Origin of the sequence: Myxococcus sp. AS-1-15 (assembly GCF_020037055.1) — a bacterium.
Lineage (GTDB): Bacteria > Myxococcota > Myxococcia > Myxococcales > Myxococcaceae > Myxococcus > Myxococcus fulvus.
Window position 1 is genome coordinate 1 of sequence record NZ_JAIQDF010000002.1, and the last position, 226,248, is coordinate 226,248.

Consider the following 226,248-nt stretch of genomic DNA (forward strand, 5'->3'; position numbering starts at 1 on the left):
CGCGTGGGAGAGTAGGTCGCTGCCGGATTCTTTTTGAGAAGCCCTCGTCGCCTCGTGCGACGGGGGCTTTTCTTTTTTCCTCACGGCCCTCGACGCGCTTTACCGCGTGGCGAGGAGCTCGGCGAGTCGATCGAAGTTCTGCTCATTGGCTTCCTCGACGAAGCCGCGGACCTTCTCGACCTCCTCCTTCGACTCGAAGCGCATTCGCCAGGTGAGGCGCGTCTTGAGTCCCTCGTCCGCGAAATCGAGGCGCATCTCGAAGTGATGTGACTCCTGGAGGTGTCGGAAGACGACCCGCTCCATGGGGACCACCTGCGTGAACTCCTTGTGCATGGTGTATCGGGCTCCATCCGGTCCCTGCATCACGAAGCGCCACTGACCTCCTGGGCGGAGCTCAAACACCTCGAAGGTGTTCGTCGAGCCCTTCGGTCCCCACCACCGCGACAGCTGCTCCGGGTCGCTGAATGCCTGGTACAGCCGGTCTCGGGAGGTGTCGAAGCGCCGAGAGGAGACGATGTCTCGGGACTCCTCGAGCACCCGCCCCAGCCTGTCGAAGTGTTCCGCCGTGCCTCCCTCACGTGAGCGCATCCCATCCTCACCGTCGAGGAAGGTGGCTTGCTCGGTGAACACCATCCTCGTCCCGCCTGTCTTCGTCGCGTGCAACTCCACCGTGGCCAGTGACACGGACAGGTGCTTGTCGCCCACGTGCATGTCGTAGACGTAGACCAGTCGCTCGTCGGGGATGATGGAGTGGTAGCGCGCGGTGAAGACACTCGTGTGGCGCCCCTCGAACTGTCCGTGGAGCAGCTCCGTTCCGCCCACGCGGAAGTCGAGCTCACGCTTCACGAGGCGCCACCGCTCAGGCGGACCGATGAACCACTGGGCCTTCATCTCCACGTCGGCCCAGGCCGCGAAGACCCGGGCAGGAGAGGCTTTGTACGTGCGCTCGATGCTGAATGTGCCGTGAACGGCGGGACGTGCCTTCATGAGCTGCCCTTCTTTCGGGGGGAAGGCGTGGGGGATTCGGGGCCATCCAGCAAATCGCCCAAGCGGTCGAAGCGGCGCTCCCACAGGCCGCGCCGCGCGGAAATCCAGTCCTCGGCCACGCGCAGCCCCTCTGGCTGGATGTGACAGGAGCGCACACGCCCGACCTTCTCCGTGCGCACCAGGCCGCTCTCCTCGAGCACCTGGAGGTGCTGAACGACCGCCGCGAGGGTGATGTCGAGCGGCTTCGCCAGGTCGCTGACCGACAACGAGCCCTGACTCAGGCGCTCGACAATGGCTCTCCGCGTGGAGTCACCCAGCGCCTGGAACACCCGGTCTACGGCGCCATGGTTTAGCATGGGCTTAAGTATGCGCTGTGCGCCCTGACTGTCAAGCTGCGGCTTAAGTGTTCGGTGCGGGCTTCAAGCTGCACGGCGACTGTGGAGTCATCGTGCAGGCTGCAATGCGCGCGGCGGCCAGCGCTGCCCAACCCCGCGATAGTCCTACGGATTCGTCAGAGGGTGGATGGTACGCGCGGTGCTCAGTGGATGGGCACCCATGTTGTCCATCGACTCCACTCAGCTGCTTCTCTCCCTGCTCCTCCGGCAGGCCGATGCGTCCCTGCCTGCTGCCGACACCACGGCCAACGACTCGGCGGCGACCCGCTTACTCTCCCGGGTCCAGCCCGAGGGCGGCGTCGATGTGTACTTCGCCCACAACTTCAACCGCCCCGCGAACAAGGCCAGCTTCCTCCCCGGCACCGGCACGTCCGCCAAGCGCGATGGCGAGGTGTCCATCAACCTGGCCTCGCTGGGGCTGAGCGCCGAGCCCGCTCCCGTGGGCTTCAAGGTGCTCCTGGGCTTTGGAACGGGGGCGGAGGTGGTGCACTCGGCGGAGCCCGAGGGTGTCGCCTCTGGACCTGCTGCGTGGCGCTACGTCCAACAGGCGTCCGTGTCCTTCGCCACGGGGCCGCTGACCCTGGAGGCGGGGCTGTATCCCAGCCACATCGGGCTCGAGTCGTTCCAATCCCAGCTCAACTGGACGTACACCCGCTCGTGGATGGGCGAGTACTCGCCCTATTACCAGACGGGCATCAAGGGGACCTGGGCCTTCGACCCGGCGTGGAGCGCGCAGCTTCAAGTCCTCAATGGCTGGCAGACCGTGGGTGACAACAACCGCGGGCTCGCCGTGGGCACTCAAGTGGCCTACGCGGGCGAGCGCCTCTCCGCGGCCCTCAACACCTTCATCGGCGAGGAGGGCGCCACGGGCGACGAGGGGCTGCGCCTCTTCGCGGACGCGGTGGCGACGTTTCGTGTCCTGCCCTCGCTGTGGCTCGCCGCGACCGCGGATGTGGGGACACAGCGTCTTCCCTCGGGAACTCGCGCGAACTGGTGCGCGGCGGGGCTCAATGCCCGGGTGCTGCTCGCGGAGCCCGTGGCGCTCGCCGCGCGTGTCGAGGCCTACCGGGATGCCGATGGCTTGATGACCGGCGTCGCGCAGACCTTGTCGAGCGGGACCGTCACGCTCGAGGTGAAGCCCGCGGAGCAGCTCACCCTCAAGCTGGAGGCACGGCATGACCGCTCGACGGAGGCGGTGTTCGCGGGCCGCGCCACGGCCGATGACGGCTCGCCCGTGCCGAAGGACACCGAGACGCTCGTCGTGCTCGGCGCCACCGCCTTCTTCTGATGTGCCCCCGGAGACCTTCCATGGATTTCGTCCTCGTCCTCGTCACCGTCGGATTCTTCACCCTCGCGCTTGGCTACACCCATGGCTGTGAACGGCTCTGAGCGCACCCTGCCCGCTTTCGTGCACCCCGCCGGATGCTCCCTCGCGCCGTGCACTTCGCTCATGCGCAGCTCCACTCCAAGCCTCACCCGGAGTCCCCACTCATGACCTTCGAATACGCCGCCGGCGCCGTGCTCGCCGTCCTGCTCACCGTCTACCTCGTCTATGCCCTGCTCCGTCCCGAGCGCTTCTGAGGGCCCTCTCCAATGACTCTCATCGGCTGGCTGCAAGTCCTGTTGTTCTTCGCCCTCCTGCTCGCGCTGACGAAGCCGCTGGGTGTCTATCTCTTCCGTGTCTTCGAGTCCGAGGCGCGGCCCCTTCCTCGCGTGCTCGGCCCCTTGGAGCGGGGGTTGTTGCGCCTGAGTGGCGCGAGCGAGCGGCGTGAGCAGACCTGGGTGGAGTACTGCGGGGCCCTGCTGGCCTTCAGCCTGGTGAGCCTGCTCATCCTCTACACCCTCCAGCGGGCGCAACACCTGCTGCCCTTCAATCCCCAGAAGCTCGGCGCCGTGGGGCCCGAGCTCGCCTTCAACACCGCCGCCAGCTTCGTCACCAATACCAACTGGCAGTCGTATGCCGGTGAGTCCACCCTGAGCTACCTCACGCAGATGGCGGGCCTGGCGTGGCAGAACTTCGTCTCCGCCGCCGCGGGGCTCGGAGTGGCGCTGGCGCTCGCTCGCGGCTTCACCCGACGACCGGGGCCCGAGGGCTCGAAGACGCTCGGCAACTTCTGGGTCGACCTGGTGCGCGGCACGCTCTACGTGCTGCTGCCTCTGTGCTTCGTCGTCGCCCTGTTCTTCGTCTCGCAGGGGATGCTGCAGAACCTCGCTCCCTATCACTCGCTGACGACGCTCGAGGGCGGGACGCAGACGCTCGCGATGGGACCGGTGGCCTCGCAGGAGGCCATCAAGATGCTCGGCACCAACGGCGGTGGCTTCTTCAACGCCAACAGCGCCCACCCGTTCGAGAACCCGACGCCGCTCACCAACCTGGTGCAGATGCTGCTTATCTTCGCCATCCCCTCGGCGCTCACCTACACCTACGGGAAGATGACCGGTGACACGAAGCAGGGCTGGGCCCTCTTCGCCGCCATGTCGTTCCTGTTCTTCGTGGGAGTGCTCGCCGCCTACTCCGCCGAGGTCCAGCCCAACGCCGCCGTGTCCGCCGCGCAGGTGGCCCACGTCGGCAACATGGAGGGCAAGGAGGCGCGCTTCGGCACCGCCGCGTCCACGCTCTTCGCCGTCGTCACCACCGATGCATCGTGCGGCGCCGTCAATGCCATGCATGACAGCTTCAATCCACTGGGCGGGCTCGTGCCGCTCGTCAACATGCAGCTGGGCGAGGTCATCTTCGGCGGCGTGGGCGCGGGCCTCTACGGCATCCTCATCATGGTCGTGCTCTCTGTCTTCATCGCCGGACTGATGGTGGGCCGCACCCCCGAGTACCTGGGCAAGAAAATCGAGGCCCGGGAGATGAAGCTCGCGATGCTCTACGTGCTCATCTTCCCGCTGTTCATCCTCGGGCTGTCCGCCGTCGCGGCCGTGCTCCCCCAGGGCGTGTCCTCGCTCAACAACGCGGGACCGCATGGCCTGTCTGAAATCCTCTACGCGTTCACCAGTGGCACGGCCAACAACGGCAGCGCGTTCGCGGGCCTCAACGCGAACACCCCGTTCTGGAACATCTCACTGGGGCTGGCCATGCTCGGCGGGCGCTTCCTGATGATTGTCCCCGCGCTCGCCATCGCCGGCTCCATGGTGGGCAAGAAGGTGGTGCCCGCGGGGCCCGGCACCTTCCCGACGAACGGCGTCCTCTTCACCGGCCTCCTGGTGAGCATCGTCGTCATCGTCGGCGCGCTCACCTTCTTCCCCGCCCTCTCCCTGGGCCCCATCGTCGAGCACTTCCTCGCCGGGGCCGGAAAGGTCTACTGAGCCATGAGCTCCTCGTCCTCGAAGCCCGCGTCACTCTTCGACGCGTCACTGCTCAAGCCCGCGCTGCTCGACAGCCTCAAGAAGCTCCACCCCCGGGATGTGGCTCGAAACCCCGTCATGTTCGTGGTGTGGGCCGGTAGCCTGCTCACCACCGTGCTGGTGGTGAAGGACCTCGTGTCGCCGCGCACCGACGGCGCGCCCCTCTGGTTCACCGTGTCCGTGGCCCTGTGGCTGTGGTTCACCGTCCTCTTCGCCAACTTCGCCGAAGCGGTCGCCGAGGGGCGCGGCAAGGCTCAGGCGGGGGCCCTGCGCAAGATGCGCAAGGACACCACCGCGCGCCGTCTTTCCGAGGGGCGCGAGGAGCGGGTGCCCGCGCCTGACTTGCGCAAGGGCGACCTGGTCGTCTGCGAGGCTGGAGACCTCATCCCGGGCGACGGCGAGGTGGTGGAGGGCATCGCCAGCGTGGATGAGTCCGCCATCACCGGCGAGTCCGCGCCCGTCATCCGTGAGTCCGGCGGTGACCGCTCCGCGGTGACCGGCGGCACCAAGGTGCTGTCGGACCGCATCGTCGTGCGCATCGCCGTCAACCCGGGCGAGTCCTTCCTCGACCGCATGATTGGTCTGGTGGAGGGCGCGGCCCGGCAGAAGACGCCCAATGAAGTCGCGCTGCACATCCTCCTCGTCGGGCTCACGGTGGTGTTCCTGCTGGCGTGCGTGTCGCTGGTGCCGCTCGCGCTCTACTCGGGTGTGCCGCTGTCGGGCACCGCCGTGGTGGCGCTCCTCGTGTGCCTCATCCCCACCACGATTGGCGGACTCCTGAGCGCCATCGGCATCGCCGGGATGGACCGGCTGTTGCGCAAGAACGTCCTCGCCATGAGCGGCCGAGCCGTCGAGGCGGCGGGTGATGTCGACACGCTGCTGCTCGACAAGACGGGCACGATTACACTCGGCAACCGCATGGCCACGGAGCTGCTGCCCATGCCCGGCGTGCGCCTGGAGGAGCTGGCCGAGGCCGCTCAGCTCGCGAGCCTGGCCGATGAGACCCCCGAGGGACGCTCCATCGTCACGCTGGTCAAGGACACCTACAAGCTGCGTCCTCGCGAGCTCCTGGCGCACCAGGCGACGTTCGTTCCCTTCACCGCGCAGACGCGGATGAGCGGGTGTGACCTGGTGGAGCCTCACGCGCGCAGCATCCGCAAGGGCGCGGTGGATGCCATCGTCAAGCATGTGCAGGGGCAGGGCGGCCCGGTGCCTTCGGAGCTGGCGCTGGCCGCGGGACGTATCGGAGACGCGGGCGGGACGCCGCTTGCTGTCGCGGAGGGCTCGCGACTGCTCGGCATCATCCACTTGAAGGACGTGGTGAAGGGCGGCATCCGCGAGCGCTTCGACCGCTTCCGCGCCATGGGCATCCGCACGGTGATGATCACGGGCGACAACCCTCGCACCGCCGCGGCGATTGCCCGTGAGGCCGGCGTGGATGACTTCCTCGCGGAGGCGACTCCCGAGGCCAAGCTCGCGCTCATCCGTACCGAGCAGGCCAAGGGCAAGCTGGTGGCGATGACGGGCGATGGCACCAACGACGCTCCCGCGCTCGCTCAGGCCGATGTCGGCGTGGCGATGAACACCGGCACCCAGGCGGCGAAGGAGGCGGGGAACATGGTCGACCTCGACTCCAATCCGACCAAGCTGCTGGAGGTCGTGGAGGTGGGCAAGCAGCTCCTGATGACTCGGGGCACGTTGACCACGTTCTCCATCGCCAATGACGTGGCGAAGTACTTCGCCATCCTGCCGGCGCTGTTCATGGGTGTGTTCCCCCAGATTGCTCCGCTCAACGTCATGGGGCTGACGTCGCCCTTCAGCGCCATCCTCGCCGCCGTCATCTTCAACGCGCTCATCATCATCGCGCTCATTCCCCTGGCGCTGCGCGGTGTGCGCTACCGGCCGCTCGGCGCGGCGGCGCTCCTGCGGCGCAGCCTGCTCATCTACGGGCTTGGCGGCGTCATCGTTCCCTTCGTCGGCATCAAGGCCCTCGACGTGCTGCTCACGGCCGTCGGTCTCGCTTGAGGACTGGTCATCATGGTCTCCACTCTCGTAACCGCGCTTCGTGTTGGTGTCGTCACCCTGGTGCTCACGGGCTTGCTGTATCCCCTTGCTGTCACCGGCGTGGCCTCGCTGCTCTTCCCCTCCGAGGCCCATGGCTCCCTCGTGAAGGACGAGCAGGGCCGTGTCGTGGGGAGCGCCCTCATCGGTCAGGGGTTCACTCGCGCGGACTACTTCCAGCCGCGCCCCTCGGCCGCCGGGAGTGGCTACGACGCGGCCGCGTCCTCGGGGAGCAACCTGGGGCCCACTTCGCAGAAGCTCCGCGACCGTGTCTTGGCCGAGGCCTCGCGGCTGCGTCGTGAGAATCCGGATGCGCAGGGCGCTGTTCCCGCGGAGTTGGTCACCACGTCCGCGTCCGGGCTGGACCCGCACCTGTCGCCGGAGGCGGTGCGGTGGCAGGTGCCTCGTGTCGCGAAGGCTCGCGGCGTGGCTCCGGAGCGCGTGCTGGCCGTGGTGGGCTCGCATGTGGAGGGGCGTACTTTCGGCGTGCTCGGCGAGCCTCGGGTGAATGTGCTGTTGCTGAACCTCGCGCTGGACCGACAGTTCGGTCGTCCGGCCGTCGAGCCCGGGGTCCCGATGGGTGGCGCGGTGGCTCCATCCGCCACGCCCACCCGGGGCTCGGGCAGCCCGTGAGGGCTGGGCTGTCGTCCGCAGCGTCGAGGACGGTCGACATCATGGCGCTGGAGCCGTCGACGGGAGTTGCTTCGTCGTCGAGAGTCGAGGACGTTCGCCGTCATGGCATTCGAAGGGCGTCGTGTCTCCTTGTCGAATCGAGGTCCTTCGACCTTCATCATGGGCCGGGTCGATGAGCGCTGAGCTGACTCGGCATGTGATTCGTTTGTCGCGCTCCGAGGTTCTCGGATGACCCCCCGTCGCTCGCGTGCGGAGGACTTCCTGGAGCTGGTCGAGCGCGGCCGGCGCGGTCGGCTCAAGCTCTACATCGGCTTCGCGGCCGGCGTCGGCAAGACGTACCGCATGCTCGAAGAGGCCCATGCGCTGAAGCGGCGCGGCGTGGACGTGGTGCTCGGCTTCGTGGAGACCCACGGACGCAAGGAGACCGAGGCCCTGGTCGCTGGACTCGAGGCCGTGCCTCGCAAGACGTACTCCTATCGCGACGTCCTCGTCGAGGAGATGGACCTGGAGGCGGTCCTCGCTCGCAAGCCCCAGGTCGCTGTCGTCGACGAGCTGGCTCACACCAACCTCCCCCTGTGCCGACATCGCAAACGCTACCAGGATGTCCAGGCGCTCCTCGACGCGGGCATCAACGTCATCGGCGCCTTCAACGTGCAACACCTCGAGAGCCTCAATGACCTGGTGGAACGCACCACCGGCGTCGTCGTCCGGGAGACGCTGCCCGACAGCTTCCTCAAGGGCGCTGACCAGGTCGTGAACCTGGACCTCGCCGTGGAAGACCTCCACGAACGACTCAAGGCCGGGAAGATCTACGCCGAGGACAAGGTGCCCCATGCCCTGGAGCGCTTCTTCACCGGCGAGAACCTGTCCACCCTTCGCGAGCTCGCCCTCCGCGAGGTCGCCGAGAGCCTGGACCGCGCCACCTCCGGACTGTCCTCCCGCTCCGGCGAAGACGAACCTCGCAAGGGCGCGTCCTGGGGCCGGGTGCTGGTCGCCATGTCCAGCCATCCTCCTCGCGCGGCCACCCTCCTGCGTCGGGGCTCGCGCATGGCCGGTCGGCTGAACACGGACTGGTTCGTCGTCTATGTCGAGACGCCTCGCGAGGCGCCCCACCTCATCGACGCCGAGGCGCAACGCCACCTGCTGGCCAACATCGAGAAGGCTCGCGAGCTGGGCGCCGAGGTGGTTCGTCTTCGCTCGAAGGACCCCGTCGAGGCCATCCTCGACTTCGCCCGCTCCCATGGCGTCGGCCACATCATGGTGGGCCGCTCGCACCAGCCCTGGTGGAAGCGCGCGCTGGGCCGCGCCGCGGATGTGCGGCTGCTCCGTGAAGGCGAGGGCTTCGACATCCATGTCGTCGCCTTCGAGCCCTCCTCCGAGGAGAAACGTCCATGACCCTGCGGATGCGATTGCTGCTGGCGCAGGCGCCCCTCGCGCTCGCGCTCGCGCTGGTGGGCCTGGTCGCCGTCATCACCCTGGCCCGCTTGGGGCGCTCCGGTCAGCGCATCCTCCAGGACAACTACCGCAGCGTCCTGGCCGCCCAGCGGATGACCGAGCAACTGGAGCGCATGGACAGCGCCGCCCTCTTCATCGTCGCCGGTGAACGCGAACGGGGGCAGTCCCAGCAGGCTTCGCAGCGTCAGGTCCTGGAGGCCGAGCTGCGGCTGCAGGAGGGCAACATCACCGAGCCCGGTGAAGCCGAGTCCACCCGCCGGCTGCGCGCGGGCTGGGAGCGCTATGTGGCCGCTTATGACGCGTTCCTCTCGCTGTCGTCTCCCGAGGAGCAGAAGGCGGCTTACTTCCGGAGCATCGAGCCCGCGTTCCGCGAGGTGAGGGACGCGGCCTCCTCCGTCCTGGCGCTCAATCAGGACGCGATGGTGCACAAGAGCGAGGCGCTGCGTCGACAGAGTGACCGCGTGAACACGCTGATGGTGCTCGCGGTGCTGGTCGCGTTCGCAGTCGGATTGTTCGCCTCCACGTCCCTCACACATCGCGCGCTGCGGCCCGTGTCCGTGCTGTCCCAGGCCGTGCAGCGGCTGGGGCGCGGGGATTACGCCGTGCGCGCCACGGTGGAGGGCTCGGATGAAATCGCGCGGCTGGGCGAGGACTTCAACTCCATGGCCGAGGCGCTCCAGCAGTACCGACAGAGCAGCCTGGGGGAGTTGCTCCAGGCCCAGGCCGCGTCCCAGGCCGCCATCGATAGCCTCCCCGACCCGGTGGTGGTGTTCGGCGCGGATGGCGGGCTGCTCAACGTCAACCGCTCGGCCGAGGACGTGCTCAAGCTGGGGCTCGAAGGCGGCGGGGATGTGCTCGGGCGCGTGGTGCCGGAGGCGCGCGACGTGCTGGAGCGCGTGCGGGGACACGTGCTCGGAGGCAAGGGCGCCTATCAGCCTCGGGGCTACGAAGAGGCGGTGCGTGTGCCGCTCACCGAGGGCGACCGGTGGCTCCTGCCTCGCGCCAGCCCCGTGTATGGCGAGACGGGCGAGGTGGTGGGCGCCACGGTGATTCTCCAGGACGTGACGCGGCTGCGACGGTTCGATGAGCTGAAGAACGACCTGGTGGCCACCGTGGCCCATGAGTTCCGCACGCCCCTCACATCCCTGCGCATGGCCGTGCACCTGGTGGCCGAGGGCATGGTGGGGCCCGTGACGGAGAAACAGGCGGACCTGCTCTTCGCGGCGCGCGAGGATTGTGAGCGGTTGCAGGGCATCGTCGATGACCTGCTCGATTTGTCTCGCATCCAGGCGGGACAGCTCCGGCTCGAAGTCCGCCGCGTGTCCGCCGAGGAGCTGGTGCAGGCGGCGCTCGACTCGCAGCGCTCGGCGGCGGAGGAGCGTGGGGTGCGGCTGTCCCGGCTCGTGGGGCTGGAGGTGGAGACCGTGGACGTGGACCCGGAGCGGATGGGGCTCGTGCTCGGCAACCTGGTGGGCAATGGCGTGAAGCACACTCCCGCGGGGGGCGAGGTGGAGGTGCGGGTGGCTCGCGATGGCGCGCGCGTCCGCTTCGAGGTGCGCGACACCGGGGAGGGCGTCGCCCTGGAGCAACAGGCGCGCATCTTCGAGAAGTTCTATCGCGCGCCAGGGGCTCCCGCGGGCGGCGCGGGGCTCGGGCTGTCCATCGTGAAGGAGATCGTCCAGGCCCATGGCGGAGAGGTTGGCGTCATCAGCGCGCCTGGGCGGGGAAGTACGTTCTGGTTCACCCTGCCGGGGCAGGCCTCGTGAGGTGACGCGCGGTCTTGCCAGGTCCAACTCCCGAGGCAGGAGGGAACGACACGGGTGTGCCTGGCCTGCCTCGAGAGCGGAGAGGGGGCCTCGACGGCCCCGTGGGGGAGTGCGCGTCCGCCGCTACACCGTGGCGCCGCCCCAGTCCTTCATCTCCTCGCGACGAATCCTCGAGGCCTCGCGGACCAGGTCCTTGCACGACATGCCGAGCTCCTTCTCGGTGACGTTCTTCGCCACCTGCGGAAGGATGTTCTTCTCCTCGTCCGCGACGTGCCGTTTGACGACCTTCTCCAGCGCGTCCACCTTCAGCTTCACCGCGTTCATGTCGTCGCGCATCCGCACGATGTCGCCCAGCAGTTGCGTCATCTCCTGGTGCTCCTCCTCCGCGTGCTGGATCTTCTCGTCGCCCACCACGCGCGTGGCCTTCGGATAGACCCAGCGCTCCTCGATGGTGCTGTGCAGCATCAGCGCCTCCGCGAGCTGGAGGCAGAGCTCCTTGCGGCTCGTGTCGTCCGAGGCGTTGCGGAACGCGAGGAACAGCGCGTCGACTTCGCGGTGCTGCTGAATCAACAGGTCGATGACGTCCACGGGTGCCGTCCTTTCAGTGGGGTCGCTCCTCAACGGTCCGCACCGCTCCGGACCCCGGCAATCACTCGCCACGCCGTGCACGCTCCCTCGTCCCAGCCTTCGCGCGGAGGAGGGCAGGGGAGCGCTCCACTCGGAGCAGAGGGCCTGGCGGCCGCACTCCGAGTCGGGGCCGGACTGGAAATCACGAGGGATGCCCGAATTCTTGAAAACTGACGAAACTTCCGCTGCCCACCCGGGAGAATGGGGAGCAGGACGCATTTCCCCCACCCCAACCCAGTGAACCCGGCAGGGTCCGCGCCGCTCCGTGAGGCGTGTGCGGACGCCGGACCCCAACCAGGACCCCCCCATGGGAATCGGCAGCATCATCGGTGGCGCGGCGGAGGCCGCCCGGCGAGCAGCGGAAGCGGCGAAGCGCGCGGCGGAGGCGGCGGCGAAGCGCGCGGCGGAGGCGGCGGCGAAGAAGGCCGCGGAGGCGGCGGCGAAGGCGAAGCAGGCGAAGGAGCAGATCGAATCGGTCGCCAAGAACCGCACGCAGGACGTCTTCGAGCGGGGCGAGGGGCTGGTCGAGGGCGCTCGCGACCTGAAGCAGCAGGTGCGCGAGACCACGGGCGATGTCTTCGAGGGCGTGAAGTCCACGGCGGGCAGCGCCCTGCGTGACACCGTGCAGAAGGCGGGCCCCGTGCTCGACACGGCGACGGACATCGCGGCGGGCGGGCTCGACAAGCTGGGGCAGGCCATCCAGGACGCGCCAGCGCCCAACCCGCTGCAGGGCATCACCCAGGACATCGCCGGTGGCGTCCTCCAGGGCGCTGCGGACGTGGTCCGGGACCCGGTGGAGACCGCGGGCGAAATCAAGCAGGCGCTCAGCCTCAACCACCAGGTCGACCAGCTCAAGCCGGGCGAGAGCGTCTCCGTGGGGCTCAACGGTGAGGCGGATGTCTCCGGTGTCGGCGTCACCGCCAAGGGCGACCTGGCCGTCAGCCGCAGCGCCGAGGAGGGCGGTGGCTACACCGTCTCCGTGAGCGGAGAGGTGGGCGCGGGCGTCATCGCGAAGCTGGGCGCGAAGGGCGCCGCGGACGCGAGCGCCAGTGCCTTCGCCACGGCCGGCGCCAAGGTGGAGTTCCAGTTCGACACCGCGGAGGAGGCCAAGCGCGCCACGAAGATCATCGCGGCCTCGGCCGCCACGGCGGGGGCCTCGGCGAGCAACCCGCTGCTCGGCCAGGGGGTGAACCAGGTGCTGGGAGATCCGCTGTCGGACCTCGCGGGCCTGGGCGACAAGGTGAGCGCGGTGGAGCTCCAGCTGGGCGCGGAGGCGAGCGTCTCGGGTGAGCTGGGCATGAAGGGCCTGCCGGAGGTGCTCAGCGCGGGCGCGAGCGCGGGCGTGAGCGCCAATCAGGGCACCACGGCGCGCATCGAGATGGAGAACGGCCAGCCGAAGTCGCTGAAGCTCACGCAGTCGCTGGAGATTTCGGGCAACGCGGGCGCGAGCGCGGGCCTGGGGATTCCGAGCCAGGGCGAGGGTGGCACCAGCGCGTCACTGCCGACGAATGCCTCCGCGGGAGTCCAGGGCTCGCTGAAGGTGGAGCTGGAGCAGAGCATCGACCTGCCCGAGAACTTCAACCCGGCCGACTTCCTCAAGGACCCGAAGGGCACCGCGCGCGAGGTGGGCCAGACGGCCCTCCAGACGCACGAGGCGAAGCTGACGCTCACCGACTCGCGCCAGGGTTCCGCGCAGGCGCTCGGTCTGGGCGGGAGCGCGGGTCGCGAGGTGAAGGCGGAGATCAGCGGCAACCTCCAGGACATCGCGCGCAGCGGTGCGTTCAGCAGCATCGCGAACGGCGACGTGGGCCAGGCGGTGACGCAGCTCCGCGACAAGGTCGACATCAAGGCCACCGTGCAGGACAAGACCACGGTGAACGGTGACATCGGCGTCGGCGTGCACGCGGGCGTGGGCGGTGGCGAGGTGGGGCTCACCACCGAGCGCACCCACGTGGGCGAGGAGCGCGAGCTCAACGCCGCGCAGCTCGCGGAGCTGTACCTCACGCAGCGCTGGTCCGCGGGCATCCCGGGCTGACGCGCAACGCCGGGCGCGAGGGGCGCGCGCGCCCGGTGTCCCGTCTCACGGAAGGCTGGAGGCGCACGGTCGCGCCCGGTGTGGCGTTGGCTCATGCTCGGCCTGGCGCCGGCTCGTGCTCGGGCGCCTCATATCGCCTCATATGACGGGGACTCGTGCCCCTGGTCACCGCCCCGTGCGAGACCTGTCCATCTTCCGCAAGACACGGGCTGCCCGTGGGCTCAGCTGTCTGCCTTGCCTCCGGATTCGTACTTCTTGCGCTTGCGCCACAGCGTGGACGCGTCGATGCCGAGCACCTTCGCGGCCTCGTCCAGCGTGGGCGCGGAGGCCATGACCCGCAGCGTGTGCTCGCGCTCCACCTCCTCCAGCGTGTGCGGCCCGCCCAACGCCACCACCGTGCCCGCCGCCGCGGCGATGCGGTCCGGGAACGCCTGCGGCTCCAGGACTCCCGCGGGCCACACGATGAGCGCCCGCTCGATGGCGTTTCTCAGCTCACGCACGTTGCCCGGCCATGGGTACGCGAGCAGCATCTGCTCCGTCGCGGGCGACAGCTCCGGCGTCACCGGCCGCTGTCCTGTCCTCGCGAAGAACGCCACGAAGCGCCTCGCCAACGCGAGCAGGTCCTCGGGCCGCTCACGCAGCGAGGGCAGCTTCACCTCGATGACGTTGAGCCGGTAGAACAGGTCCTCGCGGAACCGTCCCTCCGCCACGTCCTTCTCCAGGTCCCGGTTCGTCGCCGCCACCACCCGCACGTCCGCCTTGCGCGTGCGGCCTTCTCCCAGCCGCTCGAACTGCTTCTCCTGGAGGAAGCGCAAGAGCTGCGCCTGGAGCGACGGGCTCATCTCCGCGATTTCATCCAGGAACAGCGTGCCGCCCTCCGCCTGCTCCACGCGGCCGGGCTGGTCCTTCACCGCTCCCGTGAACGCGCCTCGCACGTGGCCGAACAGCTCGCTCGCCAGGAGCTGCTCCGACAACGTCGGACAGTTCACCGTGACGAAGGGCCTGCGCCTGCGCACGCTCATCGAGTGCAGGGCTCGCGCGAGCACGCCCTTGCCCGTGCCGCTCTCTCCTCGCAGCAGCACCGCCGCGTCGGAGGTCGCCGCTCGCGACACCAGCCCTATCGCCGCGTGCATCACGGGAGAGGAGGTGTCCAGCGTGGCCTCCGGCACCGCCTGCGCGAGCTGTCCCTCGAGGCTCTCCAGCTGCGAGGACAGCGCCCGGTGCTCCCGTGAGCGGTCCAGCACGTGTCTTATCTGCGCGGGCGTGAAGGGCTTGGGCAGATAGTCGCGCGCGCCCCGGCGCACCGCCTCCACCGCCGTGTCGAACGTCGCGTACGCGGTGATGAGCACCACGTCCAGGTTCGGTGACTCCGCGAGCAGGCGGGGCAGCAGGTCCAGGCCACTCGCGGTCCCCAGCTTCAGGTCGACGAACGCCAGGTCCGCGGGCCCCTGGGCGAGCGCCGCCAGCGCCGCCTCCGGCGTGGCCGCCTCTCGCACTTCGCAGCCGAAGCCCTCCAGGCAGACCCGCAGCGTGTGGCGGATGTTGCGCTCGTCATCCACCACCAACACCCGCATCGGCCGCTCGCCGGAAACCGGGGTCGGCTCCATCCGTGCATCCATGCGTTGATTCTAAGTGCATCGGCCGCGCCCGGCCGTGTCTCGTTGGGGCTCGTGAGTCGTGTCGGGGACTTCCGCGCACCGCACCGTGCGATGCGCAACCCCGGGGCCGCTCCCGTCGTGCAGGCTGCAACCCGGGCCGCCACTTCTTCACACCCGCGACAACGAATCCTGGCGCGTCCCCCCTCATTCCGGTGGAACATGGGGCCATGGGTCCGAACGGGAACGAGGGGGAAGCGGAGAACATCTTCACCCGGGACAGGGCGCCCACCCGCAGCCAGAAGCGCGTCCGCCAGACGGTGACGCTGGGCCTCGTCGTGCTGGTGCTCGCCGGGGTGTGGGCCTACCTCCAGGGCGGAGAGAATCGCGCGCTGAACGCCTTGTCCCCCGCGCAGCGCGAGGCGCTCTTCCAGGAGACCCGCGACGACATCCGCCTGCTGTGCATGGGCGACGCCGGGCCCAAGCTCCTCAAGCGCTGCCAGAAGCAGGCAGAGTTCCTCACGCGCTTCTCCGAGTGCGACGAGGCGTGCCGACAGGAGCTCGCGCCCCTGTTGCAGCAGGCCATGCGCTGACGTCGAGCGGGTGGGCCCTTGCGCGATGCATGGCTTCGCGCGCGCCTGCTTGCCGAATGCAAGGGTCCTGGACCTCGGTGATAGGAGCCCTGCTCGGAGGTGGCCTCGTGCCCTGGCGGCACGGGGTTTGCCCCTGGGGAGCCCATGCGTCCCGAGCTCCGTCTGGTCCCTGACTCCACTCCCCAGGCCCCCTCGGCGCCGCCCTCCCTGGCGAGCCCCTGGTGGAGGGACCTGCTCTGCATCCTCGCGCTGGGGGCCTCCCTGGCGCTCGTCGTGGGCTGGTTGGGCTCGGAGCGCCGCGCCGTGCTGTCCCTGGAGCCCGATGAGCGTGCCCTCGTGTTCCAGGAGTCGTGGGACGGCTTCCAGCAGCTGTGCTCGGCGCCTTCTCCGCCCGGCCTGATTCCTCGCTGCCGGGAGCAGGCCCGCTTCCTCCTGCTGTTCCCCGAGTGCCAGGGGACCTGTCAGGAGCAGGCCCGGCTGCACGGTCGGGCCCTTCGCTGACCGCGGTCCGCCAGCGCGGCTCGAACACGCTTCCAGTCCGCGACTCCGGAGCGCCGCGTCCGCGCTGCGGTGGCTCGACGCTCCGGTGAGCTCCTCCCACGGAATTCCGCCCTCGTGCCGGGGCTGGCATGCGTCCCCGACGTCGCGAGCGCCCTGGCGTGTCACGTCCCTCGTGGGCGCCGGGCGCGGTTTGCAGTCATCGCGGTCGGAGCGGAATGACACGGCGCTCGGAGGGAGACCTCGCGTGTCGCGAGGCTCGGTGGCCCTCGAGGTTGCGGTCTGCACGGTGGGGCCGAGCTCGCTCGGGGAAAAGTGGCCGGATTCCGGGCGTCTGGTGGTGGGGGTGGTCGGCACGGTGGATGCGATGGAGGTGCCTCGTGCCGGGCGATGTGCGGCCCGGTCCTTGGGAGGACTTCATGGTGCTGCGTCGATTCGTGAGGTCGATGGTTCGTCGGGAGGCTCGGCGTGAGCCTGGCCTGTTGCTCGGGGAGGCGCCGCTCAAGGCGGTGCGTCTGCTGGGCGCGGAGCGGCTGGCCGAGGCGCGTGGGCGTGCGGAGCATGCCTTGAAGGGGGCTCGGCGGTGCTCGTGCTGCCGAGGGTTGCTGGAGCATCTGCATGACCGGCTCGGCTCCACGTTGTTCCTGGATGATGACCCGGAGCAGCTCGCGCGGGCGTTCGACGCGGAGGAGCGCGATGGGTTCACGGCTCGCGTGCTGGCGGCGTGCATCGTCCTGTCGGGTCGCGAGCGGGTGGCGGCTCCGGCGCTCTGAGGTTCACGGTGGTGGGCCCGGGACTGCTCGGGCCGTGGGAGGTCGTCATGTTGAGGTGGACCGAGTTCCTGGAGGTCGAGGCCATCCGTCCGTCGCTGCGGGCGCGGGAGCGGGTGGGCGTGCTGCACGAGCTGGCGGGGATGATGGCGGATGAGGCGGGAGTGCCTGCTCGCGAGCTCGCCGTGCACCTGCTGGCGCGGGAGCAGCTCGGCTCGACGGCGATGGAGGGCGGCGTGGCGGTGCCGCACTGTCGACATGCTCGCGCCGGACGCATCGTGACGTGTCTGGGCATCCATCGGGGCGGGCTGGCCTTCGGTGAGCCCGAGGATGGACTGGTGCGCATCTACGTGGGCCTGGTGTCGCCGCCGGATACCGGGGGCCTGCACCTCAACGTGCTCTCCCGCATCGCCACGTTGCTGCATGACGCGCGTGTTCGTGACGCGCTGATGGCGGCGGCCTCTCCGGCGGCGGTTCGCGCGCTGCTGGTTCGCGCGGAGGAGGAGGTGCTCCCGCTTCGCGGTGAAGTGGCCGTGGCGCGCTGAGTCGTGCCCTCGGAGGCGAGGCTGTTGTTGCTCGCGTGGCAGCGCGTCTCGTGACTCGCGCTTGTTCGGGTGTCGCGAGTCCTGGTTTGGGCGCGCCCTGAGAACCTGAGAGGAGCGGGGTGGCTCGGACCTGGTCCGGAAAAACGCGAGAGAAGTGTGTAGTGGGCTCGAAGAATTCGCGGGGAGGGATGCGGATTCGCGAGCGCGGATGCATCTCTGCGCCGACTCGGGCGGTGGCGGCTTGCCCGAGGAGGTGCGGCATGTTGCGGTGGACGGATTTCCTGGAGGTCGACGCTGTCCGCCTGTCGTTGGAGGCGCGAGAGCGGGTGGGCGTGGTGCACGAGCTGGCGGGGCTGATGGCGGCCCGCGCCCGGGTGCCCGCGAAGGAGCTGGCGGAGCACCTGCTGGCGCGCGAGCGACTCGGCTCGACGGCGATGGCGGGGGGCGTGGCGGTGCCGCACTGCCGGCTGGTCGGTGTGCCGCGCATCGTCACGTGCGTGGGGATTCATCCGGAGGGCCTGGACTTCGGCGAGGCCAACGGCGGGCGCGTGCGCGTCTTCGTGGGGATGGTGTCTCCGCCGGACCCTGCGGGCCTGCACCTCAACGTGCTCGCGCGCATCGGCGCGCTCTTGCGCAACGCGAGGCTGCGTGAGGCGCTGCTCACCGCGCCGTCTCCGGCGGCCTTGCGCGCGCTGCTGGTCTGCGTGGAGGACGCGCACGTGAGCCAGCGCTCCGAGGCCGCCGTGGCGCGGTGGTGAGGCGCTCAGTCCTCGCGCGGACTTGTCGAGATAGCGAACAGATGGTGACGGGCCGGCCGATACGCCGGGCCTCCCGACGCGGCGCGTCCTGGTAGCGTCGCCAGCCGTGACGACGACCTCGACCACCTCGCCTCGCTGGCTGTTGTATGGCGCCTCCGGCTACACCGGCCGCCTCATCGCGGAGGAGGCCGTGCGCCGCGGCCACCGCCCCGTGCTGTCCGGCCGCTCCCGCGAGAAGCTCGCGCCCCTGGCGGAGCTGCTCGGCCTGGAGGTCCGCCCCGCGTCGCTCGACGACCCACGCCAGCTGGCCGCCGCCATGGACGGCCTGCCGCTCGTGCTCCACGCCGCCGGCCCCTTCGTCCACACCAGCGAGCCCATGCGCCTGGCGTGTCTCGCCGCCGGCGCCCACTACCTGGACATCACCGGCGAGATTCCCGTCTTCGAGGACTCCTTCCGCCACGACGCCGACGCCAAGGCCCGCGGCGTCTCGTTCATGTCCGGCGTCGGCTTCGACGTCGTCCCCACCGACTGTCTGGCCCGCTACGTCGGCGAGCAGGTCCCCGGCGCCACCGAGCTCGACATCGCCATCGCCGCCGTCTCCCAGGCCAGCGCCGGCACCACCAAGTCCGCCCTCATCCAAATCCCCGAGGGCGGCAAGGTCCGCCGCAACGGCCGGCTCGAGCCCTACCCCATGGGCCACGGCACCCGCCGCGTGCGCTTCAGCGACCGCGAGCGCTCCGTCATGCCCATCCCCTGGGGTGACCTCTCCACCGCGTTCCACACCACCGGCATCCCCAACATCACGACGTACATGGCCTTCCCCGCCAACAGCGCCCGCGTCCTGCGGTGGACCCACCCCATCCTCCGCCGCGCCCTGAAGCTCGCCCCCGTCCGCGATGGCCTGATGAAGCTCGTCGACGCCCGCGTGAAGGGCCCCGGGGCGGACCTGCGCACGTCCAGCCGCTCGTACGTCTGGGCCCAGGCCCGCGCCCCGGATGGCCGCTCCGCCCAGGCCTGGCTGGAGGTCGCCGAGGGCTACCTCTTCACCGCCCGTTCCTCCGTCCTCGCCGTGGAGGAGCTGCTCGCCCAGCCCACCCCCGGCGCCCTCACCCCCGCGGGTGCCTTCGGCGCCGACTTCGTCCTCCGCGTCGAGGGCTCCCGCCGCTTCGACGCCCTGTGATGATCCACCCAAGTCCCGGGTCCGTTTGACCCCAGACTGGTGGAAAACCGCGCGGGGCCGGTGTGTGTCAATGAGCGGGGGTCCCTTAGCAGCCGGGTCTCAGTTGGCTATCCTGCACTTCGGCGGATCACCGGTCCGTCCGAGCTTCAGGGAGTCCACGGGGCTCCTCGGAAGGATGGCGACATGGACGGGCGCTGCAGGCTCCTCGGGGAGTCGCGCTTCAACTGCCGGAACCTGGCCGGGGCGGACGGGGTGCGTGGAGACTCGGGTGGGACGGAGGCCGTTCGGTGCGCTTGAAGCTGAAGCAGAAGGTGATGCTGTCCCCGGTGGCCGCGGCGGTGCTCCTCGTGGTCCTCGTCGTGGTGGCGCTGGCGGGCGGTCCGACGTGGCTGGTGGTCGTGCTGGCGCTCCTGGCGATGGGGACGACGGCGGGGCTCGCGTGGTGGCTGCACCGTGACCTGGCCGAGCCGCTGACGCGATTGGCCGAGGTGGCGCGGCGCATCGCGCATGACGGTGATTTGTCGCAGCCGCTGGAGCTGGGGCGGCAGGACGAGGTGGGCGAGCTGAGCCGGAGCCTGCAGGTGATGGCGGACCGGCTGCGCGACGTGCCGGCGACGCTGAAGTCCGTGGTGGAGGAGCTGTCCTCGGCGGCCACGCGGCTGACGCAGGCGAGCCAGGACCAGGTGAACTTCCTGACGAACCAGTCGCGCAGCCTCACCGAGGCGAGCACCACCATCGCCGAAATCGCGCAGACCTCCAGCATGGCCGCGAGCCGCGCGGAGATGGTGCTCAAGGTGGCCGCGCAGGCGGACCAGTTCAGCTCCTCCGGGCAGCACTCCATCGAGCAGAGCGCGGAGGGCATGCAGCAGATTCGCGAGCGCGTGGGCGCGCTGGTGGGCAGCATCGCGCACCTGAGCGACCAGGCCGTGCACGCCGGCGAAATCATCAGCAGCGTGAAGGATTTGGCGGACCAGTCCAACGTGCTCGCGCTCAACGCCGCCATCGAGGCCGCGCGCGCGGGCGAGGAGGGCCGGGGCTTCGCGGTGGTGGCGCGGGAGATGCGCGCGCTCAGCGGGCAGTCGCTCCAGAGCACCCAGCGCATCGGGAAGATCCTGCTCGAGATCAACCAGGCCATCCGCCAGACGACCTCCATCGCGGAGGGCGACAGCGAGAAGATGGAGCAGAACATCGAGCAGGTGCTGGCCTCGGCGAACTCGCTGAAGGAGATCACCACCGTGGTGCAGGAGAGCAGTCAGGCCGCGCGCCAGATTGTCGCCTCCGTCACCCAGCAGAACGCGGGCATCGCGCAGATGACCGAGGTGATGACGCAGCTGTCCTCGATGATGGCGGACGTGGTGACCTCCACCATGACGGCCGAGGAGGCCGTGACCCAAATCAACGCCACCCTGGGACGGCTCGAGTCGCTGTCCACGTCGTTCCGCGCGTAGCGTGCGTCGCTCCGGGCGGCCCCCTCGACGAGAGCGAGGTGAGGGCCGCCCGTCGAAGCCGCGTCACTCGCCCTGCATGAGCCCGGTGATGCGCCCGTCCTCGTGGACGGTGATGCGGCGGGCGGCGGGCTCGCGAGGCAGGCCCGGCATGGTGAGGATGTCGCCGGTGAGCGCGACCATGAAGCCCGCGCCCGCGGACAGGCGCACCTCGCGCACGGTGAGCGTGAAGCCGCGCGGCCGGCCCTGCTTCGTCGCGTCGTCGGAGAGTGACAGGTGCGTCTTGGCCATGCACACCGGCAGCTCCGCGCCGCCCAGCTCGCGCACGGTCTCCAGGTCCTTGCGCGCGGAGGCGGTGAAGGCCACGTCGTCCGCGCCGTACACGGTGCGGGCAATCGCGCGGACCTTCTCCTCGGGGGACTGCTTCACGTCGTAGAGGAAGCGCGGGGTGGGCGGAGACGCGTCCGTGCCGTCGAGCATCGCGAGCACCCGGTCCGCCAGCTCCAGCGAGCCCTCGCCGCCGCGCGTGAAGCCGTCACACACCGCCATCTCCACGCCGCGCTCCCGGCCGAAGGCGCGCAGGCCATCGAGTTCCTCCTGTGTGTCCTGGGGGAAGCGGTTGACGCAGATGACCGCGGGCAGGCCGAAGGCGCGCACCGATTCGAGGTGCTTGTCCAGGTGGTCGAAGCCTCGCGCGAGCGCCGCGCCGTCCGGCTCCGCGACGCGGGCGAGCGGGGTTCCGCCGTGGTACTTGAGCGCGCGCAGCGTGGCGACGAGGACGACGCCGCGCGGCCACAGGCCCGTGCTCCGGCACTTGATGTCGAGGAACTTCTCGGCGCCCAGGTCGAAGCCGAAGCCCGCCTCCGTGACGACTTCGTCCGCGTACGCGAGGCCCATGCGCGTGCCCACCACGGAGCTGCACCCGTGGGCGATGTTGCCGAACGGGCCCGCGTGCACGAGCGCGGGGCCGCCCTCTCGCGTCTGGACGAGGTTGGGCATCAGCGCGTCCTTGAGCAGGGCGACCATGGCCGCCGCCGCGTCCACGTCCCTGGCGCGCACGGGCTTGCCGTCCGGTGCGTGGCCCACGACGACGCGGCCCAGGCGCTCCTCCAGGTCCTTGAGGTTCTCGGCCAGGGCGAGGATGGCCATGACCTCGCTGGCGGCGGTGATGTCGAACGCGCCCTCGCGCGGCACGCCGTGCGCCTTGCCGCCCAGGCCCACGATGACGTTGCGCAGGAAGCGGTCGTTCATGTCCAGCGCGCGCCGCCAGCGCACCCGCGTCGAGTCGATGGCCGCCGGCTGGCCGTAGTACACGGCGTTGTCCACCAGCGCGGCGAGCAGGTTGTTGGCGCTGGTGATGGCGTGCAAATCACCCGTGAAGTGCAGGTTGATGTCCGCCGCGGGCTCCAGGCTGGCCTGCCCGCCGCCGGTGCCTCCGCCCTTCACGCCGAAGACGGGACCGAGGGACGGCTCGCGCAGCGCGGCCACGGCGCGGCGTCCCCGGCGACGCAGGCCCATGGCCAGCGCCACGGACATGGTCGTCTTGCCCTCGCCCGGAGGCGTGGGGTTGATGGCGGAGACGAGCACGAGGCGGCCTTGTCTTCCGCCCTGCTTGCCGAGTGCACCGAGGGAAACCTTGGCGCGGTTCGTGCCCCACGGGTGCACGTCGTCGGGGGACAGGCCCAGTTCGGCGCCCACTTCTGCGATGGGTCTCAGCTTCATGCAGGGGACTCTCGACGCGCGCGGGGCACGGGTCAACCGATGTGGTGTGGGCCCGTCCGGGGCGGGACGGATGTGGGCGCGGGAGGCCGCGCGCGGTGGGGCGGATGGGATGGCGCGATGACGTGGCCGTGTGGGGGCGCGTTGGGATGCGCGCCGTGGCACTTGCTCGTGAGGCGCCTGGCGCTGGTGGGCGAGCACCGCGACGCCGGGGTGTCGGCGCGGGGGGGGGGCTGGGGGGTCAGAGCCCTCGCGCAGTGGTGCGCTGGCGGGCCGTGCGCAGGTGCTTTCGCACCATGAGGGTGGAGAGCCCCACGCCGGTCGCCAGGACGAGCCAGGGCCAGGCTCCCGCGCTGGCCAGTCGTTGTGTCAGGTCTCCGAGCACGGTGCGCGGGAGTTGGGCCAGGAGCAGGAACGTCGCGGTGGCGAGAACGAAGAGGGCGAAGCCTCGGCGCAGGACTCCAGGGGCCACGCGTCCGGCGAATCTTCCACCGAGCATGCTCCCCACGAGGGCGATGGCGAGGACCTCGCCCGTGAGGCGCCAGGGGAGCTCCGCATGGCCCAGATGGCCGATGAGACCCGCGGCGCACTGGAGCGCGATGACCACCAGCGAGGTGGCGGTGGCCATCGGCGTGGACAGGCCGACCAGCGTGAGCGCGGGGACGATGAGGAAGCCGCCTCCCGCGCCCACGAGCCCTGAAAGGATTCCCACGCCCACTCCCTGCGCCACCACTCGCATCACGGAGACGGATGCGCCGCTCGCGATGCTCGCGGGATGTGGCTTCTCGGTGCGCCCCACGGAGGCGGGGAACCCGTTCGCGATGCTCGCGGGACGTGGCTTCTCGGCGTGCTCCATGGACACGGAGGGAGCGCTCTCGATGCTCGCGGGACGGGGCTTCTTGGTGTGCCCCATGGAGACGGAGGATTCGCTCTCGACACTCGTGGGACGACGTTTCTCGGTGGGCTGCGCGTGCTGGTCGGCAGCGAACGAGGTGCTCGGCTCGACTCGTCCGGAGGTCGCTCGTGCTTCCGAGAGGTCGGCCGTGACGTGGCCGCTCGTCACCGGCGTAGGTGCATCCGAGCGCAGCAGCATGGCGACCGAGGCCGCGACCATCACCCCCGCGAAGCACAGCAGCAACATCGTGGGCGACAGGAGCGGGTTGAGCTTTCCTCCCAGGAACGCCCCCGCCATCCCTCCCGCTCCGAACAGGAGCGCCGTGCGCCACCGCACCCGGCCCGCTCGCGCATGCAGCAGCGCGCCGCTCGCGCTCGTGACGCCCACCACCACCAGGGACATGGCGATGGCCGTGCGCGGCTCCACTCCCAGCACGTACACCAGGAGCGGCACCGTGAGGATGGAGCCCCCGCCTCCCAGCAACCCCAGCAACACTCCCACGAGCAACGCGCCCGCCATCCCCACGGCCCACATCATGGACGACTGCCTCCTCCAGGCTTCGCGACCGCGAGCAGGTCCCGGACCTCTCGCAGCGTCTTCTCGAACGCCGCCGCGTCTCCTCGCTCCTTCGGCGGCTCTGCCTGGAGCGCATCCAGCACCGCACCCAGTTCCTCGCGAGAGGGCTCCGGTGGCAGCGACTCCACCGCGGGCACGCGCATCCCCGTGAGCCTCGCGCGCAGGGTGTCTCCCACCTGCCCGAGGTTCGGGAGCGGCTCCGTCGTCAGTCGCACCACCGGCAGCGCATGCGCGTTCCACGCGAGCATCCCGCCCGCCAGGTTCATCACCCGCGTGAAGCCCATCGCCACCAACTGCGTGGCCGCCTTCGCGGACCTCGCACCCGAGCGACAGATGAGCAGCACCTCCGTGTCCCTCGGCCACAACGTCGCCGCCTCGCGCAGGGTGGCGAGCGGCGCCGGATGCACGCCCTCGAGGTGACCCAGAATCCCATCCAGCTCGACGGGCTCGCGCACGTCCACCAGGTGCAGCCCCGGGGGCCGCCCGGTCGCGAGCTGCTGGACGTCCACGTCGCGATAGCCCTCCGGCCGGGGAGGGGCGTTGTCGTAGGGGTGACTCAAGCTGCGGCTCCTTCGATTCGAGCAAAAGGGTCCCCGCTCCGCGTCCCTCGGGGGAGGCGGCTGGGGCTCTGGAAGTGGTGAGGGGTCACCTCACGCGGACGGTGACTGGGACTCCGCCGGGGCGGTGAGGCCGCAGGCGCGATTGGCCGGCACGGCCACGTCCAGCTTGCGCGGCGGCGGAATCTGGCGCGACTTCATGAAGTGCACGAAGTCGTCCCGCGTCCTGCCCGCGAGGCGTGGGTTGTGTCGCTTCTCCTCGCCCACCGAGGACGACGTGAAGCCCGCGTAGTCATGGGCGGGGAACACCTCCGTCGCGTCCGGCAGGACGAACAGCTCGCGGGTGATGGAGTCGTAGAGCTGCCCCGGGTCTCCATTCTGGAAGTCCGTGCGGCCCGTGCCGCGCACCAGCAGCGCGTCCCCCGTGAACAGTCGGCCGTCGCACAGGAAGCTCAGGCTGTCGTCGGTGTGACCCGGCGTCTCCAGGACGCGCAGCTCCAGCTGGCCCACCCGCACCACGTCGCCATGCTGGAGCTGCCGGTCGACACAGGGCGCGCCCTTCGCCGAGGCCATCACCCGGGCGCCCAGGCGCTCGCGCAGCTGCCCGGCGCCGGTGACGTGGTCCGCGTGCACGTGCGTCTCCAACACCACCACCAGCTTCAACCCCAGCTCCTCCAGCAGCCGGGTGTCCCGCTCCACCTGCTCCAACACGGGGTCGATGAGCACCGCCTCCCGCGTCGCCGGGTCCGCCAACAGGTAGGTATAGGTCGAGGACTCCGAGTCGAAGAGCTGCCGGAAGAGCATGTCCACTTCCCTCCTGGGTTGGTCGCAGCGCACGTCCAGCGGTACTGCGAGCCCCATGCCAGCGATGCGGCTCCGAGTGACGGCCCGAGCTCGCCGGTCGTTGCACCCACTTCGAGGAAACAGGTGAAACACCTGGGTGAAACGGCCGCCCTGGATTCGAGGACGGTCGCTCGCTCAGCGCGCAGCTTCGCCCAAGGTCCGCAGGCGGCGCCAGAGTGTCACGCGACTGACGCCAAGCAGTCGCGCGGCCTCGGAGCGATTGCCGCCCGCCCGGGCGAGGGCCGCGCGCACCTGCTCCTCGTCGAGCGTGGCGCCGGTCGTCGCCACGGGGAGGCGGGTGAGCGCCTTCGCCTCGGAGAACTCGGGGGGCAGGTCCACCTCGCGCAGCACCGGGCCCTCGCCGATGACGTAGGCGTACTCCATGACGTTGCGCAGCTCGCGCACGTTGCCGGGCCACCCGTGGGACTCGAGCAGCTTGCGCGCACCAGGCGCGATTCGCTCCACACGCCGCGTCCCCCGCTGGTGCAGCTCGTCGAGGAAGCGCAGTGCGAGCGGAAGAATGTCGCCCCGACGTTCTCTCAAGTTGGGGAGGAAGATGGGGACGACGCGCAGGCGGTACATGAGGTCCGCGCGGAAGCGGCCGGCCTCGACCTCGCGACGCAGCGCGCGGTGGGTGGCGGCGATGATGCGCACGTCCACGGGGACGGGGGCGCGGCCACCCACGGGGATGACGGTGCGCGTCTCGAGGACTCGCAGCATCTTCGCCTGGAGGTCGAGGGGGAGCTCCGCGACTTCATCGAGGAAGAGCGAGCCGCCGTGCGCGAGCCGGAAGTGCCCCGGGCTGTCTCGCACCGCGCCGGTGAAGGCGCCGCGCACGTGGCCGAAGAGTTCGCTCTCCAGGAGGTTGGGGGGGAGGGCCGCGCAGTTGATGGCTCGGAAGGGGCCCTTGCCGCGAGGGGACAGTTCGTGCAGCGCGTGCGCGATGTGCTCCTTGCCCGTGCCGGACTCGCCTCGCACGAGCACGCTCGATTCGGTGCGCGCGACCTTCTCGACGATGCGGAAGACGCGGCGCAGCTCCGCGTCCTGGGTCCACAGGCCGTGGAACACCTCGGCGCCCTCCAGGGCGGGAGGGGAGGTGTCCTGGCGGACGGTGAGCGCCCAGCCGTCCTTGCCGAGCGCTGTCGCGCGGACCCGGATGGTGCCTCCGGCGCGGAGCTTCGTGGTCGTCTCGCGTCCCGTGGTGAGGAGTGCGTCCAGGCGCTCGGCGTCACCCTGGAGGGAGAGCAGCTCCGTGAGCGGTGTGCCCTCGCGCACGGGGGCGCCGAGCTGGGACTCCAGCGCGGAGGTGGCGCCCACGACGCGGCGCTCCGCGTCCACGAGGAGGACGGCGCCCGCGAGCGCGTCGAGCGCGGACAGGGCGAGCCGAGACGGACGCTGCGGAGGGCGGGATGTGGGCATGCTCCGGGCTGCATAGCGCGGAGCGGGTTCGCGGGCACGCCCGTGGTGTCTCACGCCCGCCCGCGCAGCATGCCCTTCCAGTAGAGCTGCGGCAGGCCGTACTTCTTCATCAGCCACATGTCCCGTCGCTCCTGCATCGTGTCGATGAGCGGGAAGCTGGGCGTGGGCTTGCCGTCGTAGTCGAACTCCGCGAGCAGCAGCTTCCCGTAGCCCGTGGTCAGCGGACACGAGGCATACCCATCGTACCGCGCGGTGGGCGCACGGCCCGCCATGACGTCGCGCAGGTTGCGCACGAGCACCGGCGCCTGCTTGCGGATGGCGGCCCCCGTGCGACTCGTGGGCAGGTCCGACGCATCCCCGAGCGCGAAGACGTTCGGGAACACCGGGTGCTGGAGCGTGTGCTTGTCCGCGCGCACCCAGCCACTGCACGCCCCCTCGCGCGAGGTGAGCGGACTGTTCCGGATGAAGTCCGGCGCGCTCTGCGGCGGCGTGACGTGGAGCAGGTCGTAGCCCAGCGTGACGCGTGTCTTCTGCCCGTCCCGCATCGTCTCGAACGTCGCCTCTCGCCGCGCTCCATCCACCGCGACCAGGTCATGTCCGAAGTGCGTCTGGATGCCGTAGCGCTTCACCACGTCCTCCAGCACCCGCGCGAAGGGCTGCACCCCGAAGATGGCCTTCGCCCCCGAGCCGAACACCACCCGCGAGCGCTCCAGGATGCCCGTGCGTCGGAAGTGGTCGGCGGCCAGGTACATGATCTTCTGCGGCGCCCCCGCGCACTTCACCGGCGTGGCCGGATGCGTGAAGAGCGCCGTGCCGCCCTTGAACGCCTGGAGCATCCGCCACGTCTTGGGCGCGAGCCTCACGTCGTAGTTGCTGCTGACGTGCTCGGTCTCCAGCGCGTCGCGCAGACCCCGCACCTTGTCCCAGTCCAGCTGGATGCCCGGCGCCACCACCAGGAAGTCGTAGCCCACGCGCAGGCCGCCGCGCGTACGCACCTCCTGCCGGACGGGGTCCACCTCCTCCGCGGCGTCCTTCAGCCACTTCACGCCCCGGGGGATGAGGTCGGCCTCGTCGCGCACGGTGTCCTCGACGCGCGCCTCGCCCGCGCCCACCAACGTCCAGAGCGGCTGGTAGTAGTGACGCTCGGAGGGCTCCAGGATGGCCACGCCCTTCTGCCCCAGCCTCGCGAGCCGCGCCGCCACGCAGATGCCCGCCGTGCCTCCGCCGATGATGAGCACCCGGTGACGCTCGCTCACGGGTGCCACGTAAGGCATGGGCGTCGTCGCCGGGTCGGTGCAGCCGCAGTCCTCGCTCGCGTCCATCGTGCTCGCTCCCTGCCTGAGTGAAGTCGGCAGGGGGCCTTAGCAGGGCGCATGCCACCATCGTCCCCGAGTGCGGCCCGTGTGTGCGCTGGCGCGCGGCGCTGTTTCACACTGTTTCAGGGTGTTTCATGCAACACGGCCCGGAGGAGCGAGCGCCCTGGAGAGGACGTCCGCTCGACCGGGCCGTGGGGCTCCCGTCGTTGCGTGCGCTCGGAGCGCTACTTCCCGAAGATGCCGCGCAGGCGCTTCTTGGCTTCCTCTTCCGCGCGCTTCTTCGCCTCGGCCTCCAGGCGCTTCTTCTCCTCCTCGGCCTTGGCCTCCATCTCCTTGCGCTTCGCCTCGGCGTCGGCGCGCAGCTTCTCCTCGCCGCCCTCGATGGCCTGCTGCACCTGCTTGCCGCGCTCACCGCCGATGAGGTTGCCCGCGAGCGAGGACGCCGCCAGCTTCGCCAACGTCGTCACCGCCGGCTTCACGTCCACGCCCGTCACCTCGGGCTTCCACGCCGGACCCGTCAACTTCAGGCCCACCGGGATGTCCGACGGCGGCGTCACCTTGCCCAAGGTCAGCGTCTTCACCGTCGACGGCGTCAGCGCCACCGCGCCCGTGAGGTCCAGCGTGCCGTCCAGCTTGATGCCACCGTCGAAGCTCATCGCCGCCTCCGGCCGCGTCCACGTGATGGGCTTGGACAGCTGCGCGACGCCGTTCTTGATCTGCACGCCGAAGGGCAGGTTCTCGCTGAGCGACGTCACCTCGTTGCTCTTGAGCGCCTTGGAGGCGAAGGGGAGCGCCTTGGCGAGCGGCTCGGAGACGGACGACACCAGGTCCTTGCCCAGGAGCGTGCCGCCCAGGATGTTGCCGCTGATGCCGCCCAGCAGCGTCTCCTTGAGCTTCTCCGGCGTGTAGCCGATGCCCTTCACGTCCACGTTCCCGTTGAACGTGCCCGTCATCACCTTGCGCGGCGTGGCCTGCGCGATGGCGTCCGCCACCTGCACACCCTCCACCTTCACCTTCGCCTCGAACGGGCGCTGCGGCGCCGCGGGGCCCAGGCGGATGCTCGTCCCGTCAGCGACCACCTTCCCGCCGAACACCCCCGAGGAGAACTTCTCCACGGTGATGAGGTCGTCCGTCATCTTCACCACGCCGGTGACGTTGGTGAGGTCCATCTGCGTGTAGCGCAGCGTGCCCACCGCGAAGCGGAGGTCGCCCCGGTAGCCGTTGAAGCGCGCGGGGTCCTCGGGAGGCAGCTCCGCGGACCCGGGCGCGGGCACCGTGCCGCCGTTGCGCGCCGCCAGCTCCTGCTCGTCGAACAGCAGCGCGTCCGCGTCCAGCTTGTTCGCCTTCACGTCCGCGGAGAACGTCGTCGTCTGCTTCTTGCCCGTGCCCGCCGTCGCGAACGACGCGCTGCCCGTCACCGTGTCCTGGAGGAGATTCGCCGTCATCTTCGGCACGTCCACCTTCATGCCCACGCCGCCCTTGCCGGGCGCGTACGTGCCCGCCGCGGCTAGCTCCATCCGCTGGCCCGGGGCCTTGTCCACCAGCAGGCCCGGGCGCAGGTCCACGCCGGACAGGTCCGCCTTCGCGTCGAACCTCAGCGCGCCGCCGCTCGCCGCCGCGCCCGTGAGGCTGGCGGTGAGCTTCATGGCGCCGCCCGCGTCCTTGGTGAGCTGCGCGGGCACCCGCAGGCGCACCGGCGTCAGGTCCACCGACACGTTGATGGCCTGCGCGGCCTGTGTCCCGCTGGCGCGCACGTCCAGTCCGATGGGACCGGCAATCATCCCCTGGAGCTGCTTCTTCAGCGGCGGGTAGTACTCGGCGAGCACGGCCGGGTCCAGGTTGCGCCCCACCAGCTCGAAGCCCTCCACCGACGGCGTGTCCGACAGCATGCCCTTCACGCGGCCCTTGCCGGTGATGTTCGCCGGGCCCAGGTCCAGCTTCAGCTTGTCGAGCGACAAGTCCCCCGTGGCCAGGTCTCCGGCGACGTCCGTGTCGAGCACCACGTCCAGCGCCTTGCCACCCTCGGCGCCCGCGAAGCGCAGGCCCAGCGCGGAGATGGCGCCGACCAGCCGCGTGGGGCCCTTGCCACCGGGCACCGCGCCGCCGAGCTCCGCCTTCCAGTCCGCGTCCAGCGTGCCCGCCTGCAGGCCCACATCGGGCGGCAGGAAGGGACCCAGCGGGGACAGGTCAATCTTCTCCGCCTTGAGCGTCACGCGCTCCGGCGTGGGAATCAGCGTGGGCGGCAGCGGGGCCGCGTGCAGCGAGAGCTTCAGGTTCTGCTTCTCCGCGAGCACCGCCGCGGCCAGGTCCACCACCAGCGGCTTGCCGGCGCGCAAATCCTTCACCTCGACGTCCAGGTCCTTCACCGCCAGCTCGCGCGCGCCCTGTCCCCCGGCGCGGTCGACGAAGCGGATGGTGCCGTCGGTGAGCGCCGCGCGCTCCACGTGCACGCCGGACAGGTCCGTGGGCTTCGACTCCTCCTCGGGCTTCTCCTCCTCGGGAGGGGACTGCTCCTCCAGGCGCTGGAGCAGGCGCTGCACGTTGGTGGTGCCGTCGGCCAGGCGCACCACGTTGACGGTGAGTCCGGACACCTCGGCGTTCTTTACCTGGATGTCCTTGCCGCTCGAGGAGAGCAGCGGGCCCACGGCCACGCTGACGTCCACCTTGGCGAGCGTCGCGAGCGGCAGGTCCTCGCCCTCCGCGGCGCCGATGGAGACGTCCTTCACCACCGCGCCCACGCTGGGGAAGAGCTGGGTGGAGATGTCGCCGATTTCAATCGGGCGGCCCAGCTTCTGCGAATACGTGGCGGCCTGCTCCCTGGCCGTCTTCAGCAGGATGGCGTCGAGCCGCCAGAGCACCACGAGCACGGCGACGACGAGGAGCGCGAAGACTCCCCCGAGCACGTACGGCCAGCGGCGCTTCTTCTTCACGACGTCGGACATCGCTTGGTTCCTCCTCAGGTGAGCGGCCCCGGGTCTCGGCCCGGCGCGGAGCCTGGGCTCACGTCGGGACGCTTAGCCCAGCCCGGGGCGTGCCGCACGCGTCTGGCGCGGCCACGTATCGGGGTGGCTCGGCGGGGGCCTCATCTCATCCCGGGACGGTGGAGGGGGCTGGAAATGCACGCCGCCAGGGCGCGGGGCCCGTCCGGTCGTCCCGGGGGCGAGAGCGTCGGCGCCAGCCGGCCCTCTGGCGCCTCCTTGCCACCCAACACGCTCCAGGTATCCACGGGCGCGCCGCGAGGGAAGGGGTGTGCTCCCGCTTTCGAGGTGGGCAGAGGTGTTACCGCGAGGCCGCCTCCCAGGTGGTGGGGCTCGTCGAGGCAGGCATGGGGCGCTCACGGGCGGTGCGGACGCTCGTCTCGCGGGCCGGGCCCGCGTTGTGCCCGCCTCCGTGGGGGCCCAGCTTCGACGAAGAGGGGCTGGGGTCGGGCAGGGGCGGGGCGCATGGCACGGAGGTGACGCACATGGCGGGCGCACAGGCGTTTGCGCGGGCGGAGGCACGGCCGGGGCAAGGGATGCGGGCCCGGCCGCGAGAGGCCTTGCCCCTGCGCGGACGGGTGCGTCACCAGTCCTGGATTCCGCCCGTCGTGGGAGCCGCTCTCGGCGCCTGTCTGGCCGTGCTCCTGGTGGAGCCCTCCCCGACCCTCCTGCCCCGCCTGCTGAGTGGCGCGGCCTGGCGGGCCACGGCCGCCGAGGCGCGCGGCATGCTCTCCGCGGTGCTGGGCATCGCGCTGACCTCGCTGAGCATCGTGCTGTCCTTGTCCATGCTCGTGGTGCAGAACGCCGCGGGGCAGTATTCGCCACGTCTATTGCGTCTGTATCTGCATGGCACTGGTATCCGCGTGGTCATCCCGGTGTTCGTGGCCACGAGCGTCTTCTGCCTCGTGGCGGCGCATGAGTTCGGGTTCGTCTCGGGGCTGGAGCGCATGCCGCGACCGGCGCTCGCCCTGGCCATGCTGCTGCTCATCGCCTGCGAGGGGGCGCTCGTCTTCCAGGTGCTCCAGACCTTCCAGCTCATGCGCGTGGAGAACCTGGTCCGGCGGGTGCGTCAGGAGACGCTGACGGTCGCGCGCGAGCTCGAGCGGTTCCGCGAGGGGGACCTGGAGGCGCCACCTCCCGCGCGTGTTCGCGCGGCGGTGGCGATGCCGCTGCGAAGCCCTGGTGACGGCTTCATCGCCGCCGTCGATGCGAAGGCCCTGCTGGAGGTGGCGACGACGAAGCGCTGGGTCATCCATCTGGAGCGCGCCATCGGCGAGCCGGTGATTCGGGGGGAGCAGGTCGGCCAGGTCGAGGTGGAGCCTGCCCGAGGGCCCCCCTCGCGGCGGGAGCTGGTGGAGGCGATGGGCCGCGCCATCCGCCTGGACCACTGGCGGGACGAGGACCGGGACATTGCCCTGGGCGTGCGGCAGCTGGTGGACGTGGCCCTCAAGGCCTTGTCCCCTGGCGTCAATGACCCGTACACCGCCGTCGAGGCGCTGGACCAGCTCACGTTCCTCCTGTGCGAGCTGAGCCCGATGCGCCTGGGGCCCCGGGTGCTGGCGGACGACGCCGGGACGCCGCGCGTGTTCCTGCACGGCCCCACGCTGCGGGACTACCTGGCGTCGGTCGCGGAGCCGCTCCTGCGTTATGGCGCCTCGGAGCCCACCGTGGCGCTGCGGCTCATGCGCCTGGCCGCGGCCGTGGGGCAGCGCGCGCGGGACGCGGAGGACCGGTCCGCGGCGCGTGAGCTGCTGCGCTCCATCCCGACCGTCGCGGAGCGGGCGGCGGGACAGGGCATCGGGGTGGGCCCGCTGCTTCAGCGTCACGCCGAGGCGCTGGAGCGGGCGCTCGACGGAGGGCCCATGCCACCGCTTCCGGCCATCGGTTTCTGAGCGGGCGCGCGAGGAGTCAGGGATGGCGGCCGAGTTCGGGAGTGGAGAGATTCTGGTCCGGCTGCTCGTGGCCGGGGGGGCCGGCATCGTCCTGGGGCTGCCGTACCGCAAGCGGCCGGGCGGGGTCCGGACGCACTACCTGGTGACGTTGGGCGCCGCCCTCTTCTGCACCTCCGGGGCGAACCTGATGGCGACCCCCGGGGAGGCGCTGCGCATCATCCAGGGCGTGGCCTCCGGCATCGGGTTCGTGGGCGCGGCGAGCGTGCTCAAGCGGGGGAGCGCCATCTTCGGCATCACGACGGCCGCCTCCATCTGGATTGCCGCGGCGGTGGGCTGTGAGGCCGCGTTGGGCAACCCGTTGCTCGCCGCTTGCGTGGCGCCCGGCATCTCCGTGACGAGCTGGCTGGTGGGGCTGCTGGAGATTCGCGTCTTCCACCGCCGCAGAATCATGCGCGAGCTGCGTGGGGAGCAGAAGGAGGACCCGCCGCGCTGAGCCGCCGTCACTTCGGAGGGCCGTGGGACGTGTCGAGCCGCGCGAGGGTGCGACGCAGCTGCTCCAGCCGTCGGCGCTCCGCCTCATCCTCCGAGGAGTCGTGTGCCTCATCGACGAGCTCGCCCAGGCGGTGGAGCCCATCCCGGATGAGGGCCCACTCCTCCTCCGAGTGGTGGGCCCTGCGGGTGAGGTACTCGATGACGCCGTTGAGCGTCTGCGGCTGGAGGTCCCCGTCGCCCAGGCGGTCCGTCACCCCGGTCCTGTCCAGCAGGGCCTGGGTGGGCGCGAGCACGCGGGACAACATCAGCGTGATGTCGCGCTGGTCGAGCGACTCCTTCAGCTCACCGAGCATGTCCGCGCCGGGCACGTCCAGGTCCGCCGTCACCTCCAGGTCCAGCAGCACCGTGTGCACGGGCGCGCTCGACTGGTCCACGTGCGCGATGACGGCGTCGCGCAGCGCGGTGGCGTTGGCGAAGAAGATGCCCTCGTTCGGCCGGAGTATCAGCAGGCCCGGGACGCGCAAGGGCGCCGGGCGGCGGTGGATGTCGGCGAAGTCCAGGGTGCCCGGGACGCGGCCCAGCTCGCTCAGCCGGGGCTGGCTCGCCCGCCACACGAGGAAGGCCGCCGAGAGCCCCACCGACACCATCAACCCGGGGAGCACGTCGAGCACGAGGACGCTCAGCAGCGCGCCCATGGCCAGCAGGAAGTCGGTGCGGCGCAGCGCGAAGAGGCGGCGCAGCTGCTTCACGTCCATCATCCCCGCGGTGGCCAGGACCACGATGGCGGCCAGGGTGGCCTCCGGCAGCGTGCGGAACAGGGGCGTGAAGAAGAGCGCCACCAGCGCGAGCAGGGCCGCGGCGAGCAGGCTGGGCATCTGCGTGCGCGCGCCGGCCGCGTCGTTGGCCGCGGACTTCGAGAGGCTGCAGCCCACCGAGAGCCCGCGGAAGAGCCCGGCGCCCAGGTTGGCCGCGCCCAGGCCGATGAGCTCCTGGTTCGCGTCCACCTCGTAGCGGTGCTTCGACGCGAGCACGCGCGCGGGGCCGATGGCCTCCGCGAAGGTGACCAGCGCGATGCCGCACGCGCCCGGCAGCAGGCCCAGCAGGTCCTTCAAGCCGACGTCGGGAATCGCGGGACCGGAGAGGCCCGAGGGGATGTCGCCCACCACCTTCACGCCGTGGCTTTGGAGTCCCAGCAGGCCGATGCACGCGGTGCCCAGCACGAGCACCACGAGGGACGCGGGCAGCTTCGGCACCCAGCGGCCCAGCACGAGCAACAGCCCCAGGCTCACCGCGCCGACGACGAGCGTGAGCGGGTGTGTCTGCGGCAGGTGGGTGACGAGGTCCCAGAGCCGCTCGAAGAAGTTGCCGCTCCCGGCCTGGATGCCGAGCAGCTTGGGCACCTGCTTGATGGCGATGACGAGCGCGAGCCCGAAGACGAAGCCCGTGAGGAGTGAGTCGGAGAAGAACTGGGCGATGCGGCCCAGCTTGAGCACGCCGGCCAGGATGGAGATGACCCCGGCGAGCATCGCGAGCGCGGCCGTCAGCGCGATGAAGCGCGGGGTGCCGCTCTCGGCGAGGCTCGCCACCGTGGACGCGGAGAGCACGGCCACCGTGGCGGAGATGGCGACGACGAGCTGGCGCGACGTGCCCAGCAGGGCGTAGAGCACCAGCGCCACCGGGCCGGCGTAGAAGGCGGCTTGCGGTGGGACGCCCGCCAGCTCCGCGTAGGCCATGGCCTCCGGTATCTGCAGCGCGGTGATGGTGAGCGCCGCCACCAGGTCGCGCTTGAGCGAGCTGGGGCGCCACGCGGGGAGCCAGGTGAGGAAGGGCAGGTGGCGGGCGAGAGGGCGCGCGTGGGAGGTGTGTCGCTGAGGATGCGTGGACATGCGGCGGCCCTCCGGCCCATCGGGTCCCCGCACATTGGAGAGCGCACCCCTCGCGGGCATCGCCCGATGGGACGGGGCGGCCAGGGAGCCGGGTGGGCGCGAGCGCTCAGGTGGCGCGCGCGCCCGGGGCTGCGCCGGGCTTGTGGAGCAGCGGGCGGACCGCCGAGAAGACCTGGTCCCGCACCCACCGGTGCGCGGCGTCGTGCTGGAAGCGCTCGTGCCACTGCATGGCGAAGCGGACGCGCGGCAGGGCGATGGGAGGTGGGCAGGTCTCCAGGTCCAGCGCGCGGATGGCGTCAGCGAAGAGCGGCATGGGGACGTTCATCAGCAGGTCCGAGTGGGCCAGCGCCTGGAGTCCGGAGAGGAACGACGGCGCCTCCAGGGCGACGTGCCGCCGCAGCCCCTGGCGCGCGAGCAGCTCCGCCAGGGGGTTGACCCGCTCGCCGCCGACATGGACGACGACGTGCCCGTGGGCCAGCCAGCGCGAGAGCGTCAGGCGCTGGCGCAGCGCCGGGTGGCCTCGGCGTCCGACGACGGCGAACCGTGGCTCGGCCAGCAGTCGCGCGTGGGTGGTGGCGTCCGCGAAGTGCGAGGGCGCGAGCGCGAGGCACAGCGGGCCCTCGGCGAGCAGTCGCGGCAGCTCCGGAGACAGGGGCCGCGCGCGCAGGCTCAGCCCTGGGGCCGTTCGCTGGAGGGCGGCGAGGAGGTTCGAGAGCACGGGGACGAACAGGTCCGGCATCACCAGCGTCAGCGCCCCGGTGTACGTCGCCGGGTCGAACGCCGCCGGGAGGCTCACGGCGGCCTCGAGCGCCCGGAGGGCCTCGGTGAGCCGGGGGGCGATGGCCTCCGCGCGCGGCGTGGGCACGAGCCCCGGGCCCGAGCGCACCAGCAAGGGGTCACCCAGCGACTCGCGCAGGCGCCGCAGCCGATGGCTCAGGGAGGACTGGCTGATGCCGAGGCGCCGGGCGGCGCGCGTGACGTGCCGCTCCTCCAGCAGGACCTGCAGCGCGTGGAGGTGCGAGGGGTCGAGGCGGTCGAAGCGCATCATCGAATGATGCCATGATGCTCATGTCGGAGATGAAGCAGCGCGATGGAGCCCCGCGTCGCTAGGTTGCGCGAATGGACTCCAACAAGCGCTCCCGTCTCCAGGTCGGCGAGGTCATCGCCCCCTTCCTCGTCACCACGCTCACCCAGGGCTCGCTGGAGCTCCCGCTGCGGAGCGCCGGCGCGCTCACGCACCTGCAGTTCCGGCGGTTCGCGGGCTGCCCCATCTGCAACCTGCACGTGCGCAGGTTCGCCGCCGCCCGGGAGCGGCTGGAGGCGGAGGGGGTCCACCCGGTGGCGTTCTTCCACTCCACCGAGGCGTCCATGCGCCCCTATCAGGGGGACCTGCCCTTCCCCGTGGTGCCGGACCCGGAGCGTCGTTGGTACCGACACTTCGGGGTGGAGCAGTCCCGGGTCTCAGCGCTCCATCCGCGGGCCATGCTGGCGGCCGTGAAGGGGCTGGCCTCCGTCCCCTCGAATCCCTTCGCGGGGGAAGGCGGGGCCCAGGGGCTGCCCGCGGACTTCCTCCTGGATGCCACGGGGCGGGTGCTCGCCCTCCATCGGGGACGCCACGCGGATGACCACTGGGAGGTGGAGGACGTGCTCGCGCTCGCGCGGACCGCGAGGGGCCAGGAGGCTCGCGCCTCGTGAGGGGCTCACTTCGTCGTCACGACGAGAACGCATCCTGACACGCGAGCGTCCGCCGCACGACGGACCCACGGGCGCGGACACGCAAGGGTGATTCACCACACGGTCAACCGTGACCTCGGGGGCGACGTGGCGGGTTGAGCGCAGGACGGCCTCCGACGTCTGCCCTTGTTTCCGCCTACCCCTTCCGGCGCACAGTGCGGACACTGGGGCCCGTCAATCTCGATGAGAGCCCTCATGCGTATCCGTGTCGCCGTCGTCCTGCTGGCCAGTGTCTGCGCGTGTGCCTCGCGCCCGAAGGAAGGAAGGGATGCGTCCTCCCTCCCCACGCCCTCGCACGCGGCCACCACCGCCTACTCCCACTTCATCCGCGAGTACCTCGACTGGTTCTCCGCCGCCAACCCCGTGCGCGCCACGCGCCTGGGCTTCCACAAGCACGACGCCCACCTGCAGGACGTCTCGCAGGTCGCGCTCGACCGGAAGGCGGAGGCGCTGCGCGGCTGGCTCACCCGGCTGGAGCAGGTGAACTGCTCGGCCCTCACCGGTGACGACGCCGTCGACGGCGTGGTGCTGGAGAACGCCATCCGCGCGGAGCTGCTGGAGCTGGAGGAGGAGCGCGTCTGGCGCCGCAACCCGGGCGCCTACGTGGGGCTCGTCTCCGGTGGACTGTCCAGCCTGTCCTCGCGCGACTTCGCGCCCCTGTCCGAGCGGATGATGGACATGCGCTCGCGCATGAACGACATCCCCCGCGTGCTCGAGGCCGCCAAGGCGAACCTCCAGGACGTGCCCCGCCTGTGGGCCGAGCAGGCCATCCGCGACGCGCGCGGCACCCAGGTGTACCTGCGCGTGGACCTGCCTCGCGCGCTCGAGGCCCAGGGCGCCGACAAGCTGCCCCCCGCTGAGCGCCAGGAGTTCGACGCCGCGCGCGCCAAGGCGCTCGAGCAGATGGAGGCCTTCACCGCGTGGCTGGAGCGGGATTTGCTCCCCCGCGCCACCGGTGACTTCCGCCTGGGCCGCGAGCGGTTCGAGAAGAAGCTGGCCCTGGAGGAGCACATCACGCTGAACGCGGACCAGCTGCGCGACATCAACGAGCGGGCCATCCGCGAGTACCAGGCCTGGGTGGCGCGCGAGACGGCCAAGGTGGACCCGACGAAGTCCCCCGCGGAGGTGATGGCCGCCCTGGTGAAGGACCACCCGCAGGCCGAGGAGCTCATCCCCCTGGCGCGCCAGCAGCTGGTGGAGCTGCAGCGCTTCGTGCGGGAGAAGGACATCCTCACGCTGCCCTCGGACTCGCTGCCGTCCGTGCGCGAGACGCCCCCGTACGAACGGCTGGGCTTCGCGTCCATGGACACGCCGGGCCCCTTCGAGAGCAAGGCCCAGGAGGCCTACTACAACATCACCAACGTGGAGGCGGAGTGGTCCACCGAGGAGAAGGCGCAGCACCTGACGTACTTCAACCGCGCGGGCCTGCTGGGCATCACCGTGCACGAGGCCATGCCCGGCCACTTCGTGCAGCTGCTCTACGGGGCGAAGATTCCCACCGACGTGCGCAAGGTCTTCACCCCCGCCTCCGTGGTGGAGGGCTGGGCCCACTACGCCGAGCAGATGATGGTGGACGAGGGCCTGGGCCAGGGTGACCCGGCGGTGCGCCTGGGCCAGCTGCGCCGCGCGCTCCAGCGTCACGCGCGCTGGTACGCCGCGCTCGCGCTGCACGTGTACAACGAGCCGGTGGAGGCCGTGGCGAAGCGCTACGCGGAGATTGCCTACTTCGAGCCCTTCCCCGCGCTGCGCGAGGTGGAGCGCGGCACCTCCAACCCCACGTACCTGTACTACGCGCTGGGCCGGATGCAGATTCTGAAGCTGCGCGAGGACTACAAGAAGCACTTGGAGGCGAGCGGCAAGAAGTTCGTGCTGAAGGACTTCCACGACCGCTTCCTGCAGCTGGGCCTGCCCGTGTCGCTCGCGCGCAAGGTGCTCATCCCCGGCGACGAGGCTCCGTCGCTGGAGTAGCCGAGCACCCGCGCCCGACGCCTCGCGCGACTACAGCTCGATGACGTCCTCGGGCGTCTGGGGCGTGTCGCGCGAGGACAGGCCCTCGATGGTGAAGCCCCGGGGCGCGCGGATGGACGCCCCGTGGTTGGGGTCCAGGTACATGCGCACCGGGAGCCCCAGCCCGTCGTAGCTCACCTCGAACATCACCAGGTCCGCGTACTCCCGCGAGGGGCCCTCATCACACGGCCCCAGTCGCTTCCAGGCCACGCGCTGTCCCTGGGGGCCGCGCAGCAGCTCGAAGAAGGCCAGGATGCCCGGGTTGCCCCAGCCCACCCGCACCGGGTCCTCCGCGCGGTAGCCGTAGGTGCCTCCCTCGTCCGGGAAGGTCGCGACGGGCGCGGCCTCCTGCCGGGGGGCCCTCACCACCGAGGGCCTCGACGAGGAACACGCCGAAAGCGCCAGCAACCCGACACACGCGATTCGCAGTGACACCATTGCACCCACCTCCTCCACGCCACCCGCGGCGAAGGTGTGGCCGGTGTCCGGCGCGTGCACGGCCTTCCCCCCGCGTTCCGTCGTCCAGTCGACGCTCCCACGCCCTGGCGGCGGGCCCCCGCCCGCCCGAGCGCCCCGGCCCCGGCGCCCCCTGGTCCTTCCAGAACCGGGCGCCGTCTACTTCCCGCCCTTCGCCTTGTCGCCCTTGGACATGGCGCGCATGAACGTCTCGTCGATGCCGTGGATGCGCAGGCGCACCAGCTCCTCCGGCGTGATGTTCGTGTAGCCCGCGTCGCGCAGCTTCTTCACGAAGTCCGCCGTGACGCCGTGGATGCGGAAGTTGACCAGCTCGTCCGACGTGAGCTTCGCGAAGCCCAGCTCGCGCATCTCCTTCACGAAGGCGGGCTTCACGCCGTGGACGCGGAAGTTGACCAGCTCGTCCGGGCCCAAATCCTGGAAGCCCATCCCGCGCATCTCCTTCACGAAGTCCGGCGTGACGCCGTGGATGCGGAAGTTGACCAGCGTGTCGGCCGCGAGGTCCTGGAAGCCCAGCTCGCGCATCTGCCGGGCGAAGTCCGCGCTGACGCCGTGGATGCGCAGCGAGACGATGTTCTCGGGACCCACGTCCTTGAAGCCCAGCTCCTTCATCTCCTTCACGAAGGCGGGCGTGACGCCGTGGATGTTCATGGCGATGAGGTCGTCCCACGAAAGCTTCGCGTAGCCCGCGTCCGCCAGCTCCTTCACCCGCTGCGGCGTGACGCCGTGGATGCGGCCCTGCACCAGCTCATCCAGGTCCAGCTTGTCGTAGCCCAGCCTCGACAGCTCCTTCACGTACTCGGGCGTGATGTCGAAGATGCCCACCATCAGCAGCTTCTCGACGGGGATGTCCTTGTAGCCCGCGGCCCCCAGGTCCTTGATGCGCTGGGTGGTGACGCCCGTGGCGGCGAGCTGGAACTGCTGGTTCGGCGTCAGCGAGGCGTAACCGAGCGAGGCCATGGCCTTGAGATAGGAATCGCTGGAGGTGAAGCGGTAGTGGCCCGCGCCCTCGCCGTCCTGGAAGCTCCCGGTGAAGGCGAACGTGCCCGCCTCGCGCGGCAGGGTGAAGGTGGCCGGGCCGTCACCGGTGGACAGGCCCTGGAAGGAGGCGCGGGACTCGGTGAAGCCCAGCCGCCCCCGTCCCTTCCGCTCGTCCTCGGGGTGGCTCAGGTTGAGGTGGAGCTTGTCGGGGGACTTCTCGTGCGTGGACGCGCTCCACGTCCCGCGCAGTTCGCTCGCGGCGGACGCGGCGCTGGCCACCAGCATGAGGACACACAACAACCACGAGGACGACGCTCGGCGCATGGTGAGGCTCCTTCGATTCGAGGATGGAGCCCTCCCGTCCGGCGCGCGCCCCTCGGGTGGGGCACGCCGCCGTGGGAAGGCGGTGATGAGCGGTGGGGTGTCCGGAGGCCGGAGGGAGAAAGCCCTCCGACCTCGGCGTGACGGTGTGACAGGTGTTACTTCGTGTCGCGCATGCGCCGGATGAACTCGGCGTCCACGCCGCCGGTGCGCAGGCGCACCAGCTCCTCGGGCGTGAGGTTCTTCAGTCCCGCGGCGTTCAGCTCGCGCAGGAAGTCCGGGTTGACGCCCACCGCGCGCAGCTCGGTGAGGACCCGCGGGTCCTTCGTGTCCACGCCCGCCGAGCGCATCTGCTCCAGCCACGCCGGGTTGACGCCCACCGCGCGCAGCTCCTGGAGCTGGTCCGCCGTCAGCTTCGTCAGCCCCGACTTGCCCAGCGCGCTGATGAAGCCCGGGTCCACGCCCACCGCGCGCAGCTCGATGACCTGCTGGAGCGGCAGGCCCGAGTAGCCCGCCTCCTTCAAGCCCTGGACGTACTGCTCACTCACGCCCACGGCGCGCGCGTCCATCACGTCGCGCGGGTTCTTCGTCTCGAAGCCCGCGCCCGAGAGCGCCGCGACGTACTCCGGCGTGACGCCCAGGTGGCGCAGCTCCACCAACATGCCCGCCTCCAGCTTGCGGCCGAAGACCTCGTTCATCCGCTTCACGAACTCGGGGGTGACGCCCGCGTGGCCCATGCCCACCAGGTTGGACACGGTGGGCTCGAGGCCCATCCCGCGCAGCTCCTTCACCCGCTCCGGCGTGACGCCGGCGACCTTCAGCGCCACCAGCTGGTCCACGGAGAGCGGCTGCCCCGCGCCCACCCGGGTGCTCCCGTCGACGTCGTCCTCACGCTCGAAGTCCACCTTCACCTGCGGCGCGGCCGCGAGCTTCACCTTCGGCGCGAAGTCCACCTTCACGTCCATCGCGGGGAAGGGGGGCGCGGGAGGCGCGGCGGGAGCGGGAGGCGCGGGAGGCGCGGGGAGCATGGCGAGGGTGCGCGGAGGCGTCTGGGCCATCACCAGCGAGGCCAGCGGCGCGGCGACGGCGAGGCCGCTGACGAGCGTGAGCACGGAGGCCCCCGCCACCCAGCGAGAGGAGCAGCGCGACGCGGGCGGGGACACGAGGCGACGAACGCGCTCGGGCAGCGAGCCGCCCAGGGCGGACATGGCGTGGCTTTCGACGGCGGGCATCACGCGCAGCGTCTCCAGCGCGGTGAGGGCGCGGGCGTAGGAGACCGGGTTGGGGCTCGCGCCCACGGCCACGTCGTCGCAGCAGTGCTCGCGCTCCACGCGGATGACGTTGGACATCCACCGCACGGCCGGGTGGTAGAAGAACAGCGTCTCCACCACCACCTGCGCCAGGTTCACCGCGAAGTCATGCCGGCGGATGTGGGCCAGCTCATGCGCCAGCACCATCTCCAGCTGCCGCGCGGGCAGTCCGGACAGCGTGGACACGGGCAGCAGCACCACCGGCGACAGCCAGCCCACCGTGGAGGGCACGTCCACCTCCACCGACTGGAGCAGCCGCACCGCGCGCTTCAGGCCCAGCCGGCCCGACAGCGCGTCCAGCCGCTCCTGCCACTCCCGGGGCGCGGGCAGCGCGCGGCGCGCCAGCTGGTGCAGCCGCACCCACTCCGCCGTCAGCCGTCCGGAGCTGAGCCCCACGCCCGCCACCCACGCGAACACCAGCCAGCGCAAGAGCGTGGGGGCGGCCTTGCTCGCGCGCTCCCAGAGCCACGCCAGCGCCGCGGCCGGCGTCGCATGGCGCCAGTCGAAGCCCCGGTCGCGCGCGGCCTCGAGCGCGGGCCGGCTGTCGGCCCGGAGCGCCCGCGACACGCGCTCCATCACCTGCGCCCGCGCCGCCTGGAACGCCGGGGCCGCTTCGCCTCGCCAGGACGCGGACTGCTCGGCCCGGGCCCGCGTGGCGTGCCGCACGCCCGTGGCCACCGGCAGCGCCACGGCCAGCACCAGCGCGCCGCACGCCAGGGCATAACGCGCGTTCGCCGCGTGACGGCCCACCGTCAACAGCGCCGCCGCCAGCCCCACCGCCACCAGCGCGCCCTGCCAGAGCGAGTGCACCAGCGCCCACCCCAGCGACTCCATCACCAGGCTGCTCATTCGTCCGCTCCTTCCAGGGAATCGAGCAGCTGACGGAGCTGCGCCAGCTCCTGGGGGCTCGTCTTGCGCGAGGACAACGCCTGCATGGCCAGCCGCGCCGGAGAGCCACCGAAGGCGCGCTCCACCAGGTCCGTCACCAGCTGCCGCTGCGTGCGCTGCTCGGTCGCCTTCGCCCGGTAGACGTGCGCGCGCTGCGTCTCGTCGCGCTCCACCAGGCCCTTGTCCGTCATGATCTGCATCAGCTTCAGCACCGTCGTGTAGCCCGGGCCCGCGTCCCCTGGCTCGCGCCGCGTGAGGACCTCATGGACCTCCCGCACCGTGCTGTCTCCTCGCTCCCACAGCACCCGCAGGATGGCCAGCTCGCCATCCGTGGGGCGCGGCAGCACCGCCTCGCTCATGACTCCCTCGCTTCGAACATCCACGAGGCCATCATACGAACGGATTCGTAGATGTCAACGAAGGTCTTCGTAGATGCCGACCATGGGGTGGGATTCACTCCCGAGGTGTGGGTGACGTCAGCGCAAGGGCCGTAGCTTCCCCAGCGGGACGCCTGCCTGCTCCCAGGTTTTACCCACGAGGAGAAGAATCCGTTTTTCCGGGTGGGAAGATTTCTGCCCACGGAGGGAAGCGCGAGGGCCACGCAAGCTTCCCCCGAGTCCAGGCAGGTCGGACTGGGGGGAGGTGGGTGCGTTGCCGCGGAGGCGACCTGACAGGTCGGGCGCGTGGCACATCCGGTGAAAAAGGGTCTGCCCGGCGCGGGTCATCGGGGCTCGAGCCGCGAAGCAAAGACGAGGCAGACACATGAAGGCGTTGAGCAGTTGGATGGGGGCGGCTTGTGCCGCGGTGGTGGGGTTCTCTGGAGTGGCCCAGGCGCACGATTTGACGTGCACCAAGCTGGTGAACGGTCAGGCGTCGGTGACGGCCTCGACGTATCCGTTCACCGCGAACTTCAGCTTCCAGGTCAACAACGTGCATCCGACGTTGCCGTCCATCCTGTTGACGGCCACGGACCCGTTGCTGGCGGGTGAGGGGTTCGTCTTCAATCCGCCGCCGCCGGTGGTGATTCCGGTGGGTGCGTCGGTGACGTCGAACTTCAGCGTCACCCTGGACACGGTCGAGGAGTGCCGGGCGCTGGCGCTGCTGGACGGCCTGCCGGACAACAACATCGACAACACCTTCACCGCGGGCTTCGACCTGGGCAGCTCGCTGTGCACCGCGCGCATCTCCTGTGAGGAGCCGACGCCGGTGTGCGCCAACGCGACGCGCACGCTGGGCTTCTGGAAGAACCACATCCCCGCGGTGCAGCAGTGCCTCGCCGGCGGGCCCGTGCCGCTGGGCAGCATCGGCATCGTCGTGGGCCTGGCGGGCGCCGAGGGCATCCTCTGGGGTGACCCGGCTCGCTACCCCATCACCAACCTGCCGCGCAGCCAGCTGGACCGCATCCGCTTCCTCGCCGCGCGTCAGCTCTTCGTGGCCACCTGCAACCAGCGCGTGTTCGGTGGCGCCACGGTTCCGGCCAACCTGCTCGAGCTCATCCTCACCGCGCTGGGCACCGTCAACTGCAGCCAGCTGAGCACGCTCGAGGCGCAGCTCGACGCGTACAACAACTCCTGCGAGACGACGCCGTTCCCGGCCGGGTTCGACCCCGGTCCCTCGACGCCGCAGCAGGCCGAGGCGCTCGCCATCGACCCGACCATTCCCACGGGGCTGATCTGCATCCCGCCCGTTCCGTGAGCGGCCGCGTCCCACTCCATTCCAGACACATCCGAATCACTGAAAGTCTTTGAGGTATCAAGTCATGAAGAAGTTCCTGATGTCGACCCTGTGGGCCTCGGCCCTGCTGTTCTCCGCCTGCGGCGGGGATGATTCCCGCCAGGTCCCTGGCAATGAAGACCCCGGCGTGGAGACGCCCGTCCCCGGCGGCGAGGACCCGACGCCCGGTGGCGAGGGCCCCACGCCCGGTGGCGAGGACCCGGGCCCCACGCCCGGTGGCGAGGACCCGGGCCCCACGCCCGGTGGCGAGGACCCCGGCACGCCCTCCACGCAGAGCTTCGAGCTGCGCCTGAAGGGCGAGAGCCTGATGGACTTCACCTCGCTGAAGGTGCCCATCTCCGACGTCACCATCACCGCCGAGGGCAAGCCGGTGAACGTGCAGGTGGTGTCGAACCTGCTGGAGATCGCCGACCCCATCCACGCGCCGCTGGCCGCGCGCTTCACGGTGCCTCCCGGCGTCGACAAGGTGCAGGTCACCGTGTTCTTCAACGCCATGGGTGACTTCGCCCGTCACTCCGTGCAGGCCTCGCAGCTCGACGCCCGCGTGGCGCCCATCACCTTCGAGGCGAAGGTGTCCGACCTGAGGACGCGTGGCCGCGCGGTGCTCCACCTGGATGTGTCGCGCTCCATCGTGGACACCTCCGTGTCGGGCTCCAACGGCCTGGTGGAGACCAGCACGCTGCTGCTGCCCTCCGGCGCGGTGAAGTTCTAGCCGACACGGTAGGGGCGAGGCTCCCGGAGGGCGGCGGCGCGGCGCCCTTCGGTGAGCCCTGACAACGGGCGGGTCCTCCTCGTGGGGTCCCGCCCGTCGCCGTGCTCGGGGACTACTCGGGCTGGGTGCCCTGGCCGTCCTTGCCCTGCCAGAAGCGCTTGGGGTGTCCGTCCCCGCGCGTGCCGTGGGACAGCCGGTCCACCCACGGATAGCGCTGGGCCTCCTCGGCGGTGTAGCCCAGGTTGAAGACGGTGGGGCTCTTGGGCAAATCCCCCGCCTTGGCGTAGTAGGTGCCGAAGAGCCGGTCCCAGAAGTAGTTGGTGATGCCGTAGTTGCCCTGCTCGTTGTGGAAGTGATGCGACAGGTGCAGGCGCTTGATGTCCTTCAGGAAGCCCAGCTTCGGCGTGTAGTTCAGGTGCTGGATGCAGTGGCAGAACTCATAGAAGCACGTAATCACCATGCCCCAGCCCAGCGCCGCCGCCGCGCCCGCCTTGCCGCCGATGAGGTAGCCCAAGGGCGCCATCACCCCGCCCACCGTGGGCAGCACGTTGGCCAGCGCGCCGAACAGCACGCGCAAGTCATTGGGGTCCTGGTGGTGGTCGAAGTGGATGCGCTTCCACGTGGCCGCGGTGAGGGGCGACTTGTAGAGGAAGCGGCTGTGCAGGATGTGCTTGTGCACCAGGAACCAGCCGAGCGGGAACACCACGCTCGCGGCCGCCATGGAGAGCAGCGTGCGCACGGGGCTCTCGAACCACTTCACCGCGTACACCAGGCTGACGATGCCCACGGTGATGTAGGCCAGCACGGCGTAGTAGGTGAAGAACGAATAGACTAGGTCGCCTAGCGTCATCCGGTCGAGGTTGTGCTTCCGGTTCTTCAAGAACGAAAAGGGTGCGCTGACCGCCACGGTATGCCTCGCAGGTGGACGCTGCCCTTGGGGGCAGTGGAGCAGGTGGGCCGCGCCATGCCCGCCGGCCTGGGGCATGCGGCGCCGCTGTGAGTAGCAGGGCCCGGGCGCGCTCGCGCCACAATCATCCGGCCGGCTTTTACGTTTTTCTGCGGCCCAAGAGAAGCACCGCTGCTGTGCGTCCCCCCGGTGGGACGCCTGCCCTCCCGCCCGGGTGGGGGCCGAGTCGGCCGGTGGACTTCCCGGCGGGAAGCGCGGAGCCCATGTTCGACGCAAGGGATCAGCGCGGGGAGGCCCTCATGGCGGAAAAGGCTGGGGAAGACAAGGCGCGAGGGAGCAGGGCTCGGGGAAAGGCCGCGGTGACGACGCGGCGCACCCAGCCGATGGAAGGGGAGGACCGGGGCTCGCTCGCCCTACGTCGGCCCACCTCGGAGTACCGCGCGGCGGCCGAGGAGCAGGCGGCGCGGGTTCGCGAGGAAATCGAGGCGGCGCTCCTGGTGGCACGCGACACTCGCGAGGCCATCGAACGTCGCATCGCGGACGAACTGCACGCGCCGCCCGGCAGCTTCCGGGCGCGGGCGCAGCAGCAGAAGCCCAAGCAGCGCCGGACGGCGGCGCGCAAGAAGAAGGGCCAAGCCTCCTGACGCGAGTCTTCTAGCTGTTGAGCCGCGTGGCCGCGCTGGTGGCGGGCCGCGCGGCGTCGTCCACGGGGGCGGGCGGCGTGGCGGACTCCTCGCCCAGGCCCTTGAGCCTGCGCGCCAGCTGCGCGGCCTGCTCCCCCTTGGTGCCCAGCTCGTGGCCCTGCGCGCCGACGAAGGACACGCGGGCGCGCTCCAGGAGGGCCACCTGGGCGTGGAGCTGGGCGAGCAGCCGCTCCTGCTTGCGGCCCAGGGCATCCAGGTGGTTGAGCTCCTCGCCCAGCGAGGACGCGGCGAGCTCCAGCTGGCGTCGCGCCACGGTGTCCTGGGTGGCGGCGGCGCGGGCGCGAAGCTCCTTCACCTGCGCGTCCACGTCATGGGCCACCACGGAGTCGAGCTGCGCGGTGAGGCCCGCGTGGGCCTCCGCGAGCGAGAAGCTCTCCGCGGCCATCTTCTCCACCACGCCGAGCAGCTCCTGGCGGCCGGGGCTCGCGGGCAGGCGCAGCGCGGAGCTCTTGCACTGCTGATACAGCCCGAGCGCGCGCGTGGTCAGCTCCTTGGCTTCACCCGAGAGCGTGCCCTGCAGCGTCTTGCCCCGCGCCTCGACGGCGTCGGTGTGCAGCACCAGGTGCGACATCAGCGTGCCGGTGCTCCAGAAGAGCGCCACGCAGGCGTAGCCCACCACCAGCGAGACGAGCGCGGTGTTCCCGAGAAAGTGGGCATCCAGCACCTGCTGCACGTACAGGCCCACCGGGGTGAGCACACCCGCGGCGGCGGCGCTCAGGGCGACGGGGACGGGCGCGCCGGGCTGTTCGCGGCCATGGCCCAGCCACGTCACCAGCGCGGCGGCGATGCAGCCCGCCACGCTCTGGGCCAGGGGCCACGGAGCGGAGAAGAGGAAGGGGAAGACGGGCAGCACGGTGAGGGCCGCGCGCAGCCCCCAGCCGCCACCCTTGGCCGTCCGGGCGGCGGCGAGCGCCGCGCCCAGCACCGCGAAGTAGCCCGGCTCCAGGGTGAGCCGGACGACGGGCTCGAAGGGGGCCCACAGGCGCAGCGCCAGCGCGGCGAAGATGCCCATGCACGCTCCACCCCCCAGCGCGCGCAGGGTGCGGGACTCGAACTCCTCGCGGTGGAGGATCTGCAGGGAGAGGGCCATGGGGCTGCACCGTCCTGACTAGTAGGCGTTGTTCTCGCCGAAGTTCTTCATGGTCTTCTTGTAGAGCTTCAGCGACTCGCGGCGGACCTCGTCGTCACTCGATGCCCCCTCATAGGCTGCCTGGGTCTGGTCCAGCTCCGCAAGCTCCCCCGAGAGCGCGTCCGCGGACGAGCCGAAAAGCTTCCGGGCGTTGCCCAACAGACCCATGGCGGCGCCGCGGTTGCCGCGCTTCATCTCCTCCGCGGCGGCGCGCATCTGCTGGGTTCCCAACGCTCGCACGGCGTGCACGCGCACCTCCCGGTCCAGGTTGGCGCGCACCAGCGAGGCGTCCTGGGTGACGACGGCGGACAGGGCCAGCTTCGTCTCGGCGCGCATGTCGCGGGGGACGTCCATGTAGCGCACGCTGGCCTGGAGCAGCGGGAGCGCGTCGGACGTGACCTGGGTGTTGAGCGTCAGCTTCACGACGACGCGGATGGACTGCTCGCCAGCCAGGTCGTACAGCGGCACCTTGAGGGTGGTGCCCTCGCGGGTGGAGGGCAGGCCGAGCACCTGCGCGTCGCGGGCGACGGGGGGCAGCTCCAGGCGCAGCTCCACCTGACGGGCGACGGTGCTGGTGGCCTGGTCCAGCTCGCGGGAGAAGACCTCCGCCAGCCGGGCCGAGTCCTCGATGAAGCCGGAGAAGCCGCCGCCCTGCTCGGCCATGCCGCGCATGAGGGAGGCCTGGTAGTCCTCGCCCACGCCGAGCGCGCTGACGGTGATGCCCTCATCGCGCAGCTGGCGCGTCAGGTGGAACAGCTCCGGCTCGGTGACGATGCCGGTGGTGGGCTGGCCGTCGCTCAGGAGGATGGCGCGGCTGACGCGGTACTCGCGCAGGTGGGGGCGCAGGGCGACGGCGGCCTCGGTGAGACCGCCGCTGATGTTGGTGGAGCCGTCATCGCGGATGTTGGCGATGGCGGAGAGCAGCTCCTGGCGGACGGCCTCGGTGACGGGGCGGCTGGGGAGGACCTTCACGTCGGTGCCGTAGTGGATGAGGGCCAGCCGGTCCTCGGCGGTGAGGCGGCGCACCAGCTCCACGGCGGCGCTCCTGGCGTCGGCGAGCTTCTGGCCGCTCATGGAGCCGGAGCGGTCCACGACGAGGGCCAGGTTGACGGGGACGCGGCGGGCGGCGGTGGGGTTGGGGCGGGCCTTGACCTCCAGCCACGCGAAGGCCTCGCTGGGGCCCGTCTGGATGTAGCTGCCGGACAGCTTGCCGGAGAGGACGAGGGCGCCGTCATCCGGCAGGGACATGACGTGCGGCAGCAGGGTGGTGGCGGGGGGCTCGTCGGGCTGGGCCACGGTGTGGCTGGTGTCGGTGACGGGCGGGGCAGGAGGCGCGGGCGGCGGCGGAGGCTTGCCCAGCGAGAGCGCGCCCAGGGCGAGCAATCCGGCGGCGGACAGCAGCAGCAGGGTGCGGTTCATGCGGTTCCTCGGGGTGTGTGGCTTTGGCGGGGGGGACACTCGCCCGTCCGCCCCCCGGACCGCATCGGTCACCGGGAGGAGGGTCCCCCCGATGACCGATAACCCAGACGTCAGACATTGCGGCGCGAGGCATTCCGGGTCGCTGGACACCTCACCGCCCCGCTGGGTTCCCGGAGTCGGCGGATCCGGACCCCGAGGTGTCGCTCGGGGAGGATGGGGCGGATCATCATTTCTTCCCGAGAACCAAGAATCGAAGCAACTGCTCTCCGGGGATTCCGATAATCGGGAAGGTCGGAGCTTCTCCGACCGCGACTTCAGAGGGTCGGGACCGCACTGGGAGCGCGCCCGCCAGGAGAGGAAGACATGTCCACGATTGGCAAGACGGGTTCGCGCACCCCCACCTATGTGAAGCCCGAGCCGAAGCAGGAGACGGCGAAGCAGCCGGCCCAGGCGCAGCGCAACGCGGTGAAGACGGCGGTGGACCAGCGGATGAAGGACGGCTTCGACGCGGCCCCGGCTCGCGCGGGCTCGGCGTCCCGGCCGCAGGTGCTCACCGAGACGCGCACCACGGAGAACGCTCCGCCGAGCCCTGGTGGTGGGCTGGGCAAGGCCATCGCGAAGATCGCGGAGAAGGTGAAGCAGGCCGCGGGTTCGGCCACGGCGCCGCAGGTGAGCACGAACGCGAACGGTCAGACGGTGGTGGACCTGGGCGCGGGGAACAACACCGCGACGGTGACGATGAACAAGAGTGGCGGGCTGGTCATCAAGTCCGGCTCGGACACGGTGACGCTGTCGCCGGAGCAGTCGAAGAACGCCATCATCAACGGCGGCGCGGGTAACGACTCCATCACCGTGGACAAGAACGTCACGGTGGACGTGACGCTGGACGGTGGCGAGGGCAACGACAAGCTGACGGGTGGCGCGGGTCACGACACCATCCGCGGTGGCGCGGGCAACGACACCATCATCGGCGGCACGGGCAACGACTCGGTGTCCGGTGACGACGGCGACGACTACGTGGAGGGTGGCGCGGGCGACGACCTGGTGCAGGGCGGCGCGGGCCGCGACGTGCTCTACGGCCTGGACGGCAACGACTTGCTCAACGGCGGCGAGGGCCGCGACTACATCGACGCGGGCGCGGGCGATGACACGGCCACGGGCGGCGCTGGCGATGACCAGGTCATCGGTGGCCGCGGCGACGACACCCTGTCGGGTGGCGAGGGCAACGACGCGGTGGCGGGCGGCGCGGGCAAGGACACCGTCAGTGGCAACGCCGGCGACGACAAGCTCTACGTCGAGGAGGGCGAGGAGACGGCGGACGCGGCCGAGGGCGAGCGGACCATCGTCGACATGACGGACGCGGACCAGCGCGGCAGCTCGGTGAAGGTGGAGGGCTCGCCGGAGTTCCAGGCGCGCGTGCAGTCGGACCTGGACGCGATGCGCTCGCTGCCGTCGGGCCAGGAGCTGCTGGGCACGCTGGACAAGAGCGGCCGCTCGACGACGATTCGCGAGACGTCCGGTGGCAACACGGCGTCGGGCACCAACTTCAACGATGGCTTCTTCAACGCGGACGGCACGCCGGGCAAGGGCTCGGATGCGTCGGTGAACTACAACACCACGCGCATCTCGCTCGGTGGCGACGAGTGGATGAACCGTCCCCCGATCGTCGGTCTGTTCCACGAGCTGGTGCACGCGTCCGACATCGCGAACGGCACGCTGGCGAACGGCTCGAAGGACGGCGTGCGCAACCTGGAGACCTCGGCGGTGGGTCTGCCCATCGACCTGGACCAGAACCCGGCCACGCCGGACGTGGTGCAGCCGGGCCGCCCGGGTGAGAACGTCCTGCGCGACGAGCTGAACCTGCCCACCCGTCCGCACTACTAAGCCGCGCTTCGATGTGAGCCGCCGATGCTGGCGGGGGGCCTCCGAGGGCGCCCCGCCTCCGGCGTGGTGCCGACGTGGATTCAGGGCTGCGCGCAGGATGCGCCTGTTCCACGTTGGGCGTGCTCCGCACATGCACGTGCCTTCGGCGTGGTGCCGACGTGGATTCAGGGCCGCGCGCAGGATGCGCCTGTTCCACGTTGGGCCTCTGCTTGGGCGCGCGCCTCCAGCGTCGTGCCGACGTGGATTCAGGGCTGCGCGCAGGGACGTGCCTGCTCCTGGTTGAGGGCGCGCTCCGCTCGCGCACTCGCCTCAGGGGCCGTGTCGACGCCGATTCAGGGCTGCGCGCAGGGATGCTCTTGCTCCATGCGGGAGCACGCGCTTCCATCGCCGCATCAACATGGATTCAGGGCTGCGCGCAGGGACGTGCCTGCTCCTGGTTGAGGGCGCGCTCCGCTCGCGCACTCGCCTCAGGGGCCGTGTCGACGCCGATTCAGGGCTGCGCGCAGGGATGCGCCTGCTCCACGAGGGGGCTCTGCTCGAGCACTCGCCTCTGGCGCCGCGTCGACGTGAGGCAGGGGGGCGTGTGCTGGGTTGATTCGCACTCCCCTCCGCCAACCTCCTGGAACAACAGGCTCTTTGTGCGACGCGGACGCGTCGCGCGCCAGCGACTCGGTCCCGTGCCCCCATGGAACGAGTGATCCGCTCCCAGCCCCGGGCCTCGAAGCAACTGGCGTCCTGAGGTCCCGATAATCAAGGAGTTCGGCGTTGGTCCGCCTCACAGGCACGGGCCGCCTCAGGGAGAAGCCGCATGTCCACGATTGGGAAGACCGGTTCGCGCAGCACCTCGTACGTGAAGCCCGAGCCGAAGCAGGAGACGGCGAAGCAGCCGGCCCAGCGTCCCAACGTGGTGAAGACGGCGGTGGACCAGCGGATGAAGGACGGCTTCGACGCGGCTCCGACGCGCGCGAGCACCCCGTCCCGCACCGGTGGCAGCGACTTCGAGGGCGCGCCCCCTCCTGGCCCTGGTGGTGGACTGGGCAAGGCCATCGCGAAGATCGCGGAGAAGGTGAAGCAGGCCGCGGGCTCGGCCACGGCGCCGCAGGTGAGCACGAACGCGAACGGTCAGACGGTGGTGGACCTGGGCGCGGGGAACAACACCGCGACGGTGACGATGAACAAGAGTGGCGGGCTGGTCATCAAGTCCGGCTCGGACACGGTGACGCTGTCGCCGGAGCAGTCGAAGAACGCCATCATCAACGGCGGCGCGGGTAACGACTCCATCACCGTGGACAAGAACGTCACGGTGGACGTGACGCTGGACGGTGGCGAGGGCAACGACAAGCTGACGGGTGGCGCGGGTCACGACACCATCCGCGGTGGCGCGGGCAACGACACCATCATCGGCGGCACGGGCAACGACTCGGTGTCGGGTGACGACGGCGACGACTACGTGGAGGGTGGCGCGGGCGACGACCTGGTGCAGGGTGGCGCGGGCCGCGATGTGCTCTACGGCCTGGACGGCAACGACTTGCTCAACGGCGGCGAAGGCCGTGACTACATCGACGGTGGCGCGGGTGACGACACGGCCACGGGCGGCGCGGGCGATGACCAGGTCATCGGCGGCCGTGGCAATGACCGGCTGAGCGGCGGTGAAGGCAACGACGCGGTGGCCGGCGGCGAGGGCGCGGACACCGTCAGCGGCGATGCCGGCGACGACAAGCTCTACGTCGAGGAGAACGAGACCACCGACGGCGCCGCGAGCGAGCGGACCATCGTCGACATGACGGACGCGAGCCAGCGCGGCCGCTCCGTGACGGTGGAGGGCAGCGCAGACTTCCAGGCGCGCACGCAGTCGGACCTGGACGCGATGCGCTCGCTGCCGTCGGGCCAGGACCTGCTGCGCACGCTGGACGACAGCGGCCACTCGACGACCATCAAGGAGACCACCAGCGGCAACTCCGCGTCTCCCGCCAACCGCGATGATGCCTGGTTCAACACGGACGGCACGCCGGGCAAGGGCACCGACGGCACGGTGAACTACAACACCACGCGCACCTCGCTCGGCGGCGAGGAGTGGATGACCCGTCCTCCCATCGTGGCCCTGTTCCACGAGCTGGTGCACGCGTCCGACTACGCCAATGGCACGCTGGCGCGCGGCGAGAAGAACGGCGTCAACAACCGCGAGACGTCCGCGGTGGGCCTGCCCATCGACCTGGACCAGAACCCGGCCACGCCGGACGTGGTGCAGCCGGGCCGCCCGGGTGAGAACGTCCTGCGCGACGAGCTGAACCTGCCCACCCGCCCGCGCTACTAGTCCATGCGGACCCTGCTCCAGGCTGGCGCCCTCGGCATGGCGCTGGCCATAATCGTCGGCTGCACGCGGGCGGAGCGCCCGGTGAATGCGGGAGGAAGCGTGGCCCAGGCGGACGTGGTGGAGCTGAAGGTGGAGTCGGTGTCGAGCGGGCCCGAGGGGCTCGCCGTCTCGTACGCGGTGCACAACGGCTCGCCGCGCGAGGTGCTGCTCGTGGACGGCCTGCCGGAGTGGGGGCCCACGGGCTACGTCGGCCTCGCCCCCGAGCGCGCGTACGTGGAGCTCTCCGGTGACGGCGCCGTGCTGCTGCGCGCGCTGGTGCCCGTGCCGGAGAACCTCGACGTGGAGGCGCCCGAGGTCCCCACCGTCAGCGCCCTGGCGCCCGGCGCCACCGTGTCCTCGCGTCTGGTGGTGCCCCTGCCGCTGCGCACGTCGCTGCCCTATCCCCAGGGCACGGAGACCACGCTGGAGCTGTCCGCCGTGCGCGAGCTGCGCCTGCGCGTGGGCTACCTGCCGGACGCCTCCGAGGTGCGGCTGCACGGCACGACGGAAGCGGGCGGGCGCACCTTCCGCACCGCCGAGTATGGCCAGGTGGTGACGCGTCAGCGCCTGCTGGACAGCGGGCCGCTGTCGCTCGACGGCGTGAAGTAGTCCGTCAGGGCGTGCGCCATAGCAGGCACGCCGGCGCGTCGTGTCCCGGCATGGCCAGCACCTGGAACGACGCCTCACGAGGCAGCGCGCGGAAGGCCTCCGACTCCACGGCCTTCCGCACCGCCTCACGCGCGCACTGGAGTGAGCGCACCACCAGCAGCTTCTCAAGCGGAGCGAACACCTCCAGCGCGCGAAGCCCGCGGTCCTCGGCCAGCTCCAGCAGCGCATCGCCCACCGAGCCCAGCCCGAAGCCGCCGCAGGTGTCGAAGTTGGTCGCGCTGGAGTCCAGCGCGTTCTCCGTCGCGGTCTCTTCGTAGTGGTGCTCGACGAGCCCCTGGCCCCACACCTCCTGGGGCACGTAGGGGCTCACGTCGCCGCCCGCCCAGTAAAGCAACAGGCCCGACAGCGGCCGGACGCGGGCGCGGCGCACGCCGTCCAGCGCCTCCCAGACGTACGCCTCCTGCCGCAGGTAGCGAGGCTCGCGGTACATCCCGAAGCTCTTCACCAGCCCCGCCGTCATCACCGCGACGAGCCCCGTGTCCACGGCCTGGGCCTCGGCCACCTGCGCGCTCACCTGCTCGAACCCGTCCGACTCGCGCACCTGTGCGAGCAGCCGCGCGGCGCATGTCTCCAGCTCTCGCAGCTCCTCATCGGTCCACACGCGGCGTCAGGCCTCCGGAGGTCGCAGGCGGACCAGGTCATCCACCACGCGCCGCACGCGCCCCTCGTCGAAGGGCTTCTCCAGGAGGAGATTGGGGATGCTCGCCAGGAACTCGCGGGCGCCCGTGGTGAAGGCGCCGCCGGACACGAAGACGAAGCGCCCCTCCAGGCCCGCGTGCGCGCGCCGCACCAGCTCGTACACGTCGCGCCCCGTCAGGTCCGGCATCATCACGTCGCACAGCACCGCGTCCGGCTTCAGCCCCTGCTCGAGCAGCTCCAGCGCCTGTCGCCCGCTGCACGCCACCTCCACCTCGTGGCCGCGCAGGATGCGCTGAAGCACGCGGCCCACGGCGGGCTCGTCGTCCACCACCAGCACGCGTCCCCTCGGCGGACCCACCGGCGCGCCCGAGGGCTCCGGCGACGTGGCCACCGCGCGCGCCTCCGGCTCCGTGGTGGGCAGCACGACGCGGAAGGTGGTGCCCCGGCCCGGCTCGCTCTCCACGGTGATTTCACCACCCAGCCCGTGGACGATGCTGTGACAGATGGACAGGCCCAGCCCCGTGCCCACGCCCACGGGCTTGGTGGTGAAGAACGGGTCGAAGATGCGGTCGATGACCTCGCGGGCGATTCCCACACCCGTGTCCTGCACCTCCACCACCACGCGCGACAGCCCGTCCCGCCGCGTCGCCAGCCGGATTTCGTGCCGGTGCGCGGAGCCCTCGGGGATGGCCTGCGCGGCGTTCACCACCAGGTTGAGGAACACCTGGCTCAGCTTGCCCTCGTTCGCCATCACCGAGGGGATGTCGCCGTACTCTCGCTTCAGCTGCGCGCGGTGGCGGATTTCATTCGCCGCCATCATCGCCACCGACTCCAGCACCGTGTGCACGTCCAGCGGCGACACGCGCTCCTCGTCCGGACGGGAGAACGTCTTCAGCTGGCGCACAATCTGCCGCACCCGCTCCGCGCCCTCGCAGGCCTCGTGCAGCACCTCGCCCCACTCGGCCAGGTCCGGCTCGCCGCGCAGCCGGGCCTGCAGCGCCGCGGCGCCGTCACCCGGGGGCAGGTTGCGGCGGAACTCGTCCGACAGGAAGCTCAGGTTGGACAGCACGAAGGCCAGCGGGTTGTTGATTTCGTGCGCGATGCCCGCCGCCAGCGTGCCCACCGAGGCCAGCCGGTCCGCGAGCGTCAGCCGCGCCTGCAACTGCCGCTGCTCCGTCACGTCGCGCGCGATGGACACCACCGCGGGCTGTCCGTCGAAGCGCAGGGGCAGTGAGACGACCTCCGCCACGCGCGTGCGCCCGTCGCGCCGCACCAGCCGCCGCTCGCCCGTGAGCGCGCCCGCGCGCACCGCCTCCACGCCGCGCATGTCCTTGACGAACTCGGAGAGCTGACGGCCCACGAGCTGCTCGGCCCGCTCGAAGCCCAGCGTGCCCACCAGCGCCGCGTTCGCGTAGACGATGTGCCCGTCCCGCTCGATGGCCGCCGCGTCCGGCACGCCCTCCAACAGCGCGCGGAAGCTCGCCTCGGACAGCCGCAGCGCCTCCTCCGCCTGCCGGCGCTCGGTGATGTCGCGCGCCAGGCCCTCCACCGCCACCATGCGGCCCATGGCGTCCGTTACCGGCACCACCACGTGCTCCAGCCACAGCATGCGGCCGTCCGGGTGCAGGTAGCGCACCGTCACCGGCGCCCCCGCCGACGCGCGCGGCGCCTCGAGCAGCTGCTCCAGCGCGGCGCGGTCCTCCGGGTGCACGCGCCGGTACCACAGGTCCGCGTCGCCGTAGTGCGCCACCGGCCCGTAGCCCAGCTTCGCGTGCGCCACCCGGCTGACGTAGACGAAGCCCCGGGGCGCCTCGCGGCGGTACAGGTACAGCACGTCCGACGCGTTCTCCGCGAGCTGCCGGAACCGTCGCTCACGCTCGCGCAGCGCGCGCTCCGACTCGCGCCGCTCCAGCGCGACGGAGATGGCGCCCGCCGCGGCGGACAGCAGGTCCACCTCCAGCCGGTCCCACCGCCGCGCCTCCGAGCAGTTGTCGAAGCCCACGAAGCCCGTCAGCGCCCCCTGCACGCGCAGGGGCAGCACCAGGATGGAGAGGATGCCCTGCGGGTCCAGCAGCGCCCGCTCCACCTCGGGGAAGCTCGCCACCAGGCCCTCGATGACATCGCCCCGCGACAGCGTCGTCTCCCAGCGCTCCAGCACGGGCACCATGGGCACGTTCTGCAGGTCCGGGTTGTCGATTTCCGCGTGCACGCCCGGCGCGCACCACTCCGCGCGCTGGCTGCACATCCGCTCCCCGGATGGGCCCGGGTGCAGGTCGAAGACGTAGACGCGGCTGGCCCCCGCGGCGAGCCCCAGCGACGACAGCACGGAGCCGTACAGGTCTCCGCCATCGCGCACCGCGAGCAGCCGCTGCTGCATCTCCACCAGCGCCGTGAGGTAGCGCTCACGCCGCGCCAGCGCCCCGTCCGACGCCTTGCGCTCGGTGATGTCGTTGAGCGTGCCGGACGTGCCCACCAGCTCGCCGTCCTCGCCCACCATCACCCGGCCGAAGACCTCCACCCAGCGGAAGCCTCCATCGCGCGTCAGGTAGCGCACCTCGATGCGCACGTGCTCCACCTCGCGCGTCATCAGCCGGCGCAGGTTCTCCCGACAGGGCGCGTGGTCCTCCGGGTCCACGAAGTCGAGGAACGACTTGCCCAGCGACACGTCCACCGCGTGGCCGGTGATTTCCGTCCACGCGCGGTTGAGGAACGTCCACCGGCCCTGCACGTCCGTCTGGAACACCACCTCCTTCAGGCTGTCGATGACGAGCCGGTAGCGTCGCTCGTGTGGAGTCCAGTCTGGCCTGGGGGGCGGCGTCTGCATGTTGAGGCTCGAGGAAGTGGACGGCGCTCATCCGGACGAGGAGTCCGGACGATGTGCAACTATCCAACGATTCAGGATTTCCTGCAGTCCAAGCAAGGGGGCTGGCCTGACCCCGGGGCAGGGATTCGGACCGCGTGCCGTTGGATGTTGTGCGAGGGCGGGGAGTTGTCTTCCTTCAGGCGGGTGGGGATGCCACCATGCCACGAGCGGAAAGTCCCTGAACTCATGTCCTCTGGCCGCGCCCAGCTTTCTTTGATTCATCAGGCGCTCGCGGAACGGGCGGAAGCCCGGTTGAGCGATGCGGCGCTGCGCCTGCTCGTGGAGCAGACGGGCGAGGCCGTGCTGCTGATGGATGCGACGGGCCGCGTGCTCGCCTTCAACTCCGAAGCCGGGTCGCGCTTTCGTATTCCCCCGCCCGAGAGAATCGAGCCTCACGGCAATCTTCCAGGCTGCGTCTGGGTTCGGTTGGACCAGGGCGGTGGGGTGCCCGCGGTGTCACCGCTGTCCCGGGCGCTCGCGGGCGAGGGGGTGCGCGACGAGCGCTGGGGCCTGCGCCGTCCGGACGGCACGCGGGTGGTGCTCGAGGGGAGCGTGTTCCCGGTGGGGCAGGAGCCCGGCGCGAAGCCGGCCGGCGTGCTGCTGCGCGCGCGGGAGGTGATGGAGGAGCCGCGGCTGGACGCGATGCGCGCGGCGCGGCTGCTCGCGGAGGCGGGCGCGCTCCTGGCCGCGGAGCTGGAGAACGAGGAGCGGGTGGAGCCGCTCTTGCGGCTGCTCGTGCCCACGTTGGCGGACGCGGGGGTGTTCTTCCTGGGGGCCGGCGGCGAGGCGGTGCGCGCGGCGGCGGCGGTGCACGCGGAGCCGGAGCGCCACGTCCTGCTGGTGGACATGCTGCGGCGCTACCCGCCGGACCCGCTGGACCCGCGCGGGCTGCCGGCCCTGTTCCTCACCGGGCGCACCGAGCGGGTGGCCGAGCTGTCGGACGCGCACGTGGAGGCCCTCACCCGGGACTCCGAGCACGCGCGGCTGTTCGCGCTCCTCGGGGTGACGCGCTACCTGGGCGTACCGTTGGTGGCGCGCGGACGCGTCATCGGCGCCCTGGCGCTGTTCCGCTCGGAGGGGGCGCCCGCCTTCGGTGACGAGGAGGAGCGGGTGGCGGAGGAGCTGGCGCGCCGGGCGGCGCTGTCCCTGGACAACGCGCGGCTGTTGCGCGAGGCGCGCGAGGCGGTGCGGCTTCGCGACGAGTTCCTGGGCATCGCCAGCCACGAGCTGAAGACGCCGCTGACGCCGCTGCACCTCAAGGTTCAGCTGCTCCAGAAGCAGGTGGACGTGCTGGCCGCCCACGGCAAGCCCGTGTCCGCCGAGCGCGTCTCCGAGACGCTGGACGTGGTGCAGCGCCAGGTGCGCAAGCTGACCAGCCTGGTCGACAACTTGTTGGACGTGTCGCGCATCACCGCCGGCCGGCTGAAGCTGGAGCTGGAGGAGATGGACCTGGCGAGCGTGGCGGCGGAAATCCTCTACCGCTTCGCGCCGTCCGCGGCCCAGCTCCACTGCTCGCTGGAGATGCACGCGCCGGTGCCGGTGCTGGGGCGGTGGGACCGGCTGCGGCTGGAGCAGGTCGTCACGAACCTGCTGTCCAACGCGCTGAAGTACGGCGCGGGCCAGCCCGTGCGCCTCACGGTGGAGGCGGACGGGCGCACCGCGCGCCTCACCGTGGAGGACGGCGGCATCGGCATCTCCGCGCAGGACCTGCCGCGCATCTTCGAGCGCTTCGAGCGCGCGGTGAGTGACCGGCACTACGGCGGCCTGGGGCTGGGGCTCTACATCACCCGGCAGATTGTCGAGGCGTTCGGCGGCACGGTGAGGGCCACGAGCGCGCTGGGGCAGGGCTCCACCTTCGTGCTGGAGCTGCCCCGGGGCGACATCCCGGACGAGTGGCTGTCCGTGCCGGGCGCGCCCGAGCCCTGAGTCACGCGGCCGCGTCGGACACGGCGGGCGGCGCGACGTTGCGCGGCAGCCGGACGTGGAACGCGCTGCCCTGCTGCGGCCCCGGGCTCTCCGCCCAGATGGTGCCGCCGTGGCGCTCCACGATTTCGCGGCAGATGAACAGGCCCAGGCCCAGGCCGCCGTAGTGGCGCGCGGTGGCGTTGGAAGCGCGCGCGAAGGGACGGAACAGCCCCGCCAGGCTCTCCGGGGGGATGCCGATGCCCTCGTCCTTCACGTGCACGTGGATGCTGTCGGGCGCCTCCTCCAGCGTCACGCGGACCAGGCCCCCCTGGGGCGAGTAGCGCACGGCGTTGCTCACCAGGTTGGTGAGCACCTGGTCCAGCCGGGGCGCGTCCCAGTCGCCCTCCACGGGGTGCTCGGGCACGCGCAGCTCGAAGGTGACGCCGCCCTCGCCGCGCAGCTCGAAGCGCTCCATCACCTCGCGCAGCACGGGCAGCAGGTCCACGCGCTGGCGCTCCAGCTCGAAGCGTCCGCCCTGGATGCGCGCGGTGTCGAGCAGGTCATCCACCAGCCGGGCCAGCCGCTCCGTCTGCCGCGCCATGGAGCGCAGCGCCTTGAGCAGCCGCTCGCGCTCCGGGAAGTCGCCGCTCTTCTCCAGCCGCTGGAGCGTCAGGGCCGCGAAGCCCTTGAGTGGCGTGAGGGGCGTGCGCAGCTCGTGGCTCGCCACGCTGAGGAACTCCTCGCGCGCGCGCACCGCTTCCTTCAGCTCCGCCTGCGTGGCGCCGGTGCGGTCCGCCATCTCGTTGAAGCCGCGCGCCAGCTCTCCCAGCTCGTCGTCCTCCTCCACCTCCACGCGGCGGGTGAGGTCGCCGGCGGCCAGGGCGGCGGTGGCCTCGCGCAGCGTGCCCAGCCGGCGGATGACGTCGCGCGCGACGAGCTGCGAGAGCGCCAGGGCCAGCAACACGCCCATCAGCACCAGCCCCACCACGGCCGCGCTCATGCGCGTAATCGCCGCGTACGCCACGCCCAGCTCCTGCGTCACCACGACGCTCCAGGGCGAGCCCTCCACGGGCGCCTCGGCCGCGAGCACGCGCCGGTCCGCCGCGTCGAACGCCTCCAGCACGCCGCCACCGGGGCGCGCCAGCTCCTCCTGCAGCGCCTCCGGCAGGTGCGCGGAGCCCAAGAGCTGGGCGCCCGGCGCGGTGTCCCGGAGGATCTTCTGTCCGCGCCGGTCCAGCACCTGCACGCGGAAGCGGCGCGACGCGGGCGTGGCGGCCTCGCTCAGCCGCTCCAGCGAGAGCAGCCCCACGAGCAGGCCCCGGCGCGCGCCGTGGAGGTCGAGCTGGAAGGGCAGGGCCACGGCCACGAGCGGCTTGTCGAGCGGGCGGGTGAAGGGCAGCGACAGCGGCAGCTCCCCGGGCGCGGGCGCCTCGGGGAACAGCTCCCGCATCTGGAAGCCCCAGCCCTCCAGGCCCTCGGAGGTGGCCAGCACCGTCGCGCGCTCGTCGAGCACCAGCGCGGCGTGGAAGGTGCGCTCGCGCGCGGCGAGGTTGGAGAGGTACGGCCGCAGGGACTCGCGCTCCCCGCTCATGAGCGCGGCGCGGAAACCCGGTGACTCCAGCAACAGGTACAGCGATTCGCGCGAGTCATCCAGGTAGCGCCGGGTGAAGTCCGCCTCGCCCGCCGCCGCGTAGCGCGTGTCGTCGCGCACCTGCTTCTCGATGGCCTTCTGCGCCAGGTACGCGGCCAGGCCCCCCAGCGCGAGCAGCGGCACCAGGCCCGCGAAGGCCAGCCCGCGCAAGAGCTTCCAGCCCACCGTGCGCGGCGCGCGCGGCCGCCAGCTCACCGCCTGCGCGACACACGCGAGCGCCAGCACGGTGTAGACGCTGGCGCCCAGCCACGACGCGCCCCGCGCCAGCGCGTACGCCAGCAGCGAGAAGGGCACCGCGAGCACGCCCATCAGCAGCGCGGGCACGCGCGGGTGCAGCCAGCGCGCGGGCAGGAGCAGCCCCACGCCGCCCGCCGCGAAGAGCAGGCCCACCAGCGGCCGCAGCGGGGCCAGGTGCGCGTAGACGGACAGCGGGAAGCGCTCCGGCACGGACAGCAGCGCCACGCCGAACGCGGTGCCCGTGAGGGCGGCGAGCCCCCGCAGCATGGCGCGCTGGCGCAGGGCGGGAATCCCCTCCAGGAGCAGCCCGACGAACAGCAGCGGGTACAGCACGATGCCCGTGAGGCTGCCGGGCAGCACGTTGAGCACCCACCAGTACAGCGCGATGGCCACGCCCAGGAGCAGGCGTCCGCCCACGTCCAGCCAGCGCGGCGCGCGCGGATACAGCAGGGCGCCCATCAGGGCGATGCTGCCGGTGAGGTACACGACGCCCAGCAGCCGCACGTACGGGTACAGGGGCCGGAACGCGGCCACCCGGAACTCGTAGGGCACGTACGTCATCAGCACGCCGAACAGCAGGCCGATGAGCGCCGCGGGCCAGGTCAGCGGCAGCAGGGTGGCGGAGGCGGGCGCCTCGGAGGCGCGCGCTGTGGGGAGTGGGGACATCTTCCCGGATTCAGGCGTGGCCGGGCCCATGGTTCTAGTGCTCCCTCGCCGAGCGTCGGGGGCCTGACACCCCGGACGACCAGGGCGGGACACCCGGCGTCAGGCGACCTCGAGCACCGTCCACTCGCGCACCTCGCCCGCCAGCGTCACTTCGATGGTGTCTCCCGCCTTGCGGCCCATGAGCGCGCGGCCCACCGGGGATGCGGGGGTGATGACGGACAGGAAGCCGTCGCCGCCGGGGCCCGTCAGCTCCGTGCCCGCGCCCACGGGCAGCACGAAGAAGGTCCGCTCGGCGAAGCCCTCCTCGTCCTCGGTGCTGACGTCCACCAGCGCGCCCAGTCCCACCGGGCCCTGGCGCGAGAAGCGCGGCATGGGGGCCTGGCCGAAGTGCGTCAGCGCCTGGAGCTCCTCCTGCACCCGGCGGGCGCGGTTGGCCTGCCCCGTGGCCAGGCTGCCGAACTCCAACGCCGCGCGGCCGTCCTCCTTCTTCTCCGACTCGGTGGCCAGGCTGCGGGCCGCCTCGCGAGCCTCGGCCTCGGCCCTGTGGGCCAGCCGGTCGCTCTGCTGGAGGCGCTCGGCGAGCTGGAGGAGCAGTGCCTGCTTGTCGAGTGACATGATGGCACAGAACTGTAGCGCGCCTGGGCGCCGGCTCCAGTTTTCCGTCGCCACCGGGTACCTGCTCGCGGCCTCGCGCCGTGTGGGCCGATGCGACATCCCGTGCACCTGGGCGTTCTTCCTCGTGGCAAGCCCGTACACGGCGCCGGCCCCCCACCCACCGGGAAGGACGCGACAGATGGAGAACGAGGAGCTGCGGGGGCGCATCCGCGAAGTCGCCCGGGAGGTGCTGGGCGAGGCGCTCTCGCTGGGCGTCACCACCTGGCACGCGCCGCCTCGGGGCTACGTCAACGTCGACGAAGTCGACCCGGACACGGGACAGGTCGCCTTCCGCACCCTGACGTCGACGCTGGGCGAGGTGCACCTGCGGCTGTGGGCGAAGCAGCAAGGCCTGCTCGAGGAGGTCGAGGCGCTGGCGAAGCGGCTCAGGGCGCTCGCCCCGCGTCCTCCGTCGGAGCAGGAGCAGTGGGAGCTGCGGGTGCTCGCGCTGGCGCAGGAGGTCCTGGAGCCCGCGGGGCACGACGCCGTGGTCGAGTGGCGGGGGGACGGCCATCTGGAGGTGGGCGTGCACACCTTGGACAGGCGCGAGTGGCGCTTCCAGCTCGAGACGCTGGCGACCACGCGCGGGGATGTCCCGGAGCCGGGATGCGCGCGGCGATTGGGGCTGGAGGCCCAGGCCCTGGCGCTGGCGGCGAAGCTGGGGGCGCTGGGATTCCAGGCGATGAGGGACCCGGAGCCCGAGGACGAGGCCGCGCGGGTGCCGGGCGTGGTGGAGGCGGTGCTCGAGCAGTTCGAGTACGGCCACCACCCGTTGAACAGCCTCTTCGACTACCTGGGCATGCCGGACTGGGATGAAATTGACGACGACCGGCTGCGGCGTCGGGTGCTGGAGCAGGTCTGCGCGCACGTGCGGGCGCGCGCCGAGGAGGAGAAGACCTGGCCGGATGTCATCCCCGCGGACCGGCTGGAGGCGGCGTTCGACGTGCTGCGCGCGCGGGGCTTCGTGGCGGAGATGTCCGCGTCCACCACGATGAGCGGCGGGTGGGAGGTGTCACGCGAGCTGGCGGACCTGCGCCGGGAGCAGGGCGAGACGATTGTCGGCACGGTGTTCTTCGACCAGCAGGACGCGGCCTCCGCGATGGAGGGCCACCCGCTGCACCTGGCCTATGGGCTCGTCAACGACGCGGAGGACGACGCGCGCGAGGACGAGCGCACCGAGGCGGAGGACGCGAAGGTGAGCGAGGACGCGGCGGCGGTGGGGCGCACCATCGTCGAGGTCCTGCGCGAGCACGGCTTCACGCCGGAGTGGAGCGGCGACGCCAGCAGCCGAATCACCCTGAAGCCGGCCTTCGTCTGGCGGCGTCGGCGCGCGCGGGTGGACACCACCGAGACGTGGTCCTTGGGTGAAGGCAACCGCATCCTGGCGCTGCTGGTGGAGTTCCTGCCCAGGCTGCGCGCGTTCGAGTTCTTCCCCGGGGACGGCGTGGAGGTGCACGAGCTGCGCTCGGACAGCCTGCGCGAGCTCACCCTTTGCTACGACCGGGAGGAGGCTGCGAAGGACGCGCTCGCCACGGTGGTGGCCCAGGCGCGCGAGCGCTTCCCCGCGCTCCAGTCGCTCACGGTGAGGGCGGGCGGCTTCGAGGAGACGGTGGAGCTCTGAGCCGGGGGATGTGCCTTGAAGGGAACAGGACCCGCGCGACGAGCGAGCCCTGCCCCGGGCAAGTAGGGCATGCTGTCGCCCATGACGCCCCAGGAACTGTCACAGAAGGCCCGGCAGCTCGTCGCCGATGGCGCGGTGCTGCTGGACGTGCGCACCCCTCAGGAATTCCAGCAGGGACACCCCGAGGCCGCTCGCAACATCCCCGTGCAGGAGCTGCCCCAGCGCGTCAAGGAGGTCGGCCCGCCCGGCACCCCCGTGGTGGTGTACTGCGCCGCCGGAGGCCGCAGCGCGGTGGCCACACAAATTTTGCGCGCCAATGGTTTCCCGGACGTCTTCGACCTGCGCTCGGTGAACAACTGGTGACCGCGGGGCCGTGCGAGGCCTGGGCCCCGCGCGACGCGTGACAAGGCGGGCGGCATGGAGCAGCGTGCCGTCGCTCCCGTCATGAACCGCACCGCTGGTTTCCTCATCGTGGCCCTGTCCGGTGCGTGCTTCGGCGCGCTCGGGCTCTTCGGGCGCCTGGCCTACGCGGCCGGCGCGGACGTCTCCACGCTGCTGTTCCTGCGCTTCACGCTGGCGGGCTCGGTGCTCGGCGCGGTGATGGTGGCGATGCGCCAACCGCTGCCCAGGGGGCGCCTGCTGGTGTCGCTCATCCTGCTGGGCGCGGTGGGCTACGTGAGCGAGGCGGGCGTGTACTTCGCCGCGCTCCAGCACGCGCCCGCGGGGCTGGTGGCGCTGCTCTTGTACTCGTTCCCGGCGCTGGTGGCCCTGCTCCAGGTGTTCGTCTTCCGCGAGAAGCTGGGGCGCATCAAGTGGGTGGCGGTGGTGCTGGCCCTGTGTGGCACGGGGCTCACGGCGGACCTGAGCCAGGGTGGGGTGACGCCGCTGGGGGTGACGCTGGGGCTGTTGTCCGCGCTGCTGTACGCCGTGTACGTCGTCACCAGCGCGCGCGTGGCGGGCCGCGCGGGGCCGCTCGCCTCCAGCACCGTCATCCTGATGTCCGCGGGGCTGACCTTCGGACTGGCGACGCTGGTGAAGGGGCCGTCCTTCCCCACGACGACGCTGGGCTGGGCCGCGGTGGTGGGGCTGTCACTCATCTCCACCGTGGCCGCCGTGTTCCTCTTCTTCCTGGGCATGGCGCGCATCGGCCCGGTGAACACGTCGCTGGTGTCCAACATGGAGCCGCTGACGGCGGTGGTGCTGAGCGCGCTCTTCCTGAACGAGCGGCTCAGCCTGCGCCAGGGCCTGGGCGGGGTGCTCATCCTCACGGCCGCCGTGCTGCTCGCGCGCTCGGATGTCCCGGGGCAGAGCCTGAAGCCCGAGGGCGCGGATACCACCGCGTGAGGCACACCCGCCCGGGAGTGCCTCACGTGGGCCGTCGAGGGACTACCGCGTCACGCGCTTGATGAACTGACTCACGTCGCGCACGAAGGTCCGCGGCAGCTCCGCGTGGGGCGCGTGGCCGGTGTCGGGGTAGAGGATGAAGCGCGCGTCGGGCAGCGCATTGACGAGCGCCTGCTGCTGCGCGACGGGGAAGAAGCCGTCCTGGTCTCCGCCCACCACGAGCACGGGCACGCGGATGGAGCCAAGGCGCTGGGAGTGGTCCTCCGCGATGAGCCCGTCGAGCGAGTCCTGCCACACGCGCGCGGGGACCTTCAGGCTCTCCGACACGAGCGTGTCCAGGTAGGAGGCGGGCACGGGGCGCACGAAGGTGCTCGACTGGAACTCGCGCACGAAGTCGGGGTCGACGGTGCCCACCTGCTCGTCGACGACGGACTTCAGGCCCAGGGCCACCTCGTTGCCCGCGACGGTGGGGGCCGAGCCCACCAGCACCAGCGCCTCCACGCGGCGCGGGTGGTCGAGCGCGACCTGCTGCGCGATGAAGCTGCCCATCGAGTGGCCGACGAGGATGGCGCGGGACTCGCCCACCGCGTCGAGGAAGGCCACCACATCCGCCGCGAAGTGCTGCTGCGTGTAGCAACACGCGGGGCGCGACGAGTCACCGTGGCCGCGCTGGTCCAGCGCGTAGATGTGCAGGTCGCGCGAGAAGCGCGACAGGTTCAGGTCCCAGGTGTGGTGCGAGTCCGTGTAGCCGTGCAGGAAGACGACGGCGGGGCCACGCCGCGAGCCCTGCTCCACATAGCGGAGCGTCACGCCGGTGCGCAGGCGGATGGAGCGCTCGCGGGGCGCGGAGGACAGCTCGCTCGACTGCGTCAGGCTCTCGGTGTCCGCGGGAGCCGCGGTGGGCTCCGCCTCGGGCGCGGGGCCGCAGGCGAGCAGGGGAAGCGTGAGCAGGGCGGCGAGGAGCGTCTTCATGGATGCGTGCCTTGTCCAGTCCCGGCGGGGAATCCGCCGTGCACGCATCATCCTACGACTACCTCTGACATTGCCTCGGTTGCCGCGACGTGTGGGGTCGTCTTCGCTCCAGGTCCGAGGTGAAACAGACCCGGTCGAGATGTCTCACGCCACTCGGAGCGGAAGGTTCTTGTCGCGGCGAAATCTGTATCAAGTCCGTGTTGCGAACCTGGCTTGACGATGCGCGAAGACGACGTCTCGAAGGGCCAGGTCCGCACGCCCATGACGTGCCGCGACGTAGGGCGGGGCCACGGTTTTCAGCGATGGGCCGCGCTGGCGCGAAGCGCTTCAGGGCTTGTCGCTGGCGGTCTTGGACTCTTCTTGCTTCGCGTCCGGAGCATCCGAGGAGCGGTCCGGTCCGTACACGGGCTCGCTGGAGGGATTCGGCGGTGGCTCCTGGAAGGTCCGGCTGCCGCCGCGGTCGCTCGGGTGGCCGACCTCGTGGCCGGGGAAGAGCGCGCGGGCGAGCCACCAGTAGTTGCTGCAACCCGTGAAGAAGAGACTGGCGATGACGGCGACGGCGACGTTGCGCATGGCATTCTCCGACGGCTCTGAATCCCGCACCGTAGTCGAGTTCTCCACATGACCGGCGCGGGATGGAATCGCCGGTGGGAAGGGCTCACGAGGGCCTGACACCCGAGCGGGGAAAGCTGCGCAACCCACGCGTGTCATCGGGCTGCGACGCGCCATGTCCCCGGGCTCGGGTGCTTCGTCGAGGTGAACGGCCGGACGCTCAGGAGGACTGGGCGTCTGTCTTCGCGTCGGCGCCCGACGACGAAGGAGCGGGGCCGTAGACGGGCTCATCGCTCGGGTTGGGGTCCGGCAGCTTGAACGGCTGCGCGCGCTTCGCGGCGGTGCGATGGCCGCCGTTGACCTGGATGCCGTTCACGTGGTCGCAGCCGGCGAGCAGCAGCCCGGTGACGATGGCGATGTACGAGATGGTGTGGCGCATGTCGTCCCCCTTCGCGAAGCGGGAGCCACCCTATCACCGACCGGTGCGCGCGACAGTCCAGGGCGCGGCGGGGGCGGCGGTCATCGACCTCGGGCGTTTCGTGGGCGCGTGTGCGTGGGCCGCGGCGTTTCGCGCCTGGCCCCAACAAGGGCCGCGTGCGGGCTGTTCGTCGAGCCCCTGTAACCTTTCGCCGCCCATTTTCGTGGAGTCGTCGAACGCCGGGATTTCCCCCGGCGGTGCGACGGAGGACGGACATGGAGGCGAAGAGGGTGGCGGTGGTGGGAGGAGGGCTGGGCGGCCTGGCGACGGCGGCGCTGCTGGCGCGCGGCGGCTGCGCGGTGACGCTGTACGAGCGCTCCAAGCACCTGGGCGGTCGCGCGCAGACGACGGACGTGGAGGGCTTCCGCTTCAACCTGGGGCCGCATGCGCTGTACCGGGCGGGGGCCGGCATGCGGGTGCTCGGACGCCTGGGCGTGAAGCCGCGGGGCCGCGTCGCCGGAGAGTCGGGCGGCTCCTACGCGCTGCGCGCCGGCAGACTGCACACGCTGCCGCGCGGGCCCGTGTCACTCTTGACGACGGATGTGTTGCAGTTGAGCAGCAAGTTGGAGATGGCGCGGCTGCTCGCGAGCCTGCGCCGCGTGGACACGGAGCCGCTGACGCACGTGCCGATGCGCCAGTGGCTCGACACGCGCATGTCCCGGGAGGACGGGCGCGCCCTCGTCGCCGCGCTCGTGCGCGTGGCCACCTATGCCTCGGACCTGGACGCGCTGAGCGCGGAGGCCGCGGTGACGCAGGTGCAGCTCGCCATCGAGGCCGGCGTGCTCTACCTCGATGACGGCTGGGCCGCGCTGGTGGACGCGGTGGCCACCGTGGCGAAGGCGTCCGGCGCCACGCTGGAGCTGTCCGCGCGCGTCGAGGGCGTGGTCGTCGAGCAGGGCCAGGTGCGCGGCCTCCGGCTGTCGGATGGCTCGGTGCGCGCGGCGGACGCGGTGGTGCTCGCGGGGAGCCCCAGGGACGTGGCGTCGCTGCTGCCCGAGGACGCGGTGCTCGCGAAGGAGGCGGAAGGCGCCACGCCCATCCGGGCCGCCACGCTGGAGCTGGGCCTGTCGCGGCTGCCCAGGAGCGAGTCCCTCTTCGCGCTCGGCGTCGATGGCCCATGGTACGCCTCGGTGCACTCGGCCTATGCCCGGCTGGGGCCGGAGGGCGGCGCCATGGTGCACGTGATGAAGTACCTGTCGCCGTCCGCCCCCGAGGCGACCGAGGCGGAGCTGGAGGCGGTGATGGACGCGCTGCAGCCGGGCTGGCGCGAGGTGCTCGTCGCCCGCCGCTTCCGGCCCGCGCTGGTGGTGAGCCACTGGCTCCCGACGGCGAGCACGGGCGGCCTGTCGGGGAGGCCCGCGCCCGCGGTGCCGCACGTCGCGGGCCTGTTCCGCGTGGGAGACTGGGTCGGCGGGGAGGGGATGCTCTCGGACGCGTCCTTCGCCAGCGCGGAGTCCGTGGAGCGCGCGCTGCTCCATCACGCGGAGGTGGCGCCGCGTCGCCTGGCGGTGGGAGCCTGAGGCCATGTCGGACCTGTCGCGAGGGGTGTTGGAGGAGGCGGCGCGCGAGCATGAGCGCTACCTCTGGGGCCTGTGCTACCGGATGACGGGCGTGGCGGCGGACGCGGACGAGCTGGTGCAGGAGACCTTCGCCCGCGCCCTCGCCTCGCCGCCCGCGCGGCACGAGGAGCTGCGCCCCTGGCTGACGCGGGTGGCGGTGAACCTGTCGCGGGACTCGCTGCGCCGTCGCCGTCGCGAGGGCTATGTCGGGACGTGGCTGCCGTCACCCCTGGAGACGGGGGACGAGGAGGTGCCGCCCGCGGTGGAGGCGAGGCTGCCCGGAGGCGGCTCCACGGAGGGGCGCTACGAGCTGCTGGAGAGCGTCTCCTTCGCCTTCCTGCTGGCGCTGGAGGCGCTGACGCCCAAGCAGCGCGCGGTGCTGCTGCTGCGCGACGTGTTCGACTCCTCCGTGCGCGAGGTGGCCCAGGCGCTGGGCATGAGCGAGGCGCACGTGAAGGTGGTGCACCACCGCGCCCGGGCGGCCATGGCCGCGTACGAGGGCGAGCGCTGCGTGCCGACCAGGGACCTCCAGCAGCGCACGCTCGCGGCGCTGGAGGGCTTCATGGCGGCGCTGCTCGAGCGGGACGTGGCCGCGGCCGAGGCGCTCCTGTCCGTCGACGTGAAGGCGCTCTCGGACGGCCGGGGCGAGGTGCGCGCCGCGCTGGTGCCCGTGGTGGGCGCGCGCCGCGTGCTGACGTTCCTGACGAAGCTGATGGAGCTGCGAGGCTCGCCGCGAGCGGTGGAGCTGCAGTGGCTCAACGGCCTGCCCGCGCTGGTGATGATTCTCGCGCCCGCGAAGGACCCGATGCTCGCGACGCGGGCGGTGGTGCGCGTGGACCTGGGCGCGGATGGCCGCATCGCCCACATCCACTCGGTGCTCGCCGAGCGCAAGCTCGCGAACATCCGGATGCCCGAGCCCGTGTGAAGGGGCCCGGGCGTGGGGTGGCTCAGCCCGCGCGTCGGTGCGTGGGGTGGCTCGCGTGGGAGCCCTCGCCCGGCGCGGTGGCCTGGGCGCTCGGCTCGCGGCGGCGCAAGAGGCCCCACAGGCCGTAGGCCACCAGCGCGAAGCAGCCGTACTGCGCCGGCGTCATCCCGAAGTAGCGCGCGTCCACGTAGCTCATGTCCGTGGCGCGCAGGAAGTCGAAGCCGAAGCGGCACGCCGCGTACAGAATCGCCAGCAGCGGCAACAGCCGCCCCTTCATCTTCTCCACGTCCCGCAGCGCGTACAGCAGGCCGGAGATGGCGAAGAGCGCGATGGCGTCGTACATGCCCAGGTCGTGGCGGGGCCCGTTGGGGAACGCCACCGCCAGGAAGAAGTCGGTGCGCACGCCCGGGTGGTCATGCACCGCGAAGCACCCCAGCCGCGCCACCGCCCAGCCCGGCGCCACGCCCAGCGCGAACGCATCCGCGTAGTCGTTGAAGCGCAGCTTGCGGTGCCGGAAGAAGAAGATGGCCGCGATGATGCCGCCGACGAGGCCGCCGAAGGACGACAGCCCATCCCAGACCTTCAGAATCTGGAACGGACTCTTGGACAGCTCCTCCGGGTGGTAGAAGAACAGGTGCACCCAGTGTCCCACCAGCACGCCCACGCCCACGCCCCAGGGGGCGTAGTCGGCGAGCGGCGTGGGGTCCAACCCCTGCCGCTTCGCCTGGCGGCCAAGCAGGTTGGCGGCCAGCAGGATGCCCGCGGCCACGAAGATGCCGAAGGGCTCGATGGTGAGGGGCCCCAGCTTCAGCGAGGGGGCATGCCAGTAAGGAATCACGTCGATGGCTCCAGAGGACGGACCGTCCGCCCCACTTAATCCGTCGGGGGCGACGTAGGCGAACAATTGTGGGGAGGCGAACTTCCCCCTCTGCCGCCCCTGCCGCCCGGACGGCCCGGGTCGGCTGGCGGACACCCCTCCTGTGCCGCTCCGAGCAGTCAGAGGGTCTCCTTCATACTTCCCGACGCTCCAGAAAGTCCCGCCAGGACCGAAACAGGGGGGCTCAGGCGTCTACAGCTTGTAAACCCTGCTTTAATTGTCAGGCCGGCCCTGTCCAATCTCACAATGGCTTCAGGGATTCCGGGAGGTCTCATCACGCCGGGCGGGAGGTCCCGGCAGACGCGCGCCCAGCCAGCGCGCCTTCACATCCGCCGGGCTCGCGAGGCTCCGGGCATGGCGGACGCGGTCTGGATACGGGTGGCCCTTGTCCGTCGCCATCCGCGTTGCACGGTGGTTCAAGGAGTCGACAACCCATGAAGTCCTACCTGTTGGTCCCCAAGGAGTCCATCGAAACACAGGCCCGCGTCGGGCCTCGCGGCACGCAGCAGGGTGAGCGCGTGTTGCCGCGCACCACGGCGCTTCGCTTCACCGTCGCCAACCGCGCGCCGGACACGCTGTCGCTCCTGGGCCTGCGCTCGGCGACGCTGCCCGGTCCCCGTCCTCCCGTCAGCGGGCAGGAGGCGCGCAAGCGCGTCGCGAAGGGCTCGAAGGTGAAGCGCCCCACCACCCGTGGCGCGGACGCGACCACCCCGCCCTTGCCCGGCGCTCCTGTCTCGGAGCAGACGGGGAGCGAGGCGGGCAGCTTCCGCTTCATGCCGCTCATCGGCGCCACCATGGCCCACTTCTACTCGGACGCCACGGAGGCCGAGGCGCGCGGCGAGCTCGCCGCCGACTTCGAGTTCATCCCCGACGTGGTGCCCCTGTCGTTCCCCGGACCGGTGTCCGCCGGACAGTCCGGCCCGCGCAACCGGGGCATGAGCTCCCTGGCCGAGCGCGAGTGGCCCGAGGAGAGCGGTGTCCCCCTGGCCCACGCCCAGGGCATCCGCGGCGCGGGCGTGCTGCTCGGCGTGCTCGACACCGGCGTGGACGCCGACCACCCCGAGCACGCCGCCAGGGTCATCCAGTTCCGCTACGTGTCGCTGTTCCCCAACTCGCCGCACAATCCGGCGCGGGACATCCGCGGCTTCGACCCGGACGGCCACGGCACCCACGTGTGCGGCATCGCCGCGGGCACGCACCACGGCGTCGCCCCGGAGGTGGACCTCTACGTCGCGTCCGTCATCGAATCGGAGACCATCCGCACCAGCCTGGGCCGCGTGGCCGCCGGCATGGAGTGGCTGCTGCACCAGTTCAGCAGCCCGCAGAACGTCACCCGCCCCGCGGTGGTGAACCTGTCCCTGGGCTTCCCGCTCAAGCCGCCGCCGGGCATCTCGGAGGCCGACTACCGCCTCAACCAGCGCGCGCTGCAGACCATGATCCGTCGGCTGCTCGACAGCAACGTGCTGCCTGTTGTCGCGGCAGGTAACAGTGGACCCGACACGGTTGGTTATCCAGCCGCCTTTGACGAGTCCCTGGCCGTCGGTGCAGTCGACTTCGAGCGCAACGTGGCTCATTTCTCCGCCAGCGGTGTCGTGGAGCGCCGCGTCGTACCCGACGTCATGGGTTACGGAGTCAATGTGTACTCGAGCACCGAGCGGCGTTGTAACAACCAGGCGTTCTACGAACGAATGAGTGGCACCAGCATGGCGGCGCCTTATGTAGCCGGTATCGCGGCGCTCTATCGGTGCCGCGCCCCTGACTTGACGGCGCTCGAGGTGCGGGATTTGATTTTGGCCAATGCGGTCAAGCTTCCTCGCTCTGGTGGTCACCGAACGGGCAAGGGCCTGGCTGTCTTCAGGTGACGGTGGTGGGTCGAAACCGGGGTCGGCGCCAGTCGAGCGCCGGGCCCGGGGGAGGATGAGGCCATGAGCAGAAAGAATGGCGAACCCGGAGACGGCTTCGCGGCGGGGGTTCCCCGCGTCTCCTCGGGTGTGCGAGCCTTGCCAGGCATGGCCAGCGCGCGCACGCAGCCCGAGTGGATCGACATCACCGTGATGCCCCGGGAGACGCCCGCGCCTCCCCGCGCGCGCGCGCCCGCACGGCCCCCGCCCCTGTCACGGGCGGAGGTCCAACGGGCCGGGCTGGCGGAGAGCGCTCGCTTCCACGAGAGCTTCATGCGCTGGCTCGAGGCGCACCACCTCCTGGGCTCCGTGCGTTCGGTGAGCGAGCCGGGCTCCATGCCCATGCTCCACCTGCGCTGCGCGCCTCGCGTGCTGGACCAGCTGCGGCGCGCTCCGGAGTTCGAGGCGGGCGCGATGATGCCCGTCGACCTCTACTAGCGGTGGGTGCCCCTCGCCGTGCACCCCTGGTCTGGGCTCCCCATCCGATGTCCCGGAGGGCGGCCCGTGGTGGCTCGTTCCACCTGGCGGCGCGGAGAGCGAGTCCCGGCTTCCAATCCGGGGAACTCACGGTATCTCCGCTTGTTCCTGATTAACTTAGAAACTCGCGATTCGCCTGTCATCCCGCAATCGTCCCGGGAGGCATGTGAGCGTTGGCTTCACACCGGTGACGGCGTGGGTGTGACTTTGCAGTGGCCAGAAGCGAAGGGCGCGAGGGCGGTGGATGTTCCAGTTGAGGACCGAGGCCTTCATCGACGCGTCACCTGACGCCGTGTGGGCCGTGCTGTGTGACTTCAAGGCCTATCCCCTGTGGAACCCGTTGATGTTGGAGGCGCACGGGAGGGTGGAGGTGGGCGCGCGGGTGGCGATGAAGGCGCGCTCGCCGGATGGCTCGGGGCGGGTGTTCGGCTTTCGCGCCACGCTGACGCGGGTGGAGCCACCCATGAGGTTGGAGTGGACGGGCGGCGTGCCGGGACTGATGTTCGGCCGGCACGGGTTCGAGCTGCGCCCCGAGGGCTCCGGGACGCGGCTGGTGCACGGCGAGGACTTCAGCGGCGTGGTGACGTGGTTCATGGGCAAGCCCCGGCGGGACGCGTTCCGGGCCGCCTATGAGGTGATGAACCGCGCGCTCGCGGAGCGGGTGAGGGCGGTCTTGCGCCCCGCGTGACGTCGTCTCCGGAGGCACCCTGGCGCAGGCGCACCCACGTGCGCGCGAGGGGCTTCCGTTGGCTTTCTGGCAGTGACGCGCGGACACGTCGCGCGCGTGTATCGCCTGGACGACGGGTGCGCGTGTGGCGTGCGCGCAGCCCGGTCCCAACTCCGCCCGGCGTGCAAATCCTCAGCGGCCCGAAACGCGACGAGGGCATGCATGGATGGACGACGTCGGCTGCGCGCGAGTGCCATGGCGGTGTGCGTGGCGTGCGCGGGTCTGGTGGGCGGCGCGGGCTCCGCGTGGGCGCAGGCTCCCGAGGAGGGAGAGCCGGGTGAGGTGCTGTCGGAGGAGCAGCTCGAACAGCTCCTCGACACTCCCGCCGAGCAGCCCTCGGGCGCGGAGCTGTCCGTGGCGTCGTTCGGCCCGGAGCAGCTCGCGCCCTACTTCGCGGAAGGGGTTCTCGCGCGGGCGCATTCGGAGGTGCGACGGGGGCGCTTCGCGAAGGCGCGCGCGCTGCTCGCGGACCAGGAGCCCACGTTGCCGGTGCGCTTCCTGCGGGCGCAGAGCGCGCTGCTCGGCCGCGACTACTCAACTGCCGCGGAAGAGCTGTCGGCGCTGGCGGTGGACTATGTGCCGTTGAAGGACCACTGCCTGCTGTGGGCGGCGCAGGCGAACGAGAAGCTGCGCAGGTTGGAGCTGGCCGCCTCGCAGTACCGCGCGGTGAGCTCGGGCTCGCCGCTGTACGCGGAGGCGCGCTTCAGCCTGTCGCGAGTGCTGCAGCGGCAGCGGGACATCCCGGGGGCGCTGCAGGCGCTGCAGGAGCTCATCGACAGCCGGCAGGCGCGGGGGCCGGATGCGCTGCGGATGAAGGCGCTGCTGGCCATCTGTGACCTGGCGCGGGCGCAGGGGCTGTACAACGTCGAGCACCGCGCGCTGCTGGAGGTGTGGGCCACGAGCCCCCTGTCTCGCGAGGCGCAGCGCGCGAAGGAGCGGCTCAAGGGGCTGCCCTTGCCGCTCAAGTGGAAGGTGCGCCGCGGGGAGGCGCTGGTGGAGCTGCACCGGCACGGGCCCGCGACGGAGCTGCTCGCGGGGGTGATGTCCCAGGTGGACCCGCCGGATGAGCTGTCGTGTCGGGCGCACCTGGCCTTCGGGCGCGCGCTGCGCAAGGAGCGCCAGCACCGCCGTGCCATCCAGATGCTGACGCCGGTGGTGGAGAAGTGCACGTCGGCGGAGTACCGGCCGCAGGCGCTCTACGTGCTGGGCTATTCGCAGTCGGTGGTGGACCCGAGGTCGGCCATCACCACGTACGCCACGCTCGCGCGCGACTATCCCGAGCATGGGTACGCGGATGACGCGCTCTTCTTCGAGGCGTGGCTGCTGCAGCGCACGGGGCAGCTGGATGAGGCGCTCGCGCGCTACCAGGAGACGGCGGAGCGCTACCCGGCGGGCAACTTCGCGTCGGAGGCGCTCTTCCGGGCCTTCTGGCTGCACACGCGGCGCGAGGCGAAGGCGGAGGCGCTGTCGGCGCTCGAGGCGGTGGAGCGGCTGCCCGCGGCGTCGCGCACGGACGAGGCGCTGTGGCGGGCGCGGTACTGGCGCGCGCGGGTGCGCGAGCCCGTGCCCCTGACGAGCGCGACCGCGCTCGATGACTACGAGCAGCTGGCCACCGAGCGGCCCGCGACCTGGTACGGGATGCTGGCGCGCTCGCGACTGGCGATGCTGGCGCCGGAGCGGCTGGGGCGGCTGTCGCCGGTGCCTGGGGCGAGCGGGGCCGCGGAGGAGCCCGCGGACGAGGTGTGGCCGCTGCCGCCGGGGCCGCTGCGTCACGACGTGCGCTTCGCGGCGGGCGTGGAGCTGTTGCGGCTGGGGCATCCGGGCGCGGCGGACGAGCTGCTCGCGGTGAACTCGCGAGGGCTGTCGGAGGCGCCGGCGCGGCTGCTCTACCAGACGATGGTGCGCACGGGGCGCAAGCGGGCCGCGCGGCAGGTGGCGCGCGAGTCGCTGCGGCGCGAGGTGCAGGGCCCGCTCAGCCCCGAGTCACGTCCGGTGTGGGAGGCGACGTGGCCGTTGGCGTTCCGCAACGTCATCCAGCGGTACTCGAAGGCGTCCAAGGTGGACCCGGATTTGATGCAGGGGCTCATCCGCGAGGAGAGCCGCTTCCGTCCCACGGCGCGCTCGTCCACGGGGGCGCTGGGGCTGGCGCAGCTGATGCCGGCGACGGCGAAGCAGGTGGCGCAGGCGCTGAAGCTGGGGGACGTGGGTGAGTCGAACCTGCTGCAGCCGGCGCAGAACGTGCGACTGGGCTCGGCGTACCTGGGGCAGCTGTTGCACCGCTTCGGTGGCAACGTCGCGTACGCGGTGGCGGCGTACAACGCGGGGCCGCACGCGGTGGACCGCTGGCGTCAGGCGCTGCCGCAGGCGGAGCTCGACGAGTGGGTGGAGCACATCGCGTTCGACGAGACACGCGAGTACGTGAAGCACGTGCTCGGCAGCTACGGCGCCTACAAGCTGCTCTACACGGGGCAGCCGGTGATGTTGCACCCGACGAAGGTCGAGGCCGCCAGCCGGCGATAGCGGCGTGTGCGGCGCGTCTCCTCGGGGTGACGGAGACGCGCCCGCACTGCGACGGCCTTAGAAGCTCAGGCCGCCGTCGACGTCGATGGTGCGGCCGTTGAAGTAGTCACACTCGAGGATGAACTTCACGGCCAGCCAGATGTCCTCGGGCAGGCCGATGCGGCCCACGGGGATGGCGGAGACCAGCGCGTCGCGGGCCTTCTGGTTCATGCCCTGCGTCATCGGTGTCTCAATCATGCCCGGCGCCACCGCGCCCACGCGCACGCCGAACGGGCCGAACTCGCGCGACCACGTCACGGTGTTCGCCGCCAGCGCCGCCTTCGCGGACACATAGTTGGACTGACCACGGTTGCCGTGCCGGGCGATGGACGACATGTTCACCACGACGCCGGGCTTCTGGTCCGTCTCCACCATCTTCGCCACCACCTCGCGCACCATCAGCGTGGCGCCCGTGAGGTTGACGCCGACGACGGCGTTCCAGTCCGCGGTGGACAGCTTCTTCACCTCGCCCGTCGTCCGGTCCTTCTTCACCAGCAGCGCGTCGCGGAGGATGCCCGCGTTGTTGATGAGGCCGTTGAGCCCGCCCATCGCCCCGTGCGCCCAGGCCACGAACGACGTGATGTCCGCCTCCGACGACACATCCAGCTTGCGCCGGTGGATGCCCGCGGGCAGCGCCGCCAGCTTGTCCTCGGCCACGTCGCCCACCGCCACCTGCGCGCCCGCCTCCATCAGCCGCTGCGCGAAGTGCGCGCCCATGCCCTGGGCGCCGCCCGTCACAATCACCTTCAGGTCCTTGAGCTGCATGTCTGTCTCTCTCCGGTGTGTTGGGGCGGCCTGTCGAAACCCACCTGTGGGCCCGTGCCGCCGGGAAACCCGCCGCCAAGGCTACGCAACCCGGCCCGCCCTGGCCAGCACCGATGGAGTTGAAACCTGAATCGACATTCAACTTGGGCGGAAACGAAAGCGCCACGTCGGGTGTCCGACGCGGCGCGGCACGACCTCGAGGTGTCAGGGGCGCGGCTTAGAGCGCGCCGGAGATGACGCCACCCAGCCGCTTCATGCCCTCGGTGATGAGCTCGGGCGGGCGGTTGGAGTAGTTGAGGCGGATGAACTCCGAGCGCGGGTCGCTGGCGAAGAACGGGCTGCCCGGCACAAAGGCCACCTTCTGGTCGATGGCGCGCGGCAGGAGCGTGTCCCCGCTCACGCCGGGCGGCAGCCGGGCCCACAGGAACATGCCGCCCTCCGGATGCGTCCAGCTGGTGCCCTGGGGCATGTAGGCCTTGAGCGCGTCCAGCATGGCGTTGGCGCGCTGGCCGTACACGGGCGTGAGCGCGTCCAGGTGCGCGTAGTAGTCGAAGTCCTTGAGCAGCCGGGCCACCGCGCGCTGGGCGAGGGTGGCGGTGTGCAGGTCCGTGGACTGCTTGGCGATGGTGAGGCTGCGCACGAAGTCGCGCGGACCCGCCACCCAGCCGATGCGCAGGCCGGGGGCCAGCGTCTTGGAGAACGTGCCCAGCGAGACGACGACGCCCTGGTCATCGAACGCGGCCAGGGACGGCAGGTGCTCGCCGCGGAAGCGCAGCTCGCCGTACGGGTCGTCCTCGAGGATGAGGAAGCGGTGCTGCTGCGCCAGCTCCACCAGCCTCTTGCGGCGCTCCAGCGCCAGGGTGGTGCCCTTGGGGTTCTGGAAGTTGGCGACGATGTAGAGCAGCTTGGGCTTGCACGTGGCCAGCACCCGCTCCAGGTCATCCATGCGCATGCCCTGGTCGTCGCTCTCCACGGTGGCGAACTTCGCCTCGTAGCCGCCGAAGGTCTGCAGCGCGGCCAGGTAGCTGGGGTTCTCCACGATGACCAAATCGCCCGGGTCCAGCAGCACCTTGGCGACCAGGTCGATGCCCTGCTGCGAGCCGTTGGTGATGAGGACCTGGTTGGCCTCGCAGACGCGGCCCTTCCTGCCCAGGTGGCCTGCAATCCACTCACGCAGGGGGCCGAAGCCCTCGGTGGTGCTGTACTGGAGGGCGGCGGGGCCCTCGTCGGCCATGACCTGGGCGTGCGCCTGGGCGATGGCCTGGACGGGGAACAGCTCCGGGGCGGGCAGGCCGCCGGCGAAGGACAGGATGTCCGGGCGCTCGGCCACCTTGAGGATTTCGCGCACCGCGGACGTCTTGATGCGCGACATGCGTTGGGCGAGTCGCCAGACCGGCGGCGGGGGAAGGGGTGCGCTCATGGCATCGGCGCTCATCTTTCACTCTCCTTTGGCGAGCTCGGGAGGCACGCGGACGTGCGTGTCCTCCTTGATGGACGACAGGACGATGACGGTCTGCGTGCGGGTGACGCCGGCGATGGTGCGCAGCGTCTCCACGAGGAGCGAATCGAGCGTCCGCGTGTTGGCCGACTTGACCTTCAACAGATACGAGTCCTGCCCGGCGACGCGGTGGCACTCCAGCACGTCGGGCAGCGCGAGGACCTTCTTGGCGAAGCCCTCGAAGTACTTCGGATGTTCGATGCTCACCCCGATGAAGGCGGTGATGTCCTTGCCCAGCTTCGTCGCGTCCACGCGCGCCGCGTAGCCGGTGATGACGCCCCGCTCCTCCAGCTTGCGGATGCGCTCGGCCACCGCGGGCTGCGACAGCCCCACCGCGCGCGACAGCTCCAACTGCGTCGCGCGGCCATCGCGCTGCAGCAGGTCCACCAGGCGGAAGTCGAGCTCATCCATGGGCATCGGCGGGTCTGACCTTATTTTTATAAGTGCTTCGAGGTTTCGACAGCTAAATTAAATTTGGCGTGCAAAATAAGCAAGTGGGGTGGAAGTGCAAGGGTGAACGACGTGGGAGGTCGCCCGGCTGTCCGTTCGCTCACGGGCAGTCGGGGCCCCACGGGCTCGATTGCACGCGTGGTGCCGGGGAGCGGACAGGCGCTGGGGGTGGGGGAGGGGAAGCGCGGTCGCCACGGTGGGCGCGGGCGTGACCCGCGCGGGCGAAGCGGAGGGCCTGCGCCGTCTCAGAATGGTGCGCCGCCGGTCTGCACCTGCAGTGCCTGGCTGTTGATGGCGGTGAGGAGCCGACGCAGGGCCTCGGTGCGCTGGTCCGGCGTCATGTCGGCGAGCGCGGCGCGGAAGGCCTGGGCATCGTCGCTCGTCCAGCGCCGGACGCGGAGCGCGGCGTCGACGAGCCGTTCGCCTTCCTGCGCGGCAGCGAGGTTCTCGGCGGAGGCCGGGACGCTGGCCTCGGGGGTGAGGGCCTGGCGCGAGTCGGGTGAAGGGGCGGTCCCAGCCAGCAGCGTGTCGAGCACCGCGCGCTGGCTCGCGAGTTCACGGAGGACCCGCTCATTCACGTCCGGAGAGGGTGAGGAGGCTCGCGCCAGGAGCGTGTCGAGCACCGCGCGTTGGTTCGCGAGCTCGTGGAGGACCTGCTCGTTCGTATCCGGGGCGGTCTGGCGTCCGGCGAGGAACGCGGTGGCGCAAGCGCCCAGCAGGAGGAGGGGCTTCGACAGAGGTGTCATCGCGGAGGGCGGCCCATGAGGATGCACGCGAAGGGGGCGCGCATCCCCACGGGCCTTCGGGCTTACGGCTGCTTGGGCGCGCCATGCGACGCGTTCGTCACGTGGAGGGACGTACAGGAGGCCCACGCGTCCCAGTTGAAGACGAGGTAGGAGTCGGTCGTGATGGAGCGCGCGGTCGCCACCAGGTCCGCGTTGGTCGACGAACAGCCGCCGTAGTTGCCGGCCGAATCCATCGCGAAGCAGCCGAGGGTGGGCGCGCTCCCCACGTACGTGGTGATGGAGCAGCCGATGAACTGCCGGGTGTCCGCGCTGTTTCGCGCGTCGCCCATCGAGCCCGAGGCGTTCATCGCGGACAGGTTGACGAGGACGGTGTTGGTGCTCTTGGCGCCTGCCCAGGCCGCCGTCCCGATGAGGGCCGTGATGCCGATTCCCACGAGCTTCGCGGTGTACTTCGTCATGGATGTCTCTCCTGGAGGAAACGGGATGTCTCTCCGGGTGGCAGGATGGCGTTCACGGTCCGTGAAGGCAAACATCGCGAGACGCGGGGTTCGTGAGACACCCCGGGTCTGGATTGCGTCGCCCGCGGCTCACCGCGGGATTGCCAGGGATTGAGAGCGAAGCCGTGTCGGGTGTATCGCCGAGGCCTCACGGCTCTTCCGTTTCGAGAAGATGAGGCGCGCGAGGCTCAGGACGGAGCGCCATGGGTGCGCAGCTCGAGGGTGTTGGAGTTGAGGGTGGTGACGAGTCTGCGGACGACCTCGTCTTGCTGTGATGCGGTCAGGCGGTTCAGCGTGCGGCGCAGGGCGCTGGCGTCCTCGTCTGTCCAGCGTCGGGAGGCGATGGCGTTGTCGATGACCTTGGTGACCCTCCTGGAGGGCGGCGAGCGCCTGCGCGGAGGTCTCTGTCGGAGGTGTCTTGGCCGGACTTCGGGCCGTGTCGGCGTCTGCTCCACGAGCGCCGCTCGCATCGCCTCGGCTTTTGGATGGACACCGCCGTGGAACGTCGGACTGCTTTGCTATTGCGTCCCGAATCTCGCGAAGTCATGTGCACGGGGGCTGGATGAGCGCGCATCGCTTCATCGTGTGGGTGTTGGCGCTGACCTTGATGGGCTGTTCGAGCACGCGGGTCGTCCGACTGGACTCAGGCCAGGGCGTGCCAGAGGTCCATGTGCCCTTCGAGGAAGAGGACGCGGGGCCGGTGGAGTTGGACGACGATGAGTTCGAAGAGGCCCTGGTGGTGCTCGCCCGGGACGTGAAGCCCTTCGAGCACCCGTTGAGAGAGGCCCGCGAGCGCTTCGGTGTGCCGGAGCGAAGTGGTGTGTACGAGTACCAGCCTCAGGGCCCCAGGCTCGTCCCGCGCGGGGACGCGGAGGTCGGAGGACTCCGGTTGCTGGAGACGTACGCCGATGACGCGCTGACACGGGACTACGGGCGCTGGTGCGAGCGCAAGTCGCAGCCTGGAGACTGTCTGCGCCTGCTGGAAGAGGGACCGTTGCTGGGAAGTGACGGCCGGTATTCGTTGGCGCTGGCCATCGCGATGGACGCGGTGTGGGAGGAGACCGCGGAGGCGCTGGAGGATGCGACGGACCCCCAGGCGTTGCTGGCGACAGTGACGGCGTCCGTGAGCATGTACTTGCTGTTGTGGGCACTGCCCGAGCCCGTGTCCAAGGGTCTGGCTTCGTTGTTGACGGCGACAGCGATTGCGTACCTGGGCGTGGACACGGTGTGGCGGGTGCTGGATGGGTGGGTGGTGCTGGTGCGGCGGGTGGATGAGGCGCGAACGTTCGAGGAACTCGAGGCCGCGGGCGAGGCCTACGGCGAGGTGCTCGGGGAGAACGCGGCGCGCGTCTTCGTGATGCTCGCGACGGCGGCGATTGGGAGCACGGCGGGGTTGGCGGCGAAGGCGTCAGGGCTGCCGGGCTCGGCGCAGGCGGCGGTCGCGGTGGAGTCGCAGGCGGGCTATCGGTACATGGCGGTGGGAAGCGTGCGCTCGGTGGCGATGTCGGCCGAGGGCTTCACGGTGGCGCTGGCGCCTCATGCGGTCGCCATGGCGAGCGGGCGCACCGAGAAGCACCACCTCGCGACGAACAAGAACAGCAAGTCCGCCGCGCGCGGAGGGCCTTGGACCCCGAGGTTCGAGAGACTCTTCAAGCGGGCTGGGATGAAGCTGAAGGACCCCGAGAACATCGTGCGCGTCGATGGGCACAAGGGGCCTCATCCAGAGGCATACCACCAACGCATCCTGGATCGTTTGCGCGAGGCGCTCGGTGACTGCCGCCGGGTGGATGAGTGTCGCGCAGTGCTGACGCGCTCGCTCAAGCCACTGGGCGACGAAGTGGCGACGAAGGGGACGGAGCTCAACATCCTCGTCACTCGGGGCGGATAGCCGCTAGAAACGACGTCATGCCAAGTCGCTATTTCAGGCTGGATGAGGACGTCCGAGCTGGATACTGGTACCTGGGCGACATCGAAAGCGCCCCGGGCCAGGAGGTGGACGACCCCTGGATGTTCATGGCGGGGCAACCCATCCAGGTCCAGGGGCCTCTCTGGGTGTCCATCGATGCGCCAGGAAAGCCGCTGGACTTCTGCCTCGCGGGCGTGGGGGTTGTCCCCATCCTCCACGTGAGGCTGGCGACCCTCTTCATGGAGATGGCTCCCGACGACGTGCAGACCTTCCCCGTGAGCATCAAGGGCCAGCCGGACCAGTACGTCATCCTGGTGGCCACGAAGGTCATCCACTGCATCGACGAGCAGGCGTCCAAGGTGCAGTTCTGGGACCCCAAGCACGCGCCGCCCGGGAAGGAAGGGAAGTACTTCGCGGTGGACGACATGCGCATCGACACATCGAAGGTGGGCGACGCCAAGGTCTTCCGCACCAAGGGTTGGCGCACCGCCCTCATCGTCTCCCAGGACCTCAAGCAGGCCCTGGAGCGACTGAAGCCCACGGGCGCGAAGTTCACCCCCGTGTAGCCCCGCCCCTCACTCCACCGCCGCATCCCGAGGCAGCTGCCGCACCGTGTGCCCCTTCTTCTGCAAGAGCGCCACGATGCCCTCCGCGCCCACCACGTGCCCCGCGCCCACCACCACCAGGTGCACGCGCGGCTCACCCAGGAGCCCCTCCAGCCGGTCCGCCATCTGCACGTTGCGCTCGAAGAACACGCGCTCGTACACCGGCCGGTAGGTCTCATCCTTCGCCCCCTCCAGCAGCAGCCCCGCCATCCCCTCCGCGTCACCCGCCTGCCACGCCGACGTGAGCGCCTCAACAATCTCCCCCGGCCCCTGCTCCCGCCGCAGCTGGTCCCTCAACATCAAGTCCTGCAACGACTCCGGCGTGCCCGCGAGCATCCGCAGCTGCCCGTCCGCCGTCTCCAGCTCCACCACCTGCTTCTTCACCCCGTGCGCCTTGTCCAGGAACGCCCGGTCCACGCCGTGCCCCTGCTTGTAGCCCGCCGCCTCGAACTCCAGGTTGTTGAGCACCAGCCCCGCAAGCCACGGCCGCAGCCGCTCCAACCCCTTCACTTCCACCCCCAGCCGCGTCGCCGCTCTCCCCAACAGCTCCCGCGTCGCCGGGTCCAGCCGCTGCGTCAGGCGCTGCCCCTCCGGCAACATCCCCAGCTCACGCACCAGCTTCCCCATCGCGGCCGCGTCCGTCCTCGTCGTGTCCACCTCCACCGCGAGCACCTCCGCCTTGCCGAACGCCGCGTCCATCGACGCAGGCAACGCGAGCGCCCCCGGCTTCCCCATGTGGATGGACCCCACCAGGTACGCGGTGCCTCCCCCTGTCCCCTTCACCTCCCAGAGGAACGCCTTCCCCGTGTCCACCGGGGTGTACTTCCGCGCGGCGGGAGTCGACGCGCAGCCCGCGCCGAGCAGCACGACCAACAGCAAGGACAACGGCAGGGACGACGCGCGCTTCATGGTGTGGGCTTCCCCCAGATGGTCCACCCATCGAACCACCCGGGCACGCACTGCGTCGAGGAACAACGTCCCCGGGGCCTGGGGACGCCCGCGCTGCCTCGAACGGCTTCCGGAGTACGCTTCCTCACAGAAGACACGAGGTCTTCCGGTGACGCCCTGCGTCGCCCACAGTCCATGACGCGCGGAGCCATTCTCCGCGCTTTGACAACCCCATTGAGCGGGTGCTACCGCTAGGTGAAACATGAATCGGCCTTCAACTTCTCCAGACCGCTCCGGACCCGTGACACCGCGAGGTCAGCGGACGCGTGCGAAGCTGCTGAAGGCCGCCGAGTCGGTCTTCGGGGAGAAGGGCTACGAGCGCGCCTCCATCGCGGACATCACGCGCAAGGGCGGCGTGGCGCTCGGCACGTTCTACGTCTACTTCCCGGACAAGCAGTCCATCTTCGTCGAGGTGGTGGACGACCTGGGCACGCGCCTGCGCCGGCTCATCGCGGACTCCACCTCCAAGTGCGACAACCGCATCGACGTGGAGCGCGAGGGCCTGCGCACCTTCTTCCAGTTCGTGCGCCAGCACCCCAACCTCTACCGCGTGGTGCGCCAGGCCGAGTTCGTCGACGCCGACTGCTACCGCCGCTACTACGACCGCTTCGCCAAGGGCTACGTCACCGGGCTGTCGCGCGCCATGGAGGAGGGCGAGGTGCGCCGCATGGACCCGGAGGCGCTCGCCTACTGCCTGATGGGCATCGGTGACTTCCTGGGCATGCGCTGGGTGCTGTGGGAGGAGGACCCGGGCCTGGAGCGCGTGCTCGACACCGCCATGGGCCTCATCCGCCACGGCCTGGACACCCGCCCCGCGCCGCCCCCGGGCCGCAACACGCTCAAGACCACCAAGGCCCCCTCCACCCGGGCCGCGGCCACCAAGGCCGCCCCCACCAAGACCGCCAAGAAGAACACCTTGCGCCCCGCCCGCCGTCCGGCGCGGAGCGCCCGGAGCTGACGAAAGCACATGCGATACGCGCAGATCCTCTCCACCGGCCGTTACGTCCCCGAGAAGGTCCTCACCAACGCGGACGTCGAGAAGATTCTCGGCGAGCCCGTGGACGAGTGGCTCCAGCAGAACGTGGGCATCAAGCAGCGCCACGTCATGGCGGACTCCCAGGCCACCAGTGATTTGTGCGTCGCCGCCGCCCGGCAGGCCCTGGAGCGCTCCGGGACGAAGCCCGAGGAGCTGGACCTCATCATCGTCGCCACCGACACGCCCGACTACCTGAGCCCCGCCACGTCCTCCGTGGTGCAGGCCAAGCTGGGCGCGCCCAACGCCGGCACCTACGACCTCAACTGCGCGTGCGCGGGCTGGGTGACGGCGCTGGACGTGGGCTCGAAGACGATTGCGGCGGATGACAGCTACCGGCGCATCCTCGTCGTCGGCGCGTACGGCATGACGCGCTACGTGAACTGGAAGGACAAGAAGACCTGCACCCTGTTCGCGGACGGCGCGGGCGCGGTGGTGCTGGGCGCGGGCGACAAGCCCGGCTTCATGGGCGCGAAGCTGCTCGCCAACGGCGAGTACCACGACGCGCTCGGCATCTACACTGGCGGCACGAACCGCCCCGCCACCGCGGAGACCCTGCCGCTCACCGGCGGCAAGCCCGCCGTGCAGTTCGTGCGCAAGTTCCCCTCCACCTTCAACACCGAGCGCTGGCCCATGCTGCTGGACCAGCTGCTCAAGCGGCAGGACCAGACGCTGGACGACGTGAAGCTCTTCGTCTTCACCCAGCTCAACCTGCGCACCATCGAAGCCACCATGAAGGTGCTCAACCAGCCCATGGCCAAGGCGCACTACACGATGGACAAGTGGGGCTACACGGGCTCGGCCTGCATCCCCATGACGCTGGATGACGCGGTGGTGCAGGGGAAGGTGAAGAAGGGCGACCTGGTGGCCTTCTGTGCCAGCGGCGGTGGTCTCGCCATGGCCTCCGCCCTCTACCGCTGGACGGCCTGAGCTTGGAGGCGCGCATGTTCATCGGAGACTGGATGGGGCGGGGCGCCCTGTACTGGCCCGAGCACGTCGCGGTGGTGGACACGGCCAAGGGCGACGCCGGCCGCTTCACCTACCGCGCCCTGAACGCGCGCGCCGAGGCGCTCGGCGGCTGGCTGCGCGACGTCGCCGGGGTGAAGCCCGGGGACCGCGTGGGCCTGGTCGCCCACAACGGCGTCGAGTACCTGGATGCCCTCTTCGCCTGCGGCAAGCTGGGCGCCATCTTCGTCCCCTACAACTGGCGCCTGCACGCCGCCGAGCTGACCGACCTGGTCCGCTCCATCCGCCCGCGCGTCCTCCTCTTCGGCGACGACTTCCGCGACGGCGTGGCCCAGGTGCGCGAGAGCGTGGGGGACTCGCTGCGCCTGGTGGCCCTTGAGCCCCAGGGGCTGCCCGGCGCCGCCCCGTATGCGCAGGTGCTCGCGCACCGTCCCACCGCGCCCGTGCGCAACGACGCCGTGTCCGAGGAGGACACGCTGTGCCTGCTGTTCACCGGCGGGACGACGGGGCGCTCCAAGGGCGCGTGCGTCAGCTACCGCATGGTGGCGTGGAACACGCTCAACACGCTGGTGCACGAGGTGCGCCCCGGCGACGTCACGGTGACGCACACGCCCATGTTCCACACGGGCGGGCTGCTCGTGTACACGCTGCCTTTGCTCACCGCGGGCGGCACCGTGGTCATCATGCGCCGCTGGGAGCCGGAGGAGCTGCTCGCGCTGATTCCCCGCGAGAAGGTGTCGCTGTTCTTCGCGGTGCCCACGCAGTACCAGCAGCTCCTCGACTCGCCGCGCTTCGCGACGACGGACTTCTCGTCGGTGCGCTTCATGACCAGCGGCGGGGCGGCGCTGCCGGTGCCGCTCATCCAGGCGTGGCAGGCGGTGCACGCGGTGCCCTTCAAGCAGGGCTTCGGGATGACCGAGTTCGGCCCGGGAATCTTCAGCATGGGGCCCGAGTTCGCGGTGTCCAAGGCGGGCTCCATCGGCCGCCCCAACTACTTCATCGCCGCGAAGCTGGTGGACGACGACGGCCGCGAGGTGCCGACGGGCGACGTGGGCGAGCTGGTCCTGAAGGGCCCCTCCATGTGCTCGGGCTACTTCGAGGACGAGGCCGCCACGCGCGAGGCCATCGACGCCGATGGCTGGTTCCACACCGGCGACCTCGCGCGCCAGGACGCGGACGGCTTCTTCACCATCGCCGGCCGCAAGAAGGACATGTTCATCTCCGGCGGGGAGAACGTGTATCCGCTGGAGCTGGAGTCGGTGCTGTACGAGCACGCGGCCGTGCAGCAGTGCTCGGTCATCGGCGTGCCGGACGCGAAGTGGGGTGAAGTGGGGCGCGCCTTCGTGGTGCTCAAGCCCGGCGCGGACTGCACGGGCGACGCGCTGCTCGAGCACCTGCGCGGCAAGGTGGCGCGCTTCAAGGTGCCCAAGCGGGTGGTGCTGGTGGAGCGCCTGCCGGTGTCCGCGGCGGGGAAGATTCTCAAGCGCGAGCTTCGCGAGGCGGCCATCGCCGCCGACGCCGAGGGGCGATGACGCCCACCGGCTCCGACGCACCGCGCTGAAACACTGTCTGGGCGGGCATGTCTGGGGTTGGCCCTGCATGCCTGTCGTCTGTCGTGACACCCCGGCGGTGACGCCGGAACGAAGGGAGCACCACATGAAGAAGAAGCTGCTGTCCGCGGTCATGGTTTGCGCGCTGGGCTTCGTCGGCTGCGGAGATGACGACGGCGACCCCACCCCGACTCCCCAGGCCCCCAAGCTCGACAGCTCCGCCAACATCCTCGCGTTCCTCGAGGGCAAGTCGATGATCATGGAGGGGGCCAACATCCCCAGCCACCCCAACGGCTTCAGCGAAGATGTCGACTATGGCGCGGCGTCCCAGTGTTACCAGAGCGTCACCATGTCGGTGGCCGGTGGCAACTTCAAGGTCGACAGCATCCCGGGCACCATCGCCGACGGCGCCTGCAATCACGACGCGCCGAAGAACCCGCTCTCCTTCACGTCCAACACCGTCCTCATCGAGAACGTGGCGGCCGACGGGAGCTGCTTCGACGTGACGTTCTCCTTCCCGGGCGGCCTGGTGCAGGAGGGCCGCGGCGGCTTCACCGCGGACCAGAAGACGCTCAAGCTGGAGCTGTTCTTCAAGAACCAGGCGACGGGCAGCCGCTGCGCCAACGGCGCGGTGGGCACGTCCAGCTCCGTGACGCTCAACGGCCAGCCCTTCACGGGCAACGCCGTGCAGACGTACTCCATCCGCTAGCCCGCTTCACCTCGTGCCGGAGGGAGGGTGCGCTCCCGCCCTCCCTTCCGGACGGAGGTCCGGACGCGGGTGCTCTTCGCCCGCGTCCTCGGGGAGCCTGGCCGTACTTGAGCCATCGACAGTCATCGACAGTGGTGACATCCGAGCCCGGTGTACCGGGAGCGCCCCGCCGTGCGGGGCCGAGGTGGATATGACGGGAAGTGGGTTCGAGGCACGCGAGACGCTGCGGCGCAACGCGAGGATGCTCGCGGCGCTGGGCCTCGTCGGACTGGCGACGCCGGCCGCCGCGCAGAGCACCCCGGTGCCGGGGCTGTACGCCGAATGGCAGGAGGAGAAGAACCGCGAGGAGGACGCCGAGCCTCGTGAGTTCAGCCTCATCAACTACTTCTTCACCCGCGTCTCCATGACGAACCAGATTGGTGACCCGGCCGGCCTGCGTGGCGTGGCGCTGGGGCCCATCGGCTCGCGCGTGGGCAGCGCGGTGAGCACCGAGCCGAGCCGCTCGGCGTACTTCATCGAGCAGCGCTGGATTCCGGTCATCGAGTACAGCCCGTTCTTCGTCGACGGGCTGGCGTCCTTCCGCGCGCAGTTCGAGGTGGACTTCCTCTGGGGGCGCTCGGCCAACACCATTGGCCAGAACGAGGGCGGCGGCTTCAACGCCGACCAGGTGAACATCCAGACCAAGAACGTCAACGTCGCCATCTACCCGACGCGCAACCCCAGCCAGCTCACGCTGCTGGTGGGCACCCAGCCCGTCTACGACAGCGCCCATGACCCGACGCGCACGCCGCTGTCGGACCTCACGCGCACCGGCTACAAGCTGGCCTTCCTGGGCAGCGACGCGACGGGCCTGTCCATCTTCAGTGGCCTGAAGGGCAACGCGCGCCTGAGCTTGTTCCCGCTGGGCAGCGCGCAGGCGGACCGCGCCACGCGCAACGACCCGCGCCTGAAGTACATCTGGCTGGCGATGGCGGACTACGTCTACCCGGTGCGCCCCAACACCAACGTGGGCGTGTCCGCGTGGGCGCTGAACGACGACACCAAGGGTGACGCGTACGCCTTCGAGGGCCTGGTGAAGAGCGGCCCGTCGTCCACGGGCCTGCCGGGCTTCACCGGCACGGCGCGCTTCAACATCAACCGCCCCACCGGCACCGTCTTCTGGGCGGGCGCGCACTTCAACCACAACATCGACTTCCGCAACGGCCGGCTCGGGGCCTCCGGCTTCGTGATGTACAACGGCGGCAAGTACAAGAGCGACGACCCGGAGAACTCGCCCATCGACGAGCTGAGCATCTCCGGCGTGTCCGCCAACCTGGAGGTCATGTACCAGTGGGGCCGCGGCCCCGGCGACGTCGTCACGCTGGAGGGCATGTTCTCCTCCGGTGATTCGAACCTGAACGACGACAAGTACACGGGCGCCTTCACGCTGAACCAGTACGGCCTGCCGGGCGCGGTGTGGTTCAACCACAAGATGCTCATCCTGTTCCCGTTCACCAGCACGGTGAACAACTACACGGGCGCGGTGACGGACATCTCCAACCAGGGCTACGGCCTGCGCGCGGGCATCGCCTCGGCGTCGTGGGACATCGTGCCCAACAAGCTCAACCTCAAGGTGGCCACGGGCCTGGCCAACTCGGGCGCGGACCCGACGCCCTGGGTGGCCGAGGTGCGGCGCGGCCGGTTCATCGGCGCGGAGGTCAACGCGGAGCTGCGCTACCACATCCGCTACCTGATGACCGTGGGCCTCCACGGCGGCTACCTCTTCCGCGGCAGCTTCTACGACGGCGCGGCCACCGTGCGCAGCGACCCGTGGGCGGCCTTCACCACCTTCACCTGGTACGCGTTCTGACCATGAGCTCCTCCCGCGCTTTCACCGCGTTGCTCCTCGCGGCGGGGCTGTCCTCCGCCGGTTGCGTGCGCTCGTATGCTGGCGAGTCCGCGCTGTCCTTCCAGGACCTCGACTACTCCACGGCCGGCACCCAGCAGGCCTGGCCCGTGCACCGCGTCGCCCTGCCGGACGTCACCGCCCGGTATGGCCTGGCCAGCCCCCTCCACGTCTCGTACGTGGACCTGCTCGCGCCCTCGCCCGAGGCGAAGACGGTCATCTTCGTGCACGGCCTGGGCTCGTATCTGAAGTTCTGGCAGGCGCAGCTGGACGTGTTCCACGCGAAGGGCTACCGCGTCGTCGCGGTGGACCTGCCGGGGTACGGCAAGTCCGACAAGCCGGCCACGTTCCCGTACACCACCGAGGCCATGGCGGACGCGGTGGCGGAGCTGGCGCGGGTGCTGGGCGTGGAGAAGCCCATCCTCGCGGGGCACTCCATGGGCGGGCAGACGTCGCTGTCGTACGCGCTGCGCTACCCGGACGCGCTGGAGGCGCTGGTGCTGGTGTCTCCGGCCGGGTTCGAGAAGTTCTCCTGGAAGGAGAAGCAGTGGTTCCGCCGGGTGATGAGCTCGGACTTCATCAAGGCGGCGCCGGAGGCGGGCATCTGGGGCAGCGTGCGTCAGGGCAACTTCATGCACTGGCGGCCGGAGCTGGAATGGCTCATCCAGGACCGCGTGCGGCTGGCGAAGTCGCCGGAGTTCGACGCGTACGCGTACGCCAACGTCCGCACGGTGCGGGGCCTGGCGAACAACGACTTCGTGCGCGACAACCTGCACCGCGTCTCGGTGCCCACGCTCATCGTCTACGGCACGGATGACCGGCTGATTCCCAACCCGTTCCTGCACGGCGGCGAGGCGCGCGAAATCATGGAGTACGGCGCGTCCCGCATCCCCGGCGCGGCGCTGGCGCCGATGAAGGGCTGCGGGCACACGGTGCAGCTGGACTGCCCGGAGCCGGTCAACGCGGCGGTGCTCGCGTTCCTGGCGGACCCCGCGGCGGCGAAGCCGTTCGTGGAGAGGACGAAGCCCGAGGACAAGGCGCCCAAGCCGAGCGAGCCCGCGCCCGTGCCCGGCGCGCCGGAGACGCAGCCTTCGCCGACGCCCGCGCAGAACGATGCGCCCGCGCCGTCGGACGGGCTGCGGCCGTAAGGTGAGGCACGGCCTCGCGCCGAGAGGTTGACCGGCCTCGGCGCGAGGGTGCGCACGGCGCCCTCCGGAGGATGCGACGACGCCCTCCGTGGAGACGCGCGGCGGGAGGGCCGCCAGCGCCGGAAGGTCGGAGGTGGTGAAGACGAGCGGCGCGCTACCGGGTGTGGACATAGGGGACCCGGGTCGTGAGCGCGCGGCAAGGCTCGAAGCGGGGAGGTGACCTCCGACTGGGAAGAGGTCCCCCGCGACGAGATGCCGCGTTCGCGCTGGAAGCGGGTGGGGCGGCCTCATCCTGAAACCTGGATGAGGCCGCCCGGGACTTCACGCGCCTTCGCGAGGCGGATGCCAGCTCACGTCCACTCCCCCACGGCGTGGATGGATGCCGGCTCACGCTCCCGACGGCGGGCGCGCCAAGGTTCTCACATCAAGGGACTCCCACGAGGTGGGCCCGAGGGGTCTGGCCCGTGCTCCCGGCGACGTCTCAGGTGACGACGCGCCGGGAGACGAGAGCGGGGTGTGGCTACGGGACGACGTGGTTGCGCACCATGCTGTACTGCACCGCGCCGGTCAGGTCCTTCGAGTTGTAGTGCCCGTAGGGATAGGCCGAGTACACCTTCTCACCCTGCTGCCCGGGGATGCGCGAGGTGTAGTCGCCGTACACGATGCCGCCGTAGCCGATGATTTCGTCGGCCGTGGAGTAGATGCTGTAGCGGTACGCGCCCTCGTAGCCGCTCGTGGCGCGCAGGTTGTCCAGGAACGTGGAGCGCCCGTACACCACGCCGAAGTACAGGTAGCCCGGGTACAGGCCGTTGGTGGAGCCGCACGTCGGCGTGGTGGGGCCCGTCTGGTAGCAGGACGTCAGGCCCAGGTTCGCGCCGGCGATGCCGACGAACGTGTCGACGGAGTTCGTCAGCGGCGCGCCGACGTTGTACGCGCCCCCGTTGGCGGAGTCGTTCGCGGAGCCGCCGAGGATGGCCTTGCGTGCGAGCGTCACGCCCATCGAGTGGGAGATGATGTCCACCTTCGACGCGCCGGTGTACGCCTTCACCGCCTCGATGAAGCGGCGCACCCGCATGATGTTCGGCTTCGAGTGGTACTGCACGGCGGTCTGCATGATGTCCGCCGGGCCCCACGTCAGCGCGTACAGCTCGCTCGTCTTGTAGCCATTGGCCAGGAAGTAATCGAGCGACGCGCTCCACCCCGACTGGCCCGCGGTGCCGGTGCCCACCGCCTTGTCGGAGTTGCCGTGGATGAAGATGACGGGCGTGTTCACCACGGTGTCGGTGCTGCTGGCCCTGCCGCCGTAGCTGCCGCCGGCGAGCTCGTACCGCGCGAAGTTGTCGTCCTTGTAGCCGTTGGCCAGGAGCCACTGCTGGAAGTGCGGCGTGATGCCCGCGGTGGAGGCCGCGGACGCGGTGGAGCCGAGCTGCTCGGTGATGGGCGCTTCGGGCGTGACGGGCTCCTCGAGCCCCTCGCCGCAGCCGGTGAGGGCTCCGACGAAGAGGGGGGCCATGAGGAACAGCGAATGCCGCAATCGCATGGTGGACTCCTTCGGTTGTGGGGGATGCAAACGCGCTCGGACCGAGACATGTCTTCGAGCGCGAGACGCAGTGTAGAGACATCTCACGCGAGCGTCGTCATCCGAGTGGACGCGCGCGCACGTTGTCGCGCTGCGTCGCGTGATAGTCATCGGGACATGCGCGCACGCAAGGTGGTCATCCCGAAGGCCGGTGGTTACGAGCAGCTCCGCGTCGAAAACCTGAATCAGGTTTCACCTGGGAGCGGGGAGGTGAGGGTGGCCACCCAGGCCATCGGGGTGAACTATGCGGACTGCGTCATCCGCATGGGCCTGTACGCCTCCGCGAAGGAGTATGTGGGGTGGCCGATTACCCCCGGCTTCGAGTTCGCCGGCACGGTGGACGCGGTGGGCGAGGGCGTGACGGACCTGGCACCCGGCGACCGCGTCTTCGGCGTGACGCGGTTCGGCGGGTACGCCACGCACGTGGTGGTGCCCCGGCACCAGGTGTTCTCGCTGCCGTCGAAGCTGACGATGGAGCAGGCGGCGGGGTTTCCCGCGGTGTTCCTGACGGCGTACTACGCGCTGTTCGAGCTGGCGCACCCGAGGCCGGGAATGAATGTGCTGGTGCACTCGGCGGCGGGCGGGGTGGGCAGCGCGTTGTTGCAGCTGGGGCGCATCGCCGGGTGCCGGATGGTGGGCGTGGTGGGCGGCACGCACAAGGTGGAGGCGGCGAGGGCGCTGGGCGCGGACGTGGTCATCGACAAGAGCCGTGAGGATTTGTGGAAGGCCGCGGAGGCGGCGTCACCCAAGGGCTACGAGGTGGTGCTGGACGCGAACGGGCCGTCGACGCTGAAGGACAGCTACCGGCACCTGGCGTCGCCGGGGAAGCTGGTCATCTACGGGTTCCACTCGATGCTGCCGCGCACGGGCGGCAAGCCGAACTACGCGAAGCTCGCGTGGGATTGGCTGCGCACGCCGCGCTTCGACCCGCTGACGCTGACGAACGACAACACGAGCGTGCTCGCGTTCAACCTGTCGTACCTGTTCGAGCAGCGCCTCGTGCTGGAGGACAGCATGGCGCGGCTGCTCGCGTGGGTGGAGGAGGGGAAGGTGGTGTCGCCGAAGGTGACGACCTTCAAGCTGGATGACGTGGCCCAGGCGCACCAGGCGCTGGAGTCCGGCACGACGGTGGGCAAGCTGGTGCTGGTGCCGTGAGCGGTGGGCTTCAGTCGCCGGTGCCCAGCTCGGTCCCCGAGGTGGGCCGCTGCCTGCACAGCATCTGGAGGAGCACCACGCCCACGGCATGGACATCCGAGCCCGCATCTACCGCCTCGCCCCGGTCCTGCTCGGGGGAGAAGTGCTGGAACTGGCCTTCACCACGCCCGCCTCGGTATGCACCCGGCCGGCCATCCGCGCCTTGGCGATGCCGAAGTCGGAGAGCTTCGTCTTCCCTTCATAGCTGATCAGGATGTTGTCCGAAGAGACGTCGCGGTGCACCAAGCCGAGCGGCTCGTCGCGCAGCGCGTGCGCGTAGTGAAGCCCGCAGCACAGCTCGATGGCGATGGGGGCCGGGAGCAAGGACATGCCCTTTTCCTTGGAGCGCTCGAGCACCTGGGGCAGGGACTGTCCGTCCACCCACTCCACGGCCAGGAAGTACGCGTCCTCCGCTTGGCCGAAGCCGAACACTTGCACGACGTTGCCGTGGCTCAGGCCCACGCAGAGGCGGGCCTCGACGAGGAACATCTCCGTGAAGGCCGGATTCGCGCCGAAATGGCTCAGCACGCGCTTGATGGCCACGAACTTGGAAACGCCGGACGCGGCGGGGTAGCGGGCCCTGTAGACCTCCGCCATCCCTCCGCTGCCTGGTCGCTCCAGCAGTTCGTACCGGGCGAATTGGATGACGCCCGTGCCGCCCATGCGCGTGAATGCGGTGAGCGTCAAGGTAGATGTCGGGTGAGTCGGGTCAGCGCGGCTTCGTCACTTCGTGCTGCACGGGGGGCTGTTCGCGGAGGGGTTGAGGCGCCGCGCCGGGGGCTGCGCTGGGCTGGCTGGATGCGCCACCGTTTGGAGGCGGTGCATGCGGTTTACGGCGTTCGTGGTGGAACGGCCACGTCGAAGATCCGGCCAACGTCGCGGAACAGCTTGTCGAAGGAATCCGCCCTTCGTGCCATTGTCAAATCAAAGACACTGGTGAAGGCTGGCTGGTCCAGCGTTTCGCTATAGCCCTCGCCCATCCGCTCACTCAGCCACCCTTTGCAGTTGCGTATCTTTTCGGGCTCTGGAGGAGCCTGGAGGCTCGCAGGCAGTCCTCGCTTGCCCTGGAGTGACTCAGCTGCCGCGATGAACCAGGCCTCATACTCCCGATGCGCTACGACCACGGAGATGGACCGGTCCGCTCGTTGTTTCTGGGCCCAGTCCAGGAGCCTAGGGCCCAGGACACAGGGTTTGTCGTCGTCGGAGTCGAGCAGTACGAGCAGTCGCCCACCATCCCCGACCCTGCGAGCCATGAGTTCGATGGCGCGTTGCAGTTCGAGCTCCTTGACGAGTTGTCCTCGGGAGACCCGATAGGGGGGCAGAATCTGCGCCTGAACCGAGGGCGCCAAGTGTTGAAGGATTCGACGGATGAGAAGCGGCAGGGCCTGGACTTCACCATGCCCTTCAACGATGAGACCGAGCTTCATCAGAGGTCCCGCTCCCAGAGCTGCATCTGCTTGGCTTCGGGGACGGCATCCAGGTCAGGAACCAACTGGTTGGCCTTCAAGAGCTCTCCTGCGGTGTACAGCTTGTCGCGCAGGACGGAGCGGGTCGCCTCGTCCACTCGGGCGATCTTCGTCTTGCCCTGGCTGGCGACGACAGAGACGAGTTCCTCCGGGACGATACTGGGGTCATCCAGCAACTCAGGGCTGTGGCTGGTCACGATGACTTGTGCATGCTGCGACCCATCGCGAAGCGCATCCCGCAGGATACCGGCTGCGGCGGGGTGAAGAGCACTCTCCGGCTCCTCGATACCTACGACGGGAATGCGATGCTCGGTCCGAGTTTGGAAGAGGGCAACAAGGATGCCTAACGCACGCAGCGTGCCGTCGGACATGTTGATGGCGGGAAAGCGCAAAGGTTCCTTGGCGCCCTCGACGCTCTGACGGAACTCAAGCGTCTCCATGTGTCCCACTCGTTTGGGGTCGACTCCTTGGAGCGACGGGACGATGCGGCCGAGATACTCCTCGATGCGCTGCTTCGTGGTTCCATTGTTCTGCTTCTCGAGGCGCTCGAGAACACTAGAAAGGTTGAAGCCGTCCCGGGCCAGCAATTCACCCTTGTCGGGTGGCTGCAGTGCCCGGAGTTGGTCCGGGTTCAAGTTGTAGAATCCCATGTTCGACAACATGTCGAAGACGGGACGGAACTCAGGGAGTCCTGCTGCGTTGACCAGGTAGAGTCGGTCCGCAGATGCTGGTGGTGCGACTTGGGCGGGCTTCTGCACGACGTCGCCCTCCTTCACCCGATAGCGCGTGTCTCCTACCGCGCATTCTTCGCGCTGAACGACATAATCGCCGTGTGAGCGCGCGCCGACTCTGAACGAAAGGTAACCCGTCTCTCCACTGGGAAGCTGAAAGTCGATGTGAATGCCAAAGTGGGTGGGGTGGCCACTCGACCGGCGTCGCACCTCCTGTACTCCTCCTCGGTCTCTGAGCGCATGGTCCAGAGACGTCCGGAGTGCGTCCGTGATGAGGCGAAGTGCATCGAGGAAGTTGCTCTTGCCAGAGCCGTTTGGACCGACGAGGAACGTCAACGGTCCCAGGTTGACGTCGCACACTTCGATGCTGCGGTAGTTGCGCAGCCGAACTCGGGTCAGAAATGGGGTGCGACTTCCTGGGAGGTGGAAGGAGGTCTGCCAGGAACTCTGGGGGGATGACATCAGGACTTCTCCGTTCATGGCACGCTGAGGCTGGACGTTCCCTGTCGGTCTGCAGGGCAGGGCATCTGACGGTATCGAGCGGAAGCAGTCAAAAGAGATGCTTCAATGCGGTGCGTGAGGGGCCCGCGATCGCAGCCCGAAAACTGGAATCCAAGGGTGCGCCGAGGTCATCATGCTGCTCCGCAATGGGGGAACGGCAAGTCCCAAGGGACGCTCACTCGCGTCGGCTGCGCGGAACTGGCGGCGCTCGGCTACCGTGCGCCCATGCCCATCGTCCATGACTGGCTGGCCCGACGCGCGGCCCTGGACCCCGACCACCTCGCCCTCGTCGACGCCACCCAGGGCGGACGTCGCACCTCGTATCGTGAGTGGGACGCCCGTGCCTCGCGCACCGCTGCGTACCTGCACCACGTGCTCGGTGTCCGGAGAGGCGAGCGCGTCGCGGTGCTCGCCCACAACCGCGTCGAGACGCTGGACCTGCTCTTCGCCTGCGCGAAGCTGGGCGCCATCCTCCAGCCGCTCAACTGGCGTCTCAGCGCGCCGGAGCTCTCTGGCATCCTCATCGACGGGGAGCCGGCAGTGCTCGTGTATGGCTCGGAGCTGCGGGCCCAGGCCCTCGCCGTGCGCGAGGATGCGCCCTTCGTGCGCCACTGGCTCACCTTCGACGCGCCGGGCGCGGACGAGCGGCACTTCGTTCCCGAGCGGGACGCGGCCCCCGAGTCTCCGCTGCCCTCGCTGGAGTTGGAGGCCGAGGCGCCGTGGGTGCTCTGCTACACGGGCGGCAGCACCGGTGTGCCCAAGGCCGCGGTGCTCACCCATGGCTCCATCGCCGCGAACGCCGTCAACACGGTGGTGAGCTGGGGGCTCACGTCCGACGACGTGGCCGTGCTCAACGCGCCGCTGTTCCACACGGGAGGACTCAATGTCTTCACGCTGCCCCTGGTGTACGTGGGCGGCGCGTCCGTGGTGTGCAAGGGCTTCGAGGTGGAGCAGGTGTTCGACCTCATCGAGCGCCGCGAGGTGAGCCTCTTCTTCGGCGTGCCCACCATGTTCATCGAGCTGCAGCGTCACGCGCGCTTCGAGGCGATGGACTTCTCCCGCCTCAAGCTCGTCGTCAGCGGCGGCGCGCCGTGTCCGCCGCCCGTGTTCGAGCGCTTCTTCGCCAAGGGCGTGGCCTTCAAGACGGGCTATGGCCTCACGGAGGCGGGGCCCAACAACTTCTGGCTCCCGCCCGCGGACGTGCGCCGCAAGCCGGGCTTCGTCGGCGTGCCGCTGTTCCAGGTGGAGGCCCGCATCGACGGCGAGCGTCAGCCCGGGGACGTGGGAGAGTTGCTGCTGCGCGGGCCTCACGTGTGCGCCGGTTACTGGCGGCGTCCCGAGGAGACCGCGCGCACCATCGTCGATGGCTGGCTGCACACCGGCGACCTGGCCCTGCGCGACGCGGAGGGCTGCTTCAGAATCGTCGGCCGCCACAAGGACCTCATCATCTCCGGCGGCGAGAACATCTACCCCGCCGAGGTGGAGAGCGTGCTCGCCGGACACCCCGACGTCGCCGAGGTCGCCGTCATTGGCGTGCCTGACGCGAAGTGGGGCGAGACACCGCGCGCGCTCGTCGTGCCTCGCGCCGGGACGACACCCACCGCCGAGTCCCTGCTGTCGTTCTGCGAGGGACGACTGGCGCGCTACAAGACACCGCGCTCCGTGCGCTTCGTCGATGCGCTGCCGCGCACCTCCGCTGGCAAGGTGGACCGTCGCGCGCTGTCCGCCTCGCATGGTCAGCCCTGAGCGAGCGCCCATCGTCTGACGCGTCTTGCCTCCGTCTCGGGCGAGCACCCATCGTCTGACGCGTCTTGCCTCCGCCTCGTGCGAGCACCCATCGTCTGACGCGTCCTGCCTCCGCCTCGTGCAGGCGCCCGACCTCTGACGCGTCTTGCCTCCGTCTCGGGCGAGCACCCATCGTCTGACGCGTCCTGCGCCCGCTTCGTGCGGGCGCCCACTCCATGACGCGTTTTGCCCGATGCATCCGGACCGCGGGCCTGCTCCCGAGTCGCGCGCTGGATGTGTGGGCAGACGTCTCAACGGGGCGCCGACCCTCTGAATTATTCCACTGAGTGGAGAAACATGGCCGCTCGGCAGTTCCGTCCAACCTGCGTGGTGTCCGGGACTTTATTCTTCGTCCGTCAAAAGTGTCGTGATTTTCTGTGAATACTTGAATTGATTGACTCGGGTCACAAATCCCGCTTCCGATGGTCCGCGAGGCGTCGTGGACGCTGGTGTCCGCGTGCGCCGGTCCCCCGTTCAGAAAGGAAGCCCCCGATGAACCGAAGACTGCATGCGCTCCGGACCGCGACGGCGTTGTTCACCACCCTGACCCTCCCTGGCGCCGCGCTCGCCGCGAGCGAGGACGTCTCTCCCGAGGTGCTCACCGCGATGCAGCGGGACCTGGGGCTCACCGCCGAGCAGGCACGTCAACGACTGGAGACGGAGGCGCTCACGGCGCGCGCGGAGCAGACGCTGAGGAGCGAGCTGGGTGCGTCCTTCGGCGGCGCGTGGCTGAACGAGGCGGGAGACCGGCTCGTCGTCGGCGTCACCACCGCCGCGGGAGAGCAGGCGGCGCGGCGCGCGGGCGCGGAGCCTCGCTGGGTGACGCGCACGGAGAGGGAGCTGGACGCGCTCAAGGAGGCGCTGGACCGGGGCGCCGACGTGGCCAGCAAGGACATCCATGGCTGGTACGTGGACCTGCCCACCAACAGCGTGGTGGTGCTCGCCCGGGACGCGGCGGTGGTGAACGCGGAGCGCTTCGTCGCGGAGAGCGGCGCGGCCGACAGCGCCGTGCGTGTGGTCATCTCCCAGGAGAAGCCCCGCCCCTTCTACGACCTGCGCGGCGGTGACGCGTATTACATCAACGGCAACACGCGCTGCTCCATCGGCTTCCCCGTGGCCGGAGGCTTCGTCACCGCGGGCCACTGCGGCGGGGTGAACTCCTCCACCCAGGGCCACAACGGCGCGGGCCAGGGCACGGTGCGCGGCTCCTCCTTCCCGAACAACGACTACGCCTGGGTGCAGGTCAACGGCAACTGGGCCTCGCAGCCGTGGGTCTACAACTACGCGGGCGGCAATGTCATCGTCGCGGGCTCCGCGGAGGCGGGCATCAACGCGTCCGTGTGTCGCTCCGGCTCCACCACCGGCTGGCGCTGCGGCGTCATCCAGGCGAAGAACGTCACCGTCAACTACGACGTCGGCCCCGTGTACGGACTCACGCGCAGCAACGCGTGCGCGGCGGGCGGTGACTCGGGCGGCTCGTTCATCTCCGGCAACCAGGCGCAGGGCGTGACGTCGGGCGGCTCGGGCGACTGCTCCACCGGCGGCACCACGTACTTCCAGCCGGTGAACGAGATCCTCTCCGTCTACGGCCTGTCGCTCACCACCAACGGCGGCGGGGGCCGTGAAATCGTCGGGCTCGCGGGCAAGTGCATCGACGTGGACCACTCCAACACGGCCAACGGCACGGCCATCCAGCTGTGGGACTGCAACGGCTCCAACGCGCAGAAGTGGACCTTCCACGGCGACGGGACGCTGCGCGCCTTCGGCAAGTGCATGGACGTGACGTGGGGCTCCACGGCCAACGGCGCGCTCATCCAGCTCCACGACTGCACGGGCAACCCCGCGCAGCAGTTCGTCTTGAGCGGCGCCGGGGACCTGGTCAACCCGCAGGCCAACAAGTGCGTGGACGTGTCGGAGTGGAACACCAACAACGGCACGCGGCTGCAAATCTGGGAGTGCGCCGGCACCGCGAACCAGAAGTGGTACCTGCGCTGACCTGTGCGCCGGGCTGGACGGGGCGGCGGATGCCCGTCCGGCTCCTGGGCGGGCGGAGTCGTCTTGTAACAAATCGTCATCCGGGGGACGCACCCCGGACACATCCCGGTGCCACCGTTCGAAGCGTGGCCCGGGAGCTCGACTGCCCTCGCTGGACCCGGCCGGGGCCCGGCGAGCGGCGACAGACTCCTCCCGCCTGCTCCCGGGCCACCGCTCCGCTGTTACCCTCCCGGTGGGAAGGTCCGCGGAAAGGCAGGAGGCTTGGAACCCATGGAACAGCTCAGCCGTCCCTCGCTGGAGGAGGGCACCATCCAGGTCCTGCTCGTCGAGGATGACGAGCGGCTGGCGCGGCTCACCGCCCGCTACCTGCAGGAGCACGGCCTCGTGGTGACGCTGGCGCACAGCGGCTCCGACGCGCTCGTCGAGTCCAACCGCCACGTGTTCGACGTCATCCTCCTGGACCTGATGCTCCCCGGCCGCGATGGCCTGGAGGTGTGCCGGGATTTGCGAGGCCGCACCGACGTCCCCATCATCATGGTCACCGCGCGCGGCGAGGAGGCCGACCGCGTGCTCGGCCTGGAGACGGGCGCGGACGACTACCTGGCCAAGCCCTACTCCTCGCGGGAGCTGCTCGCCCGCATCCGCGCCCAGGTGCGCCGCGCCCGGGGCAAGGCGGGGCCTTCCTCCCAGCCCGTGCAGGCCGGACGGTTGATGATGGACCCGCGCAGCCTGCGCGCCACGCTCGACGGCCGCGCGCTGCACCTCACCACCTACGAGTTCAGCCTGCTGCGCGTGCTGGCCGAGCGCGCCGGCCGCGTGCTCAGCCGCGAGCAGCTGCTGGATCTGGTGAAGGGCAGCGCGGACGAGGTGTTCGACCGCTCGGTGGACGTGCACATCTTCCGCCTGCGCCAGAAGCTGGAGGTGGACCCTCGCAACCCCCTGTTGCTGAAGACGGTGCGCGGCGCCGGCTACATGCTCGCGACCGGAGAGGAGTCGTGAGTCGTCGTCCGCGCACTCCCGGCCGCCTGCTGTTCCGCATCTACCTGGTGGGAATCGCCCAGCTCGTGCTCGTCGTCGCCACGCTGTTCGCGGCGCGCTCGTTCGTCGTCGACAAGCCGCTGCGGCACGGCTTCATCCGTCACGCCGCGTACAACATCCGCGAGTGGGAGGAGCTGCTCGGAGACCCGGTGGCGCTCCAGGCCTCGCTGGACCGCGCCGCGCGGCTGCTCGAGGCGAAGGTGACGCTGCGAGACGCGTCCGGTCGGCTCATCGCCACCAACACCTCCGCGCCCTCGCCCGAGCTCACCCCCGTGGAGCTGGACGAGCTGACCCTGCACGGCGAGCGGCTGTCGCGCGGCCGTCCGCCTCACTCGCTCACGCTGCCGATTCCGGAGGAGGGGCCGCTGGAGGCATACGCCACCATCATCACCCGGCCCCCCGAGCCGCCGCCCGGGAACACCGCGCTGGTGGTGTGCGCGGTGCTGCTGTCCACGGCCATCACCTCGCTGGCCTTCGCGCGCACGCTGGCCCGTCCGCTCCAGCGGCTCGCCGAGGTGGCGCGCGCGCTGGGCGAGGGGAAGCTGGACACGCGCACCGGCATCCGGCGTCGCGATGAGCTGGGGCAGGTGGCGGAGGCCTTCGACGAGATGGCCTGTCGGCTCACCCACCTCTTGCGCTCGCAGAAGGAGCTGCTGGCCAACGTGTCGCACGAGCTGCGCACGCCGCTGGCGCGCATCCGCGTGGCCCTGGACCTGGCGGAGGAGGGCAACGCGGAGACCGCGCGCGAGATGCTCTCCGACATCACCAGTGACCTGGCCGAGCTGGAGCAGCTGGTGGATGACGTGCTCACCGCGGCGCGGCTGGACCTGGCCACGGGGAACGCGGGCGTGGGCGCGCCGCCGCTGCGCCAGGAGCAGGTGGAGGTCCAGAGCCTGGTGGACAAGGCCGCCTCGCGCTTCCGCACCGCGCGGCCGGGCCGGGTGCTGGAGGTGAGCGTGGAGGGCTCGCTGCCGCCCGTGGAGGTGGACCCGGTGCTGCTGCGCCGCGCGCTGGACAACCTGCTCGACAACGCGGGCAAGTACTCGGAGCCGAAGAGCCCGGTGCGGCTGCGAGCCCAGGCCGCCGGGACGCCGGACACGCTCTCGCTGGAGGTGGCGGACGAGGGCATCGGCATCGAGTCGGAGGACCTGCTGCGCGTGGGCACCCCCTTCTTCCGCACGGACCGCAGCCGCGCCCGGCGCACCGGAGGCATCGGCATGGGCCTGGCGCTGGCCCGACGCATCGTCGATGCACACGGCGGCACGCTGACGCTGGAGAGCCAGCCGGGCGTGGGCACCACGGCGCGCATCCTGTTGCCCCTGCCTCCGTCGGAGCTGACTACAGGCCGACGTGAAACGTCGTCACCGCCCGGGCATCGTCGTGGCGCGTGAGCGTCACCCGGGCCGTGGGCGCGCCGCTGTGCTGGAAGGCGAACGTGAGCAGGCCCCGCATGAAGTGCGGCGGATCCGCCCGGCGGCGGGGGTGGTCGAGGAACTCCCGCACCGGGTACAGGCTCAGCTCCCAGCCCCCGTCGTCGCCCGTCGGCGTCACCGAGGCGTCGAGGAAGTTGTTGATGGAGCGCAGCGAGCGCGCGAGCCGCAGCAACATCTTCTCCGGGCCCACTACCTGGGCGAAGTCCTGCAGCGCCGTGCCCAGCCGCGCCTGGATGAACGCCTGCCCGAAGCGCAGGCCCAGCTCGTACTCGGCCTCCTCGCGCTCCAGGTGGGGCAGGGTGGTGGCGGCCAGCAACTGGATGCTCTGCGGCCACACCGCGCAGGGGTAGGCCGTGTGCAGGGGCCGCAGCGCGAAGATGCCCTGCCGCTCCAGCGCCTTCTGCGTGAGCTCCGTCAACGGGGCCGCCGCCGACAGCAGCGTCTCCAGCGCATATCCGAACACCACGGGCTCGCGCCCGGGGGCCCGCGTCAATGCCAGCGCCATGTCTGCTACCTCCATGTGGGGATGAAGGACGTCCATCCAGGTTGGAGCAGCAGACTGCCCGGCCCGGCTGTCCCGGGCGTTGCGCGGGTGTGAAGAAAGGTTAACGCCCGGAGCCCGGGGGCCCGCCCAGGGTGAAGCGGGAGGCCAGCTCCTGGAGCCGTCCCGCCCGGGCCCGCAGGTCCTCCACCGAGCGGGCGATGCGCTCCACCCCCGACACGGACTCGGCCGAGCGCTCCGACAGCGCCTGGATGCGCTCGGCGATGGCCTCACCGGAGGAGGACTGACGCGCGTTCTGCTCCGCCAGCGCCTCCACGCGCTCGCCCAGCTCCTTCACGCCGGACAACAGCCGCGCCAGCGCCTGCGCCGCGGCGGACGACAGGCCCATGCCCTCGTCCACCTTCGACGTGCCCCGGCGCATCAGCTCCACCGCCGCGGTGGTGTCCGCCTCGTGCTTCGTCAGGAGCACCTGCACCTGGTCCGCCGCCTCGTGCGTGCGCTCCGCCAGCTTGCGCACCTCGCCGGCGACCACCGAGAAGCCCTTGCCGTGCTGGCCCGCGCGCACCGCCTCGATGGCGGTGTTCACCGCGAGCATGCGCGTCTCGTCCGCCACCGCCTGGATGAGCTGGAGCATCCGCGACGTCGCGCGGCCGGAGGCCTGCAGCTCCTCCACCGTGCGCGCCGAGCGCTCCACCACGTCGACAATCTCCACCATCTTCCGCGACGCCTGGTCCACCGCGGCGCCGCCCTCGCGCGCCACCTGCCCGTGGCTCGACGCCGAGCGCGCCGCCACCCGCGCGTCCGCCGCGCCCAGCGAGACATGACGGCTCATCTCCTGGACGGCGCTGGCCGCGCGCTCCAGGGACTCCGCCTGCTCGCGCGTCGTGCGCGACAGCCCGTCCGCCGAGACACGGATGCGCTCCGCGTCCGCCGCCGTGTCACCCGCCGCCCGCGTCAGCGCGCCCACCACCTCGCCCAGCCCCGTCACCATGGTGTTGAACGCGCCGGTGAGCTGGCCCACCTCGTCCTCCGTCCGCGCCTCCACGCGCACGGACAGGTCTCCGCGCGCCACCTGGTGCGCCGCCAGCGCGAGCGCGCGCACGGGCCTCACCACGCGCCGCGAGACGTACACCCCCGCCAGCGCCGCCAGCACCAGCGCCCCGCCCACGGCGATGAGGATGCGCTGGCGCACCGCCGCCACCTCCCGGTCGATGTCCTCCACGTACACGCCCGTGCCCAGCACCCAGCCCCACGGCTCGAAGAGCTTCACATAGCTCTCCTTCGGGATGGGGTCCGGCGAGCCCGGCCGCGTCGCCTCGTAGCCCAGCGCGCCCTCGCCCCGCGCGCGCACCAGCGCGACGATGTCCGAGAACACCGCCCGCCCGCGCACGTCGCGGTAGCCCTTCATGTCCTGCCCCACCATCTTCGGCAGGTGCGGGTGCATGACCAGCCGCGTGTCCAGGTCGTTGACCCAGAAGTACTCCACCTGCGAGTAGCGCAGCGTCGACAGCAGCACGGACGCCTGCCGCTGGGCCTCGTCGCGCGTCAGCGTGCCCTCGCGCTCGCGCGCCTCGTACACCCGGAGGATTCCGTACGCCGTCTCCACCGCCTGCCGCAGGCCGCGCACCCGGTCCGCGTGCAGCTGCGCGCGCAGCTGGGGCAACACGTAGCCCAGGATGGCGACGAGCAGCGGCAGGGCGACCACGCCCATCGCCACACAGAGCTTCACCAGCAGGTTGCGCCGTCCGAGCGCCATCGGCGCGCAAGACTAGTCCTCCCGCCCTCGGCGCGCGCGACTCCCACGGTCGTCCCCCCGTCGATTGCCACCGGTGGTCCCAGGTCTCATCGTCCCCGGCGCACGCCGTGTGTGGCAGGGCGAGCGTCGCGGCCCGCCTGCCTGCCCCGGTCCGCCGCCACACGCGGGCGATGACGGGGCGACGCGTCCGACAGGGGATACAACCTTGCGGGGTGGCCCTGGCGGCAGGACTCCCAGGCACCGTAGGAAAATCGACGCCCGACGTCTCAGGTCGTCCCCTCCCAGGGGCTCTCCCCCCGACTTCGGGGTGCCGGGTTGAGCGTGGAAGACAGCTCTTCCGTCGAGAGAAAGGGGCGGGTAGCGAGGTACTCGGAACCCCGAAAGTCTCCCTCTACAGCGGTGACCCGCTGGGTGAACAACCTGAGGCTGACCCGACAAGTTCTGTCTGTCTGCCTCTATACGTCCTATGCCAGCGGCCAAACGTTTCGGGTCGGTAAGGCATGGACAAGAAACTGGCAACCACCATCGGAGCGGGAGCAAGAGCCGCGCGGTCCCGGCTGGAGCTCACCCAGGCTGACGTGGCCGAGCGCATCGACGTGGCCACGGAGGTGTATGGGCGACTGGAGCGCGGCGGCATGCTTCCCAGCGTGCAGACGCTGCTGAAGCTGTGTCACGAGCTGCATGTCTCCGCGGACGAGCTGTTGGGGCTCGCGTCGCAGGGCGTGCAGCCCTCGCGCGTCAGCGAGTCGTCGTCGTCCCCACCCGAGCGGCCCGAGGTGCGCCGCCTGCTTCGCACCGTGCGTCAGCTCGAGGCCCCCCACGTGAAGCTCCTGGGGCTGGTGGCCAACGCCCTGGGCCGGCGCTGAAGCGCCCCGCCCGAAGCAGTGAAGGGCGCCGGCCCGCGCCCACCCCCGCCTCCCTCACAGATTGGACAGCAGGCGATCCAGCTCGTCGGGCTTCACCGGCTTGACGATGTGCAGGTCGAACCCCGCCTCGAGCGCGCGGTCATGTCCCTCCGGCCCGCCGTAGCCGGTAATCGCCACCAGGCGGATGTCGCGGCCGATGCGCATGCGCAGCTCCCGCGCCACCCGGTAGCCGTCCAGCCCCGGCAGGCCGATGTCCACCAGCGCCAGCTCCGGCGGCTTCCTCACCGCCAGCTCCACGCCCTGCAGGCCGTCCGGCGCCACCTCGACGTCGTGGCCCCACAGCTCCAACAGCTCGCGCATGGCCTGGCGCGCGTCCGGGTTGTCCTCCACCAGCAGGATGCGCCGGCCCCCGCGCGACACCGTGTTGACGGGCGGCGCCAGCGACACCTCGTGCACGTGCAGGAGCGGCAGCCGCACCACGAACTCGGCGCCCAGGCCGGGGCCGGGGCTCACCGCCTGCACCTGTCCGCCGTGCAGGTGCACCAGCTGGCGCACCAGCGTGAGGCCGATGCCCAGGCCCCCGCGCGTGCGCTCCAGCGAGGTGTCCGCCTGCGCGAACAAATCGAAGATGCGCGGCAGCACGTCCGGAGGGATGCCGATGCCCGTGTCGCGCACGCGCACCACCGCCTGCGCCGTGCCGTCCACGCCCTCCTTCTCCACGCGCAGCGAGATGTGCCCGCTGTCGGTGTACTTGGCCGCGTTGTCGAGCAGGTTGGTGAAGACCTGCTCCAGCCGCGTGGCGTCGCCGCTGATGAGCAGCGGCCCCTCCGGCAGCGACACCTCCAGCCCCAGCCCGCGCGCCTCGGTGATGGGGCGGATGACCTGCACCACCTGCAAGAGCACCGCGCGCAAATCCAGCCGGCCCGAGCGCAGCTCCACCTTGCCGCGGGTGATCCGGCTCACGTCCAGCAAGTCATCCACCAGCCGCGCCAGGTGGTTCGTCTGGCGGTGGATGATGCCGCGCATCCGCGCTTCCTTCGTGTCGTCCGTCGGCTTGCGCTCCAGGATGCCGATGGCCGTCATGATGGCGGCGAGCGGGTTGCGCAGCTCGTGCGCGAGCATGGCCAGGAACTCGTCCTTGCGCCGGTCCATCTCCGCCAGCTCGTCCGCGCGCCGGCGCGCCGCCTGCTCCGCGTGCCGCAGCCGCAAGAGCGAGCGCACCGTGGCGATGAGCTCCGAGGACTCGAAGGGCTGGGTGAGGTACGCGTCCGCGCCGCCGTCCAGGCCGCGGGCCTTCTTGTCGGACGTGACGAAGGTGGCGGACGTGTGCATCACCGCGATGGCGGCGGTGTCCGGGTTGGCGCGCAGCCGCGCGCAGACCTCGTAGCCGCTGATGTCCGGCAGCTTCACGTCGAGGACGACGACGTCCGGGCGGTGCTGCTCGGCCATGAGCAGCGCGGACATGCCGGTGGCCGCCTCGATGACGTGGTAGCCCGCCATCTCGAGGATGCGGTTGACCAGGTATCGGTTGGCGTCGTCGTCGTTGACGTTGAGGACGGTGGCCAGTCGAGGTTCAACCACGGCGCCCCTCCTGTGGGATGTGAGAGCCCAGCCCCGCCTTGGCCAGCGCGTCGCGGATGCGACCGATGGCCACCTCGCGGCTGAGCGTGTGCTTGGAGAGGATGGCCGCCGTCTCGTTCGCCAGCCGCACCCGCTCGTCCTCGCGCAGCTCGTGCGAGGTGTGGAGGATGACCGGAATCTCCCGCGTGCGCGGGTCCCCCTTCAGCTCGTCCAGCACGTCGAAGGCGGTGATGTCCGGCAGCACGAAGTCCAGGAAGATGAGCTGCGGCACCTGCTCGCGCGCCAGCCGCACGCCGTCCTTGCCGCCCGCGGCCTCCAGCAGCACGTAGGGCGTGTCCTTGAGCAGCTGCTTGAGCAGGTAGCGGTGCACGTCGTCGTCGTCGATGATGAGCACCCGCTCCACCGGCCCGCTGCGCGCCAGCTCCTGGAGCTTCTTCTGCAGGCGGACCTCGTCCACCGGCTTGAGCCAGAACTCGTCCGCGCCCAGGGCGCGCGCCTTCTGCTCGCGGTCCGTCACCGTCACCACGAGGATGGGGATGTCACGGGTGGCCTCGCCGTTCTTCATCTCCGCCAGGAAGTTCCAGCTCGTCTCGCCCTCCAGCATCACGTCCAGCACCATGGCGGCGGGCCGCACGCGCTGGAGCACCCGGCGCGCGTCGTCCGTGCTGCGCACCGGCAGCACCTGGAAGCCCGAGCGGGCCAGGTACTTCTCGTAGAGGAACAGGGTCTGCCGGTCGTCCTCCAGCACCAGCACCGGCGCGCGGCTGGTGTCCAGGTGCTGGCTGCGCTCGGACAGCCCCGCCATCTCCGACACTTCCATGTGCACGCGCGGCAGGGTGATGGTGAAGGTGGAGCCCTCGCCGGGCGCGCTCTGCAGCGTGAGCGTGCCGCCCAAGAGCTCCACCAGCCGGCGCGCCAGCGGCAGGCCCAGGCCCGTGCCCTTCACCTTGCGCTGCAGGTGGCTGTCGAGCTGGGTGAACTCCTCGAAGATGCGCTCGTGGTCCTCCGGCGCGATGCCGATGCCCGTGTCCTTCACGGTGAAGACCACCGTGTCGCGCGGGCCCGGCGCCGCGCTCACCGTGACGTGGCCGGCCTCGGTGAACTTCAGCGCGTTGGACACCAGGTTGCGCAAGACCTGGCTCAGCCGCGTCTCGTCCGTCTCCAGCTCCAGCGGCGTCTGGGGCTCCACCAGGCGCAGGTCCACGGGCGAGCCCGGCGGCAGCATGGGCTTCATCATGCCGCGCAGCGCGCTGAGCAGGTCGTGCACCACGAAGCGGCTGTGGCGCAGCGTCGTCTTGCCCGCCTCCACCTTGGACAAATCGAGCAGGTCGTTGACCAGCTCGAAGAGCGACTCGGCGGAGTTGCGGATGAACTGGACCTGCTTCTCCTGCTCGGAGGACAGCGGCCCGTTGATGGGGTTGAGCAGCACCTTGGACAGGCCGAGGATGGAGTGCAGCGGCGTGCGGAACTCGTGGCTGACGTTGGCGACGACGCGGCTCTTGATTTCGGCGGCGCGGTGCAGGCCCTCCGCCTTCTCGTCCAGGGCCGCGTGCAGGCTCCTCACGCCGCGGTTGGACTCCTCCAGCTCGCGGTTGAGCCGCATCAGTTCGTCCGCGCGGCGCTTGAGCTCGCGGCGCTGGGTCTCCGCCTCGCGATGCAGCGCGGACAGCTCGCTCATCGTCGTGCTCACCTGCTCCAGCGCGTTGCCGTAGTCCTCCGGCACCAGGCTGCCCACCAGCAGCACGCCGCCCTCGTGCGGGCGCGCGCGGAAGGCGAACGTGGTGGGCGTCTGGCCGCGGCACAGGATGAGCTCCCAGCCGTCCACTCGCTCGTCGCGCGCTTGGATCAACAGCCGGTCCACCTTGTCCTCGGTGCCCTGGGCCGCCAGGGCCCGCAGCGTCTTGCCCGGGACGGCCTCCAGCACGCCCTGGGCGCGCGCGTCCACCCAGGTGAGCACGCCCTCCGCGTCGCACATCATCGCGACCTCGCGGCTCAGCTCGTCCACGGGGGGGCTCTTGTCGGGAGCGGAGAGTCTCATGAGCGGGTCTCCTCCCACGAAACGCCCGCGGTGGCGAGCAGCGCGCGCGCCTGCGGATGCCGGCCTCCCAGCACCGCCTTCAACATCCCCAGCACGGTGGGGAAGGCGAGCAGCCCGAAGCCCCGCCGGGGCCAGAAGCCCACATACCAGCGCACGTGGTCCGCCATCAGCTCGGGCTTGTCCGCGTCCAGCGCGTCCGCCAGATATGAAAGCTGGAGTCTCAGCTCTTCCTCCAATCGGGGGCGGTCCTCCTGGGTGAGGTAGAGGGCCAGCCGGGCAGTGGCGGCACGGGACAGCTCCGCCGCGTCGTCTTGCAGGGTGCGTGAGGGACCTTCCGGGTAGCGCAAGGCTTCCCGGGCGGCGCGCACATGCTCGTACGGCTCGGTGCCGGGGCCCCACCCCTCGGCCTCCAGCGCGGAGGCCAGCCCGGCGAAGTTCGCGTCGAGATGGAAGGTGGACATTCCCCGCGACACCAGCAAGGTGCGCAGCCAGCGCGCATAGCCCTCCATCACCGAGGGGCGCTGCTCGTCGAGGGATTGCACAAGGTAGCGCACATGGAAGCGCGCATCCTCGTCGCCGAAGCGGCGCGCGCGCTCGGGGCCGTAGCGCGCTTCCCAGAAGGGGTCTTGATACATCGGTTCGACGGAGGCCTGGGCGATGGCGTCAGCGCGCGCAGCCAACTGGCGACTGGGTTTCTCCATGCGTTTTCCTCAAACTCCCAGCGTGCGGCACGCGGACGAGACGAGCTCGCGCGCGTCCTTGCCGTGGAAGGTCACGTCGAGCTCCTTCTCCAGGCCGGGGGCCCATCGGAAGGCGTGTCCGCCGACGGCGATGGGAAGGTGGGGGGCGACTTCTCTGGCGGCTTCCACCGCGCGGCGCAGCGCGGGCAGGTGGTACGACATCGTGACGGACAAGGCGAGCAGGTGCGGCGTCTGCTCGCGCAGCATGCGCGCCAGGTGCTCGGGCGGGACGTTGGCGCCCAGGAAGCGCACGTCGAAGCCCGCCATCTCCAGGAAGTCACTGGCCATGCGCGCGCCGACTTCGTGCAGCTCCCCCTCCACGCACGACACCATGACGACCTTGCCGTTGGGCGGGTCGCGGGGCAGGTGGCGGTAGAGGTGGGCCAGGGCGAGCTGGGAGACGGCGGTGGCCAGGTGCTCCTGGGCCACGGAGATGACGTTCTCCTGCCACATCCGGCCAATCTCGTACTGGGCCTGCTGGATGACCTCCAGGTGGATGAGCTGCAGGGGGATGCCCCGCAGCAGACCGTCATCCACCAGCAGGCGCAGGGCTTCCTGTCGGTTGCCCGCGAGCTGCGCCGCCAGGTAGCGCGTCCTGAGCTGGGTGAGGGCGTCTTCGGTCACAGGGGGCGCGAGCTGCCGGGGGCGTCGAGTTTCGGAAAGTAGTGACGGGAACCTGCCTCGATACAGTCGAGTACACGCGGGCGGGGGTGTTTTCATCGACAACCTGACACTGAACGCTCGGGAAGACGAGCGCTCGTGAAGCCGCCCGCCCTGTAGATTTTGCAGGTGGCGCGGGCCCATCGGGCTTCGCCGGCGGGGGGAATCGGGATAGGGAAACCGGAGCGCGAAGAGGCCGGTGACACTTTCGCAAGGCACTGGTGTTCCCTTTCGCGGAACGAGGGAGGCGCGACGCCGGTGTCTATCGATGTGGAGGCCTACTACCGCCGCTACGGCCCCCAGGTGCTCCGGCGCTGCCGCTTCCTCCTGCGTGACGAGGAGAAGGCCGTGGACGCCATGCACGACGTGTTCGTGCAGCTCTTGCGCTACCAGGGGGCGCTGAAGGACGCCGCTCCCTCCAGCCTGCTGCACCGCATCTCCACCACCGTGTGCCTCAACCGCCTGCGCGGCGCCCGGCGCCGCCCGGAGGACCGCGAGGACGAGCTGGTGCTGCAGATCGCCTCCGCGGACGACACCGAGTCGCGCGCGAGCGCGCGGGGCATGCTGGACCGGCTGTTCGGACGGGTGCCCGCGTCCAGCCGCGACATCGCGGTGCTGCACCTGGTGGATGGGATGACGCTGGAGGAGACGGCGCGCGAGGTGGGCCTGTCCGTGTCCGGTGTGCGCAAGCGCCTGCGCGCGCTGACGTCCGTGTTGCAGGAGCTCGAGCTGGAGGCCGCATGACTTCCCCCCAACGCACCCCGGACTGGCTGCTGGAGCGAATCCTGCTGGGCGAGCTCCCCCCGGAGGAGCTGGCCGCCGCGCGCGCGCGGCTGGAGTCGGAGCCGGAGGGCCTGGCGCGCCTGGCCGCGCTGGAGGCCGACACGCGCGCCACTTTGGAGCGGCTGCCCGCCGAGCGCGTGACCCGCGAGGTGGATGCGCGATTTCGCCGGGGCGCCGAGCGTCGTGCGACTCGTCCCGCGTGGCTGACGCCCGCGATGGGGCTGGTGCCGGTGCTGGCGGCGCTCGCGCTGTTCATGGTGGTGAAGCCCGCGTCCCGGCCCTCGGACGGCGTGGAGGCGCCGGTGGCGGGGTGGGACACGGAGACCACGCGCTCCAAGGGCCTGAAGCCGAAGCTGGAGGTGCACCGCCAGCGGGGGCAGGCGGACGAGGCGCTCCAGGACGGCGCGCGCGCGGCGCCGGGAGACGTGGTGCAGCTGGCGTACGTGGCGGCGGGTCGGGCGCACGGCGTCATCCTCTCCGTGGACGGGCGGGGCGCCGTCACGCTGCACGCGCCGGAGCACGGGGCCCGGGCCGCGGCGTTGTCCCCCTCCGGCACACAGCGGCTGCCGGGGGCCTACGAGCTGGATGACGCGCCAGGCTTCGAGCGCTTCTTCCTGGTGACGTCCGACGCGCCCTTCGAGGTGGAACCCGTGGTGGAGGCGGCCCGGCGACTGGCGGCGTCGGCCGGGGCCGACACCGCGTCGCTCATGTTGCCCGAGGGCTTGACGCAGGTGTCCTTCACCCTTCAAAAGAAGGAGTGATGAAACCCCGAGCCCTTCTCGCACTGTGGCTGTGGGCGGGGGCGGCGGTCGCCGATGTCAGGGCGGCGCGCCCCCTCGCGATGGAGGAGGGTGAAGGTGCGTTCGCGCAGTCGGCGGACCCGGGCCCCGAGCCCGAGCGTCGCGGGCTGCGCAAGGGCAACGTCCACATGGAGCTGTGGTCGAGCGACATCCAGCTCGCCAACCTCGCGGTGAAGCTGGGCGGTGGCCCCTTCTACCTGACGCTGCTGGCGGGCATCGAGCCGGGCAGCCGCGACGAGGCCCGCTTCAACTTCGGCCTGGGCGTGGGCGGGCACATCGTGCTGTCGCACCGCTTCTGGCTGGACCTGGACGTGACGGGCGGCGCGGTGCAGCCGGTGCAGAAGCCGCTCGAGGGCGACGGCGGCAACGTGCTGGGCCAGCTGCGCCTGATGCTGGGCGTCCAGGTGATGCCGCGCTTCGCGGTGTTCGTCGGCCCCACGTACAACGCGTGGCTCGTGTGGGGACAGCCGGACTTCGCGTCGGTGACGCGCATGTCCGTGCGCGAGAGCCACCCGAAGGCCGACAAGCGCTTGCAGCACTGGCCCGGCCTCCAGCTGGGACTGCACTTCTAGTCGGGCTACTCCACCTTGCTGGCGCGCAGCACCGTGGCGTCGCCCGCGGGGCCCGCCTTGGCGCGCGTCTCCAGCGTGGCGCGGATGCGCAGCCCGCCGCTGGTGGTCTGCTGCATGAGCGACTCCATCTGCTGCTCGTTGCCGCCCGTCACCGCCGTCAGGTCCAGCTCGTGGACGGGAATCGCGTCCATGCCCGGCTTGTCCGCCAGCACCGCGTTGTACGAGGGGCACGGCGGCGCGATGCACCGGATGCCGCTGTCCGTGACGATGTAGACGGCGCTCTCACCCGGCTTGGCCTCGCCGCCGTTGGCGTTGGAGGGGGGCGGGGCGACAGGGGTGCCGCTGCGGTCATTGTCGGGGGCGGCGTTCTCCGCGGCCGGGCGGGTGTCGCCCGGGGGGGGCGTACCCGGCTCGCCCGTGGCCGACGACGAGGAGGCGGACGGCTTGCTGCAGCCGGCGGCGAAGCCCAGCGCGAGGGCGGCGAGCAACAGCGGGCGGACGTTCATGGGAAGGCTCCGGAAGGCGGGAAGGCACCCAGTGTCCATCGCCCCCGGCGATTGGGCCAGTCTCCCGTTCACCCGGCTGACTGGCGGTCAATTGGACTGCCCGTGGCTGAATGCCCGTACAGGGCGGGTAGGGTGGCTGATGTGCTTCAGTTGACGTCCTGGCGCTCGTGTCCAGAGTGCTTCTGGCGCGTTGACCCGCCTGGACTCACGGGCTACATCGACCGCCTGATCGGCTCCCTCTGGGGGGCCGGGATTCAAGGACGACCTCCGATGGAATTCCGCATCGCCGCCGACGAGCTGAAGAAGGCCCTCTACCGCGCCCAGGGCATCGTGGAGCGCAAGACGACGATGCCCATCCTGGCCAACGTGCTCGTCAACGCGACGAAGGGCGGCATCACCGTCACCGCGTTCGACCTGGACATCGGCATCGTGTCCGAGCACCCCGCCGAGGTCATCAAGACGGGCGCCGTCACGCTGAGCGCCAAGTACGTCTTCGACATCGTGCAGAACCTGCCGGACGCGCAGGTGACGCTCAAGAAGCTGGCGAACAACTACGTGGACATCGCCAGCGGCTCCGCCCACTTCAAGATTGTCGGCATGGCGGCGGAGGAGTACCCGAAGCTGCCCAAGGAGGAGAATGCCCCGCTGGTTCAGGTGGGCGGCAACACCCTCCTGGAGATGATCAAGAAGACCCAGTTCGCCATCTCCAGCGACGAGACGCGCTACATCCTGAACGGCGTCTTCTTCGAGCCGCAGGCCAGCGGCAAGGTCCGCATGGTGGCCACGGACGGTCACCGGCTGTCGCTCATCGAGCGGGAGCTGACGGGGGACTTCAAGCTCAAGAGCGGCGTCATCATCCCGCGCAAGGGGTTGATGGAGTTGAAGCGCCTGTTGGACGAGGCGCCGGACGCGGAGTGCCACCTGGGGTTCGCGGAGAACTCGGCGCTCTTCAAGAAGCCGGGCCTGACGATGGTGATGCGGCTCATCGACGGGCAGTTCCCGGAGTACCAGCGGGTGATTCCGAAGGAGGGGGAGAAGGTCGTCCTCGTTCCCAAGGTGCGGCTCCTGGAGGGGCTCAAGCGCATCGCGCTGTTGTCCGCGGACAAGAGCAACGCGGTGCGAATCGGGCTGGCGGAGAACAAGCTCATCATCACCGCGAGCAACCCGGACCTGGGCGAGGCGCGCGACGAGGTGGAGCTGGCGTACCAGGGCAAGGACATCACGGTGGGCTTCAACGCGCGCTACCTGATGGACGTGCTCGCGGTGACGGACACGGACGAGGTGAGCTTCGAGCTGGGTGACGAGCACAGCCCGGGCGTGCTGCACGCGCCGGGGGACCGCACGTTCACCGCGGTGGTCATGCCGATGCGCGTCTGAGTCGGCCACGGCCGGCGTCTCGCCGTGCGAGCCCATGCGTGCTCCGCCTTCGGGGTGGGGTCGCATGGGCTTTTTCGTGGGCGCGAGGGCGGGGTGCTCGCGCGGAGGTGCGTGCGGGTTCGAGCCGCGCTCGTCCGGCGTGAGAGGACGCGGACTGCTCCGCGCTTGCTTGGGCGAGGAGTCCGAGATTGAGAGCGGCTCGTCCGGCGTGGTGCGCGACGAGAGGGCGTGCTCCACACGCGCACTTGGGCGGGAGGCCTCGCCCGAGCGCGGCGCGCCGGATGCCTCATTCTGGACGGGGAACGCGCGGGGCGCGCACTCGGGAGGGCGGGGCGCGGTCCCGGGTGACACATCGTGCACGCTCTTCCGAGGAGAGAGGGGCCGGGGGGCCTGCGAGATGAGGGCCGCGCTTTTATAGTGAGGCCGTGGCCACGCACCCGGACGACCTGCGCGCACGACTGGAGGACCGCGCGGACCTCCTGGAGGCCACGCGCCTGCGCTACGTCGCCCTGCGCGGCATGTTGGATGCCTTCTTCTGGAAGGACCGGGTGCGCGCGCACTTCGAGCTGCTGCGCGAGGTGGCGCAGGTGCAGCCCGAGGTGGACGCCACGCTCGCCGCGCTCCAGCGTCGCGCCGCCGCCGAGAGCTGGCCGCGCGACGCCGCGCCCATGAAGTTGATGGCGGAGGTGACACGGCTGCGGGACGCCGTGCGGCAGGTGGCCCGGAAGCGGCTGCCGGAGGCGGAGCGCTCGTCGTCCCTGGGCGAGATGTTGCTGCGGCTCGAGGAGGTGGTGCTGGAGGCGGGGCCGCTGCTGGGCCGACGCACGTGGGCGCGGGCCATCGAGTTGTTGCCCCGGAACCTCCCGGAGCTGCGCGCCGCGTGTGCCGCGGCCGAGGTGTTCGAGCGTGTGTTCAAGCGGCCCACGCGGCCGGGGGCCCTGCCGTTCAGTGAGGCGGAGGCGGATGAGCTGCGCCGTGCCCTGCCGCTCGCGGAGTCCGCGCTGGGGGCGCTGTGGGCGCGGCTGGAGCACTTCGACACGAGCGGGCGGGTGAAGGAGTTCCTGTCGCGCCGGGCCTCGCGCACGCCGCTGCATGCGCCTCGGAGCGGGCCGGAGCTGGTGCTGCATGCGGCGTTCTGGCACGGCGTGGCGCGAGCGAGGTTGCGCGCGTTGCTGGAGGAGCGACTGGCGCCAGTGTCCCCGCTGGAGACGGAGGTGCCCGCGCTGCTGCCGTGGATTGCAGCGCGCGAGGCCGCGTCGGGCGGCGAGGCGAAGCTCAGCGCCGGTGAATCCTTCGACGAGGGACGCGCGGGCCTGTTCGAGCTGGCCGCGGAGCTGGCGTCGCTGTCGCACGAGCGCCCCACGGGCGCGTGGAACGAGGAGGCCGCGTGGACGCGGCTGTGGAGCGCGGCGCAGCGAGCACGTGACGAGGGCGGCGCGGACGTGGAGCGACTGCGCGATGCCCTGCGCCTGTTCGTCATCCTGCGCGGCACGGAGCAGACACCGGCCCGACTGTTCTCTCCGTCCCGCGCGTCACCGCGTGCCTCGGAGGAGCCGGGGCGCGATGTGCGGGACATGAAGGACCTGCCCGCGCTCGTCCAGGCCGCGAGGCACGCAGCCACTCGGCGCGGCTGAGTGTCGAGCCTGGATGAGGACGAGCGTGCGCCGTGGTGCTCGTCGATGCGCGCGCCACGTCGCGATGTTCTCGTCGGTGCGCGCCACGTCGCGATGTGCACGTCGGTGCGCGTGCCCCGCCGCGATGTGCTCGTCGATGCGCGCGCCCCGCCGCGATGTGCTCGTCGATGCGCGCGCCACGCCGCGATGTTCTCGTCGGTGCGCGCCACGTCGCGATGTTCTCGTCGGTGCGCGCCACGTCGCGATGTTCTCGTCGGTGCGCGCCAAGTCGCGATGTGCACGTCGGTGCGCGTGCCCCGCCGCGATGTGCTCGTCGATGCGCGCGCCACGCCGCGATGTGCTCGTCGATGCGCGCGCCGTGCCACGATGCGCGCACGCCGCCGCGATGTGCTCGTCGATGCGCGCGCCACGCCGCGATGCGCGTGTCGTTGCGCGATTCCACCTGCGCATGGGCCTCCCGCGCGGCGAGCGCGAGAGGCCCGTACCCTCACGCCTCCGCGGAGCGATTCGAGACCAGCGGCATCAACCGCGAGGCGAGCGCCGCCACCAGCGCGTCCTCCGCGAACGCCGCCGCCATGCTCGGCACCCGGAACCGGGTCGTGGCCAGCTTGCGCAGCGAATAGAACGTCCACGTCGAAGCCGCCGCCGCGAGCCCACCCAGCGCCGCCGCGAGCACCCTGCGCTTTCGCGGCTGCCCCGCCACCGACGTCGCCGCGGCCACCGCCCCCATGAAGATGCGCCCCGTCATCGGCACCAGCTTCACGCGCGCGGGCGTCGTCGGCAGCTTGTCCCCCACCAGCTCACCCAGCGTCAGCACCTCCAGCACCCGAGGCACCCAGGGCTTCGACAGCGCGACCGACAGCGGGTCCGTCCTCGGCTCCGGAGACTCCGCCAGCCGATGGCTCACCAGCGCCGGCGCGCTCATGCTCCGCATCCCCGCCATCACTCCCAGCCCGACGGGCGTCAACCAGTGTCCTCGTTGCACGGCTTCCACCTCCTCCTCGAGTTGTGACTTCAGTCGCCCAGGCGCCCGCTGCGCGAAGAAGCGCACCGGCCCCAGCTCCTCCAGCTCATGGCCGGAGTGGTCCACCTTGCCCTGCTCCGCGGGCCGCCCCGCCAGCTCCGGGTGATGCAGCGTCAAGGCGCGCAGGCGCGCATGCGTGAGCCGATGCCACGCGCGCTGATAACGCCGCCCCACCACCGTGAAGCCCACCCGGCTCCACCAGTTGGGGAACCTCCCGGGCCGCCACGCCGCCTCGATGTGGAAGCGCACCTCGCCCGTCTCGTGGCTCTTGCGCAGCAGGAACCACTCGCGCCCCTCCTCGATGTGCCCCTCCAGCGTCTCGAAGCTGAAGCCGAACACGCTGCACGTCCCGCCATGCTCCTCGCGCGTGTCCCCCACCCGCACGGCGCACAAAAAGCGCAGCCGCTGCGCCAGCGACTTCAGCTCCAACACCACCGTGCGCCCATGCAGCGGCGAGTCCGCGTTGAAGTGCCACCGCACGATGCGCGGGTCCGAGAAGTCGAACGTCTCCAGCACCCCCTTCGCGCGCGCGAAGAGTCCATCCGCCACCGGAGGCCCCGGCGCCTCATGGCCCAGCGAGGCCACCGAGTGCACCTGGTTCCATCCCCCCTCCAGCGTCATCTCCCCCGACGCGGCCTCGAAGTTGCGAGACAGCGCCCGCGCCGCCTCCAGCCGCGGAGCCAGCTCCTCGTCCGTCCACCCGGAGAGCCATCGCCACTCAATCATCCGCTTCGTCTCCTCGCGCGAGGAACGTGGGACCCGCCGTCACGTCGCCCCCCTCGGGCTCATCCTCCAGCTCCACCGTCTCCGCGTGGATGGCCCCCACCACGCCCTCACCCGTGGACACCGCCACGCGCAGCACGAACTCCGTCCAGGTGTTCGTCTGCATCGCCTCACCCCCCGCCACGAACCCCCAGTAGTGGATGGGCGAGCCCGAGCGCGCGCGGCTGCGGATGTGGAAGAGCACGTCCCCGTACTCGTTGCGGTACGCGCCGAAGGTGATGCGCCCGGCCTCCGGGTGCCCCGGCAGCGTGGCGAGCGTCAGGCTCTGCCGGTCCTTGTGGATGACGCGCACGCCGAACGTCCCCGCGCCCTGGATGTGCACCGTGAGCCCCTCACCTGGCTCCAGCGGCTGCCCCTCGCGCGAGCGGTCCTCCCGCTCGAAGACACACAGCTCGTCCGGCGCCAGCTCCGGGAAGCGCCGGGCCACCCAGTCCACCAGGTCCGACGGCCGGTGATGGCATTGGCGGATGACGGCCCAGTAGTCGCGCTGCAACAGCGGCCCCGCGCCCGCCTTCGGCAGCTGCAGGTCGCCCGCCTCACCGTCTGTCGTGTGTGGTGTGTGGTGCACCCTCTCGCCCTTTGCCAGGTCCGGTCCCACCATGATGGGGACCGCCACGACGGGAGGCATGGGGCCTGCCCGCCCGTGCGGGGCATGGGCGGGCCTGACCGGCCGCCAGGGGAGGGAGCATGAGCCTGGACGTCAACCCCGCGAGCGAAGCCTCGAAGCACGACTACGAGGCACCGCCCGTCGTTCGCGCCGAGCACGCCGACAGCTCGTTCACCCGCCTGCTCGAGCAGCAGACGGCCAAGATACCCTCCCACGTCTTCCTGTTCGCCAGCCTCTGCTCGATGGGCGTGTCACTGGGCTTCGAGCTGACGGGGCGCACCCAGCCCGCGCGCTTCGTCGGCTCCTGGGTGTCACCCCTGCTGGTGATGGGCGTCTACAACAAGCTGGTGAAGCTGCTCGGCTCGCGCTGACGACCCGGCCAGGTCACTCCACGACGTCCACCGTGCCCAGCGGCAGGTCCACGCCGTTGACGCGCACCTCCAGCCGATGCGGCCCCGCGTAGTGGCGGCGCGTGGACAGCTGCGCCAGCGACACGCGCTTGCCCACCTCCTCCTCCTGGCCCGCGCCCAGCACCAGCTCGCGCACCTTGAAGACCTTGGGCTGCGGCGCCTCGCCCCGCGACTTGAAGAAGTGCACCGCCAGGTCCACCACCAGCGACTGTTCCTTCCGGGAGCGGTTGGCCACCACGAAGCGCACGTCCATGGCGCCGCCCAGCTTCGCGCGCCTGGGCAGCTGCGTGGGCCGCACCTCGATGCCCGAGGGCTTGCCCGCGCCCACCACCTCCAGCGCGGAGGGCTCGCCGCGCTTGATGGCGAAGCGCAGCGCGTGGCGCACCAGCCACTCGCGCTCCGGCGTGGCGTCCTTCATCCACCGCTTCGCCACCTTCACCAGCACGTCCGGGTGGTCCTTGCCGATGTCGTTGAGGTTGTTGGCCACCGAGCGGCGCACGTACAGCTCCGGGTCGTCCTTGAGCAGCTCCAACAGCCCCAGCACCGGCGTCGGGTCCTCCTGGAAGGCGCGCAGCCGGGAGCCCCACGGCAGCCTCGGCCGCGTGCCCTCGGAGACGAGCCGCCGCACATGCACGTTCTCGTCCGTGGCCCACTCGGAGAGCCGCGCCAGCGTCTTCTCCGGGTGCTTCTCCAGGAACGGCCGGATGGAGAACTCCGCGGTGAAGCGCTGGGTGAGCGCGTGCTGCGCCCGCATGGACTCCTCGAAGTGCCCCAACCCGTACTCCGCCACGAAGGTGGTGTGGGGCAGGTAGAAGAAGACCTCCATGCCGCCCACCCGGTCCACCTCCCGCACCGGCCCCAGGGAGCGCAGCAGCACCTGCACCGCCTGGGGATAGTCGTCCGGCAGCGAGCGCCGCATGGCCAGACACAGGTGCCGGGCCCGGCCCACCAGCTCGTGCGCCTCCAGGCCCTCTCGGGCCTCGCGCAGGAACGTGTCGATTGGGAACGCGGGGTGCGCGCGGTGCAGCGAGGTGCCCAGCCGCTCCACCAGCCGCGCGTCGAAGAAGGTCTTGAGAGGCTCCGCCATGATGGGTCCACCAAACCCTGTCAGGACGTGGTCCACAAGACGTGTCCTACCTTTCGGCGCTGCCAGGAATGACAGTCTTCTGCTAGTCGTACGCTCCGTGCCGACACGCAAAGGCCGCGGCTCTCGGGGTGGGAAGCAGCGCAAGCAGACGGGCCGCATGGCCGGTGTGGACGACGTCGTGCGCCCGCCCCAGCCCGCGCTTCGCGAACAGCTCTCCTTCGTGACGGACCCGCTGGCGCTCCTGGAGGGCTTGTTCCTCCACTCGCCCGTGCCCTACGCCATCTTCGACGTGGAGGGGCACTGCCGGCTGAGCAACCCGGCGTACCGGGCGATGTTCGGCTCGGTGCCGCCGCCCGAGTACAGCCTCTTTCGCGACGAGCTGGTGGCGAAGCTGGGGCTGGATGTCCTCCTGCGCCGGGCCTTCGCGGGCGAGACGGTGCAGACGCCGGTCATCTGGTACGACGTGAAGGAGCTGCGGCACATCGACGTGAAGGACGCGCACCGCATCGCCATCGCGTGTACGTGCTTCCCGCTGTCCGCGTCCGGAGGCGAGGTGCGCCACATCGCCCTGGCCTACAAGGACGTGACGGCGGAGCTGGCCGCGCGCGAGGCGGAGCAGCTGGAGAGGAGCCGGCTCTACCAGCTGCTCACGCAGTCGCCCGTGGCCATCAACCTCCTGCGCGGCCCGGAGCTGCGGTTCGAGTTCGCCAACCCGCTGCTGCAGAAGCTGATGGGCGGCCGCGCGCTGGTGGGCCGCGCGCTCCTGGAGGCGATTCCAGACATCTCCCCGGAGCTGGTGAGCCTGTACCTGGGCGTGCTGGAGACGGGCGAGCCGGTGGCGGCGCACGAGTACCCGCTGGCCATCGACTACGCGGGCCAGGGCCAGGTGGAGACGCGCTACTGGAACATGCTCTACGAGCCCCTGCGCGACGAGCGGGGGCGGGTGGACGGGCTGGTGACGTTCGCCTTCGAGGTGACCGAGCAGGTGCTCGCCCGGCACGCGGTGGAGAACCAGCAGCGCTGGTTGGAGGCGGTGCTGGACTCCATGCCCCTGCCGGTGGTGATGGCGGAGCCGGGCACGGGCAACCTCGTCTTCTCCAACGCGGCGGCGGACCGGCTGCATGGCCAGCACATCCCCACGCGCGTGCCCGCGTCGGAGTACGGCGCGCTGTTCCACGTCACGGACCTGCAGGGGCGCAGGCTCACGGGCGACGAGCTGCCGTCCTCGCGCGCGGCCCGGGGGGAGAAGCTGGAGGGCATGGAGGCGGTGTGGCACACGAGCGCGGGGGAGGTGGTGTTGAGCATCTCCTCGGAGATGCTGCCCGCGATGCATGGCCACCCCGCGGTGACGCTCCTGCCCTTCCTGGACATCACCCGGCTGAAGACGGTGGAGCAGCGGCTGCAGGAGGCCATCCGCGCGCGCGACGAGTTCCTCTCCGTGGCGAGCCACGAGCTGAAGACGCCGCTGACGGTGCTGAGCCTCCGGCTGCAGGCCTTCGCGCGCGCGACGCTGTCGGACCCGGAGTCCCCCTGGGCGCTGCGCCACGGCCGCGAGGTGCAGGGGATGCTTCGGCAGGTGATGCGGCTGGCGGACCTGGTCAATGGCCTGCTGGACGTGTCGCGCATCGGCACGGGGCGGCTGCGATTGGAGCTGGAGCAGGTGGACCTGCGCGCGCTGGTGCAGGAGGTGGTGGCGCGCTTCCAGCCGGAGGCCGAGCGCGCGGAGTGTCAGGTGGAGCTGGAGGGCGGGCCGCCCGCGGTGGGGACGTGGGACCGGATGCGGCTGGAGCAGGTGGTCACCAACCTGGTGTCCAACGCGCTGAAGTACGGCGCGGGGCGGCCCGTGCGGCTGCGCGTGGAGGCGGACGCGGGGCTGGCGCGCCTGAGCGTGCGCGACGAGGGCATCGGCATCAGCCGGGATGCCCAGGCGCGCATCTTCTACAAGTTCGAGCGCGCGGTGTCCGAGCGCAACTACGGCGGCCTGGGCCTGGGGCTGTACGTCGCGCGCACGCTGGTGGAGGCCATGCGGGGCGTCATCCGCGTGGACAGTCACCCAGGCGAGGGCTCCACCTTCACCGTGGAGCTCCCGCTCGTCCCCGAGGCGTCCCCCGAAGCGGCCGCCACGGACCTGGCGTCCTGAGTCAGGCGGAGCGCGACTTGACCCGGAGCGTGAGCAGGCCGTCGGCGCGGATGGCCTGCTGGTCGGCGAGCAGCGCGTCCAAATCATCCTGGACGGTGAGGTAGCAGCCGCTCAGGGCGGAGTATCCCCCGCTGGCGAGCCGGAGCAGGTTCTTCGCGCCCTGCTCGGCCGACACCGTCCTGCCGGCCTCCTGCTCCGCCAGCACCCACTGCTGGATGGCGCGCCTGGGTGTCCCCTCCTCCTCGGAGATGGCGAGGCCATCGGCGACGAGCCCCGTGCCGACCACCAGGCCCGGATGGTAGGCGAAGAGGGCGACGCCCTTGTGGCGCGTCTCGAACGCCAGGTTCTCCGTCAGCTTGATGATGGCGGCCCGGCTGATGGAGTAGGAGGACGCGGTGGGCCAGCGGTAGGCCCCCGCGTGGCTGGTGATGTTGATGATGGTGGTCGTGGAGTCGACCTGGTGGTCGACCCGGTGCCTGAGCACGGCGTGGGTGCAGTAGACGGGCCCCTTCACGTTGATGTCCATGGCCTCCTGCCACTCCTCGAGCGACGTGTTCCAGAAGTAGTCGACGGGGCCCCAGCTGCCCGCGTTGTTCACCAGCACGTCGATGGCACCCTGCCTCTGGTGGATGTCGTCGAACGCGGCCTTGGTGGCCATCGCGTTGGAGATGTCGAAGGCCTGGGTCTGCACCTGGCCTCCCAGCGTCTGGGCGGCCTTGGCCAGCGTCGCGGCGTCGCGGCCGGTGATGGTGACCTTCGCGCCCTGCTCGAGGAAGCTCCGGGCGAAGGCGAGGCCCAGACCCCGGCCTCCGCCAGTGATGACGACTCGCTTGTTCTTCACCATGTGTGTCGTTCCCTTCGGGCGCGGGGGCGCGCGAGGAGGCGCGGCGGTCGGGAGCGTTCCTCCCGGCCGTCAGCGCTGTCTTGTTTGGGGTTGGGTTCCCGGTGGCCCTGCATGGATGTGGAGATTGAATTGCTATGATTTGGGTATGTCTTCAAGGTGTCCTTTGGTTCCATGTCCCGGTAGAATGTTTGTCTTTGGTTGTGGGATGAGCGGGAGGACCCGGCGGGGCCCGGGCTGCCCCGCTGGTGTGGAGGGCCTTTGCGGGGGCGGGAGCGGGGAGGCCGCGCGGCCCTGCCTCGGGACCGCGAGATAACCTCCCCTGTCGGCCCCAAGGCGGGTATACGGGGGGCGCCGTGCGCCTCCTCGCACTCCACGTCCAGGACTTCCGCAATCTCGCCCAGGTGTCGCTCACCCCGAGTGCCCACGCCACCATCGCGGTGGGGCAGAACGGGCAGGGCAAGACGAACCTGCTGGAGGCGCTGTACTTCCTCGCCACGCTCAAGCCGCTGCGCGCCGGGCGCCTGTCGGAGCTGGTGCGCTGGGGCACCCAGACGGCCCGCGTGTCCGGCCGCTTCCTGCTCAAGGGGGCCGAGCGTGAAATCGCGGTGGAGGTGGGCGGCGGCACCCGGCAGGCCTTCGTGGACGGCAAGAAGGCCGCGAGCCTGGAGGAGTACTTCGGCGGCGTCTCCGTGGTGGCCTTCACCCCGGACGACCTGGAGGTGGTCAAGGGCGGGCCGGACTCACGGCGCGCCTTCCTGGACCGCGCCGTGTTCAACCGCTTCCCCGCGTACCTGCGCGAGAGCCGCGAGTACGCGCGCGCGCTGAAGAACCGCAACCGCCTCTTGCGCGAGGGTGGCGCGGTGGACCCCGCCTACCTGGACGCCTACGACGAGACCCTGGCCAAGGCCGGCGCGCGCATCTACTCGCGACGTCGCGCGCTGATGGCGGAGCTGGCGCCACGCGCGCAGGCGACCTTCGCCTCGATTGGCCGCACGGTGGACCCGGCCGTGTATGGCTATCACCCGGCGCACCTGGCCTGTGACTTCGCCGCGGCGGACGAGGCGGTCCTGGCCTCCTCCCTGCGCGAGTCATTGACGGCCCGGATGCGGCGGGACCTGGACCGGGGCTTCACGTCGGTGGGGCCGCACTCGGATGATGTGTCGGTGACGCTGGGTGGCCGCAGCGCCCGGGCCTACGCGAGCCAGGGGCAGCAGCGCGCGCTGGTGCTCGGCTGGAAGATCGCCGAAATCGAGAACCTGGAGTCCTGCACGGGCTTCCTGCCGCTGTTGATGCTGGACGACGTGTCGAGCGAGCTGGACCCGGAGCGCAACGCCTACCTGATGGACTACCTGGCGAGGAGCGGCGCGCAGGTCTTCCTGTCCACCACGGATGGCTCGCTGGTGAGGGGCGCCGCGGCCGAGGACACGCTGTGGCTCTCCGTGCACTCAGGGCAGGTCACGCTCCGCGAAGAGGACGCGCCCCCGGTCGGCTGACGGCGCTTCAGTGCACCGAGCGACGCCGGTGCCAGGGCCAGTGCACGTTCATCCGCCGCGCGGGGTGGTGCTGGTGCACCGGCAGGTCCTCCCGCCGCACGTTGCCGAAGGCGCTGAAGCGGAACTCCGCCCACAGCACGCCGAAGGCCACGGCGAACAGGAACGTCCCCAGGGTGAGCCACCACACCGTGCCCGTGGCGAGTGACACCGTGGCGAGCAGCAGCAGCGCGATGCTCACCCCCAGCGACAGCTCGCGCAGCTTCTTCGACTCGCTGAAGGCCATCCCCATGGAGGCGACCGCGAGCACCAGCAGGGCGACCACCAGGCCGTACGCCGTGCGGGCGTACAGGCCGGCGATGGACAGCAGGAAGAGGCCGAAGCCGAATATCGCGAGTCCGCCGTCCATGGAGCCTCCTGTCGAGGGGTGATGAGGAGAACCTGCGAACGCTCGCGCCAGGTCGTCACTCCCCGGGGCCCGGGCGGGCTGAATCCGACCGGGGACGGGGCGGACGGGCCACCCCTTCTCCCAGGGGGAATGCCACGGCAGTGTTCCGGTATCACGCACCTTGGGCGTGCAACCCGCGAGGTTCAGTGTCCGGTACCCACCATCCAGGGGTGGGAGGAAGGGCGCGGTAGTGGACGTTCCAGTACACGGAATTTCTTGCGGCGGCGGCTGGGCTGTCGCATGACTTGCCCGCAAGGGCCGGACGTAGATGCCGCGAAGAACGGTGCCATGCCGAGGATGACGCTGCTGCTCGTGTTGCTTCTTGCCTCCTGCGTGGGCTGCCGCCGCGTGAGCTTCGAGGACTCCGTGTTGTCCAAGCCCGACGTGCGCTACCGCGTGGGCGAGCTGCCCAAGCACTGGCGCCGCGTGTGGCTGGACGGCAACGACCTGGCCTTCGCCGAGGAGGGCACCGGCCGCGCGCTCTCCATCAACGCCACGTGCGAGGGGCACGACGACCCGCCGCTCCCGGTGCTCACCCGGCACCTGCTGATGGGCTTCACCGAGCGCCAGGAGGTGGCCCAGAGCGTGGTCGCCATGGACGGGCGCGAGGCCTTGCGCAGCCGCTACCTGGCGAAGATGGACGGCGTGCCGGTGGAGCTGGAGCTGGTGGTGCTCAAGAAGGACAACTGCGTGTTCGACTTCTCCTACGTGGCGCCGCCGGGGCTGGCGATGGAGCGCATGGCGGACTTCGACGCGCTGCTGGCGGGCTTCGAGTCGGAGCACGTCGGATGAACGCCTCGACGGAAGCGGACGCGGGCGAGCAGGTGTCGGCCCCGCGCCCCGGGCTCTGGGACAAGGCGAAGGAGCGGCTGGAGTCGCTGGGCGCGATGACGGTGATGACGGGGCAGGTGCTCCAGCGCGTGGTGCGGCCGCCGTTCGACGGCAAGACGCTCATCTTCCACATCGAGTCCTTGGGCGTGCGCTCGCTGCCCATCGCGCTGCTGACGGCGATGTTCGCCGGGCTCGTCATCTCACTGCAGTTCGGCTACTTCCTGGCGCGCTTCGGGGTGCAGTACACGGTGGGGCGCGTGGTCATCCTCACGCTGTTCCGCGAGCTGGCCCCGGTGCTGACGGCGCTGACGGTGGGCGCCAGGCTGGGCAGCGGCATGGCGGCGGAGCTGGGCGCCATGACGGTGACGGAGCAGGTGGACGCCATCCGCGCGCTGGGAGCGGACCCGCTGCGCAAGCTGGTGGTGCCGCGCGTGCTGGCGTGCCTGCTGGTGATGCCGGTGCTCACGGTGTTCGCGGACGTGGTGGGGCTGGTGGCGGGCGCGGTGGTGGTGAACACGCAGTACGCCATCTCCTTCGACCTGTTCTTCCAGGGCGCGCTGGACGCGGTGTTCATGCAGGACTTCGTGTCCGGCGTGTTCAAGGGCGCGGTGTTCGGCTTCATCATCGGCCTGGTGGGCTGCTTCAAGGGGCTGACGGTGGAGGGCGGCACGGAGGGCGTGGGCCGCGCCACCACGCAGACGGTGGCGATTACTTCCGTGGCGGTGTGTCTGGCCGACTTCTTCATCACCAAGGTGACGCTGTACCTGTGACGTGCCATGCCCTTCGCCTCTCGCCACCAGGAAGCGCCCACGTTCGAGTTCCAGCAGCCCACGCCGGGCGAGCAGCTCATCCACTTCCAGCACCTCCAGAAGTCCTTCGGCCCCAAGCGCGTCTATGACGACCTGGAGCTGGACGTGCGGGCGGGGGAGACGCTGGTGGTGCTGGGGGGCTCGGGCACGGGCAAGAGCGTGCTGCTCAAGTGCCTCATCGGGCTGCAGCGGCCGGACGCGGGCCGCATCCTCTTCCAGGGCCGGGACGTGACGGGGTTCTCGGAAGGGCAGTTCATCCCGGTGCGGCGGCACGTGGCGATGGTGTTCCAGGGCGCGGCGCTGTTCGACTCGCTGAGCGTGGGGGAGAACGTGGCGTATCCCCTGCGGGAGCACTACCCGGACATGCCGTTGTCCGAGGTGCGCGACCGGGTGGCGGAGAAGCTGGAGCTGGTGAACCTGCCGGGCACGGAGCGGCTGATGCCGGCGGACCTGTCGGGCGGCATGAAGAAGCGGGTGGGGTTGGCGCGGGCCATCGCCACCAATCCGGAAGTCATCCTCTGGGACGAGCCCACCACGGGGTTGGACCCGGTGACCACGCAGTCCATCAACGCGATGATCAACTCGATGAAGACCAAGCTCGGCAGCACCTCCATCGTCGTGACGCACGACCTGGTGAGCGCGTTCGCGGTGGGGGACCGGATGGCGATGCTGGCCAACAGGCGCATCGTCCAGGTGGGGACGCCGGGCGAGTTCCGGCGCTCGACGGTGCCGGAGGTGCGGGCGTTCCTGGACGCGCGGCGGGTGGAGCTGGAGCCGGAGGCGGCGTCATGAGCCTCTTCACCTCGACGTCGGGCGAGAAGCGGCTGGCGCTGAGGGCGGGGCTGTTCGTGGCCATCGGCCTGGCGGTGGCGGGCGTGGTGGTGTTCTTCATCGGCCAGGAGTCGCGGCTGTTCCAGCGGCAGGTGATGTACCGCGCGTACTTCACCAACGTGCAGGGCCTGAGCGACCAGTCCCCGGTGTGGCTGGGGGGCCTGGAGGTGGGGAAGGTGACGGGCATCTTCTTCTCCCAGGACCCCAACGACCCGAAACTGGAGGTGCAGCTTCAAGTCTCCGCCCGGTACGCGGACCGCGTGAAGACGGACTCGCTGGCGCAGCTGAGCAGCATGGGGGTGCTCGGGGACAAGGCAGTGGACATCTCGCTGGGCACGCCCACGGCGCCGCCGATTGAGCCGGGCGGGGTGCTGACGTCGTCGACGAGCGGGGACTTGTCCAAGCTCTTGAGCAGCGCGAGCGAGGTGATGGACAACTCGGTGGCCATCAGCAAGTCGCTCCTGAAGACGGTGGAGGCGTACGGGGACCCGAAGCTCGCGGGTGACGTGCAGCGGGGCATGGCGTCGCTCCGGGCGATTCTGGAGCAGGTGCAGAACGGGGACGGGGTGTTGCACGCGCTCATCTACGACAAGGAGGCGGGGCGCGAGGTGCGCGCGCTGATGGCGAACGCGTCGAGCGCGGCGAGGCGGGTGGATGGCGCGGTGGGGCACGTGGAGGCGCTCTTGCGCGAGGTGCGCACGGGTGACGGCACGGCGCACGCGCTCATCTACGGCAACGAGGGCGCCACGGCGCTGCGCGAGCTGGGCGAGGCGGCGGGGCAGCTGGCGGGGCTGATTGAAGACGCGAAGAAGAGCCCGAACGGGGCGGTGCACCAGCTGGTGTACGGGGACGCGAGCGGGATGTTCGCGGACCTGGGCAGCGCGGCGGCGGACCTGAAGCAGATCACCGCCACGGTGGCGAAGGGCGAGGGCACGGTGGGCGGGCTCATCAGCGACCCCACGGTGTACGAGGACCTGCGCGAGGTGCTGGGCAACGTGAAGCGCAACCGCATCTTGCGCGCGCTGGTGCGCTTCTCGCTGAACAACCGCGAGGACCTGGAGCAGATGGGCAAGGTGAAGCGCGTGGAGCCCAAGGCCGAGGCGCCCGCCTCGCCCGCGGGAGAGGCACGGCCGGCCGCCTCCGTCACGGTGGGGGAGCCGGTGACGCCGCCCGCGCCCGGGACGACGCAGACGCCCGCGCCGACGACCGCCGCGGAGTGAGCGTGTTCCGCCTCTCAGCGAGAGGGGAGCTCACGGAACTGGATGTCACGGAGCGCGAGGTCGTTCACGGCCTCGACGAACCGCGCGCTCGCGATGATGACCGTCTTGAACTCCCGCAGCCGGAAGAGGTCCACGTCCTTGGGCAGCGTGTTCGCGTCGAGGACTGAAGCCTCCATGGGATAGCCGTTGCGATAGCTCCCGCAGCGAGGACATGGGGGCCGCCAGTCTGGAGGGCGACAGCTGGGATGGAGCTCGCCTCGCACCTGAATCTCCAACGTGAGCAACTCGAGCGGAGTGGAGGCACCGCGGTGTCGCAGGTTTCCCCGGGCCCCTTGGAGGCCCAGGAGCTTCCGGGACTGGAGTCGCTCCAGCGCCGAGCGTGTCATCCAGGGCTGCCACGGCTCCTGAAAGTAGATGTCGCCGAAGCGCCCTGACGAGCGGGCATCGATGGGCCCCAACTGGGTGCCGGGCTCCAGGGGCGCACCTGCTGGGACTCGTGGACGCAGCAGCGCGTGCAGGCGCTGATACTCCTCCAGGGAAACAGCCTGGAGACTTCGTGGCTCCTCCAGATGCTCCCGCTCGGACCAGTCCGAGAGATCGACCGTGGGGTAGTGCTCGCCCATCCCGCCATGGCCTCCGCACACCGAGCAGTCGATGCTGGGGAGGGTCCATCGACTGACGCCGTCGAGAGTGGCGTTGAAGGTCGGTGCGTCGGAGGGCAGCACTTCGAAGAAGGTCATGCGAGGCTCGGCCATCAGCGAAGGTAGTAGTACGGCACGATGGGGCCCACGAGGTCGTACTTCTGGATGAGCTTTCCGAGATGCTCCCAGACCTCAGGGTACTGCCTCGCGAAGTCCGACCACTCCCGGTTCCAGTCTCCGCCGCGAGGCCCGCTGTGGATGCGCTGATGGATGCTCGTGGGAACCACCATCGTGAAGTCATGCACGTTCAGCCCTCGTGGCGCTCGGGTGAACCACCGTGCGAGGGACTCTGCTTGAGGAAACAGATGGTGCCGCACCCATCCGGGGCCCGAGGGGAGCTCGGGCGGACGATGCTGGGGCTGAGGCGTGTTGTACCAGTCGAAGACGAAGATGGGCCCATTCCCACCGGGGAGTTTCTGGACGTTGCCCCAATGGCGGCGAGGTCCGGAACCAGGGGCCGAGGGCGGGGCGATGGGGCCCCCGCCTCGCGCCAGCAGGCGCCCAGCGTCCTCACATGAGTAGAGCCCACAGTGAGCGCCCGCGTCGCAGACCAGCGTGACGCACCGGTCTGTCTCTCCACAATCCTCACCCTCGATGTGGGCCAGGTGCCGCTGGCTCCCGGAGGACGACTCGGGAGAGGACGCACACGCCATCAACAGGAGCCCGAGGAGCCCCCCGACGTATCGCAAGCTCCTGTGCATGGTGTTCTCTTGAAGTCCTCTGTTCCAGGGTTTTCGTGGAGCGTGGTCAGGTGGGGCGTACCTGTCAAACGATGCCATGCGAGCCAGGCGGCCTCGCTGTCGCTGCGGGCCGCAGCCCCGCATCCTCCGAGACAGGCAACCCGCAGTCCGCGGTTCGACGGGCTCTGGACCGGAGTCGCGGTTGTCTGGGTTCTCGATGTCTTTATCTTGGTGCTCGTGACTGTGTTCACGGCGGAGCGGGCCTTGTCCCGACGTCCCTCCGCCGTGTGAGTTGGTATCCGAGCGCCAGGAGGAAGACGTGCTGCCCGCCGTGAATTTCCCGATGCCTTTTGTCTCGCGCTGCCATCCAGACCTGGAGGCCGCCCGACAGCGCAACCTCGAGTGGGCCCGCGAGGTCGGTCTGGTGGTCAACGAGGCGGACGCCCGCCGTCTCCTCCTCTGGGACATGGCCGGAATCTTCGCCTACTGGCTTCCCCGGGCCTCAAGCGAAGGGCTCGACCTGGCCATCGATACCATCACCGTCGGAGTCTTCCTCGAAGAGCACATGGAAGCCGCCATCGACAAGCCGCCCGAGTTCGTCCGGGATGCTTGCGCGGAGATGTTCGCCGTCATCGAGCCGGGTGGACTCCAGGCTCCGTCCACGGTCCTCTCCGCGGCGTTCGTCAACCTGTGGGCGCGCCTGTGCGAAGGGGCGCCTCTCGAATGGAGGCGACGCGTCGCGCTGCATTGGCGGTGGTTCATCGACGCGTACGTCGAGGAGGCGCGCTGGCGGCGGAGCCGCGTCCCCCAGACGCTGGACGGTTACCTGGAGCTGCGCCGTGCGTCCGGCTTCACCCACGTGATGGTCGACATGTCCGAGCGAGCCAATGGCTTCACGCTCCCCGACAGGGTCCGGGACCTCCCCAACGTGGCGCGAATCATCACCCTGACGGTGGACATCGTCGACGTCATGAACGACGTCTGCTCGCTCGAGAAGGAGCTCGCGCTCGGCGATGTGCACAACACCATCCTCGTCCTCCAACACGAGCGCGGCTGGTCCCAGGAGGCCGCCATCGCGGAGTCCTACGCGATGATGCGGCGCTGGTGCGACGACATCATCCAGCTCCAGGCCCTCATCCCCCAGGACTGTGTCCGGCATGGGCTCTCCCAGGAGGAGACAGACAACCTGCTCCACTTCATCCGCGCCCTGCAGGAGGGCATCGGCGGACAACCGGACTGGTACAGGACCTGTGGACGCTACGAGAACTCCTCGAACCCCAGGGCCGTGGCCGTCGGCACCACGAGCCCGATGCGCCCCCTCCCGGTGACACCCGCGCATCCCTGACACCGCATCCGCCTCCCGGTGCGGGGAACCTGCTGTCCCGCGTGCGGGCGATGTCTGGGTTCAGGTGCGGGCCTTGAGACATCAAACGCCGACGTCTCGTGTCGAAGTGATGTCCAAGAAATTGCCTGCGAGACGTTGTCTGACTGGTTATTGTTTTGAAACCATGTCGCGGCGGCTTGCGAGTGGGTCCCTGGCAAAGAAATACACCGAGGATGAAACCCCATGGGCATCGATATCAGCCGTAGCATCTTTTCGGGTTTCCACCGTCTCTCGCTGGAGGAGCGGTGCGCGCGGGTCGCGGCCGAGCTGGGCCTGAGCGACGCGGAGCTGGCCGCGCTCACCGGAGAGGAGGGGCTGGGCGCGGAGAAGGCGTACTCGATGGTGGAGAACGCGCTGGGCTTCTTCAGCCTGCCGCTGGGGCTGGGGCTCCACCTCCGGGTGAACGGGCGCGCGTACGTGGCGCCGATGGTCATCGAGGAGGCCTCCGTCATCGCGGCCGTCTCGTTCGCCGCGAAGCTCGTCGGCTCGGCGGGAGGTTTCATCGCGGAGGCGGAGCCGTCGCTGATGGTGGGACAGATACAGCTCACCCGCTATGGCGACCCGGAGTCCGCGCGCGCGAGCATCCTCGCCGCGCGCTCGGAGCTGCTGGACCTGGCCAACGCGCTGCAGCCCCAGCTGGTGCGCCGAGGCGGCGGCGCGAAGGACCTGGAGGTCCGTCTCCTCGACGCGCCGGAGGGCCCCCTGGGCGAGCCGCTCCTGGTGGTGCACTTCCACGTCGACACCCAGGAAGCCATGGGCGCCAACCTCATCAACACGATGATGGAGGGCGTGGCGCCGCGCATCGAGGCGCTCACCGGAGGCCGCGTCTTCCTGCGCATCCTCTCCAATCTCGCGGACCGGCGGCTGGCGCGCTCGCGGTGTGTCATCCCGGAGGCGCTGCTCGCCGACTACGGCCTGCCGGGAGCGGACATCGCGGAGGGCATCGTCCAGGCCAGTCGCTTCGCGCAGGCCGACCCCTACCGCGCGGCGACGCACAACAAGGGCATCATGAACGGCATCGACGCCATCGCGCTCGCGACGGGCCAGGACTGGCGCGCCATCGAGGCGGGGGCGCATGCGTACGCGGCCCGCACGGGCCGGTACGGGCCGCTGTCCACGTGGAAGCGGGAGGACGGGAACCTGGTGGGCGAAATCGAGCTGCCGCTCGCGCTGGGCACGGTGGGCGGGCCGCTGCTGGTGCACCCCGGGGTGAAGGCCGCGTTCAAGGTGCTGGGGCATCCCGGTGTCCGGGAGCTGGCGTGTCTGTTCGCCTCGGTGGGCCTGGCGCAGAACCTGGCGGCGGTGCGGGCCCTGGGCTCGGTGGGCATCCAGAAGGGCCACATGGCGTTGCACGCGCGCTCGGTGGCGGTGAGCGCGGGCACGCCGCCCGAGTGGGTGGAGACCGTCGCCGCGCGGCTCGTCCAGCAGGGCGAGGTGAAGGTGGACCGCGCCCGGCGCGTGCTCGGGGAGCTGAAGGGAGGCGTGCTGCCGTTCGTGTCGCCACACAACGAGGACACGTGACGTCCGGAGGAAGCGATGAACGTGGCCGTGAACTTTCCCATGCCCTTCGCGTCCCGCTGCAGTCCGGACCGGGACGCCGCTCGCCAGCGCAACCTCGACTGGGCCCGTGCGTCCGGACTGGTGACCAACGAAATCGACGAGCGCCGCTATGTCTCGTGGGACATCGCCGACCTGGCCGCCCGGTGGCTTCCCCAGGCCTCGGGCGCCGGGCTCGACCTCGCGGTCGATGCCATCGTCGTCGGAACCCTCATCGACGAGCAGTTCGACGGCGCCCGGGACATTCCCCCCGAGCAGGTCCGCGCGGACTGCGAGACCCTGCTCGCCGTCCTCCAGGTGGAGGGGCGGCCCCCGTCTCCCGTCGGCGTCCTCGCCACCGCGCTGGCCGACGTGTGGGCGCGCACCTGCCAGGGCGCTTCGCTCGAGTGGCGGCGGCGCGCGGCACGGCATTGGCGATGGTTCCTCGAGGCGTTTCCCGAGGAGGCCCGGTGGCGGCAGGGCTCCGTGCGCCTGACCCGGGACAGCTATCTCCAGCTGCGGCGCAAGTCCGGTCTCGTCTACATGATGACGGACCTGACGGAGAAGGCGAACGGCTTCGAGACCACCGAGCGGGCGCGACAGGTCCCTGGGGTGCCACGGTTGCTGGACCTGACCGTGGACCTCATCGACACCATGAACGACGTCTGCTCCTTCGAGAAGGAGCGCGCACGCGGTGACGTGCACAACCTCGTGCTGGTCCTGCAGGCCGAGCATGGCGGGGCCTTTGAGGGGGCCCTGGCGGAGACCCATGACAGCATGCGGCGCTGGTGTGAGGAGTTCATCCAGCTTGCCGCCGGCCTCCCGGAGGCCTGCGCCCGGCAGCAGCTGTCCCGCGCGGAGACGGACAACCTGCTTCGTCTCGTCCAGGGACTGGAGGAGAACATCGGTGGTCACCCGGACTGGTATCGGGCCACCCGGCGCTACGCCGGGGTGATTCCCAGGGGAGAGGCCGCGTACGCCAGCGACCTGATGCGCCCCGTGGTCCGGGCCTCGCGTTGACGCTCGCGGCCCCGGGTTCAAGCCGCTGTGCGTCGTGTCGGGTGGTGGCTGGTTGCCCCCGGCGCTCCGTGATAGCGATTGCGCCGTGCCCCGCTCCCGGCTCGCCGTCGCCCTGGAACCGTATCCACTGCGCCACCAGCTCGAGGAGGCGGACTGCGGGCCGGCGTGTCTGGAGATGGTTGCGGCGTATCACGGCGCCACGCACTCGCTCGCCGCGCTCAAGGACCTCTCCCACGTCCAGGCGGTGGGCACCTCGTTGCCGGACCTCGCCAGCGCCGCGGAGAAGGTCGGCTTCAAGGTCCGCGCCTTCCACGTCGACGACCCCACGGACCTCGAGGACGAGGAGGGCCGGGCGCTCCTCCCCGGCATCGCGCACTGGGACGACCACCACTTCGTCGTCCTCTACGCCGTCACCCCGAAGGAGGCCGTCGTCGGGGACCCGGAGCAGGGCCTGCGGCGCATCCCGCGCGCGAAGCTCGGCGAGCACTGGGATGGAATCCTCCTCTCGCTGGAGGCCACCGAGGCCCTCTTCCGTCCCCTCCCCACCGCGCCCGTCACGTCCCGCCGCTTCGGCGCGCTGCGACGCTTCGGACGGGGCCTCTTGCGCTACCGCCTGCTGCTGTTCCAGGTGTTCGTCACCACGCTGCTGCTCCAGGCGCTCGCGCTCGCACAGCCGCTGCTCATCCAGGGGCTCGTGGACAAGGCCGTGGGCGGCCGGGACGTCTCCCTGCTCACCGCCGTGGGCGTGGGGCTGGCGGTGCTGCTCGTCGCGCAGATCGCCGTGTCGATTGCGCGCGGCGCGGGCCTCTTCCTGTTGTCACGAGGCTTCTCCGCGCTGCTGCTCGCGCAGTTCTGGCGGCGCCTGTTGTCCCTTCCGGTGACGTTCTTCGCGCGGCGTCATCGGGGAGACCTGCTCAAGCGCATCGAGGACCACCAGCGCATCCGCCGCATCCTCCAGGGCGCGTCCGTGTCCGTGCTGTTGGACCTGGTGATGCTCGTGGGCTACGGCGCCGTGCTGTTCCTCTACGACCGCGCCGTCTTCGGCCTCTTCGCGGGCGGGGCCGCGGTGTACGCGGTGTGGACGCTCTTGCTGATGCCGCGCCGCACGGTGCTGGACCACCAGCGCTTCCGCGTCGCGGCCGAGGCCAGCCGGCTGGAGCTGCAGATGCTCGGCGGCATCCAGACGCTCAAGGCCTGCGGCGCCGAGCGACAGGCCCGCACGCGCTGGGAGAAGCTCCAGGCCCGCGAGGCCGAGGCCGCGCGCCGCATCTGGCTGCACGACACCGTGCACACCTCCGGCGCGCAGCTGGTCAATCAGGCCGTGTCCATGGGCATCCTCGTCTACGAGGCGCACCTGGTCCTCGAAGGCCGGCTCACGCTGGGGCAGATGGTGGCGACGCTCGCGATTCTCGGCCTCGCGCTCGCGCCCATGCAGAACCTGGTGATGTTCATCCACCAGCTCCAGGACGTGGTCATCTCCCTGCGCCGCGTGGACATCGTCTACGAGTCCACGCCCGAGCTGCGCGACGACACCGCGCAAGGCACCGGCGCCCTCACCCGCGCCCCCGAGCTGCGCCTGGACCACGTCACCTTCCGCTACGGCTCTCCCAACGAGCCGCCCGTGCTGGACGACGTGAGCTTCACGCTGCCCGCGGGGAAGATGACCGCCATCGTCGGCCGCTCCGGCGCGGGCAAGACGACGCTCACCCAGGTGCTCTACGGCCTGTATCGCCCCGAGCAGGGGCAGGTGCGCTACGACGGCCAGCCGCTGGAGACCTTCGACCCGGTGGCGCTGCGCCGCTCGGTGGCCTTCGTCTTCCAGAAAACCGATATCTTCGACGGCACCCTCGCGGAGAACATCGCCCTGGGCGATGACACGCCGGACGCGGAGCGACTGCTGCACGCCGCGCGCACCGCGTGCCTGGATGAGCTGCTCGCGCTGCCCAACGGCCTCAAGACGCGCATCGGCGAAGCGGGCGTGCGGCTGTCCGGTGGCGAGGAGCAGCGGCTCCAGCTCGCGCGCGCCATCTATCGCAATCCGCGCGTGCTCTTCCTCGACGAGGCCACCAGCCACCTGGACGCATCCCTGGAGCGGGCGATCACCGAGGCCCTCCAGCGTGAGGCCGCCGGACGCACGCTCGTCGTCGTGGCCCACCGCCTGTCCACCGTGCGCCGCGCGGACAAGATTGTCGTGCTCGACCAGGGGCGCGTCGTCGAGGAAGGCACCCACGACGAGCTGGTGCTCATCCCCGGCGGCCGCTACCGCGCGCTCGTCGAGAACCAGATGGAGCAGCGATGACGTCCCCCCGTGACGGCGAGGACCTGGACGCGGACCCGGCGATGACGGAGGAGCTGCGCGCGGTGATGCACCCGCGTCCCCATCGCCCGCTGCTGTTCACCGCCGCGCTGGTGCTCGTCCTCGGCGCGCTGGCGTGGGGGGCCTCGCGCACCGTGCTCGCCGCGCTGTGGCGATAGCGCGCCTCAGCCGCCCCGCGCGTGCTTCGCCATCGCCCGCGTGAAGTGCCCGGCCACGTCCGTGCCTCCGCCCGCGTCGAAGCCGAGGAACATGGGCGAGCCGTTGAGCTCCAGGAACTTCAGCTCACCGTCCACGCCCCGCTTGAGGTCCAGCCCCGTCCAGCGCAGGCCGAGCACCTCGCACGCCTTCACGCACTGCCGCGCCACCGCGTCCGGGAGCACCACCTGCTCGATGCGCTCCTCGTTCTGCCGGAAGTCCAGCGCGGAGGTGACGATGTGCAGGCTCGCGATGACCTCGCCATCCAGCACGAAGACGCGGATGTCCTCGCCGGGCAGCAGCTCCTGGAAGGTGACGGGAGACGCGGCCAGCGCCGCGAGCCGCGCGTCCGTGAGGTCCTCCGGCAGGAGCTCCTGCGTCGCGGCCCCGCCCATGACGGGCTTGTAGGCCACGCGTCCGCCCGAGGCGAAGCGGCGCACCGCCTCCGGCTCGTTCGTCCACAGCGTGCGAGGCACCGGCAGCCCCGCGGCCCCGAGCGCGCCCAGCTGCACGGGCTTGTGCAGCCCCCAGTCCGCCGAGGGCGGGTTGTACAGCGGCACCCCCAACCGCTCCCACCGGCCCAGCACCCCCAACAGGAACGTGGCCTTCTCGCGGAACACGGTGAGCGTGGTGCGCCAGTCCTCCGCCATCGCCTCCGAGGCGTCGACCCCGTGCGCCAACGGATGCGTGTGCAGCCCGCGCAGGTACGCCGCGGCGGGGCGCCCCAGCTCGCGCCCGTCCACGCGGATGCCAGCCAGGTCCTCGGTCAGCGACATCCGCGTCTCGTCGGGGAACGTCAGCGTGTCCACCACGACGCTCGCCACACCCAGGGCCTCCAGCCTCCGGCCCACCTCCTGGATGTGGATGTCCTCCCGGGAGCCCACCAGTGCCACCACGCCAGTCGTCATGGACGCGAAGCGAAGCAGATGCTCGGTGGGAGCTCCAGGGACGCGCACCGCGTCAATCGCGCGGGCCGCTGTCCGGCGGCTTCGACTCCTCGCCCACCGCCATCGTCGTCATCGGCTTGGGGCCGCCGGGCTTCCCCGTCCCGGGCGGCTTCGGCCTCTCCCCCAGCTCCGTGATGAACAGCTCCCGCCGACGATGAATGGATTTGCGCGTCATGGTGTGTCCTCCACGGACATTCCAATCCCACCCCCCGCCGTCGCACCAGGGGACGGTTTGACTATGAGACAGCTTTTCGTGGAAAGTACGTATTCCACGCATTTTCCGAGGAGTCGGGAATGTCCAGCTTCGTTTCGCGTCGCAGTGGCCGTTTCTCCGTGGTCATCGGTGTCCTGGCGTTGCTGTCCGGCTGTTCGAGCGCTCCGGAGTCCCAGCAGCCCGAGCCCACGCCTCCGGCGGCCGAGGAGCAGCCCGGTCAGCAGGCCATCGAGGGCCGCGGCTGCGGCGTGAACCCGACGCACGAGGAGATGGCGGACATGGAGCGCCGCTTCCAGTCGGAGCGCGCGGTGTCTGCCTTCGCGCGTCCGAACGGCTCGGTGAACATCCCCGTCTACTTCCACGTCATCAACAAGGGCACGGGCGTGGCGAACGGCGACATCACCACGGCCATGATTACCAACCAGATTGCGGTGCTGAACGCCGCGTACGCGAACACGCCGTTCAGGTTCACGCTGACGGCGACGGACCGCACGACGAACAGCACCTGGTACAACCTGGGCTCGGGCTCGTCCGCGGAGCGCGCGATGAAGACGGCGCTGCGCAAGGGCGGCAAGAACGCGCTCAACATCTACTCGGCGAACCTGAGCGGCGGCCTGCTCGGCTGGGCGACGTTCCCCTCCAGCTACGCCAGCAACCCGACGATGGACGGCGTGGTGATTCTGTACTCCAGCGTGCCGGGCGGCAGCGCGTCGCCGTACAACCTGGGTGACACGGGCACGCACGAGGTCGGCCACTGGCTGGGCCTGTACCACACGTTCCAGGGCGGCTGCTCCACCACGAACGACTCCGTCAGCGACACGCCGGCGGAGGCCTCGCCCGCGTACGGCTGCCCCACGGGTCGCAACACCTGCTCCGCCGCGGGCAACGACCCCATCACCAACTTCATGGACTACACGGACGACTCCTGCATGAACACGTTCACCACGGGCCAGGCGGCCCGCATGGACTCGCAGGCGCTGACCTACCGCTGAGCGCGGCCTGCTGAAGTCTCGACGCCGGGGCTCTGCATGGGGCTCCGGCGTCGTCGTTTTCAGTGACATCCTGTCGGCACCTGGGCTCCAATCCGCGCCCATGTCCGCGCTCATGTTGAAGGAAGACCGCTTCCTGGATGTGCTCCGCCGTCTCATCGCCCTGACGCCCCGGTTGCAGAACAACCTGGAGGCGGGGCTGGTGCCCCAGGAGCGGCTGGCCGCGCAGGTGGTGCTGGACACGCTGGCCCCGCACATCGCCAGCGGCTTCATCCACGCGGAGGCCCTCGCGTCCCAGGGCAACGAGTCGCGCGTCAGCCTGGTGCTCACCGTGAAGGGCACGGGCGAGGGCGCGGTGGGCTTCGTGGGCGCGCACTTCGACGTGGTCCCCGCGGACCAGGTCGCCGAGGGCTGGGAGCGCAGCCCCTTCGAGCTGTGGGAGGGCCCGGACGGCGTGCTCTACGGGCGCGGCGTCACCGACTGCCTGGGCCACGTCGCGGTGGCCACGGACCTGCTCGCGCAGCTGGCGGAGGCCAACGTGCGCCCGCGCCGCACGCTCAAGGTGGTGCTCATCGCCAACGAGGAGGCGGGGGATTTGCCCGGCCTGGGCCTGAGCTACGTGGCCGAGCAGGGCCGGCTCAAGGACCTGGTGGGCCAGCCGGTGTACTGGCTGGACAGCGCCAACTTCGGCCCCACCGTGGGCACCGCGGGCAACAGCGTGTGGGAGCTGAAGGTGACGGGCGTGGGCGGCCACTCGGGCATGCCGCAGAACTGCGTGAACGCGCTGGAGCTGGCGATGGCCGCGTCGCTGGAGCTGGGCCGCTGGTTCCACGCGCGCTACCCGCCCAACGAGGACGAGAAGCGCTGGGGCTTCCTCGCGACCTCCAGCCTCAAGGCCACCGTGATGGAGGCGGCCAACACCAAGGAGAACAAGATTCCCGGCGACGTGGTGGTGAAGGGCGACGTCCGCCTGACGCCCTTCCACGACATGGCCGAGGTGCGGCGCGCCACCGAGGACTTCGTGCGGGAGCTGGACGCGCGGCTGGAGCGCGGCGACGTCCCCGCCGGCTGGCCTCGCACGCGCACCGAGGACGGGCGGCGCGGCCGGCTGGCCCTGCGCTTCCAGGGCGGCGGCACCGAGGGCATCGCGTGCCGGCTGGACTCGCCCGGCCTCCAGGCGCTGAAGGACGCGATGAAGGCCGTGCGCGGCGTGGACGCGCAGCCCTTCTCGCTCACCGGCTCGCTGCCCCTGGTGAGGGACCTGCAGCGCCAGGGCTGCGACGTGCAGATAACAGGCTTCGGGGACATGAAGTACTACCACGCGCCGAACGAGCAGGCGCACCTGCAGGACTTCCGGCAGGGGTTCTCCATCCTGTGGGAGCTGCTCGAAAGACTGTGAGTGCGCCCTGGCGGGGCCCACGCTCCCGCCCGTCGTCCCCCGTGCCTATACCGTGACGCCCAACCGCTCGGAGCCCCCGAGCCCCCTGAGGAGTGGTGACGCCGTGAGAGAACTGCTGATGATTCCGGGGCCCGTGGAGTTCGAGGAAGAGGTGCTGCGCGCGCTGGGCGCCCCCTCGCTCAGCCACACGGACCCGGCCTTCATCGTCACCTTCGGCCGGGCGCTGCAGCGGCTGCGCGAGGTGTGCCTCGCCCCTTCCGCGCAGCCCTTCGTCGTCTCCGGCTCCGGCACCCTGGCCATGGAGATGGCCGTGGCCAACCTGGTGGAGCCCGGCGACGCGGCCCTCGTGGTGAACACCGGTTACTTCAGTGACCGGATGGCGAAGATTCTCGAGCGGCACGGCGCGAAGGTGACGCACGTGCGCGCCTCCCCGGGCGACGCGCCCTCGGTGGCGAAGGTGAAGTCCCAACTGGAGCGCGGCGGCTTCAAGGTGATGACCGTCACGCACGTGGATACGTCCACGGGCGTGCTCGCGCCGGTGGAGGGGCTGGTGAAGGCCGCGCGCGCGCTCGGCGTGCTGTCGGTGGTGGACGGCGTCTGCGCCACCGCGGGCGAGGTGTTCCACCAGGACGCGTGGGGCGCGGACGTGTACCTGACGGCGAGCCAGAAGGCGGTGGGCGTGCCGCCCGGCCTCGCGCTCGTCACCGCGAGCCCCCAGGCGATGGCGGCGTGGAAGGGCCGCAAGGCGCCGGTGGCCAGCGTGTACTCGGACTGGGCGGAGTGGCTGCCCATCATGGAGGCGTACGCGGGCGGCAAGCCCTCGTACTTCGCCACGCCGCCCGTCAACCTCGTCAGCGCGCTGGACGTGAGCCTGGGGCAGATTCTGGCCGAGGGCATGGAGGCGCGCTTCGCCCGTCACCAGCGCCTGGCCCGCGCCTTCCGCGCCGCGTGGAGCGCGCTGGGCCTGCGCCTCTTGCCCGTGTCGGAGGCGGTGACGGCGAACACGCTCAGCGCCGTCTACTACCCCGAGGGCGTGGACGCCTCGCTCGTCGGGCGCGTGAAGGCCGAGGGCGTGGTGATTGCCGGCGGGCTCCACCCGGACCTCAAGACGCGCTACTTCCGCGTGGGCCACATGAACCGCGTGGGCCCCGGCGACGTGCTCGTCACCGTGGGCGCCGTGGAGCGCGCCCTGCTCGCCGCCGGTCACCGGGCGGAGGCCGGCGCGGGCCTGCGCGCCGCCGAGTCCGTGCTCGCCGCCCGCTGACCCGGGCGCCGCCCGGGAAGGGCCCTTCCCCGCACCTCCCAGGTCCCCCGCACCCCGGGGGACCTCCAGGCTCGTGGCCTCCGAGACGTCCATGTGCCTGGAATCCGGGCGTTTCGTACGCTGGCGGAACCTGGCCCGGACCCTGGGGCCATCTCGAACCATTCGACAGGGGTAGAAAAATATGGGAGGGTTGGCACCTAGGAAGTGGGGGGAATCCGGCGAACACAGAAAGACCTGAGCAGCGCCGGACGTGTCCCCTGAGCCGAGGCAGTGCGAGCCCCTCGGGGGAGACGACCATGTACGTGAGCATGGATGTGAGCGGTGGTGGCGCGGCGTGGGAGCTGGAGCAGCGTCGGCTGGCCGCGACCGAGGACGACCAGGCGCGCGGGATGTTCTTCCGCGGCGCGCTGCACGTCATCGCGTTCCTGGGCGGAGAGGGCTCCGTCGCGCGGTGCAAGGGCGTGGCGGGCGTGTGGGAGATCAACCCGTTCCAGCTCTACTCGGTGTCGCGCTACCTGCGCATGGTGTCCACGGCGGCGCGGCTGCTGGCGCCCCGGCAGGGCGGCTTCGACGAGGTGCTCGAGCGCATGGGCGCGCAGGCCACGGTGGACTTCCTGGCGTCGCTGTTCGGTCGGGAGCTCCTGGCGGAGTCGGCGGGCAGTCCCCGGCTGCTGCTCGAGTCCCTGGGTGACGCGTACCGCATGGCGGTGAGCTACGGGGAGCGCTACCCGGTGTGGACGGGCGAGCGCAGCGCGCGCTTCATCATGCGCCGCGACTTCATGCCCGCCGCGTACCACGAGGGCGTGCTGCGCGGCGCGCTGGAGGCGGTGGGCGCCCGCGACGTGCGCGTGAGCGGGCGGCAGGTGGCGCTGCTGGACAGCGAGTTCGAGCTGTCCTGGCGGTAGGGATTCTTCGTCAGCCCGCGTCTCCGACGGCGAGGTCGGGCTCCGCGCCCAGCCCCTCGCCGCCGCCCAACTCCTCGGTGGAGGCGACGAAGGGGCGGGGCACCACGCGCGAGGCGTCGAGCGCGGGCGCCATCTCCAGGCGCGATTCGACGAGGGCCGTGAGCACCGCGAAGTGCTGCGCGTGGATGCCCTGGATGGAGGCGAGCACGAAGCGCGTGTTCGGCGTCTGGATGGAGGCGAGCACGCGGGTGAAGGCGATGATGGAGCGGCGCTCCTCGTTGGCCGACAGCTTCAGGACGTTGCCGACGGAGGGCTTGAAGCCCGCGGGCGGCGCGTAGGAGACCGTGTCCTCGCGCACGGGGATGGCGCCCAGGTCCGTCATCGTCCGGGCGAGCAGCGCCGCGTGCGCGGCGTGATGCTGCTGGAAGGCCTGCGCCAGCCCGAGCGCGAGCACGGCCAGCTCCCGCTCCGCCTGGGGGCGCGCCGGGTCATCGCGCGCGGCCACGAGGCGCGAGGTGGCCTGGGCGTAGGCCGCGACGAGCGAGTACTCGGCGGCGAGCAGCGTGTTGAGGGCGCCCACCTCCCGGGCGCGCTCGATGGGGTTCACCTCCTGGTTCGGCCGGTACTCCATGGGGGCATCACAGGCCCCGAGCGCGTGGGCGCCCGTGGCGAGGCCCAGGCATTGGAGGACGCGGCGGCGGGCGAGGCGCGGGTTCGCAATCATGGGGGGCTCCTTCAGCGGGTCACGTCGTAGAAGGGCAGCCCGGTCTCGTCGTCGAGGCCCGCGCCGTCGTCCAGGCTGATGGCCAGCGTGCGCGGAACCCACGCGGCGACGAGGCTCGCGAGCGCGTCCGCGGGCTGGTTCGCGGTGGCCGCGGGCGGGGTGGCGAGGCCGCGCGCGAGCAGGTTCAGCACGACGAAGCGCTGGGAGGCGACCGCGCCGAGGCTCGCGGCGAGCCCCCCGTTGGCGTCGAGCCTCAGGGCGGTCTGCGCCTGGGTGCAGGTGAGCGCGCACGCCTTCTCCAGGTTGGTCAGCAGGTCGAGCGCGTTCTGGAGGCAGGGCGCGAAGTCCTCGGGGAGCCTCGCCGTGCCCGCGCCCACGTCGTCGGTGCCTCGCTGCTGGACGAGCGCGTCCACCAGCCGTTCGGCGTGCTCCGCGTGCTGCTGGCGGAAGCGCGAGAGGAGCGCCTCGAGCAGCCCCCGGAAGGCGAACAGCGCGTCGGTGGCGGGCGCGGCCGCGAGCACGCCGGCCAGGGCGTCATGCGTCGCGACGGCGTCACGCTCGGCGGCGAGCAGCGCGCGCACCACCGGCAGGTCCTCCTTGATGCTTCGCTGGGCGTGGGCGCGCGGGGCGGCCGTGAGCAGGCCCAGCCCCGCGACGGCGGCGTGCCCCAGCGCGGCACGGCGAGAGAGTGCTTCGGTCATGGTGGCCCCCGGCTTCCGTCCGCGCGCGCTGGCGGGCCTCCATGGCCCCCTTCGGTCCTCGCGCGGGCGAGGCAAGGAGATGGGGGCGGGCCCTCTCGCGCGCACGTCGTGAAACACGGGGACGGTGTCTCCGAGACAGAGGATGTCGCACCCTTAGGTCTCGGGGGTGAGGCCCCGTTCGCCCCCGAACGCGTATCGACTCCCAGCACCCGAGAGTCCGCGCGGTCGCTCGTCACCCAGCGCGCTTCACTGCTTCACGAGGAATCCCCAGATGCACACGCTGCCGTTGCCTCGTATTGGCCAATGCTCAACACCGCGCCGACAACACGACACGAGCCTGGGGCGGGGCGCCCGCCTCCCGTCGAGACATGTGACGTATGCGTGGGTGGCGCGAGATAGTCTCGAGGCCGTCGGGTGGTGGGGTCGAGAGAAGGAGGCGAGTGCGTGACTGGGCCGTTGCTGGTGGTGGACGACGACGCGGACCTGCGCGAGGCACTGGAGGAGGTGCTGCGCGACGCGGGCTATTCGGTGACGGGGGCCATCAATGGCAAGCACGCGCTCGACGTCCTCGGGGACATGTCGTCGCTGCCCGTGCTCGTGCTGCTCGACATGATGATGCCCGTGCTGGATGGCGCCGGCTTCGCGCGGGCCATGCGCCAGGTGCCCGCGTGGCGTGACATCCCCGTGCTCGTCTTCTCCGCGTCCGCCAACGCCCGTCAGGTGGCCGAGGAGATTGGCGCGTGTGGACACCTGCGCAAGCCCGTGGACGTGGACACGCTGCTGGACGCCGTGCGCAGGCACCAGGCGGCCTGACGTCCGTCGCCTCCCCGCGCGCAATGTGCGTTTGACGCTTCGCGAGGTGGGCTGGTAAGTGCTCACTTAACAGGCGCGTTGCCGAAGGAGGCCGGATGCATTTCAACCCGCTCACCCTGCTCATCACGCAGCTCATCGTCATCATCGGCGTGTCGAGGTTGATTGGCCGGGGCGCGCGCTGGTTGGGCCAACCGCTGGTCATCGCGGAGGTGGTGGCGGGCATCGTGCTGGGGCCGTCGCTGTTGGGGTGGCTGGCGCCGGACCTGATGGACGCGCTGTTCCCGGCCAGCTCCATGCCCGTGCTCAAGATGTTGAGCCAGGTGGGCCTGGTGCTGTTCATGTTCCTCATCGGACTGGAGCTGGACCCGAAGATGCTCAAGGGCCGGGGCCATGCGTCGGTGGCCATCAGCCACACGAGCATCGTGGTGCCCTTCATCCTGGGCGCGGTGGCGGGCGCGCTGTGGCTCTACAAGTCGCTGTCGGACCCGAGCGTGCCGTTCTCCTCGTTCGTGCTCTTCATGGGCGTGGCGATGAGCATCACGGCCTTCCCGGTGCTCGCGCGCATCCTCGCCGAGCGCGGGCTGCTGCAGTCGCGCATCGGCGCCATCGCGATTACGTGCGCCGCGGTGGATGACGTCACGGCGTGGTGCCTGCTGGCCTTCGTGGTGTCCATCGTCCGCGCGGCGAGCCTGGCGGAGGCGGCGCTCACCACGGCGTTCGCGGTGGGCTACATCGCGTTCATGCTGCTGGCGGTGCGGCCGTTCCTCGCCCGGCTGGGCGCGCGCGTGGCCAGCCGCGAGGGCCTGACGCAGAACGTGGTGGCGGGCACGCTGCTGTTGCTGCTCGCGAGCGCGCTCGCCACGGAGCTCATCGGCATCCACGCGCTCTTCGGCGCGTTCCTCTTCGGCGCCGTCATCCCCAAGGAGGGGGGGCTGGCCGAGGCGCTGGTGGAGAAGCTGGAGGACACGGCGGTGGTGCTGCTCCTGCCCCTGTTCTTCGCCTTCAGCGGCCTGCGCACGCAGATTGGCCTGCTCAACACGCCGGAGGCCTGGATGACCTGCGGGGTCATCATCCTGCTGGCCTGTCTGGGCAAGTTCGGCGGCAGCGCGGTGGCGGCGCGGCTGACGGGCATGCGCTGGCGCGAGGCGGGCGCCGTCGGCATCCTGATGAACACGCGCGGGTTGATGGAGCTCATCGTCCTCAACCTGGGCCTGGACCTGGGCGTCATCTCGCCCACGCTCTTCACCATGATGGTCATCATGGCGCTGGTGACCACGTTCATGACCACGCCGCTGCTGCGCCTCATCTACCCGCTGGAGGAGATGGCGCGCGACAAGCTGGAGCTGGCGCCGGTCATGGCCCCGGGCCTGACGCCCTACACGATGCTGATGTGCGTCTCCCATCAGCAGGCCGGGCCGGGCATGGCCACGCTGGCCAAGGCGCTCTCCGGCACGGAGGCCACGCAACTGCACGCCCTGCACCTGGTGCACCCGGAGCGCGTGTCCCTGCGCGAGGCCGAGCCGCGCGCAGGTGTGTCCGAGGAGTCCGCCGAGGGCGAGGGCGCGCTGGCGCCGCTGCTCGGCCGGGCGCGGAGCCTGGGGCTGTCGGTGCGGCCGCTGTCGTTCGTGTCCACGGAGCCCGCGCAGGACATCCGCCGCACGGCCGAGGCCCGGCGCGCGGACCTGGTGCTGCTGGGCTGGCACAAGCCGCTGTTCAGCCAGACGGTGCTGGGCGGCACGGTGCACGAGGTGATGAAGGACGCGGCCGGCGGCACGGTGGCGGTGCTGGTGGACCGGGGCCTGTCCGACGTGAAGCGGGTGCTGGTGCCCTTCATCGGCAGCCGGCATGACCGCGCGGCGCTGAAGCTGGCGCGGCGGCTGATGAAGCAGGCGGGCGCGGACGTCACCGTGCTGCACGTGACGTCCCACGAGAACACCCACGCGCGCGCGCAGGTGGAGGAGCTGTTCCCCGCGGCGGAGGGCTCGGCCGTGCGGCTGAAGGTGGTGCGGCACGAGTCCCCGGAGGACGCGGTGCTCGAGGAGATCCGCCAGGGAGGCTACGACCTGCTGGTGGTGGGCATGGGCGCGCAGTGGGGCCTGGAGGACCGCGTCTTCGGGCTGCACCGCGAGCGCATCATCCGGGACGCGCCGGGCTCGCTGCTCGTGGTGCACGAGTCGGAGCCGGTGACCCAGGCCGTCGCCGCCGCGGACCCGGTCTCCCCTCGGACGGCGGCCTCGAGGAGCTGAGCACACCACCATGCACCTGGGGGCGACGCTGCGACTGTTGCGGGTGGACGCGGGCCTGTCCCTGAGGGACCTGGCAAGGCGCATCGGTGTGTCGAGCGCGTACCTCAGCCGGGTGGAGAACGGCGTGGACGCGCCGCCCACGGTGGAGCGGCTCACGGCGATTGCCCGGGAGCTGGACGTGCCTCCCAGCCTGTTGATGGATGTGGCGAACCGGGTCAGCCCCTACGTGTCCGAGTACCTGGAGGACGTGCCGGGCTCCGGGACGCTCTTCCTGGAGCTGGCGCGGCGTCGGCTGTCGGGGGCGCAGCTGGCCCGGGTGCGCGACTTCCTGGACGCGGAGTTCCCCGTGCGCAGGGGGCCCTCGGACGCGCCGGTGCCGGCGCTGGCGCCGCTCCTGGCGCCCGAGCGGATGGTGCTCCAGCTGTCCTGCGAGGGCTGGGAGGACGTGCTGGACGTGGTGGCGGGGCGGCTGGCGGTGGAGCTGCCCGGCGTGGACGCGCCGCGCCTGGCGGAGAGCCTGCGCCGGCGCGACATCACGTCCTCGTGCGCGGTGGGCGGCGAGGTGGCCGTGCCCCACGTCTTCGTGCCGGGCGCATCCCCCGTGGCGGCCCTGGTGACGCTGGCCAAGGGGCTGGCGGTGGACACGCCCGACGGCCGTCCGCTGCGGCTGGTGGTGGCGGCGGTGGACGGGGAGCTGGGGCGCGTGCGGCTGGTGCGCATGGCGCACGTGGCCCGGCTCGCCGCGCGAGGGCTGTCCGCGCGGCTCGGCGAGGCGCGCCAGCCCTCGCAGGTGTTCGCCATCCTGGAGGAGCTGGAGGCGCTGCGCTGAGGCTTTCTCCTCAAGCGACGCGCGCCCAGTTCACCCAGTCCCCCAGCTCGCGGTAGCCGAGCTTGCGGTACACGCTCCGGCCCTGCTCGGTGGCCTGGAGCACGGAGGCGGCGAGGCCCCGGGCGCGGGCCCCGGAGAGCAGGCCCTTCATCACCTCCGCGGCCAGCCCCCGGCCCCGCGCCTCCGGCAGCGTGACGACCATGTACACGCCCGCGGTGTCGTCCACGTCCAGGCTGAAGCCGCACGCCAGCGCGCGGCCCTGCTCGCGCGCGACCAGCGTGTGCACGGGCAGCCGGGGCGGCTGGTTCCACACGCAGAGGATGTCGTCCCACTTGCCCCAGACGCGGACGTTGAGCGCCACCATCTCCTCCTGGGATTCGGTCTCCACGAGGGGGAAGGTGGGGCGCTCGTCCGGGATGTCCGCCAGCGCCAGCCCCATGGCGGGCAGCCGGTTGTCGGGGCGATAGCCGTGCGCGCCCAGCAGCCTGGCCCCTTCGTCCTGGCCGGGCAGCACCGCCACGCGCCAGGCGGGGATGCCCTGGCGCCGGTAGAAGTCCTCCAGCGCGGGCAGTCCCTCGGCGAGCGCCTGGGTCGTCCGGAAGCAGGCCTGCTGGAAGTGGGACTCGGCGGGATGGGTCGGCAGGCTGAAGGCATCCAGGCCCGGGGCGCCGAAGTGGCGCAGCATGCCCCGCTCCCGTTGCAGGTGCTTGAAGGCGATGACGTTGGTGAGGAGGCGGTCGTTCAGTTCGGCATCGGTCATGGGACGCCCCCAGCCTAGGGTGCCCGCGCCGGGCGGCGAACATCGCACCGCGCAAAAGCGCGCACCCGTCCTCCAGGACGGGTAGGGTGCGCCCGCACTCATGACGAGCCAGCGCTTCTACGCCTTCGACCCTCGCGTCCCCCGTATCGCGCTCTTCCTGGGCGCCTGCGTGCTGGCGGTATTGACGGCCTGGGCCCTGGCCAACGCCCAGGACGGCGGCGGCGTGCAGGAGCTGGCTCGCGCCGGGGTGAGCGCGGGGCTGATGCTCGCCTTCCTCGTGGCCCTCCACCGGCTGCGCCCGCGCACCGGCTGGGGCGTCACCCTGGACGCGCGCGGCGTGCGCGTGGCCCGCCCCTTCAGCGCCAGCGAGCTGGATTTGCACTGGGGCCAGATTGATTCGGTGCGCCGGCTCGGTCGGCGGGGGAACGTGCTCGGTCTGTTCCTCAAGGAAGAGGGACGGGTGCTCGTCACCCGGCATCTCTTCGCCCGCAAAGCTGTTTTCGAGGAGTTGATCTCCGCGCTGGAGGAGCGCCTGCCGCCGCCGCGGTTCGACGCCTGAACCCCCGCTCCCGGGGCGCCGCCGCCCGAGGGGGCGGCCAAGCGATTTTCACGAATATTTACGCAGCTTTGCGCGGGCTCGTTACTCTTGTTCAGTGTGCCTCTAAATGGTAGGCACAGGCCTTCTGCAAGGCTCCTTTTCCCAAGGACAGCATCACATGGAAAAGACCCCCGCTACTGGCGCCGAGGTCGCTTTGCCGCCCGTGGAGTATGGGACCGATAGCATCACCAAGCTCGAGGGCCTGGAGGCCGTTCGCAAGCGCCCTGGCATGTACATCGGCGACACGATGACCTACGGGCTCCACAAGCTCGTGTACGAGGTCGTCGACAACGCCGTGGACGAGGCGCTCGCGGGCCACTGCACGGACATCGAGGTCGTCATCCACGTGGACGGCTCGCTGAGCGTCCAGGACAACGGGCGCGGCATCCCCGTGGGTCCTCACCCCGACCCCAAGTTCAAGGGCAAGGACACGCTGGAGGTCGTCCTCACGGAACTGCACGCCGGCAGCAAGTTCGGCAACGGGGCCTACAAGGTCTCCGGCGGACTGCACGGCGTGGGCGTCACGTGCGTGAACTTCCTCTCGGAGTGGTTCAAGGTCCGCGTCCAGCGCGCCGGCAAGGTGTTCGAGCAGGCCTACTCCCGAGGCGTCTCGCAGGGGGCGCCGCAGGAGGTGGGCACCACCGACAAGCGCGGCACGCTCATCGCGTTCAAGCCGGACAGCACCGTGATGGAGACGGTGGACTTCAACTTCGAGACGCTCAGCCAGCGGCTGCGTGAGCTGGCGTTCCTCAACGCGGGGCTGCACATCAGCATCCGCGACGAGCGCACGAACAAGGAGCACGACTTCAAGTTCGACGGAGGCATCTCCTCGTTCGTGGAGTTCCTCAACAAGTCGAAGCAGGTGCTGCACGACAAGCCCATCTCCTTCCAGGTGGAGAAGGACGGCGTGTCGCTCGAGCTGGCCATGCAGTGGAACGACGGCTACGACGAGCGCATCTACACCTTCGCCAACAACATCAACACCCACGAGGGTGGCAGCCACCTGTCCGGCTTCAAGGCCGCGCTGACGCGCACGCTCAACAGCTACGCGGAGAAGGGTGGCCTCTGGAAGGACCTGAAGGAGGCGCCCGCGGGCGAGGACGCGCGCGAGGGCCTGTCCGCGGTCATCTCCGTGAAGCTGCCCAACCCCCAGTTCGAGGGGCAGACGAAGACGAAGCTGGGCAACAGCGAGGTGAAGGGCCTGGTCGAGCAGATGGTGAACGACCAGCTCGCCACCTTCCTGGAAGAGACGCCCATGGTGGGCAAGAAGATCGTCGCCAAGATTGGCGATGCGTGCCGGGCGCGCATCGCGGCGCGCAAGGCGCGTGAGACGGTGCGCCGCAAGGGCGTGCTGGACGGCGGCGGCCTCCCCGGGAAGCTGGCGGACTGCCAGAGCCGCGACCCGCACGAGAGCGAGCTGTACATCGTCGAGGGTGACTCCGCAGGTGGCTCCGCGAAGCAGGGACGGGACAGGCGCAACCAGGCCATCCTCCCGTTGCGCGGCAAGATTCTGAACGTGGAGAAGGCGCGCTTCGAGAAGATGCTGACGAGCGCCGAAATCGTCACGCTCATCACGGCGCTGGGCACGGGCATCGGGCCGGAGGACTACAACCCGGAGAAGTCGCGCTACCACCGCATCATCCTGATGACGGACGCCGACGTGGACGGCAGCCACATCCGCACGCTGCTGCTGACGTTCTTCTTCCGGCAGATGCCGGAGCTCCTGCAGAAGGGCTACCTCTACATCGCGCAGCCGCCGCTCTACAAAGTCACGCGCAACAAGAAGGACAAGTACGTCAAGGACCAGCGCGCGCTGGACGAGTACCTGCTGGGCATCGCCACGGAGCACGGGCGGGTGCTGACGCCCTCGGGCGAGGTGGGTGGGGCGGACCTGAAGGCGCTGCTCGAGAAGGTGATTACGTACGAGGAGCGGCTGGAGAAGCAGGCGAAGCGGCGCGACGCGCGGGTGGTGGACGCGGTGGTGCAGGGCGCGCGGCTGACGTCGGAGGTGCTGGGCGACGAGGCGGCGCTGGCGGCGGCGGTGAAGGGCGCGTACGCGGAGTTCGAGCGGCGCATGCCGGACGTGCTGGGCCGGGTGTCGCACGAGGTGGAGACGGACACGGAGAACGGGACGAAGAAGCTGGTGTTCCGCACGGACGTGAACGGCGCGATGCGGCCGACGGTGTTCGACCACGCGTTCCTGTCGTCGCCGGAGTACGTGGAGCTGGTGGCCCTGCGGGATGCGTTCAAGTCCCTGGGGGACGCGCCGTACAAGGTGAAGGTGGATGCCGGGACGGTGACGGCGTACTCGGTGCAGGAGGTCCACGCGGCGCTGCGCAAGGACGCGCAGAAGGGCCTGGGCCTGCAGCGCTACAAGGGTCTGGGCGAGATGAACCCGGAGCAGCTCTGGGACACGACGATGAATCCGCTCACGCGCACGCTGCTGCAGGTGCGGGTGGAGGACGCGGTGGAGAGCGACGAAATCTTCTCGCTGCTGATGGGCGAGGCGGTGGAGCCGCGGCGCGAGTTCATCGAGCGCAACGCGCTGGACGTGCAGAACCTCGACATCTGAGGCGCCGTCTCCCGGCCTGAGGCCGGGGATGCGCGGACTCATGGGGCGCGGTGCCGGAAGCAGGCGCCGCGCCCCGTGTCGTTTCAGGGGCCTGGGGTGGAGTATGCCGAGGCCTCAGCGCCCGCCACCGCCCGCGCCACCCCCGGGACCACCGCCCCGAGGTGGCTTGCCACCGAACCCTCCGTCACGGGGCCCGAGCGGACGCGCGGGCAGGGTGATGGCCTCGCCATCGAGCGTGGCCTGTCCGCACTCGGGTCCGAACACCAGCGTGTTCGTGGTGCCCTCCGCATCCGTCCGCACCTGCGTGCCAGCGAGCGGCCACGCGCAGACGGACGGCGGCACCCGGACGATGCCGGTGAGCGTCACCGAGGACGCGCTGCCATCCGCGAGCGTCGCGGTGAGCGTGCCGTTGCTGGTGCGCGTGGGCGTGTCCGCCTCCGCGTCGAAGTGCTCCTCCAGCGAGCCCGTGAGGTGCAGGCTGTCGAGCACCGTCCCTGCCGCGTCGAGGTGCGTGCGCGTCGTGTCGACGGTGACAGCGCGGCTGAGCGTCTGGCGAGCGCCGGGCACTCGCACCGAAGTGGAGGCGATGCTGCCCGCCATCTTCGCGCTCCGCCCATCCTCCAGGGTGTGGGTGATGTCGTGCGTGGACTGCTGCTCGAAGCGCAGCGGCGAGTCCTCACCGCACGCCTCGACCGGGGCGATGGCCGTCACCACCTCCACCGTGCCCGAGGAGACCACACCCGTGGCCTCACCGCGCTCGGAGTCCTCGGGCCGGGGGCCGCCACCCGGCGCGGGCGGCCGCTCCCATCCACAACCTCCGCCACGGGGCCCACGGGCGCGCGCCTGGCAGTCTGTCCAGGACAGATGGAGCTCGGAGGGGAAGCGCTGTCCGCAGACCTCCACCTCGGCGGTCTCCGGCTCGGCGTCGCACTGGAAGCCCTCGTGCTCCCAGCGACGCACCTCGAGCGGCAACCCCTCCAGGAACCGGGAGCCGAGAGGCACGTCCGCGGACTGCGCCTCGTTGATGGCTCCCGCGACGGCGACCACGGCTTGCTGCTCGGTGGTGTCCTGCGTCTTCTGGGCGCCACAGCCCGCGCCAACCAGCGCGGCCGCCAACATGCCTGCCTTGAGCTTCATGGTGTCTCCCCGCAACACACGTCGAAGCGCGCGCCGGCCCCGCGCACGAGAACCAAGGTAGGGGACAAACCTTGCGCGGTTCTTAAGCCCCGGTTGACGCGGTGGCCCCACCCGGGGGACGCAAGGGGGCATGTACATCCCCCGCCACTTCGAGGAACGGGACGCGGAGCGTCTCATGTCGCTGATGACGCGGCACGCCTTCGCCGTGCTGGTGACGATGGACCAGGACGGCGCGCCCTTCGCCACGCACCTGCCGTTCCTCGTCGAGCGGGACGCGGCGGGCGCGCTGCGACTGCTCGCGCACATGGCGTTGCCGAATCCGCAGTGGCGCACGTTCCCCGCCGAGCGCGACGCGCTGGTCATCTTCCAGGGGCCCCACGCCTACGTGTCACCCACCTGGTACACGACGGGCTCCCAGGTGCCCACGTGGAACTACGCCACGGTGCACGCGTACGGCAGGCCCAGCGTCATCGAGTCTCGCGACGAGGTGCTGCGCATCCTGCGAGACACGGCGGCGCGCTACGAGGCCGGCAACGCTCCCCCGTGGACGATGGAGCAGTCCCAGGAGTACGTGAACCGGCTGCTCGGCGGCATCGTCGCGTTCGAGCTCCGGGTGACGCGGCTGGAGGGCAAGTTCAAGCTCAGCCAGAACAAGGGCGAGGCGGACCGCAAGGCCGTCATCTCGGCGCTGGAGCACAGCCCGTTCCCGGGGGACGGCGAGCTGGCGGCGCTGATGCGCTCACGCGAGGAGCCTGGATAGACTCGTGGGCCCGGTGCCCTCCTCGGCTCCGCGCCCACGTGCCTTTCCCGTCTTGTCGAGCCGGGCCACGAGTGCGACACGGGCCCCGATAGCCCTTACGGCGGGAAGCTGTCAGCTCGCCTCGCGCCCCGTCTGAATGCGGGGTGCGACAGGGACAGGTTAGGCACCCCGCCCAGTTCCGGGAACGCATGTCGCCGAGCCCCCGATGAACGGCTCCGGCTCATGCTCGCCGACCGGGAGGCGCATGGAGGGCTCGCCCCGTCGCCTGCTACCCCAGAGCGGAGGGGGCAGGTCGACCCAGCACCTGGGCACGTGAGCGAGCGAAGCCGGGGCCCGCGTGTCTGTCGTCCGCGTCCACCGCCTCTCCGCGCGGCCGACCTCCCTGGATGGCGGCGCCACGAGGAGGACGCCGCTCGCGAGAAGCGTCCGTTCCGACTGGGCCTGACTACCGCTCCGAGCGGCGCGAGCCCTTGAGCGCGGCGGCGCGCTCCTTGCGCGTCATCGCCGTGGCATCGACGATGTCCACCTCGAGCGCGCCCTGGTTGTCCTCGCGCTTCACGTCCGGGAAGAAGCAGCGCAGGTCCTCGGTGTCGGTGATCTGGTAGCGCTTGCCCGTCTCGAGGATGCGATGCGTGGCGCGCACCGAGGCCGGCTCCGTGCCCCGCTCGACGCACAGCATCTGCTGGATGCGTCCATTCGCCCCGGGGCGCACCTCCGCGAAGTCGTCGCGCACCGTGAACAGGTACGTCGCGCGCGGATTCAGGCCGCGCAGCACCACCTGGTGCTCGGGCTTGAGCTGCAGGGCGTGCTCCTTCGCGTCGAACGTGAGCGAGCGCGGAGGCACATACGCGGACTGCCGGAGGTTCACGCGCACCGTGCCGCTGTTGTCCTCCGGCCCGTTGTCATCCACCGCGAACACATGCAGCTTGCGAGCGTTCTTGATGGTCCGCGTGGACGCGCTCAACAATCCGAAGCTCGAGTCCGCCGGGCCCTCGCCCTCGATGAAGTACACCAGCGTCCCCGACGCGGTCCCCCGACCCTCGGCCAGCGACGCGCTGCCCTGTGTCCACACCGAGTAGGACAGCGAGGGGTTCAGGTCGATGGAGGCCGTCGAGTACTCGGGGATGGGCGCCGCGTTGTACTGGGGCCGCAGCACCAACAGCCGCGTGGGGTAGTCCACCTCATGAAGTGCCCGCTGCGACGCGGTCATCTTCTCGACCGCGGCCTGCTGCTGCTCGGCGGGCCTGCCCTCCGCCGCCACGGCCACCGTGCCCGCGTCGTCCGTCGCCGCGCCGCCGCCATCCTGCTCGGCCCCGACGAGGGACACGACGTCGTCATCCGCCTTGTCGTCCACGGGCGCCACCGCGACGGGCGCGGGCTCCGGAGGCTTGAGCGCCTCCAGCTCCGCGTTCATCGGCTCCAGCAACACCGACGTCGGGGTGAAGCGGCGGATCCACGTCGAATACCCGGGCATCGTGAGCGCCAGGGTGTTGGCCTCGCCCACGCGCACGCCGTCCAGCGTCACGGGCGTCTTGCCCGGCACGTCCTTGCCGTTGAGGTTCACGCTGGCGCCCGCGGGCGTGGACGTGATTCGCAGCGTGGTGGTGTGGACCGCCACCGCCTCCGGGGGCGGGTCGGACTTGATGACGAAGTGGTAGAAGAGCGCGACGAACAGCAGGACGATGGCGGACCCGAACATGTAGAGGGTCATCGTCCGCATGTCCTTCTGCCGCTTCGCCCCGCGCTCGGCCTCCTCGCGGGCCAGCTTCTCGCGAGCCTCGTCCGCCGCGGTGCGGAACCCCGTCCCCGTATACGTGCGCGCCGAACCCGAGGGCTGCGGCGCCACCGCCTGCGCGGTGACGACGGGAATTTCCACCGGCGTGTCCCGGGGGTCGTCGCCCATCGCGGCCACGGCGGCGGGGACCACCGTGGGCACGTACGTCTTGAGGATGTCGATGCCCGCGTCCGTGGCGGGCTCGTCCGGAAGCTCCGGGACGGGCGGACCGGGGCGCTCGTAGGAGCCGGACTTGCGGCCCGGGCCGGTGGTCTCCGCGCGCGGGATGCCGGTGTTCGTCGCACGGCGTCCGCCCGCGCTCGACACCTTGCGCATGTCGGGGTTGCTGCCCGGCGCGGAGCGTCGCGCGCCGTCACTCGGGGGCCGCGCGCCTCCCTCGCTGCCGGGCCTGGAGCGCATGCCGGGGCTCGAGGGCCGCGACACGCTCCCCGACGACAGGGGCCGGGCCCGGCCCTGCGACGGCTCCACGATGCCCGCCTGCCACAGCGCGACCTGCTCCTTGAAGGCGGGCGTCACCTCCGCCTTGCGCCCCTCCGCCATCAGCTCCTCGGCGAAGAGGTACGCCATGAGCTGCGACAGCATCGTCGGCGTGAAGCGCGGGTTGTCGCGGTAGAGCAGCTCCACCAGCGACTCGCTCAGCTCCTTCGCCGTCTGGTAGCGCGCCTCCCGGTCGATGGCCATCGCGTTGCCGATGACCGTCTCCAAATCAGGGCTCACCGTCGGGTTGTTCGCCGACGGCGGCAGACAGTCGCCCGTGAGGATGCGCGGCAGGACGGTGACGAACTCGCCCTCGTAGGGGCGCTTGCCGCACACCATCTCGTAGAGCACCACGCCCGCCGCGTACACGTCCGTGCGGGCGTCCAGGTCCTGCCGGCCCTGTGCCTGCTCCGGGGAGAAGTACGGGTACTTGCCCTTGAGCGTGCCCGGAGACGTCTTCGCCTCCACGGCGCTGGTGGCCTTGGCGATGCCGAAGTCGATGACCTTGACCTCGCCCTCGTAGGAGATGAGGACGTTGTCAGGCGAGACGTCCCGGTGCACCAGGCCCATCTCCACGCCGTCCTCGCCCACGTGGCGGTGCGCGTAGTCCAGGCCGTCACACAGCTTGCTGGCCACATGCAGCGCGAGCGGCTCCGGGAAGAACCCCATGCCCGCGCGCTGCGCGCGGCGCAGCACCTTGGACAAGGGCTGGCCCTGCACCAGCTCCATGGCGATGAAGTACTGGCCGCCCACCTCGCCGAAGTCGAAGACCTGCGCGATGTTGCTGTGGCTCATGCTGGCCACCAGCCGCGCCTCGCCGATGAACATCTCGACGAAGTCCGCCTCGTCCACGAAGTGGGGGAGGATCTGCTTGATGACGCAAGGCTTCGTGACGCCCGCGGCCCCCGTCATCCGGGCGCGGTAGGTGACGGCCATGCCGCCCGCGGCAATCTTCGAAAGAAGGACGTACTTGCCGAACTGCTGAGGGGGGGATTCCGCCACGTTTACAAGGCCAGGTCAGGTCGTCGTGAAACACCAAGCATACTCTTGTTCCATTGAAAGTCCCGGAACGGGCTCCAGTCGCATGCGAACGCGTCACCAGGGTGTTCCGTGCCTCGGGGCCTGGTGGAAAACCGAGACCTGAGTCATCCCTCACCTCGCCCGGGTGGCCTGTCGCGGGGGGGGACAGCTCTCGGACTGAGGGGGCTGGGGGTCTCAGAATGATTCGTCGCGGTCGGGGGATAATCCGGGGTCCGGGGGATTGTGGCGAAGAGTCGCCGTGATTCCGGAGGGTTGTGGGAGCCGCGCCCGAGACTGTCGGGTCGCTTCACATTTCTTCACGGACGTGTCCGGCGCGCGCGGGGGAAGGGCGGTTATGTAGGCCGGCACGGCCGCGCGGGCCGGTGGTGGAGGGCGGTCGGCCTTCTTCCGGAGAAACGAGGCGACGCCGATGTTGTCCGAGCTGTCCTCCCGCTCGAGGCCCCTTGCCCTGGTGGTGATGGGCGCATTGCTCGCGTTGCCGATGCGTGGGCGGGCGCAGGAGCTGGAGGCGGTGAGACCCTCCGCGTTCGATCTGCTCGCCCGGAGTCCGGAGCTGGGCGGGTCGGACATCCCGAGGGACCTGCCAGGTCGCGTCACGGTGGGGCCCGCGATGCGGCCGGGGGTGGAGCCTCCCGAGGCGCAGACGTCCTCCCCGGACGAGCACCTCGAAGGCGAGTCGGACTTCCCGCTCAGGGTCTTGACCGACAGGGACCTGGAGAGCGGATCCCCGGTGGCGCCGAGCGAGGGCGCGTTGACGCTGATGCCCGCGCCGTCGACGGCCGAGCCGCGCGAGTTCAAGGTGCTGCCCGCGGTGGTGTCGGTGGTGCCGGGGCTCTTGTTCCACGGGTTGGCGCCGGCGGTGGCGGGGGATGGGCACACGGCGAAGCGGCTGTTCGCGTTGGAGGGCACGGGGCTGGGGCTCATCGCGTTGGGCGGCGTGCCCATCGCGCTCACGGGTGCGTCGCGGAAGACCATCGCGCCGCTGTACGCGGTGACGCTGGCGGGCTTCAGCGTGTTCGGCATCTCGGCGCTCGCGAACCTGTACTCGGTGGCGTCGCCGGCGTTCGACCCGGGGGTGCCTCCGCCGTCGTTGCCGCCGCTGGAACTGGAGATGGGCTACCAGTACGTGAGCGACACGTCGTTCGACTACGACCACTTCGTGTCGTTGGGCGCGGTGGCGCGCTTCGACGAGGTGCAGCTCCGGGCCACCGCGAGGCTGGCGCCGGACGAGGGCAACACGCAGGTGCGGGTGGGCGGGGCGTATCGGTTGCTCGGGGTGTCGGAGCGCAGGCTCGAAGGCTCGGACGGGTCCTCGCTGGACGCGGAGCTGGTGGGGTTGTTCCACCGCTTCCCCACGGAGGGCTTCGCCGTCATCGGCGGAGACGTGGGGCTGCGAGGCCGCTACGCGATGGCGCGGGTGAGCCCGTCCCTGGCGGGCTCGTTCGCCGAGGTGAGCCTGGGCATGTCGATGCAGGGCTACACGTACTTCGGCCCGGTGGACGACGGGAACCTGCACACGCAGCTGCTCTTCACCTTTGGCTACGGCGTGTGGCTGGGGCGCGGAGGCGGGCCGTTCAGGGGCGAGGCGATGCTGTACTACGACCATCGCAAGGATGACTTCGCGGGCGGAGTGCGCTCGTTGGGCGGCGGCGTGGTGGGCAACTTCGGTCTGCGCGGGCGCGTGCTGCTGACGGACGCGTGGGGCGTGGCCGCGGAGGCGCAGGCGGGTGGAGCGCTCGTCGGACGCCTGTCGCTCATCTACGCGTTCGGAGGTGACCTGTGATGCACGAGCGCATGTGTACCGACTCCGCGTCGGGACGTCGTGAGCGGACGCGGGAGAGGACCGAAGTGGCGAGGCGTCGGTCTCTCATGTCCGCGCTGACGCTGCATGGGAGTCGCGCCGCGAAGCAGGGCGCGAGGACGCGTGGTGTCGGCGTGTCGGGTCAGGGAGGAGCGCAGTGATGCGGCTCGGAAGCGTGGGCGCGGTGTCGGCGCTGTTGCTGGCGGGGTGTCTGCGTCCGGCGGAGAACCGCGCGATGCGCGACCTGAAGGTCGGGCAGGCGGAGGGCGGTGGACTCTCGCTCGTGGTGGAGGACGGGCTCGCGGCGGTGCGCGGCGTGGAGTCCGGAGGCGTGACGTTGTGGGGCAACGCCCCGGTCTTCACCGCGCGCGCCACGCTGGACGCGAGCGCGACGACGAACTGGCTCATCACGGTCCGCAACGCGATGCCGGACGCGCGGCTCGTCGCGGAGCTGGAGGACGGCGAACTGCTCGCGGTGGAGCCCGTGCCCCATTCGATTCGCACGGTGAAGACCTGGCGCGTGCAACTGCGCGCGGGCGCGGTGGCGAAGCTGCACGTCGCGCCGCCGGGCTGGGACTCCGCGGAGCCGTTCCGCTTCGCGGCGCTGGCGGACGTACAGGAGGCGCTGCCTCGCGTGGGAGACATCTACGCGCGCCTGTCGAAGGACCCCACGCTGCGCTTCATCCTCTTCTCCGGAGACCTGACCGAGAACGGCACGCGCGAGCAGCTGCTGGAGTTCCAGGAGCGCCTGGAGGCGGGCTCGCCCATCCCGCTGTACGCGACGCTCGGCAACCACGAGACCTTCTCGAAGGACGCGGAGGAGTACACGGCGCTCGTGGGCCGGGGCAACCAGAGCTTCGTCTTCCAGGGTGTGCGCTTCACCGTGGTGGACTCGAGCAATGGCACGCTGGACCCCATCGTGGAGGAGCAGCTCGACGGGTGGCTCGCGTCGTCGCGACACGGCACGCACGTGGTGTCGATGCACGTGCCGCCCCAGGACCCGGTGGGCCTGCGCGGAGGCGGCTTCGCGAACCGCGGCGAGTCCGCGAGCCTGGTCGGCAAGCTCGCGCGCGAGGGCGTGGACCTCACGCTCTATGGCCACATCCACTCGTACTACTCGTTCACCAACGCGGGCATCCCGGCCTTCATCTCCGGAGGCGGCGGCGCGATTCCCGAGACCTTCGATGGGGTGGGCCGTCACTACCTCGCGGTGGACGTCGGCGCGAACGAGGGGCTGCGCGAGGCGGCCCTGGTGCGCGTGGACTGACACCGGAACGTCGGCACTGAACGAAGCGTCAGCCGGCGGTGTGTGGGAGGAAACGCGCGCGGGGCCGACAATCCGGCCTCGCAGCGTACCCTCTTGATCTGACACTGAACACGTGAGCAGATGGCGGCCCTACCGCGAGGAGCCAGGAGGCCCGCCATGTTCGATTCGAACGAGAACGACCCCATTTCCCCGGCGCTGCGTGCGCTGCTCGAGCTGTTCACCACGGAGCTGGCGGAGGTGCGCTTCCCGGACATGAGCGGGGACGTGCTGGACGACGCCGCCGCGCAGGTGCGAGCGAAGGCGGAGGCGGTGGCCCAGGCGCAGGCGGCGCTGGAGGCGGCGCGCCAGGGGCTGCAGGAGAGCCAGGACGCGCTGCTGCAGAAGGGCCAGCGCGCGCTGGCCTACGCGCGGGTGTTCTCCGAGGAGAACCCGGAGCTGGCCACGAAGCTGGACGCCATCCACCTGCCGCGTCCGGTGCGCAAGGGGCCGAAGTCGGAGGGCGCCACCTCGGAGCCGGTGGCCGCGGCGAACGGCAACGAGGAGAACGCGCCGAAGCGCCGGGGCCGCCCCCCCAAGGCGCGTCCCGCGCAGGGCGCGTCCCTCTTCTCCGAGGGCGCCACCGCCGAGTCCCTGGCCATCGCCCACGAGGGCAACGGCGTGCTGCCCTCCGCGTAGCGCGAGGGAAGTCGCGTCACACGGAGGAGGGCAGCACCCACTGCCTTGAAAAACCGCGGCCCGGACGCGAGGCCTTCCCGGAGCCCCCCTCCGGAAGAGACCCGCGCCGGGCCACGAGACCGCCCGACCTCCGCGCTCAACGCACGGACGCCGGGCGGGTACACCCGAGACGACTCAGTTCTGCGGGAACGCCGTCCAGCCAGCCATCCAGTTGGTCGTACCGAACGCGCCCACGAAGCGAGCGCTGGTGTCGAAGCCCGCGCCCGGCGTGGCCGCGTTGTCCGGGTTGAGCAGCGGCGAGCCCGTCTTCGGCAGGAAGTTCGGCGCCGTCAGGTTCGTCGCGTCCGTCAGCTGCGGGTCCTGCACCTTCACGCCGTTGGCGGCGACCAGGATCTTCTCCGCCTCGTTGAAGCGGCTCACGTCCGGGTCCACCGTCACGCCGCCCTCCACCTTCGGGTTCGGCGCGAACGGGATGGTGTCCGTCAGGTTCGCGTTGTCCCAGAAGAAGGTGTTGCGGATGGACAGCCGCGAGTCCCCCGTCTCGTTGAACAGCGCCGCGGAGGCCTCGCCGTCCACGTCCACCGCCTGGTCCTTGAAGTACGCGACCACCGCGTTGCGCAGGCGGATGCCGGCGCCGGTGTTGAACACCAGGCCCTCCTGCGAGGGGTTGCCACCCGGGTCCGCGTTGGAGCCGATGAACGTCGCGTTCCAGATCTCCGGCGCGCTGATGGGCTCCTGCGTCGGCGTCGTCTTGTGGCTGGACGCCTCGATGCCGCGGTCGCCCACGCGCGGGCTCTGCTGCACCACCAGGAACTGCACCTTGCCCGTGTAGCCCAGGTCGTAGTCCAGCGCGTCGTCGTCCGCCTGCGTGATGACGATGTGCTTGAGGGGCGCGGTGCCGCCGAACATCTCGATGCCGTCGTCCAGGCCCAGGTGGACCTGCACGTAGTCGATGTCCGTCGCGGAGCCGCAGCCGCCCACGGTGAGGCCGTTGAGCTCGTTGTTCGGCGCCAGCTCGAAGCCGGCGAACTCGATGCGCGCGTACTTCAGCGTGCCGCAGCTGTGCGCGTCGTCCTGGCCGCCGTACTTCGTCTGCTCGTTGCCGCTGGTGGCGAAGAAGCCCTCGACGGTGGTCTCGCCGCCGGAGACGTTCAGCCGCGCCTTGCCCAGCAGCACCACGCCGCCCCAGTCGCCCGCCTCGCGCTGTCCTTCCGCCTTGGAGGACGTGAAGACGATGGGCTTGTCCGCCGTGCCCACCGCGTTGATGCGCGCGTTGCGGGTGATGATGAGCGCGCTGCCCGTCTCACCCTTCACCGTGGCGCCCGCCTCGATGGTGAGCGTGCCGCTGTTGACGAAGACGTACTTCTTCAGCACGTAGGTGTTGCCCGCCTTCCAGGTCGTGTCCGCGGTGATGTCCTGGGAGACCTCCACCGTCTCCGGGTTGGTGGGCTCCGGGTTGGTGGGAGGCGGGTCCTTCTTGTCGTCGTCGCCGCAGCCGGCGGCACCAACCACCAGGCTGGACATGATGAAGAGGGAGGCGAACAAGCGCTTCATGACGAGACTTCCTTTCGGGAGGGGAACTACAGGGAGAGGCCCAGCGACGCGGAGAACGCGAGGCCCGGGCGGAACTCGACGAGGGCGATGTCGCCCTGCTGCAACTTGATGCGGGAGTTGAGGAGGTTGGACGCGGTCAGCTTCAGCTGCGTCGACTCGGTGAGCTTCTGCGTGACGGCCAGGTCCACGCGGTGGAAGGGCTGCTCGTAGACGTCCGGCAGGTTGTCCGTGCCCACCTCGGCGATGCGGCGGCCGTACACGTTGTAGAGCAGCGCCACTTCCGTGCCGCTCTGCTGCCGCTCGTACCCGAGGTTGACGTTGATGACGTAGGGCGACTGGCCCTGCAGCGGGCGCTTGGAATTGGTCTGCAGGCCCTGCACGTTGCCCAGGTCGATTTCGGACTGGATGAGCGTGAGGTTGGCGCCCACCTTCACCGGCTGCAGCGTGGGGGTGAGGCGCCCCAGCGACGCGCGCGCCTCCAGCTCCAGGCCGTAGGTGTTGGCGGCCGGCGTGTTCTCGAAGTTCATGTCGCCGGAGCCCACGGAGTTGATGACGCGCTCGATGGGGTTCTGGAAGCGCTTGTAGAAGGCGCTGGCGGCGAGGACCTCGTTCTCCCCGGCGAACCACTCGACGCGGGCGTCCACGTTGTGGATGCGCGTCTGCACCAGGTCCGGGTTGCCGGAGATGTTGCGGCGGCGCACGAAGTCGTAGAACGAGAAGGGCGCCAGCTCCCGGAAGGACGGCCGCGCCAGCGTGTAGCTGTAGCCGGCGCGCAGGTTCACCGTGGGGGTGAGCGCGTAGATGGCGTTGAGCGACGGCAGCCAGTCCAGGTAGTTGACGTCGTTGCGAGACGCCTCCACGTCGGTGAACTGGTTGAGCGCGACCAGCTCCTGACGCGAGCTCTCCAGGCGCACGCCGCCCACCAGGCGCAGGGACTCGGTGGGGGTGACGTCCGCGGTGACGTAGCCGGCGAAGATGCCCAGCGACGCGTCATACGCGTCCGAGTCCGGACGGGTGCTCTCCTGGATGCGCATGCCGTTGCCCAGGTAGTCGCTGCTGAAGAGCACCTCGGGCGGCAGGAAGCGGTCCACGTCCGAGTTGGGGCTGAGGCTGTAGCGGAAGCGGCGGGCGCGGAAGTCGCGGAAGGACAGCTGGGTGAGGCCGCCCACCTTCACGCGCACGTCGCTGAAGGGCACGGTGACGTTGAGGCTGCCGCCGAAGGACGTCTCGCCCAGGTCGGCGAAGAAGCGCTCGCCGCTGTTGGCCTGGTTGGGGAAGGACATGCCGCCGGAGGGGTTGCCCAGGTTGTCGCTGTAGAGCGAGTCGCGGGTGTCCGGCTCGTCGCGGTCCACGCGGGAGAAGTTGGCCTGCCAGTCCACCTCCGAGTCGCCGAACAGGCCGATGCGGTGGAAGCCGCGCAGCTGGTTGAAGGACAGCTGCCGGACGATGAACTGCAGGCGGCTGCCCTGGTAGAGGTCGCCCTTGAGCGAGTCCACGCCGTCGCTGGTGGTGGTGCGCGTCTCGGTGCCGCGGGTGTAGAGGCTGAAGAGGGTCAGCTCGTTGTCGCGGTTGAGCTGATAGCCCACGCTGGCCAGGCCGCTCAGGTTGGCGACCTCGGTGCCCAGCTGTGTCTGGGCGTCGTCGTAGCTGACGAAGTCGCCGCGCAGGTCATACGCGGCCTTGGTGTACTGGGTGCGCTGGGTGTTCTCGCGGTGGCCGTAGTTGATGGTGGCCAGGTAGCCCAGGCGCTTGTTCTCGAAGCGCAGCGTGTCGCCGAGCGACGCGCTCAGGCCCATGTTCGGCAGCGCGGTGGTGCGGCGCGCGTTCCACACGTTGTTGAAGCTGTTCCATTGGCTCGTCAGCTCCTCGCGCGACTCGCCGCCGTTGCCCAGGGCGTGGTCGGTGGGGATGGCTGCGGGCAGGCGGCGGGTGTCGCCGGGGAAGCCGAGGAACTCCATGGCGCCGCCGCCGCGCTGGGCGTTGCGACCCTGGAAGGTGGACTCGGTGTCGCCGCCGAAGGTGATGCGCGGCTTGAACTCGAACTGGCTGGGGTAGGTGTTGGTCTCGATGAGCAGGGTGCCGCCGCCGAAGGAGCCGGGCAGGTCGGCGGTGTAGCTCTTGACCACGTTGAGGTTGGCGAGCAGGGACGTGGGGAAGAGGTCCAGCGGGACGCTGGGCTCGTCGGGCTCGGGGCTGGGCAGGAGCGCGCCGTTGAGCAGGGTGGTGGTATAGCGGCCGCCCAGGCCGCGCAGGAGGACGTAGCGGCCATCGACGACGGTGGCGCTGACCACGCGCTTGACGGCGTCGGAGGCGCTGGAGTCGGGGGTGCGGGAGATCTCCTGGGCGCTGATGGCGTCGGAGACGGCGGCGGCCTTCTTGCGCTCCTGGAGCAGGGCGCCCTCGGCGCGGCGGTCCGCGCGGGCCTCGACGACGACCTCCTGCACGGCGCCCACGTCGGCGCTGAGCGCGACGTCCAGCTTGGTCGCCTTGCCCTGGGTGACGATGACGCCCGTGATTCGGCGGCCCTGGTACACGTCGTAGAAGACGCGCAGGTCGTACTTGCCGGGGGGGAGCGCGAGCCGGTAGTTGCCGTCCAGGTCCGTGAGCGCCTGCTTCTGCGCGCCCGTGACGACTTTCACGGTGGCCTCGATGAGGCCCTCCTGGTTCGTCTCGTCGACGACCTTGCCGTAGACGCCCGTGAAGCCCGCGGGGGGCTCGGAGGCCTCGGCCATCATCTCCTCGTCCTCGGCCGTCACGGCCTCGTCGGTCGCGATGCCCTCGGTCGGGACTTCCTCGGCGCCCGGCGTCTGCACGGTGGCGGGAGCCTGCGAGCCATCCGGCTGCACGGCGCCCGGGGGCTGCGCGCCATCGGGCTGCGTGGCCACGGTGGCGGGAGCCTGCGAGCCATCAGGCTGCACGGTGGCGGGAGCCTGCGTGGCGCCCGGCTGCGAGCCATTCGGCCTCACCGTGCCGGGAGCCTGCATGGCGCCCGGCTGCGAGCCATTCGGCTTCACCGTACCGGGAGCCTGCGTGGCGCCCGGCTGCGAGCCGTCCGGCTGTGCGGTGGCGCCCGGCTGCGAGCCATTCGGCTGCACGGCGGCGGGAGCCTGTGTGGCGCCCGGCTGCGCGGTGGCGGGAGCCTGCGTGGCGCCAGACCGCGGCGTGTTCGGCGCGGGTGAGGGCGGAGGTGTCTGTGATTGCTTCGTCCCGTCGGGCGCGGGCGCCATGCCGGGCGCCGAGGGGCGCAGTTCCTCCGACGGGGGCGCGTTGGGGTCCGTCACGGGCGGGACGACCTGCGTCTCCGTCCCGGACGGCGTGCTCTCCCCGCCGGGGCTGGAAGGGGTTTGACCGAGGGCCGCCACGGCGGGAGCGACGGGCTCCTGGCCGTTCATCCGCGAGAACGCGGGGCTGGTGATGAGGGTGAGCGCGGCCACGAGGGCGCGCGAAAAGCTTGCGGGAGACAACACGACTCTCCTTGCCAACGGTCGCGCCGTAAACAACGCGATACGGATGGCATTGGAATGGATGGCTTGTGACGATTCAGGCGGCGGATCGCAAACTCGAGGTCACGACCCGCCGCCGCGCGGAAGACTCAGTCCGCGAGCTTGTCAGGCAGCACGCCCACGGTGAGATTGCCTCCCCGGGCGAGGTCCAGCACTTCCATGGCGGCGCCGTAGGGCACGTCGTCGCCCGCGTCGAAGAACACGATTTTGTCCGGGCGCGCGTTGAGCATGCGCTGGAGCCGGGTGACCACCTGGTCCCTCGGCACCTCTTCCCGGTTGATGCGCAGCACGCCCGCGCGGTCCACCGTGAGCACCACCGGCGGCAGCGCGTCCGGAGGCGGAGGCGTGGTGTCCTCCTTGTCCGGCTTGGCCGGCACCGTCATCCACATCTGCTTGGTCATCAGCGGCGTGACGACCATGAAGATGATGAGGAGGACGAGCACCACGTCCACCAGCGGCGTCACGTTCATCGAGGGGCGAAGGCCGCCCTTGGCTCCACCGAGGTCGAATGCCATGGCGTGCTCCTACGGGCCCTTCTTCTCGACGACCTGGAGGTTGATGCCCGGAAAGCCCATCTCCTGCATGCTCTTGAAGAGCCCGCGCACCTCGGAGTAGCGCACGCCGCGGTCCGCCTTGAGCACCACGGGCGAGTCCGGCTTCTTCTCGCGCAGCGCCTTGAGCTCCACCATGAGCGCGTCCTTCTTGAGCTCCTTGCGGTCCAGGTAGAAGAACCCGTTGGTGGCCAGGCTCACCGTGGTGGGCTCCAGCTCCTTGTTCTCCTTGTCCGGGTTCGTGGCGGCGGGCAGCTCCACGGACGCGCCCGACTCGATCTGCGGCGTCACCACCATGAAGATGATGAGGAGGACGAGCACCACGTCGACCAGCGGCGTGACGTTCATCTCCGGGGTGAGGCTGCTACGCCGGGCGGACATCGAGCCCCTCCCGGCGCGCCACCGTCTCCGGGCCCGTGGCCACGGCGCCGTTGTTGGCGCCCGGGCGCTTGTCCGTGGACATGTCCTCCAGGTGGTCCATCAGCTCGCTGCGCGCCGCATCCAGCGACAGCTGGAGCGAGTCCGCGCGCGTCGACAGGAAGTTGAACATCAGCACCGCGGGGATGGCGACGAGCAGGCCCAGCGCCGTGACGACGAGCGCCTCGGCGATACCCGCGGACACCGCGCCCAGGCCGCCGGAGCCCTCCTTGGCGATGCCGGAGAAGGCCTCGATGATGCCGACCACCGTGCCGAGCAGCCCGACGAACGGCGCCACCGAGCCCACCGTGGCGAGCACGGACATCCCGCGCCGCACGTCCGCGCTGACGCGCTCGTTGATGCGCACCAGCTCGCGGCGGGTGAGCTCCACCGGGCCCAGCTTGCCCGCGGGCAGCTTGGACTTGGCGAGGAAGGTCTTCATGCCACCGCCGAGCAGCATCGCCAGGTGGCTGCCCTTGGTGCCCTCCGCCTCCTTCACCAGCGCCTCGTGCTGCTGCTGCAGGAGGAGCTGGCCGGCGCGGGCGGCGAAGACGCGCGACCTGCTGCGCGAGCGGAAGAACACGAACAGACGCTCGAAGAACACCGCCAGGGACGCGACGGCGAAGAGCATCAGCGTCCAGGCGATGCCCAGGGCGAACACGCCCATGTGGTTGTAGATGTCCCGAAGATTGAAGTTCATGACGAGGTGCTCCTGGGGGGCAGGTGCGGGGTGAGACAGACGACCTACGACTTGAGACGGAAAGGAACCTTGAAGATGCGGAAGACCGCCGTGGGGCGGCCCTCGACGACGGCGGGCTTGAAGCGCCACGTGCGCACCGCGGACATCGCCGCGCTGGCGAACGGCTCGTCACCGCGCATGACCTTGAGCTGGGTGACGCGGCCATCCACCTCGACGACGCCCTTGAGGATGACCATGCCCTCCTGACCGCGTGAGCGCGCGTCGGAGGGGTATTCGGGGATGAGGTTGGACTCGAGCGGCTCGGGCGGCGTGGCCGACTCGGGCAGGTTGATGGGGGCCGCGCGGCCGCCACCTCCCGCGAGTCCCGTGCCCGTGCCCGTGCCACCCACCACGCCGCCGGGCACCAGCGCGCCCGTGCCTCCGACGGCGATGGGCGCGGCGGCCACGGTCTCCGTGGCGGCCTCGGGCGGCTTCTCGAGCGGCACCGCCTGCGGCGCGACGATGGCGGCGGGCGCGACGAGCGGAGCGGCGGGAGGGGGCGCCTTGGCCACGGCGGGCGGCGCGGCCTTGGGCGGCAGCTTGGCCTTGGGCGGCGGCGCGGGAGGCGGGGGCGGAGGCGGCTTCACCTCGACGACGGGAGGCGGGGGCGGACGGAAGACGACGTCCGTGCCCTTCTTCTCCTGGATGACCTCACGGACCTTGTCGGCGGCGGAGACCACCACGACGCCGATGAGCACGAAGACGGCGACGGACGCCGAAGTGGAGAGCGCGAACCTTCGCGCCGAGGCGACATCGGAGGCGCTGTCGAACGTTTCGAACATGGCTGACGCGCATATAGCGACGCCATGTTTCAGGGGTGTCCGGACCCCGTGACACTTTCAGGCCAGGAAGATGACGGAAGCGTCACGACGCCCGCATGCCACGCAGGGTGCGCGGCAGACGGGCGAGAGTGTCACCGGGCGTCATGGCCGACAGCGAGCCCTGCTTGCGCACCTGCCACAGCGTGGCGATCAGCAACGCGGTGTAGATGAGGGCGAAGGGGCGCATCAGCATCACATGATGCGACCAGTCGAACCCCAGGCCCTTGTCGGAGAACACGGTGCCGATGAAGGCGATCACCGCGACCAGGGTGAGGTTGCCGCGCGCGCGCCCCTCGGTGGCCGCGCGCACCAGGGGCCACGCGAGCACGTAGTTGGCCCGCCACGCCAACGGTGACAGGAGCGTCACGCCCAGGCAGCACAGGGCCAACAGGTCCGCGGGACCGGGCCGGGCCCACGCCACGCCCACCAGGAACACGGTGAGGGCGACCAGCTGCGCCAGGGTGATGGTGGCGCCGGGGGGCGTCTCGAGCGAGCCCGGGTAGAACAGGGAGATGAACAGCGTGGGCAGGCCCTGCGCGTTGGTGCTGAGCACCCAGGGCGGCGTGGTGCGCGCGAGCGTCTCGCTCCACAGCTGGAACTGGGCGAGCGTGCCGTCCCAGCCATAGCGCGCCAGGGTGGGCAGGCAGAGGAGCGCGCCGAACACGGCGGTGGCGCCGATGACCTTCCAGTGCCGGCGCCACAGGAAGAACAGGCCGATGAGGGCCGCGGGGGGCTTGAGCAGGAAGGCCACGGCGAAGGCCGCGCCGGGGCGCCACACCTGTCCGCGCTCGGCGCCCAGGGCCGAGACGACGACGAGCAGGAGCATGACGACGTCGACCTGGCCGTAGAACAGCTCGAAGGTGAAGGCGGGGAGCAGGGCGATGGTGGCGAGCGGGGGGCCCCAGGACCAGGGGGGCGCTTCGCCTGCGCCATGGGGGGCGCGGCGGGTGAGCCGGGCCACGGCGATGAGCGCGAGGATGGAGCCCACGTTCCACAGCGCCACGGCCATGCGCGAGGGCAGCAGGGAGAAGGGGATGAAGAGGGGCGCGGTGATGGGCGCGTACTTGAACGGCATGGTGCCGTCGGAGACGCGGTAGAGGTCGGTGCCCTCGATGAAGCGCTCGGCCGCGGTGAGGTAGACGCGGAAGTCCACGCCCCGGCGGGGGTGCTGGCCCACGGCGACGGCGGCGACGAGGAGCACGGCGAGCACCAGCCACCACAGCCAGCGGGCCCACCGGGTGGTGGTGTAGGTCGTCTGGCTGGAGGGCTCGCTGAGCGCACTCGCGGACTGGGACGAGGTCGTCACGGGGCCAGGCTCCGGGTCGGGTGGACGGGCCCATTCACGCGAGGTGAGGGCCATGGGCGGGGAAGGCCGTGGTGTCGGCACGGCCCCAGGACATCGACGTTCATCGCGGGAATGAAGGGCGGGGGAGGTGTTCACCATTTCACGCCGGGGCCCTGCCCGGCAACGGCCTGTGCGTGGAGGAGGGGGCGGGCTCCACGGGCAGGGGGCCATCTCCGGAACGCGGTGTCCGGCGGTGTGGGCCTGGCGTGGAGGGAGGTGTTTCACTGACCTGGCGGCACATGAGCCTGGCCAGGGAGCGTGCGGGCGCTCGACGTCATGTCTCACGGGCGATGACGGCCCGCCCGCGCGGAGGGCGCGCGGGGGTGTTGTCTGGGATGGGTCGCCCGGACGCAAAGTCAGACATGCGTGCGGGCGACGACCGCCGTCGACACGCTACAGCCCGTACTCCTCGAGCAGCCGCAGCCACACCTCGCTCATGGTGGGGAACGATGGCACCGCGTGCCAGAGCGTGTCGAGCGACACCTCACCCGCGACGGCGATGGTGGCCGCGTGCAGCATCTCGCCCACCTCCGGGCCGGTGAAGGTCGCGCCCAGGACGACGCGCCGCTTCTCGTCCACCACCAGCTTCGCGGTGCCGCCCAGCTTCTCGCCGAGCAGCGACGTGCCCGACACCTTGCCCAAATCGTACTGCACCGTGCGCACGGGCAGCCCCTTCTCGCGGGCCTTCACCTCGGTGAGCCCCACGCTGGCCACCTGCGGGTGCGTGAAGATGACCTGCGGCGTGGCCTTCGTGTCGGCCCACGCGCTCGCCTTCTTTCCCGCGATGACGTCGCCCACCAGGCGCGCCTGGTACTTGCCCATGTGTGTCAGCAGATTTCGCCCGTTCACGTCTCCGCAGGCATGGAGCCACCCTCCCTCCACGCCCTTCGCGCGAAGCTGGTCGTCCACCTGCACCGTCTCGCCGGGCTTCAGCCCCACCGTCTCCAGCCCCAGCTCGTCCGTGCGGGGCACGCGGCCCATGCCCACCAGGAGCGCGTCCGCGCGGAGCTCCTCGCCCGTCGACAGCTTCACCGTCACCTCGCCCTGTCCCCCAGGCCGGCTCACGTTCGTGACGGTGGCCCCCTTCACCACCTTCACGCCGTCCTCGCGCAGCGCATGCTCCACCTGCTCGCCCACGAAGGGCTCGAAGCGGGACAGGAGCGCCTTGCCACGCTCCACCAGCGTCACCTCCGCGCCGAGCGAGCGCCATGCCTGCGCCAGCTCCACCGCGACCACGCCGCCGCCCAGCACCAACAGCCGCTGGGGCACCTGCTTCGCCGCCGTGCCCTCGCGGTTGTCCCAGGGCCGCGCCTCCTTCAGCCCCGGGATGTCCGGGATGCGAGGCCGGCTGCCGGTGGCCAGCACCACCGCGCGCTTCGCCTCCAGCTCGCGCACGCCGCCGTCCTTCGCCTCCACGCGCACCTTGCGCGGGCCCGCGAGCTTGCCGTGGCCACGCACCACCTTCAGCTTCGCGCCCTCCGCCCACTTCACCTGCGAGTCGTCCTTGTAGTAGCCGACCATCGCGTCGCGGTGCTCGAGCACCGCGCTGGCCACCAGCGGACCCTTGAGGGTCTCCCGCACGCCGGGCACCTGCTTCGCCAGCCACAGCGCGTCTGCCGGACGCAGCAGCGCCTTGCTTGGGATGCAGGCCCAGTACGAGCACTCACCGCCGAGCAGCTCGTGCTCCACCAGGGCCACCGACAACCCGGCCGCGGCGGCTCGCGCTCCCGCGTTCTCGCCCGTGGGCCCACCACCAATCACCACCACATCGAAGACTTCCGCCATGTGTTCGCCCTCGCGCTCCTGCTGCGTAGGCAGCAAGGTGCGGGTGGGCCAATCCCACCGGGGGCTCCTCGTCGGATGGTGGAAAGAAGCGATGGCCACCACCGGACATCCGCGCGGCGCCCTTGGGAGTCCCGCGCCGTGCGCTGTCCGCCAGGAGACGACGGCCCCGCCCCGCGAGGATGTCGAGCACCGCTGTCAGGACGGCGGCCACGTCCTCGTCCGCGTCCGCCGTGGAACGCGGGCAGGCGATGAGCGCCTCCTCGCGTGAGACGTGAACCCAGTCAGGTCCGTGGCGGATGCGTCCGTGCGCGGCGGGAGGTGTGCCATGGGGACTGCGCTCAACGGTGTCTCGGGTCGCTTCGCGTCGTGCGCCTCCCTCGGAGACTGAGCCCCGCTTCCTCGTTGGCCCTCGCGGCCAGGTGGGACGAAGCGGGCCGGTTCCCGGACGGGACGGCAGGGCGCGCAGCCATTGTCACCGTGCAATCCGGCGACGTGACACGGGTGTGCTCGGGAGCGTGAGCCCCGACACCTCGTCGCGCGTGGCCCGGCTGGGAATCCTTTCGTCCACTCATGTCTTCTTCCAGGAACCGTCGTTCCCGCGCGCCGCGTCGGCGTGAGGGTGCTTCATCGTCGTCCTCCGAAATCCTCTCCGCGCATCACCTGCGCGTGCAGTCCTCGCTGTCCCATGAGGTGGCGCACCTCTTCCGCTCGGAGCTGTCGGACCCTTGCTTCGAGGGACTCCAGCTCGCGTCGTTCGAGCTGACACCGGACGGTCGCCTCATCCACATCGGCTACACCCTCACGCCCGAATCCGAGGCCAGTCCTCGTGAAGTGCAGGACGCGCTGGCCAGGACCCACGGCTATCTGCGCTCGCTGCTCGCCGAGCACCTGAACCTCAAGCGCATCCCACGGCTGCGCTTCACGTTCATCGGTGTCACGGAGCAGGGAGGTGCGCGATGAGCCCGCGCGTCCTCCCCGCCGAGCCCGGGGGCGTGCCCATCCTCGTGTGGACGCGCCGTCTGCCACCGGGCGCGGAGGAGCAGCTGCGCCTCATCGCCTCCCAGCCCTATGTCGTCGAGCACGTGGCCGCGATGCCGGACCTCCACGTCGCGCGGCGCATCGCGGTGGGCTCCGTGTTCGCCACCGGGCATCACATCGTGCCCGGCGCGCTCGGAGGGGACCTGGGCTGCGGCGTGCGCGCGTACCGCTTCGCGTATCCCGCCGCGCTGCTCGGTCGAGACCTGCTGGAGTCGCTGCTCGCGCGTCTGTCCCGGGTCATCCCGGTGGGAGACGCCACGCACCGGGGCAGGGGGCTCGCGCTGCCCGTCGAGCTGGAGTCACCCCCGCTCTCCACCCAGCGACTGGGCCGCGAGTGGGCGCGACTGGCGCCTCGGCACCTGGGCACGCTCGGCGGAGGCAACCACTTCGTCGAGCTGGACCGGGACGCGGGCGGAGACCTGTGGCTGCTGCTGCACTCCGGCTCGCGGGGCGTGGGCGCCACCATCGCCGACCACCACCTCCGCGTCGCCACGGCGCTCGGGGAGGGCACGCTGCCGGGCCTGAGCCTGCACACCCCCGAGGGTGCCGCGTGCCTCGCGGACACCCAATGGGCCTGTCGCTTCGCCCGTGCCAATCGCGACGTGCTCGCCGCCCGCGCGCTGGAGGTGCTGTCCGACGTGCTCGGCATCACCCCCGACGCCGACGCCACCGTGGACGTCCACCACAACCATGTGGCCCCGGAGGAGCACTTCGGCCGCATGCTCTGGGTCCACCGCAAGGGCGCGGTGGGCCTGGAGGCCGGACAGCGAGGCCTCATCCCCGGCTCCATGGGCACCGCCTCCTATGTGGTGGAGGGCCTGGGCGAGCCTCGCTCGTTCCGCTCCTGCTCCCACGGCGCCGGACGTGTCCTCTCCCGGACGGAGGCGCGGGCCCGCATCCGTCCCGCCGCCCTGGAGCACGCCCTGCGCCGCGTGGTGCATGACGCCGGCAAGGCCGACTCCCTGGTGGAGGAGGCCCCCGCCGCCTACCGGGACCTCGCCGAGGTGCTCGAGGACGAGGCCGACCTCGTCATCCCCGTGCGCCGGCTGACGCCCATCGCCGTCCTCAAGGGCTGAAACACCCCGGAACGGGGCCCGGCGGCATGCCAGCGCCGGGCTCCGCCGATACACCCGGAGCGATGTATTCACTCCAGGTGGAATTCAGCGCCCGAGGACGGCTCTTTCCGGGGTTGATCCACCTCCGCGTCGAACCTGACGTCAGAGTGGGTTCCCGAGGCCGTCCAGATGCCGTAGAATCGGCCGCCAGAAGTACACGTGCGAACCTGCTGGGGCGTCGTCTAATGGCAGGACATCAGACTTTGACTCTGAGTATCAAGGTTCGAATCCTTGCGCCCCAGTCAATCCGCTCCGGGGGGACGCGGTAGCCAGCGCGTCCGTCCGCGTGCATGAAGGACGGTGGCCCGATGCCGCAGAAGACACTCCTGCTGGTCTCCGTGGGAAGCCAGACCGCTTCCCTGTTGAAAGACCTCCAGGACCCGTTGGCGACCCAGATGGGGACCGCCTCGGTGGTGTCGAAGACTGTCCTCACCACGCCCGCCTACGCCTTCAACAAGGACCGGTCGCAGTACCACTGCAACGCCATCATGAAGCGGCTCACGCCGATGATGGAGCCGGGGCAGCAGCTGGTGCTGGGGGTGACGGACGTGGACCTGTTCGTGCCGGACTCGCCGTTCGTCTTCGGTGAGGCGGACCGGGAGTCGCGCACGGCGGTGGTGAGCGTGTTCCGGCTGCGCCAGGGCGCGGACGGGGAGCACCTGCGACGGCGCATCCAGGTGGAGGCCATCCACCAGGCCGGTCACCTGCTCGGGCTGTCCTACTGTGAGGACCCCCGGTGCGTGATGTTCTTCGCGCAGACGCCGCAGGACTGCGACCGCAAGCAGCTGTCGCTCTGCAACCAGTGTCGCAACGAGCTCAACAAGCTCAACCGTTGAGGCCGCGGCGCCCTCGCCCGCCTGCCCGTGAATGCCGTCGGATGCGTTGACGTCCGACCCCGTGCGCCCTGTAGTGCGGGGCTGCGGGACCGGGCCGGCTGACGTGGAGCGACGACTGTGATGACGGGCATGCGGGTTTTCGTCGGGGGCGTGTTGGCGGTGGGGCTGTTGGGTGGGTGCGAGGCGCTCGACGACGCGGGCGGTGGTGGTGGCATCGGCGACGTCGACTTCCGCCGGGGCTTCGCCTTCGTGCGGGAGGACGACCGCAACGTCTACGTGGTGGATGACGCGGGGGACCCCAACAGTCCGCAGCGGCTGACGAGCGCGGGCGGGGCGTACTGGCCCTCCGTGTCGCGGGATGGCCGCAGCGTCGTCTTCGTGACGCGCGCCACCAACGGTGCCACCGCCCTGCAGACGGTGCCCACCACGGGCGGCACGGTGGCCACGCTGTTCGGCGCCAACGACCCGGCGTGCGCGCGCGGCTGCTCCAACTTCCGCACGCCCACCTTCAGCCCGGACGGCCGCAGCGTCGTCTTCGTCTTCTCCCCGGGCAACAGCTCGCTGACGTCGCTGGGCCGGGTGAACACCGACGGCAGCGGCTTCCAGGAACTCACCCCCAACACCACCATCGCCTACGGGGCGCCGTCGTTCGTGCCCAACGGCAGCGCGCTGGTGGCGCCCGCGGGCAGCGGCCTGCAGCAGCTCAACCAGGTGGCGTACGTGCCGCTGACGGGCGGCTCCATCATCTACACCTCGTCCCTGGGGGACGTCGTCGCGGTGGCCAACCGCGTCGTGGTGTCGCCGGACGGCACGCAGGTGGCGCTGGATGGACGCGGGGGCTCGGGCAGCGTGCGCACCTACGTGACGTCGCTGTCGAACGGGCGGCTGGGCGCGCTGCGGCGCGTGACGAGCTACGGCGGCGCGAGCGCCCAGGAGACGTGGCCCATGTGGACGGGCGTAAGCCAGGTGGGCTTCCTCTTCGCCGACTCGGCGGGCAGCGACCCGGGCATCTACCGCGCCACGGTGGCCGCGGCGCCGTCCAACTCCGTCACGCTCGCGGTGCCCAGCGCCGCCGAGCCCTCGTACGGCCCCCTGTAGTCCCCAGGGCGGGTGGCATCCGCGCCCCCAAAGGCGCGATGCTCGTGAGCATGGAGGCTTCCAGATGTCCCTCTTCGACGCCGTGCTCGCCAACGACAGCAGGTCCCTGAGCGCCCAGCTCGCCGCGGGCGCCGACCCCAACCCCTTCGATGACGAGGGGCTCACGCCGCTGATGGTCGCGGCGCGCGAGGGCCACTCGGAGCTGGTGGCGCTGCTGCTGGAGGCGGGCGGGGACCCCATCCTCACCAACGCCCTGGGCGAGACGGCCCTCGTGCTGGCCGCCACCTACGGCAACACGGACAGCGTCCGGCTGCTGTGGGACTCCGGCTCCCAGGCGGACCAGGACATGGCCCGCGCGCACCTGGCCACCGGACGGACGGGCACCACGGCGCCCACCCAACCCGAGGGGTTTCGTCACAAGCTCGCGTCGGCCAGCGCGTACGTGGCCGGCAAGCTGGGCGATGACGGCCCCACCGCGCGGCTGGAGCGGGCGCTGCGTTCGCAAAAGCAACGCAAGCCCTGAGCGCGCGTCGGCGCGGCGACAGTCGCGCCGTTCACCAGAGGCCACGCGCGCCCGGACGCTGTCACCGACCCCGCCCGCGGGACATACGGTGGTCTGGAAGTGTGAAGCGAGACCCCGCGCGTCGGGTCCTCTATGGAGCGGCCACATGGAGACCCCTGAACCGAAGCTCGTCCAGGGCGGGACGGTCCACGGACTGTTCCAGATTGCGCTGAAGGACCGCCTCTCCGCCGCCGGCTGGGAGGCGCTGCGCGAGGCGGGCCTGGACCTGTCCAAGCCCCTGCTGCCCACCTATCCGCTGTCGCAGTGGCTGTGCTGGCAGCGCATCGTGCTCGCGGATGTGTGGCCGGACCTCCCGGAGGACGAGGCGTGGCGCCAGCTGGGCCACACCGTGATGCAGGGGCTGTTGGGCACGGTGTTGGGACGGATGCTCGGCGTGGGGGTGCGCGCGCTGGGGCCCCAGTTCGTGCTGTTCCAGCTCAACCGAGGCTTTCGCGGCGCGGACAACTACGTGACGTCCCAGGTGAAGGCGAGCGCACCGGGGCGCGTGGAGCTGTGGCTCAGCGACATCAACGAGCGGCCCACCTACTACGCGGGCGTGCTGGAGTCGGTGCTCACGCTCTCCGGCGCGCGAAGTCCCCGCGTCGCCATCCTCCACCGCGAGGGCCCCTCCTGCACGTACCTGCTGGAGTGGGAGCCCTGAGCCGTCCGTGGGGCGCTTGAAACGACGAAGGCCCGGGGCTCCTTGAAGGAAGCCTCCGGGCCCTCGCTCGAAGCGCTGGCCGAGCTACTCCGGCTTGGCGCTCAGCGTGGCGCCAGGGGTGACACCGCCGGCCGGGCCACCGCGCGTCTCCATGGCGTCGGCGACCAGCTCGGTGATGTCCTTGACCTTGATGTTCTCCTCGCGGCCGGTGTCGTTGACCGCGTCGCCGAGCATGGTGGAGCAGAAGGGACACGCGACGGCGACGATGCCCGTGCCGCCCTTCTCCTTGTAGTCACCCACCTGGCCGGGCTTCTTCTTGTCCGCGGCGTCCGGGAACGGCGTCGTGGGGTCCTCCGCGTGCTTGAGCGTCAGCGCCGCCTCGTTCAACCGGTTGTGGTTGATGCGCGTGCCGATGTGCTCCTCCATCCACATGCGGCCGCCACCGGCGCCGCAGCAGAATCCCTCGCGCTTGCTGCGCTGCATCTCCACCACTTCCAGGCCGGGGATGGCCTTGAGCACTTCGCGGGGCGCGTCGTACACGCCGTTGTGCCGGCCCAGGTAGCAGGGGTCGTGGTAGGTGAGCTTCGTGTTCATCACCGCGGAGAGCTTGATGCGCTTCTCACGCAACAGCTCGTTGATGAGCTCCGTGTGATTGATGACGCGGTACTCGCCGCCGAACTCCGGGTACTCGTTCTTGATGGTGTTGAAGCAGTGCGGGCACTGGGTGATGACCGCCTTGACGCCCATCGAGTTCCACGACTCGACGTTCGTCTTCGCCATCGTCTGGTACAGGTACTCGTTGCCCATGCGGCGCGCGGAGTCGCCGTTGCACATCTCCTGCTTGGACAGCGTGGCGAAGCTCACGCCCGCCTCCCGCATGATTTTGACCAGCGAGCGGCTGACCTTCTTCTGCTTGTCGTCGTAGCTGCCCGCGCAGCCCACGAAGAACAGGTACTCGTACGGGCCGCCGTCGTCACCCCACGTGGGCAGCGCCAAATCCTCGGCCCACTCGTCGCGCCGGTCCTGGCCCAGGCCCCAGGGGTTGCCCTGGCGCTCGATGCCCTCGAACACGCGCTGGATTTCGGGCGGGAAGTCCGCCTTCACCTGCACCTGGTAGCGGCGCATGTCGATGAGGCGCGGCACGTTCTCGATGAAGACCGGACACGCCTGCTCGCACCAGCCGCAGCTGGTACAGGCCCACACCGTCTCCGACTTGAGCGCGCTGCCGACGATCTCCGGCAGCGCCTCCTTCACGTGGTTGGGGCCGTAGCCCTCCTCCACCCACTGCTCGTGGTCCCAGAGCCAGTGCTTCAGGTCCTGGTTGACGGCCTTGTGCGTGAGCGGCTTGCCCGTGATGTACGTGGGGCAGTGCGTCTGGCAGCGGCCGCACTCGGTGCAGGAGTACAGGTCCAGGCCCTGCTTCCACGTCAGGTCCGTCACCGTCGCCGCGCCGAACTCCTCCTTCTCGAGGTCGGGCGTGGACAGCTTCCCGGTGGAGTGCGTGCGCTGGAAGAAGACGTTGGGCAGGCCGGTGATGATGTGGAAGTGCTTGCCGATGGGCAGGAAGTTCAGGAACGCCAGGACGATGACCAGGTGGATCCAGAACCCCGCCACGCCCAGCACGTGCGCCGCGGTGGCGCCCAGCGGCATCATCAAGAGGCCCGTCAGGCTGGTGAACGGCTCCCACCACACCAGCGCGGACGGAGAGGCGGGCACCTGGGTGGCGCCCACCGGCACCTGCGCCGCGGCGTTCGCGGCCACCATGTGGCTGCCGCCGAACAGGAACTCGGACACCATCAGCCCGGAGATGAAGCCCAGGATGAGGTACGCCTCCCAGGACTGGGACATGCGGTCCGGCTTCACCTTCCAGCGCGTCCACACGTAGTAGCCGCAGCCCACCAGCGCGAGCGCCGCCACCACGTCCTTCACCAGCAGGTAGACGCGGTAGAGCATCCCCAGCCCGGCGTTCTCCAGCCAGAACGGGTGGCTCAAGTCGGTGAACAGCTCCAGCGCGCCCGTGGAGAAGCCCATCGCGAACATCATCAGGGTGCGCACCTGCAGCACCAGGAACGCCGCGAAGATGAGCACGTGCATCAACCCGGGCGTGAACTCCTCCGGGTCCACCATGCGCCGCTGCCCGAGTCCGAAGAACACGAGCCGCTTGATGCGCAACGGGATGTTGTCGAGCCGCCCCTCCTTCTTCATCGCGAGCAGCACGCCCACGCGACCGGACATGGTCATCACGAAGATGGGGATGGCAATGGCGAGCAAAAGGCCGGTGATGATGGGGCTCATTGGGACTCGGGGGACCTCTCAGGGGATGTTGCGGTAGGCCCGTTGCCGCGATGCGGCAAAACTTGAGTGCCCGTCAACCCTAACAGGGGTGATTCTCGAATCAAGCATCGAGCGGGCGCCGTGTCCGGGACTGAAGCACGGCGCGGTGCCCTGGGCGAGCAAGCTGGCTCGCTACACCGATTTACCAACACCCGCACTCAGCGCTCACCCGCTTGAAAACGGCCGAGTGTTGACAGGTGTGTGCTTCCATCCGGCCAGGGTCGGCCCTACCTTGTACGATGGCTCCCTAGACTGTCCGCCACCGGATTTTGCCCCAACCCGCTGGATTTGTTGGGTTCGTGGCTGGAGGGCAGGCAGGGGAGCAGCGGAGCGAGGCAGGGCCCGAAACTTTGACGTCCCAAGGGCTTTACAACGCGAAGCGACATGGTCACCATGGCTAGTAAATCGGTCAACGAGTCGTAGCCGGGTACCGCATGGGGCGGGCCCACGAGGACCGAAAAGAGGGCGTCCGTGGGGAGGCGAGCCGGAAGGCCGTTCACCCTCGTCGAGCGGAGCGCCCGTGGAGGAGCCGGACATGGTTCACGATGACACCACGTACATGGACGATGAGGGGCTGCCGTATGTGGACCTCGCGGAAGATGGCGAGTGCGAGAGCGTGACGCCCGTGGATGGCTCCGCAGGTGGCCGCAGGTGGGGCTACGCCGAGGAGTCGTGGGGTGGCTGGAACGCGGCGGAGTGACACGCGGCCCCCGCGGCTCGTGGACGCGCGGGGGCATTGCTGAGACGTCGGTCGGCTCGCGCGGTGGCCCCTTGCTGGTGGCTCCCGGGCCGGTGGGATTTCCCGGACAAGACTCGAATCGCGACGGCGTGTGTCGTGCTCCGCGTGGGGTGCGGACGGCCCCTCTTGCGTCCGGGGTGTGACTGCCGACATCCTCGACGGGCTGGCCTCACCCCCGCGAGGCGCCCCCTGAAGGTCCATGAGACTTCCGGCCTTGGCGGGCGCCGTCTGCCTGGGACGGTTCGCGGGCGGGACGGGTCGTGGGCTCGCACGGGAGCGCGGATGAAGCAGACGGCCTTGGCAGTGGAGCGGGACGCGGAGCACGGCCGGGAAGTGCTGCTGCTCGTCACGCTGGAGGCGGACGTCGACGCGCCTCGCGCCCCCGTGGCGGTGAACCTGGTGTTGGATCGCAGCGCCTCCATGCGCGGCATCCCCCTGCTCGCGGCGGTGCAGGCGGCGCAGGCGCTGGTGGAGCGCGCCAGCCCCCGTGACTACCTGGGCCTGCTCACCTTCGACGCGGAGCCGGAGCAGGTGCTGCCCGTGCGCGCGATGGACGCGCCCGCGAAGGCGGCGCTGCTCAAGGCGCTCTCCCGCCTGGAGTCCGGCGAGGGCACCGCGCTGCACGAGGCCGTGGAGCGGGGCGCGGACGCCGTGCGCCGCGTGCTCGTCCCCGGCGCGCGGCCCCAGGTGCTGATGCTCACCGACGGCGAGCCGTCCGTCGGCGTGTCGAACCTCGCCGAGTTCAAGACGCTGGGCGCCCGCGTCGTCGAGTCCGGCGTCGTCCTCCACGCGCTGGGCCTGGGGCGCCACTACCTGCCCGACATCCTGGAGGCGCTCACCAGTCCGTCCGGCACGGGCTTCGTGCACGTGGACGACCCGGAGGGCCTGCCCGACGCGGTGGGCTCGTTGTCCGCGGAGCTGTTCGGCGAGGTGGGCTCGGACGCGCGCGTGTACGTGCTGCCCTCGGGCTTCCTGGAGCTGCGCTGCCGGCACCGCTATCCCGCGCGGGTGGAGGGGGACGCGATGAGCGCGTCCTTGGGCGCGGTGTCCCAGTCCTTCCCGCGCCGCGTGCTCTTCGCGGGACGTCCGGTGTCCACCGAGTGGAGCCTGGGTGTGACGACGTCCTTCGTGGAGGGCAGCGACACGCGCCGGGGGCCCGTGTCCGTCACGCGCGTGGACACCGACAGCGACCCGGGCCGCTTCGTGCGCGCGGTGTCCGCGGAGCTGGAGCTGGTCGCCGCCGAGGCCGCCGCCTGGAAGTCGCTGGGACGCAAGCAGCAGTCCGCCGCGGAGCAGGCGCTGGAGTCCGCGGACCTGGCCCTCTACAAGCTCGCGCGGCTGGGCGCCCCCGAGGTGCCCCCGCAGCGCCACCTGGAGCGGCTGGCGGACCTGCGCCGCATCGTCGAGCGTCGCGCGGCCCAGCCCCAGGCGCTGGTGATGCGCCGCGCGCACTCGGAGGCGTCCCGCATCACCCTGAGCCGCATCGGCCCGGCGCTGCCCCTGCCCGCCCTGGCGCCCTGGAAGTCGGAGGATTGAGGCTCGGCCGCCTGCCCCTCCCGGGTGGGCCGCCCCCGTGTTGGCGCTGGAATGTGTGCCTCGTTACCTCCCTGGACCACAGCCGGGCGCGGGGAATGTCCGCCCGCCTGGGAGGTTCTGGCACGGACGTGGTCCCCGCGCCGATGCTGGCGGGCCCGTCTCGGCTGGGTTAACGGGAGGCGCATGAAGCACTCGGTGTCCAAGAGGTTCGCCCTGGTGGGCGGTATCGGTCTGTGGCTGACGGCGGCGGTGGCGCACGCGGCGCTGCCTCCGTCCGCGGTGGCCACGGGCGCGCCCGACGAGGGCGACCCGCGCATCGAGGCGGCGCTGCTGGTGGACTCCACCCAGGTGAAGCCGGGCGACACCTTCCGCGTGGGCGTGCGCTTCCGGCTGGACCCGGGCTGGCATGTCTACTGGAAGAACCCGGGCGACTCCGGTCTGGAGACGGACATCGCGTGGGACACGCCCGGCTCCACCGTGGGCGCGCTCCAGTGGCCGTTCCCGAGCACCTTCCGCACCCCGGACGGCTTCATCACCACGCACGGCTACGAGGGTGAGGTGCTCCTGTTCGCGCAGGCGCGCGCCTCCGAGCAGGCCTCGGGCTCGCTCAACCTGTCGGCCGCGGTGAACGCGCTGGTGTGCGAGGTGCACTGCATCCCCGCGGACCTGATGCTCACGCGCTCCATCCCGGTGGGGCCCGCGACGGTGGCGGACACCGAGGCCGCGCCCACGTTCGACGCGGCGAAGGCGCAGGTCCCCCGCCCGACGAAGGACACGGGGCACAGCGCGGTGCTCGCGCTGGACGCGAAGGAGCTCACCGCGGGCAAGGAGTTCACCGGCACCGTCACGCTGACGGGCGGCGCTGGCGTGCCCGCGACGGAGAAGGACTTCTTCGTCCCCGAGCGCAACCCCGGCGTGGACAAGGTCACCCTCACGCAGACGGCCCCGGGCCGCTATGCGTTGAAGGGCAAGGCGGAGCCGGACGCGCCCGAGGTCGAGCCGCGCCTCAAGGGCGTGCTGCGGCTGGGGACGAAGGCCACGGGCTATCAGGCGCTCGAGGTGGACCTGGCCCTGGCGCCCTTCGTGGCGGCGGCGCCGGGCCTGGCGCCGACGGCGGTGGCGAAGGCGCCCTCCATCAAGGACTCGCTCGCGGCGGTGAAGCCGGTGACGAGCGCCGCGCCGGCCGCGCCCCAGGAGGCGTCCATGGGGCTGGGCATGGCGCTGTTGTTCGCGTTCCTCGGCGGCGCGCTGCTCAACCTGATGCCGTGTGTGTTCCCGGTGCTGGCGCTCAAGGCCTACGGCTTCACGCGCATGGTGCGCCAGGAGCAGGGCCGGGTGGGCGCGCACGCGGCGGCGTACGCGGGCGGAATCATCGCCAGCATGCTGGTGCTCGCGGGCGCGGTGCTGGCGGTGCGCGCGGGCGGCGCGGGCGTGGGCTGGGGCTTCCAGTTCCAGGAGCCGCTCTTCGTCGCGGCGGTGAGCGCGGTGCTGGTGGCGTTCGCGCTCAACCTCTTCGGAGTCTTCAACGTGGGCCTGGACGGCACGGCGCTCGCGGGCAAGGTGGACCAGAGCCACGGGCTGATGCACAGCGCGGGCGAGGGTGTGCTCGCGGTGGTGCTGGCCACGCCCTGCTCGGCGCCGCTGCTGGGCACGGCGGTGGGCTTCGCCTTCGCGGCGGGGCCGCTGACGGTGCTCGCGGTGTTCACCGCGCTGGGCCTGGGGCTCGCGCTGCCGTTCTGCCTGCTGGTGCTGGTGCCGGGGCTCGCGCAGAAGCTGCCGAAGCCGGGCGCGTGGATGGAGCGCTTCAAGCAGGTGCTGGGCTTCGCGCTGCTGGGCACCACGGTGTGGCTGGTGTGGGTGATGGGCGGGCTGGCTGGTGTGGACGGCATGGCGCGGCTGCTCGCGTTCCTCGTGGCGGTGGGCCTGGGCACGTGGGTGTATGGCCAGTCGCAGCTGCAGGAGGGCGGCAAGCGCTGGGCGTCGCTGGGCATCGCGGCGGTGGTGCTGGTGGGCTCGGGCGTGGCGGCGCTGCGCTTCGACGAGGCGGCGGCTCCGGCGGCGAAGGCGTCCTCCACCGTGGCGATGGCGCAGCCGTGGAGCGATGAGGCGGTGGCCTCCGCGCTGGCGGCGGGGCAGCCGGTGTTCATCGACTTCACCGCGGACTGGTGTCTCACCTGCAAGTTCAACGAGCGCACGGTGCTGTCGCGCGAGGAGGTCCGCGCCGCGTTCACCGAGCACCAGGTGGCCTTCTTCGTGGCGGACTGGACGCGGCGCGACGCGCGAATCACGGCGCGGCTGGCGGACCATGGGCGCGCCGGTGTCCCCATGTACTTGGTGCTGAGCCCGAGCGCGCCGGACAAGCCGGAGGTGCTGCCGGAGCTGCTCACGGTGGACTCGGTGGTGGACTCGGTGAAGCGCGCGTCGGCGTGCTCGCCGCGTCCGGACGGCTCGAAGGTGTTGTGCGCCGCGCAGCTCCCGCGGCCTTGAGGCATCCGAAGTCATCCGCAGTCATGTGATGCAGTCCCCAACCTGGAGGAACGCCATGAAGCAGGTCTTCACCGCGCTCGCGCTCGGCTCGCTGTTCGTGGGCATGCCCGCCCTCGCGGATGCCGAGGTCGGCAAGCCCGCTCCCGCCTTCACGCTGAAGGACGAGGCCGGCAAGGAGCACTCGCTGTCGAAGTACAAGGGCAAGGTGGTGGTGCTGGAGTGGACCAACCCCGAGTGCCCCTTCGTGAAGCGCCACTACGAGGCGGACACGATGACCAAGACGCTCAAGGGCTTCGACGCCCAGAAGGTCGTGTGGCTGGCGGTGGACTCCACGGCGCACAACACGCCGGAGAAGTCCGCGGCCTGGAAGAAGACGGAGGGCTTCGCCTACCCGGTGCTCCAGGACGCGAGCGGCGCCACGGGCAAGGCGTACGGCGCCAAGACAACGCCGCACATGTACATCATCGACACCGAGGGCGTGGTCCGCTACGCGGGCGCCATCGATGATGACCCGCGCGGCAAGAACGACAAGAAGGTCAACCACGTGCAGACCGCCGTGGACGCGGTGCTCAATGGCAAGCCCGTGCCCGCGGCCACCACCACGCCCTACGGCTGCTCGGTGAAGTACAAGAGCTGAAGACGCTGGCCACCTGTGGTCCCCAGGGTCCTCTTCCCTTCGCGGGAGGAGGACCTTCGTTTTTTCTGGGCCATGCCGTCGATGTCCCCTGCAAGCGGACTCGCGCGTCTCTTCCGTCCGGAGGGAGCGAACCCATGGTGAGACGCGGACGCCTGCCGAAGCGATGCCTCGTGGCGGTGATGTTCATCCTGTGCGGGGTGCCAGGCTCGGGATGTTCAGAGCCCCCGGAGACCGTGCGGGTGGCGGAGCCTCCGGAGTCGGACGTGGTGCTGGAGGGCGACGTGGTGGAGGTGCCCCGAGGCGCGCTGTCCGAGGCGCAGTCGAAGCTGCGCGGCGAGGTCGATGGCGTGGTGGGGAATGGCGAGCGGACGTTCTACCTGGCCATCCGCCGCAGCGAGCTGTCCCAGCGCTGGTTCTGGTCGGGGATGCTGAGACACTTCTTCCCGGACGGCGCCTACTGGGGCGTTCCCCACAACCTGCGGACGTACGTGGTGACGATGCGGGAGAAGAACGGGCGGCTGTTCTTCATGAATGCCAAGGACGGCCTGCTGTTCGGGGGCAACGAGAAGCTCGACTTCCCGTTGGAGTCGTATCCCATCGTCACGGACCATGCGCCGTTCAACCGGCTGTCGGGCTCGGAGCAGTACGTGCTCATCGACCCGGCGGCGGGAGGCGACAGCATCGGCATCGTCGGAGACCGGTGGTTCGGGGGCGCGACGTTCCGGATGGAGATGAGCTTCGCCCAGCGCTTCCGACGGGCATCGGACGGCGGCGCGATGTTCGAGCAGGTCTTCCTCGGGCACCTGTCCATCCCCGAGGACCGGACCGCGTACCTCGAGTACAACGACACGCGTTGGGTGGGGACGCTGTCGCTCGCGCTGCGCAAGTACCGTGAGGGGCCCGGCTACACGCGGACGCCTCCGCCGGAGCTCCCGTACTACTTCCTCAACTCGGGGCGACTGCTGCCCGCCTCGGGCGAGGTGGAGCAGGAGGCCCTCAAGTGGAACATCCACCCCGGGATGAAGCCCATCCGCTGGTACATGACGCCCAACCTGCTGGAGCTGAAGAAGGACCCACGCTACCGCGACCTGGACCTGGTGGGCGCGCTGAAGCGGGGCATCGAGGCGTGGAACGAGGTGTTCGGCTTCCCCGTCTTCGAGGCGGTCCTGGCGGACGCGTCCGTGGACTTCGGCGAGGACGACAAGAACTTCGCCATCTTCCACCCCGTCCTCGAGCCGGCCGGGGCCTGGGCCGACGTCGCGCCCAATCCGAACACGGGCGAGCTTCGCCGGGCGCACTTCGTGTTCAACGCGGGCCTGTTCCGTGACGCCGACCTCTTCTTCTCGGATGACCCGGCGCTCCTCTCCTCCAACACGCCCGTGGAGCGTCCGCCTCGTCCCAGGCTGTCCTGGGGAGGGGAGGCGCAGGAGCGCCTCTGTGAGCTCGATACGTCCCGGATGGGCGCGCGCGGCTCGCTCGCCGCGCTGACGGACCCGGACCGCGCCGCGCTGGCCTCGATGACGAAGAAGGAGAAGATGGAGCGCCACTTCACGCACATCGTGGTGCATGAGGTGGGGCACACGCTGGGGCTGCGGCACAACCTCAACGGCTCGCGGACGTACGACGGGACGCCGGCCACGCCTCGCTCGAGCTCGGTCATGGACCACCTGCACGAGCTCGACACCCTTCACATGGTGAAGCCCGGCTCGTTCGACGTGGCGGCCGTGCGTCATCTGTATGGGTTGTCCTCGGCGCTACCCACGGACCTGTTCTGCACGTCGGGGCCGAGGGGCCGCGCTCTCGCGGAGCCGGCGTGCGCGAGCCTGGACCGCTTCGACGACCCGCTGACGCGCTACCACACGCCGGTGATGCGCGAGCTGATGGCGGACGTGCTCGCGGGCACGCCTCAATCGTTCCCGTTCATCATCTCCCGCCAGACGGTCGAGGACTACGTGCGGGGAGGCACGGAGCAGGAGCAGGTCCGGGGCTATGACCTCCTCATGGAACAGGTCCGGCCGCCGCTCCAGGTGCCCTCCGGGCAGGGCGCCGCGTATGTGGCGCGAGCCAATGCGATGGCCCTGCGCATCCTGAGGGACCTCTACCTCCTGGAACTGGACCCCTACTACTCGCCGTTCCCGAACCCGCCGCCCAGCACGCCCGCCTATACCGAGGCCCTGTTCTCGGATGTGCGTGGCATCCTCCTCGACGTCGATGGGCACAGGCCCTTCTCGCTGCGTCGGGAGATGGTGGCGGTGCTCAAGGCGCACCAGACGCTCGCGGCCTATGGGCTGCTGCTGGAGCTGCACGCCGAGCTGACCGCGCGGTTGCCGACGCTCAGCGGTGAGGCGCGATGGGGGACGCTGGAGCTGTTGGGGCGCATCGAGGCGGCGAACTCGCCCTACTTCCGCTGAGGTGGCTCCACCCGGCCCACGTCACGAGGCAACAGGAGCAGGGAGCACAGCGCTCCCGCTCCACACAGGCCCGCGGAGACCCAGAGCGCCTCGCGTGTTCCCTGGAGGAACGCGTCCCCTGTCTTGCTCGCGAGCCCACCGAGCAACGGCAACAGCGCCACCGCGAGCAGGCCCGCGATGCGCGCCACCGCGTTGTTCACGCCCGAGGCGATGCCCGCGTGTCGGTCCTCCACCGCGCCGAGCACCACCGCCGTCAGGGGCCCCACGGTGAGGCTCAATCCCAGGCCCAGCACGAGGACCCCTGGCAGCACCGTGTCCACATAGCCACCGCCACGGTGCAGCCGCGTGAGCAGCGCCATGCCGAGGCCCGCGAGCAGCGGCCCCGCCGTCATCAACGGACGCGCGCCGATGCGTCCCGCGAGCCTTCCCACCAGCGGAGACAGCGTGAGCAACAGCACGGTGATGGGCAGCAGGGATGCGCCCGCGGCGAGCGCCGAGTAGCCCAGTTGTTGCTGCAGCGCGAGGATGAGCAGGAAGCTCACGCCGCCCAGCGCGAAGTACACCGCGAGCGTGGTGAGGTTGGCGCCGGAGAACGTCCGCGAGCGGAACAGCCCGAGTGGGAGCATCGGATGTCTCGCGCGTGCCTCGATGACGAGGAACGCGGCCAGGAGCGCCACGCCAGCCACGGCGGCGAGCACGGGCGCGAGGGACCAGCCTCGCGAGGGACCTTCGATGAGCGCGTAGATGACGCCGCCCAGTCCGAGCGCGGCGGTGATGGAGCCGGCGAGGTCCAGTCTTCGGGTGTCTCGCGTGGGCCGGTCATCCGGCACGTAGCGGAGGGCCGCCCAGACGGCGAGCACGGCGATGGGGATGTTGAGGAAGAACACCCAGCGCCAGGACGCGGCATCCACCAACCAGCCACCGAGCAGCGGACCCAGGGCCGTGGTGACACCCGAGAGCCCCGCCCACGCGGCCACCGCGCGCTGTCGGTCCGCCTCGGGAAAGGAGGTGCGCAGAAGCGCGAGGCTCGCGGGCACCAACAGCGCCGCGCCCAGGCCCTGCGCCGCGCGGAAGAGGGCGAGCATCCAGGCGTTGGGGGCCAGGCCGCACAGGACGGATGTGAGCGTGAAGGCCATGAGGCCGAGCACGAAGACGCGCCGCTGTCCCCACGCGTCACCGAGCGCGCCGCCCGTGAGCACGAGCGAGCCGAGCGTGAGCAGGTAGGCATCCACGGCCCACTGGAGGCCCGCGAGGCCCGTGTTCAGCTCGCGTCCGAGCGCGGGCAGCGCGACATTGACCGCCGTGGAGTCGAGGAAGGCCATGCCACTGCCGAGCACGCTGGCCAGCAGCACCCCGCGCCCGCGCGGACTGGCGTAGGCCACGGACGTGGTGTCGGAAGGCATACGCTTCAGCGTGGGACGTGCATCGTCATCGTGCCACGGCGGGCTTCGAGGAGCCGTGAGCCTGGCTGCCCGGATGCCCAGCACATGGTGGAGCGAAGGCCCCGTGCACACCCTGTCCGCGGACAACGTGTTTCGAATGGAGACGAGCGATGGCGACCGAGTGCAAGCACATCGAGCAGGCGGGCAACCCCGAGCCGCGGACCAACGGCTGCGAGGAGTGCCTGAAGACGAATGCCCAGTGGGTCCACCTCCGCCGCTGCCTGGAGTGCGGGCACGTGGGGTGCTGCGACTCGTCGCCGAACAAGCACGCGACGAAGCACTTCCATCAGACGAAGCACCCGGTGGTGCAGTCGTTCGAGCCGGGTGAGACGTGGGTGTGGTGCTTCGAGGACCGGCTCTTCCTGGACGACAGGCCCGAGCAGGAAGAGGGCTCTCGCGTCTAGGGCGTGTCGCGGTCCTCGCGGAAGAGGCTGGCGAAGCAGCCCACAAGGAGCATCGCCAGCAGCAGCGCCGCCAGGACGCCCGAGAGGTGGAGCCAGAGGCCGGTGATGAGCTGATGCGGAGAGGGGCTCATGGTGTCGGCCCGCCTTCGGGGGCTGTCGCCACGGGGAAGGTCAGCTCGATGTCCGCGTCGCCGCCGTCGCCGCCGAGGTCTCCATCGGCGCCGAGGCTGCGCAGCCTCACCTGTCCGTCGCGCACCGTGTACTCGTAGGGGTTGTGCCACGGGTCCATCGGCAGGGCCTGGAGCGCCTGGTGCTCGACGAGCAGCCTGAGCCCTTCGGTCTCCGTGGGGAGCCGGCCTTGTGCGTCCTGGTGAAGCAGGAGCGCTCCCTGGATGGCGCTCAGGTCGATGGCCGCACGGTCGCGCCGTGAGGCCTCGGCGCAGACCTCCGATGCGACCACGAGCATCGCGAACAACACCAGCACGCCGAGCCCCGCGACCCATAGCAGCGCGAGGCCCGCCTGGCGGAGTGCTCGTGACAACGGGCGACGAGGGATGGATTCGGTCATCGCCGCCCGCGTTTCAAGCCACGTGCCGAGGTGGCCCTCCCCTCGCTCCGACCGACTCGCGTCCTTCGGTGTCTGTCATCCCGTCAAGGCCACGGGTCCGCACCGGCCGGAATGACAGCCGTGGCTCCGAGGCGCACAGGGCCCCGGAGCCACACTGTGCTCACGCGGCCACCGGCTCGATGCGTGGACGCGTGCGCGCCGCGACCGTCCTTCGCCGTCCCTTGCGCAGCACGTCCAGCGAGACCTCGTCATCCGTCGCCAGGGCCATCAGTCGCTGGAGGTCGTCCACGCTGCTCACCGGCCGTCGGTTGATGGCGAGCAGCAGGTCCTCCGGCTGGAGCCCCGCGTCATCCGCCGGTGTTCCACCCTGCACCTTGATGACCCGCACGGCCCGGGGCTGCCCCAGGTCTCGTACGTGCTCCGCGCCCAGGTTCACCGCCGCCGCCGCGATGCCCAGGAAGCGCCGCTCCACCTTGCCACGCTGGATGAGCAGACTGGCCACCCACGCCGCCGTGGTGGCGCTCACCGCGAAGCCGATGCCCTGTGCGTACGGCAGCACCAGCGTGTTGAGCCCGACCACCTCGCCCCGCGTGTTGATGAGCGGCCCGCCGGAGTTGCCCGGGTTGATGGCCGCGTCCGTCTGGAGCATGCCCTCCAGGATGACGCCGTCCGGCAGGGTGACGCTCCGGTTCACCGCGCTCACCACGCCGAGCGCCACCGACTGCTCCAACCGGAACGGATTTCCGATGGCCATCACCAGCTGGCCCACGCGCACCGTCTCCGGCGCGGCGAGCGGCAGTGTCGGGAAGTCCGTCCCCTCCGCTCGCACCACCGCCAGGTCCGTGGGCGCGTCGCCTCCCACCAGCGAGCCGCGCAGCTCCTCTCCGTTCGACAACTGCACCGTCAGCTTCCGCGAGCCGCGCATGACGACGTGGCGGTTGGTGAGCACGTAGCCATCCGGCGTGAGGAAGAGCCCCGTGCCATGGCCCCGCGCGTGCTCCACGCCCACCACCGCGGGCGAGGCGCGCGCGACGAGCGTCTCCAGGTCGTCCGAGAACTGTTGCAGGAGTTTCATCGTGTGCTCCTCGTCCTCACGAGCGCCGGCCCAGGGTGATGGGCACTTCCTTCACCTCGCCGGCTCGCAGCACGCGCGCCTGGATGGTGGTGTCCGTCTTCGCGTCGCCCAGATAGCCGAGCAGGTCCTCCACGCGGTGCAGTGACTGTCCATCCAGGCTCACCAGCACGTCGCCAATCAGCAGCCCGGCCTTCTGCGCGGGGCCCTCAGGGTCCACGGAGAGGAAGATGAGCCCTGCCTCCGTTCCGGCCGCCGCCCACTGGTGCTGCGGCAGCTTCACGGGATACGCGCCCACGCCCAGGTAGCTCCGGCGGATGCCGCCGTGCTCTCGCAGCGACGACGTCACCCGCGTCAGTGTCTCGTGCGGGATGACCACCGCGGACGTGCGAGAGAAGGCCGCGGAGAGCACTCCGATGAACTGTCCCGTCGCATCCACCAGCGCGCCCCCGGAGAAGCCGGGAGGCAGGTCCGCGTCCGTCTCGAGGTAGCGGTCCACGCGTCCGCCCGCGTGCGTGCGCCAGCCCTCGCCGTGCGCGCTCACCATGCCGAGCGTGGCCCTCGCCGTGCGCCCCGGCCGCGCCACGGTGACGACGAGGTGCCCCACCTTCACGCCGTCCAGCGGCGTGGGGGTGAGCGGATTGAGTCCGGTGGCGTCGACCTTCAGCAGCGCGACGTCGGTGCTGGCGTCCCGGCCGATGAGCTCGGCGGGGAGGGTGCGCCCGTCGCCCAGGCCGACCTGGAGGTGGCTGCCGTGCTCGGCGACCTGGCTGGTGGTGAGGATGAGCCCGTCGGCGCTCCAGACGATGCCGGTGGCGCAGCGACGACGGCGGGCGTCCACGCGGACGACGCTCCGCGCGGTGCGCTCCACCACGGAGGCGAGGGATTGGGAGAGGGAGGAGAGGTCGGTGGACATGGCGTGTTCCTTTCGAGGCGGAAGGTAAAAGCCTCGAAGGCGCGCCACATCGGCGGACCGGGCAGGGAGGGGACCTGCCTGTTCGGGGAGGTCACCCCTCCTTTCGGAGGAGTGAGACCCGGCGCCCTCACCTCAGGGAGAGGGCGCCGACACCGTCAGCCATCCGGAGTTCGTCTTCGCGGAGATCGGCGCGGGGACGCCGATGTGGATGGGCTCGAACTCCTCTTCGCCGGGGGTGAGCATGGGGGGCAGGTTCACCACGCCGCTGGTGGGGCTGACCACGTGGAGCGGGTACGTCAACCCACGAAAGGTGACCACGCTGTTCCTCACGAAGTTCTTTCCGTAGAGGAGGACGGTGATGGGCTCGGACGAGCCCGCGGGGACGCTTTGGGGCTCCACGGTGGTCAGCTCGGGGGCGGGGATATTGAACCCGAGCTGCGGGGACCTGGCGCCATGCGGGTACTGGGGCGAGGCGGTCAGCGCTTCGAGATAGAGGCCCTCGCGCTCCTCCAGGAAGGAGGGAGGGAGGGTCGCCCGCAGCTCGGTGCTGCTCGTCACCTGGGTGGCGAGCGTCCGCCGCGTCATCACCAGGAGGCTGCCCGTGCTGAAGTCCACGCCTCGCACGCGAACGGTGAGGGTGCCGTCCTCATGGTCCGTCACCGCGATTTCTTCCAGGGTGATGGGCGGGAGGGTCTCCTCCTTCGGAGCCGCCCCCGCGTCCGGAGGAGCGCTCTGGAGGCCCGTGCCGCAAGCACAGAGCAGCCCGGTGAGTGTCGCCATCGTTCCCAGCCGCATCCGTGCTCCCTTCACAGCCCGCGTCACGGCATCACCCCGGAGCCGTGCTTCTTGCGCAACGGCGCTCAGGGCGTCTCGGCCGACGGTGCCCGGGCGAGCTGCTCGAGCTGGAAGTCCGCCACGTCGTACGTGGGATGGTGGAAGGCGTGCGTGGCCAGGGCGGCCTCGAAGTGCCGTCGGGCCAGCGTGGGGTCGACGACGCCTGCCTTGCCTGGGAGTCGACCCGCGAGCGCGGCCTCGCCCAGGTAGTAGTGGAGCTGGATGCGACGCAGGCGTACGCCGTGGTCTGTCGCCTCCTCCGCGTCCGGGTTGGCGCCGAAGGTCGGGGCCTCGCCCGTGAGATGGCGCGCCAGGGGGAGCGGCCAGTCCTCGCCGGGGTGCGTGGCGGTGAAGGACTTCAGCGCGGAGGCGTCCCGGGTGCCCGGCGCCGTGAGGTGGCGGAGCAGATGGGCCATGGCGTCCTCCGGGTTCTTCTCCACCAGTGTGTCGAGCGCCGTGGTCGCGCGTGATGGGCCATCGGGCAACTCAGTGACTGCCGCGACGTAGATGCGGGTGGCGCCGATGGACGTGCCCTCGCGGGCGAGCGGCTCCAGGGTGTCCGCCGCGTCCTTCGCGCGGCCCAGGGCAAGCAGGGCGCGGCCGAGCAGCAGGCGGGACTCGAGGTCTCTCGGCATGCGCTCGACGATGGGCGCGAGCAGGTCCACCACCGGCTGGGGCTTGCCTTGCAGCAACAGTCCCCGGGCGAGCCCGACGCTGTAGAAGGCTTCCTTGATGTCGGAGCTCGGCGTGGCCGCGTGGTCCTCGCGCCAGGCGAGGACGCTGTCGAGCGCGGCCCGGTAGCCCTTCTCCGTCAGCGCGCCGTCACGCAGGAGCCGACCCAGCATGCCCCAGCGCCGCTGGATGATGTCCATGTTCCAGTCGACCCAGTCCTTGGGTTGCTTCACGACGAGCGCGTCCAGCACGGCGCGCGTGTTCGCCGGCTGGTCGAGCATCATCATCGGCAGCAGGGTCTCCTGGAGCACCGCCTGCGAGAGGCGCAGGGCGTCCAGTGACAGGGCCTCGGGTCGCTTCGCGTCGCCGGCGGCGTACTCCATGGGCCAGAACGACGAGGGCAGGGACAGCAGTGTCTCGAAGGCGCTCAGCTTCACCGTGAGCTTGCCCGCGTCCACCGTGGCGTCACCCCAGAGCAGCAGGTTCACCTTCGCCTCGCGGGCGAGCCCGGGCGCCTGTTCGAGCGAGGCCGGCACCGCCACGGTGGGGCGCACCACGTCGATGGGCGTGTTCCGGCTCAGCTCGGTCAGCGCGGTGAGGAGTCGTGCTTCCTGGGCTCGGGCCTCCTCGGCTGCCTCGGGGGTGGTGGGGCGCAGGGAGAGGAAGCCGACGACGTAGCGAGGCTCGCCCGGCTTGGACTCGGGGAGGGGCTTGGGCGACGTGGCGCAGGCGGTGACGAGGACCGCCAGCGTGAGGACTCGGAGCGGGGAGGGGAGGTTCATGTCGGGACGCAGGCGGCGGGATGGATGGCGAAGACCGGGGAAGGGCAGCGCCGACGCCTGCTCGGGGACTCATGCGCCGTGCTCGGAGCGCACGGTGTGAGGGACGGTAGCATGATGAGGACCACGGACCGTTCGCGAGGTGCGGGTCGTCCCCGTGGGCCGAGGAACAGCGCGTGGTCGACGGTGATGTGTCAGGCGCGCACGAGCAGCGCGCCTCCCGGACCGAAGCCGAGGGTGAGGCACAGGATGCGACGATGACTCGCGAGACGGGCGTCGCCGCGCGCGGCCTCCGCCGCGAGCTCCGCGTCGTTGAGCACGAGCACCTCTCCGCTTCCTGGCAGTCGCGCCTCCGCCAGGATGTCGGCCACGAGCGTCGCGTGTCCCTCCCAGCCGTAGGTGCAGCCGCCCGGAACGAGTCCCTCATCGAGAGGACACGGGAGCGCGAGGCACAGTGCGTCCAGCGAGGCGTCTGGGGCCAGGGCGCGCAGCGCTCCCGCGAGGAAGCGCACCGCCGCGATGATGTGGTGCCCGTCCTCGGGGCGAGGCATGCCGATGAAGAGCCGAGGCAGCATCGTGGTGTCCCGCTCGAAGACCTGGAGGGTCTGGGGGCTCGCGCACTTGAGGCTCGTCTGGCCCACGTCGAGGCACAGCGCTTCGTGTGCGGAGCCTGAGGACGTCAGCAACCCGAGGCCCGCATGCACGGGTGCGAAGCGCGGGGACGCGGCGAGGACCACGGGACGGCCGAGCTTCGTCGTCGCGGCCGTGAGGGCCAGCTCGAAACCCTGGAGGCACGCGAGTCCGCCACTGAGCCACACCGCGTCCACCTTGTGCCAATGGACCAGGGACTCCAGCGCGCTCGCGAGCGCGGGCATCAGGCGTGTCGCCAGCGCGTGCTCGGGGACTCCGGCGTTCCGGTCTGCCTCGACACGCGGCGTGCTGAGCAGCTCCCACAGTTCGTGGCCGAGCACCGGGAGGTTCCACACCTCCAGCGGAGTCACTCCGGGGGCGTGATATCGGCGTGGGCGCCAGCCTTGCTTCGGTGCGCTCATGCGACGAGGGCGGCGATGCGCTCGGCGGCTTCCTTCGCGCCGTCGCGCGCCTGGTAGGCCTTGGAGATGGCGGACACCTTCGCGCGCAGGGGCGTCCCCGCATCGAGGAGCTGACGGAGCGCGGCGCGGCACTCCTCCACGCTCAAGGTGTCGGGCGACAGCGCGAGGCCCGCGCCAGACTTCTGGAGGAAGTGGGCCTGGATGGGCTGGTCATTGCAGACAGGCAGCAGCAACAGGGGCACGCCCGCGGTGAGCGCTTCCATCACGGAGTTCGCGCCGCCGTGCGAGACGAAGGCGGAGGCGCGTGGGAGGAGCTGACGTTGAGGTGTGTAGGGCACCGCCACCACGTCACCGGGCAGCGAGCGTGCGAAGTCCGTGTCGGCCAGCTCTCCGGCGCTGAGGACCAGGGTGACGCCGAGGGGCGCGGCGGCCTCGGCGATGGTGCGGAACAACGTGGGCTGCCACGAAATCTGGCTGCCGAAGGACACGTACACCACGGGCCTCGTGCCCAATCGCTCCCAGGGGAAGTCCACCTCGTCGCCTCGGGGCTCGGGTGGAGTCGACGGACCGACCAGCTGTGTGGCTGGGGGCAGGCCCGCGTCGGGTCCCAGGAAGTCCTCGGTGGCGAAGATGATGTTGAGGCGCGGCGAGAGGCACTCGCAGTTGCGGAAGCGCGCGTCGAAGCCGTGCTGGGCGAAGAGCGCGGCGCGCTCGGACGCGAGGGCTCGCACGTTGCGGCGCAGCCCGTAGTCCTCCATGGGTTCGAGCAGGGAGAGCGCGGAGGAGACTCCGGCCCAGGGAATGCCTTCGCGATGCGCGGCGAGCACCGCCGCGTACTGCATTCCATCGAGGGCCATGACGTCCGGACGGAAGGCCCGGACGACGGCGCTCACGGGCTCGAGCAGCGTGGGCACCGCGTCCAGCAGCAGTCCGCGAATCCACCTCCCGAGCGTGGCTTCGTCGCGCACCAGTCGCGCCAGGGCCTCGCCTCCGGTCTCGATGCCGGGGGCTTCGTGCGCGGCGGCGGGAAGGTGGAGCACCTCCACGCCGAGCGTGGAGAGCTGGGGTGACGGCTCGGGGATGCAGAGCCATCCCACGGTGTGTCCCAGGCGGCGCAGCCACTGCGCGACGCCCATCATCGGGTTGATGTGGCCCTTCTCGGGGGAGGTGGCGATCAGGATTCGGGACATGGGCGGAGTCGCACGGCGTGCGCGTGGAGCATGGCGAGGGAGCACAGGCGCATCAACAGGCGGTCCACGACGCTCGCCTCCGGCGCCTCGGGTTCCAGGCGGATGTAGCGCTCCAGGAGCGAGAGCGGAGCCCCCGGGAGGATGACTCCGAGGGGCTCCATGTGCGCGGGGGACAGCCACTCACGATAGAGCTCGAGCCAGCGGGCTCGCACGGGGCTGGAGAGCGCGGTGTGTCCGTAGCGGGGCGTCTTGCGAGCGAGGCGGACTTCATCGGGGACGAGCCCACGGACCGCGTGACGGAAGAGCCACTTGCCCACACCCTCTCGCCGGAGTGAGGACTCGGGGAGCGCGAGCGCCACGTCCGCGCATCGCGTGTCGAGATAGGGCGTGTGCACGGTGATGCCGTGGGCCCGGGCACCGCGCAGCTCGGGGGGCAACACCAGCTCACGGAGGACCCAGGCCGCGTAACGGACCTCTTCGGAGGCGGAGGTTTCCGTGACGGACCAGGGTGCCGTCCCCAAGTTGTCCACAGCGCCGCGACGCCTCGTTCCCGTGTGTCGACCGTCTTCCTGGGCACGCGCCGGAGGCGGGGAGAACACGCGGGGACTGTCCTTCTGTGATTCGTCGTCGGTTCGGGGGTGGCGATGTTCTTCCACTCCGCCAGGCGGGGCCGCGCCAAGGCTGCTCATCTGTGACTTATCCACAGAGGCGCGAACGAGCCGTCGGTCCTCCGCTACGCTGGCCGCACCGGGCGCGGGCGCGCGCGAGGTGCCCGTCCGCAAGTTGTCCACAGAGGGGCGAAGGACCGTTTGAACGAGTCGTCGGTCCTCCTCGATGCGCGCCATGGCCGCCGCGAGCGCGCTGGGATTGCCCATCAGCACCTCGTCCGCGCCGGCGCCGCTCAGCATCACCGAGGCGCCGTGTCGTCGCGCCTCCGCGTAGAACGCGAAGCTCGCGATGGCTCGGGCGTTGAGGATGGGGCTCTCAGTGGCGAGGACGGCTTGCTCGAACAACTCGGGCAGCACGGCGTCCGGGATGGGCACGTCCACATGCTCCACTCCCGCGAGCCGGGCCACCGTGCGCGCGTTGCGGCGCTCCGTCTCATCGGCGAAGTGGACGTCCATGCTCCAGGCGCGAACCTGGCCCGGCGCGAGACGTGCCGCGAGCATGCACAGCACCGCGCTGTCCACGCCGCCGCTCAGGCTGACGTCCCGTGCCCCTTCACGCAGTCTCACTGCGACGGCGTCGGAGCATGCCGAAAGGAGCGTCCCGGCGAGCTCGTCGTCACCGTGAGCAACGGGAGGGGCCGGTCCGTCCTCTTGTTGGTGGGCCGTGCGATGCGCGCGGGCCTGTCCGTCATCCTGCCGGTGGGCCTCGCGATGCGTGGCGATGCGCGCGTGTCCCTCCTCAGGTCGGTGGGCCGCGTGATGCGTGGCGATGCGGGCCTGTCCGTCAATGCGTGGCGATGCGCGCGTGTCCCTCCTCAGGTCGGTGGGCCGCGTGATGCGTGGCGATGCGGGCCTGTCCGTCATTCTGTCGCTGGGCCTCGCGATGCGTGGCGATGCTCGCGAGCCCTTCCTCAGGCTGGTGGGCCTCATGATGCGTGGCGACGCGAGCCTGTCCGTCCTCAGGGTGGGCCTCGCGATGCGTGGTGAACCGGGGTGGCCCCTCCCTTGTCGCGCGTTCATCGTCATCCCGTCGGAGAAGAACCCGATGAACGCGTGGCAGCGGCGGAGCCACACGGTGGACCCCCTCGAACAGGCTCTGGTGCGGCATGAGCGCGTGGTTCAGGAACGCAGCGACGGCGTCGGGGTCCAGCCCTCCTTCATCGCGCCGAGGCGCATCTTGGGTGCCCACCTCGGATTCCTGCCCTCCGAGCTCGTCACGAGGCTGACCCGTGGCGTCCGCACGCCGCCGTGCGAGCAACCTCCACACGGACGCCTCCGTGCTCTCGGACGTGGCCTGGTAGGAGGGCAGGATGGCGAGCGGGCCGCTCGGGTCGCCGGGGGACGCGGACACGCTGGGACTGTCGCAAGCCGCGGGGCTGGCCGGCAACCCCGCTATAGTCCCCTCCGTGCGTTACGAGCTGCACGACGGTCGAATCCTCACCTGGTCCCTGGAGACGCACGTCGTCACCCACTGCAACCTGCGCTGCGTGCAGTGCTGCCCCATGTCTCCGCACCTGCCCGCGTGGGCGGTGGACCCGGCCACCCTCGGCGCCGACCTCACCCGCCTCGCGCGAGTGCTCAAGCCCAGCGTCTTCAAGCTCACCGGCGGCGAGCCCTTCCTCCACCCCGACCTCGCAGGCGTCCTCGACGCCGCGCGCGCCTCCGGCATCTCCGAGCAGCTCTCCGTCACCACCAACGGCTTGCTCGCCCAGAGCGCACCGGACGCCGTCTACGAGCGCCTGGACCGGATGACCCTGTCCGTCTACTCCTCGGCCCCGCTCACGGACGCGTCCCTGGCCCGCATCACCGAGCGCTGCGAGCGTCACCGCGTCCACCTCACCGTGAAGCGCATCGACGCCTTCCAGCAAATCACCCCGGACGCACCCCTCGCGACCGACGCCGAGGTCCGCGAGGTCCACGCGCGCTGCTGGCTCAAGGTCCGCTGCCACCTGGTCCACCAGGGCCGCTTCTACTCGTGCACCCGTCCGCCCCACGTGGCCACCGTGCTCGGCCCCGCGTATCCGCAGATGCCCGCGCTCGGCGAGGTGGACGGCGTGCGCCTGGACTCCCCGGACCTGCTGGAGCGCATGCTCGGCCTGCTGGAGCGGGACACGCCCCTGGCCACCTGTCGCTACTGCCTGGGCGCCAGCGGCCCGTGGATGCCCCACGCGCAGCTTCCTCGCGCGAGGCCCACGGGCGCCCCGGCCTGAGAGCTACTTGCCCGACTTCGGCAGCGTGCTCTGCATCGTCGTCGGGTAGCGCGCGCCCACGGCGACCCCCGGAGGCGCGACGGCGTCGATGTCCTTCAAGTCCTTCTCCGAGAGCTTCACCGCGAGCGCCCCCAGGTTCTCGTCCAGGTACTTGCGGCGCTTGGTGCCCGGGATGGGGACCAGGTCCTGCCCCTGGGCCAGCACCCACGCGAGCGCGAGCTGCGCCGGTGAGCACCCCTTCTGCTTCGCCAGCGCCTCCACCTTCGTCACCAGCTCCAGGTTGCGCGTGAAGTTCTCCCCCTGGAAGCGCGGCGAGTTGCGGCGGTAGTCATCCGCGGCCAGGTCCTCGAAGCGCTTGAGCTGCCCCGTGAGGAAGCCGCGCCCCAGCGGGCTGTACGGCACGAAGCCGATGCCCAGCTCGCGGCACGCCTGCAGCACGCCGTCCTCCGGCTCGCGGCTCCACAGCGAGTACTCGCTCTGCAGCGCGGTGATGGGGTGCACCTTCGACGCGCGCCGCAGCGTGTCCGCGTCCACCTCCGACAGGCCCAGGTGCCGCACCTTGCCCTCGCGCACCAACTGCGCCATCGCGCCCACCGTGTCCTCGATGGGCGTCGTCGCGTCCAGGCGGTGCAGGTAGTACAGGTCGATGACCTCCACGCCCAGCCGGCGCAGGCTGGCCTCGCACGCCTGCTTCACGTACTCGGGCTTGCCGTTGATGCCGCGGGCCTGCGGATTGTTCGGGTCGCGGACGATTCCGAACTTGGTCGCCAGCACCACCTTCGCGCGGTGGGGCTTGAGCACCCGGCCCACCAGCTCCTCGTTGCTGCCGGAGCCGTACATGTCCGCGGTGTCGAAGAAGGTGACGCCCCTGTCCAGCGCGTGCAGCAGCGTGGCCTCCGACTCCGCGTCGTCCCGGCCCGCGTAGAAGTCCGACATCCCCATGCAGCCCAGGCCCAGGGCCGACACCTTCAGGCCCTGCTTGCCGAGTGTCCGTGTCTCCATGTCGACATCCCTCCCGCCAGCGCGGCGTCCCGTGAGTCCAAGGGGGCCTTTACTGCGGCTGGGACGCCGACACGTCAACAGGAACGACACGCTCCCGTGGCAGGTCCACGGTGAAGATGGAGCCTCGGCCCTGCTCGCTCTCCACGCGCACCCGTCCCCCCATGGCCTCCACCAGCGTCCGCGTGATGTAGAGCCCCAGGCCCAGGCCGCCGTAGTGCCGCTCCGACACGGCGCGCTCGAAGCGGCCGAACAGCCGGGGCAGGTGCTCGGGCGCGATGCCGATGCCCTGGTCGCGCACCTTGAGGCGCGCGCGGCTGGGGCCTTGTTCCAGACTCAACACGATGGGCTTGCCCGCGCCGTACTTCACCGCGTTGTCGATGAGGTTGGTGACCACCTGCTCCAGCCGCAGCCGGTCCCAGCGGCCCACGAGCCCCGCCTCGCCGCCCTCCACCTGGAGCGAGGAGCCGGACCTGGCCGCATGGGCCTCGTACCGTGACGCCACCTCGTGGATGAGCGCGCCCAGGTCCACGTCCTCCAGCTCCAGCGCCAGCCTGCCCGCGGCGATGCGCGACACGTCGAGCAAGTCGCCCACCAGCTCCGCCAGCTTCTTCACCTGCCGGGCCCCGGTGTCCACGTAGCCCTTCACCACGGCGTAGGGGATGTTGTCCGGGTGCCGCTCCAGCTCGCGCGAGAGCGCCTGGAGCTTGAGGCTCAGCGGCGTCAGCGGCGTCTTCAGCTCGTGGCTCGCGATGGAGAGGAACTCGTCGCGCAGGCGGATGGCCTCCTGGGCCTCGCGGTACAGCCGCGCGTTCTCCATGGAGAGCGCGGCGCGGTAGGCCAGCTCCAGCCCGAAGGCGAGGTCCGCCTGCGTGTAGCGGCGGTTGGAGAACGAGGTGAAGAAGCTGAACACGCCCATGGTGTGGCCACGCACCACCAGCGGCACGGCGATGAACGAGCGCAGCCCCGTGGCCAGCATCACCCGGGCGTGGTTCTCGTTGTGCGCGCTGCGCTTGATGTGCGCGGGCGTCATCTCCTCCAGGAGGATGGCCTCGCCTCGCAGCAGCGCGGCGGTGGGCGGGTGGCGCGGGTTGCCCTCGGGCATGAGGTTGAAGTGGAGGACCTCCGCGGCGACGGGGGCGTCCTCGGGCCGGGCGTGGGCGACCTCCAGGCGGCGGAAGGTGCCGTCGGGCTGGGCCAGGTCCACGAAGCACCAGTCCGCGAGCGCGGGCACCACCAGCCGCGCCAGGTTGCGCATGGTGCCCTCGTAGTCGAGCGACGAGGCGAGCACGGTGCTGACCTCGGCGAGCACGCGGGTGCGGAACTCGGCCTGGCGCAGCTCGGTGGCCAGGGCCTCGGCGCGCTGGCGGGCGTGCACCAGGTCGGTGACGTCGAAGCCGAAGCCGGCGATGCCGTCCACCTGGCCCTGGGCATCGCGCGTGGGCTGGTAGACGAGGTTGTGGAAGGTCTCCTTCTCCATGCCGTCGGCCTGGAGGAAGCGCAGCGGGACGGCGCCGCTCACGAAGGGCTCGCCCGTGGCGTAGACGCGGTCCAGCACGTCGCGCGCGTCCTCCTCGCCCACCTTCACCACGCCCTCCTGGAAGGGCTTGCCCAGGGTGTCGCGGTTCTTGAGCATCGAGCTGTTGCGGGCGTTGGAGAAGTCGAAGTCGTGCGAGGCGCCGCGCAGGAAGAAGATCTGCGCGGGGGCCTGCATGAAGATGGTGTGCAGGCGTGTCCTGGCGGCCTCGGACGCGGCGCGGGCCTGGTGCTCGCGCTCGAGCAGGCTGGCGCGCTCCTCCAGCGCGCGGCTGAGCGACACGTTGAGCTTGGTGATGAAGATGGCGAGCAGGGCGAAGATGCCCAGGGCGAGCACGTCCGCGGAGCGCATCTGGAGGGTGAGCCGTGGCGGCAGGAAGAAGTGGTCCACGGCGATGAGCGACAGCGTCGTCACCAGGAGGGAGGGGCCCCAGCCGCCCCACCAGCCGGCGACCATGACGGCGCCGTAGAAGAAGAGGAAGGGGCTGTTGGACATCAGCGGCCACAGCTCCCGTTGGAGCAGCAGCGCGAAGCAGAAGAAGAGCAGCGCGACGCCGTAGCGGCCGAGCCAGGAGCGCTGCAGCCAGCTCCAGGCCTTCCTGGGGTCGGGAGACAGCGGGGCCAGGGCGCGCATGGCGCCGGACGGACGCGTGGGTTCCAGATGCGAGACGGGCGTGGGCAAGGCGAGAGGCCTCCTCACGACGGGGTGACACCGTGGGCGCTCGATGGGGAAGCGCTCGCGGTGAGAGGCAGGGCTCGCATGATGGTACGACTGGCGGGGTGTCCGCTCCCCTAGATGATGCAAGTGATTGAATGAACACGCTCGGTGCTCCGCCGAGGTGCCTCCCGTACGAACGTGTTCAATGGACGGCGGCATTCCAGTCGGACGGGGCGCCGTTGACCCGGAGTTGTCTGACGCTGGCGATGAAGACTTTCAGGTGTGTTGTTTGTGTATGGCGCGGCGGCGCATGAGTCAGAGAGGATTCATGGGGGCATTCAGCATGGCGCGCATCCGACGAAGGTCCAGGTCGTCTGTCCTGTCCATGCGCTGGAAGGAGTCCTGGGGCAGGGTATGTACTGCCAGGTGGGTGACGCGCCGCCAATGACCCTAGACCGCGTCGAACGCCGCTCCCGTGACGCCTGCGCGCTCCATCGCCACCTTGATGTCCTCGGAGACGATGAGCACTTCGGACCAACCCCAGGGGCGGAACACCTTGACGCCGCCAACCTTCGTGGGGTCAATCCTCATCCCATGGACGCTTCGGTACATGCCGAGCTTGTCCGGGCGCTCATCCTCCTCCGTCCAGTACGACACCTCTCTGGAGGCCTTGTCGTCGATGCACCTGACCAGGGAGGTCGCCACGAGAATGAGGTACTGCTCGGGGCAACCCTCGATGTCCACGGGTATCAGTTGGACATCGGCGCGGGCCCGCTCCGCGAAGAGGGTGGCGACCCGAACGTGGACGACCGGAGTCATGGCCGCGCCCGCGGTGCTGAACTCCAGCCGCCTCCCGGGCTCGTCGATGGGAATCACCAGGCGGCCAGGGACGTGGGCAGGCCGTCCTGACGTGAACTCCTTCCAGTTCTCCAACGCGTTGCCCTGCTCGTCGAGCGGCTCGTCCAAGGACCATTGCCCGCCCAGCATCTGTGGCCTGAGTCGGAAGTACCGCGACGGATTCACCATGGTGGTCTACTCGAGGGCCCTACTTGCTTCGCGTCAAGAGCCCGTGGAGCTCCGAGCCCGGGGTCTGAACTTCCTTGGCAAGGCGGCGCAGCTCGACCGTGAGGGCTTGTCGGCAAGCAACCACCGTGCGGCAGGTTCCCATCGCTCCTGAAAGGCGCACGAAAATCGTATCATGGTACTCCTGTGGATGCGGCCCTTTGTGCCCCCTGACCTCGACGATGTTCTCAGGGTCCTTCAGCTCCATCCCGGCCTTCTTGAAGAGCTTCCGGAATGCGGGTGTCCAGGGGCCACCTCTCGCCTTCGAGATGTCGTTCTTGTTCGTGGCGATGTGGTGGCGCTCTCCGACGTCGCTGCCCATGCCACGCCCCGCCATGGCGAGGGCATTGGGTGCGAGGGCGATGGTGAAGCCCTCCGCCGAGACTGCGACGCTCCGCACGCCGCCCACCGCGGCGAACGAAATGCCCGCCTGAGACTCCACGGCAAGCGCGGCCTGGGCTGAGCCCGGCAGCCCTCCGGCCTTCGCCGCCAACCCCGCGGTATTGCCGACAGCGGCGGTGGCCAGCATCACGAAGACGCGTGCCGCGTTCTCCCCGAGCACCTCCCCATATGCTTCACTCGCCGCGCTGAGCTGCGCGTAGGTCGTGGCCCGCTCCACCTCACGCACCAAGGTCAACCACCCGTCCAGCAGGCGCCACACGGTGTCCACGCCCAAGTAGGCAATGGCCAGGGCTGTCAGCGTCGCGGCGGCTCCCTTTGAGAAGGGCTCGGGTAGTGCCCAGAGCATGAGGTACATCGTCGCGCCGGCCGTGACGGTGGACATGACCGCGACGGGGTCCACCATGTCCTCCAGTGCTTCGGTGGTCTCATCCCAGACCGAGTCCATCGCGATGGCAAAAGCCCAGGTGAACTTGCCATCACTGGCCAGCAGAGGGCCCTCATCCAGCAAGCGCAAGCAGTCGCCGGGCCTGCTCTTTCGCTCGCACCACTGGCCATAGGCGTGCGTCAACTCCTCGTCCGCGTATGACTCCAACAGATGGGGGCTGTCCTCCTCTCCACGCTGGAGCGTCAATCGAGGGGGACCGCTCTCATAACCATAGACCCCGCTGCGAGACGGAACGCCGAAGAGGGCTCGGGCCTGCTGCATGGGGTTTCGCGAGGGGCGCACGTCCCGCGCCAGCTCCGTGATGGCTTCTTCGTACTCGTCGTCGTCGAGCTCGGCTTCCTCCACCGCCGCGCCTGGCTCCTCGCGCGGAGTGATGACGAAGGAGTCACGTCCTGCCTCCAGCCGCACGACTCGCGTTGTCGAGCAGCCCGTGATGGCGGTCAGCGCGAGCAACAGCGCCGCCCATCGAAGAGACGTGAGGTGTTCCCTCGGCATGGAACTCCGCCACGACGATGGACTGGAGCGCCGAACAGGCTGAGGCACGGATGGGTCATCGCACTCCACCTCGCCGTCCCAGGCTTGCTGCGTGGAAGGATGGCTCGTGGTGGCGCAACCCAGCCAGGGCACAACCCACCTCAGCCAATGGGTTCGATGGAGGGGCATGGGCCACAACATCTAACAGCTCAGCCTGTCATGCGGGTGCGGCAGGTAGCTCCGCCCGGGGTGTCTGTTTTGACTGTCGTGCCGTGACGACTACGGAAGCCGCGAGCGGAAGGGCAGGGGCTTGGTGCCCGAGGACAGGGACTCGGCGCTCACTGCACGCACTTCAATCCGCGGGGCCTCGCGCCAGCCGAGGTTGCGCAGGGCGGCGGAGAGGCGCTCGCACAGCGCGGGCACGTCCTGCGCTCGCGCGTCGGCCAGCTCCAGCTCGAAGCGCGTGCCCTCCACCTGCGTCAGTCGGAAGGCGCGCAGCGCGTGGTGCTTGAACACCCACGCCAGCGCCCACGCGTCCACCCGCCGACCCGTGGGCGTCGTGAAGTGACAGGCACCCCGTCCTCCGAAGCCCTCCAGCGTCCAGCCGTGGAAGCCGCAGGCACACGCATCCCGTTGCACGAAGCCCGAATCCCCAGGGCGATAGCGCAGCAGCGGCAACACGCTGGGCCGCAGCCGCGTCACCACGACCTCGTCCTTCCCCGGCTCCAGCCACACATCCGGCGCGAGGACGTGGAAGCGCCCCACGCCCCGCAGGCACTCCCACGCCAGCGGACCTGTCTCCGTGGAGGCGTAGTAGTTGAGCACCGGCGCCGGCACCCCGCGCGCCAGCGCCTCGCGCGTGTCCTCGGGCAGGTGCTGCGCCGATGTAAGCACCAGCGCGGGCGTGGGCACCTCGCGCTGCTCCGCCAACCAACGCAATCCCTCCGGGTCCGAGAAGAGGACCGTCGGCCGCACCCGACACAGCCGCGCTCTCGCATCCTCCCGCAGCACCGAGATTCGATGCAGCGCCCCCTCCTCGAGGAGGCGCAGCCGCACCGAGTACTCCAGCCCTCCAGGCAGCGCGTCGAGCAACACCACGCGCGGACGCGGCGGCAACACCGCGCCCGCTCGCTCCAGCCAGAAGCGCAGCACCGCCCACATGTGCAGGCAGTCCCGCCTGTCCCGCACTACCTTCACGGGCTCGCCCGTGGAGCCGGAGCTGCGCACCACCACGCCCTCGTCCGCTGGCTCCAGCGGTCGCGGCACCTCGTCCCAGTGCCTGGCGAGCACCTCGCGCTCCAGCAGGGGGAAGTGCTCCAGGTCCGCGAGCGTCTGCAAATCCCCCGGATGCAACCCGGCCTCCCGCAGTCGCCGCGTGTAGTACGGCGAGGCGAGCAGCGTGTCCCGCAGCGCACCCAGGCGCGACTCCAATGCCGCGCGCGCCTCGGCTTCATCCTCGAGCGACGCGAAGTGCGACAGCTCGCGGGCGATTGCCTTCGCCCAGGGCACATGGGGCCGCTGAGAGGCGGTGTCCCGACGGATGTTCGCGCGAGGCGCCACGCGCGCGTCCGACGGGAGACCCAACGTCACTCGCGCCACCCTCGCGCGTCCGTCGCCCGCTGGGCCGCCTCCTGGAGTTCCTTCGCGCGCCGGTCCGCTTCCTTCTTCCTCGCCTGCTCCGCCCGCTCCATCTCCCGGAGCGCGGTGCGGTAGTCGAGCTGGTTGCGCCGCGCGGCGGACTCCTTCGGCGACTCGTCCTTCACCTGGCCGTCCACCGCGTGCACCCACTTGCGCAGGAACTCCTCCTGGCGGAACGCGTTCGAGCGAATCATCTCCGCCGTCAGCGGCTCCACCTCCAGGAAGAACCCGCGCAGGAGCCTGGACGTGTCGACGTTCTTGCGCAGCGACGCCACCGTGTCCGCCCGCAGCGAGGACGACGTCAGCGCGTACGCGAGCATCACCACCTGCTCCCGGAAGAGCGCGCCCTGCTTCGCGCGCCGCTCCAGGTCCTCCCAGTCCGCGCGCGACGGCGGTCTCAGGCCCGCGAGCCGGAACGTGTCGCAGACGATGGCCATCGCCAGGTCGTGCGGGTACGGCGACACGATGGGCGCCGCGGTGAGCTGCTTCTGGATGTCCTTGACGTCGAAGACCATCACTTCTCCAGCAGGGCCTGGGACAGGGCCGCGGCGGCCTGGCCGAAGTCCGACAGCCATTTCACCACCACCAGGCGGAAGTTGCGCTCCTTCAACACCGGCCCGAGCACCTGCCGCGCGCGCAGGTCCTCCCCCAACGCGAGGAACGCCACGAGCAGCCGCGAGCGCCTCGTCGCGCGCACCAGCGCCTCCATCGCCCCCTTCGCCGTCACGTTCGCCAGGAAGTCGCTGTCGGAGATGATGACCCGCAGCGCGTCCGGGTCCTCCTCGGACAGCGCGCCCAGGATGTCGAAGGGGTACTGCGTCCCCCCGCCGATGTAGCCCAGGAGGAAGTCACGCGCCCGCTCCTCGTCGTACATCCACGGCGAGACGACGGGCGCGTGGTGCGAGTAGATGATGCCGCGCACCTTCGCCTTCTTGCGCAGCGCGGAGGCGGACAGCACCTGCGCGGCCAGCGTCATCGAGTTGAGCTGCTGCGCGGGGTCGGGCATGGAGCCGCTGGTGTCCAGGTAGAGCTCCACCGAGGGCACGCCGAGCTCGGACGGAGGCGGCACGTCGGCCTCCAGCTCGCGGCGCAGCGGCGACACCGCGGCCAGGTGTCCCTGCGTGAGGACCGTCAACGTCCAGTCGATGGCGGACGGGTCGTCGCCATGCTCCCAGGCCTGGGGCGTGGTGCGCAGGTACGGCTCCGGGCGGGACGGCGCGGACGGCAGCTTCACCAGGTGCTGGTCGACGAGCCGCCGGTAGTGCCGCGCGACGAGCGCCTGGCGCAGCTTCCCATCCCCCACGCCCGGCAGGTGGTGGGTGATGCGGCGAATCTGGTCCAGCAGGTCCGGCTCCGTCGTGTCGGGCACCGCGTCGAGCCACCCGCGCTCCCGCGCCTCGTCGAGCACGTCCTCCCAGCGGCCTCCGCTCTGGAGCGCGGAGTCCCAGTCGTCCACGTCCGGCTGGGACACGTCATCGCCGAGCGGCAGGACGTAGGACAGCTCGTCGGGCTTGCCGAGGTAGCGGATGAAGGCGGCGCAGAAGTACAGGAACTGCAGCCGTGGGTTCGGCAGCGCGTAGAACGTCTGCGCGAACATCCGCGCCTCCGCGCGCAGGCCGGGGAACTGCGCCTCCATCGGCGCCATCGCCGCGGGGGGCACCAGGTCCCCGGGCGCGCGGCCCCACAGCTCCTCGTAGATGGCGAGGTAGAAGAAGAACAGCGGAGACGTCGGCGTGTCGCCGCGCGTGCGCTGGAAGCCCCGGTACACGCGGCACAGGTCCTCCGCGTGGGTGCGGCCCACCACCTCGTTCACCTGCAAATCGTAGAAGAGGTTGGTGAGCGACTGCTTCAGTCCGGGGACCAGCCGCTGCTCCACGACGCGCAGCTCCGCGTCCCAGCCGAGCGTGTGGGGGAACCTCGCGTGGTGGCCGATTTCATGCGCGAGCACCGCCAACAGACTGTCCGCCGCGCCCATGGATTGGAGCAGCTGGAAGTGCACGAAGACCTGTCGCCTGGCGAGGTCGATGTACGCGAGCGGCTCGTTCGCATGGTCCGCGTCCGGCTGGAAGGGGACGTGGGGCTCCGGCGGGCTCAGCCGCACCTGCACGTCCCACAGCGCCAGCGCCTGATGCCAGCACTGCTCGATGTGCTCGGGCGTGAAGCGCGACGGGCTCATGCGGGCACGAGCACCAGCACGTGCTGCGACGTGTCCAGCGTGCCGGCGGCGCGCCAGTCGTTGGTGAGGGTGGCGTACCACGCGTCCACGCGCGGGTCGTTCCACGACACGGCGCCCAGGTGGGGCGTGTGCTGGTGCGTCACCTCGGGCGTCTCGCGGCAGCCCATGGCGCCGAGCGGAATCGGCGTGTCCGCGAGCAGCAGGCCCTGCGTCGCGGCCTCGCGTCCGGCCACCGCGTGTCGGTGCCGGTCGTGCACGCACAGCACGGTGGGCGCGAGGAAGTGCATCGCGCCGGGGAGGAAGCGGCTGTCCTCGCGGGACAGGTCGACGAGGAAGGGCTGGGCCTTGTCGCCCAGCTTCGAGGCGGGAGGCTCCATCGCGAGCGCGGCCGTCTCGCGCAGGCGCTCCTCGATGCCCGCGAGCGAGCCGAGCCGCTGGCTCACGCGGTAGAAGATGCGCTGCACCCACGGCGGCGTGGACTCCAGGTTCTCGCCCACGTTCCAGAGCTGCGCGAGCACACCGGCGCGCTCGGGGGCGGGGACGCCGGTGAGCAGGCGGGGCACCAGGTCGGACCACGCGAGGGTGAAGAAGTTCTGGCGTCCCGCGGTGGCGGGGTAGAGGTAGCCCAGGCCGATGGCCTCGGCGCCCAGGCGCAGGTAGGCGCGCAGCAGCTCCTCGGCTTCTTCCGGCGCGGTGCCGGACTGGGTGAGGGCGTCACCGAGCTTTCTGGCGGGGCCTTGAACCAGCTCGCGCCACAGGTCCGCGTCCCAGCGGACGTAGCGGGCGCGGGCGCTGGACTCGAGCTCGTCGGTGTAGCTGCTCACGGCCGACCTCCGCCGCCCGGGTTCTCCTTGAGCCACGTCGCGTAGTTCCGGTAGCGGCTGTACATGGACTTCAAGTGGATGAGGTCCTCGTAGATGGGGCCGGAGAGCTCCTGCTTGGTGAGCAGCTCGTTCATCAGCGCGGTGACGGCGGTGAGGCGCTTCTCGGTGGTGCGCAGGTCGATGCCGGACAGGCCCTTGTCCAGCTCCTCGCGCAGCACGCCCACCTTGCGGCGGATGGGCTCGTGTTTCTCGTGGTGCCCCATGGCCATGTCGAACATGTGGCGAATCCACGCGACGCGGTCCTGGAGGAGGAGCTTGTGGCCCTTCGCCTCGAAGAAGGCGCTGCGGGTGTTGGGGACCAGCTTCTCGTGCAGCACCCACGGGGCGATTTGACGGAAGTCCTCCAGCTCCACGACGGAGTGGCCGCGGAAGAAGGCGAGCGCCTTCGCGTAGTGGAGGATGGTCTGGTAGGCGCGCACGCTGACGCCGTTCTCGGTCTGCGTGCAGAGGTGCACCTTCTTGTCGAGCGGGCACTGCTCGTTGCACACGGCGGACACGGTCTGCCCGGCGAGCTTGAGGGTGTCCTTGTGCTTGAACTCGAAGCGGGGGGACGCCATGCGGCAGAAGTCGAGCTGGCCGAGGAAGAAGGCCACGCGCTCGAGGACGTCGCGGGGGACCTCGACCTCGAGGATGGAGGTGTAGGCGCGCTCCAGCTCGCCGGGGGTGAAGACGATGTCCTTGGGGAGCAGCTCCTCGGGGGACTTGTCGGCTTCGATGCGCTGGAGGAGGGTGTCGATGAAGTTCGAGTTGAAGGGGACGGCGCGCACGACGACGTCGAGGCGGTCCTTGAGGGCCTCGATGACCTGGAAGGTGCCGCCGCCCTGGTCGTCATTGGCGGTGAGGAACCAGGACGAGCGGCCCGCGTAGACGTACTGGTCCATCATCTCCGCGTAGCCCTCGGCCATGAGGGAGAGCAGGGCGGACTGGGTCTTGGTGGGGATGCGGTTGTACTCGTCGATGATCTTGACGCGTTGGGTGATCCACTTGCGCCAACTGACCTTGACGGCGGAGAGGTCCTCCGCCTTGAGCATGTCGGAGGGGAGGGGGGCGCCGAGCAGGTCGGCGATGGAGAGTTGAGGGTGGCCGCGTTGGATGGAGCGGTGGATGTCCTCGCGGGACATGCCGGAGAGCAGGGCCATGAGGACGGCGGAGGTGGTCTTGCCGCGGCCGGGTCCGCCGATGAGGAGGGCTCGGCGGCAGGTGAAGAGGGTGAGCAGGGGGATGAGGACGAAGGAGCTGTAGCTCATGTCCTCGGGGAGGTGGAGCTCGTCCCCGGCGCTGCTCTTGAGAGAGGCGGAGCCGCCGAACTCGATGTCGTAGTAGGGGCAGATGACGGCGTTGTTGGTGATCCACCAGTACGCCTGCCGCATCTTGTCGTGGAGGCTGCCGCCGTCACGCTCGGAGAGGTGGACGTTGAGCCCCTTGTCCACCGACGCGCGCCCGGAGAGCAGGCGCGACACCCAATCCTGGTTCGCCATGCGGCGGGGAGCCTAGCATCGACGAGGCGATTGGCTCACAGCGTGACGAGGCCCATGCGCGCGGCGCGGACGACGGCCTCGGTGCGTCGCTGGACACCCAGCTTGGCGAGCACCGCGTTCACGTGGAACTTGGCTGTGTGCTCGCTGATGCCGAGTCGGTCCGCGATGGCCTTGTTCGACAGGCCCTCCGCCAGCAACGCGAGCACCTCGCGCTCCCTCGGCGTGAGGGCATCAGGTCCCTGAGCGCTCGTGGTCACGGAGGCTGTGGTCCTCGTGCTGGCCCGCAGCTCCGAGAGCCCTGGGTCGAACACCGCGAGCCCCCGTGCCACCGCGTACAGCGCCGCTGTGAGCGGGCCTGGGCTCACGTCGCGAAACAACAACCCTTTGGCTCCCGCGCCGAGTGCCAGCTCGCCCGCTGCGTCGTCCGCGACCAGCGCGAGCACCGGCGCGCCCAGGTCTGGCGCGTCCAATCGCGCCTCTGTCTCGGCGAGGCGCAGACCGGTGTCCCAGAGGACCACGTCAAGCGCTTCGCCCCGCGTGGTCTCCAGCTCCACCTGCGTGCCCGAGGCCAACAGTTGCAGCTCGCTCCCCTGGTCCCCGAGCACTCGTGAGAGCGCACCTCGAGCGAGCGGGTCCTCCGCGACCAACGCGAGACGCAAGGGTGAGAGGGATGCATCCAGCACGGAACCTCTTCCATAACGAGGTGCCCCACGCGCCGCTCGCGTCGGAACCGTGAGTGCTCACGGCTGAACGCGAAGGCAGTGGATTCACAAAGCTGGAAGAGGTCGCGAGCGAAGCCCGTCCCGACCATGAAGAAGTTTGAAGAGACTCGGGCTACTTGTGCTTGGGCCGAGGAGGAGGTGCCCCCGTCCAGAGTGGCACCAGCTTCTCGCGGACCTCCGAGAGGAACGTGGACAGGCCCGTGCCGCGTCCTCGCTCCTCGAGTTGCTGAATCGTCGCCTGCATCATGCTGAGGTGTTCGCGATCGACGACTCCATGGGTCAGCAGCTTGAGCACACGCTTGGCGTCGCGCTTCGCGCCATCCTGCTGCGCGGTCAACTCCTCCGCACGGAGGCATGGGTCGAAGCCAAGCTCTTGGCGCAGTTCCTGATGACGAGCTTTCTCGTCATCGGTTTCGGGAGTGAAGCCCGCGAGAACCCAGCACTCCCGCTTGGTGTGCGCGATGCCGATGAGGATGGGACCCAGACTGCTGACTTCCGCGCGGGCCTGCTCCAGCCCCTTACGCCGCTGTGCCTCGTCGTTGTCGCTGTCTCGTACCAGTACGACCGCGTGGATGGGGGCGTCCCCGTGTCCCCGCAGCAACGCGAGTGCCCTGCGGGCAACGAAGGCATCGTGAGCGCCGGGTTCACCGTTGAAGTGGCCGTTGATGCGGATGTTGGCGGCCTTCGCTCGCGTGTGGACCTCCTTCCAGGGGAGGTAGCTCTCTCCACGCGTCTGCCCTCGCCACTCGCGAAGTTCCGCGAGTACTTCCGGCTCCATCCAATCGATGGACTCCCGCAGCATCCGGTCCACGAGAGTGGGCACCGTTCGATGGTCCCCCGGCCCCTCGCAGATGAGCACGATGGACGTCGGGCTGCTGCTCATCCTTCCTTCTTCTCCTGCACGTCCGCCACCCATCCCTCCCCCACGGTGCTCCAGAACTCTCCTGGGCGCATGACTTCCTTCCAGCGCTCGAACTCCGGATGCTGAGTCAGCTCTGCGAATCGGATGCCACCATCAGGCAGGACCGTGGAGAGGCGGACTTCTTTGGGGTCGAGGTGGTCGACCAGGTAGGGTGAATGGCTGGTCGCGATGATTTGCAGCTCCGGGTCTTGCTCCTGCAATTTGCGGAGCTGCGCCACGAGGTCCTTCTGGGCCTTGGGGTGAAGCCCTCGGTCGAGGTCGTCCAGGAGGATGAGCTTGGGGCGTGGGTTGCTGAAGAGGACGGTCAGTAGCCCGAGGACGAGCAGCGTGCCTTCACTTGCGCCTTGACTGGAGATGTTCGCGGCTCCGTTCAGATCAAAAAGGAGTCGATGCCCAGAGTAGGTGCGATGAATGGTTCTCGCGATGGCATCTTCGTCGATGCGGAGCGTCTCGACCTCCTGTCTCTTCACTTCCGCCAGAGAGAGTCGTACGCGCTTCACCTGCGGAATGACGTTGCGGAGTGCTTCGAGAAGTTCGGTGAATGTGTCAGGGCGATTCAGGGCCATTTGTGCGAGGACTGAAGCAAGCCCCGTCCCATCCGACTCGACTCGTGGCTCAAGGGACTCCGTGTATGACGCTTCTGCGAGCTTGCGCCCCTCAAGCCGCAAGAGCGCCCGTGCATTCCAATCGTCGAGAACTGGGGGCAGTCCAAGCAAATCGAGCGGTGCACTGCTCTGAATGGGACTGGTAGGCGGAGGGACATCGAATCGCATCCCGCCCCACCTGCCTCTGACTTCGGGCCTGAAGCCCCGAGAGCCGTTCTGCGCCGGTTCTGTCGGCATGAGATAAAGCTCGACGTGCCCAGGTTCGCCTCGCCAATGTCCGGATGCTTGGATGGATGTTGGTTCTGCCTCTGAACCCCGTTTGCGCAATCCGGGAGGCCCGCCATGGGTCTTCATAAGGTCGCCACGACGAGTTGATGGATGAGCGCATCCCATCAATACATCCAGGGACTGAAGTACGCTGGTCTTGCCAGAGGCGTTCGGACCCACGATGACGGTGAGGCGCTCCATGGCGAGCTTTGCCGACTCGATGCCTTTGAAGTTCTGAAGGGTCAGCTCGTGAATCATGGGTGCTCGCTCGGGCGCTTCACGTCGGGTGCCGGGAACTCTTCCAGCCCAGCAGAACGCAAATGGCGCGTTCGGTGTTCGGTTCTACTCCACCTCCACGTGTCGTCCCAGGAATGACGCGCCTGATACTGTCCACCAGGAGGAGCCCGCGGCCATGTCGAAGCGTCTCTATCCCCGCATCCTGCTGGCCGCCGCCCTGCTTGCCACGAGCGCCCACGCCGCCAGCCCGTTCCTCAAGCCCGGTGACGAAGTCGTCGACCACGTCCGTACGCGCTTCTACGACGCGAAGCGCGGCGAGGCCTGGGCCACGAAGCATCAGGGCTACGGCGCCGCGGCCACGAGCGCGGACGACTTCGCCCGGCGCACCCAGGCCGCCCTCTCCGAACTCAACGCCTCGCACACCGCCTTCTACCCGCGAGGTACCACCGGTCACGCCGACCTCTCCGCCATCTTCCAGCGCCACCTCAAGCTCCCCAAGGTCGAGGTCCCCAGCATCGGCGCCGACATCCAGGAGACCCCACAAGGCTTCTTCGCCCGCCACGTCTTCGCCCACGGCCCCGCCGCCAAGGCCGGCCTGCTGCGCGGAGACCGCCTCCTCTCCGTCGAAGGCAAACCCTTCACCTCCGTCGCCTCACTCACCCAACGCGTCAACAAGCCCACGCGCTTCACCATCGAGCGCACCCTCGGCGCCGAGCCCACCGTCCTCACCATCACCCCGCGCCTCGTGAACCCCAAGGCCGAGTGGCTCGACGCCCAGCACGCCAGCACCCGCGTCATCGACCACCAGGGCCGCCGCGTCGCCTACCAGCAGCTCTACTCGTGCGCCGGCCCCGAGCATCAACAGAAGCTCCAGGACGCCCTCTCCGACGACTTCGCCCAGGCGGACGCCGTCGTCATCGACTTCCGCGACGGCTGGGGCGGCTGCAGTCCCACCTTCCTCAACCTCTTCGACCGCGCCGTCCCTCGCTTCGTCGGCATCGGCCGAGACGGCCGCCGCAACCCGTGGTCCGCCACCTGGCGCAAGCCCGCCGTCCTCCTCGTCAACGGCAACTCCCGCAGCGGGAAGGAAGTCGTCGCCTTCACCATGAAGCGACTCGGGCTCGCCACCCTCGTGGGCCAGCACACCGCGGGCGCCGTGCTCGCCGGCACCCCACTGCGCCTGTCCACCGGTGACCTGCTCTACCTCGCCGTCGAGGCCGTCGAAGTCGAGGGCGTCCTGCTCGAGGGCGTCGGCGTCCCCGTGGACGTCGAGGTCCCCGACACTCTGCCCTACGCCTCCGGCAAGGACCCGCAGCTCGACAAGGCCCTCGACGTCGCCGCCACGGCAGCGCCGTCACCCTGATGCAACAGTCTCAGTGTCTCCACGTGCCATACAGGTACGCGAGCCCCGCGGCCAATGCCAGCAACATGCCCAACAGGCTCCACGTCACGATGGAGCACCCCGGTGACGCCTGGGAGATGACCGGCAGCTTCTGCGTCTTCAGCTCGTCCACCAGCTGCGACAGCTGCCCCGTGTCATAGGCCACCGGCTCGCCCGTGCTCAGCTTGCGCCCGAGCTCCACCAGCTCCCGCTCCGAGAAGAACCGCTCCGACAACCACAGGCTGCGCGCCTGGAGCATCCGGTCCGTGCCGCCGCGCGCCGGGTCCAGACCGCACCCGTCGCAGACGTCGAACGCGCCCTCCTTCGTTTCGCCGCAACCCACACAGACGGCCAGACCCATGCGCCCATCCTAACGCGCGCGCGCCACCTCTTGGGTCAGCTCAATGTGACACCGTGCCCCATCGCCCCTTCATCCAGGTGCAACCGCGAGCCCTCGTACCGAATCCCGCTCCGGAACGGATGCCGCGCGATGAACAACGGCGTGTCCAGATCCGCGTACGTGAAGCCCCCCAGCCCCGCCGCCAGGTGCGCCGACGCGCTCATCGCCAGCACGCTCTCCACCATCCCTCCCACCATCAACTCCAACCCCGCCGCCCGCGCCAGGCTCCACATCGTCAGCGCCTCCACCACCCCGCACTTCATCGTCTTGATGTTGATGCCGTGCGCCGCCCCCTCGCGGATGAGCCGCAGCACGTCCTTCGCCGAGCGCGCCGACTCGTCCGCGCACACCCGCACCTTCGAGCGCCTCGCCACCTCCGCCATCCCCGCCACGTCGGACGCCGGCACCGGCTGCTCCAGCAACGCCAGCGGCACCCCCGCCCGCTCCAGCTCCTTCACGAACGCGAGCGCCTCCGCCACGTCGTAACCCCCGTTCGCATCCGCGAACAGCCGCGCCCGCGGCGCCACCTCGTGGATGGCCACCATCCGCGCCGCGTCCTGGTCCGGAGAGAGCGCGCCGACCTTCACCTTCAACGTGGTGATGCCGCGCTTCAGGATGGACCGCGCCGACTCGGCCGCGTGCGTGACGTCCCCCACCGTCACCGTCATGTCGATGTCCAGCACCGTGCCCGCCCCACCCAGCATCACGTACAGCGGCACGCGGTGATGCCGCGCCAACGCGTCCAGCACCGCCATCTCCACACCCGCCCGCCCCGCCGGCGCCAGCGCCATTGCGTCCCCGAGCCACTCCGACAGCGGTCGCCACGCGCGCACGTCCCGACCCATGAGTCCCGCACGCACCCCCTCCAGCGCCGCGAGCGTGCTCGCCTGCGTCTCCCCACTCACCGCGGGGAACGGCGCCGCCTCGCCCAACCCCACCGTGCCGTCCGCGAGCGTCAGCTTCACCAACACGTTCTCGGCCGCGTGCTGCGCTCCCGTGGCGATGCCGAACGGCTCCGTCAGCGGCAGGTCCAACGGCTCGAACTGGACGGCGGTGATGAGGGTGGGCGTCATGTCCGGGAAGGCATCCTGGTCCGCTCCCTGGATAGAAGGGGACACGCGAGAGGTCGGCTCATCGTATTCAACCCGGTGCTCCGAGGTGTCAGGGAGGCGGATGTGGGTCTCACATCCTCGGCTTGTGCCTGCGAGCCTTTCATGGCGACATGCGGGGACTCCGGACGTTTCCAGGAATTGCGGCCCTGCTGAAGGGTTCCGGAGATTTGGCCTCCGGGTGGCGCGGATGCCCGGAGTGAGCGGGGCATGTCGGCGAAGGACACGAGACAGACAGTCCCGGCCCTGGGCGCGGACACGCTCTTGGAGGCGCTGGAAGAGGCGGAGCGCCATGACTCGGAAGGGTGCATGGTGCTGAGCGCCGTGCGCGACGCGTCCGGCGCCATCGTCGACTTCGAGTGGCTGTGGGCCAACCCCGCCGCCTCACGCGCGCTCGGGCACGGCACCGATTCGCTGCGCGGCAAGCGATTGGGCGACGTCTCGCCGGTGGCGGGCCTCGGCGGTCGGCTCGCCATCCTCAAGCAGGTGGTGGAGTCAGGGCGACCCGCCGCGGACAGCTTCCCGGAAGGTGATGCGTGGCTGCTCGGCACCGCGGTGCCGCTGCGCGACGGTGTGCTGTTGCGCCTGCGCGACGTCACCAGCGCGCTGCGGATGGAGGAGGGCCTTCGCGACACGCTGGATTGGGTGCGCGACGTGCTGGAGAGCACCCCCGAGGCGTTCTTCACCGTGGACGCCGAGTGGCGCATCACCTACGTGAACCGCCAGGCCGCTGAAATCACCGGGCGCACGCAGGAGCAGGTCTTCCGCAAGATTCTGTGGCAGGCGTGCCCGGAGCTGGTGGGCACGCTGTTCGAGCGCGAGCTGCGGCGCGTGGCCGCCGAGGGCTCGTCCACCATCTTCGAGGTGCGCACCTCGCCGGAGCGCTGGCACGAGGTGCACGCGTGGTGCTCGGGGCAGAACGTCTCCGTCTTCTCGCGCGACATCACCGGCAAGAAGCGCGCGGAGGCGGAGCGGGACGCGCTCCTGACGCGTGAGCACTCGGGGCGCCTGGAGGCCGAGGCCCTGGTGCGCGAGCGCACGCAGGAGCTGGTGGCCGCGCGCGAGCGACTGGTGCAGTCGGAGAAGCTGGCCATGGCGGGCCAGCTCGCCGAGGGCGTGGGGCACGAAATCAACAACCCGCTCTCCTACGTCAGCGGCAACCTCCAGTTCGCGCTGGAGCAGATGGAGACGGTGCTGCAGGGACAGGTGCAGGGCGGTCCGCTGGCCGAGGCGCTGGATGCGCTGCGCGAGGCCCGCGAGGGCGCCGAGCGCATCCGCGTCATCGTGCGTGATTTGCAGACGTTCGCCCGCGCGGACGAGCCGCACCTGTCCCCGGTGGACGTGCACGCGGCGCTGGAGTTCGGGCTGGCCATGGCGATGCCGCACCTGCGCTACCGGGCGGAGGTGGTGCGGAGATACTCGCAGGTGCCCACGGTGATGGCGCACGAGGCGCGGCTGGGGCAGGTGTTCCTGCACCTGCTGGTCAACGCCGCGCACGCGATTCCCGAGGGCGACTTCACCCGGCACCGCGTCACGCTGTCCACGTGGCTGGAGGGCCCGTGGGTGGTGGTGGAGGTGGCGGACACGGGCCACGGCATGACGCCCGAGGTCGCCGAGCGCGTCTTCGAGCCGTTCTTCACCACGCGCGCGGTGGGCGAGGGCAGCGGACTGGGCTTGTCCACCAGCCTGGGCATGGTGCGCAGCATGCGCGGCGAGCTGAGCGTGGACACCACGCCCGGCGCGGGGAGCATGTTCCGCGTGCGCCTGCCGGTGACGGCGGTGGTGGCGGACGCGGTGGCCCAGGGCGCGCCCAGGGACGTGCCGGAGCGCAAGCGGGTGCTGGTGGTGGACGACGAGCCTCAGCTCGCGTCGCTCCTGCGGCGGTTGTTGGGGCGGCACCACGAGGTGGTGGTGACGCACAGCGGCCGCGAGGCGCTGGCGCTGCTCGAGCGCGACGCGGACTTCGACCGCGTCTTCTGTGACTTGATGATGGCGGACCTGACGGGGATGGACCTGCACGCGGAGCTGACGGCGCGGGGGCCGGAGCTGCTGTCGCGCTTCGTCTTCATGACGGGCGGCGCCTTCACCGAGCGGGCGCGGGCGTTCCTCCAGTCGGTGCCGCTGCCGCGAATCGAGAAGCCGTTCGACCCGGGGACGCTCAGGGCGCTGGTGGAGGGCGCGCCCCCGCGCGACAGGGCCCTGGAGCCGCTGCCGCGCGTGGCGCGAAGAGGGTGACTACAGCTTCACTTCGTCGCGCTCGGGCCGGGTGATGTAGCCCGAGCCCGCGGCGACCAGCTTCTCCATCAGCTTGTCCATGCCGTTGGAGCGCGCGAAGGCCATCTCGTTCTTGGTGACGCCGACGAGCGTGAGCAGCTGCACCTTGCCGCTCTCCAGGGCGAAGTGGTCGGGGCGCGACGGGTCCCGGACGAAGACGAAGCCGCTGAGCTTGGAGTCTCCGCCGTCCAGCGTGCCCTCGACGGGGTAGCGGTGGTTGAGCGCGAACGCGCGCATGCACACGAGGTTGTAGGCCATCATGTCCAGCAGCCGGAACACGGGCCACTTGGCCTCCTCCGGCGTGTGGATGACCATCTCGTAGCCGATGCCGCTGGCGGCGTCGGGGGCGATCTCCTCACCGGGGGCGATGGTGAAAGGGTTGGACAGGCCACTGGTGACGTAGGTCCAGTAGGGGTAGTCGGGGCTGGGCTTGGCCACCCGCACGCCCATGGGGCCCCAGTTGGGGTCCGGTTCACCTTCTACCTGCGCGATTTCGCTCTCCATCCAGGCCTGGATGGCGTCCGTCTGGTCGAGCGTGAAGACGCCTTCGTCGATGGCGCCGAACAGCTTGGGGTACTCGACTTCATCGCGGTCCGCCCAGCAGTCCTCGTACCACTGGATGAAGTCTTCGTCCTTCTCCGGGGCTTTCATGACGCGTCTACTCTAGAGGGTCACCCCGGTTTCTCAACTTCCCCGTGAGGGGCCGGGCGCGCGCCTGGCTGGTGGGAGACAGCGGGCGGCCTCCTAAAGGGGCCTGGGGAGGGGGTGCTGGCCCGGCTTGCCTCCCGTGGTGTAGGCAGCGGGCCTCGTCCTGGGAGGGGTTCGTGGAGCACGCGTTTCGAGGCGTCGTGTCGACAGGCTGCATCCGGGATGAGCAGGAGCTGATGCTGCTGGTCAGCCATCCCCATCCGGACAGTGACCACGGGGGTGGGCCGGGGCCGGTCGAGGACTGGAACCTGCCCGTCGATTCGGAGGCGTACTCGGCCCTGGTCGACTCCGGCTCGGATGACGACGAGGACGGGGACGGCGGGGAGGAGGCCACGTTCGAGGTGGACTCGTACCAGTCGGTGGCGGTGCGCACGGCGGGTGGGTGGACGCTGGAGCGGGTGACGCAAACGGGGACCGTCGAGGCGCTGGGCCTGTTGGGGGCGGGGCGCCATGGTGCGCTGGTCTCGTACGGGGGCTCGGCCTGGTTCCTGGCCGTGCGGGCGCGCGAGGGTGGGGTGTGGGAGGCGCTGCATTACGCGGGGGTGCCCGCGGGGCTCGTGGGGACGCAGGCGTGCTTCAGTGGGGAAGAGGTCGTGTTGGCGGGGAGCCGGGGGTTCGGGCTCGACTCGCCAGCGGAGGTGGGGCTGCTCGTTCGCGAGGGCGAAGTGATGCGCTGGGCGCGGTCCCTGGGGGCGCTGCCGGGGCGGGTGCTCGCGCTGGACAGCTGCCTGGGGGCGGATGGGCGGCGGGTGCTCTACGCGGGGGGCCAGGGCCTCTGGATGCACGGGGAGGGCGGGTGGCGCGAGGTCCACGCCTTCGTGAGTGGCGAGGTGTCGTTCGTGCGGTGTTTCCCCTCGGGGGAGGTGGTCGCGGGGACGACGCGGGGGGATGTCATCCTGGGCACGGCGGAGGGGTGCCGCGTGGTCGCGCGGGTCGGCCTCATCCACTCGGCGGAGCGGTGGGGCGGCGAGTTCTACGTCGCGGACGCGGAGGGGGTGTACCGCGTGGAGGCCTCGGGGTTCGAGCGGCGCGCGGTTCCCTCGGAGTCGTCCGTGGCGAGGAACGTGCCGGAGGTGGGGCGGTTGATCGCCGGCGCGGACCGGCTGTGGTTGGCCGGGAGCCACGTGCTCGCATCGAGCGTGGATGGGACGCGCTGGACGACGCATCCGGTGCGGTGAACCGGGGCTCTACCGGCCTGGATGTCAGGTGCTGTTCAGACCCGACTGTGCCGAGTGATGGGCTGGGCGTGCTTCTGGTATTGAGCGCGGAACGGGTGCGCGATTGGCCTGCGCACGTTTCGCGGATGAAGAGTCTGCTCGTGGGGGGAACATGCCTGACGCCGTGAATGCCTTGGGGTTTGCCCAGTCCCTCGTCAATGCGCTTCCGAAGGACTGGGATGGAGGTGTTCCTGAAGAGGGAACGAAGAACTGGTCTCAGTTCATGGCGGCCAGATTGGTCGAGGCGGCGCGTGAGCTGAAACTGGGCGTCTGCGCGACGGGCAGTGGGGCGCCCAGTGAGTGGAGCAAGACCACACTGCATTCGGGCTATGCTCGCGAGTTCCTTTTTGACTACACGATGTTTCGAGACTGGGACTCGTACACGCAGCCCGAGGTGATTCTCGAGCATGAGAATGCCTGGAGCGTCGATGCCTTCATGGAGGACTTCTGGAAGCTCATGGTCGGCTATGCGCCCTTGCGTGTAATGATTGGCTACTGCCAGAACCTGGAGCGGACCGCCGAATACGTCACTGCGATTCGCAAGTCCGCCAGCGAGGGGAACTGGAGATATCCCCCGGGTGTCGAGGACCTGGTGCTCATCGGGCATGGCCGGATGACCCCTCGGGGCTTCAAGGTCGTAAATCGGCGGGCCGAGAGCCAGGAATGGGTGGAGTGGCCCGACCTCGAGTCGTACTTGCGGCAGGAGGCTGAGGCCTGACTCGAGCCTGGGTCAGGTGCCGCTGGCCGGCTTCAGGGGCCAGGGCTTGAGGCCGCAGATCTGCTCGGCCTCCTCCACCGCCATGTTCAGCCGCGCCCGCTCGCGCCGCACGTAGTCGCGCACCGCGCCGTCCAGCCTGCGGTCGAAGATGACGTGCGCGCTGTGCACCGCCGTGGGCTCGAAGCCTCGTGACACCTTGTGCTCACCGCCCGCGCCCGGCTCGAACACCTTGCGCCCCGCGCGGATGCAGTCGTCCACCGAGTGGTACAGGCACACGTGGAAGTGCAGGAACGGGTGCTCCTCCGTGCTGCCCCAATAGCGGCCATAGAGCCGCTCCTTCGTCGCCAGGTTGAAGGCCCCCGCGATGACCCGTCCCTCGCGCACCGCCTCCACCATCTCCACCTGGTCCGGCATCGCCTTGAACACCCGCGAGAAGAACCCCGGCGTGAGCTGTATCTGCCCCCACGCGTGCCGCTCGCACGTGGCCGTGTAGAACTCATACGCGCGCTTCGCGTGCGCCGGGGTCAGCTCCGTGGTCCGCACCGTGCGCAAGCTGATTCCCTGCGTGGCCGCCGCCGCCCGCTCGCGCTTGAGCTGGTTTCGCCGCTTGGAGTCGAACCGCGAGAGATAGTCGTCGTACCCGCCGTACCCCGGGTTCTTCCAATGGAACTGGAGCGTCACCCGGCGCGCCAGCCCCTGCTCCTCCAGGAAGTCCGCCTCGTCGTCCGTCGGGTAGAGGAAGTGCACCGACGAGCACCCCGCCTCCTCGGCGCTCTCCACCGCCGCGGCGAGCAGCGCCTTGCGCATCGCGGGTACATCCTCGCCCTGGGCCACCAGCAGGCGCGGCACCGTGGCCGGGGACAGCGGCCCGCCGACGACGAGCTTCGGGTAGTACTCCACGCCGAGCCGGGCCGCCGCGTCCGCCCACCCGAAGTCGTAGATGTACTCGCCCATGCTGTGGAACTTGCGATACGCGGGCGCCGCGGCCACCAGCGTCTCGCCCCGCCACAGCGTCAGGTGATGCGGCGCCCACCCGGTCTCCTCGGTGGCGCTGCCGCTCTCCTCCATCGCCGCCAGCCACGCGTGCTTGATGAAGGGCGGTGCGTCCAGGCCGGTCAGCGCGTCCCAGTCAGCGGCCGGGACGTCTGTCACTGCGTCGAGGATACGGAGGCGGAGCGGGGTCTCTGTAGGCACGGGGAGCAGTTCTAACGCGTGCTTGTTCATAGCGCAGAGGTCCACTCTTCGGTGCCCATGCTCGCAACCTTGCGATGGGACCCCTGCTTGGCTGGAGGGTTGCTTGTGCGCAACGACGCCAATCTCGGGGAGTCGCTCCTTGTTTGGAGAGCCTGCAGAGGTCGGCGAGGGAGCGAGGGCCTACCTCATATTTAGGGTGGTTGAGTGTAGGTGTTGCGGTAAGGTGTTGAATTTACTATGGCGCGTACCTCCTCAGGGGAAGTTGAGTTTGGACTCAGTCCATATTAATGTTCCTTGAGTGATTCGGTCATCTGCCCAGCCGCTCTGGTCGCTCTCCCTAGTTCGTGAGCTCGTGGAAGGGGGCAATTACCGTACTGGGAGGGCGCGATGCGAGGAGACGGTAAGTGCGGTCGTTCTGGACTACTCGAAAACTCGTGAGTTGATTCGTTGTGGGCTGCTTGAACTCACTGAGAACGACTTTGCCGGAATTGAAACGTTGTCCGATGGGCTTGAGTTCGACGTCTATGGGCTGTTCGTTTCGAAAGCGCTCGCGAAGAAGATGGGGCTCCAGCATCGAAGAACTTGGTACGTGAAGTTCAGAGTGCAGATGGAAGACGACGGGAATGTTGTTTTCTGTGTCTCCTTTCATCGCCTTGAAAAGAGCCTTGAGCGCAAAGGCGGAGTACTTGCGCCCTCTTGGTAGGAGCTGAGCCATGAAACAATTCAAGTGTGCAGCGTGTGGGCAGGGGCAGGTCGTCATGCTGGCGAAGCCAGGGCGTCGTGCTGCGTTCAAGAACATTCCCGATCTTGAGATTCCAGAGTCGCTGGAGTTGCCGACCTGTGAGTGTTGTGGTGAAGAGTGGCTGGATGACGCGGCTGCTAAGCAGCTTGACGTTGCTCTGGCTGATGTTTATCGGCGCGAGCTTTCGAGGAAAGCTAATCAGGCTCTTAGGCAGTTGAAGATGGCGAAGCTGCGTCAATGGGACTTGGAGCCACTGCTTGGCTTGTCGTCAGGCTATCTTTCGAAGGTGAAGGCAGGGAAGGATGTGAGCCCTACTCTGGTTGTAGCGCTCATGTTGTTGGCTGGTGCTCCAAATAGGGTTGAAGAATTAAGGCGAACTCTTCGGTGCTCGTCCGTAGATGCACCATTCGATAATGCGATGGCGGATCTCGGGCGTGCTCATGTTGAGTTGCCTAAGACCGAGGCTTCATCGTTTGGGTACATGGCGGAGTTTGCGCAATATGATGAGCGCAGGCCGGTTGTACGATTGCGCTTGGTGGGGCCAAATCAAACAGAAATGCCTTCGTCGGCGTACTGCATGCCGACAGAGGTGGCGGCATGAATCAGGCTGAGCGCGAAACATTGATGAAGCTTGCTGGTAGTTGCGCCATTCGTGAACTCAGGCAGACGCATTTGGAAGCGAAGGTTGTTCGTTCGCCGACTGCGGCCGAAAAAGAGGTTGTCCCCGAAGTAGAGGTCGCGCTTCAGATTGCTCGAAATCCAACGACGCCGAAGTCGGAGTTCGCGACAATATTCCGATTCGGGGTTTCATTGAGTCCAGAGTCGCAGCCGGCAGAGGCCCTGGTTCGAATGCAGTATCATGCTGTCCTTGTGTATTCGGTCGGTGAGGAGATGGGTTTTTCAGACGAAGATTTGCGTTTGTTTGGTCAGACAAATGCAATGGTGCATGTGTGGCCTTATCTGCGGGCTTTTGTGCAGAACTCGTGTGCTCAAATAGGCGCGCCGATTGTGAGTTTGCCAATTTTTCGGGTTGGCCAGCCTCTTTCGTGGGCACGAAACGACACCCAGAATCCGGTTGCCTCGCCCAAGGGCTGACAGCCCCTAACGAAAGTCAGGGATGGGTTGTTCGAAGGGACGGACCATCCCCAGGTTGGGGGATGGTTCCGCGAACTCGTCCCTGACGCCTTCTGGCAGCGCGTGGCTCCCTTGCTGCATCCACCTCGTCCCAAGAAGAAGATAGGGCGTCCCCGAGCGGACGACAGGGCGGCGCTGGAAGCCATCGTCTTCGTGCTTCGCAGCGCAATCTCCTGTGAGATCCTGCCCCACAAGCAGTCGGGCATGATGGCCTGTCGCCGGCTTGAGGAATGGACCCGTGCTGGGGTGTGGGAGCGCCTCCAGGATCGGCTGCTCGACGAACTGGGACTACGCGGTAGGGTCGACTTCTCCCGGGCCTCCATCGACTCCTCGTCCGTCCGGGCGTTGAATCGAAGGAGCGATCGGGTCGCTACCGCCGAGTAGTGCAGCGCGCCCTGGCCTGGAAGAACTAACTCTCCAGACTTCGAGGCCGTGACGAACGCATGGACGACGTCCACTTTGGCTTCCTCGTCCTTGGTTGCTGTATCTGCTGCTCCGCCGCCTCTGCTCTGACATTTGTTAGGGGCTATGAAGTGCACTATTAAAGGCGCGCGCCGGGGGGACGGTCATCCCCTCGGCGCGACGTGTCCTTCGAAGTCTGGAAGAGGCCTCAGGCCGCCCGGGCGGCGCTTGCCTCACGCGCCGTCTCGCGGGGCTCCGGCCACACCGCGCGCTGGGGCGTGGCGATGCGGATGACGCCCAGCTTCGCCAGCACGCGCATCACCTGCCACGTGGGGTCCACCTCGAACCTGCGCGCCGCGAAGTTCGGGCTGCTGCCGTACTTGTGGTGGTTGTTCTGGAACAGCTCACCCATGCACAGCACCTCCACCGGCAGCGTGTTGCGCGACTTGTCGCTGCTGTCGAAGTTCCGGTAGCCGTACTTGTGGCCGCACCAGTTCACGATGGCCCCGTGCACCGGCCCCATCAGGAAGTGCACCGGCAACAGCAGGAACTGCCAGGGCGACGTGGCGAACAGCACGTAGAACGAGGAATAGAACGCCACCCAGCCCAGCGTCGCCACCCACGAGTTGCGCAGCGTGTCGTCCACCAGCGGCCACTCGGGATAGCCCCCGAGGAAGCGCTTCTCCGTCTCACCCTTGCCCGACGCGAAGTCGTCGTAGCGCTTCTTCGTGTGCAGCATCATCCGGAACACGTCCGTGAAGAAGTGCGGCGAGTGCGGGTCCTTCTCCGTGTCCGAGAAGGCGTGGTGCTCGCGGTGAAGAATCGCGTAGGCCTTGGGCGACAGGTACGACGAGCCCTGCACCAGGTAGGTGAG

General features: G+C 70.3%; 195 protein-coding genes and 1 tRNA gene (1 of these 196 only partly in view). 100 read left to right on the forward strand and 96 right to left on the reverse strand.

Annotation, left to right across the window (positions count from 1 at the left end; all coding sequences use genetic code 11):
- Positions 1-99 precede the first annotated feature (99 nt).
- Together K8625_RS05565 and K8625_RS05570 are read right to left on the reverse strand one after the other, a co-directional pair.
- Positions 100-987: an SRPBCC family protein gene (locus K8625_RS05565; protein ID WP_223782060.1), complete on the reverse strand. Its 888-nt coding sequence runs from the start codon at positions 985-987 to the stop codon at positions 100-102.
- Positions 984-1,343, reverse strand: coding sequence for a helix-turn-helix transcriptional regulator (locus tag K8625_RS05570; protein ID WP_223782061.1), 360 nt, complete (start codon positions 1,341-1,343; stop codon positions 984-986). The genes K8625_RS05565 and K8625_RS05570 overlap by 4 nt, the downstream gene beginning before the upstream one ends.
- 199 nt (positions 1,344-1,542) lie before the next feature.
- Here K8625_RS05570 and K8625_RS05575 point away from each other — a divergent pair, with 199 nt between their 5' ends.
- The 7 genes from K8625_RS05575 (at position 1,543) to K8625_RS05605 (ending at position 10,648) form a co-directional block, all read left to right on the forward strand.
- Positions 1,543-2,670 carry an outer membrane beta-barrel protein gene (locus K8625_RS05575; RefSeq protein ID WP_223782062.1) on the forward strand — a complete coding sequence of 376 codons (1,128 nt, stop codon included), beginning with the start codon at positions 1,543-1,545 and terminating at the stop codon, positions 2,668-2,670.
- Positions 2,671-2,873: 203 nt separating this feature from the next.
- On the forward strand, positions 2,874-2,963 hold the full coding sequence (gene kdpF / locus K8625_RS05580) for a K(+)-transporting ATPase subunit F (RefSeq protein WP_046710363.1): 90 nt from the start codon (positions 2,874-2,876) through the stop codon (positions 2,961-2,963).
- A gap of 12 nt (positions 2,964-2,975) precedes the next feature.
- On the forward strand, positions 2,976-4,694 hold the full coding sequence (gene kdpA, locus K8625_RS05585; RefSeq protein WP_223782063.1) for a potassium-transporting ATPase subunit KdpA: 1,719 nt from the start codon (positions 2,976-2,978) through the stop codon (positions 4,692-4,694).
- 3 nt (positions 4,695-4,697) lie between these two features.
- On the forward strand, positions 4,698-6,758 hold the full coding sequence (kdpB, locus tag K8625_RS05590) for a potassium-transporting ATPase subunit KdpB (RefSeq protein WP_223752103.1): 2,061 nt from the start codon (positions 4,698-4,700) through the stop codon (positions 6,756-6,758).
- A gap of 12 nt (positions 6,759-6,770) precedes the next feature.
- Entirely contained in the window at positions 6,771-7,427 is a 657-nt protein-coding gene (kdpC, locus tag K8625_RS05595; protein WP_223782064.1) for a potassium-transporting ATPase subunit KdpC, read from the forward strand.
- Positions 7,428-7,655: 228 nt separating this feature from the next.
- Positions 7,656-8,822, forward strand: a complete 1,167-nt coding sequence (locus K8625_RS05600) for a sensor protein KdpD (RefSeq protein WP_223752101.1) — start codon at positions 7,656-7,658, stop codon at positions 8,820-8,822.
- On the forward strand, positions 8,819-10,648 hold the full coding sequence (locus K8625_RS05605) for an ATP-binding protein (protein ID WP_223782065.1): 1,830 nt from the start codon (positions 8,819-8,821) through the stop codon (positions 10,646-10,648). Before K8625_RS05600 ends, K8625_RS05605 begins: the two co-directional genes overlap by 4 nt.
- A 123-nt stretch (positions 10,649-10,771) precedes the next feature.
- Here K8625_RS05605 and K8625_RS05610 read toward each other — a convergent pair whose 3' ends face one another.
- Positions 10,772-11,236 (reverse strand): hemerythrin domain-containing protein, encoded by a 465-nt coding sequence (locus tag K8625_RS05610; RefSeq protein ID WP_223782066.1) that lies wholly within the window; start codon positions 11,234-11,236, stop codon positions 10,772-10,774.
- Positions 11,237-11,582: 346 nt separating this feature from the next.
- Between K8625_RS05610 and K8625_RS05615 the strand changes: the two genes are divergently transcribed.
- Positions 11,583-13,310 (forward strand): hypothetical protein, encoded by a 1,728-nt coding sequence (locus K8625_RS05615; protein ID WP_223782067.1) that lies wholly within the window; start codon positions 11,583-11,585, stop codon positions 13,308-13,310.
- A gap of 221 nt (positions 13,311-13,531) precedes the next feature.
- On the opposite strand, the gene K8625_RS05620 is transcribed toward K8625_RS05615, so the two are convergent.
- Positions 13,532-14,884: a sigma-54 dependent transcriptional regulator gene (locus K8625_RS05620; RefSeq protein ID WP_223752109.1), complete on the reverse strand. Its 1,353-nt coding sequence runs from the start codon at positions 14,882-14,884 to the stop codon at positions 13,532-13,534.
- 251 nt (positions 14,885-15,135) lie between these two features.
- On the opposite strand from K8625_RS05620, the gene K8625_RS05625 reads away from it, so the two are divergent.
- The 7 genes from K8625_RS05625 to K8625_RS05655 all read left to right on the forward strand — a co-directional run bounded on the left by K8625_RS05625 (position 15,136) and on the right by K8625_RS05655 (position 20,697).
- On the forward strand, positions 15,136-15,498 hold the full coding sequence (locus K8625_RS05625; protein ID WP_223782068.1) for a hypothetical protein: 363 nt from the start codon (positions 15,136-15,138) through the stop codon (positions 15,496-15,498).
- Positions 15,499-15,642: 144 nt separating this feature from the next.
- A complete protein-coding gene (locus tag K8625_RS05630) occupies positions 15,643-15,999 on the forward strand; it encodes a hypothetical protein (RefSeq protein WP_223782069.1) in 357 nt (118 codons plus the stop codon).
- Between the two features lie 416 nt (positions 16,000-16,415).
- Positions 16,416-16,769 carry a hypothetical protein gene (locus K8625_RS05635; RefSeq protein WP_223782070.1) on the forward strand — a complete coding sequence of 118 codons (354 nt, stop codon included), beginning with the start codon at positions 16,416-16,418 and terminating at the stop codon, positions 16,767-16,769.
- Between the two features lie 47 nt (positions 16,770-16,816).
- Complete coding sequence (locus tag K8625_RS05640) at positions 16,817-17,311, forward strand: PTS sugar transporter subunit IIA (protein ID WP_223782071.1); 495 nt, start codon at positions 16,817-16,819, stop codon at positions 17,309-17,311.
- 260 nt (positions 17,312-17,571) lie between these two features.
- The gene (locus K8625_RS05645) at positions 17,572-18,069 is read left to right on the forward strand and encodes a PTS sugar transporter subunit IIA (RefSeq protein ID WP_223782072.1); all 498 of its coding nucleotides are present in this window, start codon (positions 17,572-17,574) and stop codon (positions 18,067-18,069) included.
- A 106-nt stretch (positions 18,070-18,175) separates the two neighbouring features.
- Positions 18,176-19,249 (forward strand): trans-acting enoyl reductase family protein, encoded by a 1,074-nt coding sequence (locus tag K8625_RS05650; RefSeq protein ID WP_223782073.1) that lies wholly within the window; start codon positions 18,176-18,178, stop codon positions 19,247-19,249.
- A 287-nt stretch (positions 19,250-19,536) separates the two neighbouring features.
- Positions 19,537-20,697: a methyl-accepting chemotaxis protein gene (locus K8625_RS05655; RefSeq protein ID WP_223782074.1), complete on the forward strand. Its 1,161-nt coding sequence runs from the start codon at positions 19,537-19,539 to the stop codon at positions 20,695-20,697.
- Positions 20,698-20,760: 63 nt separating this feature from the next.
- On the opposite strand, the gene K8625_RS05660 is transcribed toward K8625_RS05655, so the two are convergent.
- The 7 genes from K8625_RS05660 to K8625_RS05690 all read right to left on the reverse strand — a co-directional run bounded on the left by K8625_RS05660 (position 20,761) and on the right by K8625_RS05690 (position 30,961).
- Positions 20,761-22,416 (reverse strand): formate--tetrahydrofolate ligase, encoded by a 1,656-nt coding sequence (locus K8625_RS05660; RefSeq protein WP_223782075.1) that lies wholly within the window; start codon positions 22,414-22,416, stop codon positions 20,761-20,763.
- Positions 22,417-22,654: 238 nt separating this feature from the next.
- Entirely contained in the window at positions 22,655-23,845 is a 1,191-nt protein-coding gene (locus K8625_RS05665; RefSeq protein WP_223752089.1) for a sulfite exporter TauE/SafE family protein, read from the reverse strand.
- On the reverse strand, positions 23,842-24,444 hold the full coding sequence (locus K8625_RS05670) for a rhodanese-like domain-containing protein (protein ID WP_223782076.1): 603 nt from the start codon (positions 24,442-24,444) through the stop codon (positions 23,842-23,844). Before K8625_RS05670 ends, K8625_RS05665 begins: the two co-directional genes overlap by 4 nt.
- A 90-nt stretch (positions 24,445-24,534) precedes the next feature.
- Complete coding sequence (locus tag K8625_RS05675; RefSeq protein WP_141332008.1) at positions 24,535-25,245, reverse strand: MBL fold metallo-hydrolase; 711 nt, start codon at positions 25,243-25,245, stop codon at positions 24,535-24,537.
- Between the two features lie 174 nt (positions 25,246-25,419).
- Positions 25,420-26,703 carry a sigma-54-dependent Fis family transcriptional regulator gene (locus K8625_RS05680; protein ID WP_223782077.1) on the reverse strand — a complete coding sequence of 428 codons (1,284 nt, stop codon included), beginning with the start codon at positions 26,701-26,703 and terminating at the stop codon, positions 25,420-25,422.
- 50 nt (positions 26,704-26,753) lie between these two features.
- Entirely contained in the window at positions 26,754-28,025 is a 1,272-nt protein-coding gene (locus tag K8625_RS05685; RefSeq protein WP_223782078.1) for an FAD/NAD(P)-binding oxidoreductase, read from the reverse strand.
- Positions 28,026-28,243: 218 nt separating this feature from the next.
- Entirely contained in the window at positions 28,244-30,961 is a 2,718-nt protein-coding gene (locus K8625_RS05690; RefSeq protein ID WP_223782079.1) for an AsmA family protein, read from the reverse strand.
- A gap of 572 nt (positions 30,962-31,533) precedes the next feature.
- Here K8625_RS05690 and K8625_RS05695 point away from each other — a divergent pair.
- Together K8625_RS05695 and K8625_RS05700 are read left to right on the forward strand one after the other, a co-directional pair.
- Positions 31,534-32,889, forward strand: coding sequence for a DUF2254 domain-containing protein (locus K8625_RS05695; RefSeq protein WP_223782491.1), 1,356 nt, complete (start codon positions 31,534-31,536; stop codon positions 32,887-32,889).
- 22 nt (positions 32,890-32,911) lie between these two features.
- Positions 32,912-33,382, forward strand: a complete 471-nt coding sequence (locus K8625_RS05700) for an MgtC/SapB family protein (protein WP_223752083.1) — start codon at positions 32,912-32,914, stop codon at positions 33,380-33,382.
- Between the two features lie 7 nt (positions 33,383-33,389).
- On the opposite strand, the gene K8625_RS05705 is transcribed toward K8625_RS05700, so the two are convergent.
- Entirely contained in the window at positions 33,390-35,267 is a 1,878-nt protein-coding gene (locus K8625_RS05705) for a SulP family inorganic anion transporter (protein WP_223782080.1), read from the reverse strand.
- A 106-nt stretch (positions 35,268-35,373) separates the two neighbouring features.
- Positions 35,374-36,315: a LysR family transcriptional regulator gene (locus K8625_RS05710; protein ID WP_223782081.1), complete on the reverse strand. Its 942-nt coding sequence runs from the start codon at positions 36,313-36,315 to the stop codon at positions 35,374-35,376.
- Positions 36,316-36,386: 71 nt separating this feature from the next.
- Here K8625_RS05710 and K8625_RS05715 point away from each other — a divergent pair, with 71 nt between their 5' ends.
- The gene (locus K8625_RS05715) at positions 36,387-36,962 is read left to right on the forward strand and encodes a peroxiredoxin-like family protein (protein ID WP_223782082.1); all 576 of its coding nucleotides are present in this window, start codon (positions 36,387-36,389) and stop codon (positions 36,960-36,962) included.
- Between the two features lie 234 nt (positions 36,963-37,196).
- Positions 37,197-38,969, forward strand: coding sequence for a DUF885 domain-containing protein (locus tag K8625_RS05720; RefSeq protein ID WP_223782083.1), 1,773 nt, complete (start codon positions 37,197-37,199; stop codon positions 38,967-38,969).
- Positions 38,970-38,999: 30 nt separating this feature from the next.
- Here K8625_RS05720 and K8625_RS05725 read toward each other — a convergent pair whose 3' ends face one another.
- From K8625_RS05725 to K8625_RS05740, 4 genes are all read right to left on the reverse strand, one after another.
- A complete protein-coding gene (locus K8625_RS05725) occupies positions 39,000-39,446 on the reverse strand; it encodes a fibril protein (protein WP_223752078.1) in 447 nt (148 codons plus the stop codon).
- Positions 39,447-39,623: 177 nt separating this feature from the next.
- Positions 39,624-40,787 (reverse strand): 4-hydroxy-3-methylbut-2-enyl diphosphate reductase, encoded by a 1,164-nt coding sequence (locus K8625_RS05730; RefSeq protein WP_223782084.1) that lies wholly within the window; start codon positions 40,785-40,787, stop codon positions 39,624-39,626.
- A 155-nt stretch (positions 40,788-40,942) separates the two neighbouring features.
- Positions 40,943-42,943, reverse strand: coding sequence for a M56 family metallopeptidase (locus K8625_RS05735; protein ID WP_223782085.1), 2,001 nt, complete (start codon positions 42,941-42,943; stop codon positions 40,943-40,945).
- Positions 42,940-43,341, reverse strand: coding sequence for a BlaI/MecI/CopY family transcriptional regulator (locus tag K8625_RS05740; protein ID WP_046710388.1), 402 nt, complete (start codon positions 43,339-43,341; stop codon positions 42,940-42,942). The genes K8625_RS05735 and K8625_RS05740 overlap by 4 nt, the downstream gene beginning before the upstream one ends.
- Before the next feature lie 403 nt (positions 43,342-43,744).
- Between K8625_RS05740 and K8625_RS05745 the strand changes: the two genes are divergently transcribed.
- On the forward strand, positions 43,745-44,677 hold the full coding sequence (locus tag K8625_RS05745) for a hypothetical protein (RefSeq protein ID WP_223782086.1): 933 nt from the start codon (positions 43,745-43,747) through the stop codon (positions 44,675-44,677).
- A gap of 64 nt (positions 44,678-44,741) precedes the next feature.
- Positions 44,742-45,428, forward strand: coding sequence for a hypothetical protein (locus K8625_RS05750; protein ID WP_223752074.1), 687 nt, complete (start codon positions 44,742-44,744; stop codon positions 45,426-45,428).
- A 112-nt stretch (positions 45,429-45,540) separates the two neighbouring features.
- Here the strand turns inward: K8625_RS05750 and K8625_RS05755 are convergent, their stop codons facing one another.
- Complete coding sequence (locus K8625_RS05755) at positions 45,541-46,335, reverse strand: sterol desaturase family protein (RefSeq protein ID WP_223782087.1); 795 nt, start codon at positions 46,333-46,335, stop codon at positions 45,541-45,543.
- 359 nt (positions 46,336-46,694) lie between these two features.
- On the opposite strand from K8625_RS05755, the gene K8625_RS05760 reads away from it, so the two are divergent.
- Entirely contained in the window at positions 46,695-46,979 is a 285-nt protein-coding gene (locus K8625_RS05760; RefSeq protein WP_223782088.1) for a hypothetical protein, read from the forward strand.
- Between the two features lie 10 nt (positions 46,980-46,989).
- Here K8625_RS05760 and K8625_RS05765 read toward each other — a convergent pair whose 3' ends face one another.
- Complete coding sequence (locus K8625_RS05765; RefSeq protein WP_223782089.1) at positions 46,990-48,129, reverse strand: hypothetical protein; 1,140 nt, start codon at positions 48,127-48,129, stop codon at positions 46,990-46,992.
- A gap of 18 nt (positions 48,130-48,147) precedes the next feature.
- Complete coding sequence (locus tag K8625_RS05770) at positions 48,148-49,587, reverse strand: VWA domain-containing protein (RefSeq protein WP_223782090.1); 1,440 nt, start codon at positions 49,585-49,587, stop codon at positions 48,148-48,150.
- A 363-nt stretch (positions 49,588-49,950) separates the two neighbouring features.
- Here K8625_RS05770 and K8625_RS05775 point away from each other — a divergent pair, with 363 nt between their 5' ends.
- From K8625_RS05775 to K8625_RS05785, 3 genes are all read left to right on the forward strand, one after another.
- Positions 49,951-51,471 carry a M91 family zinc metallopeptidase gene (locus K8625_RS05775; protein ID WP_223782091.1) on the forward strand — a complete coding sequence of 507 codons (1,521 nt, stop codon included), beginning with the start codon at positions 49,951-49,953 and terminating at the stop codon, positions 51,469-51,471.
- A gap of 808 nt (positions 51,472-52,279) precedes the next feature.
- Complete coding sequence (locus K8625_RS05780; protein ID WP_223782092.1) at positions 52,280-53,785, forward strand: M91 family zinc metallopeptidase; 1,506 nt, start codon at positions 52,280-52,282, stop codon at positions 53,783-53,785.
- A gap of 3 nt (positions 53,786-53,788) precedes the next feature.
- Positions 53,789-54,433, forward strand: a complete 645-nt coding sequence (locus K8625_RS05785) for a hypothetical protein (protein WP_223782093.1) — start codon at positions 53,789-53,791, stop codon at positions 54,431-54,433.
- Between the two features lie 4 nt (positions 54,434-54,437).
- Here K8625_RS05785 and K8625_RS05790 read toward each other — a convergent pair whose 3' ends face one another.
- Entirely contained in the window at positions 54,438-55,094 is a 657-nt protein-coding gene (locus K8625_RS05790) for a hypothetical protein (protein ID WP_223782094.1), read from the reverse strand.
- Positions 55,095-55,100: 6 nt separating this feature from the next.
- Positions 55,101-57,956 (reverse strand): PAS domain S-box protein, encoded by a 2,856-nt coding sequence (locus K8625_RS05795; protein WP_223782095.1) that lies wholly within the window; start codon positions 57,954-57,956, stop codon positions 55,101-55,103.
- Positions 57,957-58,247: 291 nt separating this feature from the next.
- Here K8625_RS05795 and K8625_RS05800 point away from each other — a divergent pair, with 291 nt between their 5' ends.
- A complete protein-coding gene (locus K8625_RS05800) occupies positions 58,248-59,921 on the forward strand; it encodes a GAF domain-containing sensor histidine kinase (RefSeq protein ID WP_223782096.1) in 1,674 nt (557 codons plus the stop codon).
- Position 59,922: 1 nt separating this feature from the next.
- On the opposite strand, the gene K8625_RS05805 is transcribed toward K8625_RS05800, so the two are convergent.
- Positions 59,923-62,454 carry a sensor histidine kinase gene (locus tag K8625_RS05805; RefSeq protein WP_223782097.1) on the reverse strand — a complete coding sequence of 844 codons (2,532 nt, stop codon included), beginning with the start codon at positions 62,452-62,454 and terminating at the stop codon, positions 59,923-59,925.
- 99 nt (positions 62,455-62,553) lie between these two features.
- The gene (locus K8625_RS05810; protein ID WP_141330071.1) at positions 62,554-63,069 is read right to left on the reverse strand and encodes a GreA/GreB family elongation factor; all 516 of its coding nucleotides are present in this window, start codon (positions 63,067-63,069) and stop codon (positions 62,554-62,556) included.
- A gap of 178 nt (positions 63,070-63,247) precedes the next feature.
- On the opposite strand from K8625_RS05810, the gene K8625_RS05815 reads away from it, so the two are divergent.
- From K8625_RS05815 to K8625_RS05825, 3 genes are all read left to right on the forward strand, one after another.
- On the forward strand, positions 63,248-64,729 hold the full coding sequence (locus tag K8625_RS05815) for a hypothetical protein (RefSeq protein WP_223782098.1): 1,482 nt from the start codon (positions 63,248-63,250) through the stop codon (positions 64,727-64,729).
- Positions 64,730-64,810: 81 nt separating this feature from the next.
- Positions 64,811-65,092, forward strand: coding sequence for a rhodanese-like domain-containing protein (locus K8625_RS05820; protein WP_141330090.1), 282 nt, complete (start codon positions 64,811-64,813; stop codon positions 65,090-65,092).
- A gap of 54 nt (positions 65,093-65,146) precedes the next feature.
- Positions 65,147-66,073 (forward strand): DMT family transporter, encoded by a 927-nt coding sequence (locus K8625_RS05825; protein ID WP_223782099.1) that lies wholly within the window; start codon positions 65,147-65,149, stop codon positions 66,071-66,073.
- Between the two features lie 42 nt (positions 66,074-66,115).
- On the opposite strand, the gene K8625_RS05830 is transcribed toward K8625_RS05825, so the two are convergent.
- The 3 genes from K8625_RS05830 to K8625_RS05840 form a co-directional block, all read right to left on the reverse strand.
- Entirely contained in the window at positions 66,116-67,045 is a 930-nt protein-coding gene (locus tag K8625_RS05830; RefSeq protein WP_223782100.1) for an alpha/beta fold hydrolase, read from the reverse strand.
- A gap of 327 nt (positions 67,046-67,372) precedes the next feature.
- Complete coding sequence (locus K8625_RS05835) at positions 67,373-67,618, reverse strand: hypothetical protein (protein WP_223782101.1); 246 nt, start codon at positions 67,616-67,618, stop codon at positions 67,373-67,375.
- Between the two features lie 199 nt (positions 67,619-67,817).
- A complete protein-coding gene (locus tag K8625_RS05840) occupies positions 67,818-68,036 on the reverse strand; it encodes a hypothetical protein (RefSeq protein ID WP_223782102.1) in 219 nt (72 codons plus the stop codon).
- Positions 68,037-68,290: 254 nt separating this feature from the next.
- Between K8625_RS05840 and K8625_RS05845 the strand changes: the two genes are divergently transcribed.
- Together K8625_RS05845 and K8625_RS05850 are read left to right on the forward strand one after the other, a co-directional pair.
- The gene (locus K8625_RS05845) at positions 68,291-69,595 is read left to right on the forward strand and encodes an NAD(P)/FAD-dependent oxidoreductase (protein ID WP_223782103.1); all 1,305 of its coding nucleotides are present in this window, start codon (positions 68,291-68,293) and stop codon (positions 69,593-69,595) included.
- A gap of 4 nt (positions 69,596-69,599) precedes the next feature.
- Positions 69,600-70,559: a sigma-70 family RNA polymerase sigma factor gene (locus K8625_RS05850; protein ID WP_223782104.1), complete on the forward strand. Its 960-nt coding sequence runs from the start codon at positions 69,600-69,602 to the stop codon at positions 70,557-70,559.
- A gap of 22 nt (positions 70,560-70,581) precedes the next feature.
- Here the strand turns inward: K8625_RS05850 and K8625_RS05855 are convergent, their stop codons facing one another.
- On the reverse strand, positions 70,582-71,397 hold the full coding sequence (locus tag K8625_RS05855; RefSeq protein ID WP_223782105.1) for a prolipoprotein diacylglyceryl transferase family protein: 816 nt from the start codon (positions 71,395-71,397) through the stop codon (positions 70,582-70,584).
- A 473-nt stretch (positions 71,398-71,870) separates the two neighbouring features.
- Between K8625_RS05855 and K8625_RS05860 the strand changes: the two genes are divergently transcribed.
- The 4 genes from K8625_RS05860 to K8625_RS05875 all read left to right on the forward strand — a co-directional run bounded on the left by K8625_RS05860 (position 71,871) and on the right by K8625_RS05875 (position 77,061).
- Entirely contained in the window at positions 71,871-73,298 is a 1,428-nt protein-coding gene (locus K8625_RS05860; RefSeq protein WP_141330969.1) for a S8 family serine peptidase, read from the forward strand.
- 63 nt (positions 73,299-73,361) lie between these two features.
- The gene (locus K8625_RS05865) at positions 73,362-73,775 is read left to right on the forward strand and encodes a hypothetical protein (RefSeq protein WP_046710407.1); all 414 of its coding nucleotides are present in this window, start codon (positions 73,362-73,364) and stop codon (positions 73,773-73,775) included.
- 283 nt (positions 73,776-74,058) lie between these two features.
- Positions 74,059-74,502, forward strand: coding sequence for an SRPBCC domain-containing protein (locus tag K8625_RS05870; RefSeq protein WP_223782106.1), 444 nt, complete (start codon positions 74,059-74,061; stop codon positions 74,500-74,502).
- A 201-nt stretch (positions 74,503-74,703) separates the two neighbouring features.
- Complete coding sequence (locus K8625_RS05875) at positions 74,704-77,061, forward strand: transglycosylase SLT domain-containing protein (protein WP_223751971.1); 2,358 nt, start codon at positions 74,704-74,706, stop codon at positions 77,059-77,061.
- Between the two features lie 57 nt (positions 77,062-77,118).
- Here K8625_RS05875 and K8625_RS05880 read toward each other — a convergent pair whose 3' ends face one another.
- The 5 genes from K8625_RS05880 to K8625_RS05900 form a co-directional block, all read right to left on the reverse strand.
- Positions 77,119-77,865, reverse strand: coding sequence for an SDR family oxidoreductase (locus K8625_RS05880; RefSeq protein WP_223751970.1), 747 nt, complete (start codon positions 77,863-77,865; stop codon positions 77,119-77,121).
- 217 nt (positions 77,866-78,082) lie between these two features.
- Positions 78,083-79,300 carry a PLP-dependent aminotransferase family protein gene (locus K8625_RS05885; protein ID WP_223782107.1) on the reverse strand — a complete coding sequence of 406 codons (1,218 nt, stop codon included), beginning with the start codon at positions 79,298-79,300 and terminating at the stop codon, positions 78,083-78,085.
- Positions 79,301-79,303: 3 nt separating this feature from the next.
- Complete coding sequence (locus K8625_RS05890) at positions 79,304-79,780, reverse strand: Lrp/AsnC family transcriptional regulator (RefSeq protein WP_082164907.1); 477 nt, start codon at positions 79,778-79,780, stop codon at positions 79,304-79,306.
- Between the two features lie 278 nt (positions 79,781-80,058).
- Complete coding sequence (locus tag K8625_RS05895; protein WP_223782108.1) at positions 80,059-80,559, reverse strand: hypothetical protein; 501 nt, start codon at positions 80,557-80,559, stop codon at positions 80,059-80,061.
- A gap of 62 nt (positions 80,560-80,621) precedes the next feature.
- A complete protein-coding gene (locus tag K8625_RS05900; protein ID WP_223782109.1) occupies positions 80,622-81,017 on the reverse strand; it encodes a hypothetical protein in 396 nt (131 codons plus the stop codon).
- A gap of 601 nt (positions 81,018-81,618) precedes the next feature.
- Here K8625_RS05900 and K8625_RS05905 point away from each other — a divergent pair.
- A complete protein-coding gene (locus K8625_RS05905; RefSeq protein ID WP_223751966.1) occupies positions 81,619-82,944 on the forward strand; it encodes an AHH domain-containing protein in 1,326 nt (441 codons plus the stop codon).
- A 17-nt stretch (positions 82,945-82,961) separates the two neighbouring features.
- Positions 82,962-83,528: an imm11 family protein gene (locus tag K8625_RS05910; protein ID WP_223782110.1), complete on the forward strand. Its 567-nt coding sequence runs from the start codon at positions 82,962-82,964 to the stop codon at positions 83,526-83,528.
- Positions 83,529-83,537: 9 nt separating this feature from the next.
- On the opposite strand, the gene K8625_RS05915 is transcribed toward K8625_RS05910, so the two are convergent.
- Positions 83,538-84,476, reverse strand: coding sequence for a TraB/GumN family protein (locus K8625_RS05915; protein ID WP_223782111.1), 939 nt, complete (start codon positions 84,474-84,476; stop codon positions 83,538-83,540).
- Between the two features lie 241 nt (positions 84,477-84,717).
- On the opposite strand from K8625_RS05915, the gene K8625_RS05920 reads away from it, so the two are divergent.
- The 6 genes from K8625_RS05920 (at position 84,718) to K8625_RS05945 (ending at position 91,806) form a co-directional block, all read left to right on the forward strand.
- Complete coding sequence (locus tag K8625_RS05920) at positions 84,718-85,473, forward strand: TetR/AcrR family transcriptional regulator (RefSeq protein WP_223782112.1); 756 nt, start codon at positions 84,718-84,720, stop codon at positions 85,471-85,473.
- A 9-nt stretch (positions 85,474-85,482) separates the two neighbouring features.
- Positions 85,483-86,478, forward strand: coding sequence for a 3-oxoacyl-ACP synthase III family protein (locus K8625_RS05925; RefSeq protein ID WP_141333287.1), 996 nt, complete (start codon positions 85,483-85,485; stop codon positions 86,476-86,478).
- Positions 86,479-86,492: 14 nt separating this feature from the next.
- Positions 86,493-88,046: a long-chain fatty acid--CoA ligase gene (locus K8625_RS05930; protein WP_223782113.1), complete on the forward strand. Its 1,554-nt coding sequence runs from the start codon at positions 86,493-86,495 to the stop codon at positions 88,044-88,046.
- Between the two features lie 124 nt (positions 88,047-88,170).
- Positions 88,171-88,773 carry a hypothetical protein gene (locus tag K8625_RS05935; RefSeq protein WP_223751962.1) on the forward strand — a complete coding sequence of 201 codons (603 nt, stop codon included), beginning with the start codon at positions 88,171-88,173 and terminating at the stop codon, positions 88,771-88,773.
- A gap of 190 nt (positions 88,774-88,963) precedes the next feature.
- Positions 88,964-90,622: a hypothetical protein gene (locus tag K8625_RS05940; RefSeq protein ID WP_223782114.1), complete on the forward strand. Its 1,659-nt coding sequence runs from the start codon at positions 88,964-88,966 to the stop codon at positions 90,620-90,622.
- 2 nt (positions 90,623-90,624) lie between these two features.
- A complete protein-coding gene (locus K8625_RS05945) occupies positions 90,625-91,806 on the forward strand; it encodes an alpha/beta fold hydrolase (RefSeq protein ID WP_223782115.1) in 1,182 nt (393 codons plus the stop codon).
- A gap of 520 nt (positions 91,807-92,326) precedes the next feature.
- On the opposite strand, the gene K8625_RS05950 is transcribed toward K8625_RS05945, so the two are convergent.
- Entirely contained in the window at positions 92,327-93,346 is a 1,020-nt protein-coding gene (locus tag K8625_RS05950; RefSeq protein ID WP_223751959.1) for a lipase, read from the reverse strand.
- Positions 93,347-93,502: 156 nt separating this feature from the next.
- On the opposite strand from K8625_RS05950, the gene K8625_RS05955 reads away from it, so the two are divergent.
- Positions 93,503-94,540, forward strand: coding sequence for a medium chain dehydrogenase/reductase family protein (locus tag K8625_RS05955; RefSeq protein ID WP_223782116.1), 1,038 nt, complete (start codon positions 93,503-93,505; stop codon positions 94,538-94,540).
- Between the two features lie 108 nt (positions 94,541-94,648).
- On the opposite strand, the gene K8625_RS05960 is transcribed toward K8625_RS05955, so the two are convergent.
- The 3 genes from K8625_RS05960 to K8625_RS05970 form a co-directional block, all read right to left on the reverse strand.
- Positions 94,649-95,266: a serine/threonine-protein kinase gene (locus K8625_RS05960; RefSeq protein ID WP_223782117.1), complete on the reverse strand. Its 618-nt coding sequence runs from the start codon at positions 95,264-95,266 to the stop codon at positions 94,649-94,651.
- Between the two features lie 143 nt (positions 95,267-95,409).
- Positions 95,410-96,006 (reverse strand): DUF4276 family protein, encoded by a 597-nt coding sequence (locus tag K8625_RS05965; protein WP_141328006.1) that lies wholly within the window; start codon positions 96,004-96,006, stop codon positions 95,410-95,412.
- Complete coding sequence (locus tag K8625_RS05970; protein ID WP_223782118.1) at positions 96,006-97,238, reverse strand: AAA family ATPase; 1,233 nt, start codon at positions 97,236-97,238, stop codon at positions 96,006-96,008. Before K8625_RS05970 ends, K8625_RS05965 begins: the two co-directional genes overlap by 1 nt.
- Positions 97,239-97,502: 264 nt before the next feature.
- Here K8625_RS05970 and K8625_RS05975 point away from each other — a divergent pair, with 264 nt between their 5' ends.
- The 4 genes from K8625_RS05975 to K8625_RS05990 all read left to right on the forward strand — a co-directional run bounded on the left by K8625_RS05975 (position 97,503) and on the right by K8625_RS05990 (position 103,486).
- Complete coding sequence (locus tag K8625_RS05975) at positions 97,503-99,023, forward strand: long-chain fatty acid--CoA ligase (RefSeq protein WP_223782119.1); 1,521 nt, start codon at positions 97,503-97,505, stop codon at positions 99,021-99,023.
- Positions 99,024-99,554: 531 nt separating this feature from the next.
- Positions 99,555-101,057: a ricin-type beta-trefoil lectin domain protein gene (locus tag K8625_RS05980; RefSeq protein WP_223782120.1), complete on the forward strand. Its 1,503-nt coding sequence runs from the start codon at positions 99,555-99,557 to the stop codon at positions 101,055-101,057.
- 270 nt (positions 101,058-101,327) lie between these two features.
- Positions 101,328-102,056, forward strand: a complete 729-nt coding sequence (locus K8625_RS05985; protein ID WP_141327998.1) for a response regulator transcription factor — start codon at positions 101,328-101,330, stop codon at positions 102,054-102,056.
- Positions 102,053-103,486, forward strand: a complete 1,434-nt coding sequence (locus tag K8625_RS05990; protein ID WP_223782121.1) for a HAMP domain-containing sensor histidine kinase — start codon at positions 102,053-102,055, stop codon at positions 103,484-103,486. The genes K8625_RS05985 and K8625_RS05990 overlap by 4 nt, the downstream gene beginning before the upstream one ends.
- Here the strand turns inward: K8625_RS05990 and K8625_RS05995 are convergent.
- Together K8625_RS05995 and K8625_RS06000 are read right to left on the reverse strand one after the other, a co-directional pair.
- Positions 103,434-104,033, reverse strand: coding sequence for a DUF2378 family protein (locus K8625_RS05995; RefSeq protein ID WP_223751952.1), 600 nt, complete (start codon positions 104,031-104,033; stop codon positions 103,434-103,436). The genes K8625_RS05990 and K8625_RS05995 overlap by 53 nt on opposite strands.
- A 100-nt stretch (positions 104,034-104,133) precedes the next feature.
- Positions 104,134-105,786 (reverse strand): methyl-accepting chemotaxis protein, encoded by a 1,653-nt coding sequence (locus K8625_RS06000; RefSeq protein WP_223782122.1) that lies wholly within the window; start codon positions 105,784-105,786, stop codon positions 104,134-104,136.
- Positions 105,787-106,286: 500 nt separating this feature from the next.
- On the opposite strand from K8625_RS06000, the gene K8625_RS06005 reads away from it, so the two are divergent.
- Positions 106,287-106,652: a helix-turn-helix transcriptional regulator gene (locus tag K8625_RS06005; RefSeq protein WP_223751950.1), complete on the forward strand. Its 366-nt coding sequence runs from the start codon at positions 106,287-106,289 to the stop codon at positions 106,650-106,652.
- Positions 106,653-106,706: 54 nt separating this feature from the next.
- Here K8625_RS06005 and K8625_RS06010 read toward each other — a convergent pair whose 3' ends face one another.
- From K8625_RS06010 to K8625_RS06025, 4 genes are read right to left on the reverse strand one after another with little or no spacing between them, the layout of a single operon-like run.
- Positions 106,707-108,233: a response regulator gene (locus K8625_RS06010; RefSeq protein ID WP_223751949.1), complete on the reverse strand. Its 1,527-nt coding sequence runs from the start codon at positions 108,231-108,233 to the stop codon at positions 106,707-106,709.
- A complete protein-coding gene (locus tag K8625_RS06015) occupies positions 108,226-110,271 on the reverse strand; it encodes a hybrid sensor histidine kinase/response regulator (protein WP_223782123.1) in 2,046 nt (681 codons plus the stop codon). The genes K8625_RS06010 and K8625_RS06015 overlap by 8 nt, the downstream gene beginning before the upstream one ends.
- A complete protein-coding gene (locus tag K8625_RS06020) occupies positions 110,268-110,972 on the reverse strand; it encodes a hypothetical protein (RefSeq protein WP_141327985.1) in 705 nt (234 codons plus the stop codon). Before K8625_RS06020 ends, K8625_RS06015 begins: the two co-directional genes overlap by 4 nt.
- A gap of 9 nt (positions 110,973-110,981) precedes the next feature.
- Positions 110,982-111,635 carry a B12-binding domain-containing protein gene (locus K8625_RS06025; RefSeq protein ID WP_223751947.1) on the reverse strand — a complete coding sequence of 218 codons (654 nt, stop codon included), beginning with the start codon at positions 111,633-111,635 and terminating at the stop codon, positions 110,982-110,984.
- A gap of 294 nt (positions 111,636-111,929) precedes the next feature.
- On the opposite strand from K8625_RS06025, the gene K8625_RS06030 reads away from it, so the two are divergent.
- Genes K8625_RS06030 through K8625_RS06040 form a run of 3 tightly spaced genes read left to right on the forward strand, consistent with a single transcriptional unit; the run spans position 111,930 to position 113,826 of the window.
- Positions 111,930-112,415, forward strand: a complete 486-nt coding sequence (locus K8625_RS06030) for an RNA polymerase sigma factor (RefSeq protein ID WP_046710437.1) — start codon at positions 111,930-111,932, stop codon at positions 112,413-112,415.
- Entirely contained in the window at positions 112,412-113,215 is an 804-nt protein-coding gene (locus tag K8625_RS06035) for an ActD-like protein (RefSeq protein WP_223782124.1), read from the forward strand. Before K8625_RS06030 ends, K8625_RS06035 begins: the two co-directional genes overlap by 4 nt.
- Entirely contained in the window at positions 113,215-113,826 is a 612-nt protein-coding gene (locus K8625_RS06040; protein ID WP_223751945.1) for a peptidase, read from the forward strand. Before K8625_RS06035 ends, K8625_RS06040 begins: the two co-directional genes overlap by 1 nt.
- Positions 113,827-113,831: 5 nt before the next feature.
- On the opposite strand, the gene K8625_RS06045 is transcribed toward K8625_RS06040, so the two are convergent.
- Positions 113,832-114,332 carry a DUF6748 domain-containing protein gene (locus K8625_RS06045; RefSeq protein ID WP_223782125.1) on the reverse strand — a complete coding sequence of 167 codons (501 nt, stop codon included), beginning with the start codon at positions 114,330-114,332 and terminating at the stop codon, positions 113,832-113,834.
- A gap of 270 nt (positions 114,333-114,602) precedes the next feature.
- Between K8625_RS06045 and dnaN the strand changes: the two genes are divergently transcribed.
- Positions 114,603-115,709, forward strand: a complete 1,107-nt coding sequence (dnaN, locus tag K8625_RS06050; RefSeq protein WP_074948321.1) for a DNA polymerase III subunit beta — start codon at positions 114,603-114,605, stop codon at positions 115,707-115,709.
- Positions 115,710-116,134: 425 nt separating this feature from the next.
- Positions 116,135-117,343 carry a hypothetical protein gene (locus K8625_RS06055; protein WP_223751943.1) on the forward strand — a complete coding sequence of 403 codons (1,209 nt, stop codon included), beginning with the start codon at positions 116,135-116,137 and terminating at the stop codon, positions 117,341-117,343.
- A gap of 487 nt (positions 117,344-117,830) precedes the next feature.
- Here K8625_RS06055 and K8625_RS06060 read toward each other — a convergent pair whose 3' ends face one another.
- Both K8625_RS06060 and K8625_RS06065 read right to left on the reverse strand, forming a co-directional pair.
- Positions 117,831-119,093 (reverse strand): DUF1990 family protein, encoded by a 1,263-nt coding sequence (locus K8625_RS06060; RefSeq protein WP_223782126.1) that lies wholly within the window; start codon positions 119,091-119,093, stop codon positions 117,831-117,833.
- Positions 119,086-119,778: a DUF1990 family protein gene (locus K8625_RS06065; protein ID WP_223782127.1), complete on the reverse strand. Its 693-nt coding sequence runs from the start codon at positions 119,776-119,778 to the stop codon at positions 119,086-119,088. The genes K8625_RS06060 and K8625_RS06065 overlap by 8 nt, the downstream gene beginning before the upstream one ends.
- Before the next feature lie 59 nt (positions 119,779-119,837).
- On the opposite strand from K8625_RS06065, the gene K8625_RS06070 reads away from it, so the two are divergent.
- On the forward strand, positions 119,838-120,128 hold the full coding sequence (locus K8625_RS06070) for a hypothetical protein (RefSeq protein WP_141324112.1): 291 nt from the start codon (positions 119,838-119,840) through the stop codon (positions 120,126-120,128).
- A 13-nt stretch (positions 120,129-120,141) separates the two neighbouring features.
- Here the strand turns inward: K8625_RS06070 and K8625_RS44115 are convergent, their stop codons facing one another.
- A complete protein-coding gene (locus K8625_RS44115; protein ID WP_305070866.1) occupies positions 120,142-121,254 on the reverse strand; it encodes a DNA alkylation repair protein in 1,113 nt (370 codons plus the stop codon).
- Positions 121,255-121,351: 97 nt separating this feature from the next.
- On the opposite strand from K8625_RS44115, the gene K8625_RS06080 reads away from it, so the two are divergent.
- Complete coding sequence (locus K8625_RS06080) at positions 121,352-123,394, forward strand: ATP-binding protein (RefSeq protein WP_370641882.1); 2,043 nt, start codon at positions 121,352-121,354, stop codon at positions 123,392-123,394.
- 1 nt (position 123,395) lies between these two features.
- On the opposite strand, the gene K8625_RS06085 is transcribed toward K8625_RS06080, so the two are convergent.
- Positions 123,396-124,238 (reverse strand): SDR family oxidoreductase, encoded by an 843-nt coding sequence (locus tag K8625_RS06085; RefSeq protein WP_223782128.1) that lies wholly within the window; start codon positions 124,236-124,238, stop codon positions 123,396-123,398.
- Positions 124,239-124,591: 353 nt separating this feature from the next.
- On the opposite strand from K8625_RS06085, the gene K8625_RS06090 reads away from it, so the two are divergent.
- Positions 124,592-125,731, forward strand: coding sequence for a DNA replication/repair protein RecF (locus K8625_RS06090; RefSeq protein WP_223751883.1), 1,140 nt, complete (start codon positions 124,592-124,594; stop codon positions 125,729-125,731).
- Positions 125,732-125,738: 7 nt separating this feature from the next.
- Here K8625_RS06090 and K8625_RS06095 read toward each other — a convergent pair whose 3' ends face one another.
- Entirely contained in the window at positions 125,739-126,137 is a 399-nt protein-coding gene (locus K8625_RS06095; protein ID WP_223751882.1) for a hypothetical protein, read from the reverse strand.
- 327 nt (positions 126,138-126,464) lie between these two features.
- Between K8625_RS06095 and K8625_RS06100 the strand changes: the two genes are divergently transcribed.
- From K8625_RS06100 to K8625_RS06115, 4 genes are read left to right on the forward strand one after another with little or no spacing between them, the layout of a single operon-like run.
- The gene (locus K8625_RS06100; RefSeq protein WP_174816692.1) at positions 126,465-126,968 is read left to right on the forward strand and encodes a hypothetical protein; all 504 of its coding nucleotides are present in this window, start codon (positions 126,465-126,467) and stop codon (positions 126,966-126,968) included.
- Positions 126,965-127,777, forward strand: a complete 813-nt coding sequence (locus K8625_RS06105) for an ABC transporter permease (RefSeq protein WP_141324118.1) — start codon at positions 126,965-126,967, stop codon at positions 127,775-127,777. The genes K8625_RS06100 and K8625_RS06105 overlap by 4 nt, the downstream gene beginning before the upstream one ends.
- Before the next feature lie 6 nt (positions 127,778-127,783).
- Complete coding sequence (locus tag K8625_RS06110; RefSeq protein WP_223782129.1) at positions 127,784-128,608, forward strand: ABC transporter ATP-binding protein; 825 nt, start codon at positions 127,784-127,786, stop codon at positions 128,606-128,608.
- Positions 128,605-129,867 (forward strand): MlaD family protein, encoded by a 1,263-nt coding sequence (locus K8625_RS06115; RefSeq protein WP_223782130.1) that lies wholly within the window; start codon positions 128,605-128,607, stop codon positions 129,865-129,867. The genes K8625_RS06110 and K8625_RS06115 overlap by 4 nt, the downstream gene beginning before the upstream one ends.
- Positions 129,868-129,881: 14 nt before the next feature.
- Here the strand turns inward: K8625_RS06115 and K8625_RS06120 are convergent, their stop codons facing one another.
- Both K8625_RS06120 and K8625_RS06125 read right to left on the reverse strand, forming a co-directional pair.
- Positions 129,882-130,607 (reverse strand): double-CXXCG motif protein, encoded by a 726-nt coding sequence (locus K8625_RS06120; RefSeq protein ID WP_223782131.1) that lies wholly within the window; start codon positions 130,605-130,607, stop codon positions 129,882-129,884.
- A gap of 14 nt (positions 130,608-130,621) precedes the next feature.
- Positions 130,622-131,392, reverse strand: coding sequence for a TIGR02269 family lipoprotein (locus tag K8625_RS06125; RefSeq protein ID WP_370641883.1), 771 nt, complete (start codon positions 131,390-131,392; stop codon positions 130,622-130,624).
- A 199-nt stretch (positions 131,393-131,591) separates the two neighbouring features.
- Here K8625_RS06125 and K8625_RS06130 point away from each other — a divergent pair, with 199 nt between their 5' ends.
- From K8625_RS06130 to K8625_RS06150, 5 genes are all read left to right on the forward strand, one after another.
- Positions 131,592-132,593: a hypothetical protein gene (locus K8625_RS06130; RefSeq protein WP_223751876.1), complete on the forward strand. Its 1,002-nt coding sequence runs from the start codon at positions 131,592-131,594 to the stop codon at positions 132,591-132,593.
- Positions 132,594-132,815: 222 nt separating this feature from the next.
- Positions 132,816-134,153, forward strand: coding sequence for a hydroxymethylglutaryl-CoA reductase, degradative (locus K8625_RS06135; RefSeq protein WP_223782133.1), 1,338 nt, complete (start codon positions 132,816-132,818; stop codon positions 134,151-134,153).
- Between the two features lie 21 nt (positions 134,154-134,174).
- On the forward strand, positions 134,175-135,188 hold the full coding sequence (locus K8625_RS06140) for a hypothetical protein (protein ID WP_223782134.1): 1,014 nt from the start codon (positions 134,175-134,177) through the stop codon (positions 135,186-135,188).
- A gap of 85 nt (positions 135,189-135,273) precedes the next feature.
- Positions 135,274-137,487 carry a peptidase domain-containing ABC transporter gene (locus tag K8625_RS06145; protein ID WP_223782135.1) on the forward strand — a complete coding sequence of 738 codons (2,214 nt, stop codon included), beginning with the start codon at positions 135,274-135,276 and terminating at the stop codon, positions 137,485-137,487.
- Entirely contained in the window at positions 137,484-137,663 is a 180-nt protein-coding gene (locus K8625_RS06150; RefSeq protein ID WP_223782136.1) for a hypothetical protein, read from the forward strand. The genes K8625_RS06145 and K8625_RS06150 overlap by 4 nt, the downstream gene beginning before the upstream one ends.
- 6 nt (positions 137,664-137,669) lie before the next feature.
- Here the strand turns inward: K8625_RS06150 and K8625_RS44120 are convergent, their stop codons facing one another.
- Together K8625_RS44120 and K8625_RS06160 are read right to left on the reverse strand one after the other, a co-directional pair.
- Complete coding sequence (locus tag K8625_RS44120; RefSeq protein WP_305070867.1) at positions 137,670-138,608, reverse strand: RimK family alpha-L-glutamate ligase; 939 nt, start codon at positions 138,606-138,608, stop codon at positions 137,670-137,672.
- A gap of 52 nt (positions 138,609-138,660) precedes the next feature.
- A complete protein-coding gene (locus K8625_RS06160; RefSeq protein WP_223751870.1) occupies positions 138,661-138,822 on the reverse strand; it encodes a hypothetical protein in 162 nt (53 codons plus the stop codon).
- 119 nt (positions 138,823-138,941) lie between these two features.
- Between K8625_RS06160 and K8625_RS06165 the strand changes: the two genes are divergently transcribed.
- The 4 genes from K8625_RS06165 to K8625_RS06180 all read left to right on the forward strand — a co-directional run bounded on the left by K8625_RS06165 (position 138,942) and on the right by K8625_RS06180 (position 143,418).
- Positions 138,942-139,853 (forward strand): zinc metalloprotease, encoded by a 912-nt coding sequence (locus K8625_RS06165; RefSeq protein WP_223782137.1) that lies wholly within the window; start codon positions 138,942-138,944, stop codon positions 139,851-139,853.
- Between the two features lie 100 nt (positions 139,854-139,953).
- Complete coding sequence (locus K8625_RS06170) at positions 139,954-141,249, forward strand: M20/M25/M40 family metallo-hydrolase (protein WP_223751868.1); 1,296 nt, start codon at positions 139,954-139,956, stop codon at positions 141,247-141,249.
- 103 nt (positions 141,250-141,352) lie between these two features.
- Positions 141,353-142,513, forward strand: a complete 1,161-nt coding sequence (locus tag K8625_RS06175) for an alanine--glyoxylate aminotransferase family protein (protein WP_223782138.1) — start codon at positions 141,353-141,355, stop codon at positions 142,511-142,513.
- A 296-nt stretch (positions 142,514-142,809) separates the two neighbouring features.
- Positions 142,810-143,418 (forward strand): TIGR02265 family protein, encoded by a 609-nt coding sequence (locus K8625_RS06180; RefSeq protein WP_223751866.1) that lies wholly within the window; start codon positions 142,810-142,812, stop codon positions 143,416-143,418.
- 10 nt (positions 143,419-143,428) lie between these two features.
- Here K8625_RS06180 and K8625_RS06185 read toward each other — a convergent pair whose 3' ends face one another.
- Both K8625_RS06185 and K8625_RS06190 read right to left on the reverse strand, forming a co-directional pair.
- Positions 143,429-144,142: a ferritin-like domain-containing protein gene (locus tag K8625_RS06185; RefSeq protein ID WP_223782139.1), complete on the reverse strand. Its 714-nt coding sequence runs from the start codon at positions 144,140-144,142 to the stop codon at positions 143,429-143,431.
- Between the two features lie 11 nt (positions 144,143-144,153).
- Positions 144,154-144,843 carry a hypothetical protein gene (locus K8625_RS06190; protein WP_223782140.1) on the reverse strand — a complete coding sequence of 230 codons (690 nt, stop codon included), beginning with the start codon at positions 144,841-144,843 and terminating at the stop codon, positions 144,154-144,156.
- 444 nt (positions 144,844-145,287) lie between these two features.
- Between K8625_RS06190 and K8625_RS06195 the strand changes: the two genes are divergently transcribed.
- The 3 genes from K8625_RS06195 to K8625_RS06205 all read left to right on the forward strand — a co-directional run bounded on the left by K8625_RS06195 (position 145,288) and on the right by K8625_RS06205 (position 148,731).
- The gene (locus tag K8625_RS06195; protein WP_141324131.1) at positions 145,288-145,656 is read left to right on the forward strand and encodes a response regulator; all 369 of its coding nucleotides are present in this window, start codon (positions 145,288-145,290) and stop codon (positions 145,654-145,656) included.
- Between the two features lie 95 nt (positions 145,657-145,751).
- The gene (locus K8625_RS06200; protein ID WP_223782141.1) at positions 145,752-147,902 is read left to right on the forward strand and encodes a cation:proton antiporter; all 2,151 of its coding nucleotides are present in this window, start codon (positions 145,752-145,754) and stop codon (positions 147,900-147,902) included.
- Positions 147,903-147,912: 10 nt separating this feature from the next.
- On the forward strand, positions 147,913-148,731 hold the full coding sequence (locus K8625_RS06205; RefSeq protein ID WP_223751862.1) for a helix-turn-helix domain-containing protein: 819 nt from the start codon (positions 147,913-147,915) through the stop codon (positions 148,729-148,731).
- A gap of 10 nt (positions 148,732-148,741) precedes the next feature.
- On the opposite strand, the gene K8625_RS06210 is transcribed toward K8625_RS06205, so the two are convergent.
- Positions 148,742-149,491 carry a GNAT family N-acetyltransferase gene (locus K8625_RS06210; RefSeq protein WP_223782142.1) on the reverse strand — a complete coding sequence of 250 codons (750 nt, stop codon included), beginning with the start codon at positions 149,489-149,491 and terminating at the stop codon, positions 148,742-148,744.
- A gap of 100 nt (positions 149,492-149,591) precedes the next feature.
- Here K8625_RS06210 and K8625_RS06215 point away from each other — a divergent pair, with 100 nt between their 5' ends.
- Entirely contained in the window at positions 149,592-150,050 is a 459-nt protein-coding gene (locus tag K8625_RS06215; RefSeq protein WP_223782143.1) for a hypothetical protein, read from the forward strand.
- Between the two features lie 157 nt (positions 150,051-150,207).
- Positions 150,208-152,661: a DNA topoisomerase (ATP-hydrolyzing) subunit B gene (gyrB, locus tag K8625_RS06220; protein ID WP_223782144.1), complete on the forward strand. Its 2,454-nt coding sequence runs from the start codon at positions 150,208-150,210 to the stop codon at positions 152,659-152,661.
- A 114-nt stretch (positions 152,662-152,775) separates the two neighbouring features.
- On the opposite strand, the gene K8625_RS06225 is transcribed toward gyrB, so the two are convergent.
- Positions 152,776-153,798 (reverse strand): hypothetical protein, encoded by a 1,023-nt coding sequence (locus K8625_RS06225; protein ID WP_223782145.1) that lies wholly within the window; start codon positions 153,796-153,798, stop codon positions 152,776-152,778.
- Positions 153,799-153,928: 130 nt separating this feature from the next.
- On the opposite strand from K8625_RS06225, the gene K8625_RS06230 reads away from it, so the two are divergent.
- The gene (locus tag K8625_RS06230) at positions 153,929-154,558 is read left to right on the forward strand and encodes an FMN-binding negative transcriptional regulator (RefSeq protein WP_223782146.1); all 630 of its coding nucleotides are present in this window, start codon (positions 153,929-153,931) and stop codon (positions 154,556-154,558) included.
- Positions 154,559-155,003: 445 nt separating this feature from the next.
- Here K8625_RS06230 and K8625_RS06235 read toward each other — a convergent pair whose 3' ends face one another.
- Entirely contained in the window at positions 155,004-157,832 is a 2,829-nt protein-coding gene (locus K8625_RS06235; RefSeq protein WP_223782147.1) for a serine/threonine-protein kinase, read from the reverse strand.
- A gap of 448 nt (positions 157,833-158,280) precedes the next feature.
- On the opposite strand from K8625_RS06235, the gene K8625_RS06240 reads away from it, so the two are divergent.
- The 3 genes from K8625_RS06240 (at position 158,281) to K8625_RS06250 (ending at position 161,614) form a co-directional block, all read left to right on the forward strand.
- Positions 158,281-159,654: a hypothetical protein gene (locus K8625_RS06240; RefSeq protein ID WP_223782148.1), complete on the forward strand. Its 1,374-nt coding sequence runs from the start codon at positions 158,281-158,283 to the stop codon at positions 159,652-159,654.
- 178 nt (positions 159,655-159,832) lie between these two features.
- Positions 159,833-160,939: a metallophosphoesterase gene (locus K8625_RS06245; protein WP_223782149.1), complete on the forward strand. Its 1,107-nt coding sequence runs from the start codon at positions 159,833-159,835 to the stop codon at positions 160,937-160,939.
- Between the two features lie 156 nt (positions 160,940-161,095).
- Positions 161,096-161,614, forward strand: coding sequence for a hypothetical protein (locus K8625_RS06250; protein ID WP_223751853.1), 519 nt, complete (start codon positions 161,096-161,098; stop codon positions 161,612-161,614).
- 174 nt (positions 161,615-161,788) lie between these two features.
- Here the strand turns inward: K8625_RS06250 and K8625_RS06255 are convergent, their stop codons facing one another.
- The 8 genes from K8625_RS06255 to K8625_RS06290 form a co-directional block, all read right to left on the reverse strand.
- Entirely contained in the window at positions 161,789-163,168 is a 1,380-nt protein-coding gene (locus tag K8625_RS06255) for a hypothetical protein (RefSeq protein ID WP_223782150.1), read from the reverse strand.
- Positions 163,169-163,194: 26 nt separating this feature from the next.
- Positions 163,195-166,395: a TonB-dependent receptor domain-containing protein gene (locus K8625_RS06260; RefSeq protein ID WP_370641894.1), complete on the reverse strand. Its 3,201-nt coding sequence runs from the start codon at positions 166,393-166,395 to the stop codon at positions 163,195-163,197.
- Between the two features lie 365 nt (positions 166,396-166,760).
- Positions 166,761-167,186 carry a biopolymer transporter ExbD gene (locus K8625_RS06265; RefSeq protein WP_141324143.1) on the reverse strand — a complete coding sequence of 142 codons (426 nt, stop codon included), beginning with the start codon at positions 167,184-167,186 and terminating at the stop codon, positions 166,761-166,763.
- Between the two features lie 9 nt (positions 167,187-167,195).
- Positions 167,196-167,603: a biopolymer transporter ExbD gene (locus tag K8625_RS06270; protein WP_046710473.1), complete on the reverse strand. Its 408-nt coding sequence runs from the start codon at positions 167,601-167,603 to the stop codon at positions 167,196-167,198.
- Complete coding sequence (locus K8625_RS06275; RefSeq protein WP_223782151.1) at positions 167,587-168,339, reverse strand: MotA/TolQ/ExbB proton channel family protein; 753 nt, start codon at positions 168,337-168,339, stop codon at positions 167,587-167,589. The genes K8625_RS06270 and K8625_RS06275 overlap by 17 nt, the downstream gene beginning before the upstream one ends.
- 44 nt (positions 168,340-168,383) lie before the next feature.
- Positions 168,384-169,160 (reverse strand): energy transducer TonB, encoded by a 777-nt coding sequence (locus tag K8625_RS44125; protein ID WP_305070718.1) that lies wholly within the window; start codon positions 169,158-169,160, stop codon positions 168,384-168,386.
- An 82-nt stretch (positions 169,161-169,242) separates the two neighbouring features.
- Positions 169,243-170,505: a glycosyltransferase family 87 protein gene (locus K8625_RS06285; RefSeq protein ID WP_223751851.1), complete on the reverse strand. Its 1,263-nt coding sequence runs from the start codon at positions 170,503-170,505 to the stop codon at positions 169,243-169,245.
- Between the two features lie 432 nt (positions 170,506-170,937).
- Complete coding sequence (locus K8625_RS06290) at positions 170,938-172,329, reverse strand: NAD(P)/FAD-dependent oxidoreductase (protein WP_223782152.1); 1,392 nt, start codon at positions 172,327-172,329, stop codon at positions 170,938-170,940.
- Positions 172,330-172,899: 570 nt separating this feature from the next.
- Between K8625_RS06290 and K8625_RS06295 the strand changes: the two genes are divergently transcribed.
- The 7 genes from K8625_RS06295 to K8625_RS06325 all read left to right on the forward strand — a co-directional run bounded on the left by K8625_RS06295 (position 172,900) and on the right by K8625_RS06325 (position 177,639).
- A complete protein-coding gene (locus K8625_RS06295; protein WP_223751849.1) occupies positions 172,900-173,289 on the forward strand; it encodes a ribosome-binding factor A in 390 nt (129 codons plus the stop codon).
- Complete coding sequence (locus K8625_RS06300) at positions 173,286-174,443, forward strand: RtcB family protein (RefSeq protein WP_223782153.1); 1,158 nt, start codon at positions 173,286-173,288, stop codon at positions 174,441-174,443. The genes K8625_RS06295 and K8625_RS06300 overlap by 4 nt, the downstream gene beginning before the upstream one ends.
- Positions 174,444-174,653: 210 nt before the next feature.
- Positions 174,654-174,724, forward strand: a tRNA-Gln gene (locus K8625_RS06305).
- Between the two features lie 66 nt (positions 174,725-174,790).
- Positions 174,791-175,318, forward strand: coding sequence for a non-proteolytic archaemetzincin-like protein (locus K8625_RS06310; RefSeq protein WP_141331083.1), 528 nt, complete (start codon positions 174,791-174,793; stop codon positions 175,316-175,318).
- Between the two features lie 120 nt (positions 175,319-175,438).
- The gene (locus tag K8625_RS06315; protein WP_223751847.1) at positions 175,439-176,416 is read left to right on the forward strand and encodes a hypothetical protein; all 978 of its coding nucleotides are present in this window, start codon (positions 175,439-175,441) and stop codon (positions 176,414-176,416) included.
- A 64-nt stretch (positions 176,417-176,480) separates the two neighbouring features.
- Entirely contained in the window at positions 176,481-176,939 is a 459-nt protein-coding gene (locus K8625_RS06320; RefSeq protein ID WP_223782154.1) for an ankyrin repeat domain-containing protein, read from the forward strand.
- A 145-nt stretch (positions 176,940-177,084) separates the two neighbouring features.
- Positions 177,085-177,639, forward strand: coding sequence for a DUF2378 family protein (locus tag K8625_RS06325; protein ID WP_223782155.1), 555 nt, complete (start codon positions 177,085-177,087; stop codon positions 177,637-177,639).
- Positions 177,640-177,723: 84 nt separating this feature from the next.
- Here K8625_RS06325 and K8625_RS06330 read toward each other — a convergent pair whose 3' ends face one another.
- Positions 177,724-179,934, reverse strand: coding sequence for a (Fe-S)-binding protein (locus tag K8625_RS06330; RefSeq protein WP_223782156.1), 2,211 nt, complete (start codon positions 179,932-179,934; stop codon positions 177,724-177,726).
- Between the two features lie 574 nt (positions 179,935-180,508).
- Here K8625_RS06330 and K8625_RS06335 point away from each other — a divergent pair.
- The 5 genes from K8625_RS06335 (at position 180,509) to K8625_RS06355 (ending at position 187,783) form a co-directional block, all read left to right on the forward strand.
- Positions 180,509-180,673: a hypothetical protein gene (locus K8625_RS06335; RefSeq protein ID WP_170300443.1), complete on the forward strand. Its 165-nt coding sequence runs from the start codon at positions 180,509-180,511 to the stop codon at positions 180,671-180,673.
- A gap of 321 nt (positions 180,674-180,994) precedes the next feature.
- Positions 180,995-182,248: a VWA domain-containing protein gene (locus K8625_RS06340; protein ID WP_223782157.1), complete on the forward strand. Its 1,254-nt coding sequence runs from the start codon at positions 180,995-180,997 to the stop codon at positions 182,246-182,248.
- 183 nt (positions 182,249-182,431) lie between these two features.
- On the forward strand, positions 182,432-184,735 hold the full coding sequence (locus tag K8625_RS06345; RefSeq protein WP_223782158.1) for a protein-disulfide reductase DsbD: 2,304 nt from the start codon (positions 182,432-182,434) through the stop codon (positions 184,733-184,735).
- A 55-nt stretch (positions 184,736-184,790) separates the two neighbouring features.
- Positions 184,791-185,372 (forward strand): thioredoxin family protein, encoded by a 582-nt coding sequence (locus K8625_RS06350; protein ID WP_223751842.1) that lies wholly within the window; start codon positions 184,791-184,793, stop codon positions 185,370-185,372.
- 134 nt (positions 185,373-185,506) lie between these two features.
- A complete protein-coding gene (locus K8625_RS06355) occupies positions 185,507-187,783 on the forward strand; it encodes a zinc-dependent metalloprotease (protein WP_223782159.1) in 2,277 nt (758 codons plus the stop codon).
- Here the strand turns inward: K8625_RS06355 and K8625_RS06360 are convergent.
- On the reverse strand, positions 187,771-189,186 hold the full coding sequence (locus K8625_RS06360; protein ID WP_223782160.1) for an MFS transporter: 1,416 nt from the start codon (positions 189,184-189,186) through the stop codon (positions 187,771-187,773). The two genes, K8625_RS06355 and K8625_RS06360, sit on opposite strands and share 13 nt — an antisense overlap.
- Before the next feature lie 149 nt (positions 189,187-189,335).
- Here K8625_RS06360 and K8625_RS06365 point away from each other — a divergent pair, with 149 nt between their 5' ends.
- A complete protein-coding gene (locus K8625_RS06365) occupies positions 189,336-189,629 on the forward strand; it encodes a UBP-type zinc finger domain-containing protein (RefSeq protein WP_223782161.1) in 294 nt (97 codons plus the stop codon).
- Here K8625_RS06365 and K8625_RS43660 read toward each other — a convergent pair.
- The 9 genes from K8625_RS43660 to K8625_RS06405 all read right to left on the reverse strand — a co-directional run bounded on the left by K8625_RS43660 (position 189,626) and on the right by K8625_RS06405 (position 198,406).
- Positions 189,626-189,760: a hypothetical protein gene (locus K8625_RS43660; protein WP_255653851.1), complete on the reverse strand. Its 135-nt coding sequence runs from the start codon at positions 189,758-189,760 to the stop codon at positions 189,626-189,628. The genes K8625_RS06365 and K8625_RS43660 overlap by 4 nt on opposite strands.
- On the reverse strand, positions 189,757-190,197 hold the full coding sequence (locus K8625_RS06370) for a type II secretion system protein GspG (protein ID WP_223782162.1): 441 nt from the start codon (positions 190,195-190,197) through the stop codon (positions 189,757-189,759). The genes K8625_RS43660 and K8625_RS06370 overlap by 4 nt, the downstream gene beginning before the upstream one ends.
- Before the next feature lie 160 nt (positions 190,198-190,357).
- Entirely contained in the window at positions 190,358-191,272 is a 915-nt protein-coding gene (locus tag K8625_RS06375; protein WP_223751838.1) for a S1C family serine protease, read from the reverse strand.
- A 16-nt stretch (positions 191,273-191,288) separates the two neighbouring features.
- Complete coding sequence (locus tag K8625_RS06380) at positions 191,289-192,185, reverse strand: S1C family serine protease (protein WP_223751837.1); 897 nt, start codon at positions 192,183-192,185, stop codon at positions 191,289-191,291.
- 132 nt (positions 192,186-192,317) lie between these two features.
- Positions 192,318-192,980, reverse strand: a complete 663-nt coding sequence (locus tag K8625_RS06385; protein ID WP_223782163.1) for a hypothetical protein — start codon at positions 192,978-192,980, stop codon at positions 192,318-192,320.
- Positions 192,981-193,045: 65 nt separating this feature from the next.
- On the reverse strand, positions 193,046-194,473 hold the full coding sequence (locus K8625_RS06390; RefSeq protein WP_223782164.1) for a tetratricopeptide repeat protein: 1,428 nt from the start codon (positions 194,471-194,473) through the stop codon (positions 193,046-193,048).
- A gap of 191 nt (positions 194,474-194,664) precedes the next feature.
- Positions 194,665-195,441: an ROK family protein gene (locus tag K8625_RS06395; RefSeq protein ID WP_223782165.1), complete on the reverse strand. Its 777-nt coding sequence runs from the start codon at positions 195,439-195,441 to the stop codon at positions 194,665-194,667.
- Positions 195,442-195,518: 77 nt separating this feature from the next.
- Positions 195,519-196,712 (reverse strand): glycosyltransferase, encoded by a 1,194-nt coding sequence (locus K8625_RS06400; protein ID WP_223782166.1) that lies wholly within the window; start codon positions 196,710-196,712, stop codon positions 195,519-195,521.
- Positions 196,697-198,406, reverse strand: coding sequence for an asparagine synthase-related protein (locus K8625_RS06405; RefSeq protein ID WP_370641895.1), 1,710 nt, complete (start codon positions 198,404-198,406; stop codon positions 196,697-196,699). Before K8625_RS06405 ends, K8625_RS06400 begins: the two co-directional genes overlap by 16 nt.
- Positions 198,407-198,786: 380 nt before the next feature.
- Between K8625_RS06405 and K8625_RS06410 the strand changes: the two genes are divergently transcribed.
- Positions 198,787-199,590: a radical SAM protein gene (locus tag K8625_RS06410; protein WP_370641896.1), complete on the forward strand. Its 804-nt coding sequence runs from the start codon at positions 198,787-198,789 to the stop codon at positions 199,588-199,590.
- Positions 199,591-199,593: 3 nt separating this feature from the next.
- Here K8625_RS06410 and K8625_RS06415 read toward each other — a convergent pair whose 3' ends face one another.
- The 12 genes from K8625_RS06415 to K8625_RS06470 all read right to left on the reverse strand — a co-directional run bounded on the left by K8625_RS06415 (position 199,594) and on the right by K8625_RS06470 (position 214,116).
- Positions 199,594-200,592, reverse strand: coding sequence for an aldo/keto reductase (locus K8625_RS06415; RefSeq protein WP_223751483.1), 999 nt, complete (start codon positions 200,590-200,592; stop codon positions 199,594-199,596).
- A 49-nt stretch (positions 200,593-200,641) separates the two neighbouring features.
- The gene (locus tag K8625_RS06420; protein WP_223751482.1) at positions 200,642-202,807 is read right to left on the reverse strand and encodes an ATP-binding protein; all 2,166 of its coding nucleotides are present in this window, start codon (positions 202,805-202,807) and stop codon (positions 200,642-200,644) included.
- A 426-nt stretch (positions 202,808-203,233) separates the two neighbouring features.
- Complete coding sequence (locus tag K8625_RS06425) at positions 203,234-203,809, reverse strand: imm11 family protein (RefSeq protein WP_223751481.1); 576 nt, start codon at positions 203,807-203,809, stop codon at positions 203,234-203,236.
- Between the two features lie 19 nt (positions 203,810-203,828).
- Entirely contained in the window at positions 203,829-205,187 is a 1,359-nt protein-coding gene (locus K8625_RS06430) for an AHH domain-containing protein (RefSeq protein WP_223782169.1), read from the reverse strand.
- Positions 205,188-205,445: 258 nt separating this feature from the next.
- Positions 205,446-206,756, reverse strand: coding sequence for a coenzyme synthetase (locus K8625_RS06435; protein WP_223782170.1), 1,311 nt, complete (start codon positions 206,754-206,756; stop codon positions 205,446-205,448).
- Positions 206,753-207,319: a hypothetical protein gene (locus K8625_RS06440; RefSeq protein WP_223782171.1), complete on the reverse strand. Its 567-nt coding sequence runs from the start codon at positions 207,317-207,319 to the stop codon at positions 206,753-206,755. The genes K8625_RS06435 and K8625_RS06440 overlap by 4 nt, the downstream gene beginning before the upstream one ends.
- Positions 207,319-208,980, reverse strand: a complete 1,662-nt coding sequence (locus K8625_RS06445) for a VWA domain-containing protein (RefSeq protein WP_223782172.1) — start codon at positions 208,978-208,980, stop codon at positions 207,319-207,321. The genes K8625_RS06440 and K8625_RS06445 overlap by 1 nt, the downstream gene beginning before the upstream one ends.
- Positions 208,977-209,804 carry a hypothetical protein gene (locus K8625_RS06450; protein WP_223782173.1) on the reverse strand — a complete coding sequence of 276 codons (828 nt, stop codon included), beginning with the start codon at positions 209,802-209,804 and terminating at the stop codon, positions 208,977-208,979. The genes K8625_RS06445 and K8625_RS06450 overlap by 4 nt, the downstream gene beginning before the upstream one ends.
- On the reverse strand, positions 209,801-211,342 hold the full coding sequence (locus tag K8625_RS06455) for an AAA family ATPase (protein ID WP_223782174.1): 1,542 nt from the start codon (positions 211,340-211,342) through the stop codon (positions 209,801-209,803). Before K8625_RS06455 ends, K8625_RS06450 begins: the two co-directional genes overlap by 4 nt.
- A 35-nt stretch (positions 211,343-211,377) precedes the next feature.
- Entirely contained in the window at positions 211,378-212,025 is a 648-nt protein-coding gene (locus K8625_RS06460) for a response regulator transcription factor (protein ID WP_223782175.1), read from the reverse strand.
- Between the two features lie 151 nt (positions 212,026-212,176).
- Positions 212,177-212,875, reverse strand: coding sequence for a hypothetical protein (locus K8625_RS06465; protein WP_223782176.1), 699 nt, complete (start codon positions 212,873-212,875; stop codon positions 212,177-212,179).
- Between the two features lie 68 nt (positions 212,876-212,943).
- On the reverse strand, positions 212,944-214,116 hold the full coding sequence (locus K8625_RS06470) for an AAA family ATPase (protein ID WP_223751472.1): 1,173 nt from the start codon (positions 214,114-214,116) through the stop codon (positions 212,944-212,946).
- Between the two features lie 154 nt (positions 214,117-214,270).
- On the opposite strand from K8625_RS06470, the gene K8625_RS06475 reads away from it, so the two are divergent.
- Complete coding sequence (locus K8625_RS06475; RefSeq protein WP_223782177.1) at positions 214,271-215,458, forward strand: S41 family peptidase; 1,188 nt, start codon at positions 214,271-214,273, stop codon at positions 215,456-215,458.
- 10 nt (positions 215,459-215,468) lie between these two features.
- On the opposite strand, the gene K8625_RS06480 is transcribed toward K8625_RS06475, so the two are convergent.
- Both K8625_RS06480 and K8625_RS06485 read right to left on the reverse strand, forming a co-directional pair.
- Positions 215,469-215,837 (reverse strand): hypothetical protein, encoded by a 369-nt coding sequence (locus K8625_RS06480; RefSeq protein ID WP_141328413.1) that lies wholly within the window; start codon positions 215,835-215,837, stop codon positions 215,469-215,471.
- Positions 215,838-215,872: 35 nt separating this feature from the next.
- Positions 215,873-216,949, reverse strand: a complete 1,077-nt coding sequence (locus tag K8625_RS06485) for a dipeptide epimerase (RefSeq protein WP_223782178.1) — start codon at positions 216,947-216,949, stop codon at positions 215,873-215,875.
- A gap of 246 nt (positions 216,950-217,195) precedes the next feature.
- On the opposite strand from K8625_RS06485, the gene K8625_RS06490 reads away from it, so the two are divergent.
- Positions 217,196-219,220: an ATP-binding protein gene (locus K8625_RS06490; protein WP_223751469.1), complete on the forward strand. Its 2,025-nt coding sequence runs from the start codon at positions 217,196-217,198 to the stop codon at positions 219,218-219,220.
- Here K8625_RS06490 and K8625_RS06495 read toward each other — a convergent pair whose 3' ends face one another.
- Complete coding sequence (locus tag K8625_RS06495) at positions 219,221-219,910, reverse strand: suppressor of fused domain protein (RefSeq protein WP_223751468.1); 690 nt, start codon at positions 219,908-219,910, stop codon at positions 219,221-219,223.
- A gap of 197 nt (positions 219,911-220,107) precedes the next feature.
- Here K8625_RS06495 and K8625_RS06500 point away from each other — a divergent pair, with 197 nt between their 5' ends.
- Entirely contained in the window at positions 220,108-221,145 is a 1,038-nt protein-coding gene (locus tag K8625_RS06500) for a hypothetical protein (protein WP_223782179.1), read from the forward strand.
- Between the two features lie 151 nt (positions 221,146-221,296).
- On the forward strand, positions 221,297-221,902 hold the full coding sequence (locus tag K8625_RS06505; RefSeq protein WP_223782180.1) for a hypothetical protein: 606 nt from the start codon (positions 221,297-221,299) through the stop codon (positions 221,900-221,902).
- Between the two features lie 12 nt (positions 221,903-221,914).
- On the opposite strand, the gene K8625_RS06510 is transcribed toward K8625_RS06505, so the two are convergent.
- Positions 221,915-223,096 carry a GNAT family N-acetyltransferase gene (locus tag K8625_RS06510; protein WP_223782181.1) on the reverse strand — a complete coding sequence of 394 codons (1,182 nt, stop codon included), beginning with the start codon at positions 223,094-223,096 and terminating at the stop codon, positions 221,915-221,917.
- 337 nt (positions 223,097-223,433) lie between these two features.
- Entirely contained in the window at positions 223,434-223,811 is a 378-nt protein-coding gene (locus K8625_RS06515) for a hypothetical protein (RefSeq protein WP_223782182.1), read from the reverse strand.
- Here K8625_RS06515 and K8625_RS06520 point away from each other — a divergent pair.
- Genes K8625_RS06520 through K8625_RS44390 form a run of 3 tightly spaced genes read left to right on the forward strand, consistent with a single transcriptional unit; the run spans position 223,810 to position 225,356 of the window.
- A complete protein-coding gene (locus K8625_RS06520) occupies positions 223,810-224,439 on the forward strand; it encodes a hypothetical protein (protein ID WP_223782183.1) in 630 nt (209 codons plus the stop codon). The two genes, K8625_RS06515 and K8625_RS06520, sit on opposite strands and share 2 nt — an antisense overlap.
- Complete coding sequence (locus K8625_RS06525) at positions 224,436-224,933, forward strand: hypothetical protein (RefSeq protein WP_223782184.1); 498 nt, start codon at positions 224,436-224,438, stop codon at positions 224,931-224,933. Before K8625_RS06520 ends, K8625_RS06525 begins: the two co-directional genes overlap by 4 nt.
- Before the next feature lie 27 nt (positions 224,934-224,960).
- Positions 224,961-225,356: a transposase gene (locus tag K8625_RS44390; protein ID WP_223782185.1), complete on the forward strand. Its 396-nt coding sequence runs from the start codon at positions 224,961-224,963 to the stop codon at positions 225,354-225,356.
- Between the two features lie 226 nt (positions 225,357-225,582).
- Here K8625_RS44390 and K8625_RS06535 read toward each other — a convergent pair whose 3' ends face one another.
- Positions 225,583-226,248 carry the 3' portion of an acyl-CoA desaturase gene (locus tag K8625_RS06535; protein WP_223782186.1) on the reverse strand. The gene runs 129 nt beyond the window's last position, so only the last 666 of its 795 coding nucleotides appear in the window; its start codon lies beyond the right edge, outside the window — the gene reads right to left on this strand; its stop codon occupies positions 225,583-225,585.

Excerpts from the sequence above, each read along its gene's own strand:
- K8625_RS05640 (WP_223782071.1), top strand. The coding sequence starts at position 16,817 with ATGTTGAGGTGGACCGAGTTCCTGGAGGTCGAGGCCATCCGTCCGTCG.
- K8625_RS05915 (WP_223782111.1), bottom strand. The coding sequence starts at position 84,476 with ATGAAGCGCGCGTCGTCCCTGCCGTTGTCCTTGCTGTTGGTCGTGCTG.
- K8625_RS05765 (WP_223782089.1), bottom strand. The coding sequence starts at position 48,129 with ATGGCCCTCTCCCTGCAGATCCTCCACCGCGAGGAGTTCGAGTCCCGC.
- K8625_RS05785 (WP_223782093.1), top strand. The coding sequence starts at position 53,789 with ATGCGGACCCTGCTCCAGGCTGGCGCCCTCGGCATGGCGCTGGCCATA.
- K8625_RS05565 (WP_223782060.1), bottom strand. The coding sequence starts at position 987 with ATGAAGGCACGTCCCGCCGTTCACGGCACATTCAGCATCGAGCGCACG.
- K8625_RS06225 (WP_223782145.1), bottom strand. The coding sequence starts at position 153,798 with ATGAAGCTCAAGGCAGGCATGTTGGCGGCCGCGCTGGTTGGCGCGGGC.
- K8625_RS06100 (WP_174816692.1), top strand. The coding sequence starts at position 126,465 with ATGCCGAGGATGACGCTGCTGCTCGTGTTGCTTCTTGCCTCCTGCGTG.
- K8625_RS05955 (WP_223782116.1), top strand. The coding sequence starts at position 93,503 with ATGCGCGCACGCAAGGTGGTCATCCCGAAGGCCGGTGGTTACGAGCAG.
- K8625_RS06065 (WP_223782127.1), bottom strand. The coding sequence starts at position 119,778 with ATGCCTCCCGTCGTGGCGGTCCCCATCATGGTGGGACCGGACCTGGCA.
- K8625_RS05675 (WP_141332008.1), bottom strand. The coding sequence starts at position 25,245 with ATGCTCTTCCGGCAGCTCTTCGACTCGGAGTCCTCGACCTATACCTAC.
- K8625_RS06485 (WP_223782178.1), bottom strand. The coding sequence starts at position 216,949 with ATGACGCCCACCCTCATCACCGCCGTCCAGTTCGAGCCGTTGGACCTG.
- K8625_RS44125 (WP_305070718.1), bottom strand. The coding sequence starts at position 169,160 with ATGTTCGAAACGTTCGACAGCGCCTCCGATGTCGCCTCGGCGCGAAGG.
- K8625_RS05820 (WP_141330090.1), top strand. The coding sequence starts at position 64,811 with ATGACGCCCCAGGAACTGTCACAGAAGGCCCGGCAGCTCGTCGCCGAT.
- K8625_RS06525 (WP_223782184.1), top strand. The coding sequence starts at position 224,436 with ATGAATCAGGCTGAGCGCGAAACATTGATGAAGCTTGCTGGTAGTTGC.
- K8625_RS06490 (WP_223751469.1), top strand. The coding sequence starts at position 217,196 with ATGTCGGCGAAGGACACGAGACAGACAGTCCCGGCCCTGGGCGCGGAC.
- K8625_RS06040 (WP_223751945.1), top strand. The coding sequence starts at position 113,215 with ATGAAACCCCGAGCCCTTCTCGCACTGTGGCTGTGGGCGGGGGCGGCG.
- K8625_RS06170 (WP_223751868.1), top strand. The coding sequence starts at position 139,954 with ATGTCCGCGCTCATGTTGAAGGAAGACCGCTTCCTGGATGTGCTCCGC.
- K8625_RS05710 (WP_223782081.1), bottom strand. The coding sequence starts at position 36,315 with ATGATGCGCTTCGACCGCCTCGACCCCTCGCACCTCCACGCGCTGCAG.
- K8625_RS06470 (WP_223751472.1), bottom strand. The coding sequence starts at position 214,116 with ATGATTCACGAGCTGACCCTTCAGAACTTCAAAGGCATCGAGTCGGCA.
- K8625_RS06330 (WP_223782156.1), bottom strand. The coding sequence starts at position 179,934 with ATGAGCCCCATCATCACCGGCCTTTTGCTCGCCATTGCCATCCCCATC.
- K8625_RS05745 (WP_223782086.1), top strand. The coding sequence starts at position 43,745 with ATGAAGGCGTTGAGCAGTTGGATGGGGGCGGCTTGTGCCGCGGTGGTG.
- K8625_RS06475 (WP_223782177.1), top strand. The coding sequence starts at position 214,271 with ATGTCGAAGCGTCTCTATCCCCGCATCCTGCTGGCCGCCGCCCTGCTT.
- K8625_RS05795 (WP_223782095.1), bottom strand. The coding sequence starts at position 57,956 with ATGCAGACGCCGCCCCCCAGGCCAGACTGGACTCCACACGAGCGACGC.
- K8625_RS05830 (WP_223782100.1), bottom strand. The coding sequence starts at position 67,045 with ATGAAGACGCTCCTCGCCGCCCTGCTCACGCTTCCCCTGCTCGCCTGC.
- K8625_RS06255 (WP_223782150.1), bottom strand. The coding sequence starts at position 163,168 with ATGAAGCGCTTGTTCGCCTCCCTCTTCATCATGTCCAGCCTGGTGGTT.
- K8625_RS06260 (WP_370641894.1), bottom strand. The coding sequence starts at position 166,395 with ATGGCGCCCGCGCCCGACGGGACGAAGCAATCACAGACACCTCCGCCC.
- K8625_RS05995 (WP_223751952.1), bottom strand. The coding sequence starts at position 104,033 with ATGGCGCTGGCATTGACGCGGGCCCCCGGGCGCGAGCCCGTGGTGTTC.
- K8625_RS05850 (WP_223782104.1), top strand. The coding sequence starts at position 69,600 with ATGTCGGACCTGTCGCGAGGGGTGTTGGAGGAGGCGGCGCGCGAGCAT.
- K8625_RS06370 (WP_223782162.1), bottom strand. The coding sequence starts at position 190,197 with ATGACCGAATCCATCCCTCGTCGCCCGTTGTCACGAGCACTCCGCCAG.
- K8625_RS05825 (WP_223782099.1), top strand. The coding sequence starts at position 65,147 with ATGGAGCAGCGTGCCGTCGCTCCCGTCATGAACCGCACCGCTGGTTTC.
- K8625_RS06105 (WP_141324118.1), top strand. The coding sequence starts at position 126,965 with ATGAACGCCTCGACGGAAGCGGACGCGGGCGAGCAGGTGTCGGCCCCG.
- K8625_RS06345 (WP_223782158.1), top strand. The coding sequence starts at position 182,432 with ATGAAGCACTCGGTGTCCAAGAGGTTCGCCCTGGTGGGCGGTATCGGT.
- K8625_RS05880 (WP_223751970.1), bottom strand. The coding sequence starts at position 77,865 with ATGCAGCTCAAGGACCTGAAGGTGATTGTGACGGGCGGCGCCCAGGGC.
- K8625_RS06120 (WP_223782131.1), bottom strand. The coding sequence starts at position 130,607 with ATGACCTTCTTCGAAGTGCTGCCCTCCGACGCACCGACCTTCAACGCC.
- K8625_RS05690 (WP_223782079.1), bottom strand. The coding sequence starts at position 30,961 with ATGTCCGACGTCGTGAAGAAGAAGCGCCGCTGGCCGTACGTGCTCGGG.
- K8625_RS06045 (WP_223782125.1), bottom strand. The coding sequence starts at position 114,332 with ATGAACGTCCGCCCGCTGTTGCTCGCCGCCCTCGCGCTGGGCTTCGCC.
- K8625_RS06270 (WP_046710473.1), bottom strand. The coding sequence starts at position 167,603 with ATGTCCGCCCGGCGTAGCAGCCTCACCCCGGAGATGAACGTCACGCCG.
- K8625_RS06135 (WP_223782133.1), top strand. The coding sequence starts at position 132,816 with ATGGGCATCGATATCAGCCGTAGCATCTTTTCGGGTTTCCACCGTCTC.
- K8625_RS06240 (WP_223782148.1), top strand. The coding sequence starts at position 158,281 with ATGTTGTCCGAGCTGTCCTCCCGCTCGAGGCCCCTTGCCCTGGTGGTG.
- K8625_RS05620 (WP_223752109.1), bottom strand. The coding sequence starts at position 14,884 with ATGCGGGTGTTGGTGGTGGATGACGAGCGCAACATCCGCCACACGCTG.
- K8625_RS06320 (WP_223782154.1), top strand. The coding sequence starts at position 176,481 with ATGTCCCTCTTCGACGCCGTGCTCGCCAACGACAGCAGGTCCCTGAGC.
- K8625_RS06035 (WP_223782124.1), top strand. The coding sequence starts at position 112,412 with ATGACTTCCCCCCAACGCACCCCGGACTGGCTGCTGGAGCGAATCCTG.
- K8625_RS06060 (WP_223782126.1), bottom strand. The coding sequence starts at position 119,093 with ATGATTGAGTGGCGATGGCTCTCCGGGTGGACGGACGAGGAGCTGGCT.
- K8625_RS05770 (WP_223782090.1), bottom strand. The coding sequence starts at position 49,587 with ATGAACCGCACCCTGCTGCTGCTGTCCGCCGCCGGATTGCTCGCCCTG.
- K8625_RS05950 (WP_223751959.1), bottom strand. The coding sequence starts at position 93,346 with ATGCGATTGCGGCATTCGCTGTTCCTCATGGCCCCCCTCTTCGTCGGA.
- K8625_RS06295 (WP_223751849.1), top strand. The coding sequence starts at position 172,900 with ATGTCTTCTTCCAGGAACCGTCGTTCCCGCGCGCCGCGTCGGCGTGAG.
- K8625_RS05695 (WP_223782491.1), top strand. The coding sequence starts at position 31,534 with ATGCGGGCCCGGCCGCGAGAGGCCTTGCCCCTGCGCGGACGGGTGCGT.
- K8625_RS06130 (WP_223751876.1), top strand. The coding sequence starts at position 131,592 with ATGCCTTTTGTCTCGCGCTGCCATCCAGACCTGGAGGCCGCCCGACAG.
- K8625_RS05965 (WP_141328006.1), bottom strand. The coding sequence starts at position 96,006 with ATGAAGCTCGGTCTCATCGTTGAAGGGCATGGTGAAGTCCAGGCCCTG.
- K8625_RS05865 (WP_046710407.1), top strand. The coding sequence starts at position 73,362 with ATGAGCAGAAAGAATGGCGAACCCGGAGACGGCTTCGCGGCGGGGGTT.
- K8625_RS06300 (WP_223782153.1), top strand. The coding sequence starts at position 173,286 with ATGAGCCCGCGCGTCCTCCCCGCCGAGCCCGGGGGCGTGCCCATCCTC.
- K8625_RS06265 (WP_141324143.1), bottom strand. The coding sequence starts at position 167,186 with ATGGCATTCGACCTCGGTGGAGCCAAGGGCGGCCTTCGCCCCTCGATG.
- K8625_RS05720 (WP_223782083.1), top strand. The coding sequence starts at position 37,197 with ATGCGTATCCGTGTCGCCGTCGTCCTGCTGGCCAGTGTCTGCGCGTGT.
- K8625_RS05895 (WP_223782108.1), bottom strand. The coding sequence starts at position 80,559 with ATGACACCTCTGTCGAAGCCCCTCCTCCTGCTGGGCGCTTGCGCCACC.
- K8625_RS05725 (WP_223752078.1), bottom strand. The coding sequence starts at position 39,446 with ATGGTGTCACTGCGAATCGCGTGTGTCGGGTTGCTGGCGCTTTCGGCG.
- K8625_RS06290 (WP_223782152.1), bottom strand. The coding sequence starts at position 172,329 with ATGGCGGAAGTCTTCGATGTGGTGGTGATTGGTGGTGGGCCCACGGGC.
- K8625_RS06390 (WP_223782164.1), bottom strand. The coding sequence starts at position 194,473 with ATGAACCTCCCCTCCCCGCTCCGAGTCCTCACGCTGGCGGTCCTCGTC.
- K8625_RS06380 (WP_223751837.1), bottom strand. The coding sequence starts at position 192,185 with ATGTCCACCGACCTCTCCTCCCTCTCCCAATCCCTCGCCTCCGTGGTG.
- K8625_RS05635 (WP_223782070.1), top strand. The coding sequence starts at position 16,416 with ATGGTGCTGCGTCGATTCGTGAGGTCGATGGTTCGTCGGGAGGCTCGG.
- K8625_RS06000 (WP_223782122.1), bottom strand. The coding sequence starts at position 105,786 with ATGGCGCTCGGACGGCGCAACCTGCTGGTGAAGCTCTGTGTGGCGATG.
- K8625_RS06015 (WP_223782123.1), bottom strand. The coding sequence starts at position 110,271 with ATGAGACTCTCCGCTCCCGACAAGAGCCCCCCCGTGGACGAGCTGAGC.
- K8625_RS06020 (WP_141327985.1), bottom strand. The coding sequence starts at position 110,972 with ATGGAGAAACCCAGTCGCCAGTTGGCTGCGCGCGCTGACGCCATCGCC.
- K8625_RS05730 (WP_223782084.1), bottom strand. The coding sequence starts at position 40,787 with ATGCGCCGAGCGTCGTCCTCGTGGTTGTTGTGTGTCCTCATGCTGGTG.
- K8625_RS05875 (WP_223751971.1), top strand. The coding sequence starts at position 74,704 with ATGGATGGACGACGTCGGCTGCGCGCGAGTGCCATGGCGGTGTGCGTG.
- K8625_RS05660 (WP_223782075.1), bottom strand. The coding sequence starts at position 22,416 with ATGAAGCTGAGACCCATCGCAGAAGTGGGCGCCGAACTGGGCCTGTCC.
- K8625_RS06415 (WP_223751483.1), bottom strand. The coding sequence starts at position 200,592 with ATGGAGACACGGACACTCGGCAAGCAGGGCCTGAAGGTGTCGGCCCTG.
- K8625_RS05940 (WP_223782114.1), top strand. The coding sequence starts at position 88,964 with ATGACGGGAAGTGGGTTCGAGGCACGCGAGACGCTGCGGCGCAACGCG.
- K8625_RS06340 (WP_223782157.1), top strand. The coding sequence starts at position 180,995 with ATGAAGCAGACGGCCTTGGCAGTGGAGCGGGACGCGGAGCACGGCCGG.
- K8625_RS06275 (WP_223782151.1), bottom strand. The coding sequence starts at position 168,339 with ATGAACTTCAATCTTCGGGACATCTACAACCACATGGGCGTGTTCGCC.
- K8625_RS05930 (WP_223782113.1), top strand. The coding sequence starts at position 86,493 with ATGTTCATCGGAGACTGGATGGGGCGGGGCGCCCTGTACTGGCCCGAG.
- K8625_RS06455 (WP_223782174.1), bottom strand. The coding sequence starts at position 211,342 with ATGGCGAACCAGGATTGGGTGTCGCGCCTGCTCTCCGGGCGCGCGTCG.
- K8625_RS05735 (WP_223782085.1), bottom strand. The coding sequence starts at position 42,943 with ATGAGCAGCCTGGTGATGGAGTCGCTGGGGTGGGCGCTGGTGCACTCG.
- K8625_RS06190 (WP_223782140.1), bottom strand. The coding sequence starts at position 144,843 with ATGACCGAAGCACTCTCTCGCCGTGCCGCGCTGGGGCACGCCGCCGTC.
- K8625_RS05665 (WP_223752089.1), bottom strand. The coding sequence starts at position 23,845 with ATGATGTGGGCCGTGGGGATGGCGGGCGCGTTGCTCGTGGGAGTGTTG.
- K8625_RS06150 (WP_223782136.1), top strand. The coding sequence starts at position 137,484 with ATGACGTCCCCCCGTGACGGCGAGGACCTGGACGCGGACCCGGCGATG.
- K8625_RS06515 (WP_223782182.1), bottom strand. The coding sequence starts at position 223,811 with ATGGCTCAGCTCCTACCAAGAGGGCGCAAGTACTCCGCCTTTGCGCTC.
- K8625_RS06480 (WP_141328413.1), bottom strand. The coding sequence starts at position 215,837 with ATGGGTCTGGCCGTCTGTGTGGGTTGCGGCGAAACGAAGGAGGGCGCG.
- K8625_RS05920 (WP_223782112.1), top strand. The coding sequence starts at position 84,718 with ATGAATCGGCCTTCAACTTCTCCAGACCGCTCCGGACCCGTGACACCG.
- gyrB (WP_223782144.1), top strand. The coding sequence starts at position 150,208 with ATGGAAAAGACCCCCGCTACTGGCGCCGAGGTCGCTTTGCCGCCCGTG.
- K8625_RS44120 (WP_305070867.1), bottom strand. The coding sequence starts at position 138,608 with ATGACGACTGGCGTGGTGGCACTGGTGGGCTCCCGGGAGGACATCCAC.
- K8625_RS05685 (WP_223782078.1), bottom strand. The coding sequence starts at position 28,025 with ATGGACGCGAGCGAGGACTGCGGCTGCACCGACCCGGCGACGACGCCC.
- K8625_RS05870 (WP_223782106.1), top strand. The coding sequence starts at position 74,059 with ATGTTCCAGTTGAGGACCGAGGCCTTCATCGACGCGTCACCTGACGCC.
- K8625_RS06400 (WP_223782166.1), bottom strand. The coding sequence starts at position 196,712 with ATGTCCCGAATCCTGATCGCCACCTCCCCCGAGAAGGGCCACATCAAC.
- K8625_RS05605 (WP_223782065.1), top strand. The coding sequence starts at position 8,819 with ATGACCCTGCGGATGCGATTGCTGCTGGCGCAGGCGCCCCTCGCGCTC.
- K8625_RS06310 (WP_141331083.1), top strand. The coding sequence starts at position 174,791 with ATGCCGCAGAAGACACTCCTGCTGGTCTCCGTGGGAAGCCAGACCGCT.
- K8625_RS06430 (WP_223782169.1), bottom strand. The coding sequence starts at position 205,187 with ATGCCGAGGGAACACCTCACGTCTCTTCGATGGGCGGCGCTGTTGCTC.
- K8625_RS06365 (WP_223782161.1), top strand. The coding sequence starts at position 189,336 with ATGGCGACCGAGTGCAAGCACATCGAGCAGGCGGGCAACCCCGAGCCG.
- K8625_RS05625 (WP_223782068.1), top strand. The coding sequence starts at position 15,136 with ATGGGTCCGAACGGGAACGAGGGGGAAGCGGAGAACATCTTCACCCGG.
- K8625_RS06250 (WP_223751853.1), top strand. The coding sequence starts at position 161,096 with ATGTTCGATTCGAACGAGAACGACCCCATTTCCCCGGCGCTGCGTGCG.
- K8625_RS05810 (WP_141330071.1), bottom strand. The coding sequence starts at position 63,069 with ATGTCACTCGACAAGCAGGCACTGCTCCTCCAGCTCGCCGAGCGCCTC.
- K8625_RS06210 (WP_223782142.1), bottom strand. The coding sequence starts at position 149,491 with ATGACCGATGCCGAACTGAACGACCGCCTCCTCACCAACGTCATCGCC.
- kdpA (WP_223782063.1), top strand. The coding sequence starts at position 2,976 with ATGACTCTCATCGGCTGGCTGCAAGTCCTGTTGTTCTTCGCCCTCCTG.
- K8625_RS06185 (WP_223782139.1), bottom strand. The coding sequence starts at position 144,142 with ATGATTGCGAACCCGCGCCTCGCCCGCCGCCGCGTCCTCCAATGCCTG.
- K8625_RS43660 (WP_255653851.1), bottom strand. The coding sequence starts at position 189,760 with ATGAGCCCCTCTCCGCATCAGCTCATCACCGGCCTCTGGCTCCACCTC.
- K8625_RS05840 (WP_223782102.1), bottom strand. The coding sequence starts at position 68,036 with ATGCGCCACACCATCTCGTACATCGCCATCGTCACCGGGCTGCTGCTC.
- K8625_RS05715 (WP_223782082.1), top strand. The coding sequence starts at position 36,387 with ATGGACTCCAACAAGCGCTCCCGTCTCCAGGTCGGCGAGGTCATCGCC.
- K8625_RS05680 (WP_223782077.1), bottom strand. The coding sequence starts at position 26,703 with ATGCCCACATCCCGCCCTCCGCAGCGTCCGTCTCGGCTCGCCCTGTCC.
- K8625_RS05980 (WP_223782120.1), top strand. The coding sequence starts at position 99,555 with ATGAACCGAAGACTGCATGCGCTCCGGACCGCGACGGCGTTGTTCACC.
- dnaN (WP_074948321.1), top strand. The coding sequence starts at position 114,603 with ATGGAATTCCGCATCGCCGCCGACGAGCTGAAGAAGGCCCTCTACCGC.
- K8625_RS06070 (WP_141324112.1), top strand. The coding sequence starts at position 119,838 with ATGAGCCTGGACGTCAACCCCGCGAGCGAAGCCTCGAAGCACGACTAC.
- K8625_RS06165 (WP_223782137.1), top strand. The coding sequence starts at position 138,942 with ATGTCCAGCTTCGTTTCGCGTCGCAGTGGCCGTTTCTCCGTGGTCATC.
- K8625_RS05575 (WP_223782062.1), top strand. The coding sequence starts at position 1,543 with ATGTTGTCCATCGACTCCACTCAGCTGCTTCTCTCCCTGCTCCTCCGG.
- K8625_RS06350 (WP_223751842.1), top strand. The coding sequence starts at position 184,791 with ATGAAGCAGGTCTTCACCGCGCTCGCGCTCGGCTCGCTGTTCGTGGGC.
- K8625_RS05570 (WP_223782061.1), bottom strand. The coding sequence starts at position 1,343 with ATGCTAAACCATGGCGCCGTAGACCGGGTGTTCCAGGCGCTGGGTGAC.
- K8625_RS06360 (WP_223782160.1), bottom strand. The coding sequence starts at position 189,186 with ATGCCTTCCGACACCACGTCCGTGGCCTACGCCAGTCCGCGCGGGCGC.
- K8625_RS05935 (WP_223751962.1), top strand. The coding sequence starts at position 88,171 with ATGAAGAAGAAGCTGCTGTCCGCGGTCATGGTTTGCGCGCTGGGCTTC.
- K8625_RS06375 (WP_223751838.1), bottom strand. The coding sequence starts at position 191,272 with ATGAAACTCCTGCAACAGTTCTCGGACGACCTGGAGACGCTCGTCGCG.
- K8625_RS05910 (WP_223782110.1), top strand. The coding sequence starts at position 82,962 with ATGCCAAGTCGCTATTTCAGGCTGGATGAGGACGTCCGAGCTGGATAC.
- K8625_RS06180 (WP_223751866.1), top strand. The coding sequence starts at position 142,810 with ATGTACGTGAGCATGGATGTGAGCGGTGGTGGCGCGGCGTGGGAGCTG.
- K8625_RS06495 (WP_223751468.1), bottom strand. The coding sequence starts at position 219,910 with ATGAAAGCCCCGGAGAAGGACGAAGACTTCATCCAGTGGTACGAGGAC.
- K8625_RS05900 (WP_223782109.1), bottom strand. The coding sequence starts at position 81,017 with ATGACGAAGTACACCGCGAAGCTCGTGGGAATCGGCATCACGGCCCTC.
- K8625_RS05750 (WP_223752074.1), top strand. The coding sequence starts at position 44,742 with ATGAAGAAGTTCCTGATGTCGACCCTGTGGGCCTCGGCCCTGCTGTTC.
- K8625_RS05885 (WP_223782107.1), bottom strand. The coding sequence starts at position 79,300 with ATGAGCGCCGATGCCATGAGCGCACCCCTTCCCCCGCCGCCGGTCTGG.
- K8625_RS44115 (WP_305070866.1), bottom strand. The coding sequence starts at position 121,254 with ATGGCGGAGCCTCTCAAGACCTTCTTCGACGCGCGGCTGGTGGAGCGG.
- K8625_RS05700 (WP_223752083.1), top strand. The coding sequence starts at position 32,912 with ATGGCGGCCGAGTTCGGGAGTGGAGAGATTCTGGTCCGGCTGCTCGTG.
- K8625_RS05970 (WP_223782118.1), bottom strand. The coding sequence starts at position 97,238 with ATGTCATCCCCCCAGAGTTCCTGGCAGACCTCCTTCCACCTCCCAGGA.
- kdpC (WP_223782064.1), top strand. The coding sequence starts at position 6,771 with ATGGTCTCCACTCTCGTAACCGCGCTTCGTGTTGGTGTCGTCACCCTG.
- K8625_RS05905 (WP_223751966.1), top strand. The coding sequence starts at position 81,619 with ATGAGCGCGCATCGCTTCATCGTGTGGGTGTTGGCGCTGACCTTGATG.
- K8625_RS06115 (WP_223782130.1), top strand. The coding sequence starts at position 128,605 with ATGAGCCTCTTCACCTCGACGTCGGGCGAGAAGCGGCTGGCGCTGAGG.
- K8625_RS05775 (WP_223782091.1), top strand. The coding sequence starts at position 49,951 with ATGTCCACGATTGGCAAGACGGGTTCGCGCACCCCCACCTATGTGAAG.
- K8625_RS06085 (WP_223782128.1), bottom strand. The coding sequence starts at position 124,238 with ATGGTGAAGAACAAGCGAGTCGTCATCACTGGCGGAGGCCGGGGTCTG.
- K8625_RS06425 (WP_223751481.1), bottom strand. The coding sequence starts at position 203,809 with ATGGTGAATCCGTCGCGGTACTTCCGACTCAGGCCACAGATGCTGGGC.
- K8625_RS06440 (WP_223782171.1), bottom strand. The coding sequence starts at position 207,319 with ATGGTCTTCGACGTCAAGGACATCCAGAAGCAGCTCACCGCGGCGCCC.
- K8625_RS06125 (WP_370641883.1), bottom strand. The coding sequence starts at position 131,392 with ATGCGGGGCTGCGGCCCGCAGCGACAGCGAGGCCGCCTGGCTCGCATG.
- K8625_RS05985 (WP_141327998.1), top strand. The coding sequence starts at position 101,328 with ATGGAACAGCTCAGCCGTCCCTCGCTGGAGGAGGGCACCATCCAGGTC.
- K8625_RS06005 (WP_223751950.1), top strand. The coding sequence starts at position 106,287 with ATGGACAAGAAACTGGCAACCACCATCGGAGCGGGAGCAAGAGCCGCG.
- K8625_RS06315 (WP_223751847.1), top strand. The coding sequence starts at position 175,439 with ATGACGGGCATGCGGGTTTTCGTCGGGGGCGTGTTGGCGGTGGGGCTG.
- K8625_RS06325 (WP_223782155.1), top strand. The coding sequence starts at position 177,085 with ATGGAGACCCCTGAACCGAAGCTCGTCCAGGGCGGGACGGTCCACGGA.
- K8625_RS06110 (WP_223782129.1), top strand. The coding sequence starts at position 127,784 with ATGCCCTTCGCCTCTCGCCACCAGGAAGCGCCCACGTTCGAGTTCCAG.
- K8625_RS05925 (WP_141333287.1), top strand. The coding sequence starts at position 85,483 with ATGCGATACGCGCAGATCCTCTCCACCGGCCGTTACGTCCCCGAGAAG.
- K8625_RS06200 (WP_223782141.1), top strand. The coding sequence starts at position 145,752 with ATGCATTTCAACCCGCTCACCCTGCTCATCACGCAGCTCATCGTCATC.
- K8625_RS06445 (WP_223782172.1), bottom strand. The coding sequence starts at position 208,980 with ATGAGCCCGTCGCGCTTCACGCCCGAGCACATCGAGCAGTGCTGGCAT.
- K8625_RS06335 (WP_170300443.1), top strand. The coding sequence starts at position 180,509 with ATGGTTCACGATGACACCACGTACATGGACGATGAGGGGCTGCCGTAT.
- K8625_RS05645 (WP_223782072.1), top strand. The coding sequence starts at position 17,572 with ATGTTGCGGTGGACGGATTTCCTGGAGGTCGACGCTGTCCGCCTGTCG.
- K8625_RS05780 (WP_223782092.1), top strand. The coding sequence starts at position 52,280 with ATGTCCACGATTGGGAAGACCGGTTCGCGCAGCACCTCGTACGTGAAG.
- K8625_RS06405 (WP_370641895.1), bottom strand. The coding sequence starts at position 198,406 with ATGACGATGAACGCGCGACAAGGGAGGGGCCACCCCGGTTCACCACGC.
- K8625_RS06355 (WP_223782159.1), top strand. The coding sequence starts at position 185,507 with ATGGTGAGACGCGGACGCCTGCCGAAGCGATGCCTCGTGGCGGTGATG.
- K8625_RS05975 (WP_223782119.1), top strand. The coding sequence starts at position 97,503 with ATGCCCATCGTCCATGACTGGCTGGCCCGACGCGCGGCCCTGGACCCC.
- K8625_RS05945 (WP_223782115.1), top strand. The coding sequence starts at position 90,625 with ATGAGCTCCTCCCGCGCTTTCACCGCGTTGCTCCTCGCGGCGGGGCTG.
- K8625_RS05705 (WP_223782080.1), bottom strand. The coding sequence starts at position 35,267 with ATGTCCACGCATCCTCAGCGACACACCTCCCACGCGCGCCCTCTCGCC.
- kdpF (WP_046710363.1), top strand. The coding sequence starts at position 2,874 with ATGACCTTCGAATACGCCGCCGGCGCCGTGCTCGCCGTCCTGCTCACC.
- K8625_RS06230 (WP_223782146.1), top strand. The coding sequence starts at position 153,929 with ATGTACATCCCCCGCCACTTCGAGGAACGGGACGCGGAGCGTCTCATG.
- K8625_RS06385 (WP_223782163.1), bottom strand. The coding sequence starts at position 192,980 with ATGCGGCTGGGAACGATGGCGACACTCACCGGGCTGCTCTGTGCTTGC.
- K8625_RS05815 (WP_223782098.1), top strand. The coding sequence starts at position 63,248 with ATGGAGAACGAGGAGCTGCGGGGGCGCATCCGCGAAGTCGCCCGGGAG.
- K8625_RS05845 (WP_223782103.1), top strand. The coding sequence starts at position 68,291 with ATGGAGGCGAAGAGGGTGGCGGTGGTGGGAGGAGGGCTGGGCGGCCTG.
- K8625_RS06505 (WP_223782180.1), top strand. The coding sequence starts at position 221,297 with ATGCCTGACGCCGTGAATGCCTTGGGGTTTGCCCAGTCCCTCGTCAAT.
- K8625_RS05805 (WP_223782097.1), bottom strand. The coding sequence starts at position 62,454 with ATGTCCCCACTCCCCACAGCGCGCGCCTCCGAGGCGCCCGCCTCCGCC.
- K8625_RS06520 (WP_223782183.1), top strand. The coding sequence starts at position 223,810 with ATGAAACAATTCAAGTGTGCAGCGTGTGGGCAGGGGCAGGTCGTCATG.
- K8625_RS05835 (WP_223782101.1), bottom strand. The coding sequence starts at position 67,618 with ATGCGCAACGTCGCCGTCGCCGTCATCGCCAGTCTCTTCTTCACGGGT.
- K8625_RS05740 (WP_046710388.1), bottom strand. The coding sequence starts at position 43,341 with ATGAGCGAGGCGGTGCTGCCGCGCCCCACGGATGGCGAGCTGGCCATC.
- K8625_RS05890 (WP_082164907.1), bottom strand. The coding sequence starts at position 79,780 with ATGCCCATGGATGAGCTCGACTTCCGCCTGGTGGACCTGCTGCAGCGC.
- K8625_RS06095 (WP_223751882.1), bottom strand. The coding sequence starts at position 126,137 with ATGGACGGCGGACTCGCGATATTCGGCTTCGGCCTCTTCCTGCTGTCC.
- K8625_RS05615 (WP_223782067.1), top strand. The coding sequence starts at position 11,583 with ATGGGAATCGGCAGCATCATCGGTGGCGCGGCGGAGGCCGCCCGGCGA.
- K8625_RS05860 (WP_141330969.1), top strand. The coding sequence starts at position 71,871 with ATGAAGTCCTACCTGTTGGTCCCCAAGGAGTCCATCGAAACACAGGCC.
- K8625_RS05630 (WP_223782069.1), top strand. The coding sequence starts at position 15,643 with ATGCGTCCCGAGCTCCGTCTGGTCCCTGACTCCACTCCCCAGGCCCCC.
- K8625_RS06215 (WP_223782143.1), top strand. The coding sequence starts at position 149,592 with ATGACGAGCCAGCGCTTCTACGCCTTCGACCCTCGCGTCCCCCGTATC.
- K8625_RS05600 (WP_223752101.1), top strand. The coding sequence starts at position 7,656 with ATGACCCCCCGTCGCTCGCGTGCGGAGGACTTCCTGGAGCTGGTCGAG.
- K8625_RS06160 (WP_223751870.1), bottom strand. The coding sequence starts at position 138,822 with ATGACGCGCAAATCCATTCATCGTCGGCGGGAGCTGTTCATCACGGAG.
- K8625_RS06245 (WP_223782149.1), top strand. The coding sequence starts at position 159,833 with ATGCGGCTCGGAAGCGTGGGCGCGGTGTCGGCGCTGTTGCTGGCGGGG.
- K8625_RS06205 (WP_223751862.1), top strand. The coding sequence starts at position 147,913 with ATGCACCTGGGGGCGACGCTGCGACTGTTGCGGGTGGACGCGGGCCTG.
- kdpB (WP_223752103.1), top strand. The coding sequence starts at position 4,698 with ATGAGCTCCTCGTCCTCGAAGCCCGCGTCACTCTTCGACGCGTCACTG.